Here is a 222,202-nt window from a genome sequence, read left to right on the forward strand (position 1 = left end):
GTGCACTTTCGCTAGTTGGAGCACCTGTCGCTGAGGCGAAACAAGTCATTTCCCGGCCGATAGCTGCAGCGCCCGCCGTCGTCGCAGGTGACAATGGTATTGCTTCGCAGGGGCAGGTGAAGGGCGTGCCTGGGGTGCGGGTAAGCCAAGAGCTGATCTTGACGTCTGGCGAATCTCTCACAATCTCCGTCGACTGGGCGAGCGATCTGGTCACTGTACAGGGAGGTGGCGATGAAGTAAGTTCAGTCTCGCTGAGCGAGCTGCAAGCCCTTGCTGCCCGAGTAGGTTCGGATCAGCCGCAAGAATACGCCGGCATGACTGCCAATCCAGAGGACATAAATTGGGGCTCGATGTGCCAGTGGTTGGCAGGGCTCACGGGCTTGGGTCACGCCGCCATCTGGTCTTTGGTGAGTCCGTGGATGGGCATTCCTTATGGCGTCTTTTGGGTCTGGGTGGGGCTGCAGTGCAAGTAGGGGGCGGAATATGACGGACAGTAACACTTTGCAGGTTTCCAATCTCGTCCCACTGCTCGTTGTGATCACTGCCGCATTCGTCTGTGCCATCCTTATTCCGGTGCCGCAGCTTGTCGTTCCGAGTGCGGTCTTTCTCTCCGGGTTGTGCGCAGTGATATCTTGCATCGTCCTGCACGGGAAGCTGCGCAGTAGCGCCGGGATGAAGCTGGCATTAGGTGGCATCAATTTCGTATTGACTACAGCTCTCACCTTCCTCGTGCTCAAAGCCGTGGCGCAGGCAATCCTCTGACTCTGCGGACCCATCCCTTTATGTCCACCGCGCTGTCGATGCGCCCGTTTCCTCTCAGCGTCGAGTGAATCGGTTCCCCATTCACTAGCGAGCGAGCTCCAGCCACCGCTCGAAGAGCCAGGTGCCCCGGCCGGACTCGAACATCGCCACCCAGCTGCCCTGTCGGTGTTCCTCCTCGCGGGCCAGACCAGAGAGCAACAGGAGGGTCGTCTCCTGGTCGAGGGTGGACACCCGCTCGGGCGTGAGTGTGGCGTAGAGCTCCGCGCCTGTCTCCCAGGTGGGCCAGTCGGCAGGGCCGGGTCCGTGCTCCTCCAGGAAGGTCAGGGCGCGGGCGGCGGGCACCTCCCAGGGGCCGGCATGCTGGCGTAGGTCGTCGATAAGCGAGGCGAGGTCATCACGCATCATGTCCCCAGCCTCCCACGGAATTTGGAGTTGCGGGAGGGTGCGCGCTAACATCATGCACCGAAGTTTGAATCGGCTCCCTGTTAGGGGATCCGCGCTCAAGTTTCACCGCAGACCGTCGGTCATCCTCTCGCAGGATCGAAGGTCCCCAGGAATGGGGCGGCCCACGCAGGAGACACTTTCGAGCCACCACTCCTTCCCGGAGATGTGCGCCCTGTGCTCTTGCACGGGGCTCTTTTCATTGCAGATCAGAGCTCCGGCGGACCAACACGACACGTAATTGGAAGGAGGCGAAGTAATGGCAAACGCGAAGAACACCGCCGAGCTCGCAGAGCTCAAGGCAAAGTTCGAGGAGGCGACCTCCGTCGTCCTCACCGAGTACCGCGGCCTGACCGTTGCGCAGATCTCTGAGCTGCGTAGCGCTCTCGGCTTCGACGTCCAGTACTCCGTCGCCAAGAACACCCTTATCAAGATCGCTGCCCAGGAACAGGGCATCGAGGGTCTTGACGAGCACCTCACCGGCCCGACCGCCGTCGCCTTCATCAAGGGCGAGGCAGTCGATGCCGCCAAGGTGATGAAGAAGTTCGCCGATGATAACAAGGCGTTCATCGTCAAGGGTGGCTACATGGACGGCAACGCTCTGTCTGCCGACCAGGTCAAGGCCATCGCCGAGCTGGACAACCGCGAGACCACTCTCGCGAAGCTGGCCGGTGCCATGAAGGGCAATCTGGCAAAGGCCGCAGGCCTGTTCAACGCCCCCGCTTCCCAGGTCGCACGCCTCGCCGTTGCGCTCCAGGAGAAGAAGGACGCTTAAAGTCGCCATCCGGCGCACCACACCCCCTAACATTCAGAGCCTGCGGGCTCATAAAGAAAGGATGCCACCATGGCTAAGCTCACCAAGGACGAGCTCATTGAGGCCTTCAAGGAGATGACCCTGATCGAGCTCTCTGAGTTCGTCAAGGAGTTCGAAGAGGTCTTCGAGGTCACCGCTGCTGCTCCGGTCGCCGTTGCTGCTGCAGGTGCCGCCGACGCCGGCGCTGCCGCTGCTGAGGAGAAGGACGAGTTCGACGTCGTCCTCGAGGATGCCGGCGCCAAGAAGATCGGCGTGATCAAGGCTGTCCGCGAGCTCGTCTCCGGCCTGGGTCTCAAGGAGGCCAAGGAGCTCGTCGAGGGTGCCCCGAAGGCCATCCTCGAGGGTGCCAACAAGGAGGACGCTGAGGCTGCCAAGGCTAAGCTCGAAGAGGCCGGCGCCAAGGTCTCCCTCAAGTAAGCTCTCGCTTCTCGACGCCCCCGTGATCCGTTTCGACGGACACGGGGGCGTCGTCGATTCCGGGGTCAACGTGTAGCACTGAATGACCCGGGCCGCAGTCTGGAGAACAATATCGATACTCTCGTATCACCCTTGTCGAATGCCTGCGATCTCCCCAATCTGCGCGGTTAGGCTCGGGGGTGAGCTGGTACTCAGAGGAGTCACCAAGAGGAAACCGGAGAGGGACGTGGAAACAATGATCAGAAAGAAGCTCCTGATCGCGTGTGTCGCTACTGCGATGGTCTTGTCACGTCCGCAAGCTATGGCTACAGAATCGGTAACTGATTCACTTGTGCAGGTGCCCATTCACGATGAAATTGGACATGGGGTTACAGTTATTGATCTTCGTCAAGAGGGGGAACCAAGGCCGGGAGAAGCTACCCCCAAGAACGAACCGATCCGTGACTACTACATAACGAAGTACCCGGGAGCGGGCCAAGAATGGGGCTATGGAAAAGTGACTGGGCACTTTGTCTCAAACTATCTACATCCTTCGGCTTGTCACGGCTCCACCGTGAAAAGGGGCGCGAGGCAAGATCGCGCCACGGATATCATCGGGGGGAAGTGGTCTCGAGCGCGGATTTCGGAGCTTTTCACCTGGGGGACTGCATCGTACTATTACCACACTTGTTAATGCCGAAATTCGACAATCCTCATCGGTGGTAGTGGAAGGCGGTATCACGGCGTGCTGACATGGACACACAGTCCCATCGCGGTGATGGCGTTGGTACTGGGCCTGGCGGTTACCGTCGCAGGGTTGGGTGCAGCCTTCCTGCTGGACGCCCGTTCTCCGCTGGCTATTGATGCAACAGAAACCGTCACGTTGGCTGCGGGGAGCCCGGGTGATGGGCGATCTTTTGACGTCGCAGCACGGGCGGCGATCCTGGAGAACGTCACCGTGTTGAAGTGGAGTCCGGAACTCAACATGGAGGACGCTGACGCGCTCGTCGATATTGCCGGTACGTGGTCGGGGCCGGATACAATCACCCGGCTGCTGGGCAACCCCGTTCGGATAATGGATGAAGCAGTTCTCGACAACGTCCTTTTCGACGGTGACTTCATCCTCATCGGGGAGGCAGCAGACATTGAGGCGTGGCGGGCGCACCTCGCGCGGGAAGGTATCGCATCCATTCGATCCGTGCAGACTGAAACGTCGTTGCTGTTCTTGGACGTCTACCGATTCTTCCCGATGCTCGTGGTGATCGTTCTTTTCGTCGTGATGCTCGCTGCGCTGATACCACTGCTCTGGCTCGGACTGAACTCGCGGACCCTGGCTCTCCTGACGATCAACGGTGCGAACGCGTACGAGAGGGCCACGTTCATGGTGGGTTCTATCGCTCTCCCGGTCATCGGTGTGTGGCTGTTTCTCGGCGTGGTCGTATCCGCATCCCTGATCGTGTTCGGGAAGACGCAGCTGTGGGGGCCTGTCGTGGGGATTACAGGGTGGTACGTTCTGCTCGCCTGCTGTGTCCTGAGCCTCTCGTTGTTCGTCCTCACCGTTACTGGACACAAGTCGGCCGCAGTGTTGACGGAGCGTCGCAACGCCACTCGTGGTCAGCTTCGTCTTCTGGAGGGTGCCTACCTGACGACGCTCTTGCTGGTCGTCGTCGCAGCTGTCCCCTTCTCCGTGGTTCTCCACAGGGGAGGAGAGGCAGAGGCCAAAGTGGGCGCTCTGGAGGCCCTCCCTGACTCCTCGGTGAGCCTCGGTCTCTTTACCTTCCCCGGGGATCCGCTCGGATCCGATCCTGACCATGACGCATTCCTCGCCGCGCCTCTTCGAGAATTCATCGACATGAACGCCCTCAGCCTGGCCAACATCTGGATGGATGGTGCCGGGTCAGACGGTCGCGGCTCGTTGGTTGTCGTCGATCAATCATATGTGGACAGCGTGGGGACCGCAGGTTTGCGAGGGCCGTTGGTGCCGATGGATCCGAACGTACGGGAATGGCAAATGGTATCGATTCACCTCGGGAGGAGTGCGTCGGCGCAACGACAGATCATCCACGATTCACACATCTACGAGGTCAAGGAGGGATCTCTTGTGGCGGCCCCGCGCTCCCAGTTCTTTGAGTACGCGCCGGCCGGGTCGGTGGTGGCGGTGCTTCCGAGCCTTGATCTGCTCAATGATGGGGCTCTGGTTGCCTTCGGATCCAATGGGTCGCTGCTCGTCAGCGACCTCGACCTGGCGGAGTCGGTCCTCCATAAATATCGCGCCCATACCCGCTGGACTCCATTTCTCCTTTCTGATGCAGGTGACAGCGCACGTGACCACCGACTTTTCAACAGAGTCGCCGGGTTGTCCACGTTGCTGGGTTCGGTGATGGCATCCGCAGCAGTGTTGCTGATGATCACTTGGCTGCGTTCGACTATGCGTCGCGAGGAATTCCGCATGCTGATCCTCCATGGGCGGTCGATTCCTTCGCTTCTGTGGTCTGCCGGGGTTCGGGAACTGATGCTGGCCGGAGTATTTGGTGTGGGTGGGGTTATCGTTGCCGGCGTGGCGTATCCAGTTGCCATTTCTGCCGTCGCTGCTGTCACAGCGGGGTTGCTGATCATGTCACTGCTCACCTGGTACTTCACGCTGACCATGCTGCGTCGCAGAATTGGGGATCGTTGATGTCTCACATCGAAGCTCGGGAATTCGGAGTAAGGGTCGGCGGCGACGAGCTCTTGTCTGCGTTGAACTTTCTGTGTCGCGCTGGAGCGGTGACCGCTATCGTCGGCCCCAGCGGTTGCGGAAAGACCTCCCTCCTCAACGCGATGTCCGGCCTCTATCCTCACACCAGCGGTGCATTGCTCATCGACGGCGACGACTCGGTGGGGTGGTCGGCCGCCCGGTGGCGGCGGTTCTGGCGGGACCGTGCCTCATTCGTCCACCAGAACTACGGTGTCATTCCGGACCGGAATGTCGGGTTCAACATCTCGTTGACTACCAGTGGTGACAGGAGTCGGATGTGCCAGGCTCTGGAGGCAGTGTCGTTGGAGGTTCCCCTCACAGCCCGGGCGGGAATACTCAGTGGTGGTGAACAACAACGGGTGGGAATCGCGCGGGCCATCTACAAGAGTTCACAGTTCGTCTTCGCCGACGAACCCACGGCCTCGCTGGACCGTGTCAACCGTGAACACGTCATCTCCTTGTTGCGGACGCTCGCTCGAGAGGGACGTACAGTGGTCACGGCGACGCATGATGAGGACCTCATGAAGGCCGCCGACCAGGTCATCTCTCTGTGACGAGGGGAAGGGAGAGAAATGCAGCATCTGCAGAGTCGTCGCGTCACTCAGTTGGGATTCATCCTGTACGGGGTGTTCTTTCTCTTCGCGCACCTGGTTTTGAGTGACGACCAGCCAAGTGTCGCAGCCCTAACTCTTCATGTGCTGCAGATCCTCCTGCTGCCTGCCGGAATACTCTGGCCCCGTGCGTCAGCATTGCTTTTCGCATGCGCACAGGTGGGCTTGGCAGGGTGGGATCTCGGCGTGGGGTACACGGCCTTCGTGGGGCTGGCCTTCGTTGCTGTTCTCGGGGCGAAGAGGCAGGTGGTGGCGTCCATTCTGGTGGCGGCGTGCATTATCGTGACGTTGTTTTTCGACCCCGGCCAGGGGATACGGGAGGTCCCTGTTACGGCGGTGCTGTTGAATATTGTGATCTATGTGATCGCGATCGGTTCCGGGATATGGATCGGAAAGTCCATTGAAGAGCGAGGGAAACTCCGCGCGGCGGCGACAGCCCGCCGTGCGGAGTTACAGGAAGTGCTCCATGAGTCGGTCGCCGCCGGATTGAGCGGAGTGGTCGCGCGATTGCAGGTACTGGCCTTGCGTGCCGGGAAATCTCGTCCTGACCTGCGCGATGAGCTCGACGACATCGCCGACATGGTACGTGGAGTCACCGCGAATGTCCGGTTGCTCCTGGAGGCCGAGACGCAGGAAGCCGCACGATCAAGTGGGTCTCAGGTGGTCTCCGCGCCTGTTGCGCTGTCGTTGATGAAGACCCAATTGGAACAGTGCGGTTTCACTGTGGACTACGCCACGAACCTGGCTCCTGTCGTCGGCAGCACGCCCCGTTCCGCAGAGATCGGCAGAATTGTTCGGGAGATGACGACCAACGTGACCAAGTACGGTGATCGCGAGGTGCCCGTCAGAATACAGGCGGTGGAGACAAACTGCGATATCCAGATCGAGGTCGTCAACGGCATCCTCGCGGGAAGAAGAGGCGCCGATTCGACCGGGCTTGGATTGCAGTCCGTGACACAGCTGGCAGAAAAAGTAGGCGGCGAGTTCGAGTTCTCCCGCACAGGGAATCACTACAGATCGGCACTTTCGGTGCCAAAGGAGGAAGCGGAGTGAATCACATGACAGTGGCATCGTTTTTCATGTCGTTCGGGCTGGCCCACCCACCGGTGGAGCCGATGCTGTTCAACTGCCGGAAGTACCCCTACCTTCCGTGGTGCCTGACATGAGGTCGCTCCTCATCGTCGACGACGAGGAAGTGATCAGGCAATCACTCCCCGCCTACTTCGAGAAGGTGGATGAGATCGACGTCGTGGGAACCGCCGCCAACGGGGCCGAGGCCCTGCGCTATCTCCGCGCTCAGCGCTGTGATGCCGTGCTGTCGGATATCCGGATGCCGGACATGAACGGGGTCGAACTGCTGGAGGCTCTCCGAGACCTGCCACAGCCCCCGGTATTCATCGCCATGACCGGACTCGACTTTGATGATGTGATGATGGACCTGCTAGCCAGAGGGGCCGCCGGGTTTGTGGGTAAGACAGAGAGCGCTGCTGACGTGGTCGCGGCAGTCACTGATGCGCTCGGTGGAGGGACCGGCCTGTCTCCCCGACGCGTGAGCCGTCTGGTGGAGATAACCCTGGGGAAGCGACAGCTCCTGCGCCGACGCAGGAGCATTGCGATAGGAGTGACGGAAGAAGAGGAGGCGATACTCGATCTTCTCCTCGAAGGCTCCACGAACGCCACCATCGCGGAGCACCTGCATTATGCGGAAAGTACCATCAAGCGAAAGGTCTCTGTGTTGTTGAGAAAGTTTGGCGTGGTGAATCGAGCCGAACTGATCGCTAAATCTGCCTTCTTTCGCTAGCCGGTTCCTCGCAGAAGGTTTCTGTGGCGCCGGATCTGATGCCAGGTTTAGTCATTCCGGTTGCCGAAAAGGCCGAAGATGGTGAAAGTGGTAGCCAGGAGAAGTGAGGGATGGATGATGCTCTCGCGCATGCTGAGATACATGGACGGGATCCACAGCAGCAAACCGATTATCAAGAGAATGCGGATCGTCAGTCGGTACCACGGGGGAGATGTGGTCAGCCGTTGCTCAGGGGAGGGCTGGGCCATGCTTCGGGCCAGAAAATAGAGCGGTATGAGCTCCAGTAAAAGCACGAGCGCTGCTGCCAGAGGGTGTCCCGTCAGTGCGAGCCACGCGGCGATCGCTCCGATAGCGATGAACGCCGTCGTAGGCGCGACCCCCGGGGGAAAGTTCATGATGTGGTCGGTGTCCTTCCGCGTTATGCCCGGCATTGCTTAGTCAATCAAGCCGCTAAGAGAGCCGCGGGATTGATGGTCTGGTCATGCGTGATGCTATTCGTCCCGACGATTGTGGGCAGGGTTCTCGCCAGAGTTGATGCTTTGGTATTGCATGACCCCAGCATGCTTGCCGCCCCCACCAGTGGGTGCTATCCGGGCCTGTAGACTTACCGGCATGCTGCCTACGTCCCGCCTGCTCTCCTTCCTTCTGCTCGGCGTCGGGGTCGCCCTGCTGGTGGCGGGACTGGTCGCACCTCGTTTCCTTCCTGAAGATGCGCGTCTGCCGCTTGATCTGGGGGCCACGACGTACTCGCTCACCGACGCGGAGGCGCAGACCCGCCTTCCCGACGGGCGGGTCGTGACATCCCCGGTGACGCACCAGCTGCACATGGAGATCCAGAATCCGGCGGATGAGCATTCGGCGACCGTGCGGGTCGGCGAGACTCTCATGCGGGACAGTCAGCAGCAGGACCTGGACCGGCTCCTCAGCGCGGAGGTGTGGTCTTTCGGAGTGGACCGGCGCACCGGGGAGTTCACCACCCCGGCGACGTTGAGCAACCAGCTGGCCAGCCCGGTGAGCACCGTCGAGGTCGAGGGCGTGTGGCTGAAGTTCCCCACGGACGCGCAGCAGGGCACCTACGAGGTCTTCGATCCCACGCTGCGGGCGACCCGGCCGGCGGAGTTCGCGGAGGAGTTGGAGATGAACGGCCGCACAGTGCACCGTTACCGCCAGGAGATCGCGCCCACCGACCTGGCCGGCCTTTATGAATCTCCCTTCCACCTCATGGAGTTCGAGGACGGAGTGAGCGGTCACCGTCACTATGCGGCGACGCGGGATCTGCTCGTCGATAAGCAGTCGGGTCTGGTGGTGGAGATCCGCGAGGACGTCGACTCCTACTACGCGACCCCGGAGGGGGAGAAGCGGGAGCAGAACCTCCTCTTTGCGGGGCGCATGTCCCAGGAGCAGATCGACGCCCACCTGGCCGATGCCTCCGACATCCGGGACCCCGGCACGGCCGACATGATCCGCTGGGTCGTCGTCGCGGCCGGTGGTCTGCTGGCCCTGCTCGGCCTGGCCGGTGCGTTCGGCGCGTTCGGGCGGCGTCGATAAGCGGGGTCGTGGTAGAGTCCCCGCCTGAATCCGGCGGAAGCCCACCCAGCACCGGGGCTTTACAAAAGGTGGCTCGTGATATAGGCTACTTCGTTGCGCTGGAATTCGTCTCTGGTCGGCACCGTAACCTTGTTTCAAGGCAACTTGACAAGGTGATTTTGTGCTACCTGGGGACGGTCATTCCACAGCAGACCGAATGCTAAATCTACCAGCGGATTCGGTGGTTGCATCCCAGAGCAGCCACCGTCCCGCGTGAGGTGCTGGAAGGACCCATCTTGGCAGTCTCCCGCCAGACCAAGTCAGTGGCCGATATCCCTGGAACCCCCAAGCGTTACTCGTTCTCGAAGAACGAGGAGCCGATCGAGGTTCCGGGTCTCCTTGACCTGCAGCGTGAATCCTTTGCCTGGCTGATCGGTACGCCCGAGTGGCGCGCCCGCCAGCAGGAGGAGCGTGGGCCGGAGGCCCGCGTCACCAGTGGTCTCGAGGACATTCTCGACGAGCTCAGCCCGATTCAGGACTACTCCGAGAACATGTCGCTGTCCCTGTCCGCCCCCCGATTCGAGGATGTCAAGTACACCGTCGATGAGTGCAAGGACAAGGACATCAACTACTCCGCCCCGCTTTACGTGACGGCCGAGTTCATCAACAACGAAACACAGGAGATCAAGTCCCAGACGGTCTTCATCGGCGACTTCCCGATGATGACCGACAAGGGCACGTTCATCGTCAACGGCACCGAGCGTGTCGTGGTCTCCCAGCTGGTCCGCTCCCCGGGCGTCTACTTCGACCAGACCATCGACAAGTCGACGGAGCGCCCGCTGCACTCCGTCAAGGTCATCCCGTCCCGCGGCGCATGGCTCGAGTTCGACGTGGACAAGCGCGACACCGTCGGCGTGCGCATCGACCGCAAGCGTCGCCAGCCGGTCACCGTCCTGCTCAAGGCCCTCGGTTGGACCACCGAGCAGATCCAGGATCGTTTCGGCTTCTCCGAGATCATGATGTCCACCCTCGAGTCCGACGGTGTGGCCAACGTGGACGAGGCCCTGCTGGAGATCTACCGCAAGCAGCGTCCCGGCGAGCAGCCGACCCGCGATCTCGCACGTTCCCTGCTCGACAACGCCTTCTTCCGCCCGAAGCGCTACGACCTGGCCAAGGTCGGCCGTTACAAGGTCAACCGCAAGCTCGGCCTCGGCGGCGACCACGAGGGTCTGATGACCCTGACCGAAGAGGACATCGCCACCACCCTCGAGTACCTCGTCCGCCTGCACACCGGCGAGCGCACCATGACCTCCCCGACCGGCGAGATCATCCCGGTGAACACCGACGACATCGACCACTTCGGTAACCGTCGTCTGCGTACCGTGGGTGAGCTCATCCAGAACCAGGTCCGTGTCGGTCTGTCCCGCATGGAGCGTGTCGTGCGTGAGCGCATGACCACGCAGGACGCCGAGTCGATCACCCCGACCTCGCTGATCAACGTCCGCCCGGTCTCGGCCGCGATCCGTGAGTTCTTCGGCACCTCCCAGCTGTCCCAGTTCATGGACCAGAACAACTCGCTGTCGGGCCTGACCCACAAGCGTCGTCTCTCCGCGCTCGGCCCGGGTGGTCTGTCCCGTGAGCGCGCCGGCATCGAGGTCCGCGACGTGCACCCGTCCCACTACGGACGCATGTGCCCGATCGAGACCCCTGAGGGCCCGAACATCGGTCTGATCGGTTCCCTCTCCTCCTACGCCCGCGTCAACGCCTTCGGTTTCATCGAGACCCCGTACCTGCGCGTTGTCGACGGCCGCGTCACCGACGAGGTCCACTACCTCACCGCCGACGAGGAGGACCGCTACGCCATCGGCCAGGCGTCCACCGAGCGTGACGCCGAGGGTTACATCACCACCGACCGCGTCGAGGTCCGCCTCAAGGACGGCGACATCGGTGTGCGGGACGCCAAGGGCGTCGACTTCATCGACGTCTCCGCACGTCAGATGGTGTCCGTGGCCACCGCCATGATTCCCTTCCTCGAGCACGATGACGCCAACCGTGCCCTCATGGGTGCGAACATGCAGCGTCAGGCCGTGCCGCTGGTCCGCGCCGAGGCCCCCTTCGTGGGCACCGGCATGGAGAAGCGCGCCGCCTACGACGCCGGTGACATGGTCATCGCGCCGAAGTCCGGCGTCGTCGAGAACGTCTCCGCCGACCTCATCACCATCATGGACGACGAGGGCATCCGCGACACCTTCCTGCTGCGCAAGTTCGAGCGCACCAACCAGGGCACCTGCTACAACCAGACCCCGCTGGTGAACATCGGCGACCGCGTCGAGGCCGGCCAGGTCATCGCCGACGGTCCGGGCACGCACAACGGTGAGATGTCGCTGGGCCGCAACCTGCTCGTCGCCTTCATGCCGTGGGAGGGCCACAACTACGAGGATGCGATCATCCTCAACCAGCGCGTCGTGGAGGAGGACATCCTCACCTCGATCCACATCGAGGAGCACGAGATCGACGCCCGCGACACCAAGCTGGGCGCCGAGGAGATCACCCGGGAGATCCCGAACGTCTCCGAGGACGTCCTCCGCGACCTCGATGAGCGCGGCATCGTCCGCATCGGTGCCGACGTCCGCGCCGGCGACATCCTCGTCGGCAAGGTCACCCCGAAGGGCGAGACCGAGCTGACCCCGGAGGAGCGCCTGCTGCGCGCCATCTTCGGTGAGAAGGCCCGCGAGGTCCGTGACACCTCCATGAAGGTGCCGCACGGTGAGAACGGCAAGGTCATCGGCGTGCGTCGCTTCGCCCGCGAGGACGACGACGATCTGGCGCCGGGCGTCAACGAGATGATCCGCGTCTATGTCGCCCAGAAGCGCAAGATCCAGGACGGCGACAAGCTCGCCGGCCGCCACGGCAACAAGGGTGTCGTGGGCAAGATCCTGCCGCCCGAGGACATGCCCTTCATGCCCGACGGCACCCCGGTGGACATCATCCTGAACACCCACGGTGTCCCGCGTCGTATGAACATCGGCCAGGTCCTGGAGATCCACCTCGGCTGGCTGGCCGCCGCCGGCTGGTCCGTCGACCCCTCCAACCCGGAGAACGCCGAGCTCCTGGAGACCCTCCCCGAGGATCTCTACGACGTCCCGGCCCAGTCCCTGACCGCCACCCCGGTCTTCGACGGTGCCTCCAACGAGGAACTCGCCGGCCTGCTGCGCAACTCCCGCCCCAACCGTGACGGCGACGTCATGGTCAACGCGGACGGCAAGGCCGTGCTTTTCGACGGCCGCTCCGGTGAGCCCTTCCCGTACCCGGTTTCCGTGGGCTACATGTACCTGCTCAAGCTCCACCACCTGGTGGACGAGAAGATCCACGCCCGCTCCACCGGCCCGTACTCCATGATCACCCAGCAGCCGCTCGGCGGTAAGGCCCAGTTCGGTGGCCAGCGCTTCGGTGAGATGGAGGTGTGGGCGATGCAGGCTTATGGCGCCGCCTACACCCTGCAGGAGCTGCTGACGATCAAGTCCGATGACGTCGTCGGCCGTGTCAAGGTCTACGAGGCCATCGTCAAGGGCGAGAACATCCCCGACCCGGGTATCCCGGAGTCCTTCAAGGTTCTCCTCAAGGAGCTGCAGTCCCTGTGCCTTAACGTGGAGGTCCTCTCCGCCGACGGCACGCCGATGGAACTGTCCGGCACCGACGACGACGACCTCGACTCGGCCGGTTCCTCGCTGGGCATCAACCTGTCCCGCGATGAGCACTCCGACGTCGACGCCTCCTAACCTCTAACCCGATATTCGCCATTCAATCCCTCCCCGCCGGGAGGGGAAAGGGAGTTACGTGTTCGACGTAAACCTCTTCGAAGAGCTCCGCATCGGCCTGGCCACTGCCGACGACATTCGCCGCTGGTCCAAGGGCGAGGTCAAGAAGCCGGAGACCATCAACTACCGCACCCTCAAGCCGGAGAAGGACGGTCTCTTCTGCGAGCGCATTTTCGGCCCCACCCGGGACTGGGAGTGTGCCTGCGGCAAGTACAAGCGGGTCCGCTATAAGGGCATCATCTGTGAGCGCTGTGGCGTCGAGGTGACCAAGTCCAAGGTCCGTCGTGAGCGCATGGGCCACATCGAGCTGGCCGCCCCGGTCACGCACATCTGGTACTTCAAGGGTGTGCCGTCCCGCCTGGGCTACCTGCTGGACCTCGCTCCGAAGGATCTCGAGCGGATCATCTACTTCGCCGCGAACATCATCACCTCCGTCGACGACGAGGCACGTCACAACGACCTGTCCACCCTCGAGGCAGACATGCTGCTCGAGAAGAAGGACGTCGAGGCCGACGCCGAGTCCGAGATCGCCGAGCGTGCCGCCAAGCTCGAGGAGGACCTCGCCGAGCTGGAGGCCGCCGGCGCCAAGGCCGACGCCCGCCGCAAGGTGCAGACCGCCGCCGACAAGGAGATGCAGCACATCCGCGAGCGCGCGGAGCGTGAGATCGACCGTCTCGAGGAGATCTGGCAGACCTTCGTCAAGCTGGCTCCGAAGCAGATGATCATCGACGAGACCGTCTACGAGGAGCTCCTCGACCGCTACGAGGAGTACTTCACCGGCGGCATGGGCGCCGAGGCGATCCAGACCCTCATCCGCAACTTCGACCTCGACGCCGAGGCCGAGGAGCTGCACACCATCATCAACGAGGGCAAGGGCCAGCGTAAGATGCGCGCGCTCAAGCGCCTCAAGGTTGTCGCCGCGTTCCAGCGTTCCGGCAACGACCCGGCCGGCATGGTCCTCGACTGCATCCCGGTGATCCCGCCGGAGCTGCGCCCGATGGTCCAGCTCGACGGTGGCCGTTTCGCCACCTCCGACCTCAACGACCTCTACCGTCGCGTGATCAACCGCAACAACCGCCTCAAGCGCATGATCGATCTCGGCGCGCCCGAGATCATCGTGAACAACGAGAAGCGCATGCTGCAGGAGTCCGTCGACGCCCTCTTCGACAACGGTCGTCGCGGCCGTCCGGTCACCGGACCGGGCAACCGTCCGCTGAAGTCCCTGTCCGATCTGCTCAAGGGCAAGCAGGGTCGTTTCCGTCAGAACCTGCTGGGTAAGCGCGTCGACTACTCCGGCCGTTCCGTCATCATCGTCGGCCCGCAGCTCAAGCTCCACGAGTGTGGTCTGCCGAAGCTCATGGCGCTGGAGCTGTTCAAGCCCTTCGTCATGAAGCGTCTGGTGGAGAACGACTACGCGCAGAACATCAAGTCCGCCAAGCGCATGGTCGAGCGTCAGCGTCCCGAGGTGTGGGACGTGCTCGAGGAGGCCATCTCCGAGCACCCCGTCATGCTCAACCGTGCCCCCACCCTGCACCGCCTGGGCATCCAGGCCTTCGAGCCCAAACTCGTCGAGGGTAAGGCCATCCAGCTGCACCCGCTGGCCTGTGAGGCCTTCAACGCCGACTTCGATGGTGACCAGATGGCCGTTCACCTGCCGCTGTCCGCGGAGGCGCAGGCCGAGGCGCGCGTGCTCATGCTCGCCTCGAACAACATCCTCTCCCCGGCGTCGGGTAAGCCGCTGGCCATGCCGCGTCTGGACATGGTCACCGGTCTGTACTTCCTGACCATGGACAAGAAGGCCGACGAGATCGGCGGCCAGGGCGGTTACCGTCCGGCCGATTCCGAGGGCCCGGAGCGGGGCGTCTACTCGTCCTTCGCCGAGGCCATCATGGCCCGTGACCTGGGTGTCCTGGGTCTGCAGGCGCCGATCCGCGTCCGCATCTCGCACCTGCGTCCGCCGGCCGACATCGAGGCCGAGCAGTTCCCCGACGGCTGGGAGCAGGGCCAGGTCTGGACCGCCGAGACCACCCTGGGTCGCGTCATGTTCAACGAGCTGCTGCCGTGGAACTACCCGTACCTCGAGGGCGTCATGGTCCGTAAGGGCGGCGGCACGGGCTTCATCATGCTCGGCGACGTGATCAACGATCTCGCCGCCAAGTACCCGATGATCACCGTGTCCCAGACCATGGACAAGATGAAGGACGCCGGCTTCTACTGGGCGACCCGTTCCGGCGTCACCATCGCCATGTCCGACGTTCTGGTCCTCCCCAACAAGGAGGAGATCCTCGAGCGTTACGAGGCCGAGGCCCGCGAGATCGAGCGCAAGTTCTGGGTCATGGGCGCGCTGCGTGAGCGCGACCGCTACGACCGTCTCGTCGAGCTGTGGCAGGACGCCACGAACAAGGTCGGTAAGGCCGTCGAGGAGCTCTACCCCGACGACAACCCGATCCCGATGATCGTGAAGTCCGGCGCCGCCGGCAACATGCGTCAGATCTGGACCCTGGCCGGCATGAAGGGCATGGTCGTGAACTCCAAGGGTGACTACATCACCCGCCCGATCAAGACCTCCTTCCGTGAGGGCCTGTCGGTTCTGGAGTACTTCAACAACTCCCACGGTTCCCGTAAGGGCCTGGCAGATACCGCCCTGCGTACCGCCGACTCCGGTTACCTCACCCGTCGTCTTGTCGACGTCGCCCAGGACGTCATCGTCCGCGAGGACGACTGCGGCACCCGCCAGGGTGTCCGCGTCCCGGTCGCCGTGCCCGTCAAGGACGCCGACGGCAACGTCTCCGGCTACCGCGAGCACCCGCTGGTGGAGACCTCCGTCTCCGGACGAGTCTTCGCCACCGAGGTCACCGACGAGTCCGGTGCCGTCCTCTTCGAGGCCGGTTCCGACCTCACCGATGAGGCCGTCGATAAGCTTGTTGAGCTCGGCATCGCCGAGGTCAAGGTGCGCTCCGTGCTCACCTGCCAGACCCACACCGGTGTCTGCGCCAAGTGCTACGGCAAGTCCATGGCCTCCGGCCAGCTGGTCGACATCGGCGAGGCCGTCGGCATCGTCGCCGCCCAGTCGATCGGTGAGCCCGGTACCCAGCTGACCATGCGTACCTTCCACCAGGGTGGTGTCGGTGGCGACATCACCGGCGGTCTTCCGCGTGTCCAGGAGCTGTTCGAGGCCCGCGTGCCGAAGAACGCCTCCCCGATCGCGGAGTTCTCCGGCACCGTCGCTCTCGAGGATGACGGCAACTTCTACAAGCTCATCCTCACCTCCGACGACGGCAACGAGGAGAAGATCTACGAGAAGCTGTCCAAGCGACAGGGTCTCGCCCAGGTCAAGGTCCCCATGGACAACAACCCCGCCGTGTTCATCGAGCGCACCCTGCGCGACGGTGACCACGTCGAGCTGGGCGACCGCCTGCTCCGCGGCCCCGCCGACCCGCATGACGTCCTGCGCGTCCTGCGTCGTCGCGGTGTCGAGAAGCACCTCATCGACGAAGTGCAGGCCGTGTACCGCACCCAGGGTGTGGCCATCCACGACAAGCACATCGAGATCATCATCCGCCAGATGCTGCGCCGCGGTACCGTCATCGACGCCGGTTCCACCGAGTTCCTCCCCGGAACCCTCGTCGACCTCACCGAGGCCCGCCGCATCAACGCGGCGGTCCGCGCCGAGGGCGGCCAGCCGGCCGAGCTGCGCGACCAGATCATGGGCATCACCAAGGCCTCGCTGGCCACGGAGTCCTGGCTGTCCGCCGCGTCGTTCCAGGAGACCACGCGTGTCCTTACCGACGCCGCGATCAACAAGCGCTCCGACCAGCTCATCGGTCTCAAGGAGAACGTGATCATCGGTAAGCTGATCCCGGCCGGTACCGGTATCTCCCGCTACCGCAACATCCAGGTCAAGCCGACCGAGGCGGCCCGCAACGCGGCCTACTCGATCCCGACCTACGGTGACTCCATCTACGGTGACGACGGCTACGCCGAGTTCACCGGCGCCTCCGTCCCGCTGGACGAGGACTTCCAGATGTAGTTCCGCACGACCGAAACCCCCGACCTGGTGTCGGGGGTTTCGCATTGGTGCCACCTTGCGTTGGCACGTGAACTTCTGGGCCCTACGCCATAACCCCAGGTCGCGGGGTGGGGTGGGTGTGGTTCACGTGCCAACCCAAGGGGGAGGGGGGCCACCTTGCGTTGGCACGTGAGGTAATGGTCCCTGCGCCATAACCCCAGGTCGCGGGGTGGGGTGGGTGTGGTTCACGTGCCAACCCAAGGGGGGAGGGGGTCACCAGGTGGTGTCGCCCCGGAAAATAGCGTCAACACCGCCGTCGATGAAGATGACCTGACCGCAGAGGTGGGTGTTGGCAGGGGAGGAAAGCCAGGAGAGGAGTTCTGCCGCGGACTCCGCTGGCATCCACCCGTTGAGGGGCATGGGGACCTGCTCCTCGAGTTGGGCGCGGCCCTCCGGGGAATTCACCAGCGGCTCCGTCATGGGGGAGAGGACCACTCCCGGGGCGATCGCGTTGAGGGGGATGCCGGCCCCGGCCCATTCCGGGGTGGGGGCGTTCTTTCTCACCCAGCGGGCGATGGCCTGCTTGGAGGTGGAGTAGTTGAGGTAGCCGACCTCGGGCCCGGCGTCCGCGAGGGCCTGGCCGCGGGTGATGGCGGCCTCCTCGTTGGCGTCGATAAGCGCGGCGAGCAGCTCCTCGTCGGCCGGTTGGAGGGAGGCCATGGAGGCGGTGACGACGGCGCGCGGGGCATCGGAGGCGAGCAGCAGCGGCCGGAGCCCTTCCAGGGTGGCGAGGGCGCCGAAGTAGTTGACCTGCACGGTCGCGGGGATGGGGGCGGAGATGCCGGCGTTGGCGATGACGGCGTCGAGACGCCCCTGCGAGAGCTCGCGTGCCGCGTCGATCATGTGCTGGCGGCCTTCCCCGGTGGAAAGGTCGGCGGTGATGTCGGCGTCGCGGAGGTCGACGCCGATGACCTGATGCCCCTGGGCGGTGAGGAGCTCGGAAGTGGCGGCGCCGATGCCGCTGGCGGAACCGGTGACGAGGTAGGTACGGGACATGGGGATTGCCTTTCTATCGGGCGCCGCGCGCCTTGCGGGTGACACCCACGCCACCCATGAGTGCCAGGCCGCGGAAGCGGATGACGGGGGCGTCGGCGGGGACGTCCTCGCGGCGGAGGGTGACGCTCTTGTCGTCGGTGACCCCGAAGCCGCCCATGATGCCGACGCCGTCGCTGATGATGTGGACGTCCTCGGGGACGATGATCTCGATTCCACCCATGACGGCGATGGCGTTGATGACCGTCTCCCGGGAGCCGAGGCGGGCCTGCCGCAGATCGATGCCGGTGCCACCCATGATCGCCAGGGAGGTGTGGGTCGGCGCGCAGAGCCAGTCGCCGGCGCGCTCGGAGCCACCCATGATGGCGAGGCTGAAGGCGTCGCCGCCGGGCTCCCCGGTCACCTGCGTGACCTGCGGTGTGTGGTCGGGGCGCACGGCCGGCACGCGCTGCTGGAGGACGGCGGCGGGATCCGGGAAGAGATCGGCCAGCGGGAGCGCCAGCTCGTCGAGGTACTTCGTGGCCCAGACCGTCTGGGAACGCTCCTCGAACTCGCGGTAGTCGAGCTGGCCCTGGGAGAAGGCCGCGCTGAGGGCGTTGGCGGCGCGCTGCCGGTCGTCGTCGCTGGCTCGGATACGGTGCGGATCGGGGGTGTTCATGAACCCGATGGTACGGCGTGCCAGCGCTCGAGGCTGGCCAGCAGAAGCCGGTCGGACTCCTCCTTCGCGTGCCGGTTGGCCTCGGGCGTGCCGCCGAGCATGGTCTCCCAGCTATTGCCGTACTCGGTGATATCGGTGGAGAAGAGATGGCCGGCCGCGGGGAAGATGTGGGGTTCCAGGCGGGGATTCTGCGCGGCCAACGCCCGCGCGGCGACATCCCCCTGCCACATGGCGTCGGCGTCCCCGGCGAAGAGGAGGCCGTCCCCGGCGAAGGAGGAGATGTCGATGCGGGCCTGCTCCAGGGCCTCCCGCGCGGCCTCCTCATAGTTCGCGCGATAGGAGACGGGCAGGCCGATGATGGTCCGGGCGACCATGCCCGGGTCGAAGGGGAACTGCGCGAAAGGCACCGGCTGCCCCTGCCAGGTGAAGCTGCTGGTCTGCTCCTGGGACTCGAACTGCAGGCCCGCGTAGGTGTACTCGGCGGGTGTGTAGAGCACGATGTGGTCGATCTCCGGGTAGCGGGCCGCGAGGTTGGCGGTCAGCTCCGCACCCTTGGAGGTGCCGATGACCGTCAGCGGCCCGGGGTGGGCCTGGTGCTGTTCCACCCAGTCGAGGGCCTCCCGGAAGAACTCCAGTGGTACCTCGGAGAGGTACTCCTGCTGGCCGGACTGCCCGAAGAAGTAGAGGGCGAGCACCTCGTGGCCGTGCTCGGCGAGCTGGCGGGCCTGGGCGTCGCCGGCGCTGCCCTCGGAGCCGCCGAAGACGATGACCGTGCCCGGGCGCGCGACGTCAGGGGTGGTGGGGGAGTAGTGGATACCCCGCAGGTACTCGCCGTCGACAGCCGCGCCGCCGTGGCTGAGCGCCTGGGTGCGGTCGGTGACGTCGGGGCCGGGGAAGGCGTAGTGGTTGATGTTGTAGGTGCGCACGCCCCAGACCGTCAGGAGAAGAAGAACGAGCACGGCCACCAGCGCCGCGATCACCTTGAGGAACGTTCTCATGGATGCACTCCTTAAAATGTGTTTGCCTCCCAAAGTACGGGAATCGCGGTCGAGTACAGAGGGATTTGGGAACCGCAGGGGGATTCCGGTACAGTTCTCCCCAGTCCCACGTCTTCATGGTGGGAGCCTTACTTCCTCCCGGTAGGCCAGCGAGAGCGGCTGACTGGGTTGCCCACGTTTAAAAGCACGTGCGGATCATGGGCGTCAAGGCGAAGAATCTTCCGAAATCTCTCGGTCGGCCTATCCGGCCGGATATGCCGATCAACACAGAAAGACGGTTATGCCCACTATTCAGCAGCTGATCCGCAAGGGTCGCCACGACAAGACCGCGAAGGTCAACTCCGCGGCACTGAAGGGTTCCCCGCAGCGTCGCGGCGTGTGCACCCGTGTCTACACCACCACCCCGAAGAAGCCGAACTCCGCTCTGCGTAAGGTCGCCCGCGTGCGCCTGACCACCGGCGTCGAGGTCTCCGCCTACATCCCGGGTGAGGGCCACAACCTGCAGGAGCACTCCATGGTGCTCGTCCGCGGCGGTCGCGTGAAGGACCTCCCGGGTGTCCGCTACAAGATCGTGCGCGGCACCCTCGACACCCAGGGTGTCAAGGACCGCAAGCAGGCCCGCTCCCGCTACGGCGCCAAGAAGGGACAGTAAACAATGCGTAAGAACCGTGCTCCCGAGCGTCCGGTCGTCAAGGACCCGGTCTACAGCTCTGAGGTTGTGACCCAGCTCGTCAACAAGGTGCTGCTCGACGGCAAGAAGTCCACCGCTGAGCGTATCGTCTACGGCGCCCTCGAGGCCTGCCGTGAGAAGACCGGCACCGATCCGGTCGGCACCCTCGAGAAGGCTCTGGGCAACATCCGCCCGGACCTCGAGGTCCGCTCCCGCCGCGTCGGTGGCGCCACCTACCAGGTGCCGGTGGAGGTCCGTCCGGGCCGCGCCAACACCCTGGCTCTCCGGTGGCTGGTCACCTTCACCCGTCAGCGTCGTGAGAACACCATGATCGACCGTCTCGCCAACGAGATCCTGGATGCGTCCAACGGTCTCGGTGCCTCCGTGAAGCGCCGCGAGGACGTCCACAAGATGGCCGAGGCCAACCGCGCCTTCGCCCACTACCGCTGGTAGTACAGGGATACACCTCGATGGCCCAATCGACAGTTGCTTTCCGCCGTCCCGGACGGCCCTGAAGCGACTGATCGTTGGGCCTTCGGTGTCTCCGAGGGAATTCACCCTCCACGATGAGCTGCTGGTGCCGTAAACTGGTGTGTCGGCGACAGATGCCAGTACGGCCATTCAATGGCAGTATTGAACGAGAACTATCCACATGACGGCGTCCGCCCGGGCGTCGGAGATCTACAAGTTGGGGTAAGACTGTGGCACAAGAAGTGCTTAAGGATCTGAACAAGGTCCGCAACATCGGCATCATGGCCCACATCGATGCCGGTAAGACCACCACGACCGAGCGCATTCTCTTCTACACCGGTATCAACCGTAAGGTCGGCGAGACCCACGACGGTGGCGCCACCACGGACTGGATGGAGCAGGAGAAGGAGCGCGGTATCACCATCACCTCCGCTGCGGTCACCTGTTTCTGGGACAACAACCAGATCAACATCATCGACACCCCGGGTCACGTCGACTTCACCGTCGAGGTGGAGCGTTCCCTGCGTGTTCTCGATGGCGCCATCGCCGTCTTCGACGGCAAGGAGGGCGTGGAGCCGCAGTCCGAGCAGGTCTGGCGTCAGGCCACCAAGTACGACGTCCCGCGTATCTGCTTCGTCAACAAGATGGACAAGCTGGGCGCTGACTTCTACTACACCGTCGGCACCATCGTCGACCGCCTGGGCGCCAAGCCGCTGGTCATGCAGCTGCCGATCGGCGCTGAGGATGACTTCGACGGCGTCGTCGACCTCGTTGACATGAAGGCGCTGACCTGGCGCGGCAAGACCGAGATCGGCACCGAGGCCACCGTCGAGGAGATCCCGGCTGACCTGCAGGAGCGCGCCGAGGAGTACCGCGAGAAGCTGCTCGAGACCGTCGCTGAGTCCGACGAGGCCCTCATGGAGAAGTACTTCGGCGGCGAGGAGCTGACCAAGGAAGAGATCCAGGGCGCCATCCGCAAGATGGTCGTCAACTCGGAGATCTACCCGGTCTTCTGTGGCACCGCCTACCGCAACAAGGGTGTCCAGCCGCTGCTCGACGCCGCTGTTGCCTACCTCCCCAGCCCGCTGGACGTCGGCGAGGTCATCGGCTCCGCCGTCAACGACCCGGAAGAGAAGATCGCCCGTAAGCCCTCCGTCGACGAGCCCTTCTCGGCGCTGGCCTTCAAGATCGCTGCTCACCCGTTCTTCGGCAAGCTGACCTTCGTGCGCGTCTACTCCGGCCGCGTGGAGCCGGGCGATCAGGTCCAGAACTCCACCAAGGGCAAGCGCGAGCGCATCGGCAAGCTCTTCCAGATGCACGCCAACAAGGAGAACCCGGTCGAGGAGGCCCTCGCCGGCAACATCTACGCGTTCATCGGCCTGAAGGACACCACCACCGGTGACACCCTCTGCGCCTCTGACGCTCAGATCATCCTCGAGTCCATGGACTTCCCGGACCCGGTCATCAAGGTCTCCATCGAGCCGAAGACCAAGGCCGACCAGGAGAAGCTCGGCGTCGCCATCGGCAAGCTCGCCGAAGAGGACCCGACCTTCACCGTCGAGCTCGACGAGGAGTCCGGCCAGACCGTCATCGGCGGCATGGGCGAGCTGCACCTCGACGTCCTCGTCGACCGCATGAAGCGCGAGTTCAAGGTCGAGGCCAACGTGGGTGCCCCGCAGGTCGCGTACCGCGAGACCATCCGCAAGCCCGTCGAGAAGCTCGAGTACACCCACAAGAAGCAGACCGGTGGTTCGGGTCAGTTCGCGAAGGTCATCATCGGCATCGAGCCCTACGCTCCGGGCGAGGATGAGCTCGAGGAGGGCCAGTCCCCGCTGTACTTCTTCAACAACGCCGTCACCGGTGGTCGTATCCCGAAGGAGTACATCCCCTCGGTCGACGCCGGCATCCAGGACGCGATGCAGTACGGCTACCTCGCCGGCTACCCGCTGGTGAACATCAAGGCCACCCTCATCGACGGTCAGTACCACGACGTCGACTCCTCGGAGATGGCGTTCAAGATCGCCGGTTCCCAGGCGCTGAAGGAGGCCGTCGCCAAGGCGAAGCCGGTTCTCCTCGAGCCGCTCATGGCCGTCGAGGTCATCACCCCGGAGGAGTACATGGGTGATGTCATCGGTGACATCAACTCCCGCCGTGGCCAGGTCAATGCCATGGAGGACCGCACCGGCGCCAAGGTCGTCAAGGCCAAGGTTCCGCTGTCCGAGATGTTCGGTTACGTCGGTGACCTGCGTTCCAAGACCCAGGGCCGCGCGAACTACTCCATGGTGTTCGACTCCTACGCGGAGGTCCCCTCCAGCGTCTCCGAGGCGATCATCTCCGAGCGCACCGGCGCTTAAGGGCTCTGCCCGGTTGCTTATCGACGCCCCGTGCCGGCGTCAATAAGCAGGCTGGGTAGCGGTCGCGCTGAGCAGGCACCGATGAGGTGTCGGCTGAGCCGGCCGTTACCCACCGTGTGATCTAGTCGGCCGCGGTTTGAAAAAACGGCGGTGGAAATCTAGGATCGTGTAACTGGCACAATGTGAAACGCCACCGGCTTGTTCCGGCATGGCGAAAGTCAACCACGTGGCTGCGAAGGTCGTAGCCACCATGAAGTCCAGGAGGACATACAGTGGCAAAGGCGAAGTTCGAGCGTACGAAGCCCCACGTCAACATCGGCACCATCGGTCACGTCGACCACGGCAAGACCACCACCACTGCCGCCATCACCAAGGTTCTGGCCGACAAGTACCCGGACCTCAACGAGTCCTTCGCCTACGACGCCATCGATAAGGCGCCGGAGGAGAAGGAGCGTGGCATCACGATCAACATCTCCCACGTGGAGTACCAGACCGAGAAGCGTCACTACGCTCACGTCGATGCCCCGGGTCACGCCGACTACATCAAGAACATGATCACCGGCGCAGCCCAGATGGACGGTGCCATCCTCGTGGTCGCCGCTACCGACGGCCCGATGCCGCAGACCCGCGAGCACGTGCTGCTGGCTCGCCAGGTCGGCGTCCCCTACATCCTCGTGGCACTGAACAAGTGCGACATGGTCGACGATGAGGAGATCATCGAGCTCGTCGAGATGGAGGTCCGCGAGCTGCTGGCTGAGCAGGACTACGACGAGGATGCCCCGATCATCCACATCTCCGCTCTCGGCGCCCTCAACGGCGAAGAGAAGTGGGTCGACTCCGTCCTCGAGCTCATGCAGGCCTGCGATGACTCCATCCCGGACCCGGAGCGCGAGACCGACAAGCCGTTCCTGATGCCGGTCGAGGACATCTTCACCATCACCGGTCGCGGCACCGTCGTCACCGGCCGCGTCGAGCGCGGTCAGCTCAACGTGAACGAGGATGTCGAGATCATCGGCATCAAGGAGAAGTCCACCACCACCACCGTCACCGGTATCGAGATGTTCCGTAAGCTTCTCGACTACACCGAGGCCGGCGACAACTGTGGTCTGCTGCTCCGCGGCATCAAGCGCGAGGACGTCGAGCGCGGCCAGGTCATCATCAAGCCGGGCGCTTACTCCCCGCACACCGAGTTCGAGGGTTCCGTCTACGTCCTGTCCAAGGACGAGGGCGGCCGCCACACCCCGTTCTTCGACAACTACCGCCCGCAGTTCTACTTCCGCACCACCGACGTCACCGGTGTCGTGAAGCTGCCGGAGGGCACCGAGATGGTCATGCCGGGCGACAACGTCGACATGACTGTCACCCTGATCCAGCCGGTCGCCATGGACGAGGGCCTGCGCTTCGCTATCCGCGAGGGCTCCCGCACCGTCGGCGCTGGCCGTGTCACCAAGATCCTGAAGTAAGTCACCTTACTGATCTGACCTGAAGGGCCCGGTGGAATTGTTTCCACCGGCCCCTTTCAGATTCCTGCATACATGGGGTATCTTCTTTCCCATGCTCAGAACGATTCTCGGCGCCAAGATCCACCGCGCCACCGTCACGCAGGCCGACCTCAATTACGTCGGCTCCGTCACGGTGGACGCTGACCTGCTCGCCGCGGCCGGCCTCATCGAGGGGGAGAAGGTCGCCATCGTCGACGTCACCAACGGGGCCCGCCTGGAGACCTACGTCATCACCGGCCGTCCCGGCACGGGCGAGATCTGCATCAACGGTGCCGCCGCGCACCTCATTCACCCGGGTGACATCGTCATCCTCATCTCCTACCTGCAGGCCACCCTCGAGGAGGCCCTGGAGTACGAGCCGCGCATCGTCCACGTCGACGCGGACAACCGCATCGTCGCCCTGGGCAATGACCTCGCCGAGGCCGTCCCGGGTTCGGACACCGTCTCCGCCCGTTTCTGATGCACGATCCGCGGGTGCTCGACGCGGTGCGCCGGGCCTGGGAAGGGCAGGCGGACGTGTCACTGGCGACGCTGTTCGCCATGCTGGCCAACCGCGGCATCGGTTGGGGCTCCAGCGATGAGGACCTGCTCTGCGAACTCGCCGAGCTCGAGCGGCAGCACCCCGGGGAGCTGCCGCTTATCGACGCCCGCGTCACCGCCCGCTACCTCCTCCAGACCGAAGAGCCCGCCCACCGGGTGACGGTCGACCCTTGGCGGATCATCGCCCGGCGCCCCGGCGTCACCACCCAGCCGGGCGTGTGGGACTACGCCACGGTGCGCACCGCCGTCGTCGGCGGTCCCCTCGTGCTCACCTCCGCGGACGGCATCGAGCACCGACTCGGCGTGCTCAGCCGCATCACGCTTCTCGACGCCACCCCCACCGCCTCCGTGACCTCCCTCGACGGCCTTCGCCGGCGCGCGATGGGCGACGCGGTGTACCTCATTGTCCTGGAGGATGATTCCCAGGTTCTGCTCTCGGGGGCGCTCGAGCACTTCGCGGCGGGGCGGCGGGAGCTGCGCCAGGAGTCCCGCTCCTGGGAGCAGCTGCTGCGCTGCACTCCCGGGGAGGCGTTCACCGTGCAACCGGGAGGGGTGGACTACGCCGCGGTGCGGCAGATCCTGGTGGTCGAGGCCTAAGCGTCCGGCGGCAGCAGGTGGAGCCGGTAGACGGTGTCCACGTCGATGCCGGGGATGGCCGCCCGGACGTCCCGCTCGGCGGCCTCGAGGGTCTCGCGCAGCGCGAGGATGTCCGCCCCGGGGCGCGCGCGGACGGTGATGGTCATCGTCGGGCGGTTCCAGTACTCGGTCACGCTGTGCAGCACCGAGTCCACGCGCGGATGCTCCTCCAGCTCCTTGGCCACGGCCCCGGCGAGCGTGGCCAGGTTGAGGGTGATCGTGCCGGATGCGTCCGAGGTCGGGGAGGTGATGCGGCTGAGGCGGTAGCGCCGGACATTGAGGGCGATGAGCCAGCCGCCGAGGAGGGCGCTGACCACCATGAGCCCCGCCAGCGCCCAGTCGAACCAGGGCTGGTCCGGGGCGGCCCGCCAGGCGGGGAAGTTGATGATGTCGGTCAGTCGCTGCGCGAGCGGTACGTCGAGGTAGAGCCCCACGGCCCACGCCCCGCCGGCGAGGATGAGCAGACCGACGAGCAGCACCACGATGCGGTCGAAGTAGTTGATCCGGCGGTTCACTCGGCGGCCTCCACCTGACGCACCCGCACCGTGAGGCCCAGCCCCAGGGCGGTCGTGGTGTGGGAGAGTGCGTTGTCGACCAGCGGGGCCAGGTCGCCCTCATGGCCGGTGACCGTGACGTGCGCCGTGCTGCCCGACAGATGCGTCCGGGCGGTGGCGACACCGGGCACGCGGCGCGCGGTGGCGCTGAGCAGCCGGGAGATGTCCACGGGGCGAATCCACAGTGACGCCTCCGAACGGACCGCGCGGTGGGTGAGGCTCCGGGGACGCACGGCCACCCACACCAGGAAGAGCCCGAGGAGCACCGCGGCGGCGCCGGCGGGCAGCATCCAGGGCTGGAAGGTGGCGTTGCCGATGGTCATGGTGACCGGCTCGACCCACGTGTCCCAGTCGATCGAGGTGGAGTTGCGCAGCCAGATCTCGCGCCCGCACACCACGGCGACCCCGCACAGGGCCACCCCGATGAGAATGGCGACATGGCGCGCCCAGGGATTCGCGCGGGGAGCTCTACCGGACACGGTGGCTCCTCACCGTGATGGGCCGCAGCCGGGGCGGCGGGGGAGTGCTCACCGGGCGCAGGCGGGGGCGCGTGGGATGCGCCGCCACGGCCGAGGCGGTGACCGGCACATCCGGCACCACCGGCCCGACGACGACGTTGACCTGCGTGACCGTCAGCCCCGTCATGTCGGTGACCCAGTCGGCGATGGTGCGGCGCACGGTCGTCGCCACCGCGGTCAGGGGCGCGGGCCACACGACGGCGATGAAGGCCTCGACGGAGCAGGTCCCGCTGAGGTCGTCGACGATGACGTCGTAACGCGGATACGTGCGCCCGGCCAGGCTGCGTCCCAGCGTGGTGGTGCCGGGGACGGAATCGGCGGCGGCGGCGACGATCCGGCTGACCGCCCGCTCGGATATGCGCACGGCCATCTACTCACGCCCCCGGAGCAGGGCGCGCAGGTCGAGGCGGCCGTCGAGATGCGCCCCGAGCGCGGCGCCGAGCCCGCCGAAGAGCAGCGCCCAGAACAGGCCCGCCCAACCGCCGAGGATCACCGCGAAGGCCAGCGCCAGCCCGAGGATGAGACCCGTCCGCGTGTGGTTCATGCCGCCGGCTCCCGGGCGTCGGCGAAGCAGAGGGTGACGGGGGCGTCGATAAGCGGGGCGATGACGGCGCGGACCTCCGCGTCGATGTCCGCCAGCGGACGCGGGGCGGCGAGATCGACGACGACGTAGACCTCGAGGGCCTGCGCGGTCCGACGGAGCCCGGATACGCGCTGGCGGGGATAGAGCATGGCGACCTCGCCGTAGCGGCCCGCATGGAGGTCGGCCACCCCGGGCACGGCCCGGACCGCCGCGGCGATGCGCGCGGCGAGCGGGGCGCTAACGGACATCAGGTTCCTCCTCTGGGCCGAGGTCCAGGTGGACGTCATGGACCGTGACGTTGACCTCGGTCACCTGCAGACCCGTCATGCGCTCGACGGCGGTGATGATGTTGCCGCGGACCGCCTCGGCGAGGTCATGGATGGCGACCCCGTACTCCGCGACGATGGCCACGTCCACGGCGGCCTGCCGCTCGCCGACCTCCACGTGGACCCCCGACTGCTGGCCACCGACGGTGCGGGAGCCGGCGCCCCCCAGGGCGTGGACCCCCGAGACCTCCCGGGCGGCGAGGCCGGCGATCTTGGACACCACGACATCCTCAATGAGGGTGACGCCCCGACCGGAGTCGGCGGGCAGGGTGGGGTTGAGCTCCGACATGATGTGACTCCTGCAACATTATCGACGTGTGCGTGATCCCCATAGTAGTTCTGCCCGGGCGGATTGTGTTTCCGGCGCGTGACGTGCTTTAATACATGGGTTGCTTTAACACGACATGTGCCCGGGCGCAGCCTGGGAGACATCGTCGCTGGTGAGGCGAACATGACACCTTCGTCAGGCAGTCCGTCAGGGCAGGCTGGGAAGGCTCCGCGTATCGGGTCAAGGTCACCGTCAAGGTTCGACACACCCGAGAGTGGAGACCGGAGAAGGGGCATGGCAAATAAACAGCGGCAGTACACGAGGGCCCACGCTTATCGCGAGATATACGTTCCCTTCCTACTTGACTAACGGGTCTTGTACCCCGTCAGGAGCACTCCCGGTGATGTTGTTTGTCTCACCCCGGAACCTCCCGGCCAGTCATGGCAGTCAGTAACTGGCGTTGCGCCCAGGCCCCATAGCCCGGACAACGTTATAGAGAAATCGAGAAGCGAATTCCCACCGCTCCATCAAGGATGTGGGACAAGCGAGGAAGAGGATAAGCGTGGCCGGACAGAAAATCCGCATTCGGCTTAAGGCCTACGACCACGAGGCGATCGACGCATCCGCTAAGAAGATCGTCGAGACCGTCACCCGTACGGGTGCCCGCGTCGTTGGCCCGGTGCCGTTGCCCACCGAAAAGAACGTGTACGCCGTTATTCGTTCTCCCCACAAGTACAAGGATTCTCGCGAGCACTTCGAGATGCGCACCCACAAGCGCCTGATCGACATCCTCGACCCGACGCCGAAGACGGTTGATGCCCTCATGCGCATCGACCTTCCGGCCAGCGTCGACGTGAACATTCAGTGATCGACGAGAAACTTGGCGGAGAATAAATAATGAGTGAAAACGAGATCAAGGGCATTCTGGGCACCAAGCTCGGCATGACCCAGATCTTCGACGAGGAGAACCGGGTCATCCCGGTCACCGTCGTCGAGGCTGGGCCGTGCGTTGTGACCCAGATTCGCACCACGGAAACCGATGGCTACAACGCCATCCAGATCGCCTACGGCGAGATCGACCCGCGCAAGGCCAACAAGCCTGCCGCCGGTCACTACAAGAAGGCCGGCGTCACCCCGCGTCGCCACGTGACGGAAATCCGCATGGACGACGTCTCCGGCTACGAGCTCGGACAGGACATCACCGTCGAGATCTTCGACGGCGTCAAGTTCGTCGACGTCACCGGCACCTCCAAGGGTAAGGGCTTCGCCGGCGGCATGAAGCGCCACGGCTTCGCCGGTCAGGGTGCCTCCCACGGTAACCAGGCCGCCCACCGCCGCCCCGGCGGTATCGGTGCTGCCGCGACCCCGGGTCGCATCTTCAAGGGCAAGCGCATGGCCGGCCGCATGGGTACTGACCGCGTCACCACCCAGAACCTCAAGGTTCAGAAGGTTGACGCCGATGCCAACCTGCTGCTCATCAAGGGCGCAATCCCGGGCAACCGGGGCGGCATCGTGACCGTTAAGACCGCAGTGAAGGGCGGTGCTCACGCATGACCAATCTGAAGCTCGACGTCCACACCGCTGACGGTAAGACCGACGGCCAGGTTGAGCTGCCGGCCGAGATCTTCGACCGTGAGGTGTCCATCGCTCTGATGCACCAGGTCGTCAACGCCCAGCTCGCCGGCGCCCGCCAGGGCACCCACTCCACCAAGACCCGTGCTGAGGTCCGTGGTGGTGGCCGCAAGCCGTACCGCCAGAAGGGAACCGGCCGCGCCCGTCAGGGCTCGATCCGCGCACCGCACTACACCGGCGGCGGCATCTCGCACGGCCCGAAGCCGCGCGACTACAGCCAGCGCACCCCCAAGAAGATGAAGGCCGCCGCACTCGCAGGCGCCCTGACCGACCGCGCACGGAACGCACGTATCCACGTGATCACCGAGCTCGTCCCCGGCCAGGCTCCGTCGACCAAGTCGGCACGCACCTTCATCGAGCGCCTGACCGACCGCAAGTCGGTTCTGCTGGTTGTCGGCCGCGAGGACCTCAACGCCCGCCGCAGCGCCAACAACCTGCCCGGCGTCCACATCCTGGATGCCGGCCAGCTCAACACCTACGACGTCCTCAAGTCGGACGACGTCGTGTTCTCCGTTGAGGCGCTGCACGCCTTCATCAACCGCAACGCTGTTGCGGACCAGGAGGAGAACTAAATGGCTAAGATCGCCAACCCGCGCGACATCATCATCGCGCCGGTCGTCTCGGAGAAGTCCTACGGTCTGATGGAGCAGAACGTCTACACGTTCCTCGTCGACCCGGCCTCCAACAAGACCCAGATCAAGATTGCCGTGGAGCAGATCTTCGGCGTGAAGGTGGATTCCGTCAACACCGCCAACCGTGAGGGCAAGCGCAAGCGCACCCGCACCGGTTTCGGTCAGCGCAAGGCCACCAAGCGCGCCTACGTGACTCTCCGTGAGGGCAGCGACTCCATCGACATCTTCGGCGGCTCCGCCTCCTAAGGGTCGAGAGAAAAGGACACATTATGGCTATTCGTAAGTACAAGCCGACAACCCCGGGTCGCCGCCAGAGCTCCGTCTCCATGTTCGACGAGATCACTCGTTCGACCCCGGAGAAGTCTCTGCTGCGCCCGATCCACAAGACCGGTGGCCGCAACGTGCACGGCCACATCACCACCCGTCACAAGGGTGGCGGACACAAGCGTCGCTACCGCGTCATCGACTTCCGTCGTAACGACAAGGACGGCGTGCTGGCCAAGGTCGCTCACATCGAGTACGACCCGAACCGCACCGCCAACATCGCGCTGCTGCACTACTTCGACGGCGAGAAGCGCTACATCCTGGCCCCCAAGGGCCTGAAGCAGGGCACCGTCATCGAGTCCGGCGCCAACGCCGACATCAAGGTGGGCAACAACCTGCCGCTGCGCAACATCCCGACCGGTACCACCATCCACAACGTCGAGCTGAAGCCGGGCGCCGGCGCCAAGCTCGCACGTTCCGCTGGTGCGTCCATCCAGCTGCTGGGTAAGGAGGGCACCTACGCGGTTCTGCGTATGCCGTCCACCGAGATCCGCCGCGTCGACATCCGCTGCCGTGCCACGGTCGGCGAGGTCGGCAACGCCGAGCAGATCAACATCCGCTGGGGCAAGGCTGGCCGTATGCGCTGGAAGGGCGTTCGCCCGTCCGTCCGTGGTGTCGTCATGAACCCGGTCGACCACCCGCACGGTGGTGGCGAGGGCAAGACCTCGGGTGGCCGCCACCCGGTGTCGCCGTGGGGCCAGAAGGAAGGCCGCACCCGCAACCCGAACCGCTACTCCAACAACATGATCGTGCGTCGTCGCCGGTCCAACAAGAAGCGCTAAGAGGAGGTAAACGATATGCCACGCAGCCTTAAGAAGGGCCCGTTCGTCGATGAGCACCTCCTCAACAAGGTGGATGCTCAGAACGAGGCCGGCACCAAGCAGGTCATCAAGACCTGGTCCCGCCGCTCCACGATTCTCCCGGACTTCATCGGCCACACTTTCGCCGTCCACGACGGCCGCAAGCACGTGCCGGTGTTCGTGGACGACTCCATGGTCGGCCACAAGCTGGGCGAGTTCGCACCCACCAAGACCTTCAAGGGTCACATCAAGGACGACAAGAAGGGACGTCGATAGCGATGAGTGACACCATCACCTCCGCACGCGCGACGGCCAAGTACGTCCGCACCTCCTCGATGAAGGCCGGTCGCGTCCTGGACCTCGTCCGCGGCAAGTCCGTCTCCGAGGCACTCGCGATCCTCAAGTACGCTCCGCAGGACGCAGCCAAGGCAGTCGCCAAGGTTGTCGCCTCCGCAGCCGCCAACGCCGAGAACAACTTCGGCCTGGACCCGCGCACCCTGGTCATCTCCGAGGCTTACGCCAACGAGGGACCGACCATGCGTCGTTTCCAGCCGCGCGCTCAGGGCCGTGCTTTCCAGATCCGCAAGCGCAGCAGCCACATCACCGTTGTGGTTGAGAGCCAGAAGGAAGGGGCCAAGTAGTGGGCCAGAAGATTCATCCTCACGGCCTCCGGCTGGGCATCACTTCCGACTGGAAGTCCCACTGGTTCGCCGAGAAGAGCTACGCAGATTACGTCGCCGAGGACATCAAGATCCGCGACTTCCTGTCCAAGGGACTGGAGCGCGCCGGTATCGCCGATGTCGTCATCGAGCGCACCCGTGACCGCGTCCGCGTCGACATTCACACCGCCCGCCCGGGCATCGTGATCGGTCGTCGCGGTGCTGAGGCCGACCGCATCCGCCGTGAGCTGGAGAAGCTCACCGGCAAGATGGTCGCCCTCAACATCCTCGAGGTCAAGAACATCGACGCCAACGCCGCACTGGTCGCCCAGTCCGTCGCTGAGCAGCTGGTCAACCGTGTCGCGTTCCGTCGCGCCATGCGTAAGGCCATCCAGTCCGCCATGCGCCAGCCGCAGGTCAAGGGCATCAAGGTCGTGTGCGCCGGCCGTCTCGGCGGTGCCGAGATGGGTCGCGTCGAGCGCTACCACGAGGGTCGCGTCCCGCTGCACACCCTGCGTGCCGAGATCGACTACGGCACCGCAGAGGCCCACACCACCTTCGGCCGTATCGGCGTCAAGGTGTGGATCTACAAGGGTGACGTCGTCGGCGGCCGTCGCGAGTCCGAGATCAACGCCCCGGCCGAGCGCCGTGGCCGCGGTGACCGCAACGCACGCCCGCGTCGTGGCGGCCAGCGTCGCCAGCGCGCCGAGCAGAAGCAGGAGGGTTAAGAATGCTTATCCCCAAGCGCGTGAAGTTCCGTCGCCAGCACCGTCCGCACCGTTCGGGCGTGTCCAAGGGCGGCAACAGGATCACCTTCGGTGACTACGGCATCCAGGCTCTCGAGCCGGCCTACGTCACCAACCGTCAGATCGAGTCCGCACGTATCGCCATCAACCGCCACGTCAAGCGTGGTGGCAAGGTGTGGATCAACATCTTCCCGGACCGTCCGCTGACCCAGAAGGCACTCGGTGTGCGTATGGGTTCCGGTAAGGGCGCCGTCGAGAAGTGGGTCGCCAACGTCAAGCCGGGTCGCATCCTCTTCGAGATGTCCTACCCGGACGAGGCCACCGCCCTCGAGGCTCTGCGCCGCGCCGGCCAGAAGCTGCCCTGCAAGGTCCGCATCATCAAGAAGGAGGACCAGTTCTAATGGCAACCGGTACCCCTGCTTTCGAGTTCCGCGAGCTTGACGCCGCTGAGCTGGAGACCCGCCTGAACGAGGCCAAGGAAGAGCTGTTCAACCTGCGCTTCCAGCTGGCCACCGGTCAGCTGACCAACAACCGTCGCCTTCGCACGGTCAAGCGCGACATCGCCCGCATCTACACCGTTATCCGCGAGCGTGAGCTGGGCCTGTCCGTCGTTCCGGGAGCTGAGGCTTAAATCATGAGTGAGGCAAACGTGAACGAGAACAAGAAGGAGAAGGGCGCTCGCAAGATCCGCACCGGCTACGTGGTTTCTGACAAGATGCAGAAGACCATCGTCGTCGAGCTCGAGGATCGCAAGCAGCACGCTCTCTACGGCAAGATCCTGCGCACCAACTCCAAGGTGAAGGCGCACGATGAGGACGAGATCGCCGGCATCGGTGACCGCGTCCGCATCCAGGAGACCCGCCCGCTGTCCAAGGACAAGCACTTCCGTCTCATCGAGATCGTCGAGAAGGCCAAGTAGCCCTTCGCTTATCGACGCCGAGACTGTCGAAACCCCGCACTTCGGTGCGGGGTTTCTGCGTTGATAATACAAATCATGGGCAGAATAGATGCCGACCTTGTAATATGACGCGAGTCACAAGAGTGTGCGGGATTCCCGCGCTCCCTTCTAGTCTCGACAATGACGAGGTACTTCATGTCCTTCATGTCCCGGAGCGCCATCATTGCTCCCACGGAATTCAACCGCTGGCTGATCCCGCCAGCGGCCCTGGCCATCCACCTGTCGATCGGACAGGTCTACGCCTTCAGTGTTTTCAAGCTGCCCCTCATGGACTTCTTCGCGGTCCGGGAGGTCGCGGTCGGCTGGATCTTCTCCCTGGCGATCGGCATGCTCGGCCTGTCCTCTGCCATCGCCGGCACCTGGGTCGAGCGCGTCGGACCCCGCGTCTCCATGGCGGTGTCCGGCGCATTCTGGGTGGTGGGCTTCTTTGTGGCCACCCTCGGCATCTACTCCGGCCAACTGTGGCTGGTCTATCTCGGCTACGGCTTCATCGGCGGTATCGGGCTGGGCATCGGGTACATCTCACCGGTGTCGACCCTGATGAAGTGGTTCCCCGACCGCCCGGGCCTGGCCACCGGCCTGGCCATCATGGGCTTCGGCGGCGGTGCGCTCATCGCCAGCCCGGCGTCGAACTCGCTCATGGCCTTCTTCGGCGGCGGGACCGAGACCTCGCAGCTGGCGAATGGTCTCCCGCAGACCTTCCTCACGCTGGCCGTGCTCTACCTCATCGTCATCGCCCTCGGCGCCTACGCCATCCGCCTCCCGCACCCCGACTGGCGTCCCAAGGGCTATGACTCCTCCACCGCGCAGGCCAAGCCGATGCAGACCGCGGGCAGCGTCGCCGCCAACACGGCGATCCGCACCCCGCAGTTCTGGCTGCTGTGGGTCGTGCTCTTCACCAACGTCACCGCCGGTATCGGCATCCTGGAGAACGCCGCCCCCATGATCGGCGACTACTTCCCGCACATCGCCGCCGGCGCGGCCGCGGGCTTCGTCGGGCTGCTGTCCCTGACCAACATGGGTGGCCGCTTCGTGTGGTCGTCGGTGTCGGACTGGATCGGCCGCCGCAACATCTACATGGTCTACCTCGGCGTCGGCCTGCTCATGTACCTGCTCATCGCCACCCTCGGGGCGTCGTCCATGGCGCTGTTCGTCATCGCGGCGCTGGTCATCCTGTCCTTCTACGGCGGCGGCTTCGCGACGATCCCCGCCTACCTGCGCGACATGTTCGGCGTCTACCAGGTCGGTGCCATCCACGGGCGTCTGCTCACCGCCTGGTCGGCGGCCGGCATCGCGGGTCCGCTCATCGTCAACATGGTCGTCGAGAACCAGGCCGCCCGGGGGCTGTCGGGCCAGGACCTCTACCAGCTCAGCCTGTACATCATGGCCGGTGTCCTGGCCGTGGGCTTCATCGCCAACTTCCTCATCCGTCCGGTGTCGGAGAAGCACTTCGTCGATCCCGAAATCGTCGAGGCCAAGATCGAGGCCGACCGCCAGGCCGTCCTCCAGGTCGAGGCCGAGGCCAAGGAAGCGGGGCGCACGGGCGGTAACGCCGGCGCCGTCCACTCGCTCGTGTCCCTGGTGCTGGCGCTGTTCATCGGTGCCAGCCTCGCCTTCGGTCTCTTCCAGACCGCGGTGAAGGCGGCCGGCCTGTTCATGTAGAGACAGGTGCGTGGGCCTGAGTCCGATTCCGGTGGTGATAGCGTATGTATAACTTTGTCGCCTATCGAGGGGGATTGTATTCATGTCAAGCGAATCCGGGTCGCAGGCCCGCTCCGTGGTGGGCTACGTCCCGGGTGGTTTCGACATGCTGCACGTCGGGCACATCAACATCCTCATCGCGGCGCGCGACCTGTGCACCCACCTCGTGGTGGGCGTGGCCACCGACGATTCGCTGCAGCGCATGAAGGGCCGGCTTCCGGTCATCCCCTGCGAGGAGCGCAAGCAGATCGTCCGCAGCCTGCGCTTCGTCGACGAGGTCGTCGAGGACCGGGACCAGGACAAGCGCCTGGCCTGGCAGCGCCGTCCCTTCGACGTCCTCTTCAAGGGCGACGACTGGAAGGGCACGGACAAGGGCGCCCGGCTCGAGCGCGAGCTCGCAGAGGTGGGCGCCGAAGTGGTCTACCTGCCCTACACCCCGACGACCTCCTCCTCGGTGCTCCGCGAGTTTCTGCTCAAGGACCTGGCCGAAGGCGGGAGGCCCGGCGGTGAGTAGCTGGGGCGAGCGCTACCGCTGGGCGAAGGAATCCCTCGACGGGGCGCAGAAGACAGGCGAGGGTGTTCCCGCCTACACGCGCTGGGTCAACCGCCGGGGCGCCCGCGTGGTGGCCGCCGTCGGCTACGCCTCGCACTGGACCCCCAACATGGTCACCGCCATGTCGGCGGCGCTGTCGGTGACGGGGATGATCCTCCTGCTGGCGTTCCCCCCGTCCCCGATGCTCGGCCTGCCCGTCGCCGCGCTCCTGGCAGCCGGCTACCTCTTCGACTCCGCCGACGGGCAGCTGGCGCGGCTGTCCGGCACGGCGTCGCGCACCGGCGAGTGGATCGACCACGTCGTCGACGCCTTCCGCTCCCCGGCGCTGCACGTGGCGACCGCCGTGGCGCTCATGCTCCATCGTCCCGAACACTGGTGGCTGGCGCTTGTCGCCCTGGCCTATTCCCTGGTCACCAGCGGTCAGTTCCTCAGCCAGATCCTCGCGGAGGCCTTCGTACGCAAGGCCGGGCGGCGCCAGACCCGCGGGGGAGACCTCCGCTCCTGGGTCCTCCTGCCCACCGACCCCGGCACCCTCACCTGGTCCTTCGTGTTGTGGGGCTGGGTCCCGCTCTTCGCGGCGGTCTACACCCTCCTGGCGCTCACGGCCCTGGCGCATTCGGCGATCTCCCTGCGCCGCCGCCACCGGGATCTGCTGGCCCTGGATACCTCCGGCGGGCAGGAATGAGACCATGCCCCACCTGACGGTGCTTCTCCCGGCGCGCAACGCCGCCGCCACCATCGCGACGGCCGTCTCCTCCACCCTGCGCGCCCTGCCCGCCGACGCCGTGCTGCACGTGCTCGATGACGGCTCGACGGATGCCACGGCCGAGCGGGCGCTGGCCGCAGGCACGCGGAAAGGGGTGGTCGATCCCCGGCTGCGGGTGGACTCCCGCCCCGGGGCGGGGGGCCTCGCTCACGCGCTCAACGGCATGCTCGCGGAGACCGACTCGGCAGTGGTCGCCCGGATGGACGCCGATGACATCACCCTGCCCTGGCGCTTCGCCACGTCCCTGCCGGCCCTGCGGCGCGGGACGGATGTGGTGTTCACCCAGATCATGCGCTCCACCGGGCGCACCCTGGTCCCGGGGGCCCCGCTCGGCATCGGCCCGCAGGCGTTTCCCCTCCATCTGCTGCTGACCAACCCGGTGTCGCATCCGACGATGGTGGGGCGTCGAGAAGCTCTTGAGCGCGTGGGGAACTACCGTGCCGTGCCCGCGGAGGACTACGACCTGTGGCTGCGGCTGGCCGCGGCCGGCGTCGGCCTACGGCGCCTGCCCCTGAGCGCGCTCATCTACCGGCACCACCCGCAGCAGATCACGGCGGACCCGGAGTGGGCGCGGCGCTCGTGGCACGATCCGCTCCAGGCAGAGGCCTTCGCGGACCTCAGCGAGCAGCTCACCGGGGCGCGCCTGCCGCGCCTGGTGACGCTCGCCCACCTCGCCCCCGAGGAGCGGGAGAGCGCCCTGCAGACCTTCCGGGAGCGCCTGCTCACCGCCATCGACAACGCCCCGCCCACCGCCCGACCCCTCCTGCGGCACCGCCTGCGGGAGAGAAGCGCCTGGGTCCGTGGGTACCGGCCAGCGAACATTCACGGACAAGGACACGGACAAGGAGCGGCACAGAAATGACTGTCACACATGCGGGACCCGAGTTCAGCGACAACTCCCTGGACGGCTCCCTCTTCGCGACGATCCTCCGGCGCCGCCGGAAGTGGATCCTGCTGGGCACGGTCCTCGGACTGGTGCTCAGCGTGGCCTATCTCCTCCTCACACCGCCGACCTATACCGCGACCGCGCGGGTGAACATCACGGCCCTGGGCAGCGAACCCGTGCCCGAGGGGCGGGCGGTGTCCAGCCTCGTGGACATTCCCACCGAACGGCAGCTCGCCGCCTCCGCGCTGACCACCGAGGGCGCGGCGCGCGATCTCGGCGCGGGCTGGCGCGCCTCGGACATCGGCTCCGGCCTCTCGGTCTCCGGAGATCCCTCGAGCTCCGTCCTCGGGGTGTCCTACGCGGCGAGCGACCGCGAGCGGGCGATCCTCGGCGCCGACGCCGTGGCGCGCGCGTACCTGGAGGTGCGCGGCACTCTCGTCAGCGAGCGGGCGGAAGCCATGGTGGAGAGCATCGACGAGCGGATCGCGCAGTACGAGCAGGAGCGGCGGGAACTGGTGCGTTCCTCGCCCGCCGGGGATGTCGCCACCGCCGTGCGCATCGACACGATCGACGCCGGTGTCCTGGCCCTGCAGCAGCGCCGGGCGACGTGGAGCGATGTGAGCACCCGCGCCGGGGAGATCATCACCCCCGCCTCCAGCGCCGAGGTGTCCACCTCCCCCGTCCTGTGGCGCGTCATCGCGCTCGGGCTTCTCGGCGGCCTGTTCGCCGGTGTCGTCATGGCGGCGGTCCGGCACCGCGTGGACCGGGTCGCCTCCCACGCCGATGACGTCCGCGACCTGCTCGGGGTCGACCTGCTGCGGCCCCAGGGCCCTTATGGAGACACGCGCCGCTGGGACGCCGCCGCGACCATCGCCCAGCACGGCACCGTCGCGGGGGCACCGCTGCTCGTGCTTGTCGACGACCGCAACTACGACGCCCGCGCCGCCGCCGACGCCCTCGCTGCCGCCGGCCCCACCCGGCGGATCGACCTGAACCAGGCGCGCGCGGAGGTGCTGCGGGACCTGGCGGGCCTGAGCCGGGGAGTCCTCGTGGTGCCCCCGACCTGGCCCAAGGCGGAGCTGCGCGGCCTGGCCGAGGACCTCCGCGGGATGGGGGCCACGCTGGTGGGCGCCGTCGTCGCCGACGCCCGCGCCGCCGTGCCCACTGGGCTCGAAAGCTAGGTCCGGCGTGGACAGGACGCAGGCGCTCCTCCGCGATCTTCCCGCCCCGGAGGATCCTGACCCGCAGCGCAGCCTGGTGGCGGTGGTGGACAGGGACACCGGGGAAGTGACGGTGCTCTCCGGCGACGAGGACGCGGCCCGGGCCGAGGTGCTCGTCCGCGGCCGGGGCAGGACGCTCGCGCACGTCCCACTCGACGGCGCCCGGGGCTTCGCCGAACGGGCCGTGGCCGAGACTCCCCCCGGTCTGCCGTCCCGCGGGTGGCGCCTCGACGGCGGAAGGGACCTGCCGGCCACGATCGTGCTGTGCACCCTGGGCAAGAACCCGCTGTTGCCGCTGGCCGTGCGGGCAGTGCTCGGGCAGAGCCATCCACACCTCGAGCTCATCGTGGTGGACAACAATCCCTCCTCCGGCGACGTGCCCCGGCTGCTGGCCGGGTACCGGGATCCCCGCCTGCGCATCATTCCGGAACCCCGCCCGGGCCTGTCCCGCGCCCGCAACCGGGGGCTGCAGGAAGCCACCGGTGAGGTCGTGGCCTTCACCGACGATGACGCCCTGCCGGACCCCCGGTGGCTCGGCTCCCTCCTCGACGTCTTCGCCGCGGCGCCGGCAGGGGAGATCGGCGCGGTCACCGGCCCGGCGTTCGCGGCTGAGCTGCTCAGCCGCCCCCAACGCTTCTTCGAGTCCCGGGGCGGGTTCCCCCGGGGCCTCACCCCGGTGGTGTGGTCGCTCACCCCGCCCGGCGCTCGGATCGCCGAGCTGGGCGAGCCCGGGGAGGGCGGGCCGTTGTTCCCCTTCGCCACGGCCCGGGTCGGCGCCGGGGTGTCCATGGCCTTCAGTCGGGCGGGGGTGGCGGCCCTGGGACACTTCGACGAATCCCTGGGGGCCGGCACCCGGACCCGCGGCGGGGAGGATCTCGACGCCTTCGCCCGGGTCCTGCGCGCCGGCCTGCCGATCGTGTACACCCCGGACGCCGTCGTCCACCACGTGCACCGGCGGGACATGGCGGGGCTGCAGGCGCAGATTCACGGCAACGGCACGGGCATGGCGGCGCTGCTTCTCACGGCGGTGCTCCGGCACCCGGGTGAGCTCCCGCGCCTGCTGCGCCGCATCCCCGCTGTGCTGGCACGTGTCGCGCCGGGAACCGAACGCATGCAGGGCCGCGACGAGGACGTGCCCGCCGCTCTCAGCCGGGCGGAAATCCGGGGCTTTCTGCAGGGGCCCTTCCTGTACCTGCGGGAGCGTCTGCGCCGACCGGCGGGGGACGGGCGATGACGGCCCGGCTCGCCGCACCGGTGCTGCTGCCCTTCGCGGCCTATGTGCTGTGGTGGGTCCTCGGGATCGGCGACTTCGTGTGGATCATCGCGGGAGCAGTTATCCTCGCGATGTGGGTGGGAGCCCGGGGAGTGCGGATTCCCCCGGTGTTCCTGTGGTGGTTCCTCTTCGTCGCGTGGGTGGCGGTGACCCTGGTGATGAATGATTCCGCCGGGCGCTTCATCGGCGCCGTCTACCGCCTCCTGCTCTACATCTCCGCTGGCCTGCTGGCACTGCACACCTACCACGCGCGACACTCCCTGACCGTATGGAACGTCACCCGGGCGATGGTGTGGTTCCTCGCGGGGATGAGCGCGGTGGGCTACCTGGCGCTGGCCTTCCCGCAGGCGGTCATCCGCACCCCGGCGTCGTGGGTCATGCCGGCCTCCCTGGCGCGCAACGAGCTCGTCGAGCAGATGATCATCCGCCGGATGACGCACTGGAACCCCGCGGCGTGGATCGATCAGGCGGTCCGGCCCGTCGCGCCCTTCCTCTACGCCAACACGTGGGGCAACGTCTACTCCCTCGTGCTGCCGCTCGTCCTTCTGCACCTGTGGTTGGCGTGGCACACGCGGGCGCGGTGGCCGGTGGTTTTCGTCGTCCTCGCCAGCGTCTACCCGGCGTTGAGCACCCTCAACCGAGGGATGTTCATCGGCCTGGGCGTCGTCCTCCTCTGGGTGGCGCTGCAGGCGGTGCGGCGGGGGAGGGTGCTCACGGCCCTCGGCGGGCTCGCCGTGGCGGCCGGGGCGGCGACCGCGTGGCTGCTCTCCCCGTTGGGGTCCTTATTGCTGGCCCGGGTGGACACCACCTACTCCACCGTCGACCGGCTCGCCCTCTACCGGGCCACGGTGGAGGCCGTCTGGCACTCACCCGTCGTCGGCTACGGCTCGCCCCGCCCGGCGGAGGAGCCTTGGTTGCCGTCCCTGGGCACCCAGGGGCAGCTGTGGACCGTGCTCTACTCCCATGGCGTGGTCGGGGCGGCGCTGTTTCTGGGATTCCTCCTCGGGGCCTTCCTCCTCATGGTGCAGCGCCGCGACGTGGTGGGGTCGGTGCTCGGGGGGATCGTCCTGGCCACCGTGGTGGAGACGATCTTCTACGGCATGATGACCGGGATCATGGTCTCTTTCGTCGTCATCGCCCTGGGCCTGCGCCCGGATACCGCGCTCAGCAGCGGGGATCGTCCGGGAACTGGCGCTCGGCGAGCTTCCACCGGCCCTCGACCAATGAGAAGGTGGCCAGCATGAGCGAGCGCTGTTCCTCCGGCGGGATGTCGGAGTTGACCGTGGCACCGTTCTCGTCCTTGACCTCGACGCCCGCGGAATCCACGCAGACGCGGGCCAGAACGACGGCCGGATCCGCGGTGTGCTCGATCTCCGTGGAGACGATCCGCGCCATGCCCTCCTGGTGCCACTCGTTGATGATCCATTCCTGGCGCTGGTTCTGCACGTCCTCGAGGGCGGTGCCGGTGAGGACGGGGCTCAAGTCCAGTTCCGCCCCGGGATCGCCCAGGCTCGCCCACGTGGTCTGCAGGATATTCTCGACGACCGACGCGTCCGGGCCCGCCGGGGAGTCGGGTGTCGGAGCTTCCACCGTGGAGGTCACCGCGGTGGAGGTCGGGGTCACCTCCGGGGCAGGCGCCGTGCTCGTCGCGGTAGGCGCCGAGGTCGCCGAGGTCGAGGCGGGAGGGGCGGAGGACCCGGAACTGCCGTCGCAGGCCCCCAGAAAGAAGACTGCGGTGACGGTGACCAGGGCGGCGGCGCGGTGTCGCAACATGGGGACTCCCGGGGAACTGGCGGGTGCTCGGATGCCCACATCCTATCGCGGGAGCGGCATCATCCTGCGGAATCGACGAAGGCCATGACTGCAGAGACACCCGGAGGATCCCTCCCGCAGGAACACGAGCAGGAGCGGCGTTCGCTGGTCCGCGGCGGCGGACTCGGCTTTCTCGGATCCGCCAGCAGCGCGGCGCTGGGCTTCCTGCTCACGGTGGTGATCACGCGCCTGCTCGGCGCGGAGGGCACCGGGGTGGTGTTCCAGGCGACGGGCGTGTTCGCCGTCGTCCTCGCCTTCGCCAAGGTGGGACTGGACTCCACCGCCATCTACCTGCTCCCGCGGGTCCGGCTCGATGACGTCCAGCGGATCCGCTCGACCGTCATGGCCTTCGTCCTCCTGGCGGGCGTGGTCAGTTCCGCGCTGGCGGTGGGCCTCCAGTTCGCGGCGCCGCTGTTGTGGCCGGGGGAGGGGAATCCGGTGTCGGCCTCGGTGCGGGCGCTCGCGGTGTTCCTTCCGGTGGGCGCGCTGGTCATCATCGCCGCCGCGATCCTGCGGGCGTTGGGGTCGGTGAAGGAGTACGTGCTGGTGAGCAACATCGCCATCCCGGCGCTGCGACCCCCGGCGGTGGCGGTGGCGGCCGTGGCGACCGGCTCCGCGGTGGTGGTGTCGGTGGCGTGGGCCCTGCCGCTGGCCATCATGGGTCTGGTGGCGGCCCTGCTCGTTGCGGGTCATGTCCGCCGCGCAGAGGGGGGAGTCGGCGGACGGGTACTGCCCACGCGGGCGCAGCTGCGGGACATCCTCTCCTTCGCTGCTCCCCGCACGGCCTCCGCCGGGCTGGAACAGGCCATCATCTGGGTGGACGTCCTCCTCATCGGCTGGCTGCTCAGCGACGAGGCCGCGGGCATCTACGGCGGCGCCGCCCGCTTCATCCAGGCGGGGCTCGTTGTCGATGCCGCGCTGCGGGTCGTCGTCTCGCCGCGTTTCTCCTCGTTGCTGCATCAGCGGCGTGACGACGCAGCGCGCGACCTCTACGTGACCGCGACGATCTGGCTGGTGCTCGTCGCCTCGCCCGTCTACGTGCTGCTGGCGGTGTTCTCGCCGGTGTTCCTGGAACTGCTGGGGCCGGAGTTCCGCGCGGGCTCCCTCGCCCTGAGCATCCTGGCGGTGGGAATGATGGTGACATTTCTGGCGGGCAACATCCATTCCCTCCTCATCATGAGCGGTCGCAGCGGGTGGGCGGCGTTCAACAAGCTGGTGGTGCTGGCGATCAACGTGGCAGGCAACCTGCTGGTCGTGCCGGTGTGGGGCATCGAGGGGGCGGCGGCGGTGTGGGCCCTGAGCATGCTTGTCGACGCCGCCCTCGCCCTCTGGGAGGTCCACCACTTCCTCGGCATCCGGGCGCCCCTGTGGACGGTGCTCCGGCCCCTCCTCATTGTGCTGCTCACCTGCGCGTTTCCGGCGTTGCTCAGCGTCTGGGCAGGGGGGATGTCCCTGTGGACCCTCCTGCTGGCCGCCGGAATCGGGGCGGTGTTCTTCCTCGGCGCCTGCTGGGTCGCACGCGACGCGCTGCGCCTCGCCGGGCTGCGCGAGATGCTGCTTTCCCGGCGCTCCCGGAGCTGAGGGAGCGCCGCGGGGGTACGGGCCGAGAAATTGTGCGGACAAGTAGCGGAAAGTGCGGGCGAATGTGCGAGAATCCCTGCAATCGGCCCCTCCGGCTCACAGGCCGCAGCCCGCAGCCCGCGGCTGGAGGATGCCATCGTTTGACGTGAGGTGACCCCGCTGCCCATGAACGCTGTCCTGACCTACCGCATGCTCCGCGTCCTCGGCACGTGCGTTCTCCTGTTCGCCCTGGTGGCCGCTGTCCTCGCGCCGGCCCGCGCGCAGCCCCAGACGCCGGTGCGCAACGGCCAGAGCCCCGCCACCGCGGCCGGGTCCTGCTGGGATCTCAAGCAGAACTTCCCCGAGCTGCCCAGCGGGCCCTACTGGCTGCTCACCCCGACGATGCCCGCGCCCCAGGAGTTCTTCTGCGATCAGGAGATGGACGGCGGCGGGTGGGTCCTCATCGGCCAGGGCCGGGAGGGCTGGGAGCGGTTCCCGGACGGACGCGGTGACGTGAGCAGGCTGCTGAGCCGCGGGCGCAGCCCCGCCGATTTCCCGCCCGCCCAGCTGCCCGCCCGGACTATCGACGGCCTTCTCGACGGGAAGCCGGTCTCCGGGCTGGCCGAGGGCATGCGGGTGGTCCGCGCCCGGGACAGCGCCGGCACCCGCTGGCAGACGGTGGATATGCGCCCCACCCGCATGACTGGCTGGAGCTGGGCGCTGCCCACCGAGGACATAGTCGCCGGCTACCGCTTCGACAACGGCCCCTGGCTCACGGGGGCCCGCTTCGAGGTGAGCTTCGGCACCGATGCGGCCTGGAATCGCGTTGACCTCTCCCTGCCCGCGTCCCGCGACTACCACCTGGGTTTCGGCTACGGCACGAGCGTTCCGGGCGGCACCACCAGCCCCGGGAACTACCTGTGGTCCCGCAACGGTATCTCGCCCCTGCCTTATTCAGAGCTCTACCTGCGACCGCAGATCAGTTCCGGGGACAACTTCGCGCGTATCCCGGACGAGGGCACGGCGGCCACGGCGCAACGGGCGATGGCCTCCAACTTCGCCTCGCCGACCTCCTGGGGTGTCACCGGCAACCTCAACGGCCGCACGGCCGAGGGCAACGCCCCGGTGCAGGCCTTCGCGGAGATCGGGGGGACGGTGTTCGTGGGCGGCAACTTCACCCACGCCGAGCAGCGGCCCTCCCGACGGATGGAGCCGCGCAGCGCGCTGGCGGCCTTTGACGCCGCCACCGGCGAGCTGCGGGAGGGCTTCCGGGTGGAGTTCGACAACCAGGTCAAGGCCCTGCTCGCGCTTCCCGACGGCCGCCTGCTCGTCGGCGGCGACTTCAAGAACGTCAACGGGCAACGCCACGTGGCCACGGTGGTGCTCGACCCGGTCACCGGGGAGATCGACCCGAGCTGGACCCTCGACATCACCAGCCGCCTCAGTTCCGGCATCGTCAGCGTCACCTCGCTCGCGCTGGGCGGGGAGTTCATCTACGTCGGCGGCAACTTCACCCACCTGTCCGCCAACAACGTCGCCAACTCCTACTCCCGCGCGGCGGGGCGCGTGCGCCTCGACGGCACCCCGGACCGCTCCTGGAATCCCGAGTTCAACGGCACGGTCGTCGATATTGACACAGACGCCTCCGCGGCGGGGGACCGCTTCTACGCGGCGGGCTACTTCACCCGGTCGGCGGGCAACACGGCCATGAAGGCGGCGGCGCTGTCCACGCAGCCGGGGGCGCTGCCTGCCTCCGACTGGGTCTTCACCGGCAGTTCCGTCGAGCGCAGCAACTACCAGCAGGCCATCATGGACACCGGCGGGCTCCTGTTCGTCGGCGGCTCCGAGCACAGCCTCTTCGGTTTCGATCCCTCCTCGCTGGAGCGGGTGTCCGGGTCGATCACCAAGCAGCTCGGCGGTGACGTCCAGGCGATCGAATCCGACGGGGACATCGCGTACGCGGGCTGCCACTGCTCCCACAACACCTACGAGGGCGCCTATCTGTGGCCGAACATGAACGCCGACTGGAGCCGGGTCGACGCCATCCGCTGGTTGGGGGCCTGGGACGCCCGCACGGGCCAGCAGCTCGGCGAATTCTCGCCCTACCTGCTGCAGTCGAACAACGCCGGGGCGTGGAGCCTCTTCCTCGCCTCCGACGGCGCCCTGTGGGTCGGCGGCGACTTCGTGGGATCGCGCACCGCGCTGAATTCCGCGCAGTGGAACGGCGGCTGGGTGCGCTACCCCGCCCGTGACGCCCTCGCCCCGGACACGCCCGCCCGGGTGTGGTCCTCCGGCGTCACCGCCGACACCGTCCACCTGCGGTGGACGACCGTCCCCGACGCCGTCGGTTACGAGATTCTTCGCGACGACCGCGTCGTCGCCACCGCCCCCGGCGACTCCGCCGTGGTCCCCCGGGGCGGCGAGGACCGCTTCTTCGTGCGGGCGGTCGACGCCGCCGGGAACCGTTCGGCCTCCACACCCGTGTGGCTGGCGCCCGGCGAGGGGGAGGAGGATCCGTCCTCGCCGGTCCTCATTGACGGTGGCGCCGTGTGGCAGTACTCCTACAGCCAGGGCACCCCCGCCGCGAACTGGAACACCCTCGACGCCGATCGTTCCGCCTGGGCGCAGGGGGCGGTGCCCATCGGTTACGGCGACCCGGGCCTGGCCACGGCGGTCACACCCACGGAGCCGGCCACCCGTCCGATCACCACGTGGTTCGCGCACGAGTTCCACGTCGCCGATCCCACCGCCTTCACCACCGCCACCCTCGACTACGTCGCCGATGACGGGGCCGTGGTCTACCTCAACGGCCAGGAACTCCACCGCACCCGGATGGCGGAGGGGCCGGTGGATGCGGGGACGCGGGCGAATGCCGCGATCTCGACGTCGGCGGCGCAGGCCTCCCGCGTCCGGGTGGACATCCCCTCTGCTCTGCTGCGGCCGGGCCGGAACGTGCTCGCCGCGGAGACCCACCTCAACTTCCGGACCAGCCCCACCATGTCCTTCGACGCCTCCCTGCTCATCACCGACCCGAACCCGGCCCCGGAGCCGGAGGAGCGCTTCCATCTCGCGGAGGGATCCACCTGGTCCTACCGCTTCGAGACGCAGGCCCCGCCCCTCGGGTGGGACACCGACGCGGACCTGTCGACCTGGGCGCAGGGGGTGGCCCCGATCGGGTGGGGACACGCGGGCGTCGTCACGCTGCTGGACGTTCCCGCGGCGCAGCGGCCGCGCACGGCGTACTTCGTCAAGGATGTCACTTTCGATCCCGCCCGCGCCCCGGCAGGGGCGTATCTGCGGATCAGCGCCCGGGCGGACGACGGCGCCCTGGTGCGCCTCAACGGGCAGGAGGTGGGGAGAAAGCGCCTCCCGCCGGGCGTGGTCGACCATCTCACGTACGCAGACGCGGCCGTGAGTACGGCCGCCGCCATCGGCGACCCCCTCGTCATCGACATCCCCCTCAGTGAGCTTTCGGCCGGGGTCCACCGCATCGCGGTGGAGACCCACCTCAACTACCGCTCCACGCCGTCGTTGACCTTTGAACTCTCCGCGGAGGTGCTCGTCCCATGAACAATGATCCGGTACGCATCCTGGCCCACCGAATCGCACAGCCCGGGACCGTGGTCACCTGGCTGAACCACTGGTCCATCCAACACGCGGACTGGCGGGCGCTCGCCCAGGTCACCTGCATCGGTATCGATGGCACCCTGCTCCAGCTGCTGCTGCGCCGCGCGGGATGGGACGTGGGCCGGACCTCGGCCGACCTGGTGCTTCCCGTCTTCTTTCGCGAGGTGCTCGCGCCGGGCAGCGCGGTCGCGCTCATCGGCGCCGCGCCCGGGGTGGCGGAGACGGCCGCGACGCGTATCGACGCCCACCGCGTCCGCGCCTGGGACGGTTTCGGGCAACTGCAGCAGCTGCGGCGGGACCCGGAGGAGCTGCGGGCATTCGCCCCCGACGTCATCGTCCTCGGCCTGGGGGCGGGCCTGCAGGACGAGGTGGCCGTCGAACTGCACCGGGAATTCCCCACGGCGGTGATCTGCACCGCCGGCGGGTGGATCGACCAGTTCTCCCGGAAGGAGCAGTACTTCCCCGCCTGGATCCACCGCTTCCGGCTCGGGTGGGCGTGGCGGATCCTCCACGAGCCCCGCCGCCTCCTGCGCCGCTACACCCTGGACGCCCTCACCAGCCTCCGCGAGCACCGGACGTATGTCGCGGCGCTCCGCCGGATCGGCGCGACGCCCGGCCCCACCTGCCTGGAGGTCTCGCGCCCCGCTTAGGCGAGTTACCTCAGAAGGCCCCGTCCTTGGAGAGCACCGCCTGAATGGTGCGCAGGAGGATCCGCAGGTCGAGCAGGGGGCCGCAGTTCTCGGCGTAGTAGAGGTCGAGGTAGACGGAGTCCTCCCACGACAGGGTCGAGCGGCCCATCGTCTGCCACAGTCCGGTGAGGCCCGGCTTGACCAGGAACTTACGCATCACCTGCGGCTCGTAGGCGGCGACCTCCCGGGGGAGCGGGGGACGCGGGCCGATGAGCGTCATGTCCCCGCGCAGGGTGTTGAGGAGCTGGGGCAGCTCGTCGAGGCTGTAGCGCCGGAGGAAGCCTCCCACCCGCGTGACGCGGGGATCGCATTTCAGCTTGAACAGCACCTCGTTCCCGCAGTCGCGCTCCAGCTCCATCTTCTCCAGGAGGTCCTGGAGGACTTCCTCGGCGTCGATACGCATGGTGCGGAACTTGAACATGGTGAAGTGTTCGCCGTGCCGGCCCACCCGGACCTGCGAGAAGAAGACGGGCCCGCCGTCGGAGAGCTTGATGCACAGCGCGATGATGAGCAGCGCCGGGGCGAGGACGAGGAGCCCGAGGCCCGCCAGGATGACATCCCCGCAGCGCTTGAGGCGGAAGTACGCCCCGTGATAGCGGGCGGGGGTGATGTCGACGACCGAGGGGCGCAGGCCCGCCTGCACGTGCAGGCGCTGTCCGGAGACTCCGTGGATGGGCAGGAGGAAGGACAGCGTCCGGCCCGCGCCTTCCAGGGCCCACCGCAGCGACTGCACCTGCTGGGCGCTGAGCCCGGAGTGCGGGGAGAGGAGGATGCCGGCGCTGTCCCGGGCGAGCACCTCCCTGAGGATGTGGTCGACGGGACAGGCGGATTTCAGGGCCGTCACGGCGCAGATGTGGCCCACGACGTTGACGCCTGCACGGCCCCGCCGTGCCAGAAGATCGAGGGTGGGATCGGACTCGCCTTCCGCGCCGAGGACGACGTAACTGTTCATGCGCGGGTCGTGTGCGCTCAGTCGGATGGTGGCCTTCTGCACCAGCATCCGTCCCAACACGATGAGCACCAAGCCCAGGGGGAGAGTGAGGGAGAAGAGTATGGATGGCAGGGTCTGCAGGAAGGTGACGTCGAGAAGCGCGATGGCGCCGAAGGCGAGGAGCGAGGCGCGGACGATGCGGCGGAAGGGGACGGCCAGGCCCCCGAGAGTGGCGGGGGAGTGGACGCCGAGGGCGGTGAGGGTCAGCATCCAGCCCGCCAGGATGAGCGCCAGATGGGTTCCCGGGGCGATCGGTGCCGTGCCGAGGAAGTGGGAGGGGAGGAGCAGCGCCAGGGTGATGGCGACGGCGTCGCTGATGACCACGGAGAGGGAGGGGGAGGAGAGTGACGTGCGGCGCGGAGGGTTCTGGCTGGTGATCTCGCGTGCTGCGGCCCGGGAGGAGTTCCGGGGAGTCTCCATGGAGCTCGGCTCCTCTCGCAAAGTCGTTTAGGAACACTAATTGTTTCCTAGGGGGAAGAAGATATAGATAACCCTAGTACCCATTCGGGCTCTCCCAAAAGGGAGGGAGGGTGACCGGCGGGGGTGTCCCTGTGCCCACGGAAAGCTCCTGACAATCAGGGTCGAAATCCGGGGATACCCTGACGCTTTCGCAGCCATAGGCGCACTAGGGTCAATGACGTGAAAAGTTTCCCTCTCCTTTCTGACCGCCGGGTCCTCATCGCCCTGGCGGTTGTCGTCTGTCTCGCCGTCGCCGGTGGCGCCTGGGCGCTGCTGCGTTCCGGCTCGGAGCGCAGCATCCCGGCCTCCGAGTACACCGAACTGAGCCCGAAGGAGGTTGTCGCGAAGGTGCCGGTGACCGCGACACTTGAATCCCGCCACCAGGTCGCGCTGACCACCCACCTCAGCGGCGCGGTGAAGACGGTGCACGTCCGCGTCGGCGATCGCGTCCAGGAGGGGCAGGTCCTCGCGGAGATTGACATCTCCGGCGTGCAGAAGGAGATCGACACCCAGCTCGCCCAGCAGATGACCACCGACGCCGCGAACCTCAGCGCCGTCGAATCGGCCCGCCTGCAGCACCAGCAGCTGCAGGAGTCCGTCGACCAGGGCCTGCACCCGCAGATCACCGCAGCGGAGGCCACGCTGCGGCAGGCGGAGAGCCAGTACGGGGAGGCGGAGCAGGTGTTCGTCGATAAGCGGGGCAACCTCGAGCAGGGCGCGGACGCCGACGTCCACGCCCAGGCCGCCGCCGTGGACACGGCGCGTCGGAACGTGTTCACCGCCGCGGTGGAGGCCGCGCGCGCGGGCATGGCGACCGTCAACGCGGCGCTGGGCCCCGAGGCCGACACGATCACCCCGGTGCTCGCCGAGGTGGAATCGGATCAGCGTTACGCGGGTGCTCAGCGCAACCTCACCACCGCGCAGGAGAACTACGAGATCACCCTGCGGCGTATCAACCAGGACCTGGCCACCCAGCAGCGCGCCGTGGCGCAGGCCTTCGCGGCGAAGACGGAGGCCGCCGTCGCCCTCGAGGCGACGAGGCTCGGGGTACAGCAGCAGCTGGCCTCCAACGCCACCGCCGTCGAGCAGGCGCGGCGCGGCCTCGCGGCGGCCCAGTCCGCGGCGGGGCAGTCGGTGAGCCGCCTCCAGGTCGACGTCAACGCGCGGGAGGCCCGGGCCCCCATGAGCGGGGTGGTCACCGCGGTGGGCGCCAAGGAGGGCACCGCCGCCGCCGGACCGCTGGCCACGATCGCGGATCCCGGCAGGCTCGTCCTCAAGGCCAACGTCAAGGAGCTGGAGGCCGGGCGGGTGAGCGTGGGCGACGAGGTCAGCTTCACCACGCCGGCCACCGGGACCCGCGAATTCCGCGGCCGCGTGCTCACCGTCTCCCCGGTCGCGGCCGCCGCGCCGGCGGAGACCGCCGGGCAGACCCCGCGGCCGGAGTTCCCCGTCGAGATCGAGGTCACCGGGGACCTCAACGACCTGCGCATCGGTGGCAGCGCCAAGGCGCAGATCATCACCGAGAAGGAGCAGAAGGCCCTGGCCGTGCCGCGGGAGGCGCTCATCGACGACAACGGCAAGCACTCGGTGCTCGTCCTGCGCCCCGCCGGGGGCAAGCACGAGGTGACGAAGGTACCGGTGACCATCGGCATCCTCACCGACTTCGAGGCGACGGTCACCGGCGTCAAGGCTGGCGAGCTGGTGCTCAAGCAGGCCGCCAACCACCGCGACAGCGTCGGGCAGCAGGTGCGTGTCGGGTGAGCGCACTGATCGAGATGCGCGACATCGTCAAGAGATTCAACGAGGACACGCCCGCGGAGATCACCATCCTCCACGGCTGCGACGTCGACATCGAGGAGGGCGAGTTCGTCTCCGTCATCGGTGCCTCCGGCTCCGGCAAATCGACGCTGATGAACATCATCGGCCTGCTCGACCGGCCCAGCTCCGGCACCTACCACCTCGACGGCATCGACGTTCTCAGCGTCCCCGACGATGAACTCGCCCGCCTGCGCAGCCGCAAGATCGGGTTCGTGTTCCAGAACTTCAACCTCATCGGGCGTATCGACGCCCTCCGCAACGTCGAGATGCCCATGATGTACGCCGGCGTCCCGCCCCGCGAACGCGCCCAGCGCGCCCGCGAACTCCTCGAGCTCGTCGGCATGGGGGAGCGCGTCTCCCACCTGCCCAACGAACTCTCCGGCGGACAGAAGCAGCGCGTCGCCATCGCCCGTTCCCTGGCCAACTCCCCGGACCTGCTGCTTGCCGACGAACCGACCGGCGCCCTCGATTCGGCCACCGGCCGCCTCGTCATGGACCTCTTCCACGAGCTGCACCGGGACCACGGCATGACCATCCTGCTCATCACCCACAACCCGGAACTCGCCGAGGAGACCGGGCGCATCATCACCATGAAGGACGGCCTCATCGCATGAACCTGCGCGAATCCGTCGGGCTGGCCCTGGGCAGCCTGCGCACCAACAAGATGCGGTCGATGCTCACCCTCCTCGGCGTCATCATCGGCATCGCCTCCGTCATCGCCATCATGACCCTGGGCAAGGCGATGCAGAGCCAGACGATGAAGAGCCTCGAGCAGTTCGGCGTCAACGACATCACCCTCCAGGTGCAGTCCCGGGATGAGGTGGGGTCGGGCCCCTCGACCCGTCAGGTCGACGCCGCCTCCCAGCTCACGCCGGACATGGTCGACGAACTGGGCACCCAGTTCCGGGACCGCGTCGACGGTGTCGCCATCGAGGCCGGCAGCCACTCCGGCACCCTCACCCGTGGCCTGGCCACCGGCAAGGCCCGCCTCAGCTTCGTCAACGACGGCTACATCGCCATGCAGAAGAACCCCCTCACCGCCGGGCGCCTGCTCAACGCCGACGACATCACCGGCGACCGGGCGGTCGCGGTGATCTCGCCGGAACTGGTGGACACCTTCTTCAACGGCGACGCCTCCTCCGCGCTGGGGCAGGACATCGACGTCGAGGTCGACGGGCAGTACTCCACCTTCCAGGTGGTGGGCACCTACGGAAAGTCCGGGAAGACCTCCGTCCTCGTCGGCTCGATGGACGAGGCCCTGCTCTACGCCCCCTACCCGGCCCAGACCCGGGTGTCGAAGAAGCCGACCCTCACCTTCGAGCAGGTCCGCCTCCGCGTGGCCCCGGGGGCGGACGCCGCGCAACTGTCCCGCGACGTGCAGGCCTGGGCGGACCGCCGCTACGCCGACAACCCCGACTTCCACGCCAAGGTGCAGGACATGAAGAAGGAGGTGGAGCAGCTCAACCAGACGATGTCGATGATGAGCGTGGCCATCTCCGCCATCGGCGGTATCTCCCTGCTCGTCGGCGGCATCGGAGTCATGAACATCATGCTCATCACCGTCACGGAACGTACCCGCGAGATCGGCGTGCGCAAGGCCCTGGGAGCCACCCGCCGGGCGATCCGTACCCAGTTCGTCGTCGAGGCGATGATCGTCTGCCTCATCGGCGGCCTCATCGGCGTGGTGCTCGGTGGCGGCCTGGGCATGCTCGGCGCGCAGATGCTGGGGGCCTTCGTCCTGCCGCCGGTGGGCGCGGTGGTGGTCTCGCTGCTCTTCGCCCTCGGCATCGGCCTGTTCTTCGGCTACTACCCGGCGAACAAGGCCGCCCGCCTCGACCCCATCGAGGCCCTGCGCTACGAGTAGCGGCGCTCCGCCACCCCGGCCCACAGCGTGAGGCCCACGCCGACCCACAGCAACACGAACATCGGGCCCATCAGCAGCGACACCGAGGTGAGCAGCACCAGGTAGCCGCCGACGAGCGACAGCGTGCGGGACAGGCGCGCGGGCTCGGCCGGGCTGAGGTGGGTCCGGCCCACCTGCCACGCGGCCAGCGCGAAGAAGAGCAGGGTGATGAGCAGGTAGGACTGCTCGGCACCGGAGAAGAGCAGCGCCATCTCCACCCCGATGAGCACCACGTAGGCCAGCCCGAACCACAAGGCGCCGCTGCGCTCGACCGGCCGCGCGCTGGTGAGGACCCAGGCGATGAACCCCAGCACCAGGCCCGGGACGACGAGCAGCCCGGTGATGTTGATTACCGGATCACCCAGCTCGGAGGTCAGCCCGACCACCACCCAGCTGCCCCAGGCGATCCCGCTGAGCAGGGCGCCGAGCACCCCCAGAATGAACGGGGCCCGCTTCTCGCGGCCCCGGATCGCCCCCACCAGGCAGATCACGCTGCCGACGATGCCGGCCGCCCCGGCCACGACCCAGGGATTGCCCCTCCCGGCCAGACTCAGGGAGGCGAGCACGTACAGCGCGATGACCGCGATCTGGAAAAGCAGGCCCGTGAGCAGGAGGGTGCGGGGTGTCATCACCCCACCCTAGGCGGCCCTCCGGATGGCGTCGAGGAACTCCAGGTAGCGCGAGCGCACCGCCAGCAGCGGCTCGACGACGCGGGTCTGGGAGATGGAGGCGACCTCGCGGCGCAGCGCGCGCCGCGTCCGGTGTTTCACGCCCGACCCGATCGCCAGGCCGAACACGCCCGTGAACATGCCCAACACGATGCCCAGCAACAGTCCGCCGACGATGAGCAGCGTCGGGATGGGCCAACCCTCCACCGTGGGGATGATGTCGTCGAGGAAGGGATAGAGCACGCCCGGTAGGAACGCCGCCAGCAGGTACCAGCCGATTCCCACCAGCGCCGCGAGCAGTGCCAGCCACTGGATGAGCGTGAACACGCCCCACGCCCGTGAGGGCTGCGCGGGCAACTTCGTGCGCGCCGCCGCGCGGTCCAGCTCCTCAGGGAGCGTATCGACGATCGCCTCCGTCTCATCCACCACCGCCGACGCCCAGCGCTCGGGCAGTCCCGCGGCGACCGCCTCGGCATAGGCGCGGACCCCGCGGTTGGCCACGGCGCGGCCGGAGGCGTCGAGCTGGGGGAGGGAGGAGCGGTGCACGCCGAGCTCATCGGCCTCCTCCCGCAGTCCCAGGCGCTTGAGGGGATCGGCGCGCAGGCGCAGCAGCCAGGAAGTGAGCAGCCAGCCGGTCTTCTGGCCGAGGCGCTTGCGGTAGGCGGCGGCGGTGACCGCGGCCAGCCGGTCGGCGCCGGCGGCCTCGGCGAGGTGGTCGTCGAGACGCCGCTTGTCCATGGCGGTGACCTCCGACAGCTTCTGCTTCGCCACAAAGGGGCGGGTCACCGTCTGCAGGTCCGCCTCGATGCGGGACTGCTGCGCGGAGTGGGCGGAGGCCACCTTCGCGATGGCCTGGCGCAGATCGTCGACCCCGTCCCCGGTGCGGGCGGAGGTGCGGATGACCTTGACTTTCTTGAGGCCGTCGTCGAGAAGCAGCTGTTCCAGCGAGGCGGCGACGCGGCGCGCATCCTCCCCGGGGAGGCGGTCGGACTTGTTGAGCACGGCAAGTGTGACCGCGCTGTGGGAGGCGTGCGGACGGATGAAATGGTCGTGGATGATCGAGTCGGCGTACTTTTCGGGGTCGGTCACCCACACGAGCACATCCACCTGGCCGGCGAGCCGGGTGGCGATCTCCCGGTGCACCGGCTCCACCGAATCGAAGTCGGGGAGGTCGAGGAGGATGACGGGGCCGGACCCGGGGGCGAACTCGCCGGGCCGGTTGCGGCGGTCCTCCACCTGCAGCCAGTCGAGCAGTTCCTCCGAACCCTGCGGGTCCCACACGGCGGCCAGGGGGGAGGAGGTGGTGGGGCGCCGGGCGGCGGTGAGCCCCAGGTCCTCGCCCACGACGGCGTTGAACAGCGAGGTCTTGCCGGAGCCGGTGGCGCCGAAGAAACCGATGACGGTGTGCTCGCCCGAGAGGGCCCGCCGCTCGGAGGCGGCGTCGGCGACGCGGACCAGGGCGGCGTGCTCGGCGGGGGAGATGAGTCCCTCGCCCAGCTCCGCGGCCTGCCGCAGGGCCTCGAGTCGCTCGGTGATGCTGGCCTTCCTGCGGAACATCTACGCCCCTCCCGTCTGGGTGCGGACATCGCGCTCCGCCGTGCTCGCGGCATCGAGGAGCGCGCGGGCGGAGGTGCCCGTGGTGAGTTCGTCGGTGACGTCCCAGTAGCGGGCGCGCTCGGCGTCGAGAAGCGCGGTGGTGCGCTCGTCGAGATCCTCGCGGGCGTGGGCGGCCATGCGGCGCACGGCCTCCTCGCCGAAGATCGTCTCCAGCAGCTTCTGGCCGACGACCGCGGAGCCGCCGGCGATGGCGATCTCCCCGCCCGTCAGGCCCGCGGTGGAGGCGAAGACGACGAGCATGAGCGCCACGGTGGCCACGTTGAGGCCCAGCGACATGATGCGCGCCTTCATGCGCTTGTCGCCGGCGGTGGCCTGGATCGTCTCGACGAGCCCCGCCTGCCAGTCGCGGACCAGCTGCGCGGCGCGCTCGCTGATGCCGGGGCTGGCGTGGGCGAGTGCCGGGTGCGCTGCGGCCCGCAGCTCCGGGGCGACGGAACCGAGGTGCGACCAGCTGCGGGTGGCGGCGGTCTCGGCGGCGTCGACGATGACGGCGTGCAGCCCGGCCTCGATCTCCGTCTCCACCTCCCGCACCGGGGCGGGACGGCCGGAGAAGAAGCTGCCGATCGCGTCGACCGCGGCGGAGTACCAGCGCTCGATGGTGCGGAAGGCGTCCGAGGTGCCCACGAAGTCCTGCCAGCGCTGCAGCACCTCCTGGCGCAGGAGGTTGCCGTCGGAGGTGGCGTCGATGACGTGGCGCCGCGCGGAGTCGTAGGTCTCGTCGAGGGCGTCGCTGAGCAGCCCCGCGAACTCCTCCTGCCGCTGCTTCGTCGCGGCCAGCCCCGCCACGCGGGCGTTGACGCTGCCCAACGCGCCGAGCACCGTCTTCGCGGCCATCGTGCGCCGCGCGGCGGCGTCCTCGGCGAGACGGTCCAGGTGCTGGCGCAGCGTATCGACGAGCGCCGCCGGCAGCAGCCCCTCCACCTGCCCCGCGTCCGGCACCGTAAACATGGTGGCGTCGCCGAGCCCGGCGTCGGCCATCATCCGGCGCAGGTCATCCGGCACGGTGGCCAGCGCGTCCTCGTCGACGCGGTTGAGCACCACGATGACCTCGATGTCCCGGCCGGCGGCGTCGTGGAGGAAATTCCACACCAGCTGATCCGCGTAGCGCGAGGGCGTGGTGACGAACACCCACAGGTCCGCCGCCGCCAGCAGCTGGGAGGCCAGGGCGCGGTTGCGGTCGTCGATGGAATCGAAATCGGGGGCGTCGAGCAGCGCCAGACCGGGGCTGATGGCCTCCGTGCTCACCAGCCGCAGGGACGTGGCCGCGGGATTCGCGCCGGGCTCGCCCTGTTCGCGGGCCAGCCCCGGCAGCACGTGGCTCGAATGGAACCACGCCGCATCCCCGGGATGGCTCACCAGCACCGGCTGTCGGGTCGTCGGGCGGATGACCCCCGACGTGGACACCTGCTTGCCGACGAGCGCGTTGACCAGCGTCGACTTTCCGGAGCCGGTGGAGCCACCGACGACGGCCAGCAGGGGGGCGTCGATATTGGCCAGCCGGGGCAGGATGTAGTCGTCGATCTGGTCGACGATCGCCTGCGCCTCCGCCGCCGCGCCCGGATCGGTGGAGAACCCGGTGGTGGCGACGGCCTCGCGCAGGGCCACCACAGAGTCGAGAGTTGTCTCAGTCACACTGCCCATTCTGTCAGACTGCGCTCAGGAAAGAAGCGCTCCGGCGCAAGATCTGCTTGGCTTGAGGCATGTTCCGTGGAGTGAAGTCATTCTTCGCCGTCGCCACCGCACTCGTCGGCCTGGTCGCCTGTGGGATGCCCGATGCCCAGCCCGTCGTGGACCAGATGCGCCTGCAGGCGGCGGAGAAGGGCTTCGTCCAGCGCCTGAACTACAGCGCCGTGTCCATCGGCGGATTGGGTACGGCCCCGTGGGTGCGTTCCGAGGTCTTCGAGGCCGACGACGCCGAGTTCGCCGCGCTGCTCGCTCTTCTGCGGGAGAACCAGCAGCTCAACGATGAGATCGGCGGGGCCTCCTTCAACGTCGGCGTGTTCCCGCTCCTGAACGGCACCGAATTCGACCTCCGCGATGTCGCGGATGCGCCCACCGGGGAGATGCTCTCCCGCCTGGCAGGACCCGATGTCGAGCGCGTGAAGTACTACCGGACCACCTCCTCGCGCGGCCTCGAGGTTTCCGCCGCACCGGCGGCCTACGACCGGGTCGCCGAGCTGGTCCCCGAGATGCAGGAGAACGGCATCGACCTGCTGCGCGCCGGGCCCACCTATATCTCGCTCGGTCCCACCAGCACCCCCGCGTCTGTCGCCGCCCACCTGCGCGCGGTCGACGAGGTCCGCGCGGTGCTCGCGCCCGACCAGGTCACCGCCGTCCGCGTCGGCGAGCGCATCGACATCGTGGAGGTGCGCACCGAGTCGCTCGAGCCCGCCCGCTACGCCCCGCTCCGCGCGCTCCTGCCCGCCGACACAGAACTCGTCGTCTCCCACCCGCCGGCCACGTCCTCGCGGGCGATTGTCGGGGGCGTCTCCGAGGGGCGGGCGAGCTCGGAGGAGGAGGCGGCGCTGCGCGCGGTCGTCGAGAAGCGGTGATTTGAATTCCCACCAGCCGCTATGGTTGACTGTTCGGGTTGACCGGACTGGTCGGTGACGTGCGCATTTTCCGGGCGCGTCCCCGAGACCCTTGGACGCCCACGCGGTGTTCTTCGCAGAGTCCGGACGACAGTAAGACATAGACCAGGTGCGTACAGGCCGGAAATCTGACGCACATCAATCCAGGTCAAGGAGACCCATCGTGATCCAGCAGGAATCGCGTCTCAAGGTCGCCGACAACACCGGTGCACGGGAAATCCTGTGCATCCGCGTGCTCGGCGGTTCCGGTCGACGCTTTGCTGGCATTGGTGACGTTATCGTCGCCACTGTCAAGGAAGCCGCCCCGGGCGGCAACGTGAAGGCCGGCGAAGTCGTCAAGGCCGTCATTGTCCGCGCCAAGAAGGAGACCCGTCGCACCGACGGCTCCTACATCCGCTTTGATGAAAACGCCGCCGTCCTCATCAAGCCCGACAACGAGCCCCGCGGTACCCGTATCTTCGGCCCTGTCGCCCGCGAACTGCGCGACAAGAAGTTCATGAAGATCGTGTCGCTGGCTCCGGAGGTGATCTAGTTGAAGATTCACAAGGGCGATATGGTCCTCGTCATCTCTGGCCCCGATAAGGGCGCCAAGGGCAAGGTCATCCAGGCTTTCCCGAAGACCGAGAAGGTCCTCGTCGAGGGCGTCAACCGCATCAAGAAGCACGTCGCTGACTCCTCCCAGGAGCGCGGCGCCCAGTCCGGCGGCATCGTGACCCAGGAGGCGCCGATTCACGTCTCCAACGTCATGGTCCTCGATTCCGACGGCAACCCGACCCGCGTCGGCTACCGCTTCGACGAGAACGGCAAGAAGGTCCGTGTCTCGCGTCGTAACGGGAAGGACATCTAGACATGAGCGAGAACTACACCCCCCGTCTCAAGGCACGTTACCGTGAGGAGATCCGCACCAAGCTTGGTGAGGAGTTCTCCTTCGACAACGTCATGCAGATCCCCGGCGTCGTCAAGGTCGTCGTCAACATGGGCGTCGGCGAGGCTGCCCGCGACTCCAAGCTGATCAACGGTGCCCTCGAGGACCTCACCCTGATCACCGGCCAGAAGCCGCAGCTGCGTCGCGCGAAGACCTCCATCGCCAACTTCAAGCTGCGTGAGGGCATGCCGATCGGCGCCCGCGTCACCCTGCGTGGCGACCGCATGTGGGAGTTCCTCGACCGTCTCCTGACCGTCGCCCTCCCGCGTATCCGCGACTTCCGCGGCCTGTCCGACCAGCAGTTCGACGGCCACGGCAACTACACCTTCGGCCTCACCGAGCAGACCATGTTCTACGAGATCGATGTCGACAAGGTCGACCGCCCGCGTGGTATGGACATCACCGTCGTGACCTCCGCCACCAACAACGACGAGGGTCGTGCTCTGCTCCGCGAGCTCGGCTTCCCGTTCAAGAAGTAGTCACCTGCTTCTCGACGCCCCCACTGACCCCGGTCAGTGGGGGCGTTCGGCGTTCCTGCCTGAATATCTGACACCGGCTGCGGTGTGCCCCAGCATTCCCGCAGGTGGGCAAAGGTGTGATGTCAGAAAATCAGGGCGCGGGCGACGGGGGCCGGGGGCGCTCGGCACCCCTGCCTGAAAAGCTGACACCACCTGAGGTGTGCCCCAGCATTCCCGCAGGTGGGCAAAGGTGTGATGTCAGAAAATCAGGGTTCGACGACGAGGTCCGCGTAGTCCGGGTTCTTCGCGACGAAGGACTCCACCGCCGGGCACGTCACCATGGCCTTGAAGCCCCGCGCGCGGATGTCGTCGAGAGCGTGGCGGGCGAGCACCCCGACCAGGCCCTGTCCGGCATGGGATTCGGCGATGGACGTGTGCTCGAGGTCGATGGCCCCGGTGAAGGGGATGTAGCTGAGGTAACCGACCTCCGTGCCGTCGACGCTGAGGACGTAGCGGTTGCGGGAGGTGTCGTTGCGGATGTCGTGGCTCATGACCCCGAGAGTAGTTCCCCTGAGTAGAGGTTGAAGCGCTGTCCGCGGGTGAAGCCGGTGAGCGCCATGCCGGATTCGCGGGCGAGTTCCACGGCCAGCGAACTGGCGGCCGAGACCGCCACCAGCGCCCCGAAGCCGGCGGTGACGGCCTTCTGCACCAGTTCGAAGGAGGCGCGCGAGCTCATGACGAGGATGAGGTCGTCCGCGGGCAGGCGCTCTGCCAGCAGCAGATGCCCGATCACCTTGTCGGCGGCGTTGTGGCGGCCGATGTCCTCCCGGACGACGATCAACTCCCCGTCCAGTGTGAAGGCACCCGCGGCGTGGATGCCGCCGGTGCGGCGGAACTGCTTCTGCTCGGCGCGCATGCGGTCCGGCAGGGAGAGGATGAGCGCCGGATCGAGGGGGAAGGTGCGCAGCGGGCGCTCGCTGCGGCGCAGGATCTGGTCGATGGAACTGGTCCCGCACACTCCGCACGCAGAGGATGTCGGGGTGAGTCGCAGCAGCTCGGGGCCCGGAGCGGCGACGCCGGGGGTGAGGTCGACGTCGAGGACGTTGTAGGTGTTCATCCCGTCCGGGCCGGTGGCGCCCGCGCAGTAGCGGGCGGTGGACACGTCAGCGGCTGCGGTGATGATGCCCTCGCCGTAGAGGAAACCGTGGAGCAGCTCGATGTCGTGGCCGGGGGTGCGCATCGTCGTGGTGAGCGTCGGCCCGCCGACGCGGATCTCCAGGGGTTCCTCGACGGTGACGGTGTCGGCGCGGGTGTCGGTGTGCACGCCGGTGTCATCCACGGTGACGCGGGTGACGGCGAAATCGCGGCTCAGTCGGCCCACTACTGATCCTCCCCGAGCAGGGCGGTCAGGCGCGCGATCCGCTCGCGGACCTCGGTGGGGGTGTCACCGCCGGCCCGTCCGGCGGCCAGGCCGACGAGGAAGGCCGTCACCGGGGCCGCCGGGCGGGAGGGACCGTGGGCGACATCACGGGTGAGGTCGAGGATGTCGCCGATGAGCTCGCGGGTGATCTCCGGGTCGATGCCCAGTTCGGTGGCAGCGGTGTGCAGCCAGGCGTGGGCGGAGGAGAAGGGATCAGGCGTCGTCATAGTTCACCAGTGTGCCGGGGGTGTGGCTCCCGCGTCCAGCCACGCCGAGGCCGCCACGACAATCGCCTCCACGCCGGCGTCGAGCGTGGGCTGCAGGTCCGGGGCGAAGGCCGGATTGTGGTTGCCGGGCGCGGCGGCCATGTCCACGAATCCCCCCAGCCCCCAGTAGCAGTAGGGCACGCCGAGCGCGTCCGGGATGACGGAGAAGTCCTCCGAGGCGGCCACCGGCGGCAGGTCCCCGGACCGGGGGCCGAAGTAGTTGTCGAAGGCCTCCCGCACTCGGCGCGTCGTGGCGGCATCGTTGCTGGTCAGCGGATACTCGTCGTACCACTCGAACTCCGGCTCCCGGGGGCTGGCGGCGGCCAGGCACTCCGCCCGGACGATCCTCTCGATCGCCGCGTGGACATGCTTCTCGACGTCGCGGTCGTACGCCCGCGTGTTGAGGAGCAGCTCCGCCCGGTCCGCGATGACATTCGACCTGGTGCCCACGTGCAGGGCACCCACCGTGAGCACGGCCGTCGCGGAGGGAAGGACCTCCCGGGCCACGACCGTCTGCAGGCGCATGACTATCGACGCCGCCAGCACCACCGGGTCCACCGACTTCTCCGGCATCGAGCCGTGCGATCCCCGCCCGTGCACCGTCACCTTGAGGGAGGCCCCCGCCGACAGGACGGGCCCCGCGGCCGTGCCGACATGCCCGCCGGGTACGGTGCCCAGCACGTGCTGGCCCAGATAGACGTCGGGGCGGGGGATGAGGTCGGCGAGCCCGTCGGCGAGCATCTGCCGGGCCCCGGAGGCGGTCTCCTCCGCCGGCTGGAACACCGCCACGAACGTGCCGGACCAGGCTTCCCGCCGCCGCTGGAACACCTCGCACGCGGCCAGCAGGGAGGAGATGTGCACGTCGTGCCCGCAGGCGTGGGAGACGGGACCGGTGGCGGAGTAGTCCTTGCCCGAGGCCTCCGCGACGGGGAGGGCGTCGATGTCGGCGCGTACCGCCACCACCGGGCCCGGACCGTTGGCGATGAGGCCGACCACCCCGGTGGGGCCGACGCGGCGGGCTTTGACGCCGGCGTCGATAAGCACGCGGAGGATGCGCTCCGAGGTGGCCTCCTCCCGGCCGGAGAGTTCGGGATGCTGATGGAACCAGCGGTAGAGCTCCTCGCGGGCGGAGCGGGTGGCGGCGAGGTCGGCGGACAGGGCGTGCAGAACCATGCGGCCCATGATAAGGGGGGATTTGGTTTCCGGACGTGGGGAAGGTAGCCTTGACCGCTGGACTTGTGCTCCCCGTGAGGGCGGCGCAGGACCTTCCCAAGAACTGAACATTCCAACTTTGTTGTAGGCCCCCCGCCACCTCATGGCGACCGGGTGAAAAGCGGCAGCGAGCGCCCCAGGCTACTGAGCCTGCGGGAGCGTCAAGTGGCCCGACGGAACACCCGGTACACGTCCCACGGTGGGTGCGGAACCGCAGCGAGAAAGGTAAACGGTCACAACACATGACCATGACTGACCCCATTGCCGACATGCTGTCGCGCGTGCGCAACGCGAACCACGCGCACCACGACACCGTGTCGATGCCGTCCTCGAAGATCAAGGCGAACATCGCCGAGATCCTCAAGCAGGAGGGCTACATCGCCAGCTACACCGTCGAGGACGCGAAGGTCGGCAAGACCCTCAACCTCGAGCTGAAGTACGGCCCGTCCCGCGAGCGTTCCATCGCTGGTGTCCGCCGCGTCTCCAAGCCGGGTCTGCGCGTGTACGCCAAGTCCACCAACCTGCCGCAGGTCCTCGGAGGCCTGGGCGTGGCCATCATCTCCACGTCCCAGGGTCTGCTGACCGACCGCCAGGCTACCGAGAAGGGCGTGGGCGGAGAAGTTCTCGCCTACGTCTGGTAACAGGGAGGATTTGAAACATGTCGCGTATCGGTAAGAACCCGATCACCATCCCGTCCGGCGTCACCACCACGGTGAACGGCCAGAACGTCGAGGTCAAGGGCCCCAAGGGCACCCTGTCCTTCGAGGTCCCGGCCCCGATCTCCGTCGTCGTCGAGGAGAACGAGATCCTCGTTACCCGTCCGGACGACAACCGCCAGAACCGCGCACTCCACGGTCTGTCCCGCTCGCTCGTCAACAACCTGGTTGTCGGCGTCACCGAGGGCTACACCATCAAGATGGAGATTTTCGGCGTCGGTTACCGCGTGCAGCCCAAGGGCAAGAACCTCGAGTTCTCCCTCGGCTACTCCCACCCGGTCCTGATCGAGGCTCCGGAGGGCGTCACCTTCGCGGTTGACGGCACCACCAAGTTCTCCATCTCGGGTATTGACAAGCAGCAGGTCGGACAGATCGCCGCTAACATCCGTCGTCTGCGGAAGGACGACCCCTACAAGGGTAAGGGCATCCGCTACGAGGGTGAGCAGGTCCGCCGCAAGGTCGGAAAGACGGGTAAGTAAGCAATGAGCACTGAAAACACCAAGCGCACCCCGGTCGGCAAGGACATCTCCACCCGCCGTCGCCAGGCCCGTGCACGTCGTCACTTCCGTATCCGCAAGACCCTGCGTGGCACCCCCGAGGCGCCGCGTCTGGTCGTGCACCGCACCTCCCGCCACCTCCACGTCCAGGTCATCGACGACCTGGCCGGCCACACCCTGGTCGCCGCATCCTCCATGGAGCCGGGTATCCGCTCCGCCGAGGGTGACAAGAAGGCCAAGGGCGCCAAGGTCGGTGCTCTCATCGCTGAGCGCGCCAAGGCAGCTGGCATCGAGAAGGTCGTCTTCGACCGCGCGGGCTACAAGTACCACGGCCGCATCGCCGCTCTCGCCGATGCCGCTCGTGAAGGTGGTCTGCAGTTCTAATGACCATCGCCATCAAGATCATCAACGGAAGGAATGCGTAATGCCGGGACGTGAACGGCGTGACGGCGGACGCTCCGCCGACAACTCCAACGAGCGCAACGAGCGCCAGGGCCGCGGCGGCAACCGCCGCGACCGCGACGATCGTCGCAACCAGCAGCAGGACGAGCGCGACAAGTACATCGAGCGCGTCGTCACCATCAACCGTGTCTCCAAGGTCGTCAAGGGTGGTCGTCGCTTCAGCTTCACCGCTCTCGTGATCGTCGGCGACGGCCAGGGCATGGTCGGTGTCGGCTACGGCAAGGCCAAGGAAGTTCCCGCCGCTATCCAGAAGGGTGCCGAGGAAGCTCGTAAGAACTTCTTCCGCGTCCCCATGGTCGGTGGCACCATCACCCACCCGGTCCAGGGTGAGGCCGCCGCGGGCATCGTCATGCTCCGCCCGGCTGCCCCGGGTACCGGTGTCATCGCCGGTGGCGCTGCCCGCCCGGTGCTCGAGTGCGCCGGCGTGCAGGACATCCTGTCGAAGTCCCTCGGCTCCGACAACGCCATCAACGTCGTCCACGCCACCGTGGCCGGCCTGAAGCAGCTCGTCCGCCCCGAGGAGGTTGCCGCACGTCGCGGTAAGACCCTCGAGGAGGTCGCCCCGGCCCGTATGCTGCGTGCACGCGCAGGTCAGGAGGCTTAAGAGCATGGCACTGAAGATCACCCTCAACAAGGGATTCATCGGCGAGAAGCCGAAGACCCGTGCCAATCTGCAGGCCCTCGGCCTGCGGAAGATCCGCCAGTCCGTGATCAAGCAGGACAACGACGCCACCCGTGGTCAGATCCACGTCGTGCGTCACCTGGTCACGGTCGAAGAAGTGGCAGGAGAGTAAAACATGAGCGACATCATCAAGCTCCACGACCTGCGCCCGGCTCCGGGCAGCAACAAGCCCAAGCACCGCGTCGGTCGCGGTGAGGGTGGCAAGGGCGGCAAGACTGCCGGCCGCGGCACCAAGGGCACCAAGGCCCGTAACAAGGTTTCCGCAGCGTTCGAGGGTGGCCAGATGCCCCTCCAGATGCGTCTGCCGAAGCTCAAGGGCTTCAAGAACCCCAACAAGGTCACCTTCCAGGTTGTCAACGTTGTTGACCTGGAGAAGGCCTTCCCGAACGGTGGCGACGTCACCGTGGCCGACATCGTCGCAGCGGGCCTCGTGCGCCCGAAGCAGCCGGTGAAGGTCCTGGGCAACGGCGACCTCGGCGTCAAGCTGAACGTCACCGCCACCAAGTTCTCCAAGTCTGCCGTCGAGAAGATCGAGGCAGCCGGCGGAACCGTCACCGAGGCCTAAACCTCCGACGACGAGACCACCGTCCCATCCCCTTGCGGGTGGGACGTTGGTTTTTTTGGTGCCGCATCCAGATGTTTGGAAGGGCCACGACCGGGTGGCGAGTCCTAGAAATCGAAGAGCCTCATGCTGGCCACGAGCACGAAAACCGGGGATGCGATGGTGGCACAGGTGAGGCCGCGACGCTGTACGACGGCGACCGGGAAAGGGAAGAGCACTACGGGCACCATGAACACCAAGAATCCGTTGAAGAACCCGTCGCCCCACTTGTGGGGGACGAACCCGATGACACAAGGGAGTGGAAAAGTGGCGAGGCGCATGGCCGCTGCCTGGCACATGCCAGGGAAGCTAAGGCACGCTGACAGGCGTTCGCCCAAGGGGTTGCTCCACAGCGTTCGCAGGCGCCTGCCGGATCATTTCAGTCGGATGTCGAGGGAGCCGGGGTTATTGAGTAGCGGCTGGTAATGCTCGTGGACGGCAGCGCGGTAGGCGTCGAGGTCACCCTTCTCCGCGGCCTCCAGGATCTGCCCGTGTGCGCGGGCCGTGATGGCGATGTCGGCGGGAGTGGGAATTCCCAGGCTCGGGGCAATGAGAGTATTGACATCCCAGAAGGCCTCGGTGAGTCGACGGAAGAGCTGGTTCGGGAGCGGTGCCAGCAGCTGTGAGTGAAAGAACCGGTCCTCCTGGGGGAAGGTCTGTCCTGCGTCGGCGAGTTCCTGCATCTTTTCTACGGAGCGGTGCAACTCGGGGGAGTGCCGACCGCGCCAGGCGGCGATGACCTCTTCGCCGACCGAGATGTCGAGGGAGGCGCGGACCTCGACGATGTCACGGAGACTCTGGGCGTCTTCGCCCGGGTTGAGTAGTCCACGGAAAACGAGAGATTCGACCATAGGCTGCATGGAAAGATCGCCGACGAAGGTGCCCCGACCGTGCTTGACCTCGACGATGCGGAGGGCGGTGAGAGTGCGGATGGCCTCGCGGACGACGGTGCGTGACATGCCCAGGTACTCGCAGAGCTGGTTTTCGGTGGGCAGGGGATCGCCACTTTGTAGGTCGTGGTGGAGGATGTGCTTCTTGATCTCGTTGACAGCAGCTTCCGCCTGTCCGTAGACCTTTTTCTGATAAGCCATGGCCCGCACTCCTTTCCTGTCCGGCCGCGGGATGGGGATTACTTTCCGCGGAGTTTGGGGCGTGTTGTTCACATCCTAAGCCCGGGGGCTGGGGGTACCACCCGTCGCGGGCAGGGGGTGGGTGGGGCGGGGAATGAAAAGGGGAGGTCACAACGATTCATGTACGACATCATACAACGAGAGGCTCGACACAATTACCCCCGCCTATGAGGTGGCTCACTCAAACTTCTTGTTGTCAGACATAACACGTCGTACATTGACAGGTACCCGCCCTGCGGAGCCCTCGAGGCTCTCGCGCCCCCCAACGGAAGGACTCCGACAGTGAAGACCAAGAAGGGATTGGTAGCGGCCACCACCGCGGCCGCGATGTTCCTCGCCGCCTGTTCTGGTGGATCCGGCACAGACTCGACAGGCTCGGCCGACTCCACCGGCTCGGCCGGGAGCGGTTCGACCGGGACCATCAACCTGGGTGTCGCCTACGAAACCACCAACTATCACCCGTCCAACACCAGTTCCGCTCTGGCCCTGGGCACCAACTGGCACGTGATGGAAGGTCTGTACGAGCTCAACATGAGCGACTACTCCACCTATCCCGCGCTGGCCGCCGGTGAGCCAGAGAAGATCTCGGACACGGAACTGGAGGTCTCCCTCCGCGAAGGCGCCAAGTTCTCCGATGGCACCGATGTCACCACCCAGGATGTCGTCTCCTCCTTCGAGCGCGCCATGACTGAGGGCAACCTCTACGCCTCCATGCTCAACTTCATCGACTCGGTCGAGGCCAAGGATGAGTCGACCGTCTCCATCAAGCTGAAGAACGCGTTCCCGGTGGCGGAGAAGCGCCTCGCGGTGGTGAAAATTGTCCCGGAGTCGGCCACCGATGAGGAGCTGACCGCCCAGCCGATCGGCACCGGTCCGTGGAAGTACGACAAGATCAGTGACGACCAGATCACCGCGTCCCCGAACGAGCACTACAACGGCGAGTACCCGGCCGGAGCAGGGGAGATGCGATGGTCGATCATCAAGGATGACACCGCACGCACCACCGCTGCCCAGTCCGGTGAGATCGACATCATGGAGGCCGTCCCGGCCGCCAACCGCAGCCAGCTGGAGGCCGCCGGCATGACCGTCGCGGAAGTCGACGGTTTCAACCTGCCCTTCCTGCTGTTCAACACCACGAAGGCACCGTTCAACGATCCCGCCGTCCGACAGGCGTTCTTCTACGCCATCGACACCGACAAGTTGATCTCCAACAGCATGGACGGCATGGCCACCAAGGCCACCAGCTTCCTGCCGGAGAGCAACCCGAACTACCACGAGGCTGCCACCCAGTTCGAGCACGATCCGAACAAGGCGCAGCAGCTCCTGGAGGAGGCCGGCGTCGAGGACCTAAAGATCACCCTGCTGACCACGGACCACTCCTGGATCACCGACCTGGCCCCGCAGATCCAGCAGGACCTGCAGGCTGCCGGCATCGACGTTTCGCTGCAGGCCGAGGCCTCCGCCTCCCTGTACTCCAACAACCTCGACGTCGACGACCCCACCTTCGACGTGGCCCTCGCTCCCGGTGACCCCTCCGTCTTCGGCAACGACCCGGCTCTGCTGATCAACTGGTGGTACGGCGACAACGTGTGGACCCAGAAGCGCACCTTCTGGCAGGAGTCTGACCAGGAAGCATGGCAGAAGCTGAACACCCTGGTCGCAGAGGCCTCCACCCTGGACGACGCTGGTGCCCAGGCGAAGTGGGGCGAGGCACAGGACCTGCTGTCGGAGGAAGTCCCGCTCTACCCCCTGTTCCACCGCAAGATGCTCACCGCCTACTACCCGGAGAAGGTGGAGAACTTCCAGCCGATCGGCACCACCGGCCTGTGGGCCGTGGGAGCTACCTCCAAATAGTGCGCAGCCGGGCAACCGGCGAACTTAGTCGCCTCGCCGCGCGCACCACCTCCCGCAGGGGAAGACAGGAGGGCGACACCTCTCACCAGGGTGTCTCCCTCCTTTTTCCTCCCCGCACACCTAATTCTCATTTCATTTCTCTCCCCGCAATCCCTCAGCCACTGAAAGAATCTGGAGTCAAGGACAGTGAATAATCTCCTCAGACTCGTCGGAAGAAGGCTCATCGCACTGCCGTTGATGATCATCGGCGTGACGTTCCTGGTTTTCCTGCTGATGTCCCTGTCACCCATCGATCCGGCGTATTCGGCGCTCGGAGAAAACGCCTCCCAGACACAGCTCGACGCCTACCGCGCCGAGCAGGGACTTGATCAGCCCTTCTTCCTCCGTTTCGGCGCCTACCTCCTGGGCGTCATCACCGGCGACCTGGGCACCTACGGACAGAACAACGCCCCTGTCGCGGACAAGGTTTTCTCCGCTCTGCCCGTGACCATTGAACTCACCCTCATGGGACTGCTCATCGCGGTGTTGCTCGCTTTCCCGCTGGGTGTCCTCGCCGCGCTCTACCGCGACAAGTGGGTCGACCAGTTCATTCGCCTCATCTCCGTGGTGTGCATCGCCATGCCGTCGTTCTGGCTGGCGATTCTTCTCGTGCTCTTCTTTATCGGCAGCCTCCCTGTCGCCGGGCCCCTCCCGGCGTTCTCCGATAACCCGAGCGGCTGGTTCCTCCGCATGATCCTTCCGGCCTTCGCGCTCGCCGTCCCCGTCGTGGGACAGATGACCCGCGTGGTACGAACCTCCATGGTGGAGGAACTCGACCGGGATTATGTGCGCACCGCCCTCGGAGCGGGCATCCCGAAATCGGTGGTCGTCTCCCGCAATGTGCTGCGCAACGCGCTGATAACCCCGGTCACCGTCCTGGGTTTGCGCGTCGGCTACCTCATGGGCGGTGCTGTCGTCATCGAAATCATCTTCTCTCTGCCAGGCATGGGCCGCGTGCTCATTGACGGCATCACCAACAACTGGGTCACCGTTGTCCAGGGTGCGACGCTCATGGTCGCCATCGCGTTCATTGTGGTCAACATCGTTGTCGATCTGCTGTATATCGCCATCAACCCGCGAATCAGGGCGGTCTAATCATGAACCACAAAGAAAAGCTGGAAAAAGTCACCCAGCCGGGGTCGAGATTCGCCGGCTTCCGCAGAATGAGCCGCGGCTCCAAGATCTCCCTGTTCGTCCTGGCGCTGGTCGCGTTGTCCGCGGCGTTCGCCCCGCTACTTGCCACGCACGACCCGTTGGCCATCGACCTCAAGGGCCTGCCGCCGAGCGGAGAGCATATCTTCGGCACCGACAACCTGGGCCGTGACGTGTATTCCCGCCTGCTCTACGGTGGCCGGGTCTCCCTGGTCGTCGGTCTCTCCGCCACCGGAATCGCGCTGCTCCTTGGCGCGATCTTCGGATCCATCGCGGCGGTGTCACGCAAGGCGGTGTCCGAGGTCATTATGCGCATCATGGACATCATCATGTCCGTGCCCGGCATCGCGTTGGCGGCGGTGGCCGTGGTGGTGTTCCGCGATCCGAAGAACCCGACCCTGATGATGATCGTCATCATCTTCGCCATCGCCTTCGTCTACATCCCGCAGCTGACCCGCGTGGTCCGCGCCAACGTGCTCAGTGAGTACGGCGAGGACTATGTCAATGCCGCCATCGTCTCCGGCGCACGCGCCCCGTGGATCCTGGTCAAACACGTCGCGCGCAACTGCGCCGCGCCGGTGCTCGTCTTCGCCACGGTGCTCGTCGCCGACGCGATCATCCTCGAGGCATCCTTGACCTTCATCGGAGCGGGCCTGCAGGAGCCGATCGCCACCTGGGGCAATATCCTGTCTTCCGCGCAGCAGGGCGTCCTGCGAGGCGAGTGGTGGCAGGCCCTGTTCCCTGGTCTCATGATCATGTTCACCGTCCTGTGCCTCAACATCCTCTCTGAGGGCATCACCGATGCGATGGTCGCCGCGCCCAAGGGCCCGGTTGTCAATGTCGCCGCCTCTTCGGCCGCGCGTGAGGCCGACAAGCTCCTGGTCGACCCGGTTCGCGCCTACGCCGCACAGCATGACTCTCTCCAGCAGCGCATCGACGCCCTCCAGGAGATGGAAAGTCGGCGCCGGGACCGTTACTCCCCCGACGAGGACGCCACCCCGTTGCTGGAAGTCAAGGATCTGTGTATCCGCTTCCCGCGCCATGGTGACGTCAACGTGGTCGATCACGTCTCCTTCTCCGTGCCCAGCAGCGAGACCATGGCCCTCGTGGGCGAATCAGGCTGTGGCAAATCCATCACGTCGCTGGCAGTCATGGGTCTCCTTGACCCGAAGGCCGAGATCACCGGCGAGATTCTCTACCAGGGCCGGGACCTGCTCACGATGTCCCATGAGGAACACCGACGCCTGCTGGGCCACGAGATCGCCATGATCTACCAGGACGCCTTGTCCTCACTGAACCCCTCCATGCTCATCCGCGCTCAGATGCGCCAGCTGACCAAGCGTGGCGGCACCCGCAGCGCGGAAGAACTGCTGGAACTGGTGGGCCTGGATCCGAAGCGCACCCTGGAGTCTTACCCGCACGAGCTGTCGGGTGGGCAAAGGCAGCGCGTGCTCATCGCCATGGCCCTGACCCGCGACCCGAAGCTGGTCATTGCCGACGAGCCGACCACGGCGCTGGATGTGACCGTGCAGAAACAGGTCATCGAGCTCATCAAGTCGCTACAGGAAAAGCTGGGATTCGCGATGGTCTTCGTCTCTCACGATCTGGCGCTCGTGGCGGAGGTCGCCCACTCCATCACCGTCATGTACGCCGGCCAGATCATCGAGCAGGCCCCCACCGTCGAGCTGCTGTCCCATCCCCAGCACGAGTACACGCGCGGCCTGCTGGGAGCGGTGCTGTCCATCGAGTCGGGATCTGGCCGACTGCATCAGGTTCCCGGGTCGGTGCCCAGCCCGCAGGATTTCCCCGTGGGCGACCGTTTCGCCCCTCGTTCCTCCCACCCCTCCGTGGGATTGGAGACCCGCCCGGTCATGCGCCAGGCGGAGGGAGTCAATCATTTCTACGCGGACCTCCCGGAGGAGCTGCACTACGCGGCAACGCTGGAGAAGTCCGGCCGCCTCACCGGTCCCCAGCGCTCCGATGCCGAGTACGCAGCCCTGCACCCGGACACCGGTACCCCCGACACCTCCGATACCACGAGTGAGGTCTAGATCATGAGCTCCCCTGTCTCCACCACCCCCATCATCGATCTGCGCAATGTAGAGGTGCACTTCAAGTCCCGCACCGGCCCGATCTTCAGGCCGAACTGGGTCAAGGCCGTCGACGACGTCACTCTCTCCCTCGCCCCGGGAGAGACGATCGGCCTGGTCGGTGAATCCGGTTCCGGCAAGTCCACCCTGGCCAACGTCATGTGCGGCCTGCAGGCGCCCACTGCGGGGCAGGTCTACTTCCAGGGCCGTGAGGTGACCAGACGCAGTGCCGCCGACCGACGCGCCATGGGGCGGGTCGTGTCGGTGGTCTTCCAGGATCCGTCCACCGCCCTCAATGCCCGCATGATCGTCCGCGATCAACTGGCTGACCCTCTGCACGTGCACAAGATCGGTTCCGCAGCTGAGCGAGAGGCGCGCGTCAAGGAACTCGCGCACATGGTCGGTCTGCCCTCTTCCGTGCTTGATGCGCTGCCGGGTCAGCTCTCGGGCGGTCAGCGGCAGCGCGTGGCCATCGCCCGTGCCCTGTCGTTGCGGCCGCAGGCGATCATCGCCGACGAGCCGACCTCTGCGTTGGATGTGTCGGTCCGTGCGCAGATCCTCAATCTCCTCACCGACCTCAAGGAGGAACTGGGTCTGGCGATGGTCTTCATTAGTCACGACATCCAGACTGTCCGTTACATCTCCGACCGCATCGCCGTCATGTACCACGGGCGCCTGGTCGAACAGGGTCCGGCGGAGAAACTGCTGGAGAACCCGGACCAGGACTACACCCGCAGCCTGCTGGGTGCCGCTCCCTCACTGCTGCACCCGCAGCTATAAGAGAAAAGGAAAACGCCATCATGACCGTTTCTTTCCGGGGAGTGATCCCTCCGGTGGTCCTCGCCCGTCACGAGGATCGCAGTCTCGACGCCGCCTCCAATGAACGTAACCTCAACCGGATTATCGACGCCGGGGTGGACGGCCTTTTCATCCTCGGTTCCTCCGGCGAAGGAGTGTTCTGCACCCCGGGGGAGAGGCTCGACGTCATCGAACACACGATGCGGGTCGTCGACGGACGGGTGCCCGTGCTCGTCGGCTGCATTGACACCCAGACGCAGCGGGTGATCGAGCATGTCCAGGTGGCGGAGCAGGCTGGGGCCGCCGCCGTCGTGGTCACCGCCCCCTTCTACGCCCTGGGGGGCCCGGAGCAGGTGGAGGAACACTTTCGTCTCATCCACGCGGCGACCTCCCTGCCGGTCTTCGCCTACGACATCCCGGTGTGCGTCCACGTCAAACTCGCCCCCGACATGCTCCTGCGCCTGGGACAGGAAGGAGTGATCGCGGGGGTCAAGGACTCCTCCGGCAACGATGTCGTCTTCCGTCTCCTCGTGCAGGCCAACGAGGCTGCCGGCCGTCCGCTGGTGCTGCTGACCGGTCACGAGGTCGTGGTGGATGGCGCCTACCTCGGTGGTGCTGACGGGGCTGTCCCCGGCCTGGCCAACGTCGACCCGGAAGGGTATGTCCGCCAGTGGAAGGCCGCCGAGGCCGGTGACTGGGACACGGTGAAAAAAGAGCAGGACCGCCTTGCCACACTGATGAGGGTGGCGATGACGGCGACGTCGTTAAGCGGCTTCGGAGCCGGCGTCGGCGGATTCAAGGCCGCCCTCACACTGCTCGGCGTCTTCGCATCCGCTCAGATGCCCCACCCCGTGGCGCAGTTGCAGGCGGAGGAGATCGAGACCATCCGCGGCGTTCTCCTCGACACCGGACTGCTCTAGGAGAATCACGATGACCCTGCACATCGGCGTGGACATCGGCGGCACGAAGATCGCGGCCGGCCTCATCGACTCCGACCGGCCCCGGAACGTGCTGACGCAGGTGCGGACTGACACCCCGCCGGAGGGGGTGCTGGACCGGGTCGCGGGCGTCATCGCTGAACTCCTGGAGCGCGCCGATGCTCCGGTGTCCACCATCGGCGTCGGGGCGCCCGGAGTCATCGACCCGGATGCGGGCACGGTCATCTCGGCCGGGCCGACCATGCCCGGCTGGGCGGGCACCCCCATCGCCGCGACGCTGCACGAACGCTTCGGGCTGCCGGTGGCTGTGCACAACGACGTCCGCATCATGGGACTGGGGGAAATCGTCTACGGGGCGGGCGCACAGGGCGCGCGATGGTCCAGCGTCCTGTTCGTCTCTCTCGGGACGGGAGTGGGCGGGGCCCTGGTCCGCGACGGCGCCCTGGTCGCCTCCCCCCACTGCACCGCCGGTGAACTGCGCCGTCTCATCTGCCGCGACCCCGCGCTTATCGACGCCAGCGGCGTCGCAGTCATCGAGGAGGTCGCCTCCGGCCCGGCTCTCACCCGTGCGTTGGCCCGCGCCACCGGACGGGATGAGGACCTGCGTGCCGCCCTGGTCCGGCACTCGGGCGGTGACGACAAGGTCCGCGCGGTCCTCGACGCCCATCTCCACGCCGCGGGGGAGGCGATTGGTGGTCTGATCACGGCCATCGACGTGGAGGCGATCGTCCTCGGAGGTGGCGTCGGCATGATCGGCGAGGCGATCCGCCGTCCCTTCGCGGAAGGGGTACGTACCGGGGCGATAGCACCCGTGAACACCATCCCCGTGGTGCACGCCACCCTCGGTACGAATGCCCCACTCATCGGCGCCGCCCACTACGGCGCCACCCACTCCCACTAGGAAGAGAACATGAAAACGGCAGATTTCCTCGACCACATCCGCGGCACCCTCATCGTCAGCGCCCAGGCCCCTGATGGCCATGTGCTGCGCGACACCGCCGCCATGGTGTTCATGGCGCGGGCCGCCGAAGCGGGCGGTTCCGCCGCCATCCGGTGCGGCGGCTACGGCGGGGTGGAGGACATCCGGGCGATCACCGCAGCGGTGGGGATCCCCGTCATCGGTCTGACGAAGGAGGGGGCAGACGGGGTGTACATCACTCCCACAGTGGATTCAGCCCGAGCTGTCATCGCCGCCGGAGCGGCCGTCGCCGCGATGGACGCCACCGACCGTCCGCGCCGCGACGGCTCGAGCTTCGCGGCGCAGGTCACCGCCGTCCACGAGGCCGGCGGTATCGCCATGGCTGACATCGCCACCCCCACCGAGGCGGTGGCCGCGCTCGACGCCGGGGCGGACCTCATCTCCACCACCCTGGCCGGCTACACCGAGCACCGGGCCCGGACCTCCGGCCCGGATCTGGAGTTGATCCGTGAGGTGAGAGACCTGGTCGGCGACGACGTGTTCCTCATCGGCGAGGGGCGATTCCACAGCCCGGAGGACGTGCGCGCCGGGCGTGCGGCGGGTGCCGATGCCATCATCGTCGGCACCGCCATCACCGATCCAGTCTGGATCACCTCCCGCTTCGTCGCAGGCGCCCGGATGTGAGCCCCGCGGGAGGGGCTGCCACCACAGCTCCTGGCCACCGGGGTGGTGAGGCCGCCCGAGCGCTCGGAACCTCTGGAGAGCGGGGAGCTGGCCCACGGTAGGGCGTCGATAAGCACTAACCTGCCGTGACTGCGCTGTGACACGGGTGCGCTGGTAGGCTGATCGAGTCAATCGTGTCAATTCCCTTGCCCTTCAGCTCACGCGAGCGGGGGAGTGAGGCCAGGAGGATTCGTGTCCGCCATTATTCAGGCATTCAAGGACGTCGACCTGCGGAAGAAGATCATCTTCACGGTGCTGATGGTCATTCTCTACCGCATCGGTGCGCAGATCCCGTCGCCCGGTGTCGACTATGCGTCGATCAGCGGTCGGCTCCGCGAGCTCACCCAGGAGCAGGGCAGCGTCTATTCGCTCATCAACCTGTTCTCGGGTGGTGCGCTGCTGCAGCTGTCGATCTTCGCCATCGGCATCATGCCGTACATCACGGCGTCGATTATCACGCAGCTGCTCACCGTCGTCATCCCGCACTTCGAGGAGCTGAAGAAGGAGGGGCAGTCGGGGCAGACGAAGATGACGCAGTACACGCGCTATCTCACGTTGGCGCTGGCGCTGCTGCAGTCCTCCGGCATCGTGGCGCTGGCCGACCGCGAGCAGCTGCTCGGGCAGGGCATCTCCGTCCTCATCCCGGACCGCACGATCTGGGATCTCATCCTGCTCGTCCTCGTCATGACGTCGGGCGCGATGCTCGTCATGTGGATCGGTGAGCTCATCACGGAGAAGGGCGTGGGCAACGGAATGTCGCTGCTCATCTTCGCCGGTATCGCGACCCGTCTGCCCACCGACGGCACGAGCATCCTGCAGACCTCGGGCGGCGTGGTGTTCGCCGTGGTCGTCGCGGCCGTCATCGCGCTGGTCATCGGTGTCGTCTTCGTCGAGCAGGGGCAGCGCCGCATCCCGGTGCAGTACGCCAAGCGGATGGTGGGACGTCGCCAGTACGGCGGCACGTCGACCTACCTGCCGCTCAAGGTCAACCAGGCCGGCGTCATCCCGGTGATCTTCGCGTCCTCGCTCATCTACATGCCGGTGCTCATCACCGAGATCGTCAACTCCGGCTCCACGGCCGCGGCGGACAACTGGTGGCAGCGCAACGTCATCCAGTACCTCATGACGCCTTCCTCCTGGCAGTACATCCTCGTGTACTTCGTGCTCATCATCTTCTTCTCCTACTTTTATGTCTCCGTTCAGTACGACCCGGCGGAGCAGGCGGATAACATGAAGAAGTACGGCGGTTTCATTCCGGGCATCCGTCCGGGACGGCCGACCGCGGAGTACCTCGGCTTCGTCATGAACCGACTGCTCTTCGTCGGTGCCGCCTACCTCGGCATCATTGCTGTTCTGCCGAACATCGCCCTTGACCTGGGTGTGGGTAACACCAGCGCAGGAATGACGGCGTTCGGTGGTACCGCGATCCTCATTATGGTGTCGGTCGCCCTGACAACCGTGAAGCAGATTGAATCCCAGCTTCTCCAAAGCAACTACGAAGGACTCCTCAAATGAGACTTGTACTCCTCGGACCCCCCGGTGCCGGCAAGGGCACCCAGGCCGTTCTCCTCTCCGAGAAGCTGGGTGTGCCGCACATCTCCACCGGCGACCTCTTCCGCGCCAACATCGGCGAGGGCACCCCGCTGGGTGTCGAGGCCAAGGGCTACATCGACGCCGGGAAGCTCGTGCCCACCGATGTGACCGCCCGCATGGTCAAGTCCCGCCTCGAGGAGGCCGACGCGGCGGAGGGCTTCCTCCTCGACGGCTTCCCCCGCACCGTCGAGCAGGCCGAGATCCTGCAGGGCCTGCTCGCCGAGAAGGGCCAGCAGCTCGACGGCGTGCTCAACTTCGTCGTGGCCGAGGATGTCGTCGTGGAGCGCATGCTCTCCCGCGGCCGGGCCGACGACAACGAGGAGACCATCCGCACCCGCCTCGGCGTCTACCGCGACGAGACCGCCCCGCTCATCGAGCACTACGGCGATCAGATCATCTCCATCGAGGCGGAGGGCGAGGTCGAGGAGATCAACGACCGCGCCATGCAGTCCCTCGGTAAGTAAGACACCGCACCACCTCAGCGAGGCCGCGTCCCGGCACCCGGGCCGCGGCCCCGCCTTTTCCCCAGGAGAACCCCATGGGATTTCGTTCCAAGCGCCGGGCCATCCCGGCGAAGACCCCCGGTGAGCTCGACGCCATGCAGGCCGCCGGAGAGATCGTCGGCCGGGCTCTGCAGGCCGTGCGTGCCGCAGCCGCCCCGGGCGTGAGCACCCTCGAGCTCGACCAGATCGCCGAGGCCACCATCCGTGATGCCGGGGCCGTGCCCAGCTTCCTCGGCTACCAGGGATTCACCGGCTCCATCTGCGCCTCCCCCAACGAGGTCATCGTCCACGGCATTCCCTCGGCGGACGTCATCCTCCAGGAGGGCGACCTCCTCGCCGTCGACTGCGGCGCCACCTTCGAGGGCTGGGTAGGTGATTCGGCCTGGACGTTCGGCATCGGCGAGGTCGACGAGGACGTCGAGAAGCTCACGCAGGCCACCGAGTGGGTCCTCTACGAGGGCCTCAAGGCGATGGTGCCGGGCAACCGCCTCACCGACGTCTCGCATGCACTCGAGACCGCGACCCGGGCCGCCGAGCAGAAGTTCGGCGTGCACCTGGGCATTGTCGACGGCTACGGCGGCCACGGCATCGGCCGGACCATGCACGAGGACCCCTTCCTGGCCAACGAGGGCCGCCCCGGAAAGGGACCGCTCATTCAGGCGGGATCGGTGCTGGCCATCGAGCCGATGCTCACGCTCGGCACCACCGACTCCGCCGTGCTCGAGGACGACTGGACGGTGGTCACCCTCGACGGCTCCTTCGCCGCCCACTGGGAGCACACCGTGGCGGCCACCGACACGGGACCGCGAATTCTCACCCCCAGACGGTAGAAACGCGCTGGTGGGTTTATACTTCATCGCATGCGCACCATCAGCCGCCGTCTCGGCATCACCTTCGCCTCCGTCGCCACCGCCGCCGCGCTCATCGCGGTGCCCGCCACCGCACAGGCGCAGGACCTGTCCTCGCAGGTCGGCATCGACCAGCAGCAGGTCCGCGACGGCGCCTGGAACACCCGCAACCAGCTCCAGCAGCACGCCGGCAACCTGCCGGGCGGCTCCTCCAACGCCGTGTCCGGTGCCGTGGACGGCGCCGTCAACGCCGCCTTCCCGGGCCTCATCCAGGAGCGCACCGCCCCGGCGCCCGCTCCCGCCCCGGCTCCGGCCGCCGCGCCGGCCGCGCCGCGTGACAACTTCAACTACGGCCCGTGCCCGCGCGACGCCAAGGTCTGCGTCGACATCGACGGCCGCCGCACCTGGCTGCAGAACGCCAACGGCAAGTACTACGGCCCCGTCAACCATGCCCCGGGCAAGCCGGGCGAGGAGACCCCGCGCGGCACCTTCCGCGTGACCCGCAAGGTCAAGGACGAGGTGTCCTACATCTTCAACAACGCGCCGATGCCCTACGCCGTGTACTTCACCAACAACGGCCATGCCTTCCACCAGGGCAACATCGCGTACGAGTCCGCCGGCTGCGTCCGCCTCAACCAGCAGGATGCGCAGAAGTACTTCGCGGATCTCCACGTCGGAGACAAGGTCTTCATCTACTAAGGGGTCGCCTGCGGCGTCGCCGCGCACTGTGACAGGGGGAGTGCGCCAGGGCGACGCCGCAGGCGTTTGGTTTTCCACAGCTGTGCCGGTAGGGTGTCTGTTTGGTGTGTATGCGAATGCGTGCACGCCTGCAGTAGATCTGTGAAATCAGCAGGTGCCACTCTGAGAAGGCACCAGGAATGTGGAGGATATGGCTAAGGAAGGCGCAATTGAGGTTGAGGGCCGCATCGTCGAGCCCCTGCCGAACGCAATGTTCCGTGTCGAGCTCGACAACGGACACAAGGTTCTTGCTCACATCAGTGGGAAGATGCGCCAGCACTACATCCGTATCCTCCCCGAGGATCGCGTCGTGGTGGAGCTGTCTCCCTACGACCTGACCCGCGGTCGCATCGTCTACCGCTACAAGTAGGACCACCCGCCTCCTTGCTCACCGGCGTGAACACGGGTCGCATCACTGTGCCCCTCCACGCCCACTCACCTTCGGCCGCGGTGGCTGAAGCCTCACGACACACGATCCATCGTCCGGTCATCGGTCCGGGCAAAGCATCGCCAGGTGGGGACGAGCAGGGAGAAAACCACCGTAAACAACCCGAAAGGTACGTACCACATGGCACGTCTTGCAGGTGTTGATCTTCCGCGCAACAAGCGCATGGAGGTCGCACTCACTTACATCTACGGCATCGGCCCCGCCCGTGCCGCCCAGCTTCTGGCAGAGACCGGCATCTCTCCGGACCTGCGCACCGACAACCTGACCGATGATCAGGTCGCCGCCCTCCGTGACGTCATCGAGGCCTCCTGGAAGGTCGAGGGTGACCTCCGCCGCGAGGTGCAGGCCGACATCCGTCGCAAGATTGAGATCGGCTGCTACCAGGGTCTGCGCCACCGTCGTGGCCTGCCCGTCCGTGGCCAGCGCACCAAGACCAACGCGCGTACGCGTAAGGGTCCGAAGAAGACGATCGCCGGAAAGAAGAAGTAGAACATGCCCCCGAAGACTCGCTCTGGCGCGCGCCGCACTGGTCGTCGCGTCGTCAAGAAGAACGTGGCTCAGGGCCACGCCTACATCAAGTCCACCTTCAACAACACCATCGTGTCCATCACGGACACCAACGGTGCTGTCATCTCCTGGGCCTCCTCCGGCCACGTCGGGTTCAAGGGCTCCCGTAAGTCCACCCCGTTCGCGGCACAGATGGCCGCCGAGAACGCTGCCCGCAAGGCAATGGATCACGGCATGAAGAAGGTCGACGTGTTCGTCAAGGGTCCGGGCTCCGGCCGCGAGACCGCGATCCGTTCCCTCCAGGCCGCCGGCCTCGAGGTGTCCTCCATCTCGGACGTCACCCCCCAGCCGCACAACGGCTGCCGTCCGCCGAAGCGTCGTCGCGTCTAAGAAAGGAAGAGGTAACTTACCATGGCTCGTTATACCGGCCCTGTCACCCGTAAGTCCCGCCGCCTCCGCGTCGACCTCGTCGGCGGAGATATGGCATTCGAGCGTCGCCCCTACCCCCCGGGTCAGGCTGGCCGCGCCCGCATCAAGGAGTCCGAGTACCTCCTGCAGCTGCAGGAGAAGCAGAAGGCTAAGTACACCTACGGTGTGCTGGAGAAGCAGTTCCGCCGCTACTACGCCGAGGCGAACCGTCGCCCCGGTAAGACCGGCGACAACCTGCTCGTTCTGCTGGAGTCCCGCCTGGACAACGTCGTCTACCGTGCAGGCCTGGCCCGCACCCGTCGTCAGGCACGTCAGCTGGTCTCCCACGGCCACTTCCTCGTGAACGGCAAGAAGGTCAACGTGCCTTCCTACCAGGTGTCCCAGTACGACATCATCGACGTCCGCGAGAAGTCCCAGAAGATGATCTGGTTCGAAGAGGCTCAGGATAACCTCGTCGACGCTGTCGTCCCGGCCTGGCTGCAGGTCGTTCCGTCCACCCTGCGCATCCTCGTGCACCAGCTGCCCGAGCGCGCCCAGATCGACGTCCCGCTGCAGGAGCAGCTCATCGTCGAGCTCTACTCGAAGTAAGACTTCTCTACCGGTGCGGCCCCCCGTGGCCGTACCGGTCGAGGAATCCTCTTCTCAGCAGTCTCACCCTTCAAGTTCCCGAACGACGTCAAATAGTGGGCGTCGACAAAGGAGAGTCTCATGCTCATTTCCCAGCGTCCTGTGCTCACCGAGGAGTACATCGATTCCGCTCGTTCCCGGTTCATCATTGAGCCGCTCGAGCCGGGCTTCGGCTACACCCTCGGCAACTCGCTGCGCCGTACCCTGCTGTCGTCCATCCCGGGCGCAGCCGTCACCTCCGTGAAGATCGACGGTATTCTCCATGAGTTCACCACGATCAACGGTGTGAAGGAGGATGTCTCCGAGATCATCCTCAACATCAAGGGTCTGGTCCTGTCCTCCGACTCCGATGAGCCGGTCGTCATGTACCTGAGCAAGGAAGGCCCGGGAGAGGTCACCGCCGGCGACATTCAGCCGCCGGCCGGTGTGGAGATCCACAACCCGGATCTGCACATCGCCTCCCTCAATGAGCAGGCCCGTCTGGACATCGAGTTCATCGTCGAGCGTGGCCGCGGCTACGTTCCGGCGGCCACCACCGCCGGCGGCGGAGACATCGGCCGTATCCCGGTCGATCAGATCTACTCCCCGGTGCTCAAGGTCAGCTACAAGGTCGAGGCCACCCGTGTCGAGCAGCGCACGGACTTCGACAAGCTGATCATCGATGTCGAGACCAAGAACTCCATCACCGCCCGCGACGCCGTCGCGTCCGCCGGTAAGACCCTCGTCGAGCTCTTCGGCCTCGCCCGTGAGCTCAACATCGCCGCCGAAGGCATCGAGATCGGTCCCTCCCCGCAGGAGACCGAGTACATCGCCGCCTACGGCATGCCGATCGAGGACCTGAACTTCTCCGTCCGTTCCTACAACTGCCTGAAGCGTCAGGAGATCCACACCGTCGGTGAGCTCGCAGAGTGCACCGAGTCGGACCTGCTGGACATCCGCAACTTCGGTCAGAAGTCGATCAACGAGGTGAAGATCAAGCTCGCCGGCCTGAGCCTGACTCTGAAGGACGCTCCGGAGGATTTCGATCCGACGCAGCTCGAGGGCTACGACGCTGAGACCGGTGATTTCGTCGACACCGACGCCACCCCCGAGGATTCCGAGTAGCACGCCCCACCGGGTCCCCGTCCCACGGGGCCCACGCGCTCACCACACACGTACCCGAGGAGTACCACAATGCCTACCCCTAAGAAGGGCGCCCGTCTCGGCGGCTCCGCGAGCAACCAGAAGAAGATCCTCTCTAACCTGGCTGCCTCGCTGTTCGAGCACGGCGCAATCAAGACCACCGACGCCAAGGCCAAGGCCCTGCGTCCCTACGCCGAGAAGCTGATCACCAAGGCCAAGGACGGCTCTGTCGCCGCCCGCCGCCAGGTGCTGGCTGAGGTTCCGCAGAAGGACGTCGTCGCCTACCTCTTCAACGAGCTGGCGCCGAAGTTCGAGAACCGCCAGGGTGGTTACACCCGCATCATCAAGCTGGAGAACCGCGCCGGCGACAACGCCCCGATGTCTCAGATCTCCCTCGTTCTCGAGGAGACCGTGAGCACCGAGGCCACCCGCGCCACCCGCGCCGCCGCCTCCAAGAAGGCTGCCGAGGAGACCGAGGCTGAGTCCGAGGCTCCGGTCGAGGTCGACGCCGAGGACACCGCCGCCGATCCGGCTGAGCCGGCCGAGGGCGATGTCGCTGCTGAGGCTCCGGCCCAGGAGGGCTCCGTCGCCGAGGCCGAGGCTGACGCCAAGGCTGAGGAGACCAAGGAGTCCGAGGAGAAGTAATTCTCCCCGCCTTCCACCGCCCCCTTCCCGTCACCCGGGAAGGGGGCGGTGTTCTCTTTGTCATACCCCGCGCGGTATCCGGGGGAGCGGGCGTAGGCTGAGTTACATGACACCGAACGAGTCCTCCACCGACCGCCTCCTCCGGGGCGTGGTCGCCGTCGTCGCCCTCATCGCCGCGTTGCTGCTGTCCGGCCCGATCCGCATCATCCTCTTCGTCGTGGCGGCCATCATGGCCGTCACCGCCGCCGTGGGCTTCTGCCCGATCTACCGGGTGCTGGGGATCGGCACCCGGAAATAGGGTTGTAGGCTGGGGTGATCATGAGCGATGATCTCCTCCGGCTGCGGCTCGACCTGGCGTATGACGGCACCGATTTCCACGGCTGGGCCCGCCAGAAGCAGCCCGGCCTGCGCACCGTCCAGGGCGTCCTCGAGGACGCCCTGTCGCTCATTCTGCGTATCGACGCCGCACTCACCGTCGCCGGCCGCACCGACGCCGGCGTCCACGCCGCCCGGCAGGTCGCCCACCTCGACGTCCCGGCCGCCAGCCTGGAGCAGCGCACCCTCGACGGGGACCCCTCGCGTCTGGTGCGCCGCCTGGCCCGCCTGCTGCCCGAGGACGTGCGGGTGCACGCGGTCACGGCCGCGCCCCCGGGGTTTGACGCCCGCTTCGCTGCCCTGCGCCGCCATTACGTCTATCGGGTGACCACGCATCCCCGCGGGGCCCTGCCCACCCGGGCGCGCGACACCGCGCACTGGCTCAAGCCCGTCGACATCGAGGACATGCAGGCGACGGCGGACATCCTCTGCGGGCTCCACGACTTCGCGGCCTTCTGCAAGCCCCGGGAGCACGCCACCACCATCCGCGATCTGCAGGCCTTCACGTGGCGGGAGGTCTCCACCCCGGTGGAGCCCCAGACCTACGAGGCGCACGTCACGGCGGACGCCTTCTGCTGGAACATGGTCCGCTCCCTCGTGGGGACGTGCCTGGCGGTGGGGGAGGGGCGTCGAGAAGCATCGTTGCCCGCGACGCTGCTCGGCGAGACGCAGCGCTCGCCGCTCATCCCCCTGGCGCCGGCGAAGGGGCTGACGCTGTGCGGGGTGGACTACCCCGCGGACGCGGACCTGCGCGCGCGGACGGAGATCACCCGCGACCGGCGGAGCCTGTGACGATTCCGGATGCTCGCGTTGTAGAGTGATCCGTGGTTTCAATTCAATGACCTGAAGGAAAGGTGCCCCGGGGTGGAGATGACAACGCTGGTGCTCATCGCGGCGCTGGTGTTCACCGTGCCCGGAGCCTCGCTCGGCTGGATCTCCGGCCTGCGCCTGCCCTGGGCGCTCGCCGCCTCCATCCCGGTCACCTTCGGGCTCTACGGCCTGGCGGGCTGGGTGCTCGGGCAGCTGGACATCCGCTTCGACTGGCTGACCTTCGCCGTCTTCTGGGCGCTGTGCGTGCTGCCCGCCGGCCTGTGGCGCGGTGGCTTCCTGCTTGCTTCTCGACGCCGCGCGCGGCGCGCCGCGGTGGAGGAGGGGGACGTCGATACGCGGCCGACCCCCTGGTGGCGGACCCGGGAGGGGCGCCGTGGCGGGATCCTCGACCCGGCCTGGATCCTCCCCTTCGCCGGGGTGGCCACCGGAGCGTGGCTGATCATCGACCACACCCGGCGGCTCTTCGAGGAGGTCCCGCACGGGCTGGGCAACATCGTCCAGGGCTGGGACGTGCACTGGCACGCCTCGATGGTGCGGTGGTTCATGGACGCCGGGATCGGCGATCCCACCCGGATGGGCGAGCTCCGCAACATCGAGACGGGCAACGACCTCTACTACCCGTCCGCGTGGCACATCGGCGCCGGACTGGCAGGCGAGGCCGCCAACATCAGCCCCATCGAGGCGCTCAACCTCACGAGCATGGTGCTGCCCGGGATGCTGCTGCCGCTCTCGGCGGCGCTCATCGCCTGGAAACTCATCGGTCGGGTCGGGCTGACCGCCCAGATCGCGGCGGGCATCGCGGGTATCGCGGTGTTCGCCTCGCCGGTGCTCATGTGGATCGGCACGTACACCGGCATGTGGCCCTACCTAGCGTCGATGTCCGCGGTGGGCGTGGTCATCGCGCTGTTCATGCACGTGCCGTACCGCCCGGTGGCGGCGCTGGCGGCGATGCTGGCGTTCACCGGCCTGGTGCAGATGCACCCGGCCCCGGTCACCGTGGTGGTCATGGTGCTGGCCCTGTGGTGGCTGCTCCACCTCGTGTGGGCCCCGTCCCGCCGCCCGGAGAACGCGCGGCAGCACGTGCTCATCCGCCTGCAGGACCTCGGATGGCTGGCGCTGTCGGGTGGCCTGGGTGTGCTCATCCTCCTGCCGCAGCTGCTCAGCGGCTCCGAGGCGACCGAGGAGGTGTCCTCCTTCTCGGCGGTGGAGGACGTCACCCGGCAGGCCTCGTGGGACATGGCGATCCACATGCAGACCCGCCACTCGGACTTCTTCCCGCACCTCAACCAGACCCTCCTGCTGTGGCTGGCCGGCGGCGGGGCGATCGCGCTGCTGCTGTGGCGCCGCAACCTGTGGGGCCCGCTGTTCTGGTTCCTCTCCGTGGCGCTCACCGCCAACGCGCTGCTGCCCTTCGACAACGTGTGGGGCGAGTGGCTGGCGGTCATCGGCAACCTCCACTACTCCACGGCGCACCGCCTCGTCATGCCGGTGGCCCTGTTCACCTTCGCGGCGGCGGCGGTGGGCGTGGCCGTCCTCGTCCGGCTGCTCGCGCTCGCGCCGCTGCGGATGCGGGCGCCGTGGACGCAGGTCTCGCTCGTCGTCTCCCTCGTCCTCGCCCTCGGCGCCGGGTGGGGCACCACCGTGTGGGCCACTCGCGACACCGTCCTCGAGGGCCTGGAGCCCTCGATGAACGGGCCCCGGCACGATGACCGGATGGTCTCCGAGGCCGACATCCGCGCCTTCGACTGGCTGGCCAAGCAGCCGGGCGCCTACGAGGGCACCATCTTCGGCGAGCCGGCCGACGGCCACGGCTGGATGTACGCCTACAACGGCCTGCCCTCCGTCATGCGCCACTACCTGTGGCCGCACGTCAACCGCGCCTCCGACACCGACCTGCTCTACTGGCACCCGAACCTCATCGGCGTGGGCAACCACGGCGACCCGGAGCAGGAGAACAACGTGGACAAGGCCGCCACGCGGATGGGCGTGAAGTACTACTTCGTCTCCCCGTGGAGCTTCTGGGGCTTCCAGGATCCCCGCTTCGAGATGATCGACGGGCTGTGGGAGACCCCCGGCGTCACCCCGGTCTACCGCGACCTCAATGTCGCCGTCTTCGCCGTCAACCAGGCGTTCAGCGACGAGGAGCTGCAGGCGATGCGCGCCCCGGGCAACTCCCCGGAGGAGCTGCCGCCGTTGACTCTCGACGCCACCGGCAACCCCACCTTCCACCGGCCCACCAAGCCGGACTCCGGCGGCGACGCGCCGGTGGAGAGCCCGGGGAATCCGGCGCTCGACCAGCCTCCGGTTGAGATCCCCGCCACCCGCCCGTAGTCTGACGGCGTAGTCGCCCCGGGGGTCGGGGCGGGCTGTCATCAAGGGGGAGATGGCATGACGCAGACACTGCTGCCCACCACGCGGGCGCAGGTGACCGGGCACCGGTTCCTGCGGCGCCGCGTCGAGCACGGGCTGGTCTTCGGCGACATCCGCATGATCCATGATCCGCTGGCCGCCCGCTCCCGCGCCCTGCTCTTCGGGGTGGTGGCCGTCGTGCTCATCGGCCTGGGGGCCGGCCTGCTCGCCTGGCTGCGCCCCGCAGCCCACCCCGGGCAGTCCCCGATCCTGCAGACCGCGGACGGCGCACTGTTCGTGCGTATCGACGACCGCGTCCACCCCGTGAGCAACCTCGCCTCCGCGCGGCTCATCGCCGGGGAGGCCGCGGACCCCGCGCGGATCGGCGACGGGGTGCTCGGGGAGATCGATCGCGGCGTGCCGCTCGGGGTGCACCCGGCGCCGCTGGTGCTCGCCGACGAGTCCGCCGACGAGTCCGCCGCGGAGTCCACGTGGTCCGCCTGCGCCGACGCGGAGACCGTGACCGTGGCGGTGGGGGAGCACACCTCGCCGCTGGGCGGGCATCGCGGGGTGCTCGCCGAGGGGGCCGGGGCCCAGTGGCTGCTCACCACCGAGGGGCGCCACCAGCTGCCGCACGCGGAATCCCCGGAGGGGCGTATGGTGCGCCGCGCCCTGGGCATCACCGCGGAGACCCCGCGCTGGCACCCGCCGGTGGAGGTGCTGGGAGCGGTCGCCGAGCTGGCCCCCGTCACCCTCCCGGAGCTGCCCACCGAGATCCTCGACACCGGGGCCGGGCTGTGGGCGGTGCTGCCTGAGGGGGTGGCGCGGCTGAGCAGCGTGCAGGCGGAGGTGCTGGCGGAGGCCGGGGTGGCGCGGCGGGTGGTGCTGCGGGAAGCGCTGGCCGCCCATCCGGACGCCCCCTTCGACCTGCGCCTGCCCGCCGTGGCCCCGCTGTTTCTCGACCCCGCGGAGGTGACCGTGTGCGCGAGCGGGGGCCGGGTGGGCATCCTGGTGTCGGACACGCCCCCGGTGACCCTGTCGGGAAAGGGGGTGGCCGCCGAGTTCCGCAGTGACACCCGCAGCGCGCGGGCGGTCGACACCGGTCACGGGCACCACCTCATCGACGCGACGGGACTGCGGCACGCCGTACCGGAGCGGGCGGACCTGGCGGCGCTGGGTGTGGGGGAGCCGCAGTCGGCCCCGTGGTCGGTGATCCGCCTCCTGCCGGAGGGCCCGCCGCTGAGCCGTCAGGCCGCGTCCCGGGCGAGCTACTGAGGGGCCGCCTGCAGAATCTGACGTATCTACATCTGCCGAACAGGGACGATGCAGGGAATTGACGGGTGTTCAGGTGAGCTTCTGCACACCGCCGGCGGGAACTCCCCGGCTCCGTGACACGTTGAATGATCATGCCCTCGATGAGAGAGATGGTGTCGGAGCGGATCGAGCGGATCGGCGACACCCACGTCCGCGCCAAGGACGGCCGCTACGGCTTCCTCGTGCGCCCGCTGACGTTGGCTCTCGGGTGGACGGTGCTCATCGTCGGGCTGGTGACCATCCCGCTGCCCGGGCAGGGCTGGCTGACCACGTTCCTCGGCGTGGGCATCCTCTCCCTGGAGCAGAAGTGGGCGAAGAATCTGCTGGTCCGCGGCGTGCACCTCTATGACCGCTTCTTCGAGTGGTTCCACCGCCAGCGGCAGTCGGTGCGGATCACGCTGGTGATCCTGCTCATCGTCGTCATCTGGGTGGTGTTCATCGCCCTGACCTACGGGGCCTGGCGCGCCGGCACCCTCGACTTCCTCACCCCCTACGCCAACCGGCTCGGACTGGTCCGATGAGGAGGGCGGCCACCGCCGCCGCCCCCAGCACCTGCAGCGCCGTGCGCCCGGTCGCCGCCTCCCTGACCGGCTGCGTATCGACGCCCACCTCCCGCCCCGCCACCCGGTAGTCAGCGAGCAGGTGACTCGTGGCCGCGTACGGGTCGATGACCCCGTGGCCGGGGGAGGCGGACTGGAGCAGGCGCTGGCGGATGTCCGCGGCGCTGTCGTGCGGGTGCCTCTCCCGCAGCAGGGCCGCCACCCCGGAGACCACCGGGGCGGAGAAGCTGGTGCCCTCGAACCCGGCCTCGGTGCCCTGGGGGTGTCGGGTGCCCGCGGCCCAGCCGTGACCGTGCGGGGACAGGCCGACCGGCACCCGCCCGGGCGCGGCGAGATCCCCCACGCTGAGGGTGTAGTCGGCGAGTGCGTGCGGGTCGCCGGGGTGGACCGCCGCCACGGAGAGCACCGTCTCCTCGCCCGCGGGGTAGACCGCCATGCCCGGCTGGCACTGCCCGCCGACATTGCCCGCCGCGGCGATGACGATCACCCCCTCCGCCTCCGCGCGGTGGAGGGCGTCGTGGAGGGGGCGGGCGTCGAGAAGCAAGGAGGCGTCGAGGCAGGAGACGACGGAGATGTTGATCACCCGGGCGCCCGCGTCGAGCGCCCGGTGGATGCCTTCGGTGAGGGTGGCGAGGGTGCCGCCGGCGGTGTCGCGGTAGTGGCCGCTGGACTGGCGCACGCTGAGGATCTGCGCGCCGGGCGCGATGCCGCGGATGACCCCGGCGACGACCGTGCCATGGCCGTCGCAGTCGAGGAGGGGATCGGGGGCGGCCGGGCTGACCAGGTCGGCGAGCGCTTCGACGTGCCCCAGCTCCGGGTGCGGGGCGACGCCGGTATCGATGACCGCCACCCGGACCCCCTCCCCGCGGGCGAGCGGCAGGTGGGGCTGCGCGTGCCAGGGCGGGGGTTCGGCCTCGAGCGGATGCACGCACCCGACATCCTGCGCCGCGGCCGGGATGGGGCCGAGAAGGCCGCTGAACAGCGCCAACCCCAGCGCGGCGCGTCTCATCCCAGCCCCCGGATGAGCGCGAAGAGCCCGGCCAGGTGGGCGGCCAACGGGGGGGTGGCGGCCAGGGCCAGGGACTCCGCGCGCTCCCACCACACCACCGCCGTCGGCTCGAGCCGGGGGATGCGCTCCGCCCACAACGGGGCCGACAGCGCCGCCGCGCCGATACCCGCGGCGAGCACCCACTGCGCCGGATGGCCGGGGTCCGCGGCGGCCCAGGCGCTGCCGAGGCAGGCACAGAGCCCCGTTAGCGACCACGCCCACGCGGCCATGGCCTGGCGGTGCCGCACGGCGTGGAGGAGGACGGCCCCGGCGGTGGCCGTGCACAGGGCCTGCACGAAGGCCCCGCCCTGCGCTCCGGTCCACAGCACCGCAGGCCCCACCAGCACTGCCGCCCCCAGGGCTGCGCCCTCGTGGAACAGGCGCGCGCGGCGGGCCTGCGCATCCACGTCCCCCGCAGGCTCGTCCGCCACCGCCAGATCCTGCCCGGCGGTGGGCAGGCGCGGCACCTGCAGGCCGGCGGCGCGGGTGGCCAGGCCGGGCAGCTGCCCGAGGAGCACCACCCCGCCGGCGACGATGAGCACCGCCGCCGCCAGCCCGGGTTCCGTCACATGGGCGGGCAGGAACAGCCCGACCGCGCCGAGGGCACCCAACCCGAGCACGGTGGCCGTGGCCGCCGTGGTCCGCGTGCCGACACCTCGCAGGGCGATGAGCAGGACCAGTGCCGCTGCCGTGGCCCCCGCCGCGGCGAAGGCGGCCGGGCCGAGAGTGGCGGGGGCGGTGAGCTCGCCGGGGCGGGCGGACTCGAGCACCAGCGCGGCGGCCGCCGCCCCCGCCAGGGCGAGGATGACTCCGGCCAGCACCCGCAGCGAACGCCGCGACAGCAACACGGCCAGTGCCCCGAGAGTGGCCACGGACAGGGCCTGTGACCAGGGGAGATGTTCCTGGGCGATGAGTAGCACCGCGGCCGTCCCCGCCACCGCGCCGGCGGCGGCCAGATCCCGGGCACCGGCCTCGGCGCCGGATTCCGCCAACGCCTCTGCGGCGTCCCGGATCACCGGCAGCGCACCCTCGTGCCGCGGGGTGAGCACCACCACCGCACCGTGGTCGAGGGAGGTCTGGTGGAGGGGCACCGCCGGATCGAGCGGAACACCGGCGGCGGTGGTGGCCAGCCAGGGCCGCGAGATCCGCGGCGCACCCACCAGGGTGACGATCTCCGGGATCACCTCCCCCAACGTGGACCCGGCCGGCAGGGCGACATCCGCCTCCCGCTGGTACGCGCCGATCTGGAAACGCGTGGTCAGGCGCAGAACGTGGTCGATCGACACCGTGAGCTCCCCCTAGAGAATGCGGCGGGCACACCCCCTGCGCCCACATCACCCGGCATTGTCGCCCGGGTGGGCGGTGTTGTCCACCGGAGCGGGTTCACTCAGCGGGATCGGGGCGGGTGTTCTACTATCGCGGGCAACTGCACCGGTTGGGGTGACCGGTGCGACACAGCTGCCCAGGGGGTACAGACATGTCATTGCCTGCGCTGGACGCGCTCAGCCGGGACGTTGAACCACTGACACCGGCCGAACGCGAACCTGCCCCGCCGCTGCCGCAGGGCACTCTCCACGCGGAGCCGGTGCCTGCGGCGCAGCGGCCGGGGCAGGTGCCGTTGCTGCGCCTGCTCATGCCGGTGGTCATGGTCGCCGGCATGCTGGCGATGGTGGGCCTCATGATGCTGGGCGGGGCCGGGGCCAATCCGATGCTGTTGCTCATGCCACTCATGATGGGGATGTCGCTGCTCATGGTGTTCTCCCCGCAGCAGGGGGAGGACGCCGACGAGACCCGGCGGGCCTACCTGCGCCACCTCGGGGCTCTGCGGGCGAAGGCGCTGCGCCATGCGGAGCGGCAGCGCGCGCACGAACTGCACCGGCACCCGGAGCCGGGCGAACTGTGGACCTACGTCGATGGACGACGCCTGTGGGAGCGTGGGCCCGAGGATGCCGACACCCTCGAGGTGCGCATCGGGCGCGGCGCCACCGCGCTGTGCACCCCGGTGCAGGTGCCGGATTCGGGGGCGGCCGAGGATCTCGATCCGGTGTGTGCGGTGAGCCTGCGCCGGACCGTGCAGGCGGTGGGCACGTGCCCGGACATGCCGGTCGCCGTGCAGCTGCAGGCCTTCCGCTACCTGGGTATCGCGGGGCGCGGGGCGGGGGATTTGGCCCGCGCGATCGTCGCCCAGCTGGTGGTGGCGCACGGGCCGGAGACCGTCGCAGTTGAGGCGGTCGGCGAGGGGTGGGAGTGGCTGAAATGGCTGCCCCACACCCGGTGCCCGGCGGCCGCGCGCCACCGCATCCTCATCGTCGATCACACGACCACCACCGGCACCGAGCCGTATATCGACGACCCGGCGTGGACGACGATCATCGATGTCGGCTCCCGCGCCACCACCGCCCTCGGGGTGCGGGCGGAGCAGGAGGGCCTGGCGCTCAGCGCCGACGGGGACCTGGTGGCGCATACTGCGGCGGGCGTCGAGAAGCTCGGGGAGGCCGACGGCCTGCGGCCGGAGGAGGTGCTCCTGCTGGCGCGGGCGCTCACCCGCTACCGGCGCCCCGACGGGGCGACCGCGGCGGGCGGCCGGGACCTCATGTCCCTCATCGGGGCGGCGGACATCGAGGCACTGACGCCGGAGACGCTGTGGCCCGGGCGGGAGCTGAGCCGGCAGCGGCTGGTCGTGCCCATCGGGACGACGGAGCAGGGAACGCCGGTGCGCCTCGACCTCAAGGAATCCGCGCAGGGCGGAATGGGGCCGCACGGGCTGTGCATCGGCGCGACCGGTAGCGGTAAATCGGAGCTGCTGCGCACGCTCGTCGTCTCCCTGGCGGCGACGCACAGCCCCGACGAGCTCAACCTCGTGCTCGTCGATTTCAAGGGCGGCGCCACGTTCCTCGGCTGCGAGGGGCTGCCGCACACCTCGGCGGTGATCACCAACCTGGCGGATGAGGCCGTGCTGGTGGAGCGCATGTTCGACGCCATCTCCGGGGAGCTCAACCGCCGCCAGGAGGTGCTGCGCGAGGCCGGGAACTTCGCCAACGTCACCGAGTACACCACCGCCCGGCTGGGAGGGCGCGACCTGCCGCCGCTGCCGGCGCTGGTCATCGTCGTCGACGAGTTCTCCGAGCTGCTGGCCGCCCACCCCGACTTCGCGGACCTCTTCGTCGCCGTCGGCCGCCTCGGCCGTTCCCTCCACGTGCACCTGCTCCTGGCCAGCCAGCGCCTCGAGGAGGGGCGCCTGCGCGGGCTGGATTCGCACCTGTCCTACCGCATCGGCCTGAAGACCTTCTCGGCGGCGGAATCCCGCCAGGTTCTCGGCGTCACCGACGCCCATCACCTCCCGGCCCGCCCGGGCGCCGGCTTCCTGCGGCACGATTCCACCCTCACCCGCTTCCAGGCGGCGTATGTCTCCGGCCCCCTCGAGCGCCGCGACGTCTCGGCGCTGCCCGGCGGCCACGGGCGCGTGGCGCTGTTCACCGGGTGGGAGCAGTTCGAGGAGGCCGAGGCCCCCACCGTCCTCGACGAATCCACGACGCTTCTCGACGCCGTCGTCGACCGCGCCCGCGCCACCGCCGCCGCCCGCGGCCAGGCGGCCCACCGCGTGTGGCTGCCGCCCCTGCCCCCGCTGGTGGAACTGGCCGGGGTGGCCGAACACGTCGGTGACCTGCGGGCCGTGGTGGGCATCATCGACCTGCCCTACCACCAGCGGCAGGATCCGCTCGTCCTCGACCTCACGGCGGCCGGGGGCCACGCGGCGGTGTGCGGGGGCCCGCAGTCCGGCAAGTCGACGGCGCTGCGCACCATCGTCAGCTCCCTCGCCGCCACCCACTCCACCGAGCTGCTGCGCTTCTACGTCCTCGACCTCGGCGGCGGACAGCTGGAGACCCTCGAACGGCTGCCCCATGTCGCCGGTGTCGCCGGGCGCGCGGACCCCGAGCGGGTGCGTCGCATCGTCGACGAGGTCACCGGCTTCGTCGACCACCCGGAACCCCGCCACACCTTCCTCGTCGTCGACGGTTGGCACACGGTGGCCGCTGACTTCGAGGACCTCCTCGAACCGTTGACGGCACTGGCCGCCGACGGGCCCTCCCACCGCGTGCACCTGCTGGTGTCCACCCCGCGGTGGACGGTGCTGCGGCCGGCGATCCGTGACCTCATCAGCCACCGCCTGGAGCTCAAACTCGGCGAGGCCATGGACTCCCTCGTCGACCGCAAGGCCCAGCAGAAGGTCCCCGCCCTCCCGGGGCGCGGCCTTGACCCGGAGGGTCGCCCCATGCTGCTGGCCTTGAGCTCCAACCAGGACATCGCGCACATCGCCCAGACCGCCGCGGCGAACGGGGTGGAACCGGTGCCCCGCCTCCGGGTCCTGCCGCCGCTGGTCACCCTGGCCGAGCTCGCGGACGCGCCGGGCATCCTGCTGGCCGTCGGCGGCCCGCGCCTGAGCATCCTGACCTGGGATCCGGCGCTCAGCCCGCACCTGGTGTGCATCGGCGGGCAGGGCTCCGGCAAGTCGACGGCGCTGGCGACGCTCATGTCCGGGATCTGCCGACAGGGGAGGGAGAAGGCACGCCTCGTGCTCATCGATCACCGCCGTGCGCACCTCGGCCGCATCGACGACTCCATGCTCGCCGCCTACTCCGCCACGACCACGGCCACCACCTCCACGCTGCGCGACGTGGCCACCACGCTCAGCGCCCGCCTGCCCGGAGCCGACATCACGCCCGCGCAGCTCGCGGCCCGCGACTGGTGGAGCGGGCCGGACATCTACGTCGTCATCGACGATCTCGACCTCGTCGCCGACCACGACCTCGCCCGCCTCAGCGAGCTGCTCCCGCACGCCCGCGACATCGGCCTCCACCTCGTCCTCGCCCGCAAGGCGGGCGGCATCGGCCGCGCCATGTTCGCCCCGTTCCTCTCCGCCGTCCGCGACCAGATCCCCGCCGTCCTGCTTCTCGACGCCGACCGTGACGAAGGAGCCGTCTTCGGCATCCGACCCCGCGCCCAGCCTCCCGGCCGGGGCACGTGGCAGGTCCGCGGCGAGACGATCGGCGTCTGCCAGGTCGCCGTCCCCCGCCCCACCGAGGAGGAAACATGAGTGCCCCGACTGTTCCCACCACCTTGACCATCACCGTCCTCGACACCGCCACCATCTTCGAGGGCCCCGACACCGTCTACCGCTACGACCTGCCGGGCACCGGCATCATCGACGGCTGGGCGCTCGCCGCCGTCCTCGACCAGGCCAAGGAACTGTGCAGCCTGCACTGGCCGGACGTGGAGATCGTCATCGACGCCGACGATCCCACCACCGAGGTGCTCACCCGCTCCCTGCTCAACAAAGGCGTCGCCGCCTACCCCTCCGAGGTGCTGCGGGAGACGGAGATCCCCCCGCCGGAGGAGGTGAGCATCACCCGCCCCACCGAATCCTCCGGCCGCCACCGCCTCGACCGGCCGGTGCAGCCCTTCCACGTGGTGATCGGCGTGGTCGTGCTGGCCATCGTGGGGCTGAGCTGGTGGGTGGTCGGCGGTCCTGCCGCCCCGGCGGAACCGGCCCCGGAGCCCGTCGCCCCGAGCAGCACCACACCCCCGCCGACACAGGACGCCACGGTGGCGTCCACCAGCCGGGAACCGGCCCCACGTTCCGTGCTGGAACACGAAAGGCTGCGGCTGGAGGCGCCCACCGGTTTCCGCATCGAGCAGCGCGAGGGCCTGCTCTACGCCACCGGCGAGGACCCCGCGCTGCGCATCCACGTCGCCGCCGACCCCGTCTACTCCGTGCCCTCCGAGGCCGTGGAGGCCCAGATCCACGCCATGATCGACCACGACGACACCCTCCACCCCCTCGACCCGGAACGCGCCGCGCGGGGAGTCCAGGTCATCCGCTACCGGGAGGAGCCTGGTGATGAATCCACGGTCACCTGGCACGCCTGGATCGAAAACGGCCACCAGCTCTCCGTCGGCTGCCACACCCGCCAGGCCCCCACGCTGCCGCAGGAGGCGGCGTGCCGGATGGTGCTCGACTCCCTCAGTGTGCTGTGACCTGCGCAAACGGCCAGGGTGGAAAATACTTGGCGGCGGGAGGGAACCTTTGGGCGGTTTACGGAGTCCAACAGTGGTGGATGGGCCGGACACCGGCCCGTCGGGAAGATCCACACAACTCGGGAGGGGCAGATATGACCCAGATGTTCAGGACCGAAGCCGATGTGATGCTGGCGACCGCCGGCCACGTCGACACCACCAACAACGAAGTACAGAGCGAACTGACCCGCCTGCAGGGCGTCGTCGACGGCGTCCGCGCCAACTGGACCGGCAGCGCCCAGACGTCCTTCGATTCCCTCATGCAGCGCTGGAACGTCTCCGCCGGGGAGCTGCGCGACGCACTGACCAGCATCTCCGACAACATTCGCCACAACGCCCGCTCCTTCGAGTCGATGGAGGCCGACAACACCCAGGCCTTCAGCGCCGTCGGCGGCCAGGGCCTCGCACTCTAGGAAGGAACGACACACAATGGACGCAATCAAGTACCAGTTCGGCGCCATCGAAGCCGCCGCCGGCGACATCAACGCCACCTCCGGCCGCATCACCGCGCTTCTCGACGACCTCCGAGCCCAGCTCCAGCCCATGGTGGCGACCTGGGAGGGAGATTCCGCTGCGGCTTATGCCGAGGCGCAGGCGAAGTGGGACCGCTCCGCCGCGGAGCTCAACTCCATCCTCGCCACCATCTCCCGCACCGTCAGTCAGGGCAATGAGCGCATGTCCGACGTCAACCGGATGGCCGCCGCCAGCTGGGGCTGATCCGACGGCGGCGGACCCGTTCTCTACTGACATAGGGGACAAGACGCGGACAGGGCCCGCCGCCTCTGACACGGCCGCCCGGGCAGGCGGCCGCCACGTGGATCCGCCCGCACCTTTCCTCCGGGGAAGGCGCGGGCGGTTCCGCCGATTCCGGGGTGCGGCGACAAGAGGGTCCCCCGCGTCCCGCCTCCCGACGGTTTGGTTTCCGCACACAGTGCCCCTTAGACTGTTCAAGTTGTGTGCGCTGCGCACGGGTCCCCACCGGCCGCCGTGTTCCAGCTATGCACCCACCAGCAGTATCCATGGCCGGCAGCTCCCAGACAGACTTTCAAGGAGTCATTAGTGTCTACTTACCACCCGAAGAGCGGTGACATCACCCGTAAGTGGTACGTCATCGACGCCACCGATGTGGTGCTGGGCCGTCTCGCCACCCACGCAGCCGATCTGCTGCGCGGCAAGGGCAAGCCCCAGTTCACCCCGAACGTTGACTGCGGCGACCACGTCGTCATCATCAACGCCGACAAGGTTCACGTGTCCTCCAACAAGCGTGACCGCGAGATGCGCTACCGCCACACCGGCTACCCGGGTGGTCTGCGCTCCATGACCCTGGGCAAGGCTCTGGACACTCGTCCGGAGCGCGTGGTCGAGGAAGCTATCACCGGCATGATGCCGCACAACAAGCTCTCCCGCGCTTCCGTGAAGAAGCTCCACGTTTTCGCTGGTTCTGAGCACCCCTACGCCGGCCAGCAGCCCGAGACCTACGAGATCAAGCAGGTGGCACAGTGACCGAGCAGAACGAGAACCTGAACGAGGACCTCAACGTGGCTGAGGCCGGCGACATCGAGGCCGCCACCGCCGCCACCGAGGAGTTCAACTACACCATCGGCGACGCCGTGGCTGTCGAGGCCTCCGAGGAGGAGACCATCGAGGCTGCCGCTCCGATCGAGCTGGACGGCCCGATCCAGACCGTCGGTCGTCGTAAGCGCGCCATCGCGCGTGTCCACCTGGTCGCCGGCTCCGGCGAGATCACCTGCAACGGTCGCCCGATCGCGGAGTACTTCCCGAACAAGCTGCACCAGCAGGACATCATGCAGCCGCTCGCTCTCCTCGAGCGCGAGGGCCAGTTCGACATCAAGGCCAACATCTCCGGTGGCGGCCCGACCGGCCAGTCCGGCGCCCTGCGCCTGGCCATCGCCCGTGCACTGAACCTGTACAACCCGGCTGACCGCGCCGCCCTGAAGAAGGCCGGCCTGCTCACCCGTGACGCTCGTGCCGTCGAGCGTAAGAAGGCTGGTCTGCACAAGGCACGTCGTGCCCCGCAGTACTCCAAGCGCTGATACTTCCGCTGCTTGCCGCACGCCGCTCCACCTCAGGGTGGGGCGGCGTTCGCCGTTCCTGGACTCCGGCAGGCATAATGTCCGACATGACTCGACTCTTCGGTACTGATGGTGTTCGCGGCCTGGCGAACAAGGATCTCACTGTGTCCCTGGCTCTGCAGCTGGGGGCGGCGGCCGCGCACGTGCTCACGCAGCACCGCCAGTCGAGTGAGCGTCGTCCCATCGCCATCGTCGGCCGCGATCCCCGTGTCTCGGGCGAGATGCTGGCCGCCGCGCTGTCGGCCGGCATGGCCTCCCGCGGTGTCGACGTCCTGCGGGTGGGCGTCATCCCGACCCCGGGTGTCGCGTTCCTCACCGATGATTACGGCGCGGACCTGGGCGTCATGATCTCCGCCTCCCACAACCCGATGCCGGACAACGGCATCAAGTTCTTCTCTGCCGGCGGGCGCAAGCTGCCGGATGCGGTGGAGGATGAGATCGAGGCCGCCATGGCCTCCCTCCCGGACAACGGGCCGACCGGCACCGGTGTCGGGCGTGTCATCGAGGAGTCCCCGGATGCCCAGGGGCGCTATCTCGCGCACCTGGCGGAGGCTTCCCCGGTCGACCTCAGCGGCATCAAGGTCGTCGTCGATGCGGCGAATGGTGCGGCGTCTGTCGTCGCGCCGAAGGCCTATGCGGCGGCGGGCGCGGAGGTCATCGCGATCCACAACAAGCCCAACGCCTACAACATCAACGACAACTGCGGCTCCACGCACATCGATCAGCTGCAGAAGGCCGTCCTCGAGCACGGCGCGCACCTGGGTCTGGCCCACGACGGTGACGCCGACCGCTGCCTGGCCGTCGACGCCGAGGGCAAGGTCATCGACGGCGACCAGATCATGGCCGTCCTCGCGGTGGCGATGAAGGAGAAGTCCGAGCTGCGCAAGAACACCCTGGTGGCCACGGTGATGTCCAACCTCGGTCTGCGCCTGGCGATGGAGGAGCAGGGCATCACCATGCTGGAGACCAAGGTCGGCGACCGCTACGTCCTGGAGGAGCTCAACGCCGGCGACTACCGCCTCGGCGGCGAGCAGTCCGGCCACATCGTTCTGCCGGTGCACTGCACCACCGGCGACGGCACCCTCACGGGCCTCAAGCTCATGGCGCGGATGGCGGAGACGGGTCAGTCGCTCGGTGAGCTGGCCGGGGTGATGACGGTCCTGCCGCAGGTGCTCATCAACGTCCCCGTGGAGAACAAGTCCGCCATCATGGGCTCGGACGCGGTCCGGGACGCCATCGTGGAGGCCGAGGCGGAGCTGGGTGCCACCGGCCGCGTGCTGCTGCGCCCCTCGGGTACCGAGGAGCTGTTCCGCGTCATGGTGGAGGCCGCCGAGACCGAGCAGGCCCGCCGTGTGGCGGGTCGTCTGGCGGCCGTGGTGGCAGCTGTTTAGGGTTTCTCGGGAACCTTTTGCCCTCTTGCGCAGTCCAATGATGGTGGGACCACTCACCACGGACGACGCAAGGGGGATTTTTCATGCCCGGAATTCACATTGACCACACTCAGGCTCTGACGGCGCTGGCGCGCATGCGTGCCGACGCCGAGGAGCAACACCACCGCCACGCCGGCAGCCGGCCCGCATTCGCGGCCGCCGCGGCCGGACGCGGGTTTCTCGACCGCGGGGCGGCGATTGCCGCGATGCTCGAGCAGGTGCACGCGGCGGGCGCCCGGCGGATCGATGCCCTCCGGGGGACCACGGAGGCGGCCGCGGCGCAGGTGCGGGTGTTCCGGGACGTCGATAAGCAGCTGGGAGGTGAGCTGGCATGAGCGACATCGCCGCCGGCTACCAGGGCGTGGAGCGGATGCTCATCGGCGCGTCGGCGGGGCGCTACGCGGGCGCGGGCGTGCGCCCGGCCGCGGTGGCGCAGGCGTTGAGCGCGACCGACGGGCTCGACCCGGGGATGATGCTGCGCCACACGCGCGCCGCCGTCACGGATTCGCACGCGCGGGGGCTGCGCGGGGGGATGCTCGACCAGGCCCTCGACCTCGTCGCGCAGACCGCCTTCGGCGAGATCCTCGGCCGCCTCTCCGACAGCGCCCAGGACTGGTTCCGCAACCGGGACAGCTCGGAAGAGCTTATCGACGCCGCCTCCCACGCCGCCGACGCCCTCCACGACGTCACCGGCACGTCGGAGGCCGCCTGCGGTGAGGTGCTCGGGGCGCTGGAGGCCGTCATCTCCCAGTTGTGTGCCTTCCTCACGCGGGTCGATCCGGCGCAGCATCCGGGCATCTTCGCGGAGTGTGTCGACGCGGGGGCGGAGCTCATCGATTCCGCGGGCAGCTGCATCGTCGACACCTGCCATGACCGGGATGCGGCCGTGGCGGGGTGCCTCGATGAGTTCCTCGGGCGGGGGCAGGCGGTGTGCGAGGAGCCCGCGGGGAAGAAGGTCCCGCAGGTCGCCGAGTGCGCGGAGCCGGAGCCGCCTGCGCCGCCGAAGAAGCCGGTGGCGGAGGTGCCTACGCCGCCGCAAGCCGCCGAACCACCGCCGCCGCCCAAGGAGCCGCAGCCTGCGGAACCGTCGGCACCTCCGAAGGAACCTCCCGCGCCACCGACAAAGCCGGTGGCGGAGGTGCCCACCGCACCGCAGACCCTGGAACCACCACCACCGGCGCCACCGAAGGAACCCGTGGCCCCGGAACCGGCGGAGAACTGCGTCGAGCCTGAGCCGGGTGCCGAGTTCTGCGGCGCGGCCGGGATGGTGGGAGTGGGCATAGTGCTGCTCGGACTGGCGCTGCTCATCGAGGCCGTGGCGGAGTGCGCGGTGCCGGAACCAACTCCCGCACCTGAACCCGCACCGGAACCCGCACCTGAACCCGCCCCGAAACCCGCCCCCGAACCACCACCGAAACCAGCGCCCGCCCCGGAGCCAACTCCCGAACCGCCGCCCCCTCCGAAGAAGGTGGAGGCGATGTCCGCGCCGCCGCCCCCTGCTGACCCCGGGCCCACCCCGCCGGCGGGCGCACGGAAGGCCGGTGCCTGGTGATGGAATTCGAGGAGTTCGCCCGCCAGTTCCGTCAGCGGACCACGCAGCGGATGATGGAGTTCGAGAAGGCCCTCGCGGAGGCGCAGGGGAGGGTGGAGAAGTCGGTGCGCCCGCCCAGCCCGCCCGCGCAGCGGCAGACCCCACCCCGTCCGGCGTCTGCTCGCGGTCGGGTGCAGGGTCTGCTGCGCAAGGAATGAGGAAGGAGTGAGGCTTAGATCCGGGTGCTGGCCCCCAGGTCGATGCCGGCCTTGTCGGCGAGGTCGGCGTCGGTGAAGGAGGTCACGCCCGGGCCCTCGGCCAGCTGCTCGGAGAAGGCGGAGTACTTGCGCTGGCCGCCGAGCTGGTGGAGGAGGAAACCGGTGAGCAGGCCGCGGGCGGTGTCCTGGGCGGAGTAGCGCGGGATGCCCTGGCCGAGGGCGAGCTTGACGAAGGTGTCCTCGGTGAAGGTGGCCTGGTTGCCGTTCTTCACCTCGCGGTAGACCACGTCACCGCCCCAGTTGAAGGCGACCTTGGCGGGGTTGCCGGGATCGAGGAGGTCACCGACGAGGCCGGGGTGGCCGCCGCCGATGACCAGGCCGGGAGCGGAGACCGCGCGGGCGGCCTCCACGGCGGGCGGGGCGGTGGCGGCGGGGTAGATGGCGCCGACGGCCTTGATGCGGGGGTTGTTGGCGGCGCAGAGGATGGCGGCGCCGCCGCCCATGCCGTGCCCGACGACGCCGAGCTTGCCGGGGGCGACGGTGACCTTGCCGTGGCCGAGTTTCACTCCGGCCGCGATCTGCAGGGCGGACTCCAGGTCAGCGGAGAGGCCGCGGTGGTCGGGGACGAAGCCGGTCTCGGTGTCGGGAGCGGCGACGACGATGCCCCAGCTGGCCAGGTGGCGCAGGGTGGCGTGGTAGGCCTTGATGGACTTGATCCAGTCGTGGCCGAAGGCGATCGCCGGGACGCCATTGCCTTCCGCGGGGGTGTAGATCTTGCCGGGCAGGCCGGCGTAGGAGAGGTCGCCGACGAGCACGCGGTGCGGACCGCGCTTGGACAGCTGGGCCAGATGCTTCTTCAGATTCGCAGACACGCTCCCAGGATAACGTCATCGGCATCGTTATGAACGTCACACCGGGAGAAAACCGGTCGTTGCGGGGCTGCGTGGGGAAGAAGGGGGCGTCGATAAGCGTGTGATACCTGTTATGGGACAGGCGGTGTCGTCTACGATTTCCTCCATGTGTGGAATTGTGGGATATGTCGGTGAACGACAGGGACTGAACCTGGCGCTGGAAGCGCTGCGACGCATGGAGTACCGCGGGTACGACTCGTCGGGCATCGCCGTCAACGACGGGCAGATCAGCGTGGTGAAGAAGGCGGGCAAGCTCGCCAACCTGGAGGCCGTCCTCGAGGACATGCCGGGCACCACCGCGATCGGCCACACGCGCTGGGCCACGCACGGCCGACCCACCGATGAGAACGCGCACCCGCACGTCTCCTTCGACGGGCGGGCGGCCATCGTGCACAACGGCATCATCGAGAACTTCTCCTCCCTGCGGCAGGAGCTTCTCGACGCCGGCCTCACCCTCGCCTCCGACACCGATTCGGAGGTCGCCGCCCATCTGCTCGCGCTGGCCTACAACGAAGGCCCGACGGCAGGCGATTTCCGGGCCTCCGCGCTGGCGGTGCTCGCCCGCCTCGAGGGTGCCTTCACGCTCCTGTTCACCCATGCGGATCACCCGGGGGAGATCATCGCCGCCCGGCGCTCGACGCCGCTCATCGTCGGCGTCGGGGAGGGCGAGATGTTCCTCGGCTCCGATGTCGCGGCCTTCATCGAGTACACGAAGAACGCGGTGGAGCTGGAGCAGGACAACGTGGTCATCATCACCCGCGACGGCTACGAGGTGCTCAACTTCGACGGCACGCCGGCGCAGGGTCGCCCCTTCACCATCGACTGGGATCTGGCGGCCGCGGAGAAGGGTGGCTTCGACTCCTTCATGATGAAGGAGATCCACGAGCAGCCCGCCGCCGTGCGCGACACCCTCGGTGGCCACTTCCACGATGGGCGCGTCTTCCTCGACGAATCGCAGATCTCCGAGCAGGACCTCAAGTCCATCAACCAGGTCTTCGTCGTCGCCTGCGGTTCCGCCTACCACTCGGGCCTGCTGGCCAAGTACGCCATCGAGCACTGGGTGCGCATCCCCGTGCAGATCGAGGTGGCCTCGGAGTTCCGCTACCGCGACCCGGTCCTCGACGAGCGCACCCTCGTCCTCGCCATCTCCCAGTCCGGGGAGACCGCCGACACCCTCGAGGCCGTCCGCCACGCCAAGACGCAGGGGGCGAAGGTGCTCGCGGTGTGCAACACCAACGGTTCCCAGATCCCGCGAGAATCCGACGCCGTCCTGTATACCCACGCCGGCCCCGAGATCGGCGTGGCCTCCACGAAGGCCTTCCTGGCGCAGGTCGCCGCGAACTACATCGTCGGCCTGGCGTTGGCGCAGGCCAAGGGCACGAAGTACCCGGACGAGATCGCCGAGATCTGGGCCTCCCTCGAGGAGATCCCCGCCAAGATCGAGGAGCTTCTCGACGTCCGCGAGCAGATCGGCTCCATCGCCGACGAGCTCGGCGCCGTGCAGACCATGCTCTTCCTCGGCCGGGGCGTCGGCTTCCCCGTCGCGCTGGAGGGGGCCCTCAAGCTCAAGGAACTCGCCTACATCCACGCCGAGGGTTTCCCGGCGGGTGAGCTCAAGCACGGGCCCATCGCGCTCATCGAGGACGACCTGCCCGTGGTGGTTGTCGTCCCGTCGCCGCGCGGGGTGAAGCTGCTGCACTCCAAGATCGTCTCCAACATCCAGGAGATCCGGGCGCGCGGCGCGAAGACCATCGTCATCGCCGAAGAAGGCGATGAGGCGGTGCGGGAGTTCGCCAACTACCTCATCGAGATCCCCGCGACCTCCTCGATCATGCAGCCCCTCCTGGCCACCGTGCCGCTGCAGTTCCTCGCCGCGGACATCGCCCGCGAGTGCGGCAACGAGGACATCGACAAGCCGCGCAACCTGGCCAAGTCCGTCACCGTGGAGTAGCCCCGGCCGCGAGCCGGTGCAGGCGGGGCACCGGCATCCGCCGGTCCAGGGCAGCGGCGGCGCCGTGCTCGGGCCAGCGGATGATGAAGGAGCGTTCCTCCAGGGAGCCCTCCACCACCTCCGGGGCCACCTCCTCCCGGGGTGGGGTGCCCGAGACCTTGAGGTTGACGCCCCACTGGTCGGTCCAGAAGTAGAAGGGGTGGTGGCGTTCGGGGGCGGCGTCGCCGTCCAGCAGCCCGCCCGCCGCGATGCGCCCCTGCTCGAGGGCGGAGGTCCACACCGGGGAGCGGCGGGGGCCGTCCGGGCCGTCGATCCAGCACACGTCGCCACAGGCGACGATGCCCGGGTGGCCGAGAACGCGCTGGCGGGTGTCGACGAGGAGGCGGGCGTCGATAAGCAGGCCGGAATCGGCCAACCACCCGACATCCGGGTCGTCGCCGATGCCCGTGAACACGATGTCCGAGGCGAGGACCTCCCCGGAGGGGAGGGTGACGGCCATCCCGGTGTCGGTCTCCGCGACGCTCTCGACGAGCGTGTCGAGGATCCGCACCCCCGCCTCCGCGGCCAGCTCCGCGAGGATCCCGCCGAGCAGCGGGCCCAGGTGCTGGGAGAGGGGCACACCCGGGTTGAGCAGCGTCACCTCGCAGCCGAGGCCGACGGCGCCGGAGGCCACCTCCATGCCGAGGGGTCCGCCGCCGATGATGCTCACCCGGGGGCGCTGCAGCAGGCGTTCACGCAGGACCTGCGCGTCGGCGAGGAAGCGCAGGGTGAATTCGCGCGGGGAATCGGTGAGGCGGCGGGCGCGCGAACCGGTGGCGATGACGAGCCCGTCGTAGGGGAGGGCGGTGGTGTCGTCGAGAAGCACGGTGCGTGCGGCCGTGTCGAGGGACACCGCCCGGCGGCCGAGCAGCTCGGTGGCCTCCCCGAAGGAGGGCAGCGGGGCGATGTCGCTGCCGGCGCCGGGCAGCAGCGCGGCCTTCGACAGGGAGGGGCGCGGGTAGGCGGGGACGTCCTCGGCACCGATGTAGGTGAGCTCGCCGGCGAAACCCCGTTGCCGTAGCGTGTCGCCGCAGGTGAGGCCGGCGATGCTGTGGCCGACGATGACGATGCGTTCCATCGTCTACTCCAGCGAGAGCGCGGAGACGGGGCACGCCCGGACGGCGTCGCGGGCGGCGTCGAGCTGCGCTCCGCTGAGTTCTCCGGGGACGTCGATGATGAGGTTGTCCTCGTCGTCGAGGTGGACGAGGTCCGGGGCGGCCTGTTCGCACAGGCCGTGGGCCTGGCAGCGGTCGGTGTCGAGGCGGAGGCGGTTCATGTGTTGAGCATGGCAAAATAAACACGGAAAGTCGATGGATATTTCATCACGATCTACCCTGGCCCGCATGAGCCTGCACTTCACCCACGACACCCTCGCCCAGCGCGTCATGCTCGGGGCCGGACGCGCCGCCGAGCACCTCCGGGCGGAGGTCGAGCGGCTCGGCGCCCGGCGCGTCATGGTCATCTCCTCTGCCCGCGGGCTCGTGCAGGCCCGCGAGGTGGCGGCGGAGATCGACGTGCACACCTGGCACACGGACATCGCCATGCACGTCCCCGTGGAGGTCGCCGAGCGCGCGCGGGCGGTGGCGGCCACGAATGACATCGACCTCCTCGTCGCCGTCGGCGGCGGCTCCGCGATCGGCCTGGCCAAGGCCGTGTCCCTGCGCAGCGCCGTCCCCTCCATCGCCGTGCCCACCACCTACGCGGGTTCGGAGGCCACCAACGTGTGGGGGCTCACCGAGGGCGGCCGCAAGACCACCGGTACCGACGACCGCGTCCTGCCGGTCACCGTCATCTACGATTCCCGGCTCACCCTCACCCTCCCCGTCGCATTGTCGGTGGCCTCCGGGCTCAACGGGCTGGCGCACTGCGTCGACTCCCTGTGGGCCCCGCGCGCCGACCCCCTCAACGCAGCCCTGGCGGGTGAGGGGGCGCGGGCGTTGGCCGCGGGGTTGCCGCGTATCGTGCAGGACCCCTCCGACATCACCGGCCGCGACCTCGCCCTCTACGGCGCCTACCTGGCCGCCGTGTCCTTCGCCTCCGCCGGCGCGGGCCTGCACCACAAGCTCTGCCACATCCTCGGCGGCACCTTCGGGCTGCCGCACGCGCAGACGCACGCGATTATCCTGCCGCACGTCCTCGCCTTCAACGCCCCGCACGCGCCCGCCGCGGAACGGCGCCTGGCCGCCGCGCTGGAGGCGGACTCGGCCGTCGCGGGGCTGGAACGCCTCTACGAGCTTCTCGACGCCCCCCGCTCCCTCGACGCCCCCCGCTCCCTCGCCGAGCTCGGCTTCCCCGCCGCGGGCATCCCCACAGTGGTCGAGCAGGCGCTGGCCGCCCTGCCCGCCCGCAATCCGCGGGAGGTCACGGCCGCCAACCTCAGCGCACTGCTGCGGCGGGCCCTGGAGCCGCCCCGCCCCGTCGAAAGGTCCCCGTAGAATTGACCCTGTTCCGGGGCCCGGAGGCACTGCTATCGACAGCGACCTTTCGACGAGGGTGAGCCCGCCCCAGCGGGCGGGTCGGAGCCACCTGTCACCGGGAGTGGCACAATAACAGGCATGAATCTCCTCGCCACCCGCATCGACCTGGACGCCATCGCCCACAACACCCGCCTGCTCAAGGACCTCGTGGGGGATGTGCTGCTCATGGCGGTGGTGAAGGCGGATGCGTACGGCCACGGGGCGGCCCGGGTCGCGCAGGTGATGGCCGAGCACGGGGCGGACCGCTTCGGTGTGGCCACACTGCAGGAGGCGATCAGTCTGCGGGAGGCGGGCATCACCAAGCCGATCCTCGCCTGGATCTGGTCCCCTCAGGAGGACGTCGCCGAGGCGTTGGCGCTCAACATCCGGCTGGGGGTGCCCTCGCTCGCCCATGCGCAGGCGCTTGTCGACGCCGCCGTCCCCGCCCGCGTCTCCGTCAAGGTGGACACCGGCCTGCACCGCTCGGGCGTCGACGAAGCCGACTGGGAGCAGGTGTTCACCCTCCTCCGGGACGCCGAGCACCTCACCGTCACCGGGGTGTTCTCCCACCTGGCCTGCGCGGATGAGCCGGACAACCCGATGAACGACGAGCAGGCGCAGGCCCTGGAGCGCGCCATCACCCTGGCCCGCTCCCTCGGGCTCGAGGTGCCGGAGAATCACCTGTGCAACTCCCCGGGCACCCTCACCCGCCCCGACCTCCACCACGAGCTGGTGCGCGTCGGCCTGGCGATGTACGGGCTCACCCCTATCCCGGGCGTCGACCCCGGTCTCAAGCCCGCCCTCAGCTGGATCAGCCGCATCCTGGTGGTCAAGCCCGTCCGGGCGGGGGAGTCGACCTCCTACAACCACACGTGGACCGCAGACGAGGACGGCTGGCTGGCCGTCGTCCCCGCCGGCTACGCCGACGGCGTGCCCCGCGCGTGGCAGGGGCAGCTGCAGGTGGGCATCGGCGGCAAGCTGTACCCGCAGGTGGGGCGCGTGTGCATGGACCAGATCGTCGTCTCCCTGGGGCAGAACGAGTTCGGCGTGCAGGCCGGCGACGAGGCCGTCCTCTTCGGCGAGGGGGGCATGAGCGCCACCGAGCTGGCGGAGGCCACCGGCACCATCAACTACGAGATCATCTGCCGCCCGACCGGACGCACCGTCCGCGAGTACGAGGGAGGCATCGACCTGTGACGTTCCCCCCGGAAGGCAGCCGCGAGCTGGCCACCGCCGCTGACACCCGCGCCTTCGGGGCGGAGCTGGGTTCCTCCCTGCGCGCCGGGGACGTGGTCATTCTCGACGGTCCCCTCGGCGCCGGCAAGACCACGTTCACCCAGGGCCTGGCCCAGGGCCTGCAGGTGCGGGGGCGGGTGACCTCCCCGACCTTCGTCATCGCCCGCGAGCACCGCTCCACCGTCGGCGGGCCGGGGCTCATCCACCTCGACGCCTACCGGCTGCTCGGGGAGGGCTCCTCCGGGGATCCCCTCGGCGAGCTCGACGCCCTCGACCTGGACACCGGGCTGGACGAGGCCGTCGTCGTCGCCGAGTGGGGTGGGGGACTGGTGGAGCAGATCTCCGAGCGCTACCTGCTGGTGCAGTTCGACCGGGAAACGGCAGTGATCCGCGACCCCGAGTCGGAGGCGCGGATCATCAGCTGGCGGTGGGTGGATTAGCTGACCAGGCGGGCGGCCTGCACGTAGTAGGGTTCGGATTCCCGGCCGCTGTTGAGGCTGGTGAAGGAGCGGCGTTCGATGCCGCCGGCGGCCTCGTCGTAGACGTAGAGCAGCGGTTCCGCGCCGAGCCGGGCGAAGGTGGCCCGGAGGGGCGCCGCCCCCAGCGCCCGGGTGAGGGCCGGGGTGGCGTCGAGGTGGGCGTCGAAAAGCGCGCACACCTCGGTGAGCCGGGGGGTCTGCAGGGCCAGCCCGCAGGAGGCGGGTGACCAGCGGTGAACGGGGGTGAGGCAGTCGTCGCCGAGGTCGGCGAGGACGTTGAAGGAGGGGATGAGGGTGTCGGCGGTGCGCACCAGGGTGGCGCCGTAGATCCGGTCGCCGCGCAGGCGCTCGGAGTGGTGTTCGAGGGTCTCGACAAGAGCGGTGGACAGGACCTGGCTGAAAGATTCGATGGTCATGATTCCTCCTGACATGAGGCCGGGCATTCCACACCCTAATCGCCCAGGTCGGCTCCCGCGCGGTGAACGACCGGAGCCGCCCACCACGCCGGATTGTCCGCCTGCGCGCCCGCGGCGAACCATGCGCGCGCCTTCCCCAGCTGCCAGTCGAGAAGCTCCCGCGCCGGCTCCGGGGCGTGCAGGGCCCGGTCGGTGGCCAGGATGAGCTCCCGCAGCGGATGCGAGCCGGCGGGCAGCCCGGCCTCGGTGGGCAGGGTCCACAGGCTGGAGATGACGGTCTCCGCCCCGCACGCCGCGGCGGCGGTGCTCAGGCCGAAAGGTTCGGGATAGCGCAGGTCCGAGCCGGAGGCACAGCCGATGAGCCCCACCCGGCGGGGGGCGCGCCAGCCCGCGTGCAGCAGATCCCCGGCACTCAGCGGCTCCGCGAGGTGCAGTGTGGAGGTCTCGGCGCTGGCCGTCTCCTCGCCTGCGGCCGACACGTGCCCCACGAACAGCAGGGAGCGGGCCCGGGCGGAGGCGGCGAGGAACTCCGGCGCCGTCATCCGGGTGCGGGCCAGCTCCGGCCACGTGGTGGCGGGCGGATACGTCTCGGGCCGCAGGAGCGCGGCCAGGGGGTCGGTGTCGGTGGGGCGTCCCAGGACCGAGCCCAGCGGCCCCGTGGGAGGCTGGCCGGGGATACGGGGATCGATGACCATGAGGTCGCACTCCCCGTCGGTCGGCTCGCCGCGGAGTGCGTTGAGGGATTCCGGCACCCCGAGCACCACGTCCGCCAGCTCCCCGAGCAGCCGGCCCGCAGGTTGCGTCGGCAGGACCGCCCACGGCACCTGCGCCAGGCGGGGGGAGGGGCGGATGAGCAGCTGACTGCGGCCCGGCCCGCGCAGCATCGCGCTCAGTTCCTGCGGGATGAGCAGCGCGCCGAGCTGGGAGAAGTAGGTCCAGGTGTCCTCCGGCGAGCGGAAGGCGCCGTCGTGGAAGGTGCGGTGCAGCGCCGCCGCGGTGCTCTCGCCCGGCTGGATGTCCGGGAGGGTGCGGGGAAAGGAGTCACGCAGGGCGTCGATGTGCGCCGGGGAGAGACGGGCGGTGCGCACGTCCGCGGAATCGGCCTCCCGCCACGAGAAGTAGGTGGAGACCGCATCGGCGTAGGTGAGCAGGACCCTGTGCATGGTCTCTCAACGTAGACGACCCCCACGGGAAAAGCGCGCCAGGCGCAGTGTCCCCGGGTGCGTGCTACGGGCAGGTGACCTGCATCTCGAAGGCCTTGTCCTGGGGGCCGGCCAGCGGGTTGTTCATGTCGACGGCGCTGACGGTGCCGGTGATGGTGTAGGTATCCCCGTCCCTGGTGGCGGTGGCCTCGTTGCCGGGCACGCCGGGGGCGTAGGCGAGGGATTCGCCGGTCTCGGTGGAGCCCAGGCCCACTGCCTGGACCTCGGGGGTCTCGCCGGCGCCCAGCACCGCACTCAGGCCCGTCGCCTGGTTCCCGCTGGTGGAGGCGATGGTGAGGGAGACCGTGTCGCCCTGTTCGGCGCAGACGACGGAGGCGTCGGCCATCTCGATGGCGGTGCCGTCGACGGTGGCGCTCCACTCGCCGGAGCCGTCGGTGGCCACGGCCACATCCCCGGCGGCAGCGGAGTCGGAGTCGGAGCAGGCGGTGAGGCCGAGGCCTCCGGCGAGGAGGGTGGCGGCTGCGGCGGTGAGGGTGAGGACGGTGCGGGACATGTTCTTCTCCTTGGTCTGCGCGGTCAGCCCCGGTGGCTGTCCGGTGACTTCAAGGTAGGAAGCGCCCGCGGCTACCGTTCACGACAAGTCTCACCAGTCGTCGCGCAGGAGGGCCTGTTCCGCCTGGTAGAGGGGTCCGTTGTGGTCGGGGGTTCCGCTGCGGCGGCCCGCCACGAGGGCGCGTATCGACGCCCGCTCGGCCCCCGTCTCCTCCACCGGTACGCCGACGCGCACCGTGACGTCCGCAGGCTCGAGCGCCCAGGCCGCGGCGGGGCTCAGCGGCAGGTCCAGGGTGGCGGTGCCGGCGGCGTCGAGCACCCCGGCAGCGCGGGCGGGCCCGGCGGTGACGGTGACGGCCAGGCCGCTCGGGTCGGCGCCGGGCAGCAGCGCGACGGCGAGGGCGAGTGCGGGGCGCTCGAGGACCTCGAGGACCCAGGTGAGGGAGTTCTCGGCGGCGTCGATACGCCCGGCGGGCACGCCCTGCCAGGCCACGGGACCGTGACCACTGAGCACGGCGGACGGCGTCGGCGGGGGAGCCGCCCCGGCGACGAGGGCGTAGTCCGCCTGCGTCGGCGCGGGGGCGCTCAGGGGCGGCGGGGTGGTGCCTTCGTCGGGGGAGAAGGCGAGGACCTCGTCGAGGAGGTCGCTGAGGTGGGCGATCTCGGCGTCGAGAAGCGAGGGGTCGAGGGGCGGGATCCCGTCGAGCGGGCTGGTCGGCCACCAGGCGCGCAGCCAGTGCCCGAAGGCGAGGTGACGCAGGCGCGCGGCGAGCGCGTCCTCCCACACGGGTGCCCAGTCCCGGCCGCGGACGAGGTCGACGTAGGCGGATTCGCCGATGAGCAGGTGGAGCCAGTCGGCCTCCGCCGGATCGTGGACGGTGAGGTGTGGGTCGGCGGCGTGGAGCAGCGGCCACTCGAGGGTGGCGCCGCGGGCCTGCAGCGCGAGGGTGATCATGCGGCGGCCTCCAGGGCGTCGCGGATGAGCTGACGGTGGTCGTACATGACGGAGCGGGCGACCCCGCTGAGGATGTCCCACACCTCATCGGTGTCGGCCGGGGAGCGCCCGAGCACATCGAGCCCGTGCAGGCGGGCCCACAATCGGTGCAGGTAGGGATCCCAGAAGGCGTGGAGCTGATCCACCACCTTCTCCTGACGCGGATCGATGGCCCGGCCCGCGGACAGCTGGCGGCGCAGGTGCATGACGTAGGCCTCCTTGGCCAGCCGCGCCTGGATCTGCCGGAGCAGGGTGGGGCCGAAATCGCGCCGGGCCCGCAGGGGCTCCAGACCCGCGGAGAGGACGATCCCGGCGGCGAAGGTGGAACGCCACAGCGGATCGTGCAGCCCGAGGGGCGCCCGGGCGCGCTCGTGTTCCATGGCGACCAGCTCGGCCGCGGAATCGAGGTGCTCCCGGGAGCGGCGCAGCGCCCCGCGGACCCGCGCGTCGAGCGGGCGGTCGAGGACGAAGACAGCGTTGCCGCCCCGGGCGCGCACCGGCGGGGCGGGCACCGGATCGGCCGCCGAGAGGCGCAGGCCGGCGACCGGCCCCTCCCACGCGAAGGCGTCGAGGAAGGCCGTGACCTGGCCGGGGGTGCGCCGGATGGCCTGCGCCCAGGCCGCCACATCTGGTGATTCGCTGAGCTCCTCGCCGCTGTCCAGCAGCTCCCACAGCTCGGCGGTGAGCGTCGGCATGTCGGGCTCGGGGCCGGCCTCGACCCAGTCGGGGAAGGGGTCGGCGGGCAGGGCGTCGAGGTGTGCGCGTAGGTCGTGGACGCTGACCTCGCCGTGCACCTCGGCGATGACCTCCGCGCACAGCGCGGCGGCGTCCGCCCCCGGGGCGCCGTGCAGGCCGGCGAGTTCGAAGGCGCGGGGGAAGTAGAGTTCCTGGGCGTTGCCGTCGGTGATCTTCGCCCGGCGGCGGGCGGCGCGCAGCAGCGGGAACCACGCGCTGGCCTGTTCCAGGAGCCCGCGGTGCCGGGACAACAGGTCGGTGAGCGCGGCGGCCTGCTCCGGGCCCAGCAGCGGGGCGGCGAGCTCGGGGCGCAGCCGCGGCCGGATGATGAGCGGATCCACCAGGCACTTCACGGCGCGGGCCACGGGGAGGCCGTCGCGGGTGAAGGAGGGGGCGGCGATGTCGGCCGCCGCCCAGGATTCCGCCAGCACCGCGCGCCGGGGTCGCACGTCACCCACGCTGTTCCTCCTCGTGAGACCATGGTTGCCGTGTCCAGTCTAAAGGCCCTGCCGGAGTTTAGTGCCGCGATGGAGCGGGTCGCCCGGCTCATGGAGCTCGGCGATCCCCGCTGGGAGCCGGAGCTGGCCGCGGCCCGCGCTGTCGCCGCTGCGCTGCCGGCGGAGTATCAGGGGGAGGCCGAATTCCGCCTCCACCTCGCCGATCACGTCGTGGCCCTGCGCGACAATGACCTGCCCCGGGCGCGCCGGCACCTGGGGGCGGCCCTGGCGCTGCTCGCCGCGGACCCGTCCGCGGACCCCACCCGTTTCGGGCTGCTCGATGCCCTGTGCGCCGTCCACCTGCGCGCCGAGAACACCTCCGCGGCCGCCGACACCCTGCGCCTCATGGAGGCCCTGATCTGGCGCGGCCCGCAGCGGGAGGTGATCCTGCGCAGCCGGGAGGGCGACGTGGCCCTGGCCGCACATGACTACCGCGCGGCGCAGGCCGCTTACCGGGAGGCCGTGGAGGCCGCCCGCGGGCACGCGGAACTGGCCGAGTACCTGGGTGCTGCGCTGGTGTCGCTGGCCACCGCGCAGGCGCACGCCGGGGACGCCGACACCGCGGAACGCACCGCCGCCCAGGCCCGGGCGGTGGTGTGCGACAACGCCAACGACCTCGCCGGCCTCCACGAGGTCGACCTCGTCGTCGCCCGGATCCGGGGTGATCTCCCGGCGCAGCGGCAGGCCTACGCCGCTTATCGACGCCTCCTCGCCCACCGCGGCCAGTTCGTCCACCGTGTGCTCCACGACGAAGCCGCCGCCGGCCGCGCCCTGGAGGAGCAGGCCGCGGGGCGGCATCCGCAGGCGGCGAGCCTCTACCGGGAACTGGCCGCGCGCGCGGGGCACACGACGAACCGGGCCCTGGCGCTGCTGCGGGCGGCCGCCGCCACGTGGGACGCGGGGGAGCCGGAGGAGGCGGGGGCGCTGCTCGATGAGGCGGCGGAGATCCTCCGGGACTCGCCCCACCTCACCCTGCGGGCCAGCGTCGAGGTCTACCGGGCGTTGTTCCTGGCCTCCCTCCCGCACGTGAGCATCCCGCTGGTGCGCGCCCTCCTGCCGCAGGTGCAGGCCGCGGCGATCGTGCTGCGGCACCTGTCCTTCCAGGTGGATTCCGCCCCGGCGCGCCGCGAGTTCGCCGACTACTGGGCCCGCGAGGCCATCGAGGTGTGCTGCCACCTGGCCTTCGAGATCGGCGACAACCGCGGGGTGGCCGACATGATCGACCTGGTGGCGGCCACCCCGGCGGTGCGGGTGGCGGGGCCGTCCCTGCTCGTGAGTGCGCCGCCGCGCACCGGCGGCCTCCAGGAGGCCTACCGGGTCGCGGCGGCGGACTACGGGGTGCTCATGTCCTGAGCACGAGGTGATTAAGCGCGGCGGCGGAAGAGCAGGAACGCACCGGAAGCCACGGCCAGCAGGCCGACGGCCAGGGCGGTGAGGCTGCCGCTGACACCGTTGTTGGCCAGCTGCACCTGCTCGGCGGCCGGGGCCGGGGTGACCTCGACGCGGGACTGGGCGGCCGGGGCGGGAGCTGCAGCCGGGGCCGGGGCGTTGAGGGCCTGCTGCTGTGCCAGGGCCTTGTGGTCGACGAAGTTGGAGGCCTGGTCCGACAGGACGCGGGAGTGGGTGCCCTCGGAACCGTCCACTCCGTTGTGGCCCTCGGAACCGTCGACGACGCAGGCGACCTCCTCGCGCTCGCTCCAGGTGCGGCTCTCGGTGATCTCCTCCTCGACGACCGTGAAGGGGAGCACCTCCTGGACCTGGTTCTTGCTGTACTCGAAGTGCTTGACGGTGGCGGTGTACTGGCCGACCGGGGTGTCGGCGGGGATGGTGGCGGTGATGGTGCGTCCGAGCGCGTCCGGGCGGCCGAAGTTCCAGCCCGCGGGGCCCTCGATGTCGCCCACCTGCCAGTCACCCTGGCGGGTGGCGTGCTCGGCGACGGAGCGGGTGCCCACGACCTTGGTGTCGGTGAGGGTCTTCTCCACGAAGCACTTGTCGCCGACGCGGATGATCTCCCCGTTGGCGGCGGCGTGAGCGACCGGGGAGTGGAGGGCGAGGAGGGCGAGGGTGGATCCGGCGATCGTGGCTGCAAGGCGCTTGTTCATGACGAGTCTCTTTCGGTGCAGGTGAGTCCGGACGCAGGCGGACGCTTTCTATGGCGACCACGCTATAACACTCAAGTTTAAGTTGAGAGTTGAGAGAATTTTGAGGCCGTTTTCGCATGGTCACACCGCAGATCTCACCCCCGTATAGGGGCATCGCGCCGATGTGGATGATGCTTGCAGGGGCGCAAGAGGTTGCAGGTAGACATTTGACATAATTCAGCCGCCACGGAATGAGAAACGCCGGTTGTGTCCGATCGGAAGAGGATCGGATGCAACCGGCGGGGTCGGAGCGCCTAGAGTGAGTCCCCGAAATCCTCCCGGAACTTCGCCACGAGGGTGTCCAGCCAGTCCGTCTTCGGCGTGAGGCGGCCGTAGAAGAACCGCAGGATCTCCGGCTCCTCCTCCCATTCCAGGCCCCCGATGAGGGAGCGGTTCTGGTACAGCCAGTCGAGGCGGTCGATGACGTAATTGACCTGGGAGAGGGTGAACACGCGCCGCGGCATGGCCAGGCGGACCAGTTCCATGTCGGCCAGCGGCTCGACGCCGTCTGCGTCCCGGGCCTCGGACATCGTGCCGCGTTCCATGCCGCGCACGCCGGAGCACACGTACAGCGCGGCGGCGAGGGCGGCGGCCGGGTACTCGTGCTGCGGGACGTGGTCGACGAAGCGCATGGCGTCGACATGCGCGCCGAGGCCGCCGGCCGGGGTGATCACCGGGATGTTCCGCTTGTCCAGCTCGGCGACCATGTACTCGATGAACTGCGGGCCCTGGTTGATCATGTCCTCGTCCATCGTCTCCTCGAGGCCGACGGTGATGGCCTCCATCTCGCGGACGGACATGCCGCCGTAGGTGAGGAAGCCCTCGAACATCGGGACGTAGCCGCGCATCTGCTTGTACAGCTTCTCGTCACGGATGCAGATGCCGCCACCGCGGCCGAAGCCGAGCTTGCGGGCGGAGAAGTAGAGCACGTCACACAGGTCGGCGATGTTGCGGGTGATCTCGCGGATGGACTGGTCCCGGCAGGCCTCTTCGCGGATCTTGTTGAAGTAGAGGTTGTCCGCCAGCAGGGAGGCGTCGAGCACCAGCGGGATGTCGTGCTCGCGGCACAGCGCGGAGACCTCGCGGAGGTTCTGCACGGAGAAGGGCTGGCCGCCGATGAGGTTGGTGCCGGCCTCCATCCGGACGTAGGAGAGGGCGGTGGCGCCGCGGGCGTCGATAAGCGCGCGGAGCGCGGCGACGTCGAGGTTGCCCTTGAAGGGGTGATCCGAGGTGACCTCGAGGCCCTCGGGGATGACCAGCTCCACGATCTCGGCGCCATTGGCGGTGATGTGCGCCTTGGTGGTGGTGAAGTGGTAGTTCATCGGCACGAGCGTGTCGGGGCGGATCATCACCTGGCTGATGATGTTCTCCGCGGCGCGGCCCTGGTGGGCGGGCAGGAAGTAGTCCATGCCGAAGATGTCCACCAGCTTGTCGTAGAGGCGGGTGTAGGTGGCGGAGCCGGCGTAGGCGTCGTCGGCCATGAGCATCGCGGCCTGCTGGTCCTGGGACATGGCGTTGACACCGGAATCGGTGAGCATGTCGAGGAAGACGTCTTTGTTCTCCAGGAGGAAGGTGTTGTACCCGGCGGTGGACATCGCCTCCCGCCGCTCCTCGATGGGCAGAAGGGTGAGCTTCTGGATGATCCGGACCTTGTGCATTTCCAGCGGCAGCTGCTGACCGCGGAAGAACGACACCCTCGACACGATGGGACTCCTTGGGACGAATGAGATTGAGAACAATCACTTATTATTCCATGCCTTGCCCGTGCCCGTGCTCCGGCGTTCAATGGGACTCGTGTTGGATTTTCTCGCGGCTCAGCCGCTCATCGCGCTCATCGCGATCCTCACCGTCGGTCTCGCCCTGGGCAAGATCCGGATTCTGGGGATCTCGCTCGGCGCCGCCGCCGTACTCTTCGTCGCCCTCGGCCTGTCCACCGCGAACCCGGACATCCAGATCCCGCCGCTGCTCTACCAGCTGGGCCTGGCGATGTTCGTCTACGCCATCGGGCTGAGCGCCGGGGCGCAGTTCTTCGCGGAGTTCCGCACCCGCGGCTGGCGGCTCACCGTGTTCATGCTCGCCCTTCTGGCGACGATGGTCGGCGTGTCCTACGCCGTGGTGCAGGTCCTCGGGCTCGAGGAGCTCATCGGCGCCGGCATGTTCGCCGGCGCGCTCACGTCCACGCCCGGTATGGCGGCCATCGTCGACATGGTCAAGGGGGGCGAGCTTATCGACGCCACCCGCGCCGGCGAGCCCGTCATCGGCTACTCCCTGGCCTACCCGGGCGCCGTCCTCGGTTCCATCCTCGTGGCGGCCGTCGGCGCCAAGCTCCTCCGGGTCGACCACCGGGCGGACGCCGCGCGCGAGGGCCTCATCATCGCGCCGCTGCACTGGGACGGCGTGGTCATCGGCCCCGGCATCGACGGCACCATCGCCCAGCTGCCGCTGCTCTCCGGGGCGGAGATCATCGCCACCCGTATCGTCGACAGCCCCACCGACCACCGACTGGCGGCACCGACCGACCGCCTGCGCGAGGGGATGGTGCTGCTCATCAACGGCACGCGCGAGGACATTGCGAAGGCACAGCGCACGCTCGGCCATCCCACGCAGGTGAGCATCGAGGGCACCGATCTGGTGTACAAGCGCGTCACCGTGTCCAACCCACGGGTGGTGGGGCGCCGGATCGCGGACCTGGACACCCTCTCCGCCGGCTTCCAGATCGCGCGCATCCGCCGCGGCGACGCCGAGGAAGTGCCGCACCCCACCGACGTGCTCAACTACTCGGACCGGGTCCGCGTCGTGGCCCCGCCCAACCGGATGAACGAGGTCCGCGCCTTCCTCGGGGACTCCGAACGCTCCCTGGCCGCACCCGACCTGCTGCCCTTCGCCCTCGGCCTGCTCGGCGGCCTGCTGCTGGGCTCGATCCCGCTGCCGCTGCCGGGCGGCTCGGTGCTCTCCCTCGGGTTCGGCGGCGGGCCCATCGTCGTCGGCCTCATCCTCGGCGCCCTGCACCGCACTGGCCCGGTGACGTGGACGATGCCGTACCACGCCGTCAACACTGTGAGCACCCTGGGACTCTCGCTCTTCCTCGCCGGGGTGGGCACCACCGCCGGGGCGGGCTTCCAGAAGGCGCTCACCGACCCCTCCTCGTTGACGGTCATGGCGGCGGGCCTGCTCATCACCGTCACCTCCGCGCTCATCTGCGCCCTGGTGGGCATGATCGTCCTGCGCCTGACCTGGGACGAATCCATGGGCGTGGCCGCGGGTGCCACCACCAACCCGGCGATCATCTCCTACCTCAACGGGCAGACGGGCACGGAGCTGGCCACCCGGGGCTACGCCACGGTGTACCCCACGGCGATGATCGGCAAGATCGTCGCCAGCCAGATTCTCCTCCTCCTGTTGCTCTAGCTGCCACGCAACCGCAGCCGGAGGTAGTACGGTGGCCTGGTTCCGATCAACCACCGCCCTAGGAGTCACCCCGTGCGTCTGTCCACCACCGGCCGCTATCTCATCGCCATCATCCTCGTCGCCTGGATCGCCGTCCTGGCCCTGCTCCTCAGCCTGCGCGCCGGGACCGGTGCCGAGACCCGCTTCGACACCGCCGGGGCCCTCGAGCGCGGCGTGGCCCACGCCGCGGACAACCACCAGTCCATCGTCGGCCTGGTCCCGCAGGACCTCTACGGCGAGGAATGGGTGGCCGCCGCCGTCATCTGCCCCTTCGAGAGCGAGCAGGGCATCGCCCAGAAGTACGAGGCCGACGCCTCCGAGCTGGAGCTCGGCTCCAACGGCGTGCCGGAGGACACCAACTACCTCCTCCTGCGCTCCGCCGACGGCGGCCAGGCCTTCGACCGCATCGACCGCGCCGACATCGATCTGTGCACCGTCCCGCTCGGCCAGTACATCGACGCCCGCGCCATGCTGCCGCTGGGTGCCACCGGCCAGGGCGGCTGGGCGCTGCTCAACTAGCCGCCTGATTCCCTCACCCCGGCTGCCGCGCACGCGCGGAATCCCCAGGTGGGCTTCCGCCGCCGGGTAAGGGAATCAGGGCCCGCTCCACTAGGCTGGGGCCGTGCTTGTACTGGCGATCGACACCTCCACCCCCGACCTGGTCACCGGCCTGGTCGACACCTCCTCCGGCCGCGCCCACGACAGGGTGATACCCGGCACGCGGGCCCACAACGAGCAGCTCACACCCACCGTGCGTGCGCTGCTGGCGGAGGCCGACGTCACCTTCGCCGATCTCGGCGCCATCGTCGTCGGCTGCGGCCCCGGGCCTTTCACCGGCCTGCGCGTCGGCATGGCCTCGGCCGCCGCCTTCGGGGATGCCCTCGGTATTCCTGTGCACGGGGTGTGCTCCCACGACGCCATCGCCCGGCGCCTCCCGCCCGGCGCGGCGCTGGTGGCCACCGATGCCCGGCGCCGGGAGATCTACTGGGCCACGTATGCGGAGGGGGAGCGGTCGGGTGGGCCGGGCGTCGATAAGCCTGCGGAGCTGGTGCTCCCGCACGACGTCGCCCTCGTCTCCGTGCCGGAGCACCTCGCCGCGCAGCTGCCGGCGGCGCTGCAGGAGCTCCCGCGCCACGACCTGCGCCCCGATGCCGCGGCGCTGGTGGCCGTCGCGGATCTCGACGCCCCGCCGGAGCCCCTCGTCCCGCTCTACCTGCGCCGCCCCGACGCGACGCCCCCGAAGCCGGTGCCCCGCTCGGCGGCGCTGCCGGAGGTGACCCTGTAATGGAGATCCGCCGCCTCACCTTCGAGCACGCCGCCCGCTGCGCCGAGCTGGAGGAACAGCTCTTCCCCGGGGAGAACCCCTGGACGCGCGAGATCTTCGTCGTGGAATTCGCCCAGCCGAACCACCTCTACCTCGGTGTTTTCGACGGCGATGACCTGCTGGCCTACGGCGGTATCGCGCAGCTGGGGCCGCGCGAAGACCCCGAATTCGAGATCCACACCATCGGCGTCGATCCCGCGCAGCAGCGGCGCGGCCTGGGCCGGGTGCTCATGGACCAGTTCATGCGCCTGGCCGACGGCCTCGACGGGCAGGTCTTCCTCGAGGTCCGCACCGACAACGAGGCCGCCATCGCCATGTACCGCGCCTTCGACTTCGAGATCATCGGCGAGCGCAAGCGCTACTACCAGCCCTCCGGGGCGGACGCGTACTCGATGAAGCGGGCGTCGAGTAGCGAGCGGCGCGGGGTGTAACCTCAGGGCCATGATTGTCCTGGGTGTGGAGACCAGTTGTGATGAAACCGGCGTCGGCATCGTCGAGCTCGCCGCCGACGGCACGGTGACCATCCTCGCCGACACCGTCGCCTCCTCGATGGAGGAGCACGCCCGCTTCGGCGGGGTCGTCCCGGAGATCGCCTCCCGCGCGCACCTCGAGCAGATGGGCCCGGTGATGCGGGCGGCGCTGCGCGAGGCGGGGGTGGAGCGCCCCGACGCCGTCGCGGCCACCGTCGGACCCGGCCTGGCCGGGGCACTGCTCGTCGGCGCCTCCGCCGCGAAGGCCTACGCCGCCGCCTGGGACGTGCCCTTCTACGCAGTCAACCACCTCGGCGGCCACGTCGCGGTGGCCAACCTCGAGGGCGAGGAACTGCCGCATTCCGTGGCGCTGCTCGTCTCCGGCGGTCACACCCAGCTGCTCGAGGTCGACGCCGTGGGTCGCCCGATGCGGGAGCTCGGCTCCACGCTTGACGACGCCGCCGGCGAGGCCTACGACAAAGTCGCCCGCCTCCTCGGGCTGGGGTACCCGGGCGGACCCGTCATCGACCGGCTGGCGCAGCGCGGCGACCGCACCGCCATCGCCTTCCCCCGCGGGCTGACGAAGAAGTCCGACTCCCGCCACGACTTCTCCTTCTCCGGGCTCAAGACCGCCGTGGCCCGCTACGTCGAGGCCGCGGAGCGGGAGGGGCGCGTCATCTCCATCGAGGACGTGTGCGCGTCCTTCCAGGAGGCGGTGTGCGACGTGCTCACCCTCAAGGCCGTGCGCGCCTGCCAGGACGTCGGCGCCCGGGTGCTGCTGCTCGGCGGGGGAGTGGCGGCCAATTCGCGGCTGCGGGAACTGGCCGCGGAGAGGTGCGCGGCGGCGGGTGTCGAACTGCGCGTGCCCCGCTTCTCCCTGTGCACCGACAACGGGGTGATGATCGCGGCCCTGGCGGCCCAGCTCATCCACGAGGGCGCCGGTGCGAGTGCCCTGAGCGTGGGCACCGATCCCTCCCTCGAGGTGGAGATTCCCCTCGTGGCGTCCTGAGGGATATCGCGACAGGCATAGGTCGAGTGGTCGGCGGGTGCTCGGGGGCGGGTACTCGGTCTACGCCTGGGGTGATATCCCTGGGGTGATATGCCTCTCCCCGGCCCGGATCCGCTCGCGCTGCGGGGCGGGGCCGACGGGGTTACGGTGTGCGGGACCTGTCTGACCGATCCCGAAGAAGAGGCTTCCCCCATGATCACCGGATTCCTGGTTCGTCCTGACCTGACCCACAACACCGTCGACTTCGAGCTCGACTCCGCCGCCCAGTTCCTCGGCGGGCTCAGCCAGGACCGCGTCGCCGTGGCCTTCCAGGAGGACGGCTCCGACTACGCGGCCCTGTTCAACCCGGAGGCCAAGGCCAAGGGTGCGGAGCCGAACCCGGTCGCCTCCCTCGGCCGCAACGCCGCCGCCACGGGCGACGCCTCCTTCTTCTCCGATCCGACTGCCGCCATCTGCGGCACCGTCATCTTCGTCGGCGCGGAGGGCGAGGACATCGGCCTCGATGACATCCGCCGCGTCAAGGACGGCATCCGTGCGGTGCGCAACTACCAGGAGGATCAGCCGGAGGAGTACCACCTGTGGCGGGCGGCGGTGCTCAACCTGGGTGAGTTCAGCGTCGATTAGCCTCTGGCAGCCGTGAAGGTTGAGTGCTGGCACTCACGAAGGTAGAGTGCCAGGCAGGTTGTTTCACCCACAGTTGTTCACCCGCGACGACGGCTGTGCTGGCACCACAACCGGCACAAAGAAGTTCAACTCACTTTTCACGGAGGAATATCGTGGCAAACGTCAACATCAAGCCGCTCGAGGACAAGGTCCTGGTTCAGATCGTCGAGGCCGAGACCACCACCGCTTCCGGCCTGGTCATCCCGGACTCCGCCAAGGAGAAGCCGCAGGAGGCCACCGTCATCGCCGTGGGCCCGGGCCGCACCGATGAGAAGGGCGAGCGCGTCGCGGTCGACGTCAAGGAGGGTGACACCGTCATCTTCTCCCGCTACGGCGGCACCGAGCTGAAGTACAACGGCGAGGAGTACCTGCTTCTCTCGGCTCGTGATCTGCTCGCCATCGTCGAGAAGTAAAGCGGGGTAGTACAGCCACATGGCTAAGCTCATCGCATTCGACCAGGACGCCCGCGAGGGCATCCAGCGCGGCGTGAACACCCTCGCCGACGCCGTCAAGGTCACCCTCGGCCCCCGCGGTCGTAACGTCGTCCTCGACAAGGCCTTCGGCGGACCGCTGGTCACCAACGACGGTGTCACCATCGCGCGTGACATCGACGTCGAGGATCCCTTCGAGGATCTCGGCGCCCAGCTGGTCAAGTCCGTCGCCATTCAGACCAACGACGCCGCCGGTGACGGCACCACCACCGCGACCCTGCTCGCCCAGGCACTCATCGCCGAGGGCCTGCGCAACGTCGCCGCCGGTGCCAACCCCGTCGAGCTGAACAAGGGTATCGCCGCCGCCGCCGAGAAGACCGTCGAGCTGCTGCGTGCCCGCGCCACCGAGGTCTCCTCCTCCACGGAGATCGCCAACGTGGCCACCGTCTCCTCCCGCGACGAGGTCGTGGGCGAGATGGTCGCCGGCGCCATGGACAAGGTGGGCAAGGACGGTGTCCTCACCGTCGAGGAGTCCCAGTCGATCGAGTCCTCCCTGGACGTCACCGAGGGTATCTCCTTCGACAAGGGCTTCCTCTCGCCCTACTTCATCACCGACATGGACACGCAGCAGGCGGTGCTCGACGGCGCCCTCGTGCTGCTCGTCCGCAACAAGATCTCCTCCCTGCCGGACTTCCTCCCGCTCCTCGAGTTGGTTGTCGAGTCGGGCAAGCCGGTGCTCATCATCGCCGAGGACATCGAGGGCGAGCCGCTGCAGACCCTCGTGGTCAACTCCATCCGCAAGACCCTGCGCGCCGTGGCCGTCAAGGCCCCGTACTTCGGTGAGCGCCGCAAGGCCTTCATGGACGATCTGGCCGTGGTCACCGCCGCGACCGTCATCGACCCGGAGGTCGGCGTCAACCTCAACGAGGCCGGTGCCGAGGTCTTCGGCTCTGCCCGCCGCATCACCGTGACCAAGGACGACACCGTCATTGTCGACGGCGCCGGCACCCCGGAGGAGGTGGAGGCCCGCCGCGAGCAGATCCGCCGCGAGATCGCCTCCACCGACTCCTCCTGGGATCGGGAGAAGGCCGAGGAGCGTCTGGCCAAGCTGTCCGGTGGCGTCGCCGTCATCCGCGTCGGTGCCCCCACCGAGACCGAGGTCAACGAGCGCAAGCTGCGCGTCGAGGACGCCATCAACGCGGCCCGCGCGGCCGTGCAGGAGGGTGTCATCGCCGGCGGCGGCTCCGCTCTCGTGCAGATCGCCGAGGAGCTCAAGACCTGGGCGGAGGACTTCGAGGGGGAGCAGCAGACCGGCATCCTGTCGGTGGCCCGCGCCCTGGCGAAGCCGTGCTTCTGGATCGCCGAGAACGCCGGCCTCGACGGCGCCGTCGTCGTGGCGCGTACCGCCGCACTGCCCAACGGGGAGGGCTTCAACGCCGCGACCCTGGAGTACGGCAACCTCATCGAGCAGGGCATCATCGATCCCGTCAAGGTGACCCACTCCGCAGTGGTCAACGCCACCTCGGTGGCCCGCATGGTCCTCACCACCGAGGCCTCTGTGGTGACCAAGCGTGAGGAGGCCCCGGCAGCCGCCGGTGGCCACGCTCATCACCACTAGGTGACGCGCGAAAGCCCGGCCGGAGGTGCACTCCGACCGGGCTTTTCTCATTCCCGGATGGCTCAGCCGCGGGCGCTGACGGCCACGCGCACCTTCTGGCGCTCGCTGCGGGTGCGCAGCACGGCCACGCGCTCGGACTCGGAGAGCCCGCCCCAGATGCCGTAGGGCTCGGCGACCTTGAGGGCGTGCTCCCGGCAGGCGGCGATGACGGGGCAGGTGTGGCAGATGGCCTTGGCGCGGTTCTCGCGCTGGGAGCGGGCGCGGCCCCGCTCGCCGTCCGGGTGGTAGAACACGTTCGACTCCTCCCCGCGGCAGGCGCCGTGGAGCTGCCAGTCCCAGAAATCGGCGTTCGGTCCGGGCAGCAGGTGCGGCTGTGACATGTTCTGTTCTCCTCAGGGCAAAGAAGGTCAAGAAGGGCGCTCATCGACGGGTGTCGTCTGATGCACCTGTGGAGTGTGGACCCCGGTGGTGAACAACTGGTGTCCGATTCGTTGATTCTCGGTGGCCCTGAGCTGCCCGGCGCGTGCCTTGGGCCTGTGAGCTGCATCAATGCCGAAAGTGAACCCTTAATGAACTTTCGGTGCAGGAAGAAAAAGCCACATCCGGGTCCAGGTGAACCTCAGTTTCGGCAGGAAGGGGTATTCTGGTCACGCCCGTGTACACCAGATCGCATACGGGTGATCCGGAGGAGAGCTACGTGAGTGCAACCGAGGCAGAGCTGGCCGACCTGGTGCCGCTGGCCGTCGAGGGCGACCGCCGGGCGCTCCAACGCATCATGGCGATCGTCCACCCGATGGTGCTGCGCTACGCCCGCGCCCGGGTGGGTGGGGGCCGGACCCCCACGCCGGAGGACATCGCCCAGGAGATCTGTCTCGCGGTGGCGACGTCGATAGGCAACTACGTGGACAAGGGACGCCCCTTCATGGCGTTCGTGTACGGTATCGCCTTCAACAAGGTGGCGGACGCCCACCGGGCGATGGCGCGGGATCATTCCCTGCCGACCGATGAGGTCCCCGACACCCCCGCAGAGTGGGATACCCCCGAAGATTACGCCCTCACCATGGACGGAAGTAACAGAGTGAGGGCTCTGCTCGATTCATTAAGTGAGAAGGCGCGCGACATTGTGATTCTGCGTGTCTTTGTCGGACTGTCGGCGGAAGAGACCGCCGCGGTTGTGGGCAGCACCCCCGGCGCCGTGCGAGTGGCGCAGCATCGGGCGCTGAGCACGTTGCGCAAGACCCTGGGCACTCAGGACGACGCCCCGGACACTGAACATGAAGGAGCACGGTGATGAAGCGTAGGCACCGCGACGCTAACGAAGGCGATATCACGAGCCAGCTGGCACCGCTGGTCGAGGATGACGCCTTCCTCACCGCACTGTCCGAGGGCGTGGACCCCACCGACGGGGCCGACGAGCTCGCCGCGCTCTTCCTGGAGCTGCGCGCGGACGTCGAGAAGCAGATGCCCCCGGCCCCGCTCATCGAGGGCGCGGACGAGGAGCCGGTGGTCATCTCGCTTGCTTCTCGACGTCGCCGTGGCGCCCGCTCCGGCCGCCCCTTCGTGTCCGGCCTGCTCGGCGCCGCCGCCGCGACCCTGGTGATCGCCGGCTCGGGATCGCTGCTCTACAACGCCACCCCCGATTCGCCCCTGTGGGGCCTGTCGAGCACCCTGTTCAGCGACCGCGCCGCTGTGGTCCAGCTCGCCGGCACGCTGGAGGAGATCGACTCGCGGGCCGCCGAGGGCGACATGGACGGCACTCGGGCGCTGCTCGAGGAGGCTCGCCGGATGGTGTCCAACCTCAAGGATTCCCAGGAGGAGGAGGCCACCCGGGAGACTCCGCGGAGCCCGGGGACCACCGCCACCACGACTGTCACGCGGCCGACCACCGCGCCCCAGACGACTGAATCCGTGACCGAGACCGTCACCGAGACGGCCCACCACACCGAGACCTCCACGGTGACCGTCACGCAGGGACCGCCCCCGGTGCGCGAGAACCCGCTGCCGACCCCGTCCGAGCCGGTCCCGCTGCCGAGCGATCCGCTGCCCGGGAACCCGGTCACCACGGCCACCCCGGCCCCGCTGGAGCCCCCGCAGATCCAGCAGTAGCACCGAAGAGAAAAGACCGCCGGAAGGGTATCCGGCGGTCTTTTTTACGAGACGCTAGTGGGCGCTGAGCCCGTCGAGGAAGCCTGCGGCATAATCCCAGGGGACGTACGCGTTGACGTCGGGCTCCATGGAGGGCTCATGGACGGGGGCCAGTTCGTCCCGGAGGCTGGCGGCCATGTTCGCGGCCATGATGTCCCAGTCGTAGTAGTGCAGGTCGTCGCAGTCCTCGCAGAGGAAGAAGATACCGAGGATGCCGTGCGGGGTGAGCTCCTCGCGGAAGCGGGCCACGAGGGCCAGGTCCTGGGTGATGTGCAGACGCTCCTCGTCGGACAGCGGCGGAGCGGGCTCGTCGGGGTCCAGGAAGGACGCCGGATCGTTCGGGTCATTGGCGAACGGGTCGAGCGGCATCTGCGAGTCGTAGTTCACACCCGCCACACTATTGTGGACCAGCTCAATGGGCAATTTACCGCCGCTACCAGTCGGGGAGTAAAAGGCACTATGGTGAAGGCATTGCGGAAGCCACACAGTGCGAAGGAGCCCCATGTCCATGACCGATCAGCGTGTGTCCACCGGCGGAGACGACCCGAACAAGATCGCCCTCCTGGGCCTGACCTTCGATGACGTCCTCCTGCTGCCGGCAGAGTCGAACATCATCCCGAGCGAGGTGGACACCTCCACGCAGTTCACCCGCAACATCCGACTGGGCATCCCTGTCATCTCCGCCGCCATGGACACCGTCACCGAGGCGCGGATGGCCGTCGCCATGGCCCGCCAGGGTGGCCTGGGTGTTCTGCACCGCAACCTCTCCTCGGAGGAGCAGGCGGAGCAGGTGGAGATCGTCAAGCGTTCCGAGTCGGGCATGGTCACCGACCCGGTCACCGCCACCCCGGAGATGACCATCGGGGAGGTCGACGCGCTGTGCGCCCGTTTCCGTATCTCCGGCCTGCCGGTCGTGGACGCGGACGGCACCCTCGTGGGTATCTGCACCAACCGCGACATGCGTTTCGAGCCGGACCTCAACCGCCGCGTCGCCGAGGTCATGACCCCGATGCCGCTCGTCGTCGCCCCGGAGGGCGTCAGCAAGCAGCAGGCGCTGGAGCTGCTCTCGGCGAACAAGGTGGAGAAGCTGCCGATCGTCGATAAGAACGGCAAGCTCGCCGGCCTGATCACGGTGAAGGACTTCGTGAAGACGGAGCAGCACCCCAACGCCTCCAAGGACGACCAGGGTCGCCTGCTCGTGGCCGCCGGCATCGGCACCGGCGACGAGTCCTGGGACCGCGCGGGCCAGCTCGTCGAGGCGGGCGTCGACGTCCTCGTCGTCGACTCCGCTCACGCCCACAACAACCGCGTCCTCGAGATGGTCTCCCGCGTGAAGAAGGACTTCGGCGACCGCGTCGACGTCATTGGCGGCAACCTGGCCACCCGCTCCGCCGCGCAGGCCATGATCGACGCCGGCGCCGACGCCATCAAGGTCGGCATCGGCCCGGGCTCCATCTGCACCACCCGCGTCGTCGCCGGAGTCGGCGCGCCGCAGATCACCGCCATCATGGAGGCCTCCGTCCCCGCGCACGCCGCGGGCGTGCCCATCATTGCCGACGGCGGCATGCAGTACTCCGGCGACATCGCCAAGGCCCTGGCCGCCGGCGCCTCCTCCGTCATGCTCGGCTCCATGCTGGCCGGCACCACCGAAGCCCCGGGCGACGTGGTCGTCGTCGGCGGCAAGCAGTACAAGCGCTACCGCGGCATGGGCTCCATGGGCGCCATGCAGGGACGCGGCCTCTCCGGCGAAAAGCGCTCCTTCTCCAAGGACCGCTACTTCCAGGCCGATGTCCGCAGCGAGGACAAGCTGGTCCCGGAGGGTGTCGAGGGTCGGGTGCCGTTCCGCGGTTCCATCGACGCCATCACCCACCAGCTGGTCGGCGGCCTGCGCGCCTCCATGGGCTACACCGGTTCGGCCACGATCACCGACCTGCAGTCCAAGCAGTTCGTGCAGATCTCCACCGCGGGCCTCAAGGAATCCCACCCGCACCACATCCAGCAGACCGTCGAGGCACCGAACTACCACTAGTTCGCTTCCTCCCGCTCCCTCCCGCGACAGGCCGGGGCCCCGCTCCAGGGGCCCCGGCCTGCGTGCGTGTGCGGTAGAGTTGATCCGTCATATCCGCCCGGACCAGGGCACCAGGAAAGGAACGCACCCATGCGCGACTACGTCGAGATCGGGGTGGGCCGGGAGGCCCGCCGCACCTACAGCCTCTCGGACATCTCCATTGTCCCGTCGCGGCGTACCCGTTCCTCCAGTGACGTCGACACCACCTGGCACATCGACGCCTACACCTTCGGCATCCCGGTCATGTCCCACCCGACCGACTCCCTGGCCAGCCCCGAGTTCGTCATCGAGATGGACAAGCAGGGCGGACTCGGCGTGATCAACGCCGAGGGCCTGTGGGGCCGTCAGGCGGACCTCGAGGCCGCCGTGGCCCGCGTCGTCGCCGCCGTCACCTCCGACGACAACATCGACGGCGCCGGCGCCCAGGCCATCGCGCTGCTGCAGGAGCTGCACGCCGCGCCTATCGACGAAGACCTGCTCACCGACCGCATCGCCGAGGTCCGCGCCTCCGGTGCCACCGTCGCCGTCCGCGTCTCCCCGCAGCGCGCCCGCGAGCTGGCCCCCCTGGTCATCAGCGCCGGCGCGGAAATCCTCGTCATCCAGGGCACCATGATCTCCGCCGAGCACGTCGCCACCGGCGGTGAGCCGCTCAACCTCAAGGAGTTCATCGGCTCGCTCGAGGTGCCCGTCATCGCCGGCGGTGTCGCCGACTACACCACCGCCATGCACCTCATGCGCACCGGCGCGGCCGGCATCATCGTCGGTGGCGGCACCAACACCAACGACTACGCCCTGGGCATCGAGGTTCCCATGGCCACCGCCATCGCGGACGTCTCCGCCGCCCGCCGCGAGTACCTCGACGAGACCGGCGGCCGCTACGTGCACATCATCGCCGACGGCGAGATCGCCACCTCCGGCGACGTGGCCAAGGCCATCGCCTGCGGCGCTGACGCCGTCATGCTGGGCACCACCCTGGCGCCCGCCGCCGAGGCCGCCGCGGGCGGATCCTTCTGGCCCGCTGTCGCCGGCCACCCGCGTTTCCCGCGTGGCCTCGTCGAGCCGCCGGAGGGCTTCTACTTCGAGGGCGTGGAGACCCCCAGCCTGGAGAAGATCCTCCACGGCCCCTCCACCCAGGCCTTCGGTAACCAGAACATCGTTGGCGGGCTGCGCCGCGCCATGGCCAAGTGCGGGTACACCGACCTGAAGTCCTTCCAGAAGGTGGGGCTGGCGGTCAAGCGTTAGCGCTTGCGCGCGTGTCCCTGTGAGCGCGCGGAATTGGGGTTGAGCCGCAGATCGCGGTGTGGGCTCGGTGGCAAGTGTCGTTGTGGAAGAATTCCACGCATCTTGCTGCCGAGCCTGTCGCGTGCATCTGCCTGGGCCAACTACCGAACTGTGCGGCTGTTCGCCACGTAGGTGAGTATCTGCATTCGATGCACGAATCAGAACACCTGCACCGGGCGTGCGGTGTTCAGCGATTCGGGCTAGGTGCGGAAAGCCGGCTGAAGCGACGAAGCGTTATATCGCCCGGTATCCGTCTTTCGCATTGTGGAGTCTGATCTACCGCGAAAATAGCCGAAACGAGTCGATGCTCACCCCTTAGTGAAGAACGGGCGAAGGAGAAGTCCGCCTCAGCCGGTTTCGTTGTTTCCTGTGGTGATGTCGGGATACTTCTTCTAGCGGTGGCAGGTGCACAAGGAAGCTTCCGACAGGGCGATGTGTCCGGGCAGGTCGAGACCTGGCGGATTGATCGGACGAAGACCAACATTCTCACGGCGCTCATTGATGGAGTACACGAGATGGGCGAATTGGGGAATCACGTGTACCTCAGGTAACGGGAGCCGCAGGGCGGTGACTATCGATACCCCTTCTTCGTACCAGGTGATCGGGTCAATATGAGCTTTCCAGAAAGGCCGCAGGGTGAAATTGTCGGAGTAGTCAATAAAGCCCCGATGAAACTCTTTGGTCCATGTCAGAACCCTACGCTCCAGGTCCCCTCGTATCCCGATTTCGTGCGGTAAAACAAAAGGATTGGACTGGCTCGCATCGGCTAGGATCAGCTCTTCTGCAGGCCAGAAGGAGCTGGGGTGCCCGGGCGTGGGATAAACCCTGAGGACAGGTGTTGATTCTTCTATCGCCATGGTGTGAAAAAGCCTACTACGCAGCCCTGCCACTAAGTGGAGTATTAATCTAAGCCCGCCCAACCAGTCACAAATCTGTTCACATCGTCGGCTAACATGACACTCTTGATACCCGGACGGGTGTTCATGCGCTGCCTTCCCCAGTGTCCGTCATCCGCGTCGAAAAAGACTTCACCGTTGAACGTATAGCCAGCGCAGCCTAAGAAGTTGTACCAATCTGCCCGAGTGGGCGGGTAGTTGGCGAAGTGGCCAGGGGCGCCGGTTGCCTCAGGATTTGGCGCCATGTGGGTCCGAAATCGTCCGCAGCTCAAGGAAACTTTCCGTCCATTCATTCCTGCAACTTTGAATTCCGCCAGTAGTACTGATTCGGCGAGTTCGTAGTTAATACAGGGCAAGAATCGGGTTTCGTAGTTCTCGCCAGGTTCAACGGGTGATACATTCCTCGCAGTTGTTTGGCTAGGTAAATCGTAGGCGTTTGTCAGCGGCCAGTAGAGCTTTTGTGAGATGGCTACTGTTCCCGAGAGTGTGCCACCGACGAATTGTTGGTTGTACCAAATGTCTTCGTGGTGGATTGGATCAGCGATCGGGTATCCGAGAGGGCCAGCCTCTGCGCCTGAGTCGAACCAGTTGTAGAATATCGTTCCGCTGACGGGGTGCGCTCCATGTTGCGGGTGCGAGTTGATGGAACCGTGTTGGAAGACGCTGAAGCGTCCGATGCCGTCTGCTGTTTTGGCTTCGTCGGCGATGAGGAAGCCGAGATCACCGAAGAACCATGAATTCAACCTGGGACGTGTACTCGTCGCTGTAGCGATGTTCACCGCCATCGCCGCGCGGCAGACTGACCTCGCATGGAAGTGGTAGCTGCCCGCGTTCCTTGTGCTGGCTGCCATGTCCGCGCTTATGCACGCCTTATACAACTGGGCAGGCCGGCGCCCCAACGAGTTGGGGCGCCGGGCGCGTGAGGCGAAGGGGCCGTTGTAGGGGGCTGTAGTCAATCAAGTGAGAGCTGAGCTGACTCCCATCCCAGGGGATAGGTACGGAGTACGAATCTTTGACATGGATTCGCTTCTTGGACCTCCCTGAGTCGGGCTTGTGCAAGGGCTAGCGACCGGAAAGCTCCAGCACAACGAAGGTCATAGGTAGATTCGACCGCAGGATTTTCTTGGGTCACTTCCAGGGGAAACACCAAATGTATCAGGTCTCCTTCGCTGAGCAGTGGAGCCGCACCCTCGAAGGGATCTTCCATGCGTGTTCCCTCGATGGTGAGGGGAAGTCCCGCGAGGATGGCATTCTGGATATTGTCGCCTTTTTTGACGGCGTTGTCCATTTTTAGTGCTGCTATGCCGTGTCCTGATCCGAAGTAATAGACAAGGACATCCGTGTAGAGTGTTCCCTGATCTTTCATAGTGGGACTCCTATATCTTTGGATGAATTTCAGAAATTTTCCTGCCTCTATTTAATTCCGCAGTTCTGTCGAGTTGTGAAAGTCCAAACGCTTGCGTAGTAGTCTTTCCCGTTGTAATTGATGGTGCCTATGGTTGAACCTTTAAAAATGTTGGGAGTTTGCCCATTGCAAAAGAATTGAATGTTTTTGGTCTCGAGTCTCGCTTGGCCTGTGTTGCTGCTTTTGGGGGCTTGGTATAGTTCCTCATATACACTCAGCTTCTTGTGCATTATCCTGCTCTTGTGGTTGATGCTTGAAACTGGAACTTCACATTCTGTGTAGGGTTTAAATCCGATGCTCTCGGCTCTGCCGCTCTTGGTTCGTGCATGAAATACTGAAGGATAGAGCGTGCATGGTCCGTACTGTTTTCCGCTAGTCGGTCGGGATTCGATTTGGCGTGAAGCGGAAATGGGATCTGTCGACCTCAAAACACCTTCGAATTCGGAGAAGTACTCAAGAGCTTCATCTAGGGTTGGGAAATGTAGGTATGGTGTCGAGACGCTGAAGTGTTCTTCTGGGGAGTCGACGTTGCCTCTGATTGAGCCGTGCTGGAAACTCTGAGTTCCAAATGTTGTACCATCTTCAATCTCAGGTTCTGCGACCGGATATCCGAAATGGCCTGATTCGGAACCGGCAGAGCGCCATTGGTCAAGTATTTCTCCTTGAACTGAATGTGCACCGGTGTTGGGGTGCCAGTAGATGGATCCTCCTTGGAAGATGCTGAAGCGTCCGACGCCGTCGGCGGTTTTGGCTTCGTCGGCGATGGGGAAACCGAGGGTGCTATCAGTTCCGCCGAGTTCGAGCCATTTGTCGAGCATGGCTCCGTTGATGCTGGCGACCTGGGGTCCCTGGGCAAGGGGGGTGCGGTACATGCGTCCGCCTTGGAAGAGTTGGACCCAGCCGTTAAGTTCCCCGTCTGCTGGGGCGGTGCCCATAACCGGGACTTCTCCGCCGAGGGGGTAGCCGAGCCAGCCTTGTTCCCATCCGTTGCGGGCCCACACGTCAGCGTTGCGCACGGTGACGGCGTGGGCTCCGGTGTTGGGGTGCCAGTAGATGAAGCCGTTGTGGAAGCGCTGGCGGTAGCCCTGTCCGTCGGGGTTGAGGTGCATGGGCTCGATGGGGTGCATGAGCCAGCCGAATTGTCCGCCGAGTGCTTCGTAGCGGGCGAGGATCGCACCGCAGACTTGGTGGGGTGAGAAGAGGAAGGTCTTGCAGTGGGTGGAGGTCGGGGCCATCATCCGGGCATCAAGGGCATCGAGAGTGTCGAGTGTCTCGAGGGTGTCGATGCCGGGCAGGGTGTCTTGCTCGGTGGCGATGGCGATTTCAGCGGCGTCGGCGTCTGTTTTATCCACGCCTGCCGGCAGGCCCACGGTGTCGGACCACATCTGGCCCGGAACCAGCTCGGGTTCGGGGTCTCCTGCTGCCTGGGTGGCGCGGACGAGGTCGTGGTAGGCGGCGAGTTCCGCGTCGGTGACACCGCCAACACCGTCAACGACAGGGGGTGTGATGGGGTCTTGGTGGAATTCTTTGATGTAGGCGTCGATGTCTTCGGGGGCGATGGTGCGTTCAGCCTGGGCGGTGGCTACCGCTGGCACGACTCCCCCCCCCGATCATGATGAGAGCCGCGGTAGAGGCGGCGATGCGTTTCAGAGGTGTCACGAGGGTCTCCTAATGGGTTGATGGTGACACCTGTGACCTTAAATGTGCGACGGGAAGCGTGCGGGGGAATCTATATATGAGGGTGTTTGCCGGGGGTGTTTGCTAGGCGTAGACCAACGCCCGGGTGCCGTCGATGTGGGGGAATCCCACATACATCCCCCCCGACAACGGCCAGTGCTATCAATGCGCTGTGCCTCCGAATCGACATGACGCTAAAGGTCGAGCACCAGCAAAGAAGACGCCCACATAGGGCTGTAGCTCTGGGCGTCAGGGGCCCGGGATTGTTCAGAGTTCCCCAGCTGGTCGGCGCCCCGTGAGCGTCGTCCCCATCGAAGCCGCCACCACCATCGCCACCGCCACCAGCAGCGTCGCGGACGCGGTCTGGCCCAGAACCACCCAGCCGATAAGTGCGGCGAATACCGGCTCCAGGGCCAGAAGCACCCCGAACACGGCCGGGGGCAGGGAGCGCAGCGCCACCAGTTCGAAGGAGTAGGGGATGAGGGAGGCGAGCACCGCGGTGAGGGCCGCGAGGGCGAGCAGTCCGGGTGCATCCAGGATCGTCGCCACCCCGCGGGCCCCGAAGGGGGCGACCACCGCCGCGGCCAGCAGGAACGCGACGGCCAGCCCGCCTTGGCCGGGGACGAGTTCACCGACGCGTCGAGAAGCGAGAATGTAGGCCATCCAGAAGGCGCCGGCCACCAGCGCCCACAGCACGCCCCACGGGTCGAGAGTCTCCCCGGTCCAGGAATCCCAGCCGAGCAGCGCCAGGCCCGCCGCGGCGAGCCCCACCCAGAGGAATTCCCGCGCACCGCGCGACAGCAGTGCCGCGAGCAGCAGGGGGCCGATGAACTCGATGGTCACCGCCGGGGCCAGCGGGATGAGGGCGATGGCGGCGTAGTAGAAGCCGTTCATCCCGGCCAAGGTGAGGGCGAACAGGCCCACGGAAAACCACTGCGCCCGCGACCATCCGCGCACCGCCGGGCGGGCGAAGGCCAGCAGCAGGAGTCCGGCGAACAGCAGGCGGAGGGTGGTCACTCCCCAGGGGCCGGCGTGGGGGAAGACGTGGGTGGCCACCGCCCCGCCGAGCTGCAGGGAGGCGCAGGAGGCGAGGACGAGGCCCACGGCACCGGGGGAAACGCGTTCGGACATAGCCTTTGACCATAGCTGAGCTGGTCAAAGCGGGGTATTGACAATGCGCCGAGCAGGCGTAGATTCCCTCTGGTGAACGTCGTGCGTCGCGACTGGTTCTCCGCCGCCCCCAGGAAAAAGACGGAGCGCACCTACCCGTGGTGGAAGGTGATGTGTCTGTCCGGAGTCGATTACTTCTCGACGCTCGGCTACCAACCCGGCATCGCCATCCTGGCGGCCGGAGCGTTGGCCCCCATCGCCACGGTCGTGCTCGTGGCCGTCACCCTGCTCGGCGCGGTGCCGGTGTACCGCCGCGTGGCGCAGCATTCCCCGCACGGTCTCGGCTCCATCGCGCTCATGGAGCGCCTCGTCCACGGGTGGACGGGCAAGCTGCTGGTGCTGGTGCTCCTCGGTTTCGCCATGACCGATTTCATGATCACCATCACCTTGTCCTCGGCGGACGCCGCCGCCCACATCCTCCATTCGACGGAATCCCCGCTGCTCATTCCCGTCACCCTCGGGCTCATCCTGGGGTTGGCGGCGGTGTTCCTCCGCGGTTTCCAGGAGGCGGTGGGTGTGGCCGTCGCCCTGGTGGTGGTCTACCTGAGCATGTCGGCGGTGGTCATCGGCGTCGGGCTGTGGCAGCTGGCGGGCAGCACCGGGCTGGTCGCCCACTGGTGGCACGGCCTGTTCGCGCAGCACTCGAATCCGTGGCTGGTGCTCGCGCTGGCGATCATCGTCTTCCCCAAGCTGGCGCTGGGCCTGTCGGGTTTCGAGACCGGCGTTTCCGTCATGCCCCTCATCCGCGCGGCGGACCTGCCGGGGCGCATCCGGGCGGCGCGGCGGCTGGTGCTCACCAGTGCCGTGCTCATGTGTGCCTACCTCATCACCTCCTCGGTGGTGGTGGCCATGCTCATCCCGGAGCGCGAGTTCGGCCCCGGCGGCACCGCCGACGGCCGGGCCCTGGCGTGGCTGGCCCACCACTACCTGGGCAGCGTCTTCGGCACCGCCTACGACTGGGTGACGGTGAGCATCCTGTGGTTCGCCGGCGCCTCGGCGATGGCGGGGCTGCTGGCGCTGCTGCCGAAGTATCTGCCGCGCTTCGGCATGGCCCCGGAGTGGGCGCGTCGCTCGCGCCCGATGGTGGGGGTGCTCACGGTCATCGCCGTGCTCATCACCTGGGCTTTCCAGGCGAGCGTGGACAAGCAGTCGGGCGCGTACGCGACCGGCGTCCTCGTGGTGCTCTTCTCCGGCGCTGTCGGCGTCACCCTCCTCAGCCGGGGGCGGGAACGCCTCCTCTTCGGCATCACCGCCGTCGTCCTCGGGGCGACGCTGGCGGCCAACATCGTCGAGCGTCCCGACGGCGTGCGCGTGGCGGCCATCTTCATCGGCGCGGTGGTGCTCAGCTCGGCGATCTCCCGGGGGTGGCGCGCCTTCGAGCTGCGCGACGTCGGCGTCACCTTCGACCCCGCCGCCGAGAGAATCCTCGCCGCCTACACCGTCGGGCCGCGCCTGGCGCTGGTGCCCGCCGCACCGGGGGCCGACCTGGCGTTCAAGGAGCAGCGCATCCGGCAGGTGAACCACCTCCGGGAGGAATCCCTGCTCATGCTGGAGATCCGGGTGGAGGACCCGAGCGCTTTCGTCGATAAGCTCACGGTCCGGGGCACCACCCGCGACGACCTCTCACTACTGACGGTGTCGGCCTCGAGCGTGCCCAACGCCGTGGCCGTGCTCGCCGTGGAGATCCGGGAACTCACCGGAATCACCCCGGACATCTACTTCGAATGGGCCCCCGGCAACCCGCTCAAGGACATGCTGCGTTTCCTCTTCCTCGGGAGGGGGCAGAACGCCACCGTCACCCGGGAGATCCTGCGCCGGCACATCCCGGATGAGCAGGAGCGACCGGTCATCCACGTCAGTTAGTGCCCGGCAGGCGGCGTAGTAGGATCAAGGCCGTGACTTCCGCAAACCCCCGCCCCGTCCTCGTCGTGGACTTCGGAGCCCAGTACGCGCAGCTCATCGCCCGGCGCGTGCGTGAGACCCGCATCTACTCCGAGGTTGTCCCGCACACCGCCACCGCCGAGGAGATCAAGGCCAAGAACCCGGCCGCCCTCATCCTCTCCGGTGGCCCGTCCTCGGTCTACGCCGATGACGCCCCCCGGCTGGATCCGCAGATCCTCGAGCTCGGCGTCCCGGTCTTCGGCATCTGCTACGGCTTCCAGGCCATGACCGCCGCCCTCGGCGGCACGGTGGCGGAGACCGGCGCCCGCGAGTACGGCCGCACCGACCTGGAGGTCGTCGGCGACGGCGGCGTGCTCCACGATCAGCTGGCCGCCCAGCACAAGGTGTGGATGAGCCACGGTGACGCCGTGACGGTCGCGCCGGAGGGCTTCACCGTCACCGCCACCTCGGAGGGCGCCCCGGTGGCCGCCTTCGAGAACGTGGACACCCGGATGGCCGGCGTGCAGTACCACCCGGAGGTCCTGCACTCTCCGCACGGCCAGCAGGTGCTCACCCGCTTCCTCACCCAGATCGCCGGGCTGGAGCCCACCTGGACCCCCGCGAACATCGCCGAGCAGCTCATCGCGGCCGTCAAGGAGCAGATCGGCCCCGAGGGCCACGCCATCTGCGGACTCTCCGGCGGCGTGGACTCCGCCGTCGCCGCCGCCCTCGTGCAGCGCGCCATCGGCGACCGCCTGACCTGCGTGTTCGTGGACCACGGTCTGCTGCGTTCCGGCGAGCGCGAGCAGGTGGAGAACGACTTCGTCGCTGCCACCGGCGCCCGCCTGGTCACCGTCGACGAGCGCCAGGCCTTCCTGGACAAGCTCGCCGGCATCAGCGAGCCGGAGGCCAAGCGCAAGGCCATCGGCGCCGAGTTCATCCGCTCCTTCGAGCGCGCCGTCGCCGGGGTCCTCGAGGGCGAGCAGGTCGACTACCTGGTGCAGGGCACCCTGTACCCGGATGTCGTCGAGTCCGGCGGCGGTTCCGGTACCGCGAACATCAAGAGCCACCACAACGTCGGCGGCCTGCCGGACGATGTCGAGTTCGAGCTCGTCGAGCCGCTGCGCCTCCTGTTCAAGGACGAGGTCCGCGCCGTGGGCCGCGAGCTGGGTCTGCCGGAGGAGATCGTCAACCGCCAGCCCTTCCCGGGCCCCGGCCTGGGCATCCGCATCATCGGTGAGGTCACCGAGGAGCGCCTGGAGATCCTCCGCGCCGCCGACCTCATCGCCCGCACCGAGCTCACCGCCGCCGGCCTCGACGATCAGATCTGGCAGTGCCCGGTGGTCCTGCTTGCCGATGTCCGCTCCGTCGGCGTCCAGGGCGACGGCCGCACCTACGGCCACCCCATCGTCCTGCGCCCCGTCTCCTCCGAGGACGCCATGACCGCCGACTGGTCGCGCATCCCCTACGACGTGCTCGAGCGCATCTCCACCCGCATCACCAACGAGGTCAAGGACGTCAACCGCGTCGTCCTCGACGTGACCTCCAAGCCGCCGGGAACCATCGAGTGGGAGTAGTCTTCCCCTGTGGCAGCGCCCCCTGACAGGTTGTCAGGGGGCGCTGCTTTTTGCTTATCGACGCCTGCCTGACGATTTTGTCACCCACCCGAGAGGGTTCATGTCCGGGTGGTTAGATATAAGGGGTCGGGGGCGGGTGACGATATCGCCATGTCCCGCGCAGGGCGCGCAGGATGACGATTTTGCCACCCACCCCGGAGGGTTTATGTTCGGGATGTTGGGCCTAAGGGGTCGCGGGCGGGTGACGATATCGCCACCGAAACCTGATGATCCCCGCCGCGAGCAACCACAGCGCCGACCACAGCACCACGACTGCAGCGATGTCCGGGGCCCACGGCCACAGGTGGTGCAGCGGATACCCGAGAACATACGGTGCGGTCAGAGAAACCACGGCGATGAGCGCTGCGGCCACCACCACCCAGCGGCGGGGTCGCAGGGCCAGGGCGAGGACGGGGAGGAGACACGTCATCATGAGCCACATCGACAGGCGGGAGGGGGCAGGCAGCGGGTCGACCCGGCCACCGAGTTCCGCGCGGACGAGATTGTCGGCCCATGCACCCAGGCGCTGCGCCTCGGTCTCGCCGTAGTAGGCGGTGAGCAGCACCACCGCCCGGTCGAGCTCGGGAACGAGGGTGACGTGGGCGAAATAGCCGGGCACCGCGCCGCTGTGGCGGTAGGTGGTGACCTCGGTGTCTGCGCGAGCGTCGATAAGCATTGATTCCTGGCGCCACGCGGCGGAGGGCTCGGCGAGCTGCCGGGCGGCGAAGTTGGCGAGGGTGGTGATGTCGCCGGCGAGGTAACCGTAGCCGAGGCCGGTGGGGTCGTGACGCGCGGGCAGCGGCATCCGCCAGGAGAGGAAGGGGACGGAGCCGGCGGGGACGTCGCCGTCAGTGACCACGCCGGGGGCGACGGTGGCGAAGTCCGGCCCGGTCTCCTCCAGTACGGCCTGAAGGAGCACGTAGTTGAGGCTGGAGTAGCGGTAGCCGCGTTCACCGAGTGGTTGGTCGACGATGTCGCTGAGCTCCACCCCGGCGCCGTCGGTGAGGGTGATGTCGTGCGGCAGTCCGGAGGTGTGCCCGAGCAGGTCCGCGAGGGTGGTGCCGCGGTGGGCGAGCTCGGTGTCCCGCAGGGCGGGGAGCACCTCGGCGACCGGGGTGGTAAGCGGGAGATCGCCGGCCTCCAAGGCCGCGGCGGTGATGGTCTTGGACACGGAACCGAACTGGTAGATGCGACCCGGGTCGGTGTGCGCGGCGTCGGTACGCAGGATGCCTGCGGAGGACACGACGGCCATCTCGGTGGGCGTGGCGGGGGCGGGGGCGGCGAGGGTGCCACCGCCCACCGCGGCTGCGATCAGGGCCGGGGCCAGCAGGCGGGAGAGCATGGTCAGTCCTGGGCGGGAAGATCACGCGGCACCGACACCTTCACCGGGCCGATACCGCCTTCGACCTGGAGGGTGAGCGTGCCGCCGGAGGCGCGGTCGTTGTAGGTGCCGGGGTCGCAGTCCAGCTCCCCGAGGCCTTCCTCGCAGGTCAGCTGCACGGGGACCGCGGTGGGCAGGTAGACGTTGACGGGGCCGATGCCACCGTCGATGCGGACCGTGTGGGATGCGTCCAGCGGGGGCAGCTGGCGCAGGTCGACCTCGAGGGAGCCGATTTCGCCCTGGTAGCGTCCCTGCAGTTCGGCCTCGGTGGCGGGGGTGTAGGAGAGATCCTGGCCGACGTCCTTCTGATAGAGGAAGGCGCCGAAGACGCCGGAGAGGATGGTCGCGGCGCTGAGTGCGCCGAACAGTCCGAGTGCCACCCAGGGCCAGAGGCGCGGCTTGCGGCGCGTCGGCTGCGGGGCGGGGCCGGGTTCGGGCAGGTCCCAGGCGAAGGGGGCGGCGCCGAGGGGGTCCCAGGACGGCGGGGTTTCGCGTCCGGGTGGGACGTCGGTGCCGTCGGCGGGGTGAAAGCCGGAAAGATCGACGGGGGTGGACATGGCGGGGGAGGGGGATTCGGCCAGCAATCCGGCCGGGGGGTGCGGGGCGCGCTGGTGGAGCAACCACCACGCGCCGAGCAGCAGCGCCATGGCCATGAGCCCCGAGGAGAAGAAGGCGCCTTCCGTGCCGAAGGAGCCGAAGGTGAGCACGAAGAAGATGAGCAGCCACCAGCCGGCGGTGCGTTCCTTTCTCTCCGGGGGGCTCAGTTCTTCTTTCCGGCGGGAGATCGCCTGGATCGGGGCGACGTGCATGCCGTAACGGGGCATGCACATCCAGGCCAGGAGGTAGGCGGCGAGGCCGCCGCCGAAGGTGAACAGGGAGACGACGAAGAGGACTCGGACGATGGTCGGGTCGATCTGATAGCGCACACCGATGCCCTCGCAGACACCGGCGATCTTGGCGTTGCCCCCCTGCTCGGCGGGGATACGCGGCGGTCGGGTGGCCCACATGCGGGAGACGGTGTCGCTGAAGGTCGATGTGGTGGTCATGGCTTCATTGTGGCTGGTGGTGGCGGGGAAACGGTATCGGGATCCACCCTGATTTCCCGGATTCAGGGTCTGCCCCGATGTATCGGGGAGGGGTGTCTGGGAAGATCGGGGCATGAGTAACGCCAGCCCGGTGCCCTACGGGGCGGATCCCGCCCGCGCCGTCGTCGGCCCGTACCCGACGTATCGACGCCCCCGTTCCGGCCGCGTCATCTCCGGCGTCGCCGGTGGCCTGGCGGTGCATCTCGGGGTGGACGTGTTCTATGTGCGCCTGGCCTTCATCATCGGCTCCTTCCTCTCCGGCCTGGGCGTCATGGCGTACGCGGGCCTGTGGATGTTCTCGAAGGCCTCCGACGAGGTGGTGCTGCCGCAGCGGAAGCACCAGCTCTCGCGCCCGGTGTACCTGCTGCTGGCGGCCGTCGGCGGGCTGGGTTTCTTCATGTCCGTCACCCTGGTCTCCGGGGTGCCGGGGGCGGTGCTCGTGCCGCTTCTGGTCGCGGGAGTCGGCGCGGTGCTCGCCTGGCAGGCCTATGACCGGGGGCTGGAGTCGGGGCGCAGTTACGTCAGCATCATCGGCGGGGCAGCGTTGGTGCTGGCCGGCGTGGTGGTGACCATCTTCTTCGCGGAGAGTTCCGGTGGTTTCGCAGCGGCGCTCATCGCGGTGCTGCTCACGCTCGCCGGGGTGGCGGCGCTCGGGGTGCCGCTCATTGTCCGCCTGTGGGATTCGCTGGCGGAGGAGCGGGCGGCCAAGGCGGCGAGTGAGGAGCGCGCGGAGATCGCCTCCCGTCTGCACGATTCGGTGCTGCAGACGCTGGCGCTCATCCAGAAGCGTGCCGAGGACCCCGCCGAGGTCACCCGTCTCGCCCGCGGCCAGGAGCGCGAGCTGCGGCAGTGGCTTTTCGACGCCGAGGAGAAGATCTACCAGACCGTCTTCGCCGCCGTCGAGACCGCGTGCGGCGAGGTCGAGGACCTTTTCGGCATCCGTATCGCCCCGGTGACCGTCGGCGAGGACATCGACCTCAGCGAGGAGACCCAGGCTGTCGTCCTGGCCGCCCGGGAGGCGATGGTGAATGCGGCGAAGCACGCGGGCGTCGATAAGCTCGATGTCTACGCGGAGATCCTCGCCGGCGAGCTGTCCATCTTCGTTCGCGACCGCGGTGCCGGTTTCGACCCCGCCGACATTCCCGAGGATCGTCACGGTATCCGCGACTCCATTGAGGGCCGCATGCAGCGCATCGGCGGTACGGCGCGTATCCGTTCCACACTGGGGGAGGGCACCGAGGTCACCGTGAGTTACCGACTCCCGGTATCCTGAACGGCATGGTGGACCCATCGTCGAGGACCCGGTGGTGGATGCCCTCACGCGCCGCGAAAATGGAGGTCCTGCGCCTGCCGGCGCGTGGGTACACCTACCGGGAGATCGGCTCCGAGCTGTTCATCTCTGTTATGACGGTGGAGGCCCACGCCTCCAACATCCTGCGTAAGACTCAGCAGTCCAACCGCCACGCGCTGACCCGCTGGGCGCACTCGACGGACCTCGACTGATGGTGCGCGAGCCGAGGACCTACGAGTTCTTTTTTTGGCCGCGAGCTCGTGGCCGCGGCCATTATCGCGTCGCAGGCCGACCTGGCGTGGAACTGGGGGCTGCCAGGGTTCTTCGTGCTGGCCGCCATCTTTGCCCTCATGCACGCCGTCTACACCTGGGCGAACCGCAAGCCCAATATGTGGGGGCGCCGGGCGTGGGAGGTGGAGGAACGGTTGTAGGGGGTTGGCCAGCTTATGATAGAAACGCAGTGGCATCAGTGAGGGCGCGCTATATGTTCAATCGGATATCTCAGAAGCAGTCCACGCTTCCCCTACATTGCTCAAGGTGAAAGTAATAACGTCCGAGCTGCTGTGGAGGACCAAATTTTCCTCTAATGAAGGGGGGCACAGGTCCACCTCTTGCCGGGAAAATGCCACCCAACGAATCTCGCCCGCCTGGCTCCTTAGCAATAGTCGATTATAGCGATCCTGCATAGTCAAGGATGGGGTTGGTGGCTCAGCCACGTCCAAGCTGGTAGAGATCATCTCGTCGGTTGTATACGGGCATACCACGGCGTATTCCTCCCACGAGGGTCCATACAAATCGGAAATATCGACCAGGGTGGTTGCGGGAAAAGAGTCCGTCTCTTCTGCCACAGTTTTCAAATGTAGGGTAAGTGGGTCCCTATGTAGCATGGCGCACGAGGGGAGTAGCGATAGGGTAATGAGAATGCCGATCGATGAGTTGCGCAATTTCGAAGCTGCTCGGATGCTCATCCTGTCCTAACTTAAGGTTGACAGAATGCCAACACTTGCCCACAGTGCGCACTGGTCACCTGCAGCTGATTCGTTACCTCCCGTAGAGTATCCCGAACCAATAAGGCGTCCTTGGGCATTGTTGAAGTAGTCCATGGAGTTTTCTTCTGGAGAGCCGGAGCCCATCAACTCGTGATTCGTGGCAACCCGTTCTGCCCCCCACGCACCAATTCTCATCACCATGTAGGCGTTCCAGTCGCAATGGCGATAGGCGTCGCCCTTTCCATTGTGAAGGGAATTGCTTCCAGGAAACCGAATTTCAGCTTCGTCACTTGCCTTCGAGGCCGCATTTGCGGCAATCACACATGACGTTGCATCGACTAGCGATGTGCAAGTCATCATTTCCAATGCGTTCATGACAATCCTGTAATTTCCCGAAAACGGCACAATCTGCTTAGTGACTTTAGGGCCCTCACCTCGCTTGGCTGCAGCGATGACTGCAAGCTGCACGTTTGTGGGTAGTGCGTCAAAGTATACGTACGGGTCTGGGGACTTATCCATGGCGTCGATTTCTTTGCGGACTGCCTGAATATCAGCTTCTGAAATATTGGAAGTGTCAATTAGCGGCTCGGGGTCGAAGTTGATGGCTGTTTCAGGTAGTGGTTCCAGCGCGATGCTGGGCAGGGTGTGCTGCTCCGTGGCATGGGTGGTACGGACGAGGTCGTGGTGGGCGGCCAGTTCCGCGTCAGTGATGCCGCCGATGCTGTCGACTACGGGGGCGATGGTGCGTTCAGCCTGGGCGGTAGCTACCGCTGGCATGCCCCCCCGATCATGATGAGGACCGCGGTGCTGGCGGCGATGCGTTTCAGGGGTGCCACGTGGGTCTCCTTATGGGTTGATGGTGACACCTGTAACCTTAAACGTGCAGTGGGAAGCGTGCAGGAGAATCTATGTATGAGGGTCTTTGCCGGGGGTGTTTGCTAGGTGTATACCAGCGGTGGATTCTAGGGGTCGTTGCAGCAGTGGGTGTTAAGCGGTGATGCTACCGACTTCTTTGAATGCGGCTGCCATTACTTCGGCTGATGTGAGCCAGTCGAGTGTTGTGCGTGGTCAGTGAGGGGCGTGCGAAGACTGCTTTCCGGTTGCATGATTCGGAGTTGCAGGCGCTGGCGTTGATTCAGGGGTGGGAGCTGCGGTCGAGACCGCGTATGGCGAGGCGGAGGACCGCCACGGCATCCGCGACTCTATCGAAGGCCGCATGCAGCGCATCGGCGGCACGGCGCGTACCCGTTCTACGCTGGGGGAGGGCACCGAGGTCACCGTGAGCTACCGACTCCCGGTATCCTGAACCGCATGGTGAAGGTGTTCCTCGTCGACGATCATTCCGTCTTCCGCTCCGGCGTCCGCGCCGAACTCTCCGGCCAGGTGGACATCGTCGGCGACGCCGGGACCGTCGCTGAGGCGATTGCGGGTATCGACGCCGCGCGCCCCGACGTCGTGCTTCTCGACGTCCACATGCCCGATGGCGGCGGCCTCGCCGTCCTCCGCGGCGTCTCCGCGGAGACCGTGTTCCTGGCGCTGAGTGTGTCGGATGCCGCCGAGGACGTCATCTCCCTCATCCGTGCCGGTGCTCGCGGCTATGTGACGAAGAACATCTCCGGTGAAGAGCTGGCCGAGGCCATTAAGCGAGTCCACTCGGGCGACGCCTACTTCTCCCCCCGCCTGGCCGGCTTCGTCCTCGACGCCTTCGCTGGCGGTGAGATCGTGGAGGACACGGAGGAGGAGCCGAAGAAGATCGAGGACCCGGTGGTGGACGCCCTCACCCGCCGCGAACTGGAGGTCCTGCGCCTGTTGGCGCGTGGGTACACCTACCGGGAGATCGGTTCCGAGCTGTTCATCTCTGTCAAGACGGTGGAGACTCACGCCTCCAACATCCTGCGCAAGACTCAGCAGTCCAACCGCCACGCGCTCACCCGCTGGGCACACTCGAGGGATCTCGACTGATGGCGCGCGAGCCGAGGACCTACGAGTTCTCCTTCGGGCGGGTCTTGCTCGCCGCGGCGGTGTTCACCGCCATTGTCGCGTGGCAGGCCGACCTCTCCTGGAATTGGTGGCTGCCCGCGTTCTTCGTGCTGGCCGCCATCTTCGCCCTCATGCACGCCTTCTACAACTGGGCGAACCGCAAGCTCAATGCGATGGGACGCCGGGCGCGCGAGGTGGAGGACCAGTTGTAGGGGGTTTTGGTCAGTACTTCGATGCTAGATACCTGGGGGTATGTGGCTTTTCAGGAACTCGTCCAGTTCGGGGCTCATCCAGCCGACAGGCAAAGTCCATAAGTGGACAAGATCACTGCTTAAGGACTTCCGGTGTTCAATCAGTGCTGAACGGGCCGATGCTTCGCTGACAGTGGCGGTGAGCAGGTTCTGGCCGGGAAACGCAAAGGCTATTTTTCCAGGTACTGGATTTGAGGTGATGAATACGAGGTGGACGTGATCGCCGACTTGTAGCTGCTCCGAATCGCTACCTTCTATTGTGAGGTCTTCTTGTATCAGGTAGTAATCCGTAAGGCCCGGGTGTTGGAGAAAGTGTGTGATTGAACTCGGATCGACTATCAGTCCCACGCAACACTCGAATGAAGTGTCTTTTTCCTCCAGGTAAACGAGCATGGGCGAGTATGTCACGATGGCCTCGAGTTGTCTCGTTGCACTTTAGGTCCGATCTATTGTGCAGAATAGGAATGTCATTTCGGGATTGGAGCGCCCGTAGTAGTTTTTACCTTCATGTCGGACATGGAAATAGGAGGAGCCCCAGAATAGATTTGGCCGTGCACCACTGCAGCTAGCTTCAATGTTGGTTTGAACGACCGGGCTGGACCGATTGAAAGACTGCTTGGCGTAAGCTGCCTGATCCCAACGGCCAAGGCGGTCGTAGTAGATCCATCCATATCCTGTCGCCTCGGTGGGGCCGCTAGAAAATGCGCAGTTTAGTACCGGTTTGAATCCGATTTTTGGCGGCTTCACGCCGGTGTTGTCGCTTTTTGTCCTTTTGTGAAGATTGGATGAATAGGTTTCGCACGGGACTGAGCTTTCATTGCTCCGTTGCAAGGTTTTATTATTCGTGAGTATCGGCTGCTGGTTTTCAAAATATTTGCGGGCCTCCTCGAGGGTATTAAAGGGAAGGAATTCGATGATTTTGAAGATTGGGTCCGGATAGAGATTTGCTGCGATTTCTCCCCTCTCGAACCGCTGGTTTGCCATTTTTTCTGAATATTTTTCGGGATCGCATAGTGGGTACCCGAAGGTCCCCATTTCCCCTCCATCTTCCAGCCAAACGGTGTGTATTTCTCCCGGAATCGGGTGTGCTCCGTGGTGTGGGTGCCAGTAGATGGAGCCGTGTTGGAAGATGCTGAAGCGTCCGATGCCGTCGGGGGTTTTGGCTTCGTCGGCGATGGGGAATCCGAGGTCGCTGTTGGGTCCGCCGAGGCTGAGCCATTTATCGAGGATCAGGCCGTTGATGCTGGCGACTTGGGGGCCGTGGGCAAGGGGGGTGCGGTAGATGCGTCCGCCTTGGAAGATTTGGACCCAGCCGTTGAGTTCTCCGTCGGCTGGGGTGGTGCCCGTTACGGGGACTTCACCTCCGAGGGGGTAGCCGAGCCAGCCTTGTTCCCATCCGTTGCGGGCCCACACGACTGCGCTGCGGGTGGTGACGGCATGGGCGCCGGTGGTGGGGTGCCAGTAGATGAATCCGTTGTGGAAGCGTTGGCGGTAGCCCTGTCCGTCGGGGTTGAGGTGCATCGGCTCGATGGGGTGCATGAGCCAGCCGAATTGTCCGCCGAGTGCTTCGTAGCGGGCGAGGATCGCGCCGCAGACCTGGTGGGGTGAGAACAGGAAGGTCCTGCAGTAGGTGGAGGTCGGGGCCATCGCCATGCTGTCGAGAGTGCCGAGTGTCTCGAGGCTGTCGATACTGGGCGGGGTGTCCTGCTCTACGGCGATGGCGATCTCAGCGGCGTCGGCATCCGTCTTGTCCACCCCAGCTGGCAGGCCGACGGTATCGGACCACATCTGGCCCGGAACCAGCTCGGTTTCGGGGTCCCCGACTGCCTGGGTGGCGCGAACCATCTCGTGATAGGCGGCCAACTCTGAGTCGCTGATACCGCCTACACCGTCGACCACCGGGGTGACATCGGGGTCCTGCTGGAATTCGGCGACGTAAGAGTCGATGTCCTCAGGGGTGATGGTGCGCTCAGCCTGGGCGGTGGCTACCGCTGGCACGACTCCCCCCGATCATGATGAGGGCCGCGGTGGAGGCGGCGATGCGTTTTAGGGGTGTCACGTGGGTCTCCTTATGGGTTGTTGGTGACACCTGTGACCTTAAATGTGCGACGGGAAGCGTTCAGGGGAATCTATGTATGAGGGTGTTTGTCGGGGGTGTTTGCTAGGCGTAGGCCAGCGCCCGGGTGCCGTCGATGTGGGGAAAGATGAGGTACATCCACCCGAACACGGCCGCGCCGACGAGCACCGTGCCCCACACGGGCAGGGGTGCGAACACGGGCACGATCATGAGCGCCAGCCACACGAGGAACAGGGGCAGCAGCTGCCCGATCTGCGGTTTGTTCACCGCGTTGTGGCGCTCGAGGAACTCCTTGATTTCGCGCCGGTAGGGGTGGCTGAACATGAGCAGCAGTCCGACGGCGATCGCCGCGATCATGACGCCGACCTGCACCCCGCGGCTCAGTCCCGTCGAGAGCACGGCCACGCCGACGGCGATGAGCGCTGAGGTGCCCATGCGGACGAGCGGCGGGGTCGGAATAGGGGTCTGGCGCGTGCGGAAATCGGAGTACATGGAGGTCAACGCTACCAGTTGACGGATCCTGCGCCCGGGAGCATACTGGAGCCGTGAATCAAACAGGTGTTCGGAAATTGCGGGAGGTGGACGACCTCGCGGGCCTCAGCCGGGCGGAGCAGGTCGAGCTCCTGCGTTCCCGGATGGGGGCGCTCGGCGGTGATGTCCCGCAGCCGGTCGTCGATAAGCCTGAGGTCATCGCCACCCCCTCTGACCTCGCCCGGGCCCTGCCCGGCGGGGGGCTGGCGCGCCGCGCGGTGACGCAGGTGGCGGACTGTCCGGTGCTCATCGTCGAACTCATCGCCCAGGCTACCGCAGGGGGCGGACACGTCGGCCTGGTGGGGTGGCCGGAACTCTCGCTCGCTGGTGTGGTCGATAACGGGCGCCTGGAGAACATCATCGCGGTGCCCGATCCCGGTGTGGATCCCCTCGGGATCATCGGGGTGCTCGTCGAGGGGCTCGACCTGGTGGTCGCGCGCTGGGCCGTGCCGCTGGAGCTTTCGCCCGTGCGCGCCCGACCGCTGCTGGGCAAGCTGCGCGGTGGCGCCGCGGCGCTGGTTCTCGTCGGGGCGAGCGTGCCCTCCCCGCACGCACGGATCGACGCCGAGGTGACCACCTTCCGCGGCATCGGTAGGGGCTCCGGCCGAATCCGGGGCGTCGACATCGCCGTGCGGGTGGAGGCGAAGGGACAGGCGAGTGCCTCGACGACCGTGACGGTGGGCAGGCGGGCCGAACTGAGGGTGGTGTGACATGCGCGTCGCCGCCCTGTGGTTCCCGGACTGGCCGGTGCAGGCGGCGCGTATCGACGCCGAAGGCCTGCCCGCCACCCTCGCCATCGCCCGTCAGCACCGTATCCGCGTGTGCTCGGCAGCCGCCCGCCACGCCGGGGTGCGCCGTGACATGCGGGTGCGCCAGGCGCAGGCCGTGTGTCCCGACCTGGTCGTCCTCGACGAGGACCTCGACCGCGACGGGCGGATGTTCGAGTCCATCGCCGCCGGCCTCGACGACGTCGCCTCCTCCATCGAGGTCCTGCGCCCCGGCCTGGTCGTCGTCGACGCCGGGGCCGCGGGCCGCTTCCACGGCTCGGAGGCCCGCGCCGTGGAGATGCTCATCGACGCCGCCGCGCGCCGCGGCATCGACGCCCAGGTCGGGGTCGCCGACGAGATCGCCACCGCCCTTATCGCCTCCCGCGTCGGGGCGGGGCAGGTGATCCCGGAGGGGGGCTCTCGAACCTTCCTCGACGTCCAACCCGTCACCCTGCTCGCCGCCGAGTCCTCCCTGCACTGTGAGCAGGCGCTGGTGGATTCGTTGGGGGACCTCGGCGTGCGCACCCTCGGGGAGCTGGCCGCCCTGCCCGCCACGGCCGTGACCACGCGTTTCGGGGCGGCCGGGGAACGCTGCCACCGCATCGCCCGCGCCGCCGCCGACCGCCGCGTCGCCCCCGACCTGCCGGCCGCCGACCTCTCGGTGGCGGTCACCCCGGAGGACCCCATCGACCGGGTCGACGCCGCCGCCTTCGCCGCCCGCCAGCTCGCCGCCACCCTCCACGAGCGGCTGCGCACCGCCGGGCTGAGCTGCCTGCGGCTGCGCGTGCTGGCGGAACTGGCCGACGGCACCCGCCTGGAACGGATCTGGCGTACCCGCGAACCCCTCACGGAGTCCGCCACGGCGGACCGCGTGCGCTGGCAGCTCGACGGCTGGCTCACCTCCGGCGGGGCCGGGGCCATCGCCACCCTCCTCCTCGAGCCGCTGGAATCCGCCCCGCCGGATGTCGTCGGTGCCCTCTGGGGGGAGCGGAACGACACCACCGCCGTGCGCCGCGTCGCCAGCCGCGTCCAGTCGACCCTCGGCATCGACAAGGTGCTCACCCCCCGGCTCGTCGGCGGGCGGGGAGTGGCGGAGCGGATTGATTTCGTGCCCTACGGGGAGGAGGGGGGCGTCGATAAGCAGGGGACCTGGCCGGGAAGAATTCCCGGGCCCCTGCCGGCTCGCCTGACGCACCCGGCCACGCGGATCCGGCTGCTCGACCGGCAGGCCCGTGACGTGGTGGTTACCGCGGAGGCCCTGCTCAGCGGCGCCCCCGTCGCCCTCGGCTGGGGGCAGCACCGCTACCGGGTGGCGGCGTGGGCCGGGCCCTGGCCCGTGGACACCGGATGGTGGGGGCCGGAGGCGCAGAAGGTGGCCCGCCTGCAGGTCGTCGGGCAGGCCGAGAACGAACAACACCCCCGCGCCTGGCTGCTGCTGTGGCTGAGCGGGGGTGGCTGGCGGATCGAGGCCAGTTATTAACGGTGCCGGATGTCGATGACCAGGCGATGCGGATCGTGGAGGACCTCCACCGAATACGGCAGTTTCTCCTTCATGCCGATGGCGAACTGGGAGCGCCCCTCGAACGTGCCCACCGACACCACCTCGGTGAGGTTGCCGGCCCCCGCGACCGTGCCGATGTGCGGGTCCTCGCGGCCCAGCTCAAAGGGGTAGGTGGTGCCGTCGATGTTGACGTTGAGGAACACCGAGCCCTTGACCTCCACCGGGTTGCCGGAGCCCTGCTGCTTCGGGGTCGTGGTGTAGTCGACGAACCAGCCCGGCTCGCCGTCCCCGACGAGATCGAAGTCGACCCGGTCGAAACCGTCATGGGCGGCCACGCGGACGGACTCCACCATGAGCATCGCCGGGGCATCCGGGCGGGCCGTCTTCTGTGCGACATCCGCGGCGCCGGTTGCGGTGGTGTCATTGCCGCCGAGGGTCGCGGCCGTGAGGGTCTCCATGAGGGAACGGTCCCCGTCCGCGTTGCGGTTCTCCTGGCCGACGCCCGTGCCGCAGGCCGCCAAGCCCAAAGCCCCCGCCGCCAGAACGGCGGCGAGGGAGGTGCGGCGTGGTGAGCTCTTGCGAAGCGGCCCCGGGGTGTCAGTCATAGCAATTACCGTAGTCACAGGAGGTGCAGACTATGAACTCAGAAAGTGGGTCGGCGGGGGATCGTGAACAAATCGTTGTAAAGAGACCCTAAGTGTCGCCGGGCGAGCGCTGGGGCCTGTGGTACACATCGCTAGGCTGGGTGCATGACTGATGCCGCCGCCCTCCGTTGCTCCGATGTCACCGGTGAACCGCTGCCCGGCTCCGCGAAGCAGGAACGCGTCTACGTCATCCTCGAATGGCCCCACGGCTGGAGCCGCGACATCCTCGACGGCGGCGTCTTCGGCGAGGACCTCACCGCCCGCCTGAAGGAGAAACTGGGCGCCGACGCCGGGCTGCAGCTCATCCGCCACCCCGGCCGCGACGGCCGCCACGTCACCAGCCACCACCTCTACCTCGTCTTCGCGGAGCACGCCCGCACCGAACTCCTCCTGGTCGACGGGCCCGAGGCCATCCTCGACCTCGACCTCAGCGGCCCGGGCCGCAACCGCGCCGAGCGTATCGACGCCCCCCTCATCCTCGTCTGCACCCACGGCAAACGCGACGTGTGCTGCGCCCTCAAGGGACGCCCCCTGGCGGCGGCGCTCTCCGAGCGGCACCCCGGCAGCGTCGTGTGGGAGACCTCGCACACCAAGGGCCACCGCTTCGCCCCGTCGATCCTCCTCATGCCCTGGGGCTACAGCTACGGACGCCTCAACGAACAGGCCGGGGACGCCCTGGTGCGCGCCGCCCTGCGCGGCGAGTACTTCTACCCCGGCAACCGCGGCCGCGGACTGCACGGCCCCCGCGGGCAGGTGGCGGAACTGGCGGTGGCGCGCGAGCTGCTCACCGCCGGGGAGTCCCTGTTCTTCGGCGAACTGGCGGTGCTCGAGGATTCCGCGGACGGGGTGGTTGTCGTCCACGCCGACGGCCGCTCCTGGCACGTCGCGCTCGAGCAGCGTGACGTCGAGGGAGTCATTTCCTCCTGCGGCGACGCCCCCAAGACAGGCCGGGTGTGGGTGGCCACCGACATCCGGCCCGACCAGGCCGGGCTGGGCTGGGACGAAAGAGAGTAACCGTGTCCCATCCCGTTGCGGTAGCGGCGCCGACCGGCGTCGTGGCCTCCTTCCGTTATGCCTTTAGTTCTCCCGCCCGCCTGCGCACCGAGGTCCTCGGCGGGCTGGTCGTGGCACTCGCGCTCATCCCGGAGGCGATCGCGTTCTCCATCCTCGCCGGGGTCGACCCGCGCGTCGGTCTCTTCGCCTCGGTGACCATGGCCGTGACCATCGCCTTCACCGGCGGCCGTCCCGCGATGATCTCCGCCGCCACCGGGGCGGTGGCCCTGGTCATCGCCCCGGTCATGCGGGATCACGGCTACGACTATTTCATCGCCACGGTGCTGCTGGCCGGGGTCATCCAGATCGCGATGGCCGCCCTCGGCGTCGCGAAGCTCATGCGCTTCATTCCGCGCTCGGTGATGACCGGTTTCGTCAACGCCCTGGGCATCCTCGTGTTCCTGGCGCAGCTCACGCACCTGTGGGACGTGCCGTGGCTGGTGTACCCGCTGTTCGCGCTGGGTATCGGCATCATGCTCGGGGTGCCGCGGATCACCGCTGTGGTGCCCGCCCCCCTGGTGACCATCGTCGTGGTCACCGGGCTCGTCGTGCTGGCCGGCTGGACCGTGCCCGATGTCGCCGACCAGGGCGAGCTGCCCAGCTCCCTGCCGGAACTCTTCCTCCCCGCCGTGCCGCTCACACCGGAGACCCTGCGGATCATCGCCCCCTACGCCTTCGCCATGGCGCTGGTCGGGCTCATGGAATCCCTCATGACGGCCAAACTCGTCGACGACCTCACCGACGTCCACTCCGACAAGACCCGGGAGAGCTGGGGACAGGGCGTGGCCAACCTCGTCACCGGGGCCTTCGGCGGGATGGGAGGGTGCGCCATGATCGGCCAGACCATGATCAACGTCCGCGAGGCCGGCGCCCGCACACGCTTATCGACGCTGCTCTCCGGCGTGTTCCTCCTGGTGTTCGTCGTCGCCCTCGGGGACATCGTGGGACTCATCCCCATGGCCGCGCTCGTGGCGATCATGGTCCTGGTGGCCCTGGGCACCATCGACTGGCACTCCCTCCACCCCCGCACCCTGCGGCTCATGCCGCGCAGCGAGACCCTGGTCATGCTCGTCACCGTCGGCGCGACGCTGGGCACGCACAACCTCGCCGTCGGCGTCATCGGCGGGGTGCTCACGGCGATGGTCATGTTCGCCCGCCGGGTGGCGCACATGGTGGAGATCGACACGGTCCGGGACGGTGAGGTCGCCATTTACCGTGTCACCGGCCAGCTGTTCTGGGCCTCGTCCAACGACCTCGTCTACCGCTTCGACTACTCCGACACCGCCCGTCGCATCGTCATCGACCTCTCCGGGGCCGAGGTCTGGGACGCCTCCACCGTGGCCACCCTCGACGCTGTCCAGCAGAAGTTCCGGGCGCGCGGCCGGGAGGTCGAGATCATCGGCCTCGACGGGCAGAGCAAGGAGCGGCTCGACCGGCTCTCCGGCCGACTGGGCTGAGACCCGGGAGGATCACTCCGTCACCACCCCGACAGCTCCGTCCGGGAGGGCTTTCCGGAGTGATGCTCCCTGCTGCCTTCAGGTGAGGCGGCGCAGCGTCGGGGCGACGGACTCGAGGACCTCGTCCGCAGCGTCCATGACCTCATCCGGGGACCAGCCGAAGGCGTAGGAACGGTCGGCGACGGCGTGCAGGGCCAGGTCGTTCCAGGAATCGCCGAAGGTGTAGAGACGAACCTCCTCGCGGCTGAGCCCCAGGTGGGAGATCACCTCCGCGATGCCCGTCGCCTTGTCGACCCCCGCCGGGACGATGTCGAGGAAGGTGCGGTTGATGTGCACCGCCACGTCGGGGCAGGCGGCCAGGATCTCCTCCCGCAGCTGCCGCTGCCGGGCCTGATCGTCCGGGACCCACACGGGGATGCAGGCGACGTCGTGTTCGTCCAGTTCGGAGATGTCGATCCGCTCCCACTCACGCAGGATCGTCCCGCCGAGGCGGGCGGGCTGCTCCGAGAGAAGCACGTCCGGGCCGTGGAGGGTGGTGGCGTAGACGGCGACGCTGGGGTCGCCGAGCAGAGGGGTGAGAATGTCCCGCAGGCTGTCGGTGGGCACCGTCCGGGAGGACAGGTAGGCGCCGGAGCGGTCGGCGACGGCGGCGCCGGTGAACACCACCGAGTAGTCGAAGACCAGGTCGTAGGGTTCCAGCGCGTGGCGCAGAGCGCTGAGGGACTTGCCGGTGGCGGCCACGGCCAGATGCCCGGCGTCCTGCCAGGCGCGGAGGGCGGCGATGTCGTCTGCGGCAATGCCGTCGGGGAACAGGAGGGTCCCGTCAATGTCGAAGGCGGCGATCTTCTTCATACCCCGAGCGTATCCGCGTTGTGGCGTACCCGTATGTGGATCGGGGACTTCCGCGAACTGGGGGAAGAGGATCGCCGCCCGCACAGAGGGGTACGGGGCAACGCACCTACCGGCGCATGATCCGCCGCGAGAGCCAGTTGCCCAGGAGCTGGGCGATCTGCACGATGATGACGATGACGATGACCGCCGCGTACGTCACCTCCAGGTCGTAGGCCCGGTAGCCGTAGACGATGGCGAAGTCACCCAGCCCGCCGCCGCCGATGTAGCCGGCCATGGCGGACATGTCGACCACGGCGATGAAGATGAAGGTGTAGCCGAGGACCAGCGGGCCGAGCGCCTCGGGGATGATCACCGTGCGGATGATCCGCCACGGGCTGGCCCCCATGGCGCGGGCGGCCTCGATGACCCCGGGGTCGATGGCCACCAGGTTCTGCTCCACGATGCGGGCCACCGCGAAGGCCGCGGCGATGCACATGATGAAGATCGCCGCCGAGCGGCCGATGGTCGTGCCGATGACCTGCAGCGTCACGGGCGCCAGCATGGCGATGAGGATGATGAAGGGGATGGGGCGGATGAAGTTGACCAGGATGTTGAGCACCCAGTAGATCGGCTTCGACTGCAGGATACCCCCGGCGCGGGAGGTGTAGAGCAGCAGGCCGATGAGCAGTCCGCCGAGACCGCCGAGCACCATGGTGAGTGCGACCATGACGAGGGTGTCGCCGATGGCGTCGACGAAGGTGCCGCCGAGGCGGTTCCAGTCGGCTGCGAGGTAGGTGGTGGTCATCGGGTGATCTCCTCGATGTCGGTGGTGCGCGAGAGCGTGTCCCGGAACTTGTCGATCGCCGCGTCCGGGCCGGTGAGCCGGACCGTCATCTTGCCGAAGGACTGGCGCTGGAGCGTGGTCACACCGCCGTGGACGATGCTGATGCCCAGGCCGTCCTCGCGGGCGGTGGCGGCGGCGGTGAAGAAGCCGGAGTCCTCGGTGAGGTCGATGGTGAACAGACGCCCGTCGTGGGCGAGCAGGTCCTCCGCCTCGACGAGGTCGGGGGTGTTGCGCAGCGAGGTGGACACGAAGCGCTGGGCCACCTTGGTCTGCGGGGCGGAGAACACCTCGTAGACGCTGCCGTACTCGACGACCTTGCCGGCCTCCATGACGGCGACCTTGTCGGCGATGGCGCGGACCACGTCCATCTCGTGGGTGATGACGACGATGGTGATCCCCAGCTCGCGGTTGATCTCCCGGAGGAGGTCGAGGACATCGTGGGTGGTCTCCGGGTCGAGCGCGGAGGTGGCCTCGTCGGCGAGCAGCAGCCGCGGGTTGGTGGCCAGGGCGCGGGCGATGCCAACGCGCTGCTTCTGGCCGCCGGAGAGCTGCTCCGGGTAGTTGGATCCCTTGTCGCCCAGGCCGACGAAGTCGAGCAGCTCCGCCACCCGCTTCTTGCGTTCCGCCCGGGGCATGCCCGCCAGTTCCAGGGGGTAGGCGATGTTGCCGGCGGCGGTGCGGGAGTGGAAGAGGTTGAACTGCTGGAAGATCATGCCGATGCCCCGGCGGATCGAGCGCAGCTTGGACTCGGGGAGACCGACGACGTCGGTGCCGTCGAGAAGCAGCTGGCCGGAGGAGGTGGAGTCCAGGCCGTTGATGAGGCGGACGAGGGTCGACTTGCCGGCGCCGGAGTAGCCGATGACGCCGAGGATCTCCCCGGGCTCGACGGTGAGGGTGACGCCGTCGACGGCGCGGGTCTCGGTCTTCTTCTGGTTGGTGAAGACCTTGGTCACATCGCGGAATTCGATGCGCGTACCGGTACGCGGCCGGGTGGGGGGTGCGGACACTGTTTCGGTCACGGGGATCGTAGGGCCGTTCTGGGAGGGGATGGGACGGACAAATGCGTCACCCCGCCGCGGGCAGGCGACGGGGTGTGCATGATGCTGGGTATCTTACTGCTCGCCGGCTTCGAGGCGCTTCATGATCTCGAGGAGATCCTCACGCGGGCGCTCGACGGTGACGGCGGTGTTGCCGGAGGACTCCATGATGGCGGCGGTGACGGCCGGGTCCTTCCAGATCTCGGCGAGACGGTTGAGGGTCTCGTCGTCAGCCTTCTCCGGGGTGGTGGCCCAGATGTTGATGTAGGGCTCGGCCTGCTCGTTGTCCGGGTTGTCCTGGAAGATCGAGTCGAGCGGGTCGATGCCGGCGCGCTCCAGGAAGGAGTTGTTGATGACGGCCGGGCGGCCCTCGTGGAAGACGGTGGTGGTCTGCGCGGCGTCGACGGCGATGACCTTGACCTTGGAGGCGTCGGTGTCGATGTCGGCGGGGGCCGGGTCGAGCAGGCCCTCCTCACGCAGGGTGACCAGGCCGGCCTGGACGAGGACGTTGATGGCACGGCCCTGGTTGGTGGCGTCGTTGGGGATCGCGACCTCTTCGCCCTCGATGCCGTCGAGGCTGTCGTGGCCCTGCCAGAACAGTGCCAGCGGGTAGATCTCGGTGGAGGCGTAGGGGACGAGATCCTCGCCGGCGCCCTTGTTGTAGGAGGCGAGGAACTTGAGGTGCTGGAACTTGTTGACGTCGATCTGGCCCTGCGCGAGAGCGTCGTTCGGGGTGTTGTAGTCGGAGAACGGGACGATCTCGATGTCGATGCCCTCCTCCTTCACCAGGTCGGCGAAGACGTCCCACTCCTTGAGGTTGGCGTCGGTGGTGCCGATACGGACGGTCTCGGTGCTGGCGGCGGCGGTGGTGGTGCCGTCGGCGGAGGTGTCAGCGGAGTCGTTGCCGCAGGCGACGAGGCCCACGGAGGCGATGGCGGCGGCTGCGGCGCCGGCGAGGATGCGACGGAAAGTCATGGTGTTGTCCTTACTGTTGATCTGCTGGTTGAGAAACCTAGCACCAGGTGTACCGCTCTGTCTAGCCGGTGCCGTGGAATGTTTGGCACATCTGTTCTATTAGTGCTACAGTACGGGCCATGAGATTCAATGGCGGGGCACCTCTCAACTGGTCGCGGCTGGAGCGCATCCTCTCCGGCCGCCCCGGTCCCGCGCCCGTCCCCGTTGACCATCAGCAGGAGGGGGTGTCCCGGCCCGCCCGGGCCGACCCGCCCGCCGTCGAATTCGCGGAACTCCACGCGGTGAGCTCCTACAGTTTCCTCGGCGGGGCGAGCGATCCGGAGTCCCTCGTCGAGCGTGCCGTGGAGCTCGGTCTGAGCGCATTGGCGCTGGTGGATCGGGACGGATTCTACGGTGCCGTGAAGTTCGCGGAGGCCGCCGCCGCGGCCGACCTGCCCACGGTCTTCGGGGCGGAGCTCACCCTGGGGGAGCGGGTCCTGCCGGTCCTGGCGCGGGGGCCGGAGGGGTACCGGCGCCTCTCCCACCTCATGACGCAGGCGCACATGGTCACCGGCGTGAAGGGGGAGGTGGCCTATCCGCCGGTGGGGGAGATCGCGGCGCTCCTGGGCGGTCACTGCGTGGCGTTGCTGGGGCATGAGTGGGCGGGGGATATCGCGCACATGGTCGATGTTTTCGGGACGGACGATCTGGTGCTCGAGTACGCGGTGACCATGACGCCGGAGGACGCGGATCATCATGAGAAACTTGATGAGTGTAGACGGCACGGTCTACGGGCGGTCGCCACGGCGCTGCCGGCCGCCGCCACCCGGGAGCAGGCCCGCCTGGCGGGGGCGAAGCGGGCGCTGGCCAGGCGGCTCTCCCTGGGAGCGGCGGAAGCGGACCTGCACCCCATGGGCGCACCCTGGCTGCGCTCCGGGGAGCAGATGGCGGGGCTGCTGCCGGAGCGGCCGGAACTCCTCGCCGCCGCGGTGGACCTGGCCCGCGAGTGCGCCTTCACCCTCGACCTCGTGGCGCCGGAGCTGCCGGATTTCCCCACCCCGGAGGGGCACACGGAGATGACGTGGCTGGCGGAGGAGACGCGGGGGCGGGCGCGGCGTCGGTACGCGAGTCGGCCCGATGAGATCCGGGCGCGGGCCGCGGCGCAGATCGAGCACGAGCTGGGTGTCATCGAGGGGCTCAACTTCCCGGGCTACTTCCTCATCGTCATGGACCTGGTCGATTTCTGCCGGGAGAACAACATCCTCTGCCAGGGGAGGGGATCGGCGGCGAACTCGGCGGTGTGTTTCGCGCTGGGCATCACCAATGCGGAGCCGATCTCCGCGGGCCTGCTCTTCGAACGTTTCCTCTCCCCGGACCGGGACGGCCCGCCGGACATCGACATCGACATCGAGTCCGGGCGCCGGGAGGAGGTCATCCAGTACGTCTTCGACAGGCACGGCCGGGACAAGGCGGCGCAGGTGGCCAATGTCATCACCTACCGCCGGAAGGGCGCGCTGCGCGATGCCGCCCGGGCGCTGGGACACCCGCAGGGGGCGGCGGACGCCTGGTCGAAGGGCACCGCCGAGCCGCCCCGGGCGGTGCAGGAGCTCGCCGCCGAGTTCCGGGGCCAGCCCCGGCACCTGGGCATCCACTCCGGCGGCATGGTCATCTGCGACCGCCCCATCGCCGATGTGGTGCCCGTCGAATGGGCGCGCATGGAGGGCCGTTCCGTCGTGCAGTGGGACAAGGACGACTGCGCCTCTGCCGGGCTGGTGAAATTCGACCTCCTCGGACTCGGCATGCTCGAGGCACTGCACCACATGATCGATCTCGTCGAGGAGCAGCACGGCGAGCGCATCAACCTGTGGGAGCTCGACCTGGCGGACCCGGGGGTCTACGACATGCTGTGCCGCGCCGACGCGGTCGGGGTGTTCCAGGTGGAGTCCCGCGCGCAGCTGTCCACCCTCCCGCGCCTGCGCCCGCGGTGCTTCTTCGACCTCGTCGTCGAGGTGGCGCTCATCCGCCCCGGGCCCATCCAGGGCGGTTCCGTGCACCCCTACCTGCGGCGCCGGGCCGGGAAGGAGGAGATCACCTACGATCACCCGGTCCTGGAGAAGTCCCTGGGCAAGACGCTGGGCATCCCGCTGTTCCAGGAGCAGCTCATGCAGATCGCCGTCGACGCCGCCGGTTTCTCCGGCGCGGAGGCCGATGCGCTGCGTCGGGCGATGGGGTCGAAGCGTTCCCCGGCGCGGATGGCGGCGCTCAAGGAACGCTTCTTCCGGGGGGTGTGGGAGACCAACGCCATCCCGCCCGAGATCGCCGAGAAGCTGTGGAACAAGATCGTCGCGTTCGCCGCCTACGGTTTCCCGGAGTCCCATTCGCAGTCCTTTGCCTCGCTGGTGTACTTCTCCGCCTGGTTCAAGCACCACTATCCGGCGGAGTTCTGCGTCGGCCTGCTGCGTGCCCAGCCGATGGGCTTCTACTCCCCGCAGTCGCTCATCCAGGATGCGCGCCGCCACGGGGTGGAGATCCTGCCGGTGGATGTGCAGGAGTCCGGGGCGCAGGCCCGGGTCGTCGCCGGGCGCATCCGCGTCGGCCTCAACCTGGTCAAGGGCCTGGGGTCGGAGGCCGCCGCCCGCGTCGAGGCGGCCGCCCCCTTCACCGGTATCCCCGACCTGGCGCGCCGGGCGGATCTCAGCGTCGCGCACGTCGAGGCCCTGGCCCGCGCCGGGGCGCTGGAGTGTTTCGGGGTGGATCGTCGGCAGGCGTTGTGGCAGGCGGGGGTGGCCGCCACCGAGCAGGCGGGGATGCTGCCGGGGCTCTCCGCCATCGCGGCGCCGGCCCTGCCCGGCATGAACGCCTTCGAGCTCATGGCCGCCGACATCGCCGCCACCGGGGTGACCCCCGATCGGCAGCCGGTGGAGATGCTGCGTGCCTCGCTTATCGACGCCGGGGTGGTCACCGCCGCCGACCTCCGTACGGTGCCGGACGGCACACGCGTGCGCGTGGCCGGGGTGGTCACCCACCGGCAACGCCCGCAGACCGCCTCGGGGCTGACGTTCCTGGGGATGGAGGATGAGACGGGGCTGGCCAACGTCATGGTCTCCGTCGGCCTGTGGGCCCGGCAGCGGGTGGTGGCGCGCACCGCCCGGGCCCTGGTGGTGCGGGGAATCGTGCAGAATGCGTCCGGGGCGGTGACCGTCGTCGCCGATCATCTCGAGCCGTTGGTGGCGGGGGAGTGGCTGAGCCGGGGGTCGCGGGACTTCCACTGACGTACTCATCGGATGTGTGCGGCCTACAATCGGAATCATGAGCACTACGCAGGGGACACTGGACCAGATCGCCGCCGACATCGCCGGTGCCGACACCGTGGAGGACGTGCGGGCGGCGCTCATCCGGGAGTGCGCGCTCTCCGATGCCGAGGCGCAGCGGCTCGTCGGCGTCCAGGCCGATCACCTGTCCACCGAGCTGTTCCCCGCCGGGGTGCTGCCCACCGGTGAGGTCTACGACCAGCAGCGTTATGAAAACTGGCTCACCCGCGAACTGCGCACCACCTTCGGCGCGGCCGTGGAGAAGGTGGAGGAGGACGTGGCGGGTTTCCTCCGGGTGGTGTTCGGGCGTGGTGATGAGCCCTCCGCGGAGTTCAACGCCGCCATCTTCCTCGGGGCGAAGAAGCGGGTGGCGCAGGAGGTGTCGTCGGTGGCCGTGGGCTATTTCTGCCGCGACGGTATCGCGCACCTGAAGAAGTACGGCGCGCAGTGGCGCGAGCACCCCTTCACCTCGCCGGGGTGGTCGCAGGTGGGCAGCTACGAGGTCAACCGGGACGACGAAGGGCTCTGAGGGGTCAGAGCCAGCGGTCGCGGATCATCTCGAAGGCGGCGAGCAGCGTGGCGGCGGCGAGGGTGCCGGCCAGCCACACGCCGAGGAAGAAGAGGATGTCCATGAGGTCCAGCGGCATCTCGCGGGTGAGCAGCGTGGACGCGAAGGCGATGAGGACCGCGATGGTCGCGCCGGTGGGGAGCTTGGACTGGAGGTACTCGAGGGCGATCACACCGGTCAGCGTAGCCGGTGGCGGCGGGTACCCAGCAGCACGGTGAGGAACATCGCGCCGTACACCGTCGCCATGGCCGCGGAGGTGGCGGTGTCCGTGGCGAAGGCTATCCAGAAGCCGGCGCCCGCGCCGAGCAGGGCGAAGAGCAGCGTCCACGCGAGGAAGGGGGCCAGGCGGGTGGCCAGCAGCTGGGCGGTGGCCGCCGGGGTGACCAGCAGCGCGATGACGAGCAGCGCGCCCGCGGCATGGAAGGCGGCGGTCACGGTGAGAGACACGGTGAACATGAACGCCAGGCCCAGCCAGCGCACGGGGATGCCCAGCAGGCGGGCGTGGACGGGGTCGAAGGTGGCGGCGGTGAGCCGGGGGAACACCGCCGCGAGGAAGGCCGCGTTGAGGGCCAGGATGGCGAGCATGACGTAGAGGTAACTGGGCCCGAGGTCGAGGCCGCCGAAGGTGAGCCGGTCGAAGGAGGCGAGGTTGAGGTCGCCGACGAGGACGGTGTGGGTGTCCAGGTGGATGTGGGAGAGGCGGGCGGTGACGAGGATGATGCCCACCGCGAACAGCGCCGGGAAGACAAGTCCCTGCGGGGCGTCCCCGGCGACCAGCCCGGTGGCCGCGAACCACTCCGCGCCGAGCACGACGAGCAGTCCGGCAAGCGCGGCGCCCAGGATAAGCCACGGCGAGCGCAGGTCATGGGTGAACAGGTAGCCGACGACGATGCCGGGGAAGACGGCGTGGGAGATGCCGTCGACGATCATGGAACTGCGGCGCGGCACGATGAAGACGCCGGGGAGGGCGCACGCGAGCGCGGTGACGAGGGCGAGGAGGAAGGTGCCGAGGATGAAGGTCATGGGGATACCGGGGTCAGGGGGCGTCGATAAGCACGGGGCACGACGCCGCGGGGGGACAGGAGGAGGGAGATGACGAGGACGGCGAAGAGGACGAGGACGATGACGGGGCCGGTGGGCACGGGACCGAAGACGATGGAGAGGTAGGAGCCCAGTGCCGCGCCCGCCGCGCCGAGCACCCCGGACAGCGCCACCATGGACGACAGGGTGCGGGTCCACTGGCGGGCCGCGGCGGGCGGGGTGATGACGAAGGCCACCATGAGCACCAGGCCCACCGCCTTGAGGCCGATGACGGTGGCCACCGTGACGGCGAGGAACACGAGCGGATCGAGGATCCGGGGGTGAAAACCGAGCAGTCCGGCGAGGTCGCGGTCGAAGGTGGACAGGGCGAATTCCTTCCAGCAGGCGATGACCACCGCCACCGTCGCCGCGCCCACCGCGAGGGAGACCGCCAGGTCGGCGCGGGTGATGGTGGAGGCGTTGCCGAAGAGATAGTCCTGGATGCCGCCCTTGCCGGGCAGCGGGCTGCGCTGGATGTACTGCATGAGGAGCATGCCCAGGCCGAAGAGGCTGGACAGGACGACGGCCATGGCGGTGTCGATGGCGACCCGGGTTGACCGGGTGAGTGCGTTGGCGGCGAGGACCGCCGCCGTGCCCGCGACGGTGGCGCCGAACAGGAGACCGGGGAGGGCGCGGGCGTCGAGACCCGCGGCGCCCAGGAGCAGGAACGCGAGCAGGGTGCCGGGCAGGGCGGCGTGGGAGATGACGTCGCTGATGAGCGACTGTCGACGCAAGTAGACGAAGGATCCCAGGGCGCCGGCGATCCCGCCGATGACGGAGGTCCCGGCGGTGACCATGGTGAAGGTGTGGTCGGCGAAGAACTCGGCGGGGCTCATCGGGGCAGTCCGTAGGCGCGGGCGATGGAGGCCTCGGTGAAGTGCTCGGCCGTCTCGCCGCTGGCGACCACCCCGCCCTCGCTGAGCAGGGTGACGTGGTCGCAGTAGCGGGTGACGGTGGCCAGATCGTGGTGGACGAGGATGATGGTGCGCCCCTGCCGGCGCAGCTCGTGGAGCACCTCGACGATGGCCTGCTGGGAGACGGCGTCGACGCCCTGGAAGGGTTCGTCCATGACGAACAGGTCCGGCTCCTGCGCCAGGGTGCGGGCGAGGAAGACGCGCTGGCGCTGCCCGCCGGAGAGCTGGCCGATCTGGCGGGCGGCGAGATCGCTGATGCCGGTGGACTCCAGTGCCGCGGCGGCGGTGGCGCGTTCGCTCCGGCCCGGGCGGCGCAGCCAGCCGAGGCGGCCGTAGGTGCCCATGAGCACGACATCCGCGACGGTGGTGGGGAAATCCCAGTCGACGGCGGTGTGCTGCGGCATGTAGCCCACGCGGTGGCGCACCCGCGGGAGGGGTTGGCCGAAGAAGCGGGCCGCGCCTGCGGCGAGGGTGACCAGCCCGAGCATGGCCTTGAGCAGCGTGGACTTGCCGGAGCCGTTGGGGCCGACCACGCCCATGACCACCCCCTGGGGCACCTGCAGGGAGACGTCCCGGAGGACCGGGTTCCCCTGGTAGGCGACGCTGAGCCCCCGGGCTTCGGCGGCGGGGATCACGACAGGGCCTTCGCGACGGCGGCGACATTGTGCTCGAAGGCCCCCAGGTAGGTGTCCACCGGGGCGGCCGGGCCGAGTGAATCGGCGAAGAGTTCCGCATCCGAGACCGAGACGTCCCAGCCGCGGGCGTGGACCGCCTCCTGGAGGGAGGTGATGGCCTGGGGATTGGCCTGGTTGTCGCGGAAGATGACGGGCACCCGGTGCTCGGCGATGTAGTCGGCCAGCTCGCTGAGCTCGGTGGGGGACAGTGCGGCCTCGGTGGAGATGTAGTCGGTGGCCAGGACCTCCAGGTCGAAGGTCTGCCCGAAGTAGGCGAAGGCGTCGTGGCCGGTGATGAGGATGCGCGGAGCGGTGATGCCCGCCAGGGTGTCGTGGGCGCGGGCGGCGCTCTGCTCGATCTGCGCGCGGTACGCGGCGGCATTCGCGCGGTAGGTCTCGGCACCGGCGGGGTCGTGGGCGGAGAGGGCGGCGGCGATGTCGTCGATGACCAGGCTCCACGCCGTGGGGCTGTTCCACACGTGCGGGTCGTGGAGCGGGTTGCCCGCGGCGTCGGTCTCGTCCCAGGGCAGCAGCACCTGCGCGGGCAGGTGCTCGGCGACCGCCCGGTGCGCATCCCCGAGGGATGCCAGCTGGGACTCCATCTGGGCCTCGAGGTGGAGCCCGGTGGAGAACACCAGGTCAGCCGAACGCAGCTTCTCGACGTCCCGCGTCGTCGGCTGGTAGGTGTGCGGATCGCCGCCCGGCCCGACCATGGTGGTCACGTCGGCCGCGGGGGCGATCGTGGTGACGGCGTCGGCGAGGTAGCCGGTGGTGGCGTAGATGCGCAGGGTGCCGTCAGCGTCGGTAGGGGAGGGCGCGGCGGTGCAGGAGGCGAGGGCGGGCGGGAGGAGGACAGCGAGGGCGGCGAGGGCGGCGAGGGCGGCGAGAAGACGCCGGGGAGACGACATGAATCGGTGCTTTCTGTTTGCTGGATATGAAAGTTCAACGGAATGAACTTCTGGCTACGCTAGCCTGCACTGCCTGCTGCGGCAAGTACCCGCCCCGCTACGATGGATGTATGCACGTCACCGACCTGCCCGATCGCTCGCAGGACTACCTCAAGGCGATCTGGGACATCGCGGAACAGACCAGTGCCCCGGTGGCGCTGGGCGACCTGGCCCGCGCCACCGGGCAGAAACTGCCCACCGCCTCCGAGGCCGTCAAGCGTCTCGCGCGGCAGGGCCTGGTGGACCACCAGCCCTACGCCGGGGTCACCCTCACCGCGGAGGGGCGCCGCCTGGCCCTGGGGATGGTCCGCCGCCACCGCCTCCTGGAGACCTTCCTGGTGACGGTCCTGGGCTACACGTGGGATGAGGTCCACGAGGACGCGGACCTGCTGGAACACGGCGTCTCCGACCGGCTTCTCGCGCGCATCGACACCCACCTCGGCCACCCCGCCCGCGACCCCCACGGCGACCCCATCCCCGCCGCCGACGGATCCGTGGAGGAGTTGTCCGGACACAGTCTCGCGGCCGCCCAACCCGGCACGGACGTGATCATCGAGCAGATCAACGACCACGACCCGGGACTGCTGCGCTACCTCGCCGAGCACGGCATCGGGCCCGGCGTGCGCGTGAGCGTGGCGGCGGCCCCGGTCGCCGGTCTGCTCAGTGTCCGGGTGGGGCGGCGGACGGTCCCGATCGCCGAAAGCAGTCTGGGCGACATTCGGGTCCGCTGGGAATGATCTGGCGACCTCGTCCGGGCGGGAACTTCCCGGAGGGGTGAATCGGGGCCGGCGGGCGAGGGCGGTCGGAACCGGGCGGCTGCCGGGGACGACTGATAACACATGACCCATGTCATTGATAATCAAACCCACACGCCACGGGCGGCGCCAGATGCACCCCGCAGCCACCCTCGGGGTGGGGGCGGCGGTTCTCGCCTATTCGCTCATCGCCCCGCTCTTCGGTCTCAGTCTGCTGGCGTTCCTGCTTATTGACGCCGCCCTCCTCCCCGTCCGCCGCGCCCGACGGCGGCGTCGCCGCGGTTAGGGTGGAGGCCGTGCATCCTGTCTCCCCGCAACTGACCACCGCCCGCTACCTGGGCCGCCTGCCGTGGCTCATCGTCCCCCTGCTCGTCTGCGCCGTCCTGGCGTGGTGGTGGAGCCCCTGGTTCTGGATCGGCGCGGGAATCCTCCTGGCACTGCTGGCCTGGCAGATCTGGCTCATCCCGGCGCAGGTCAAGCTGCTGGGGTGGCAGGAGACGGAGGATGAACTGCTCATCACCAAGGGCAGGCTGTGGCACACCTTCACGGTCGTGCCCTACGGCCGGATCCAGTTCGTCGACGTCACCGCCGGACCGGTCGAGCGCGCCCTGGGGATGAAGACCCTCAAGCTGCACACGGCCTCGGCGTCCTCGGACTCCACGGTCGAGGGACTGCCCGCCGACACCGCCGACGCCCTGCGGGAGCGGCTCGCGGACAAGGCCCGGGAGAGGATGAGCGGCCTGTGAGCCCGGACGAGGAGTTCCGTCGCGTCCACCGGCTGACCCCGTTGCTGAAGTTCTGGACTCTCATCCTCGCGCTGCTCGCCGTCGTGGTGCTCAACGTCAACCTCAGCGCACTCGGCAGCGCCTGGACCTGGCTGGAGGGCGGGCAGGTCCTCGCCCTCCTCGGGGTTGCCGCCGCCTTCGCACTGGCCTGCGGGCTGGTGTGGTTTGTGTCCCAGGTGTGGTGGAAGGCGCTGGGTTTCCGTCTCGGAGCGGAGGAGCTGGCGCTGCGGCAGGGCGTGCTGACCACGAATCTGCGCACCGCCCGGTACGACCGCATCCAGGCCGTCGACGTGGTGGAGTCCGTCATCGCGCGGATCTTCGGCCTGGCCGCGGTTCGGGTGGAGACCGCCGGCGGCGGCAACTCCGTCATCGAGATCGCCTACCTGCCGAAGGCCGAGGCGGAGGCGGTCCGGAGCGAGGTCCTCGCCCGGGTGCACACCGGCCCGGCGGCCGCCGACCCCATCCCCGCAGCGACGCCCGACACGGCGATCGTCCCCGAGATCCCCATCGCCCGCTCCCTGGCCGCCGCGGCACTGCAGGTCTCCAACATCGGTGCCGTCATCGTGGTCGTCGCGGTCGTGCTCTCCCCGCTGAGCATGGCGGCCCTGGTCCCCATCCTCCTCGGTGTTGTGCCCGTCGTGTGGAATCAGATCGACCGTGCCTGGCGTTTCACCGCGCGTCTCGACGACGACACCCTCCATCTCTCCTACGGACTCGCCGACCGCCGGAAGCAGTCGATTCCGCTGGACCGCATCCACGGCGTGCGCCTCACCCAGCCTTTCCTGTGGCGGCTCACCGGCTGGTGGTCCGTCGCGGTCTCCGTCGCCGGCTACGGGATGACGGCTGGCCGCAACGCCGCGACCACCACCGTCCTGCCGGTCGGGGACCGTGCGCAGGCCAACGCCCTCCTCGCCGTCATCGCCCCGGCCCCGCTTATCGACGCCCCCACCTTCACCTCCCCGGCCCGTGCCCGGTGGGTCTCACCCGTGGACCTGCACCAGCAGTCAGTGACGGTGCGCGAGGATGCCGTCATCACCCGGACCGGGCGGCTGAGCACCCGCATCAGCATCATCCACCCCAGCCACATCCAGGAGCTCACCCTCACCCGGGGCCCGCTGCAGCAGCTGCTCCGCCTGTGCACCGTGCGCTTCGACCTGGTGCCCGGTCCCGTGCGCATGGCCGGTCAGGATCTCACCCCGGAGGACGGCACCTCCCTGCTCACTCTGCTGCGCAGTCGTGAACTGCCGACCTACACCCCGCCCGGGAAGCCGAGCTGACGCCAGGCCTCATAGGTCGCCACCGCTGCGGAGTTGGACAGGTTCATCGAGCGTCGTCCCGGGATCATGGGGATACGCACCTCGTGCTCCAGGCGCGGGTGCGCGAGCACCGTCTCGGGCAGGCCGGTGGTCTCCGTGCCGAAGAGCAGGGCGTCGCCCTCCCGCCAGGCCACGTCGGTATGCCACACGGTGGCGCGGGTGGTGAAGGGGAAGATGCGGGAGGCGGGGAGCGTCGATAAGCACTCCTCGAAGGAGGCATGGACGGTGACCTCGGCGAGGTCGTGGTAGTCCAGGCCGGCGCGCCGCAGGTGCCGCTCAGCGAGCGAGAACCCCAGCGGCTCCACGAGGTGGAGGTGCGCCCCCGAGCCCGCGCACATGCGGATGGCGTTGCCCGTGTTCGGGGGAATGACGGGATTATCGAAGATGACGTGCAGTCGGGCCATGGAGGAGAGTCTAGGATGAGGGGCGTGACTGCGATCAAACTTGACGGACAACTCTATCGTGACGAGATCTTCGAGGACCTCGCGAAGCGGACCGCCGCGCTGCGGGAGAAGGGCATCGTCCCCGGCCTGGCGACCGTGCTCGTGGGCGACGACCCGGCCTCGCACTCCTATGTGAAGATGAAGCACCGCGACTGCGAGCAGATCGGCATCAACTCGATCCGCAAGGATCTGCCGGCGGACATCTCGCAGGAGGACCTGCTCGCCGTCATCGACGAGCTCAACAACGACCCCGCCTGCACCGGCTACATCGTCCAGCTCCCGCTGCCGAAGCACCTCGACGAGAACGCCGTGCTCGCCGCCATCGACCCGGACAAGGATGCCGACGGCCTCCACCCGGTCAACCTGGGCAAGCTGGTGCTCAACGAGCCCGCCCCGCTGCCGTGCACCCCCAACGGCTCCATCCACCTGCTGCGCCGCTTCGGCGTCGAGCTGGGTGGCGCGAAGGTGGTCGTCATCGGCCGCGGCGTCACCGTCGGGCGCCCCATCGGCCTCATGCTCACCCGCCGTTCCGAGAACTCCACAGTCACCCTCTGCCACACCGGCACGAAGGACCTCGCCGCGGAGACGAAGAACGCGGACGTCATCATCGCCGCCGCCGGCGTGCCCCACATGCTCACCGCCGACATGATCAAGCCGGGCGCCGCGGTGCTCGACGTCGGCGTCTCGCGTCTCGACGGCAAGCTCGCCGGCGACGTCCACCCCGACGTGTGGGAGGTCGCTGCGTACGTCTCCCCGAACCCGGGTGGTGTCGGCCCGCTGACCCGCGCCTTCCTGGTGTCCAACGTCGTCGAGAGGGCGGAACTGCTCGCAGGTGAGTAGACCCCTGGACAACCCCCACGACCTGTCGGTGGCGCCCGCGCGGCTGCCCCGGTGGGTGCAGTGGGGATTCCTCGCACTCTTCGTCCTCGGGGTGGGGCTGGCGAGTGTGTACTCCCTGACCGAGCACTGGCGGCGCGCCACCTTCGTCCTCGGGGTGTCCCTGTTGTGGCTGGCCGTGGTGCGCTACACCTGCGATTCCCGCCTCGTCGGGGTCTTCGCCGTGCGCTCTCGGCGTTTCGACGCCGCCTTCTGCACCGTCCTCGGGGGGACGATGGCGTTTCTGGCGGCGTCGGTGGACGCGTTGGGGTCCTGATTCCTAGATGAGGTAGCCGTCGTCCTCGTGATCCTCGCCGCTGAGCACGCTGAGGACGAAGAAGCGGCGGAGGATCCGGTCCATCTGCCGGAACTCGGCGAGGAAGGCGTCATGGCCGACGGGGGAGGAGATCCGGGCGATGCCCATGAGCTCCGGAATGTTGCGGGAGAGGTGCTCCTGCTGGTGATAGGGGTAGAGGATGTCGGTGTCCACGCCCACGATCATGGTGGGGACCCGGCACGCGCCGAGCGCCTTGTTGAGGCCCCCACGGCCGCGGCCGATGTTGTGGCGGTTGAGGGCCTCGGTGAGGACGACGTAGCTGCCGGCGTCGAAACGCTCGACCAGCTTCTGGCCGTGGTACTGCAGGTAGCTCTCCACCGCGAAGCGCTGCTCCGGGTCACGGAACTCGCCGTGGGGGTTCTCCCCCTCCTGGCGGCCCGCGCCGAAACGCTCGTCCAGCTCCTGCTCACCGCGGTAGGTGAGGTGGGCGATGCGGCGGGCCGCGGCCAGCCCGGCGTCGGGGGAGGAACCGGTGTCGTAGTAGTCCCCGCCCTGCCAGGCCGGGTCGCGTTCGATCGCGGAGATCTGCGCGGTCTGGATGCCGATCTGCCAGGCGCTGGCCCGCGCGGAGACGGCGATGACGCAGGCCGCGTTGAGCTTCTCCGGGTGCATGAGGGCCCACTCCAAGGTGCGGGCCCCGCCCATGGAGCCGCCGATGACGGCGTGGATGCGGGAGATCCCGAGGGCGTCGAGAAGCATGGTCTCCGCGGTGACCTGGTCGCGGACCGAGATCGCCGGGAACCGGGAGCCCCACCGGCCGCCCTCCGGGTGCGGGGAGGCCGGGCCCGTGGACCCCTGGCAGCCGCCGATGACGTTGGTGCACACGATGCACCAGGCGTCGGTGTCCAGGGCGCGCCCGGGGCCGAGGAGGTCGCACCACCAGTCGGCGACGTTGGTGTCGCCGGTCAGGGCGTGTTCGATGAGAACGAGATTGTTGGTGCCGTCCGGGTCGCCGCGGAACTCTCCCCAGCGACGGTAGGCGATGGTGGCGTCGGTGACGACGCCACCCGCCTCCGTCGGGAGGTCTCCGATGCGGACCTGTGAGAGTTCGCCCTGAGGGGCCAGAGTGAGGTTAGCGATGGGACGTCACCTTCCTGGTCTCCTCGGCGGCGTGCGAGAGCAGCTGGAGGGCCTCGACGCTCCACTCGTTCATGTCCATGTCCTGCCCCTTTCCGCGCGGTTTCGCTAAAGGGTAGATTTCCGCACGGGCCTGCGCAAACAGTGGGGTAGCCTCCATTCACGTCCCCGCAGGTCGGGGCGTGAATGTATATGGACCAAGCTGTCTTTCCGGGGGTGTCTACACAGCCTCGAGGCCGCGCTCCAGGTCGGCGATGATGTCGGTGATCTTCTCGATGCCCACCGACAGGCGGATCGTCTTCTGCGTCACCTGCGCCCGCGCCAGGCCCGCCTCATCCGACTGGGAGTGGGTCGTCGATGCCGGGTGCACGACGAGCGAACGCACATCGCCGACATTGGCCAGGTTGGAGTGCAGCTGCAGGGCGTCGATGAAACGCCACGCGTTCTCCCGGTCATCGCCCTCGGCCGCGAGCTCGAAGGTGAGCACGGAGCCCGTGTAGCGCAGCCCCAGCTTCTCCTTGGTGGCGGCGTAGGGCGAGTCCGGGGTGCCCGCGAAGTTCACCTTCGCCACCTTCGGGTGGTTGTGCAGGAACTCGACCACCTGCAGGGCGTTCTCGTTGTGGCGCTCGATGCGCAGCGGCAGGGTGTCCAGACCCTGCAGCGTCACCCAGGCGTTGAAGGGGGAGATGGCGGCGCCCGTGTCGCGCAGCAGGCCGACGCGGGCCTTGAGGCCGTAGGCGGCGGCGCCCAGATCGGCGTACTTGAGGCCGTGGTAGGCCGGGTCCGGGGTGACGAACTGCGCGTGCACCGGCTCGCCGTCGCGCTCGACGGTCCAGTCGAAGGTGCCGCCGTCGACGAGGATGCCGCCCAGGGCGGAGCCGTTGCCGGTGTAGAACTTGGTCAGCGAGGCCACGACCACATCGGCGCCCAGCTCCAGCGGACGCACGAGAGCGGCGGTGGCGATGGTGTTGTCCACGATGAGCGGCACGCCGTTGCGGTGCGCCACCTCGGCGACGGCCGGGATATCGAGGATGTCCGCGGCCGGGTTGCCGAAGGTCTCGCCGTAGAAGGCGCGCGTGTTCGGCTGCACGGCCGCCTGCCAGGACTCCGGATCATCCGGGTTCTCCACGAAGGTCACCTCGATGCCCAGGCGCTTGAGGGTGACCTGGAAGAGGGTCTCCGTGCCGCCGTAGAGGTGCGGGGAGGTGACGATGTGATCGCCCGCGCCCGCCACATTGAGGATGGCGGCCGTCTCCGCGGCCTGGCCGGAGGCGAAGGCCACGGCGTGGACGCCGCCCTCCAGGGAGGCGAGGCGATTCTCCAGCGCCTCCACCGTGGGGTTGGTCAGGCGCGTGTAGACGGGACCGAGGTCCTCGAGCGCGAAACGCTGCTTCGCATGCTCGGCCGAGTTGAACACGTAGGAGGTGGTCAGGTGGATCGGCTGGTTGCGGGAGTTGTTGTCGGAGTCCAGGGTCTGGCCGGCGTGGATGGCGCGGGTGTCAAAGTCCCATTCGGCGGCTGCGGAATTATCGTATCGAGTCATGGGGGACACTTTAGGTGGCCTGTGTGGAGTTTTAAACCGAGCGGTCTGCTTTAGAGGGGTTTGGGCAGGTGGAGGCGGTTGAATAAAAATAGAGCATCGGTAGACCAAGTGGTTCATTGGTGGGGTTGGCGGCCTCGTCGAAAGCACGCCGTCGAAAGGGTTGCCTGCCGGACCCGGGAAGCCCTGCAATCGACAGCGTGAATTCGACGAGGGCGCGGCGGGGCGCGGCGGGGCGCGGCGGGGCGCGGCGGGGCGCGGCGGGGCGCGGCAAGCCAAGGCAGCGCCCACCCACACCCACACAGCACAACGCCGCCCCGGCCCGGGAGGGCGGGGGCGGCGTCGAGAAGCGGCGCGTTACTTCAGCGCGTCGATGATCTCGTTGAACTTGGAGGAGGGACGCATCACGTCGGAGGTCTTCTCATCGGACGGGTTGTAGTAGCCGCCCAGGTCCACAGCGGAACCCTGGTTGTCGATGAGCTCCTGGTCGATCGTGGCGGCCTCGGCGGCGAGAGCCTCGGCGACCGGCGCGAAGGTCTCGGCCAGGGCGGCATCCTCGGTCTGCGCGGCCAGGGCCTCGGCCCAGTAGGCGGCCAGGTAGAAGTGGGAGCCGCGGTTGTCGATCTCGCCGACCTTGCGGGACGGGGACTTGCCCTCGGCCAGCAGCTTCTCGGTGGCCTTGTCCAGGGTGTCGGCCAGCACGGCCGCCTGGGCGTTGTCCTGGGTGCGGGACACGTGGCGCAGGGACTCGGCCAGGGCGAGGAACTCGCCGAGGGAATCCCAGCGGAGGTGGTTCTCCTGCACGACCTGCTCGACGTGCTTCGGGGCGGAGCCGCCGGCACCGGTCTCGAAGAGGCCGCCGCCAGCCATGAGCGGCACGACGGAGAGCATCTTGGCGGAGGTGCCCAGCTCGAGGATGGGGAAGAGGTCAGTGTTGTAGTCGCGCAGCACGTTGCCGGTCACGGAGATGGTGTCCTCGCCGCGGCGGATGCGCTCGACGGAGAGCTTGGTGGCCTCGACGGGGGAGAGGATGCGGATGTCCAGGCCCTCGGTGTCGTGGTCTGCCAGGTACTTCTCCACCAGGGTGGTGAGGTTGCGGTCGTGCGCGCGCTCCGGGTCGAGCCAGAACACGGCCGGCATGCCGGAGATGCGGGCGCGGTCGACGGCCAGCTTGACCCAGTCCTGGATCGGGGCGTCCTTGGTCTGGCAGGCGCGCCAGATGTCGCCGGCGGAGACCTCGTGCTCGAGGAGGGCCTCACCGGCGGAGTTGCGGACCTGGACGGTGCCGTCGGTGGCGATCTTGAAGGTCTTGTCGTGGGAGCCGTACTCCTCGGCCTTCTGGGCCATGAGGCCGACGTTCGGGACGGTGCCCATGGTGGTCGGGTCGTAGGCGCCGTTGGCCTTGCAGTCCTCGATGACGGCCTGGTAGATGCCGGCGTAGGAGGAGTCCGGGATGACCGCCAGGGTGTCCTGGGTCTGGTCGTCCTTGTTCCACATCTGGCCGGAGGTGCGGATCATGGCGGGCATGGAGGCGTCGACGATGACGTCGGAGGGGACGTGCAGGTTGGTGATGCCCTTGTCGGAGTTCACCATCGCCAGGTCCGGGCCGGCGGCGAGAGCCTCGTCGAAGGCGGCGCGGATCTCGGCGCCGTTCTCCAGGTCCTCGAGGCCGGAGTAGATGGCGCCGAGGCCGTTCTCGCCGTCGAGGCCGGCGGCCAGCAGCTGCTCGCCGTACTTGTCGAAGACGTCGGAGAAGAAGGAGCGCACGACGTAGCCGAAGATGATCGGGTCGGAGACCTTCATCATGGTGGCCTTGAGGTGGACGGAGAAGAGGATGCCCTCGTCCTGGGCGCGCTTGACCTGCTCGTCGAGGAAGGACTGCAGGGCGGCGGCGCGCATGACGGTGCCGTCGACGACCTCGCCGGCCTGGACCTTGAGGTCCTCGCGCAGCTTGGTCTCGGTGCCGTCGGCGGCGACGTGGACGAAGGAGAGGGTGTCCTCGGCCGGCAGGATGACGGACTGCTCGTTGTGGCGGAAGTCATCGGCGTCCATGGTGGCGACGTTGGTCTTGGAGTCGGCGGACCAGGCGCCCATGCGGTGCGGGTTCTTCTTGACGAAGTTCTTCACGGCCTCCGGCGCACGGCGATCGGAGTTGCCCTCACGGAGTACGGGGTTCACGGCGGAACCCTTCACTACGTCGTAGCGCTTCCGGGCGTCCTTCTCCTCCTCGGTCTGCGGGGAGTCGACGTACTCGGGGAGGTCGTAGCCCTGCGCCTGCAGCTCCTTGATCGCGGCCTTGAGCTGCGGCACGGAAGCGGAGATGTTCGGGAGCTTGATGATGTTGGCCTCCGGCGTCTTCGCCAGCTCGCCGAGCTCGGCGAGGGCGTCGTCGACGCGCTGCTCCTCCGTGAGGCGGTCCGGGAACTGGGCCAGGATACGGCCGGCCAGGGAGATGTCGCGGGTCTCGACATCCACGCCTGCAGTGCCGACAAAGGCCTCCACGACAGGCTTGAACGAGTAGGTCGCGAGCAGCGGGGCCTCGTCGGTGCGGGTCCAGATGATCTTTGCCATGTAACTCCCTAACGCTTTCTTCAATATCGGCAGTGTCAACGGCTAAGGATACCTGTTTCCGCTGGAGCAGGTGTAGGACAGGGCATGGGGAATTGCATTCAACCCCGCATGGCCACGCCTTGTTTCCAGTAACCCATGAACGACACCTGGGAGCGTGCCACCCCCCGGTCCCGCACCAGGTGTCGCCGGAGGGTGGTCACCATGACCGCTTCGCCGGCGATCCAGTGGTAGGTGCCGTCCCCCGGTCGCTTATCGACGTCGAGGGGCTCACCCGAGGAGGAGTAGTCCGGGGTCTCCCACGGCAGGACCTCCCCGGGCGAGGGCTCCCGGCCGGTGAGCTGGAAGTGGTCCAGCAGGAGTTGCCCGGGCGGGAGCCCGTGCCGGGGCAACCAGCGGACGGTCATCCGCTCGGGAGTGGGAAAGGACAGCACATCGTCCTGGGTGGGGACCTCGATGAGCGCCTGGCCCCGGGCATCGGCGGGCAGGTCGTCGAGGATGCGGGCGATCGCCGGGGCGGCGGTCTCATCCCCGACGAGCACGATGCGGGTGGCGGTGCCGGGCAGGAACTCCACGCCCATCCCCTCCGGGGTGTCCCGGGAGGGGCCGATGACCAGGAGTGGATCCCCGGGACGGGCGTCCCGCGCCCACCGGGCGGCCGGCCCGGTGGCGTCGGGGGCCAGGTGGAGCACGAAATCGATGACCAGGAACCGGTGACCGGCGGCGTCGAGAAGCTGACGGACTGAGTAGCTGCGCATCGGGCCCCGCCTCTCGGCGGGCAGCGCCGACCACTGCGCGAACCAGTCACCTGCGGCATCGAGTACGGGCAGATCGCCGCTGTCGGTGGGGAAGATGAGCTTGAGACGCTGATCGAGGAAAGGTCCGCTGGCGCGGAAATGGCGCAGCTCATCCCCGGTGAGGGTGATCCGCAGGAAATGGGGGCTGAGCCGCTCGCTGCGGTGGACGTGGACGTGGAAGGGGCGGTAGGACACGGCGGTTACCTCGGCAGGGGGTGGAGGGCGGGATCGAGCACCCCGTGGCGCCCGACGGGCAGGACCAGCGGAGCCCCGGAGACGGGGTCGGGGACGATGCGGGAGGGCAGGTCGAAGACCTCCCGGATGAGGGCGGGGGTGATCACCTGGGCCGGAGGCCCGGCGGACACGACACGCCCGGCGGAGAGCGCCACCAGCTGATCGCAATAGCGGGAGGCGAGGTTGAGGTCGTGCAGGACCATCACCACGGTCGTGCCGCGCTCGGCGTTGAGGTCGCGGAGCAGGTCGAGGATGTCGATCTGGTGGGCGATGTCGAGGTAGGTCGTGGGTTCGTCGAGAAGCAGGATGTCGGTGTCCTGCGCGAGGGCCATGGCGATCCACACCCGCTGCCGCTGTCCGCCGGAGAGCTCGTCGACGCTGCGGTCGGCGAGGTCGGCGATGCCGGTGTTGAGCAGCGCCCGCGCGACCACCTCGTGGTCACGGGCCGACCACCGTCCGAACAACCCCTGGTGCGGGGTCCGGCCGCGCCCCACCAGGTCGGCGACGGTGATACCGTCCGGCGCGAGCGGGGCCTGCGGCAAAAGGCCCAGCAGCCGGGCGACCTGTCGGGCGGGCAGGTCCGTGAGCGGGGTCGAGTCGAGCAGCACCTGGCCCGCGGTGGGGCGCAGCAGGCGGGAGAGGGCGCGGAGCAGGGTGGATTTCCCGCACCCGTTGCCGCCGATGATGCCGGTCACCGCGCCGGGCAGGATGCTCACGTCCAGGTCGGTGAGGACCGGGCGGTCGCCGTAGGACACGGACAACTCCCGGGCGGAGAGGGAAGGGGTGGTCATGGGTGGGTCCCCGATCGTTGGGAGCGGATGAGCAGGAGGATGAGATACGGCGCGCCCAGCATTCCGGTGATGACTCCGACCGGGTAGCGGGTCCCCAGGGCGAATTGCCCGACGAGATCGGCCGTGAGCATGAGCAGCGCCCCGCACAGGCCGGCCGCCGGTACCGGCGAGGCTCCGGGTGTGGTGAGGCGGAGGGCGATGGGCCCGGACATGAAGGCGACGAAGGCGACCGGGCCGCAGGCGGCGGTGGCCACCGCGATGAGAGCCACCGCCGCCACCATGACCGTGACCCGGGTGAGTCCGACCGGGACCCCCAGGCCGGCGGCGAGGTCATCGCCCAGGCGGAGAACGCTGAGGCGGTGGTCGAGCACGAGGATGAGCGGCACCAGCACGCCCACGGCGGTGGCGACGGGCAGTACCCACGGCCAGCTCGCGGCGTTGAGGGAACCGGTCAACCAGCGGGTGGCGGTGGGCAGGTCCCACGCGGCCGCCCGGGACAGCGAGTAGGTGACCACCGACTGCAGCAGGGCCGCCACGCCGATACCGATGAGGATGAGCCGGGTGCTGCGGAAACCGCCGCGCTGGGACAGCAGGTAGATGGCCCCGGCCACCGCGAGCGCGGCCAGCAGGGACAGTGCCGATACCGCCGCCTGGGTGAGGTGGAGGAACACGATGCCCACCACCCCCGCCGCCCCGGCCCCCGAGGAGATGCCGATGATGTCGGGCGAGGCCAGGACATTGCGCAGCAGCATCTGGAACACCACGCCGGAGACCCCAAAGGCGGCGCCGGCCAGGACCGCCAACGCGGTCCGGGGCAGGCGCAGCTCACCGACCGTGTAGGAGGCGCCCGGCACCTGCTCCCCGCCGATGACCCGGGCCACCTCGAGGGGGGTGTAGAAGGTCTCGCCGACCATGAGGCTCGCTCCGATCACGGCGCTGAGCAGCACCGTCAACAGGAGCAGACGCTGTCGGTGGGCGGCGCGGCGTCGGGACCGCGCGGCCCTCAGGTGGGGGATCACAGGTCACGCACCTTCTGGCGGCGCACGATCCAGATGAACAGCGGCGCCCCCAGGAGCGGGGTGATGACGGCGACGGCGATCTCATGGGGCCGCGCGATGACGCGGCCCACGGTGTCGGCGGCGATGAGCAGCACCGCGCCCGCCACGGCGGAGGTGGGCAGGAGCCAGCGGTGGTCGCTCCCGACGACGAGGCGACACAGGTGGGGGACGACCAGTCCCACGAAGCCGATGGGGCCGGCCAGTGCGGTCGCGGTGCCGCAGAGGGTGACGGCGCCGGTGGCGGCCACCAGTCGGGTGGCGCCGGGGTGGGCGCCGAGTCCGGCGGCGACGTCGTCGCCGAGGGCCAGTGCGTTGAGCCCTCCGGCGCTGGCCAGGCACAGCAGGGCGCCTCCCAGCAGGAACGGCACCCCCAGGAGGAGATGCTCGAAGGTGGCTCCCCCGACGCTGCCGATCTGCCAGAAGCGGAAGGTGTCCATGACGTCGACCCGGGGGAGCAGGACCGCGCTCACCAGCGAACTGCCGGCGGCGGCGGTGGCCGCCCCGGCCAGCGCCAGGGAGAGGGGAGCGGGGTCCCCGCCCCGCGCGCCGCCCGGGCTGCTCAGCGAGCCCACGACAAAGACAAATACCGCCGCCAGCGCGGAACCGAGGATGGCGGTGAAGAACGTGGGCACGGGGTTGCGCAGCCCGAAGAAGGCGATGCCGACGACGACCGCCAGGGCGGCGCCGGACAGGACCCCGAAGATCCCGGGGTCCGCCAGGGGATTGCGGGTGATCGCCTGCATGCTCACCCCCGCGACCGCCAGCGCCGCACCGACGGCGGCGGCCAGGGCGGTGCGGGGCAGGCGTTGCGCGGCGGCGGCCTGGTTGATGGTGTCGGCGTGGCCGCGGAGGGCGGACCAGGCGTCGGCAAGCGCGATGTCGCGGGCCCCGTAGGTCACGGACGCGAGGGCACAGACGAGGAGCAGGCACGCGAGGGCGCCGAGGATGAGGGCGCGGGAGGAGTGGGTGGGCATGGCGGCTACGTCAGGGCCTCCGCGAGGAGGGCGAAGTAGTCCCGGACTCCCCAGGGAATGGACAACGGGGAGGGGTTGGCGGCGGCGGACAGGGGTCCGGTGCCGAGGAAGGCGACGTGGCCGTCCCGGATCGCGGGGATGGTCCCCAGGAGCGGATGTGCCTGCAGCGTGTCCAGGGTCTTCTGGTTCTCCTCCGGGTCGTCGGATCCGTAGGAGATGATGAGGTCCACGTCGTGGAACGACTCCACGTCTTCGGCCGAGTACTCGATCCAGAACTGCGCGGCATCATGGCTCTCCGCTGCGACGACGGCGGGGACCCCGAGGCCGGCGTCGGCGAGGAAGCCGGCCCGGGGATCCTGGGTGCCGTAGAAGCCGATGGTGGACAGGTCGTTCTGGCCGCCGAAGGAGGTGAACAGGACCTTGGCCTCCCGCAGCTCCGGGTGTTCGTCGAGCGCAGCGGCGACCTCGGCCTCCAGGTCCGCGGTGAGCTCGTGGCCTTCGGCGGACTTACCCAGGCCCTGGGCGTCGAGCGAGATCATGTCCGGCAGGGAGGTCCCCCAGGGGATGCCCGGGTAGGCGACGACGGGGGCGATCTTGCTCAGCTTGTCGTAGTCGTCGCGGGTGAGTCCGGAATAGGCGGCGAGGATGACGTCAGGGCGGGTGTCGGCGATCTGCTCGAAGGGGATCGCGTCGGTCTCGTCGAAGAGGACCGGCGGCGGGGCGTGAAGTTCCGCGAGCTTGTCCTCGACCCAGGGGAGGAGGCCGTCGCCGTCATCGTCTCCCCACGTGGCCTTCGACATGCCGACGGGGACGATGTCCAGAGCCAGCGGCACTTCGTGGTTGGCCCAGCCGATGGTGGCCACGCGTTCCGGGGTGGTGGGGATGGTCGTCGTTCCGAAGGCGTGGGTGATGGTCGTGGGGAAGCCTGCGGCGGGGTCGGCAGGGGAACTGGCGGGCGTGTCGCCGGGCGAGCTGCAGGCCGCGAGCGTGAGGGCGGCGAGCGCGCTGGCGAGCACCCCCGTGACGCGGAGGCGGTTGGGTCGGTGCACCGGAATCCTTTCGATAGCATTTAGGCAAGGCTTGGCTAACTTAGCATGGCCTAAATTGACAAGGAAAGGGTCGGGGAGAAACTGGTGCGCCCGCCCGCCCCGACTAAGGTGAGCGGAATGAGCCTGACCATCTCTTCCGTCAACGTCAATGGAATCCGCGCCGCAGTGAAGCAGCGCAACGAGGACAACCCCGGCATGCTCGCCTGGCTGGAACAGTCCCCGGCCGACGTGGTGCTGCTCCAGGAGGTCCGCGCCACCGTCGAGGAGTCGATCGCGGCCCTCCAGCCGGCGCTCGACGCAGGCTGGCACTACGTCGGTGCCCCGGCCGCCGCCCGGGGCCGGGCCGGCGTGGGCATTCTCTCCCGCGCCCCGCTTGCCGACGTCCGCGTCGGCCTCGGTTCCTTCCTCGATTCCGGCCGCTGGATCGAGGGCACCTATGAAGGTGTGCGGGTCGCCTCCCTCTACCTGCCCTCCGGTTCCGCCGGCTCGGCCAAGCAGGACGAGAAGTACTCCTTCCTCGACTCGTTCGGCCCCCACCTCGACGCCCTGGCCGACGCCTACCCGGACATGGTCATCGGCGGCGACTGGAACATCTGCCACCGCCGCGAGGACCTGAAGAACTGGAAGTCCAACATGAAGAAGTCCGGCTTCCTCGCCGACGAGCGGGCGTTCATGGACTCCGTGTTCGGCGCCTTCCCGGAGGAGAACCCGCAGGACAAGCCGGGGCTGGGGGAGTATTTCGGTGTCATCGACTACCCGGGGCGTACGATCCGGGGTGCAGCCACCGAACCGCGGTGGTTCGACGTGGCCCGTCGCCTCCAGCCGGAAGGGGAGGGGCCGTACACCTGGTGGACCTACCGTGGGCAGGCGTTCAACAACAACGCCGGCTGGCGCATCGACTACCAGGCGGCCACCCGGAGCATGCTCGGGCGGGCCGAGCGCAGCTGGGTTGACCGCGCACCCACCGTGGAGACCCGCTGGTCCGATCACTCCCCACTGAATGTGACGTACTCATAGATCATGGACGCTGTCGATACCGCGCAACTGCTCGTGGTCACCTTCGTCATCGGCATCACCGCCGAGGCGATCACCGCGGCGCTGGCCGCGGGCAAGCAGAAGATGGACCTCTTCGGCGTCGTGGCGCTGGCCGCGCTCACCGCGCTCGGCGGCGGCACGATCCGCGACATGGTGCTCGACACCTACCCCCTGACGTGGGTGGAGCAGCCGATCTACCTCATCATCGTCGTCGTCACCGCGCTGGTGACGGTGTCCCTGTCCTTCCTCATGCACTACTTCCGGAAGGTGTTCCTGCTTGCCGACGCCGTCGGCCTGGCCACCTTCTCGGTCATCGGCACCCAGATGGCCCTCGGGCTGGGGCACGGCTTCGTCATCGCGTGCGTGGCCTCGGTGGTCAACGGCGTGTCCGGCGGCATCCTCCGTGACCTCATGAGCGACCGCGTGCCGCTGGTGTTCTCCAAGGAGCTCTACGCCACCATCTCCATCTTCGCCACGTGCATCTACATGAGCCTGCTGGCGATGGGGGTGGGGGAGAACTGGACCATCGTCATCACCCTGGTGGCCGCCTTCGTCATCCGCGTCATCGCGATGTACTTCGGCCTTTCCCTGCCGGTCTTCGAGTACCAGACCGACGAGGCGACGAAGAACCCCCGTTCCTCCCTGCACTACCAGTCCACCCGCCGCAGCCTCCGCCGCTCCCGCAACAGCCTCAGCTTCGACGTCTCCCGCTATTCCCTGCTGGGGAAGAAGCGCGGCGCGGGCGGGAAGAAGCAGCGCTGGGCGCTACCGGAGGATGATCCGGACACCGGACCGGAGCAGGAGCCGGAAGCTGATCCGCAGGTACGCCCCCGGGGCTAACCCCGGGTGCTAGAGTGTTGCACGACTATAGAACCTTCAAGAGAAGTGGAACTCACATGCGCGCTCTCATCTACCTGGTCCTCGGTGCCGCCCTCTTCATCGCCGGCTGGTTCTGGGCCGCCGCCCTGGGTCACGCCGTGCTGGCCATCGTCGCGGCCCTGCTCATGGGCGCCGGTGGCGCCCTCGTCATCGTGGCCCTGGCCATCGGCCTCGACAAGTACAGCCCCACCTCCCGCAAGCTCTAGCCGCTGCGGCGGGGAGAAGGCGGCGTCGATACGCAGGTGATCGACGCCGCCTTCGGCATGTCGGGCTAGACTCAACAGCCATGAGCGAGCAGAATCCGTCGACCGAATCCCGCCAGCGAGTCCTCTCCGGCATCCAGCCGACCGCGGACTCCTACCACCTGGGCAACTACCTGGGTGCGCTCAAGCAGTGGATCGACCTGCAGAACAACTACGACGCGTTCTACTTCATCCCCGACCTGCACGCCATCACCGTCGAGCAGGATCCGGAGGAGCTGCGCCGCCGCACCATCGCCGGCGCCGCCCAGCTCATCGCCCTGGGCATCGACCCGGAGCGCTCCACCCTCTTCGTCCAGTCCCACGTGCCGCAGCACGCGGAGCTCACCTGGGTGCTCGGCTGCCTCACCGGCTTCGGCGAGGCCTCGCGGATGACCCAGTTCAAGGACAAGTCGGCCAAGCAGGGGGCGGACCGCGCCACCGTCGGCCTGTTCACCTACCCGGTGCTCATGGCCGCCGACATCCTGCTGTACAAGCCGCAGCTCGTGCCCGTGGGCGAGGACCAGCGTCAGCACCTCGAGCTCACCCGCACCCTGGCGGAGCGCTTCAACTCCCGCTACGGGGAGACCTTCGTCGTGCCCGAGAGCTTCATCCCCGAGGGGGCCGCGAAGATCCAGGACCTGCAGAATCCCACGGCGAAGATGTCCAAGTCGGCGGAGAACCCCAAGGGCTGCGTCAATCTTCTCGACGACCCGAAGACCTCCGCCAAGCGCATCCGCTCCGCGGTGACGGACAACGACGGCATCATCACCTTCGACAAGGAGAACAAGCCGGGCGTGTCCAACCTGCTGGTCATCCAGTCGGCGCTGACGGGCACGCCCGTCGACAAGCTCGTGGCCGGCTACGAGGGGGCCGGCTACGGCGCGCTCAAGGTCGACACCGCCGACGCCCTCGAGGCGTTCACCACCCCGCTGCGCGCGCGTTTCGACGAGCTCATGGCCGACCGCGGCGAGCTCGAGCGCATCCTCGCCGCCGGTGCGGAACGCGCCCGGGAGGTGGCGGAGCCGCTCGTCGAGGACATCTACGACAAGGTCGGGTTCCTGCGCTCCCTGCGCGTCGCCAGGTAACGGTTTCGCCGCAGCGGGCGTGCGGTGGGTGCGGGGCGCCCCAAATTTCCCTACCGTTGAAGTCATATCAACAGACGTGATGGTTTCACCGTTCCCGAGGAGATCCCGTGGCCACGAGCACACACCCCGATCAGCGCTACACCGACGAGTTCGGAATTGAACGGCTCCGCGACGACGAGCAGGGGGTCGTCGACAAGGTGCGCGACCGCTCCGAGGCGGTCGACCACCTCATGCGGATGCAGGACCGCTACTCCTCCATGGGAGGCAACCAGTACTCCGCCGGCATCACCTACTTCTCGGTACTGGCGATCTTCCCGATCCTCATGCTCGTGGTGGCGGCCATCGCCAGCTTCCTGGCCAACCGCCCGGAGGTGCTCTCCCAGGTCCAGGAGCAGATCGCCGGATCCGTCGGGGGTGAGGTGGGCGCTCTCATCAACGACATTCTCGAAACCGCCATCGAGCAGCGCGGCACGGTCGCCGGCATCGGTGCCCTCACCGCCCTGTGGTCGGGCCTGGGCTGGATGAGCAACCTGCGCTACGGGGTGTCCAAGATGTGGAAGGTCGATCCCACGGCGGTGGGCAACTTCCTCAAGAACAAGGCCTCCGACCTGCTCGGCCTCGTCGGCCTGCTGCTGGCCCTGGTGCTGGCCTTCGCCGTCACCGCGGTCTTCAGCTCCGGGTTGACCACCCACGTGCTCGAGTTCTTCGGCCTGGGCGAGGTCCCGGGCATCCGCTTCGTCACCTTCCTCGTCTCCATCGTCGTCGGTGTGCTGGCGAACTTCCTCGTCATGGCGTGGATGGTCTTCTACCTGCCACGCACCAAGGTGCCCCGGCGCTCCGGCCTGCAGGCGGCGCTCATCGGCGCCCTCGCCTTCGAGGTGATCAAGCAGCTCGGATCCCTCTTCGCCTCCAACGCCCTGTCCAACCCGGCGGGCGCCACCTTCGGACCCATCATCGGTCTCATGGTCCTGCTCTACCTCGTGTGGCGCCTCGTGCTCTACGTGTCCGCATGGGCGGCGACCACCGAGGAATCGATGGCCATGGCGCAGATGCCGGCCCCCGAACCGGCGGTCATCCGCGTGCGCCAGGAGATCAACCGGGGGCCCGGAACGGGCACCGCCGTCGGGCTGGGGGCGGCGGCCGCCGCCCTGGGCGCCGGCGCCCTCGCGCTGCTGCGCCGGAAGTAGCCGCCGTATCAGGGGAGAAATCAGGGGAACGCCCGATGCGGGGGCGCCCCCTGAGGCTTAGCCTGTAGTCATAACCCGCCGAACAGACAGGACCAAGGTGAACGCCATGACCTCCCCGATGCCCGACCTCTACGACACCGTCGGTTGCGAGCGCTCCGCCTCCAGCAGCGACCTGGCCCGCGAAATCGCCGCCCGCGACCTGGACCTGGAGAACCAGCTCATCCCCGCCTCCGATCCGCGGCGGCGGCAGCTGCAGACGGCCTTCGCCGTTCTCTCCGACGAGAGCCGCCGCGCCACCTACGACGACGCTCTCCGCGCCTCCCTCCGACTCACCTGGGCGGACCTGGAGCACCTGGGTAACTTCGGCACCTTCCCGGCCGCGGGCCTGCAGCCCGAGCCGACGCCTCCGGCCAACGCCTACAACTACCCCACCCACGTCCATGAGCCCCCGCCGGAGCCGGTGTTCCAGCCCTTCCAGAACGCCACCCCCTACACCGCGCAGGTGCCGGTCGCGCCCGCCTACGGCGCCGTGCCGTCCTTCGCGGACCGGCCCTCCGCCCTCAAGCGCCTGGGCATGATGATCCTCGACGGACTCGCCGTGGGTCTGGTCACCAGCGTGGTGCTCGTCGGCGTGGACACGGAGGCCGTCCTCGGGACCGTGCTCGCGGGTCTCATCGGAGCGGCCTGGTTCCTCGGCTTCGAGGTGCTCACCGGCGCCTCCCCGGTCAAGCACCTCTTCGGCTACGAGGTCCGGGACCAGCAGACCGGTGACAAGCTCAGCTGGGAGCAGTCCGCCAAGCGCCAGTGGTGGCGTCTGGTCAACATCATCCCGGGCCTGGGCGCGCTCATCAGCTTCATCGGCATGATCGTCATCGGTGTGTCCATCAAGCCGGAGAACGGGCTCATCGGCGTCCACGACCGCTGGGCCGGCGCCGAGGTCGTCCGGAAGTCCGGACGCTGATCACAGCCCCCACCAGGGCGAGCACCCCCACGACCGCCACCGCGATGATCCCCGGCAGCCCCCAGGGCCGGGGATCATCGGCGTCGTGGACCCCGGGCACCTCCACGGGATCCGCGTCCGGGGCCGGGGTGGGCTCCGCCGCGGACACCGGCTCGAGCAGGCCAACGCCCTCGCCGGCGGGGGTGTCGAAGGCGGCGTCGAGAAGCAGCTGCGCCTGCTCCCACGGGCGCGCCTTCTCTGTCGTCGTGTCGAGGATGACCGCGAAGAGGCGCCGGCCGCTTCGCTCCTTGGCGCCGACGAAGGTGTGGTTGGCGTCGTCGGTGTACCCGGTCTTGCCGCCGAGGCCGTGTTCGTCGTTGAGCAGCAGGCCGTTGTCGTTCCACACCTCGAAACCGGGCAGCTCATCGAAGCCGGGGAAGGCGACGTGGTCGGTGTTCATGATCTCGTAGAGGCGCGGCGTGGCGTAGGCCCGGCGGTAGATGAGTCCCATGTCGAAGGCGGAGGTGGACATCCCGGGGGCGTCGAGGCCGGAGTAGCTGGCGGCGACGGTGTCGGTGGTGCCCAGCTCCCGCGCCAGATCGTTGATCAGGCGCAGGGTGAGGGCATCGCCGCCGAGCTCCTGCGCGAGGGCGTGGGCGGCGTCGTTGCCGGAGGAGAGCAGCAGACCGTGGAGGAGGTCGTCGACGGTGTAGGTGCCGCCCTCGCCGAGCCCGACCGCCGAGCCGATCTGGGCCGCGGATTCGTGGCTGACCACCACCTCCGTGGCGGGGTCCAGCTCCCGCAGCACGACCATGGCCAGCAGCACCTTGATGATGCTCGCCGGCCGGTAGCGCCCGTGCGGGTCCTTCGCCGCGATGACCTCGCCGGAATCCATGTCGGCTAGGAGCCAGGCGCTGGCGTGCACCTCGTCGGGGACGTCGAAACCACGCGGCGCCGACACCCCGCACGGCGCGTCCGCGACGACCGGCAGGGGAGTGGGGGTGGCCCCCGGCTCCGGCACCTCCGAGGTGGTCTGCGGCTCCGGCGGGAGGAGGGAGTGCGGGCAGCCCGACGTGTCGGGGGCGCGGTCGCGGGTGGGGGTCTCCGACGGCGGCAGGGTGGGCAGCGTCAGCGCGACGGCCAGGGTGAGGGTGGCGAACATCTTCATGACGGGAGCCATCGTAGGCCCCCGTTAGGATGGTCGACATGAGCGACATCTCCGATCTGCCCAAGGTCCTCCTCCACGACCACCTCGCCGGCCCGCCCGCCCAGACCCCCGACGCGCTCACCGCCCAGGTCCGGGAGCACCTTGAGCGGCTGGTCGAGGACCGGGTCGTCTACGTCGAGCTCCGCCTCTCCCCGCACCTGCACACCGCCGGCGGCCTCACCCTCCAGGAGGTCATCGATTGCGCCGTCGCCGGCCTCGACGTCCCGCTTATCGACGCCCGCCTCATCCCCACCGCCCACCCCGGCCAGGATGCCACCGCCGTCGCGTCCCTCGTCGTGGCCAACCACGGGCCTGCGGTCGTCGGCTTCGACGTGGCCGGCGAGCTGGCCGGGCTGGAGGAATTCGCCGAGGCCTTCCGGCTGCTGCGCGAGAACTACGTCCCCTTCACCGTCCACGCCGGGTTGCACGGCGGCATCGAGGAGATCGCCGCGGCGGTGCAGCACGGCGCGGTGCGCCTGAGCCACGCGCTGGCGCTCATCGACGACTTCACGGTCGACACCGAGGGATTCGAGGGAGTCCTGCCCGGCCGCGTCTCGAGCTGGGTGCGGGACCGGCACATCGTCGTGGAGTGCGCGCCCTCGCTCGAGGTGTCCCTCGGCGTGGTTGACGAGTATTCCGAGCATCCGCTGACCCTGTGGCAGCAGCTCGGTTTCACCTGCACGGTCAACACCGCGCAGCTCGACGTGGCGGGCGGCCTGAGCGCCGAGTTCGAGCGCCTCGAGCAGATCTTCGGCTACGGCCTGGAGGAGTTCTTCGACCTCACCGTCAACGCCGTGCGCGGGGCCTTCATCAGCGAGGTCGAGCGCCAGGACCTGCTCGAGCGCGTCATCCTCCCGGCCTATGAGGCGCAGGACCTCGGCGCCGGGCTCGACGAGTTCGACGACGAGTTCCGGGAGTAGCTGTCAGGTCGGGCGCCTAGAACTTGGAGAAGCGCTTGACCAGCATCTCCTCCAGCTCCTTCCAGGAGTTCGCGTGGTCGGAGTAGGGCTTGGAGGGCACGTAACCGGCCGTCTTGGTGGAGCCGAGCATGTAGGACAGGTAGTCCTGCGTGCGGGGGTTGGCCAGCAAGTAGGAGTTGAGGGAGTCGTCGGCGGCCCAGTCGGCGGCATCTGCGAAGAGCTCGTAGCCGCGCGACATCTGCGCGGTGTCGACGGCCTCCGGGCCCTTCCCGATGTCCGCGACCAGCCCCTGGTAGGAGTACTGGTTGTCCGGGTGCACGAGGACGTCCAGCTCGCCGGCGTTGGCGTGGGTCATCACCGTCTCCCACGTGGCCAGGCCGGCCATGTCGTGCTCGTCGTTCTCCACCAGCCAGCGGGCGAGCTGACGGGTGGTGGGGAAGGTGAAGATCTCACCGAAACGGCCCAGGAACACCGGGGCGCCGTCGACGTAGGTACGCAGGGTGTAGACCGACTTGCCGTCGAGGGTGATCTTCACCGGGTCGATGCCGGCCAGGCCCCACACGGAGGAGTCGTAGGGGTCGGCCTGCTCGGCGGCCTCCTTCTCGGCGGCTTCCGCGGCGGCCTTGGCTTCGGCGGTGCGGATCCGGGCGTCGTCGATAAGCTGCTGGGATTCCGCGGCCTCCGTGTCGGCGACCTCGATGACCCGCACCTGCTCGTCCAGGGATGCGACGACCTTGGCCCAGTTGGCCAGCACGACCCGGCCGACCGCCGACCACTCGCCCATTCCGTGGTCACCGCCGTAGTGGTCCGCGCCGCGCTGGACATTGCCCAGGACGGAGTGGGAGGCGAAGAAGAGGACGGCGTCATCCGCACCCGTGACCTCGGCCAGCGACCTGGTCACCTGGAGCACGCGGCCCAGGGCGGAGACGTTCTCGTAGGAGGGGCGGCCGGCCAGCAGTGCCGGGGCGCCGATGATGTCGAAGGTCTCCTTCTTCTCCGGCACGATGAGATCCGCGGGCTGGGCGGCGAAGGCGCCCCACTTGGGGTGGGAGGTGAGGTCGTGGCGCTTCCCGGAGCGCAGGAAAGCGTGGAGCTGCGCCGGGGAGGTGAACAGGAACAGCCCGTCCTCGTCGCCGAGGAAGGCCTGCCACTCCGCCCCGTGCTCCTTCCAGGTCGGTGCCCAGAGGGTGTAGAAGTCGCCCTCGGTGAGGGACAGTTTCACAGGAATGATCGCACGGGAGGTCATGGGGCGGGATTCTACCGGAGTCCTAGCCCGTCGGCCGCCAGAAGCCCTTGAAGGCCATGCCCATGTTCGTGGTCCGCACCGGGTTGAGCGAGACGGGGTCCCCGGCCTCGATGAGCTGCCCGTCCCCGGCGTACATGGCCACGTGCCCGTCCCACACCGCGAGATCGCCCGGCTGCAGGGATTCGGCGCTCACCTGCACCCCGACGTTCTGCTCCTGGGCCAGGCGGGGCAGCTCCACCCCGGCCTGCCGGTAGGCCCATTGCGTGAGGCCGGAACAGTCGAAGCCTGCAGGCGTCGTGCCTCCCCACACGTAGGGAGTGCCCAGGGCATTCTTGGCCGCCGCGACCGCCGCCTCGCCGGCCTGCACATCACCGCTGCTCGTCGAACTGGCCGGCGCTGTCTCCGGCGCTTCGGGGGCAGGGTCCGGGAGGGGCGCGGCGTGCGGGGTGGCGGCCACGCGCTCGAGGTCCTCGCTCAGGGGCGCGAGCAGGCCGTCGAGATCGGTGACGCGCGCGGTCGCCTCCTGCAGGAAGCTCTGCGCCAGAAGCTGGAGTTCGAGCAGGGCGCCCAGCTGCGCGCCGGGGGCGGGGGAGAAGAACTTGGGCACCACCGCCCCCGCCTCCTGCAGCAGACCGTGGGTGAGGTGGGTGAGCTCGGCGCGGGTGGCCTCCACGTGGGCGGCGGCGCGGTCGCTGATCCGGGACACAAGATCACGGTCCCCGCTGAGGTGACGGGCAACCTCCACCAGGGTGGTACCGCCGGGTGAGCCGTGCGCGATCATCTCGGCCAGCGGGACGGCCGCGGCGAAATCCGGCAAGGGGGGCAGCTCCACCGGGGACAGCTCCTCGGGGGCCAGGTCGAGGATGTGGCGGACCGCCTCCACGATCTCCCTCATGACAGCCTCCCCAGCTCCGCAGCCAGCCCCCGGTCCTGGGCATCGGCGGCTGCGATGATCCGGTGCGAGCGCTCGCCGAGGACGCGGGCCCGCTCGTGGACGCGGCGGGTCTGGGTGTCGAGGTGGAGGAGGGCGTCGAGAAGCGAGGCCGCGAAGCGGCCGCCCCCGGAGACGGTGACGGGGGTGAGGGGAGGGCGGGAGGCGGCGTCGAGAAGATCGGTGGCCAGCAGGCGGGCGTGGGCGGGATCGAGGTGAAGAGTGTCCATGCCTTTATTGGACTGTGAAAACGGCCGAAAGGTTCCCGCTATCCTGGTGCGCATGGAGATCACCATCGTCGAACATCCGCTGGCCGCCTCACGACTGACCATCATGCGTGACGCCCGCAGCGACAACGCCGCCTTCCGCGCCGCCCTCGCCGACCTGGGCACCATGCTGGTCTACGAGGCGTCGCGTGACCTGCCCGTCGAGCATTTCGAGTGCCAGACCCCCGTGGCGGTGGCGGAGGGCACGCGCCTGCAGGACCCGCCGATCATCGTCCCGGTGATCCGCGCCGGGCTGGGCATGATCGATCCGGCGCTGTCGATGATTCCCGACGCGCAGGTGGGCTTCATCGGCCTGGCCCGCAACGAGGAGACCCACGAGCCGGTCCCGTACCTCGAGGCGCTGCCGCATGATCTCACCGGCCGCACCGTTTTCGTCGTCGACCCGATGCTGGCCACCGGCGGCTCGCTGCTCCACGCCATCCGCCTGCTGGCGGACCGCGGGGCAACCGACATCACCGCCATCTGCATGGTCTCCGCCCAGCCGGGGGTGGATGCGCTCGCGGAGTCCGGGCTGCCCGTGCGCCTGGTCACCGCGTGCGTCGACCCGGAACTCAACGCGGACGCCTACATCGTGCCTGGTCTCGGCGACGCCGGCGACCGTCTCTACGGACCCCGGAACATCGACCTGTAGCCTCCCGACCACCCGGGGCCACCGCTCCGCCCACTGCAGTGGGCGGAGCTTTCCCATCGCAGTGGGCACCGTGGAGGGATGGCGGGTGAGCAGGAGTGGACCGGGTGGCCGAGCTTCGGGCTCTGCCTCGGGCGCACGCTGCGCACACTGCGCCGGCAGCGGGGGCTGACGCAGGAGGAACTGGCCACCCTCACAGGGCTGGCGCGCAACACCATCTCCAACATCGAGCGCAACCTGGGCAACGCCGACACCCCGGCCGATCCGCAGCTGTCCACCATCTACCGCCTGGCGCGCGCCCTCGACGTGCCGCCCGCCGTGCTGCTGCCCGCCGGAGGGGAACCGGTCGCCGACATCTGCGCCGCCGAAGAGCACGGGATCACCCTGCACTGGCCCGCGGACACGCCCGTCGAGCCCTTCCGCTCCGCCTATGTCCTGCACGGTCAGCTGCCGCGCTATGAATCGGAGGTGGCCCGGGAGGTCCGGGAGGTGCGGGAGGTGCGGGAGGTCGGCCCCGCGCAACCCGGCCTGCCCGCCGGGGAGGCGGGGGCGACGGAGTAGGATCGATAGGCGTTGACCCCCGGATGAGGTCTGCGGAAAGGACTGTTCGTGAAGGGTATCGCCGCGCGCGTCGATAAGTGGCTTCTCGCCCACCAGGAGAAGGTGCTGGGCTGGCGTCGGCACCTGCACTCGCACCCCGAGCTGTCGCACATGGAGTACGAGACAACCGAGTACCTCGAGGAGACCCTCCGGGCGCACGGGCTCACCCCCGTCCGCTTCCCCGGCACCGGGCTCATGGTGGACATCGGACCGGATTCCCCCGACCGGCTGGCCTTCCGCGCGGACATCGACGCCCTGGCCGTCACCGAGCTGACCAGGCTGCCCTACGCCTCCGCCGTGCCGGGGGTGTCGCACTCCTGCGGCCACGACGTCCACACCACCATCGCCCTCGCCCTGGCCTGCGCCCTGGCGGAGCAGGCCGACACGCTGCCGCAGGGCATCCGCGTCATCTTCCAGCCGGCCGAGGAGGTCATGGACGGCGGCGCCACCGACGTCATCGCCTGGGGCGGTCTCGAGGGCGTGGGCTCGATCTTCTCCCTGCACGTCGAGCCGAAACTCAAGGTGGGCAAGGTCGGCGTGCGCACCGGCGCGATCACCTCCGCGGCCGACGTCCTGCGCATCAAGGTCTCCGGCCCGGGCGGGCACTCCTCGCGCCCGCACCTGACCAACGACGTCGTCTACGCCTTGTCCTCCCTGGTCACGCAGCTGCCGGCGCTGCTCTCCCGGCGCATCGACCCGCGGACCGCGACCGTCCTCGTCTTCGGATCCCTCAACGCCGGCTACGCGCCGAACGCCATCCCGGAGTCCGGGCAGCTCACGGGCACCGTGCGCACGGCGGACATCGCGACGTGGCGCATCCTCGAGGAATTGCTCGAGGAACTCATCGCCCAGGTCCTCGCCCCGACCGGCTGCGCCCACGAGCTCGCCTACCAGCGCGGCGTTCCCCCCGTGCTCAACGACGATGTCGCCACCGCGTTGCTCGCCGACGCCGCCCGGTCCATCGACCCCCAGGCCGTCGTCCAGGCCCCCCAGTCCTCCGGCGGCGAGGATTTCTCCTGGTACCTCGAGCATGTCCCCGGGTCGATGGCCCGTCTGGGCTGCTGGTCCGGCGAGGGGAGGATGGGCGACCTGCACCAGGGCGACCTGCTTGTCGACGAGCGTTCCATCGGCGTCGGCGTCCGCCTCTTCGCCTCCGTCGTCGAGCAGTACAGCGAGGGTACCGGAACGGGTGCCTCCAGCGGCGGCTTCCTCACCTAACGACTAAACTCGGGGTCCAGTTGTTCACGGCACACCGTGAACCGTACACACGCGCGTGGAGGAGACCCCTTGAAGAATCGCATCGTCATCATCGGCGGAGGCCCCGCCGGTTACGAGGCAGCCCTGGCCGGAGCCAAGTACGGGGCGGATGTGACGATCATCGAGGAACGTGGCATCGGCGGCTCCTCGGTCCTGCTCGACTGTGTGCCCTCGAAGTCCTTCATCGCCGGCACCGGCATCAAGACCGACCTGCGGCGTGCCGACGACATGGGCCTCAACTCCCTCCTCGGCCGGGCCCGCATCCACCTCCCCGCCCTCAACCAGCGTGTGAAGAACCTGGCGCAGGAGCAGTCCGACGACATCATGGTGCAGCTCGAGCGCGCCGGGGTCCGCTCCGTCAACGGCCGGGCCCGTTTCGCGGAGTCCCAGCTGGACAAGGTCCACCACGAGATCACCGCCACGCTTCCCGACGGCAGCGAGGAGGTCTACGAGGCCGACCTGGTGCTCCTGGCCACCGGCGCCACCCCGCGTATCCTGCCCAACGCCCAGCCCGACGGGGAGCGCATCCTCACCTGGCAGCAGGTCTACGACCTGGAGGACACCCCGGAGCACCTCATCGTCGTCGGCTCCGGTGTCACCGGCGCGGAGTTCGTCTCCGCCTTCGCCGAGCTCGGCGTCAAGGTCACCATGGTCGCCTCCCGTGACCGCATTCTCCCGCACGATGACGCCGACGCGGCGGACGTCCTCGAGCACGTCCTCTCCCAGCGCGGTGTGTCCCTGGAGAAGCACGCCCGCGTGGACTCGGTCACCCGCACCGCCGATGGCGGCGTCTGCGTGCGCACCGCCGACGGGCGCGAGATCTTCGGCTCCCACGCCATCATGTCGATCGGTTCCATCCCCGCCACCGAGGGCCTGTGCCTGGAGAACGTCGGCGTGAAGACGACCCCCTCCGGCCACATCAAGGTCGACCGCGTCTCCCGCACCAACGTCGCCGGCATCTACGCCGCCGGTGACTGCACCGACCTGTTCCCGCTGGCCTCGGTCGCCGCGATGCAGGGCCGCATGGCCATGTACCACGCGCTCGGCGAGGGCGTGACCCCCATCCGCCTGAAGACCGTGGCCACCGCCGTGTTCACCCGCCCGGAGATCGCCGCCGTCGGTGTCACCCACGCGCAGGTGGAGAGCGGGGAGGTCTCGGCCCGCGCCGTCGTCCTGCCGCTGCAGTCCAACCCGCGCGCGAAGATGCGTTCCCTCAAGCACGGCTTCGTCAAGCTCTTCTGTCGCCGCAACTCGGGCCTGGTCATCGGTGGTGTCGTCGTGGCACCCACCGCCTCCGAGCTCATTCTGCCCATCGCCATCGCGGTGTCCAGCAACCTCACCGTCAAGCAGCTCTCCGAGGTCTTCGCCGTGTACCCCTCGCTCTCGGGGTCCATCACGGAGGCCGCCCGCCGACTGGTGGCCACCGACGACCTGGCGTAGCTCAGTAGGTGGTGTAGGAGAAGTCGAGGGTGGCGTCGAGGTCGACGAGCACCTGACGCCCGGCGTGCGGGAACGCGCGCTGCGGGCACCGCTCGCGGGGGCAGGTGGTGCAGCCGGGGCCGATGGGGGTGGCTGAGGCGGGGGAGAGATCGAGGCCCTGGGCGTAGACGAGCCGCTCGGCCTGCTCGAGATCGCAGCCCAGCCCGACGGCGAACTCCTTGCGGGGTTGGCCGAAGCCGTGGATCTGGCCGGCTACGGTGCGGGCGATCCACAGGTAGTTGCGGCCGTCGGGCATGCCGGCGACCTGGCGGGTGACACGCCCGGGTGTCTCGAAGGCGCGGTGGATGACCCACAGGGGGCAGGAGCCGCCGGAGCGGGAGAAGTGGAATCCGGTGGCGGACTGCCGCTTGGAGATGTTGCCCGCCCGGTCCGTGCGCACGAAGAAGAAGGGGACGCCGCGGCTGCCGGGGCGGTTGAGGGTGGAGAGCCGGTGGCAGGTCGTCTCGAAGCCGGTGCCGAAGTGCACGGCGAGGCGGTCGATGTCGTAGCGGACCTCCTCCGCGGTGCTGAGCATCTCCCCGTAGGGCATGACGACGGCCGCCGCGAAGTACTGGGCCAGCGCCAGGACGGCGATCCCCCGGGCCTCTTCGGTGGGCAGGTCGGCGGCGAGTTCGTGGAGCAGGTCGGCGTGGCCGGTGAGCCCGTACTGGAGGGCCAGCTCGAAGCACAGCTGCGCCTCGGAGAGCCCGGTGCGCAGGTGCAGTTCGCGGGTCTCGGGGTGGAAGACGCGGCGGGGGCCGGAACTGAGCTTGCGGAAGCGGACGATGACCCCGAGATCCCGGTCGAGGAAGGTGGCCAGGCGCGTGAGGCGCAGCTGGGGATCGCCGAGGCGGCGGGCGAGGTCCTCGCCGAGGACGTCGAGTTCGTCGACGTAGTTGTGGGCCTCGTAGAAGAAATCGCGGACGAGGCGGTAGGGGGAGTCGTCGGCGAGGGTGGGGGCGCGGTCGGCGAGGTCGAGCACCCGGGTGACCAGGTCGGGGTAGCGGGCGGCGAGGTCGGCGAGCTGATCGTCGGGGACGGTGGGGAAGGCGTCGCGTAGCTCGCTGATGGTGCGGGCGTCATGGTCGGGGGAGAAGAAGGCGGGATCGACGTCGAAGTGACGGGACATGGCCATGAGGACGGTGACGGTGAGGGGGCGCTGGTCATTCTCCAGCTGGTTGAGGTAGCTGGTGGACAGGCCGAGGCGGCGGGCCATCTCCTGCTGCGTGAGCTTGCGGCCGCGTCGCAATGTGCGGATCCGTGCCCCCGCGAAGTGCTTGCTCATGGGTGTTCCTCTCCGGGAATTACCGCCCTGATCTGGGCTTTATGCAAGTTTTGCAGATCATGCGAGTTGATGCCACAAGATTACACCTTCTTCACTGTGACCCCCAACACAGAATTCGCAGTACTGTGAGGACCAACGCAAATCCGCCCAGTACGAGGAGTAGCTCGAGAACATGATCAACCACACCGTGCGTACCTACCGCTCTGCCGAGGACTTCCCCCACGAGGAGCACCTGGCCTACAAGATCGCCCGCGTCGCCGCCGACCCCGTCGAGGTTCCGGAGGAGACCAAGGAGATGATCATCAACCGCATCATCGACAACGCCTCCGTCCAGGCCGCCTCCGTGCTGCGTCGCCCGGTCACCTCCGCCCGCGCCATGGCCGCCGCCCGCCCCGTCACCGACGGCCGCGGCGCCTCCGTCTTCGGCCTCAAGGGTAAGTACGCCGCCGAGTGGGCCGCACTGGCCAACGGCACCGCCGTCCGTGAGCTCGACTTCCACGACACCTTCCTCGCCGCCGACTACTCCCACCCGGGCGACAACATCCCGCCGATCCTCGCCGCCGCTCAGCAGGCCGGCAAGAGCGGCCGCGAGCTCATCCGCGGCCTGGCCACCGGCTACGAGATCCAGGTCGACCTGGTCCGCGGCATCTGCCTCCACGAGCACAAGATCGACCACGTCGCCCACCTCGGCCCCTCCGCGGCCGCCGGTATCGGCACCCTCCTCGACCTCGACGTCGAGACGATCTACCAGGCCATCGGCCAGGCGCTGCACACCACCACCGCCACCCGCCAGTCCCGTAAGGGCGAGATCTCCTCCTGGAAGGCCTTCGCCCCGGCGTTCGCCGGCAAGATGGCCATCGAGGCCGTCGACCGCGCGATGCGCGGCGAGGGTGCCCCGTCCCCGATCTGGGAGGGTGAGGACGGTGTCATCGCCTGGCTGCTCTCCGGCCCGGGCCACGAGTACACCGTCCCGCTGCCCGCCGAGGGCGAGGAGAAGCGCGGCATCCTGGACACCTACACCAAGGAGCACTCCGCGGAGTACCAGTCCCAGGCACCGATCGACCTGGCCCGCCGCATGGGCGAGAAGCTCGCCGCCGAGGGCCGCAACCTGGCCGACGTCGAGTCCATCGTGCTGCACACCTCGCACCACACCCACTACGTCATCGGCACCGGCTCGAACGATCCGCAGAAGTTCGACCCGCAGGCCTCCCGCGAGACCCTCGACCACTCGATCATGTACATCTTCGCCGTGGCCCTCGAGGACCGCGACTGGCACCACGAGCGTTCCTACGCCCCGGAGCGCGCCAACCGCCCGGAGACCATCGAGCTGTGGAACAAGATCTCCACCGTCGAGGACGCGGACTGGACCCGCCGCTACCACTCCACCGACCCGAACGAGAAGGCCTTCGGCGCCAAGGCCGTCATCACCTTCGCCGACGGCACCGTGGTCGAGGACGAGCTGGCCGTCGCCGACGCCCACCCGCTCGGCGCCCGCCCCTTCGCCCGCGAGCAGTACATCGCCAAGTTCCGCACCCTGTGCGAGGGCGTTGTCTCCCCGGAGGAGCAGGACCGCTTCCTCGCCGCCGTCGAGAACCTGGAGAACCTCACCGACCTGGCGGAACTGAACATCGAGCTCGACGAGGACGTCCTCGCGCAGGCTCCCACCGTGGGCGAGGGTCTGTTCTGATGGCGGGCCTGTTCTCCTCCCAGGTGACGCCGACCGAGCGTCGTAAAGCATTCCGCGACGGACTGAACAGCGGACGCATCCAGAAGCTCCCCGGCGCGTTCTCCCCCCTGGTCGCCCGCGCGATCCAGGAGGCCGGCTTCGAGGGCGTGTACGTCTCCGGCGCCGTCGTCGCCGCCGACCTGGCCCTGCCGGACATCGGACTGACCACGCTCACCGAGGTCGCACACCGCTCCCGCCAGATCGCCCGCGTCACGGACCTGCCCGTGCTCGTCGACGCCGACACCGGCTTCGGGGAGCCCATGTCCGCGGCCCGCACCATCTCCGAGTTCGAGGACGCCGGCGTCGCCGGCTGCCACCTCGAGGACCAGGTCAACCCGAAGCGGTGCGGCCACCTCGACGGCAAGGAGGTCGTGCCCACCGAGCTCATGCTGCGGCGCATCACGGCCGCGGTCAACGAGCGTCGCGACGACCAGTTCGTCATCTGCGCGCGTACCGACGCCGCCGGCGTCGAGGGCATCGACTCCGCCATCGAGCGCGCCAAGGCCTACGCCGACGCCGGAGCGGACCTCATCTTCACCGAGGCCCTGCACACCCCGGAGGACTTCGAGAAGTTCCGCGCCGCCGTCGACGTGCCCCTGCTGGCCAACATGACCGAGTTCGGCAAGTCCGAGCTGCTCTCCGCCCAGCAGCTGGAGGATCTCGGCTTCAACGCCGTCATCTACCCGGTGACCACCCTGCGCATCGCCATGGGCCAGGTCGAGGACGCGCTCGCCGAGATCGCCGCCACCGGCACCCAGACCGGGTGGGTCGACCGCATGCAGCACCGCTCCCGCCTCTACGAACTGCTCCGCTACAACGAGTACAACGCCTTCGACCAGCAGGTGTTCACGTACTCCGCGGACACGTACCAGCCCACCTTCAACTGACACCAGAACCTGCCCTCTGAAAGGGGATGAGCACCATGTCCGAGAACAACAACCCTGAGGTCCGTAAGGGACTCTACGGAGTCATCGCCGACTACACCGCCGTGTCCAAGGTCATGCCGGAGACCAACTCCCTGACCTACCGCGGCTACGCCGTCCAGGATCTGGTCGCCGCCTGCTCCTTCGAGGAGGTCTTCTACCTCCTGTGGAACGGCGAGCTGCCGAACGAGGCCCAGCTGGAGGAGTTCAACCAGCGCGGCCGCTCCTACCGCAAGCTCGACGCCGGCCTGATCGCGCTCATCCACTCGCTGCCGACCGACTGCCACCCGATGGACGTCATGCGCACCGCGGTGTCCTACATGGGCACCAAGGACCCGGAGCACTTCACCCCGGACGAGGACCACATCACCCACGTCGGCCACAACCTCCTCGCCCAGCTGCCGATGGTGCTGGCCATGGACATCCGTCGCCGCCAGGGCCTCGACCTCGTCGCCCCGGACCCGGACAAGTCCGTCGCCCACAACCTGCTGTCCATGGTCTTCGGCAACGGCCCGGACTCCCCGGCCTCCAACCCGGACGATGTGCGCGACTTCGAGAAGTCCCTCATCCTCTACGCCGAGCACTCCTTCAACGCCTCCACCTTCACCGGACGCGTCATCACCTCCACCCGCTCGGACGTCTACTCCGCGATCACCGGTGCCATCGGCGCCCTCAAGGGCCCGCTGCACGGCGGCGCCAACGAGTTCGTCATGCACACCATGCTCGAGGTCGAGGATCCGGCCAAGGCCGCGGACTGGGTCAACAACGCCCTGGACAACAAGGACCTCATCATGGGCTTCGGTCACCGCGTGTACAAGAAGGGTGACTCGCGCGTGCCGTCCATGGAGCAGTCCTTCCGTGACCTCGCCGAGCGTCACGACGGCGCCAAGTGGGTCGAGATGTACGAGAACATGCGCGACGCCATGGATGCCCGCACCGGCATCAAGCCGAACCTGGACTTCCCGGCCGGCCCCGCGTACTACATCCTCGGCTTCCCGGTGGACTTCTTCACCCCGCTGTTCGTCGTCGCCCGCATCGCCGGCTGGACCGCCCACATCGTGGAGCAGTACCGCGACAACTCCCTGATCCGCCCGCTCTCCGCCTACAACGGCCCGGAGCAGCGTCAGGTCACCCCGCTCGCCGACCGCTAGGCCGGCACGATAGAAGCCCACGGCACTGCCCGCATTCTGGGGTGGCTGGCGTGGGCTTCTGTTCCGCTCAGCGGAATATATCCCCGCTTATCGACGCCCCGTGAACGGTGTCCGGAAACGGACATCAGCCAGCAAATATCTGTCCCGTTGCGGGTGGTCACCGCTCCAGATTCTCCCGGTGGACACCCCCAGTACTGCGATATTGTGGTGCGGAAGAGAGACCACCCCCTCTCAGTCGCACCCCCGACATGATGTCCGGAAAGGACCCCCAACGTGGCCACAACCACTCTGCCCTCCTTCAAGAAGGTACTCGTCGCCAACCGCGGCGAAATCGCCGTCCGTGCCTTCCGTGCCGCCTTCGAGACGGGAGCCGCCACCGTCGCGGTCTACCCCAAGGAGGACCGCAATTCCCACCACCGTTCCTTCGCCTCCGAGGCCGTGCGCATCGGCACCGAGGGCTCGCCGGTCAAGGCCTACCTGGACATCGACGAGATCCTCCGGGCCGCCAAGAAGACCCACGCCGACGCCGTCTACCCCGGCTACGGCTTCCTCTCCGAGAACGCCCAGCTGGCCCGCGAATGCGCCGAGAACGGCATCACCTTCATCGGCCCGCCGCCGGAGGTCCTCGACCTCACCGGTGACAAGTCCGCGGCCGTCGAGGCCGCCCGCAAGGCCGGCCTGCCCGTGCTGCAGGACTCGGAGCCGTCGACGGACATCGACAAGCTCGTCGAGATGGCGCAGGACTTCACCTTCCCCATCTTCGTCAAGGCGGTCGCCGGTGGTGGCGGACGAGGCATGCGTTTCATCGAGAACCCGGAGGACGTGGCGCAGCTCGCCGCCGAGGCCTCCCGCGAGGCGGAGGCCGCCTTCGGTGACGGCCACGTCTACCTCGAGCGCGCCGTGATCAACCCCCAGCACATCGAGGTGCAGATCCTCGCCGACCACACCGGTGACGTCATCCACCTCTACGAGCGCGACTGCTCCCTGCAGCGCCGCCATCAGAAGGTCGTCGAGATCGCCCCGGCACAGCACCTGGACCCGGCGCTGCGCGACCAGATCTGCGCCGACGCCGTGAAGTTCTGCCGCTCCATCGGCTACGTGTGCGCCGGCACCGTCGAGTTCCTCGTCGATGAGAAGGGCAACCACGTCTTCATCGAGATGAACCCGCGCATCCAGGTCGAGCACACCGTCACGGAGGAGGTCACCTCCGTCGACCTGGTCAAGGCCCAGATGAACATCGCCGCCGGCGCCACGCTCCAGGATCTCGGCCTGAGCCAGGAAACCATCAAGCTCAACGGCGCGGCCCTGCAGTGCCGCATCACCACCGAGGACCCGGCGAACAACTTCCGCCCCGACACCGGCACCATCACCGCCTACCGCTCCCCGGGCGGCGCGGGCGTGCGTCTCGACGGTGCCGCCTCCCTCGGCGGCGAGATCTCCCCGAACTTCGACTCCCTGCTGGTGAAGATGACCTGCCGTGGCGCTGATTTCGCCACCGCCGTGGCCCGCGCCCAGCGCGCGCTCAACGAGTTCACCATCTCCGGTGTGGCCACCAACATCGGCTTCCTCCGCGCCCTGCTGCGGGAGGAGGACTTCCAGACCCGCCGCATCTCCACCGGCTTCATCGCCGAGCACCTGCACCTGCTGGCCGCCCCGCCGGCCGATGACGAGGCCGGCCGGATCCTCAACTACCTCGCCGACGTCACCGTCAACCGCCCGCACGGCAAGCGCCCCACCGAGATCCGCCCGGTGACCAAGCTGCCCGCCCGCGACGACAGCCCGCTGCCGCGCGGCTCCCGCGACGTGCTGCGCGACCTCGGCCCCCAGAAGTTCGCCGAGCAGCTGCGCCACCAGGACGCCCTGGCCGTCACCGACACCACCTTCCGTGACGCCCACCAGTCCCTGCTGGCCACCCGCATCCGCTCCTCCGCCCTGGTCGCCGCCGCCCACCACGTCGGCCGCATGACCCCGGAGCTGCTCTCCGTCGAGGCGTGGGGCGGTGCGACCTACGACGTCGCCATGCGCTTCCTCCACGAGGATCCCTGGGAGCGTCTCGACGAGCTGCGCAAGGCCATGCCGAACGTCAACATCCAGATGCTGCTCCGCGGCCGCAACACCGTCGGCTACACCTCGTACCCGGACAGCGTCGGCCGGGCCTTCGTCAAGGAGGCCGCTGACTCCGGTGTCGACATCTTCCGCATCTTCGACGCCCTCAACGACGTCTCCCAGATGCGCCCGGCCATCGACGCCGTCCTGGAGACCAACACCACGGTCGCCGAGGTGGCCATGGCGTACTCCGGCAACCTGCTCGACCCGAACGAGAACCTCTACACCCTCGACTACTACCTGCGCCTGGCGGAGCAGATCGTCGACACCGGGGCACACGTCCTGGCCATCAAGGACATGGCGGGCCTGCTCCGCCCGACCGCCGCCTCCCGCCTGGTCAAGGCGCTGCGCTCCAACTTCGATCTGCCGGTGCACGTGCACACCCACGACACCGCCGGTGGTCAGCTGGCCACCTACCTGGCCGCCGCCCAGGCCGGTGCCGACGCCGTCGACGGCGCCTCCGCCCCGCTGGCCGGCACCACCTCCCAGCCCTCCCTGTCCGCCATCGTCGCCGCCTTCGCCGACACCCACCGCGACACGGGTCTCTCCCTCCAGGCCGTCTCCGACCTCGAGCCCTACTGGGAGGCCGTGCGCCAGCTCTACGCCCCCTTCGAGGCAGGCGTGCCCGGCCCCACCGGCCGTGTGTACAAGCACGAGATCCCCGGCGGGCAGCTGTCCAACCTGCGCACCCAGGCCAAGGCCCTGGGCCTGGAGGACCGTTTCGAGCTCATCGAGGACTACTACGCCGCCGTCAACGAGATGCTCGGCCGCCCCACCAAGGTGACCCCGTCCTCCAAGGTCGTCGGTGACCTGGCGCTGCACCTCGTCGGCGCGGGCGTCGATCCCCGCGACTTCGCCAACGACCCGCAGAAGTACGACATCCCGGACTCCGTCATCGACTTCCTCCGCGGCGACCTGGGCAACCCGCCCGGCGGCTGGCCGCTGCTGCGTGAGAAGGCCCTCGCCGGTCGCTCCGCCAAGCAGTCCTCGCTTGTCGACGTCCCCGCCGAGGACGAGGCCGCCCTCCAGAGCGAGGACCGCCAGACCCGGCGCTCCACGCTGGACAAGCTGCTCTTCCCGAAGCAGGCCGCCGAGTTCGCCGAGCACCGCCGCCAGTACGGCAACACCGCCGCCCTCGAGGACCGCGTCTTCTTCTACGGCCTCAAGGAGGGCGAGGAGAACGTCATCCGCCTCCTCGGTGAGAAGGGCCAGCCCCCGATGGTCGTGCGTCTCGACGCCGTCGGCGAGCCCGACGACAAGGGCATGCGCCAGGTCGTGGCGAACGTCAACGGCCAGATCCGCCCGATGAAGGTCCGCGACCGCAACGTCGAGTCCGTCACCGCCTCGGCGGAGAAGGCCGACACCACCAACCCGGGCCACGTGGCGGCGCCGTTCGCCGGTGTGGTCATGGTCCACGCCAAGGTGGGCGACGAGGTCAAGGCCGGTGACCCGGTGGCCGTCATCGAGGCCATGAAGATGGAGGCCACCATCACGGCCCCCAAGGACGGCGTCATCGAGCGTGTGGCGCTGCCGCAGGCCACGAAGGTGGAGGGCGGCGACCTCATCGTCGTCATCGCCTAGCTGACACCCCCACCACCGTCGAGAAGGGCCCCTGCCACCGCTGGCAGGGGCCCTTCTCGACGGCGGGGAGGGGGTTGAGCACGCCGAAGCCCCGTCACCAACGAGGTGATGGGGCTGTCAGGCGGGTACTACTTGATCTCCAGCAGGACCTGTCCCTTGGTCACGCCGGCGCCGGCCTCGACGGCCAGGCCCTCGACGACACCGGACTTGTGGGCCTTGACGGGGTTCTCCATCTTCATGGCCTCGAGGACGACGATGACCTCGCCCTCGGTCACCTCCTGGCCGTCGGTGACGTTGACCTTGATGACGGTGCCCTGCATCGGGGCGGCCACGGAGTCACCGGAGGCGCCCCCGGCACCGCCGGCGGAGCGACGCTTCTTGGCCTTCTTCTTCGGGGCGGCGCCGCCACCGAGTGCCAGATCGCCCGGCAGGGAGATCTCGACGCGACGGCCGTCGACCTCGACGACCACCTTGTGGGCCGGGGTGGACTCGTCCTCGGGCAGGTCGGCCGGATCGACGAAAGGCTCGATCGGGTTGTCCCAGACCTCCTCGATCCACTTGGTGTAGACCTCGAAGCCGTTCTCGTCACCGACGAAGGCCGGGTTCTCCACGATGTGGCGGTGGAAGGGGATGACGGTGGGCATGCCCTCGACGACGTACTCGTCCAGGGCGCGGGCGGCGCGCTGGAGGGCCTCCTCGCGGGTCTCACCGGTGACGATGAGCTTGGCCAGCATGGAGTCGAACTGGCCGCCGATGACGGAGCCCTCGCGGACGCCGGAGTCCACGCGGACACCCGGGCCGTCCGGCTGGTGGTAGCGGGTGACGGTGCCGGGGGCGGGCATGAAGTTCATGCCGGCGTCCTCGCCGTTGATGCGGAACTCGAAGGAGTGGCCGCGCGGGGTCGGGTCCTCCTTGTGGCGCAGCTCCTGGCCCTCGGCGATGCGGAACTGCTCACGGACGAGGTCGAGGCCGGTGGTCTCCTCGGTGACCGGGTGCTCCACCTGGAGGCGGGTGTTGACCTCGAGGAAGGAGATGAGCCCGTCGGAACCGACGAGGTACTCGACGGTGCCGGCGCCGTAGTAGCCTGCCTCGCGGCAGATCTGCTTGGCGGACTCGTGGATCTCGGCGCGCTGGGCGTCGCTGAGGAAGGGGGCCGGGGCCTCCTCGACGAGCTTCTGGAAGCGACGCTGCAGGGAGCAGTCGCGGGTGCCGGCGACGATGACGTTGCCGTGCTGGTCGGCCAGCACCTGGGCCTCGACGTGGCGGGCCTTGTCCAGGTAGCGCTCGACGAAGCACTCGCCGCGGCCGAAGGCGGCGACGGCCTCACGGGTGGCGGACTCGTAGAGCTCCTCGACCTCGTCCATGGTGTAGGCGACCTTCATGCCGCGGCCACCGCCACCGAAGGCGGCCTTGATGGCGATGGGCAGTCCGTGCTCCTCGGCGAAGGCGAGGACCTCGGAGGCGTCGGCCACGGGGTCCTTGGTGCCGGGCACCATGGGGGCGTTGGCGCGCTGCGCGATGTGGCGGGCGGTCACCTTGTCGCCGAGGTCGGCGATGGCGGAGGGCGGGGGGCCGATCCAGATGATGCCGGCGTCGATGACGGCCTGGGCGAAGTCGGCGTTCTCGGCGAGGAAGCCGTAGCCGGGGTGGATGGCGTCGGCGCCGGCCTTGGTGGCGGCGTCGATGATCTTCTCGATCACCAGGTAGGACTCGGCGGAGGACTGGCCGCCCAGAGCGAAGGCCTCGTCCGCCATGCCGACGAACGGGGCATCAGCATCCGGCTCGGCGTACACGGCGACGCTGGCGATTCCCGCATCCTTGGCGGCTCGGATCACACGTACCGCGATCTCGCCGCGGTTGGCCACGAGGACCTTGGTGATCTTCTTGGTCTCTACTGCCACTTGGGGGTCCCTTTCATGTGCTGCACTGGAGGTTCGCGTCGGCCCGCCCGCGTGAGGCGGCCGCGCGACGCATGCGACTATTCTTGCACACAAAAACGTGAGCATTCCGTCAGGTTCGTGATTCTGCCCCAAAAAGTCGCGAATCGCCAGTAGAAGCGCACTGAAATCATTCTGTTATCTTCGGCGCGCCGTGCCCGGGCGGTCGGAAACGGGGCCCTTTCGGGGGCGTCGAGAAGCGAATCAGGCGTGCGGGGCCTCGCCGCGGGCGATGGGCATGCGCACCATGTTTCCCCACTCGACCCAGGAGCCGTCGTAGTTGCGCACGTTGGCGAAGCCCAGCAGGTACTTGAGCACGAACCACGTGTGCGCCGTGCGGTCGCCGACGTGGCAGTAGACGGTGGTCTCCGCCTCCGGGTCGAGCGCGGAGTAGAGCTCGGCGAGCTCGGCACGCGAGCGGAAGCGGGAGTTGGGGTGGACGTTGTCCTGCCACGGGAGGTTGACGGCGGTGGGGATGTGGCCGCGCCGCAGGGCCGGGACGAGGGCGGGGGAGTCGTCGGCGCCCACGAGGCCGTTGTACTCCTCGGTGGAGCGGACGTCGACGATGGTGGAGGAGCCGATCTTCTCCAGCATCTCGTCGACGAAGACGCGGTACTCGGCGTCGTTGCGCTCGATGACCGGGTAGTCGGACTCGCGGAACTCGGGCACGACGAAGGAGGTGTCGCGCTCCTCGGCGACCCAGGCGTCACGTCCGCCGTCGAGAAGCCGGACGTCCGCGTGGCCGAAGAGGTCGAAGACCCACAGCGTGAAGGCGGCCCACCAGTTGGACTGGTCGCCGTAGATGACCACGGTGTCGTCGCGGTGGATGCCCTTGGCGCGCATGAGGGCGGCGAAGGATTCGCCGTCGACGATGTCGCGGCTGAGGGGGTCATTGAGGTCCTTCTGCCAGTCGATGCGCACCGCGCCGGGCAGGTGGCCGATGTCGTAGAGGAGGGAGTCCTCGTCGGACTCGATGACCCGCAGGCCGGGCGTGCCCAGGCGGGCGGAGAGCCAGGAGGCGGAGACGAGCCTCTCGGGGTGGGCGTACTCCTGGAACTGGGGGTGCGGGTCGAAGGGAACGGCCACGGTATTCCACCTTTCTGGGCGACTGACCGGCCGTGCGACGCCGGGGTCTAAAGTATGATGAATCATTATGTGAGTCAGTCCCAAGAGTAGTTCAGGGCCGTGCGGAGGGTCACGCGGGGGCGGTCGATGTGGCCTTAATTACTAGTTGTCTCTACAGTGGGCAGACCACAGGGGCAGGCACTAAAATTGCCTGTTGACGGCGCTGTTTGGCAGCGCCGCGTCTCACGTCATTCCCGGAAAGGGGTGCTTCAGTGCACAAGGCAATCGTCGTCTTCGAGGTTGAGGGCGGATCCGACAAGTTCATCGACGGTCACCGCAAGGACACCATGCCGATCGTCAACGCCATCAGGGACGCCGGCTGGAAGGCCGAGGTCGTCTTCTACCGCCCCGAGTGGACGGAGCCCCTCTTCGAGTACGTCTCCGGGAACTTCGACGGGTACATCTCCCGCGTCAACCCGGGCAACATCCCCGGCGGCGAGGACGGCTACTTCGATCTCCTCTCCCGCCTCTCCGAGGTCGGCCTCGTCGGCATGTCCACCCCGGAGGAGATGATGGCCTACGGCGCCAAGGACGCCCTGGTCAAGCTCAAGGACACCGACCTGGTCCCCTCCGACACCGCCGCCTACTACGAGGTCGAGGACTTCCACGCCACCTTCCCCACCTCGCTGTCCTACGGTGAGCGCGTGCTCAAGCAGAACCGCGGCTCCACCGGCACCGGCATCTGGCGCGTCCAGCTGGCGGACAAGGAGCTGGCCGCCTCCGTCGAGCCGGGCACCGCCCTGCCGCTCGACACCGTGCTCAAGGCCACCGAGGCCGTGGACAACCACACCGAGACCCGTGAGCTCGGCGAGTTCATGGACTTCTGTGACCAGTACATCATCGGCAACAACGGCATGCTCGTGGACATGCGCTTCATGCCGCGCATCGTCGAGGGCGAGATCCGCATCCTCCTCGTCGGCCCGCACCCGGTGTTCGTCGTGCACAAGAAGCCGGCCGAGGGCGGCGACAACTTCTCCGCCACCCTCTTCTCCGGTGCGAAGTACACCTATGACTCCCCGGAGAAGTGGCAGGACCTGGTCGACATGTTCGCCGCCGCCCGCCCCGTCATCGCCGAGAACCTCGGCGGGGACAACATCCCGCTCATCTGGACCGCGGACTTCATGCTCGACACCGACGAGGACGGCAACGACACCTACGTCCTCGGCGAGATCAACTGCTCCTGCGTCGGCTTCACCTCGGAGCTCGACATGGGCATCCAGGAGCTGGTGGCCAAGGAGGCCATCGGCCGCGTCGAGGCCAAGCACAACGCCTAGTTGCTTATCGACGCCCCACAGCGCCGACCCCCGCCCGGGGGTCGGCGCTGTTGCTCCTCGTGGAGGTGGTCGCCTGCCCCTGGGAGTCTGCTGTGTTCTAATGAGCACGGACGCAGCTGAACTGCGCGTTTCCTGCCCTCTCGCCTTGAATGGAGTGTCCCCATGACCTACGAACCCTTTGCCCAGCCGGGCCAGCCCCACCAGCCGGTCATGGCCCAGCCCGGGGCCGGGGCGGGCTCGGAGAACTTCTTCGCGGCGCTGCTGGACCTGAGCTTCTCGCAGTTCATCACCGTGAAGTTCGCCAAGTACCTCTACCTTCTGGCGATCATCCTGCACGTGCTGGTGGTGCTTTTCGTCGCGGCGGGCACGTCGGTGAGGGAGGGAAGTTTCCTCGTGTTCCTCGGGACGCTCATCGGCGGTTCCCTCCTGGCGCTGCTTTCCCTCATCGGGGTGCGCCTGGGCCTGGAGCTGGCGGTGGCGATCATCCGCACCGCGCAGAACACCGCGCGTTAGTCACACCCCGTCGATGAGCCTGCCCACCGACTCCGGGTCGGCGTCGGAGAGCATCTGGCGGCAGCGCTCGTACTCGTGGTCCTCGCCGATGAGCTGAGCCGCGCGGGCCAGGGCAGCGATGGCCCGCAGCACCGCCTGATTCGGCTCGTGGGAGAAGGGGACCGGCCCCCAGCCCTTCCACCCGTTGGCGCGCAGGCGGTCGAGGGAGCGGTGGTAGGCGGTGCGGGCGTGGGCGTAGGCGGTGAGCTTGGCCACATCATCCAGCGAACCCGCGGCAAGGAGCATCTCCGCCCGGGTGGCCCACACGAGGGGGCTGTCGGGATGGGCGAGGGCGGTGGCCGCGGCGGCGGGGTCGGCGTCACCGGCGGGATCGGCGGGCAGGTGGACGGGCGGGGGAGCCATCATGTCGTTGAGCTTCATGCCTTCCGAGCCTAGTGAGCTTTAGGGCGCGACGGGGCGGGCTTGTTACCCTGTCTGGGTACTTCAGCAGGGAGGAGGCCGTCATGCAGGCGACGACCACAGCGGCGCAGGCCACGCCGGTCCGCTCGGTGTCCTACCGTTACGACCTGGACGGCCTGCGGGGCATCGCCATCGCCTTCGTCGTGGTGTTCCACGTCTTCGTGGGCAAGGTCTCCGGCGGTGTCGATGTCTTCCTGCTGCTCAGCGGCTACTTCTTCCTCGGCTCTCAGCTGCGCTACGCCGCGCGCGACTCGGCCAGCCGCAATCCGTGGTGGCCCTTCTGGCGCACGCTGCGCAGGCTGTATCCGGCGCTGCTGGTGGTGCTGGGCACGACGGCGGTGGTGTCCTTCCTGTGGGTGCCGCAGATGCGACGCCTGGACATCGTGCAGCAGTTCACCGCCAGCCTGCTCTACTTCCAGAACTGGGAGCTGGCCAGCCAGAGCGCGGACTACAACGTCGCCTCCGGCACCGTCAGCCCCCTGCAGCACCTGTGGTCGATGGCCGTGCAGGGGCAGTTCTACGTCCTGGCGATCGCGGTGGCGATGGTGGTCATCTGGACGGGCCGCTCCCGCTGGGTCACGCCCTTCCTCATCGCGGTGACACTCGCGTCCTTCGCCTACGCATGCTGGATGTGGTGGGAGTTCCAGCCGCTCAACTACTACTCCACGTGGTCCCGGATGTGGCAGCTCACCCTCGGGGCGCTGCTGGCGCTGCACGCCCACCGCCTCCGCCTGCCGACGCGGGTGCAGCAGGCGTGCACCCTCCTCGGTCTGGCGATGGTGCTGTCCACCGGCTTCCTCTTCGACGGGGCCTGGTACTTCCCCGGCGTCGCCGCGCTCTATCCCATCGGCGGCGCGACGCTGGTCATCCTCGGCGGAGGCATCGGCCCGGTGGCGGGCGCGCTCGCGCACCGCGGCATGCGCTGGCTGGGCGACATCGCCTACCCGCTCTACCTGTGGCACTGGCCGGTGCTCATCCTGGCGCTGGTGCTTCTCGACGTGGACACGGTGTCCCTCCCGCTCGGCACCGCGGTCATTCTCGGCTCGCTGGTGCTGGCGGATCTCACCCACCGGCTCGTCGAGAAGCCGCTGCGGCAGCACGCCCGCCGACCGCTCGCGGGGGAGCGACGGGTGGCGGACGCCCGTGCGCAGCTGCGCACCTCCCGCACCGCGCGGGGCCGCGCCGTCGCGGGCAGCCTGCTGGCCGCCGTCCTCGTCGGTCTGCTCACCGTCCAGGGCATCTGGCAGGTCCGCCTCCACAACGCCGGAGGCGTGCTTCTCGACGCCCACCTCTACCCCGGCGCCCGCGCCCTGGAAGGTGCGGACGTCCCGGAGCGCAAACCCGCCCCCGACCCGGACCTGGTGACCTGGATCCTCTCCCCGATATGGACGGAGGACTGCATCTCCCGCTTCGGGGACGATCCGGAGGTCCTGCCCGTCGATGTCCGCGGCCAGGACTGTGTCTTCGGCGACCGCGCCGCCACCCGCGACGTCTACCTCGTCGGCGGCTCCCACGCCGAGCAGTGGGTCATCCCCCTCGACGCACTCGGGAGGGAGCACGGCTTCCGGGTCGTGCCCCTCGTGCGCCAGTCCTGCCCCACGTTCGCGGAGGAACGCGACGGGCTCTTCGAACCGGACTGCGTGCGTTTCAACGAGCGCGTGCTTGAGCGCCTCGCCGAGGCGGACCCGGAGCTGGTCATCTCCACGACCACCCGGCCGCGCATCGAGCACGGCGGGCGCGAGGAACAGGTCCCCGCCTCCTACCCGACGTTCTGGAACTTCCTCGCCGAGCACGACATCCCCTTCGCCGGGCTGCGCGACAACCCGTGGAGCACCTTCGAGGACGGCACCGATCTCTCGGTCCCGGTGTGCATGCTCGATCTGGAGGATCCGGAGCTGTGCGGGATCAACGCCGCGGACTTCTACCAGCCGCAGGACCCGGCGGCCCGCCACCTCAACCGGATGCCGCACGCGAAGGCGATTGACACCCGGGGCTGGTACTGCGTGGATGACCTGTGCCCGGCGGTGATCGGCAACATCTTCGTCTACCGCGACGCCAACCACCTCTCCGCGCCCTACGTGCTCTCCCTGGCGCCGCAGCTGTGGGAGGAGGTCGCGGAGTTCCTCTAACGCCAGAAGGCGCTGGCGTCGAGCCCGAAGCTGTAGAGCGCGCGGCGGAGCACCGGCAGGCTCAGCCCGATGACCGACGACGGATCCCCCTCGATCCGGTCGATGAACCAGCCGCCCAGGGCCTCCAGCGTGAAGGCGCCGGCGCACTGCCAGGGCTCCCCGGAGGCGGCATAGGCCGCGATGTCGGCGTCGGAGGCCTGCGCGAAGTGCACGGTGGTGGCGGAGGTCTCCACGAACTCCTGCTCCCCGAAAAGAATGCAGTGCCCGGTGAGCAGCTGGGCCACCTTCCCGGCCTGCTCGTGCCAGCGGGCGACGGTGGCCTCGCGGGTGTGGGGCTTGCCCTGCAGGTGGTCGTCGATAAGCAGCATGGAGTCGCCGCCGATGACCACGTCCCCCGGGTGGTCGGCGGCGACGGCGTGCGCCTTGGCGCGGGCCAGGGCCGCGACGGCCGCGGCCGGGCTGCCCTCATGAGCGGCCAGCAGGGCGTCCTCGTCCACGTCGGCGGGCCGGATGAGCGGGTCCACGCCCGCGTTGACCAGGATCATCCGCCGCGAGGGCGAGGATGAGGCGAGGACGATCCGCATCAGTAGAAGGTGACGTTGCGGAACGCGTTCGGGTTGTAGAGGGTGGTGCGCTGCAGGCGGTCCTCGGGGCGGCCCCACAGGTTGCGCTCCCCGGACTCGGCCGCGGGGCGCTGCTTGGCCAGCGCGGTGAGCACGGCGGTGAGCGCGGCCAATTCGGTGGCGTCCGGGTTGCCCTTGAGCACGCGGAACAGCGGCTTGTCGGCGAGGGTGGTGGTCACTGGTGTCTCCTTAGAGAGGGATGTTTCCGTGCTTTTTCGGCGGGGTCTGGATGACCTTGCGGTCGAGCAGGCGCAGGCCCTCGATGAGCTGGGGGCGGGTGGTCGACGGCTCGATGACGGCGTCCACCAGACTGCGTTCGGCGGCGAGGTAGGGGTTGATGTGGTGCTCGGCGTAGGCCTGTTCGTCGATGCTGCCAGCGAGGGCGGCCACGGCGGCCGGTGCCTCGGTGACGGCGATCTCCGCCGTCGGCCAGGCGAAGACGAGGTCCGCGCCGAGATCCTTCGAGCCCATGAGCACGTAGGCGGGCCCGATGGCCTTGCGGACGATGACGGTGATCTTGCCGACACTCGCCTCGGCATAAGCGTAGGCCAGCTTGGCACCCCGGCGCAGCACTCCGGCGTGCTCCTCCTCCGCGGAGGGGAGGAAACCGGGGGAGTCGACGAACTCGACGACGGGCAGGTTGAAGGAGTCACAGGTGCGGATGAAGCGCGCCGCCTTCTCCGCCGCGGCGGCGTCGAGGCAGCCGGCCAGCTCTGCGGGCTGATTGGCCACCACACCCACCGCGCGCCCCTCGACGCGGGCGAAGGCGGTGACGATGTTGGCGGCGTAGTGCGCCTGCAGCTCGAGGAACTCGCCATTATCGACGACCCGGCGCACGACGTCGCGGACGTCGTAGGCGTGGGAGTCGGCGTCCGGGATGAAGGAATCCAGCTCCCGGTCGGTGTCGCTGAGCTCCAGGGAGGCCTCGGCCTCCGCGCGCGGGGCCTCGGCGCGGTTGTTCGCCGGCAGGTAGCCGACGACCTCCTTGACCAGGGTGAGGGCCTGCAGGTCGGTGGGGGCGCTGAGATGCGTGGTGCCCGAGGTGGTGGCGTGCACGGTGGCGGAACCGAGGGACTCCGGGGTGGCCGCCTGACCGGTGACCTGCTCCACGATCTCCGCGGCGGCCAGGTGCAGCGCGGCACCCTCGACCATGACGACGACGTCGGCGAACACCGGGGCCAGCCCGTGCATGCCGGCGGTGTCCCCGGTGACCACGCTGATCTGCGGGATGAGCCCCGAGGCGGTGGTGCTGCGCGCGAGGATCCGCGAGTACATCGACAGGGTGACGATGCCCTCCGCGACGCGCGCCCCGGCCCCTTCGTGGATGCCGATGATTGGCACGCCCGTCTTGATGGCCAGGTCATAGACCTTGATGATCTTCTCGCCGTAGACCTCGCCCAGCGCGCCGTCGAAAATGGAGCTGTCCTGGGAGAACACGCAGACCTTGCGGCCGTCGATGGTGCCGTAACCGGTGACGACACCGTCGGTGAGCGGACGCTCGGCGTCGAGGCCGAACTGCGTCGAGCGGTGGCGGGCGAGGGCATCGGTCTCGACGAACGAGGCGTCGTCGAGAAGCGCCAGGACCCGCTCGCGGGCGGTGGCGCGGCCGGAGGCGTGGGTGGCCTCGACGGCGTCGGTCCCCACCGGGGCCTCGGCCTCCGCCAGGCGGGCGCGCAGGTCGGCGAGCCTTCCGGCGGTGGTCGTGAGATCAGGGGAGGTGGAAGTCATGGTCCTCAAGTCTAGACGGCGACGCCCCGCCCGCGAAGACGAGCCACGGGCGGGGCGGGAAACACCGGTTTACAGCGGGATGTTGCCGTGCTTACGGGCCGGGCGGGACACGTTCTTGTCCTTGTACAGGCGCAGGTTACGGGCGATCATGCCGCGGGTCTCCGAGGGCAGGATGACCGCGTCGATGAGCCCGCGCTCGGCGGCCTTGTACGGGTTGAGCATGTGGTCCTCGTACTCGCGCTCGAAGGACTTGGCCAGCTCGACCACGTCGAGGCCCTTGGTCTCGGCCTCCTTGAGCTCCTTGCGGTAGATGAAGCCCACGGCGCCGGCGGCACCCATGACGGCGATCTGGGCGGTCGGCCACGCCAGGTTGACGTCGGCGCCCAAGCCCTTGGAGCCCATGACGCAGTACGCGCCGCCGTAGGCCTTGCGCATGGTGACGGTGATCTTCGGGACGGTGGCCTCGCCGTAGGCGTAGAGCAGCTTGGCGCCGCGGCGGAGGATGCCGCCGTACTCCTGGCCGGCGCCGGGCAGGAAGCCGGGGACGTCGACAAGCAGCACGATGGGGATGTTGAAGGCGTCGCAGGTGCGGATGAAGCGGGCGGCCTTCTCGGAGGAGTCGATGTCCAGGCAGCCGGCGTAGACGGCGGGCTGGTTGGCGACGAAGCCGACGGACTGGCCCTCGATGCGGCCGAAGGCGATGACGACGTTCTCGGCGCGCTCGGCCTGGATCTCCAGGTACTCACCGTCGTCGGTGAGGCACTCGATGACCTCGCGGACGTCGTAGGGCTGGGTCGGGGAGTCCGGGATGATGCCGTCGAGCTTGAGGTCGTCGGCGGTGATGTTGTCACCGACGGAGCCCTGGTCGGCGGAGAACTCCTCGTAGGGGGCGACGGTGCGGTTGTTGGAGGGCAGGAAGCCCACGAGGTCGTGCACCCAGTCGAGGGCCTCCTCGTCGGTCTTCGCGGTGAAGTGGGAGTTGCCCGCGGTGGTCATGTGGGTGGAGGCGCCGCCGAGCTCCTCCTGGGTGATCTCCTCGCCGGTGACGGTCTTGATGACGTCGGGGCCGGTCACGAACATCTTCGAGGACTGGTCGACCATGACGACGAAGTCGGTCAGCGCCGGGGAGTAGGCGTTGCCGCCGGCGCAGGCGCCCATGATCACGGAGATCTGCGGCACGACGCCGGAGGCGTGGATGTTCTGGTAGAAGGTGCGGGCGATCTGGTCGAGGGAGACCGCGCCGTCCTGGATACGCGCGCCGGCGCCCTCGTAGAGGCCGATGAGCGGGCGGCCGGTGGTGACGGCCAGATCCATGATCTTGATCATCTTCTCGCCGTAGACCTCGCCGAGGGCGCCACCGAAGACGGTGCCGTCCTGGGAGAAGATGCATACCTCGCGGCCGTCGATGGTGCCCCAGCCGGTGACGATGCCGTCGGTGGTCGGGCGCTTCTTGCCCATGCCGAAGTCGGTCGTGCGGTGCTTGGCCAGCATGTCGGTCTCGACGAAGGAACCCTCGTCGAGGAGGTAATCGAGGCGCTCACGCGCGGTGAGGCGCTCCTGGGAGTGGACGCGCTCAACGGCCTTCTCACCCATCGGGTAGGTGGCCTCGGCACGGCGACGCTTCAGGTCGGCGATCTTGCCGGCGGTGGTGGTGACGTCGGTCAGCTCAGTCAGGTCCGTCAAAGGTGAGGAAATGGTCATGTTTGGGGAGTCTAGACCCCTTTGCCGCTAGTTTCCATAACGAAAGTGGTGTGATGCGCGTCACTATAGGCATTTATGCAGGTGGTGGTAGTTTTTTCGGCAAAACATCGGCGTGTCGGAAGTGACTGGTGTGGCGGGGGATAGGCTGTGACGCGTGAATTCCTTCGCCTCCCGCCTCCCCGGATATGCCGCCGTCCGCTGGGTCGACACCACCGGATCCACCAACGCCGACCTGCTCGCCGACACCACCGCCCCCGCCTACACCGTGCTCATAGCCGGTGCCCAGAGCTCCGGGCGCGGTCGCCTGGGGCGCCCCTGGGCCTCCCCGCCGGGCACCCAGTCCATCATGTCCGTGCTGCTGCGGCCCTCCCCGGCGGAGATGGATCAGCTGGGCACCATCCCGCTGGCCGCCGGGCTGGCCGTGCTCGACGCGGCGCGCGCCGTCTCCGGGGTTGGGGCCGGGCAGGGCCCGGAACTGAAATGGCCCAACGACGTCCTGTGGCAGGGACGCAAGCTGTGCGGGATCCTCGCCGAGGCCGCGGGCTTCCCCGAGGACCCGCGCGTGGTCCTCGGCCTGGGCGTCAACGTCTCCCTCACCCGGGAACAGCTGCCCGTCGCGCACGCCACCTCCCTGGCGCTGGAAGGGGTCGCCGTCACCGCCGAGGACATGACGGTGGCCGTGCTCACCTCCCTGCGGAGTCGCCTGGAGCAGTGGTCCCGCGGCGACCGCACCCTCATGGACGACTACCGCCGCGAGTGCATCACCATCGGCCGCCCCGTCCGCGTGGAGACCGCCACCGGCGACCTCCACGGCACCGTCACCGACGTCGCCCCCGACGGCCGCATCGATCTGCTCACCGACACCGGCGAGCGTCACCTCATCGCCGCCGGCGACGTCACCCATCTGCGACGCACCGACACCTCCTATTAGACAGCCCGGGTAGGATCCGCACGCATGGGACTGTTCCGACCTGTCAGGGGAGAAGTGGTGCGCGCCGACCTCACGTCGCCGCTGCACACACTCACCTTCCCCACCCTGGAACTGATCCTGGTCACGGGCCTGAGCTGGATGCTCATCGGCTGGCTCGACCAGCCCGGCTCCGTCGTGGACCCGCAGGTGCGCAACACCGTGGTGCTGGTGTGGTTGGTGCTGGCCTTCTGGCGCTTCGTCTGGCCGCTGCTGAAATCACGCCGCCGCCGCCTCGTGGTCACCGACCAGCGCCTGGTCGTCCGCGCCGGGGAGATGCGGGCCCGCACCGACTCCATCCCCTTCCGGGACATCCGCTCCGTGCAGCGCCGCCGCAACGGGATCTACCTGGCCATCGTCGGCTACGAGCGGCCGCTGTACTTCCCGGACGTCCCCCGCGCCAAGAAGGTCACCGCCCTCATCGAGGAATCCCTGCCGCCGGCGCCGGTGCGCTACTGGTAGGTCGGCGCCCGGCGGGCTGACATCGGTTCCGCGAAAGCCCAGGACGGGACTGAAATCTTGCCTTGAGGTCAGCCCGGCGGGCGATCCGCCCCCGGACACTTCTGGGAATGCGGGCGCGCTGACTATAGTGAAGGCCGTGACTGAACCCGCAGGTAACCCGAACGCCCACGTCCCCGGTATGCCGGTCGTCGCCGTCATCGGTGACGGGCAGCTGGCCCGCATGATGCAGACGGAGGCGATCGAGCTCGGCCAGTCGATCCGCCTTCTCGCCGGGACGCCCGACTCCTCCGCCGCCCAGGTCGCGGCGGATGTGGTCCTCGGTGACTACACCGACCTCGACGATCTGCGCGTCGCCGTCGCGGGCGCGGACGTCATGACCTTCGACCATGAGCACGTGCCCACCGAGCACCTCCACCAGCTCATCGCCGAGGGCGTCAACGTCCAGCCCGGGCCCGATGCCCTGGTCAACGCCCAGGACAAGCTGCTCATGCGCAAGAAGCTGCGCGAGATCGGGGCCCCGGTCCCGCCCTTCGCCGCCATCGAGTCGGTCGAGGACGCCCGCGGCTTCTCCGCCGCCGTCGACGGCGCTGTCTGCCTCAAGGCCCGCCGCGGCGGCTACGACGGGCACGGCGTGTGGTTCCCCGAGCCCGCCGAGCTCGACTCTCTCGTACAGGAGCTTCTCGACGCCGGCACGCCCCTCATGGCAGAGAAGAAGGTGGACCTCGTCCGCGAACTGTCCGCCATGGTCGCCCGCCGCCCTTCCGGTGAGGTCGTGCCGTGGCCGGTCGTGGAGTCCGTGCAGAAGAACGGCATCTGCACCGAGGCCGTCGCCCCCGCCCCCGACCTGTCCCCGGAGCTGGCGGAACGCGCCCGGCAGCTGGCCGTCACCATCGCCGAGGAGCTCGGGGTCACCGGCGTGCTGGCCGTCGAGCTCTTCGAGTTCCGGGACGGCAACGGGCAGCCCACCATCGCGGTCAACGAGCTGGCCATGCGCCCCCACAACACCGGCCACTGGACGCAGGCGGGGTGCGTGACCAGCCAGTTCGAGCAGCACCTGCGCGCGGTCCTCGACTGGCCGCTGGGTTCGGTGCGCCAGACCGCGCCGGTCACCGTCATGGCCAATGTCCTGGGCGGCGACACCGACCCGGAGAAGCCCATGGCCGAGCGCATGCTCGATGTCCACGCCCGGTTCCCGGAGGCCAAGATCCACATGTACGGCAAGACCTGGCGCGCAGGTCGGAAGATCGGCCACGTCAACCTCGCGGGTGACGATGTCGAGCGCGTGCGTCGAGAAGCTCGTCTGGCCGCCCACTACCTCGTCACCGCCCGCTGGGCGGACGGCTACCTCTCTTAAGGAGAAATCATGTCCCCGCTTGTCGGCATCATCATGGGCTCGGATTCGGACTGGCCCACCATCTCCCCCGCAGCCGAGGCGCTCGCCGAGTTCGGCGTCCCCTTCGAGGTGGGCGTCATGTCCGCGCACCGCACCCCGGAGCGCATGCTCAGCTACGCCAAGTCGGCCCACGAGCGCGGGCTCAAGGCCATCATCGCCTGCGCCGGCGGTGCCGCCCACCTGCCGGGCATGGTCGCCGCCGCGACGCCGCTGCCGGTCATCGGCGTGCCGCGTGCGCTGGCGGATCTCGACGGCATGGACTCGCTGCTGTCCATCGTGCAGATGCCCGCCGGCGTGCCCGTGGCGACCGTCTCCATCGGCGGAGCGAAGAACGCCGGCCTGCTGGCGGTGCGGATTCTCGGGGCCGGTGACCCGGTGCTCGTCGAGAAGATGGCCGCCTACCAGCAGACCATGGCCGCCGAGGTGGAGGCCAAGGACGAGCGTCTGCGCCGGAGCCTGCTCGAGGGTTAGTCCTTCAGGTATGCAGGGGGCATGACTATTTTCGCTCTGGAGAACCCCAGCACCGGCCGCTCCGAGGAGACGTTCACGCGCATCGACGATTCCGAGCGCGACGCCATCCTCGACCGCGCCACCGCCGCGCAGCGCACGTGGCGGTCCACCACCATCGACGAGCGCGCGCAGATTCTGCGCCGCACAGCCGAGATCTACCGGGAGCGCACCGACGAGCTCGCCGCGCTCATCGGCCGGGAGATGGGCAAGCTGCGCCGCCAGGCGGTGGGGGAGCTGGGCACGGTGGTGAAGATTTACGAGTGGTACGCCGACCACGCCCACGAGCTGCTCGCTGACAAGGAGCTGCCGGCCGACGGCGCCCTGCGGACCTTCGTGCGCAAGGACCCGCTGGGTACCGTGCTGGGCATCATGCCGTGGAACTACCCCTACTATCAGGTCGCCCGCTGGGCGGCGCCGAACCTGCTGGTGGGCAACGCGCTGGTGCTCAAGCACGCCTCGCTCTGCCCGCTGTCCTCGCAGGCGTGCCAGGACATCCTGGAGGAGGCCGGGCTGCCGGAGGGCGTGTTCCAGAACATCTACGCCTCCGGATCCCAGATGGATGCGTTCATCGCGGACCAGCGGGTGGCGGCCGTGTCGCTCACCGGCTCCGAGGACGCCGGTTCGGCCGTGGCGAAGACCGCCGGCGAGCACTACAAGAAGTCCCTCCTCGAGCTCGGCGGCAACGACCCCTTCGTGGTGCTCGACGACCACAACCTCGACCAGGTGCTGCGTCGCTATGTCGGGTCCCGCATGTCCAACGCCGGGCAGTCCTGCACCGCGCCGAAGCGGCTCATCGTCCTCGACGAGTTCTATGACCGCGCGCTGGAGTACCTCACCGACAAGATCGGCGGCCTCCAGGTCGGGCCGTGGGATGAGGAGGAGGCCAAGGTGGGGCCGCTGTCGTCGATAAGCGCGCGCGATGAGATCGCCGAACGCATCGAGGACGCGGTGCGCAACGGCGACGCGACGCTCGTCGTCGGTGGGCGCGCCCTCGACCGCGCGGGCGCGTATCTGGAGCCGGCGCTGCTCACCGACGTCAACCCGCGCGCCGACATCGGCCGCAACGAGATCTTCGGCCCCGTCGCGCTGCTCTACCGGGCGGCGGACGTGGAGGACGCCGTCGCCATCGCCAACGACACCGACTACGGCCTCGGCAGCTACGTCTACGGCTCTGACCTGGAGCAGGCCCGCGCCGTTGCCTCCCGCATCGAAGCCGGTATGACCTGGATCAACGAGGCCGGCGGCGGCGGGCCCGGGCAGCCCTTCGGCGGCATCGGGCGCTCCGGCTACGGCCGCGAGCTGGGCCAGTGGGGCGTCGACGAGTTCGCCAACGAGCACCTCTTCCGGGTGAACGAAGCGCCGTGATCCTCATCCTCGGCGCGCGCACGCTGCACGGCTACCCCAGCCGCATTCTCGTCGACCGGCTGCGCGCCGCCCTCCCGCTTATCGACGCCCCCTCCCTCCCCGTCGTCGTCTCCGGCGACGGGGAGGCCGCCGCCATGGCCGACTGGCTCGCCGAGCACGGGGTCGATCCGGGCCAGGTGGTGCGGGAGCCCTACGCCCGCTCCACCAACGAGAACCTCGAGAACGCCCACGCCCTCCTTCCCGGGGTGGAACGCTGGACCGTGGTCACCTCCGACTTCCACGTGCTGCGCACCCGTCTGTGGGCCTGGCACCTGGGGATTCCCGTGCGCGTGGTGGGTGCGCCGACGCAGCGCCGCGACCTGGTGGTGGCGGCGCTGCGGGAATGCGTGGCGCTGCCGCATTCGGCGCTGCGGATCGGGTGGCGGCGGCTACTGGCTAGAGCGTCACGCTCCGACTGACGAGGATGTCGAAGAATGCGAGGGTATTCGATGCTTTTCTTGGGGGGACAATGTTCCAAATAGGGGGGATTACATTCTTTGGAATGTATTTAGATACTGCGTCATCTTAAAATAGGCAGGTCGGTATCAGTCAATTCCAAGGACATTGCCATGAAGAAGTCGCCAGTAATTGTCTCGAGCCTCGTTCTTGCTCTGTCAGCGGGCATAGTGGTTGCCCCGCAAGCTGTCAGTGGGGAGATCGCCGCCGAGGGGTGCCATGTTCGTGGAACTGCCGAATTGGAGGACAGCCTGTCCGTGCCGGCCGCTGGTTACCGCTTTGGTGTTGACCGAGTCGGCGTCAGAGATTCCCTCGATTACCATGACAATCCCTGGATCGTGGCGGACCCGGATCGGGTCTGGATGGAGTCTGGCACCCTCACTTTCCCGAGCCCCGGCCCTACGGCTACCAACAATGTCGATCCAGGGAAGATTGTGCAGGTGGACGGCCAGGACAGGGAAGTCACGGCGACGACGAATTATTTTCTGTACGGTGACAGGATCGGCTTTGACGTGACAGACTTCAACGGTCTTCCGCAGGGTGGTGCAGTCGCGGCACTGGACGTACTCAGCAACGTTGAGGTTCCACAGCTCCACCTTGATGCCACGTTCCGACCCACTACTGCCATGACGGAGGGGTGTGGGGCCTTCCAGCTCGTTAGCGGCATGGCTCCAGCGGTTCATGACGCAGACGGGTTGTCGCACCCGACGCCGTTCACCATCGGTAGTCAGGGCGTCGTCGGGGCGGAGGACTTCGGACGATTGTCAGTGCGCGCGGCGCTGAGCGATGCTGATTACGACACCCAGTGGGAACTGCACAAGGATCCAGGCGCAGTGCAGATTGAGAAAATCGAGGGGTACGTTGACGGGGAAGGAGTTGTCCACCTTACTGTTCCGCAGTGGATGAACCGCGCGTTTCCGGAAGGCGTGATCCCACTCGAGGTGTGGGCAGCCCCGCGAGCCGACGAGAGTGTTACGTGGTCTCACTACGCTGAGGAAGCCCTGGTACTGGACGGGCTGTCGGTGATCCTGACGGCGGCGGATGTTCCGCTCCTCCCCGGTGAGGGATCGTCGAGTGACCGTTGCGTGTAAACGGCGGCCGCCGTAGGCGTACCGTTGGCGATCCTGCTTCCCCTTGGACTGGCGACCCAGGTGAACATCCCGGGCCTGACGCCGATGGTGAACTCTCTGCGAGATTCCATGCAGGAGGCCAACACCCAGCTCCAGCGGCGGATGGGAGTGCTGGACCCCCGGCTGGCGGTAGAGATCGAGCGTTTCACTGCTGACGGCAGCCTGGAGCGGCTTGGTCTGATTGCTGCCGGTGCATTGGCACTGGGCATTATCGGTGATGCTTGCCTGACAGAGAATGGTTCGAGCTCGTCCAGCCTTTCCAGTGAATCGACCGAAGACGACTCATAGGGTGCAATGTCAGGTCAGGCCCCGCCTCGTGACTGCTGAGGCGGGGCCTGGCCTATTACTCAGCACGTGGCAATGAGTAAGCGCTTTGTTCGTCGGTTAGAGTGTCACGCTCCAGCTGACGGGGGTGTCGAAGAAGCCGCCCTTGTAGAGCGCCTTGTACTCGCCCGGGGTGTTGTCGCCGTCGAAGCAGACGGTTCCGTTGGTGTTGCCCCCAGGGTTGAGCTCGGCGGTTTCCAGGTTCCTGATGTCCAGGCCGGTGAAGGTGGTGTCGGCGACGACGCCGTTGGGCTTCTCCAGCTCGAAGTCGAACTGGCTGAAGTGCTTCTTAGTGTCGGCGACGTTGGTCAGGTCCACGTCGACGCAGACGTAACTGTCGAAGTAGTCCGAGGCGAAGCGGGCGTTGCTCACCGTCACCTGCATGCCGCCGAGTTCGGTGGTTTCGCCGATCTGCAGATCGCCCGGCTGCTCGGCGGGGGCCACTGCCTCAGCCTCAGCGGCGACCGGCTCGGCGGCCGGGGCCTGGGCTGCGGTCGGGGTGTCCTCGGAATCCCCGCCGGTGGCGGCACCGAAGACGACGAGGGCGGCGACGATGCCGAGGATCCACGGCCACTTCTTCTTTTTCTTCGGCTGCTCCACGGGCGCGGCCTGGTAGGGCTGGCCCTGGGGGAACTGGTTCTGATCGAAATTCTGCGGGGTGCTCATGTCCTGAGGCTCCTTGCGTGGGGCCACCCGGGTTGGTGACATTCCAGAAGCTATCCGGCAGCCCTGACATGAGGTCCGCACCCGTCATCCATGTGTTCGAAGTCGGGCATAAACTACAGGGGTGTTATTTCCGGCCGGCGCCCCGCCGCCACACCCACCACGTCAGCCCGACAAACACCGCCGCCAGCAGCCCCGGCCACAGGGCGGGCTCGGGAGCGAAGAGGTTCGCCACCGCCTGCACCAGCGCCAGAAAGGTGAAGAAACCGAGGAATCCGAGCAGGGTCTCGTGCTGCAGGGTGCGCCGTTGACCGCGCCCGGAATCCGACTCCATCAGGCTTTCACGCCGCCCGCCGTGAGACCCGAGACGATGCGCCGCTGGAAGAGCAGCACCATGATGATGAGCGGCACGGTGACCAGCGCGCCCGCGGCCATGATGGAGGCGTAGGGGTACTCGAAGGCGCTCGGCCCGGAGAAGCGGGCGATGGCCACGGTGACGGGCTCGGTGGCGGTCGTCGAGAGCTGACGGGCCAGCATGAACTCGTTCCACGTGGCGATGAACGCCAGGATCGCCGTGGTGAACAGCGCCGGGGCCGCCAGCGGCAGCAGCACGAGGCGGAAGGCCTGGCCGCGGGAGGCGCCGTCGACGCGCGCGGCCTCCTCGAGCTCCCAGGGCAGCTGCCGGAAGAAGGAGACCAGGGTGTAGATGGTCAGCGGCAGGGCGAAGGAGATGTTGGGGATGATCATCGCCCGGTAGGTGCCGATCCACCCGAGGTCACCGAAGAGCTGGAACAGCGGGGTGACCAGCGCGATGCCCGGGAACATGGAGGCGGCCAGGATGATGCCGGTGACCACGCCCTTGCCGGGGAAGTTGAGCCGGGCGAGGGCATAGGCGGTGAAGACGCCGACGAGGACGGCCAGCGAGGTCGTCGCGACGGAGATGAGCAGCGAATTGCCGATCGCCCCGAGGAAGTCGTTGCCCTTGTCCGTGGCGAGGGCCTCCTGGAAGTTCTGCAGGGTGACGTGCGTGGGCCACGGGGTGGTGTCGAAGGTGTAGCGCTTGTCGCGCAGGGCGACGATGACCATCCAGTAGAAGGGCGCCAGCCCCCAGAACATGATGAACAGCACTCCCAGGTAGTGCCACAGCGTCGCGCGCCTCATGCCACGACCTCCTCTTCCTTCATGGTCACCTGTTGGCGTTTCGCCAGGCCCGGCACCTTCCGACCCTTGACGCCGCGTTGCCCGGACACGTCCGCGCCGAGGAAGCGGATCATGATGAACGCCACGGCGAAGATGAGCAGGAAGATGAGCGTGGACAGGGCGGAGGCGGAGTTGAAGTTGTTCTGCCGCATGTCCTCGACCACCAGCTGGGAGATGGTGGCGGTGGGGGAGTTGGAGGACGCGGAGATCATGATGACCGGCAGGTCGTACATACGCAGCGCGTCGAGGGTGCGGAACAGCACCGCCACCATGAGGGCGGGCTTGACCAGCGGCATGGTGATCTGCCAGAACTGCTGCCAGCGGGAGGCGCCGTCGACACGCGCGGCCTCGTAGACGTCCTTGGGGATCATCTGCAGCCCGGCGAGGATGAGCAGCGCCATGAAGGGGGCGGTCTTCCACACGTCCGCGATGATGACGGCGGAGCGCGCCGCCCAGGGGTCCGTCGTCCACGAGATGCTCGTGTTGAACAACGAATTGATGATGCCCCGGTCCGCGAAGATGAACTGCCACAGCTTCGCGGTGACGGCGGTGGGGATGGCCCACGGGATGAGCACGGCGGCGCGGACGAAGCCGCGGCCGCGGAACTCCCGCGTCATCACCAGCGCCATGAACATGCCCAGGATGGTCTCCAGGGTGACGGTGACCACGGTGAAGAACAGGGTGATGCGCACGGCCGGCCAAAAGTCGGTGGCCAGGATGCCGGGCGGGCACGTGGACACGGTGCCCGAGGGGGACAGGCAGCGGTTGGACAGCCAGTAGAGGTAGTGGTCGAGGCCGGCGAAGCCACCCTCGACGAAGACGCCGGTGGCGGGGTCGAGCATCCTGTCGGCCTGGAAGGACAGGAAGATCGCGCGGAGAATCGGATAGCCGATGACGACGGCCAGAACGATGAGCGCGGGGGCGATCAGCCAGGCCGCCGAGCGGGCCTGACCGGCACGTGTGTTCATGTGCGGCTCCTTCGGATGAGTGTTACACACCACAGAACCACAAAAGACCCGCCCGAGGGGGCAGGTCTTCGTGGTGTTGCTTATCGACGCTCGCGGGCGCCCTAGTTGGAGGCCTGCTCGATGGCTGCCTTCATGTCGGCGGTCGCGTCATCGACGGACTTGCCGGCGGTCAGGGCGGCGTAGGCGTTGTCCTGGACGGCCTTGGAGATGGCCGGGTAGAACGGGGAGACCGGACGCGGGGCGGCGTTCTCCAGGGACTCCTTGAGGGCCGGGAGGTACGGGAACTTCTCGACGAGGGCCTCATCCTCGTAGATGGAGGCCAGGACCGGCGGGAAGGAGGCCTCGGCGAAGGAGGTCTGGTTCTCCTCGTTGACGATGAACTTGATGAAGTCCAGAGCCGTCAGCTTGTTCTCGGAGTTGATGTTGATGCCGTTGTTGTAGCCACCCAGGGTGGAGACACCGACACCGTCCTTGCCCACCAGCGGCTGGACCTCGAACTTGTCGGCCACCTCGGAGGTCTCGCCCTCCGCGTTGGTGTACATGTACGGCCAGTTGATGGCGTAGGCGGTGTCGCCGCCGACGAAGGCGAGGTTGGTCTCCTCCTCCGTGGCGGAGGTGGAGGCGGAGGCGATGGTGCCGTTCTCGTAGGCGTCGACAAGCGCCTGCAGGCCCGCCTTGGAGTCGTCGGAGTCGACGGTGACGTCGCCGGCCTCGGAGAGGACGGAGCCGCCCCAGCCCTCCATGAAACCGACGGTGTTGACGGTCAGGCCCTCGTACTGCTTGAGCTGCAGGGTGAGGCAGTCGCCCTCGATGTCGGCGCAGGAGGCCTCGAGCTCGGCCCAGTTGGTGGGGGCCTCGGGGATGATCTCGGTGTTGCGGAAGAGCAGCTGGCCGTTGGTGTTCTGCGGCAGGGCGTAGAGGGTGCCGTTGTAGGTGGCGGAGTCGACGGTGGACTGCAGCAGGTCGGCGGTGTCGACCTCGAGGTCGCCGGTGAGCGGGGCGAGC

General features: G+C 68.2%; 228 protein-coding genes and 1 pseudogene (1 of these 229 only partly in view). 146 read left to right on the top strand and 83 right to left on the bottom strand.

The annotated features are described in order from the left end of the window. Positions 1-483: 483 nt before the first annotated feature. A complete protein-coding gene (locus ACFPUZ_RS10960) occupies positions 484-762 on the top strand; it encodes a hypothetical protein (protein WP_377001938.1) in 279 nt (92 codons plus the stop codon). Positions 763-846: 84 nt separating this feature from the next. Here the strand turns inward: ACFPUZ_RS10960 and ACFPUZ_RS10965 are convergent, their stop codons facing one another. Then, entirely contained in the window at positions 847-1,167 is a 321-nt protein-coding gene (locus ACFPUZ_RS10965; RefSeq protein WP_377001939.1) for a DUF6508 domain-containing protein, read from the bottom strand. A gap of 295 nt (positions 1,168-1,462) precedes the next feature. Between ACFPUZ_RS10965 and rplJ the strand changes: the two genes are divergently transcribed. The 7 genes from rplJ (at position 1,463) to ACFPUZ_RS11000 (ending at position 7,562) form a co-directional block, all read left to right on the top strand. Beyond that, positions 1,463-1,978 (top strand): 50S ribosomal protein L10, encoded by a 516-nt coding sequence (gene rplJ / locus ACFPUZ_RS10970; RefSeq protein WP_377001940.1) that lies wholly within the window; start codon positions 1,463-1,465, stop codon positions 1,976-1,978. A gap of 69 nt (positions 1,979-2,047) precedes the next feature. Further along, positions 2,048-2,434, top strand: coding sequence for a 50S ribosomal protein L7/L12 (gene rplL / locus ACFPUZ_RS10975; RefSeq protein WP_377001941.1), 387 nt, complete (start codon positions 2,048-2,050; stop codon positions 2,432-2,434). A gap of 301 nt (positions 2,435-2,735) precedes the next feature. Continuing rightward, on the top strand, positions 2,736-3,107 hold the full coding sequence (locus tag ACFPUZ_RS10980) for a lactococcin 972 family bacteriocin (protein ID WP_377002264.1): 372 nt from the start codon (positions 2,736-2,738) through the stop codon (positions 3,105-3,107). A gap of 84 nt (positions 3,108-3,191) precedes the next feature. Further along, complete coding sequence (locus ACFPUZ_RS10985) at positions 3,192-5,090, top strand: hypothetical protein (protein ID WP_377001942.1); 1,899 nt, start codon at positions 3,192-3,194, stop codon at positions 5,088-5,090. Beyond that, complete coding sequence (locus ACFPUZ_RS10990; protein ID WP_377001943.1) at positions 5,090-5,704, top strand: ABC transporter ATP-binding protein; 615 nt, start codon at positions 5,090-5,092, stop codon at positions 5,702-5,704. The genes ACFPUZ_RS10985 and ACFPUZ_RS10990 overlap by 1 nt, the downstream gene beginning before the upstream one ends. A gap of 18 nt (positions 5,705-5,722) precedes the next feature. Further along, the gene (locus ACFPUZ_RS10995) at positions 5,723-6,814 is read left to right on the top strand and encodes a sensor histidine kinase (protein WP_377001944.1); all 1,092 of its coding nucleotides are present in this window, start codon (positions 5,723-5,725) and stop codon (positions 6,812-6,814) included. Between the two features lie 109 nt (positions 6,815-6,923). Then, positions 6,924-7,562: a response regulator transcription factor gene (locus ACFPUZ_RS11000; RefSeq protein WP_377001945.1), complete on the top strand. Its 639-nt coding sequence runs from the start codon at positions 6,924-6,926 to the stop codon at positions 7,560-7,562. A gap of 47 nt (positions 7,563-7,609) precedes the next feature. Here ACFPUZ_RS11000 and ACFPUZ_RS11005 read toward each other — a convergent pair whose 3' ends face one another. Next, positions 7,610-7,957 carry a hypothetical protein gene (locus ACFPUZ_RS11005; RefSeq protein ID WP_377001946.1) on the bottom strand — a complete coding sequence of 116 codons (348 nt, stop codon included), beginning with the start codon at positions 7,955-7,957 and terminating at the stop codon, positions 7,610-7,612. Between the two features lie 217 nt (positions 7,958-8,174). On the opposite strand from ACFPUZ_RS11005, the gene pgfA reads away from it, so the two are divergent. The 3 genes from pgfA (at position 8,175) to ACFPUZ_RS11020 (ending at position 16,937) form a co-directional block, all read left to right on the top strand. After that, complete coding sequence (gene pgfA, locus ACFPUZ_RS11010; protein WP_377001947.1) at positions 8,175-9,110, top strand: cell envelope lipid trafficking protein PgfA; 936 nt, start codon at positions 8,175-8,177, stop codon at positions 9,108-9,110. A 257-nt stretch (positions 9,111-9,367) separates the two neighbouring features. Next, a complete protein-coding gene (gene rpoB / locus ACFPUZ_RS11015) occupies positions 9,368-12,868 on the top strand; it encodes a DNA-directed RNA polymerase subunit beta (RefSeq protein WP_377001948.1) in 3,501 nt (1,166 codons plus the stop codon). Positions 12,869-12,926: 58 nt separating this feature from the next. Beyond that, a complete protein-coding gene (locus ACFPUZ_RS11020) occupies positions 12,927-16,937 on the top strand; it encodes a DNA-directed RNA polymerase subunit beta' (RefSeq protein WP_377001949.1) in 4,011 nt (1,336 codons plus the stop codon). A gap of 252 nt (positions 16,938-17,189) precedes the next feature. Here ACFPUZ_RS11020 and ACFPUZ_RS11025 read toward each other — a convergent pair whose 3' ends face one another. Genes ACFPUZ_RS11025 through ACFPUZ_RS11035 form a run of 3 tightly spaced genes read right to left on the bottom strand, consistent with a single transcriptional unit; the run spans position 17,190 to position 19,625 of the window. Further along, positions 17,190-17,972, bottom strand: a complete 783-nt coding sequence (locus ACFPUZ_RS11025) for an SDR family oxidoreductase (protein WP_377001950.1) — start codon at positions 17,970-17,972, stop codon at positions 17,190-17,192. Positions 17,973-17,985: 13 nt separating this feature from the next. Next, the gene (locus tag ACFPUZ_RS11030; protein ID WP_377001951.1) at positions 17,986-18,627 is read right to left on the bottom strand and encodes a DUF1707 SHOCT-like domain-containing protein; all 642 of its coding nucleotides are present in this window, start codon (positions 18,625-18,627) and stop codon (positions 17,986-17,988) included. Next, complete coding sequence (locus tag ACFPUZ_RS11035) at positions 18,624-19,625, bottom strand: alpha/beta hydrolase (protein ID WP_377001952.1); 1,002 nt, start codon at positions 19,623-19,625, stop codon at positions 18,624-18,626. The genes ACFPUZ_RS11030 and ACFPUZ_RS11035 overlap by 4 nt, the downstream gene beginning before the upstream one ends. A gap of 280 nt (positions 19,626-19,905) precedes the next feature. Here ACFPUZ_RS11035 and rpsL point away from each other — a divergent pair, with 280 nt between their 5' ends. The 6 genes from rpsL to ACFPUZ_RS11065 all read left to right on the top strand — a co-directional run bounded on the left by rpsL (position 19,906) and on the right by ACFPUZ_RS11065 (position 25,759). After that, entirely contained in the window at positions 19,906-20,277 is a 372-nt protein-coding gene (gene rpsL, locus ACFPUZ_RS11040; RefSeq protein WP_377001953.1) for a 30S ribosomal protein S12, read from the top strand. A gap of 3 nt (positions 20,278-20,280) precedes the next feature. Then, positions 20,281-20,748: a 30S ribosomal protein S7 gene (gene rpsG, locus ACFPUZ_RS11045; RefSeq protein ID WP_377001954.1), complete on the top strand. Its 468-nt coding sequence runs from the start codon at positions 20,281-20,283 to the stop codon at positions 20,746-20,748. 248 nt (positions 20,749-20,996) lie between these two features. Beyond that, positions 20,997-23,120, top strand: a complete 2,124-nt coding sequence (fusA, locus tag ACFPUZ_RS11050) for an elongation factor G (RefSeq protein ID WP_377001955.1) — start codon at positions 20,997-20,999, stop codon at positions 23,118-23,120. 272 nt (positions 23,121-23,392) lie between these two features. After that, positions 23,393-24,583: an elongation factor Tu gene (gene tuf / locus ACFPUZ_RS11055; RefSeq protein WP_377001956.1), complete on the top strand. Its 1,191-nt coding sequence runs from the start codon at positions 23,393-23,395 to the stop codon at positions 24,581-24,583. 91 nt (positions 24,584-24,674) lie between these two features. Beyond that, positions 24,675-25,082, top strand: a complete 408-nt coding sequence (gene panD, locus ACFPUZ_RS11060) for an aspartate 1-decarboxylase (protein ID WP_377001957.1) — start codon at positions 24,675-24,677, stop codon at positions 25,080-25,082. Positions 25,083-25,096: 14 nt separating this feature from the next. After that, entirely contained in the window at positions 25,097-25,759 is a 663-nt protein-coding gene (locus ACFPUZ_RS11065) for a hypothetical protein (protein WP_377001958.1), read from the top strand. Here ACFPUZ_RS11065 and ACFPUZ_RS11070 read toward each other — a convergent pair. From ACFPUZ_RS11070 to ACFPUZ_RS11095, 6 genes are read right to left on the bottom strand one after another with little or no spacing between them, the layout of a single operon-like run. Further along, the gene (locus ACFPUZ_RS11070) at positions 25,756-26,313 is read right to left on the bottom strand and encodes an Asp23/Gls24 family envelope stress response protein (protein WP_377001959.1); all 558 of its coding nucleotides are present in this window, start codon (positions 26,311-26,313) and stop codon (positions 25,756-25,758) included. The genes ACFPUZ_RS11065 and ACFPUZ_RS11070 overlap by 4 nt on opposite strands. Continuing rightward, on the bottom strand, positions 26,310-26,831 hold the full coding sequence (locus ACFPUZ_RS11075; protein ID WP_377001960.1) for a DUF6286 domain-containing protein: 522 nt from the start codon (positions 26,829-26,831) through the stop codon (positions 26,310-26,312). Before ACFPUZ_RS11075 ends, ACFPUZ_RS11070 begins: the two co-directional genes overlap by 4 nt. Further along, the gene (locus ACFPUZ_RS11080) at positions 26,821-27,240 is read right to left on the bottom strand and encodes an Asp23/Gls24 family envelope stress response protein (RefSeq protein ID WP_377001961.1); all 420 of its coding nucleotides are present in this window, start codon (positions 27,238-27,240) and stop codon (positions 26,821-26,823) included. Before ACFPUZ_RS11080 ends, ACFPUZ_RS11075 begins: the two co-directional genes overlap by 11 nt. Next, on the bottom strand, positions 27,241-27,414 hold the full coding sequence (locus ACFPUZ_RS11085; RefSeq protein WP_377001962.1) for a DUF2273 domain-containing protein: 174 nt from the start codon (positions 27,412-27,414) through the stop codon (positions 27,241-27,243). Beyond that, positions 27,411-27,701, bottom strand: a complete 291-nt coding sequence (locus tag ACFPUZ_RS11090; RefSeq protein ID WP_377001963.1) for a hypothetical protein — start codon at positions 27,699-27,701, stop codon at positions 27,411-27,413. Before ACFPUZ_RS11090 ends, ACFPUZ_RS11085 begins: the two co-directional genes overlap by 4 nt. Further along, complete coding sequence (locus ACFPUZ_RS11095; RefSeq protein ID WP_377001964.1) at positions 27,691-28,068, bottom strand: Asp23/Gls24 family envelope stress response protein; 378 nt, start codon at positions 28,066-28,068, stop codon at positions 27,691-27,693. Before ACFPUZ_RS11095 ends, ACFPUZ_RS11090 begins: the two co-directional genes overlap by 11 nt. A gap of 541 nt (positions 28,069-28,609) precedes the next feature. Between ACFPUZ_RS11095 and rpsJ the strand changes: the two genes are divergently transcribed. The 18 genes from rpsJ to ACFPUZ_RS11185 all read left to right on the top strand — a co-directional run bounded on the left by rpsJ (position 28,610) and on the right by ACFPUZ_RS11185 (position 41,441). Further along, positions 28,610-28,915, top strand: coding sequence for a 30S ribosomal protein S10 (gene rpsJ, locus ACFPUZ_RS11100; RefSeq protein ID WP_003848085.1), 306 nt, complete (start codon positions 28,610-28,612; stop codon positions 28,913-28,915). Positions 28,916-28,944: 29 nt separating this feature from the next. Further along, positions 28,945-29,601, top strand: a complete 657-nt coding sequence (rplC, locus tag ACFPUZ_RS11105; protein ID WP_377001965.1) for a 50S ribosomal protein L3 — start codon at positions 28,945-28,947, stop codon at positions 29,599-29,601. Further along, positions 29,598-30,251, top strand: coding sequence for a 50S ribosomal protein L4 (gene rplD / locus ACFPUZ_RS11110; protein ID WP_377001966.1), 654 nt, complete (start codon positions 29,598-29,600; stop codon positions 30,249-30,251). The genes rplC and rplD overlap by 4 nt, the downstream gene beginning before the upstream one ends. Next, a complete protein-coding gene (rplW, locus tag ACFPUZ_RS11115; RefSeq protein WP_377001967.1) occupies positions 30,252-30,557 on the top strand; it encodes a 50S ribosomal protein L23 in 306 nt (101 codons plus the stop codon). A 23-nt stretch (positions 30,558-30,580) separates the two neighbouring features. Then, a complete protein-coding gene (rplB, locus tag ACFPUZ_RS11120; protein ID WP_377001968.1) occupies positions 30,581-31,417 on the top strand; it encodes a 50S ribosomal protein L2 in 837 nt (278 codons plus the stop codon). A gap of 15 nt (positions 31,418-31,432) precedes the next feature. Beyond that, the gene (rpsS, locus tag ACFPUZ_RS11125) at positions 31,433-31,711 is read left to right on the top strand and encodes a 30S ribosomal protein S19 (protein ID WP_047252314.1); all 279 of its coding nucleotides are present in this window, start codon (positions 31,433-31,435) and stop codon (positions 31,709-31,711) included. Positions 31,712-31,713: 2 nt separating this feature from the next. Further along, positions 31,714-32,076, top strand: a complete 363-nt coding sequence (gene rplV / locus ACFPUZ_RS11130) for a 50S ribosomal protein L22 (protein ID WP_377001969.1) — start codon at positions 31,714-31,716, stop codon at positions 32,074-32,076. Next, positions 32,076-32,822, top strand: coding sequence for a 30S ribosomal protein S3 (gene rpsC, locus ACFPUZ_RS11135; protein ID WP_303358200.1), 747 nt, complete (start codon positions 32,076-32,078; stop codon positions 32,820-32,822). Before rplV ends, rpsC begins: the two co-directional genes overlap by 1 nt. A 2-nt stretch (positions 32,823-32,824) precedes the next feature. After that, entirely contained in the window at positions 32,825-33,241 is a 417-nt protein-coding gene (rplP, locus tag ACFPUZ_RS11140) for a 50S ribosomal protein L16 (protein WP_377001970.1), read from the top strand. After that, the gene (rpmC, locus tag ACFPUZ_RS11145; protein WP_085549422.1) at positions 33,241-33,471 is read left to right on the top strand and encodes a 50S ribosomal protein L29; all 231 of its coding nucleotides are present in this window, start codon (positions 33,241-33,243) and stop codon (positions 33,469-33,471) included. Before rplP ends, rpmC begins: the two co-directional genes overlap by 1 nt. Before the next feature lie 3 nt (positions 33,472-33,474). After that, positions 33,475-33,759 carry a 30S ribosomal protein S17 gene (gene rpsQ, locus ACFPUZ_RS11150; protein ID WP_040084850.1) on the top strand — a complete coding sequence of 95 codons (285 nt, stop codon included), beginning with the start codon at positions 33,475-33,477 and terminating at the stop codon, positions 33,757-33,759. Positions 33,760-33,933: 174 nt separating this feature from the next. Continuing rightward, positions 33,934-35,460, top strand: a complete 1,527-nt coding sequence (locus ACFPUZ_RS11155; RefSeq protein WP_377001971.1) for an OFA family MFS transporter — start codon at positions 33,934-33,936, stop codon at positions 35,458-35,460. Positions 35,461-35,542: 82 nt separating this feature from the next. Continuing rightward, positions 35,543-36,013, top strand: coding sequence for an FAD synthase family protein (locus tag ACFPUZ_RS11160; RefSeq protein WP_377001972.1), 471 nt, complete (start codon positions 35,543-35,545; stop codon positions 36,011-36,013). Further along, on the top strand, positions 36,006-36,737 hold the full coding sequence (locus ACFPUZ_RS11165) for a CDP-alcohol phosphatidyltransferase family protein (RefSeq protein ID WP_377001973.1): 732 nt from the start codon (positions 36,006-36,008) through the stop codon (positions 36,735-36,737). Before ACFPUZ_RS11160 ends, ACFPUZ_RS11165 begins: the two co-directional genes overlap by 8 nt. A gap of 4 nt (positions 36,738-36,741) precedes the next feature. Continuing rightward, positions 36,742-37,680, top strand: coding sequence for a glycosyltransferase family 2 protein (locus ACFPUZ_RS11170; RefSeq protein ID WP_377001974.1), 939 nt, complete (start codon positions 36,742-36,744; stop codon positions 37,678-37,680). After that, a complete protein-coding gene (locus tag ACFPUZ_RS11175) occupies positions 37,677-38,885 on the top strand; it encodes a Wzz/FepE/Etk N-terminal domain-containing protein (protein ID WP_377001975.1) in 1,209 nt (402 codons plus the stop codon). Before ACFPUZ_RS11170 ends, ACFPUZ_RS11175 begins: the two co-directional genes overlap by 4 nt. Before the next feature lie 7 nt (positions 38,886-38,892). Beyond that, positions 38,893-40,158, top strand: coding sequence for a glycosyltransferase family 2 protein (locus ACFPUZ_RS11180; protein WP_377001976.1), 1,266 nt, complete (start codon positions 38,893-38,895; stop codon positions 40,156-40,158). Beyond that, positions 40,155-41,441, top strand: coding sequence for an O-antigen ligase domain-containing protein (locus ACFPUZ_RS11185; RefSeq protein WP_377001977.1), 1,287 nt, complete (start codon positions 40,155-40,157; stop codon positions 41,439-41,441). Before ACFPUZ_RS11180 ends, ACFPUZ_RS11185 begins: the two co-directional genes overlap by 4 nt. On the opposite strand, the gene ACFPUZ_RS11190 is transcribed toward ACFPUZ_RS11185, so the two are convergent. Next, entirely contained in the window at positions 41,362-41,970 is a 609-nt protein-coding gene (locus ACFPUZ_RS11190; protein ID WP_377001978.1) for a hypothetical protein, read from the bottom strand. The two genes, ACFPUZ_RS11185 and ACFPUZ_RS11190, sit on opposite strands and share 80 nt — an antisense overlap. Positions 41,971-42,054: 84 nt before the next feature. Here ACFPUZ_RS11190 and ACFPUZ_RS11195 point away from each other — a divergent pair, with 84 nt between their 5' ends. The 3 genes from ACFPUZ_RS11195 (at position 42,055) to ACFPUZ_RS11205 (ending at position 47,846) form a co-directional block, all read left to right on the top strand. Continuing rightward, positions 42,055-43,590 carry a flippase gene (locus ACFPUZ_RS11195; RefSeq protein WP_377001979.1) on the top strand — a complete coding sequence of 512 codons (1,536 nt, stop codon included), beginning with the start codon at positions 42,055-42,057 and terminating at the stop codon, positions 43,588-43,590. A gap of 165 nt (positions 43,591-43,755) precedes the next feature. Continuing rightward, positions 43,756-47,139, top strand: coding sequence for a fibrinogen-like YCDxxxxGGGW domain-containing protein (locus ACFPUZ_RS11200; RefSeq protein ID WP_377001980.1), 3,384 nt, complete (start codon positions 43,756-43,758; stop codon positions 47,137-47,139). Then, positions 47,136-47,846, top strand: coding sequence for a WecB/TagA/CpsF family glycosyltransferase (locus tag ACFPUZ_RS11205; protein WP_377001981.1), 711 nt, complete (start codon positions 47,136-47,138; stop codon positions 47,844-47,846). The genes ACFPUZ_RS11200 and ACFPUZ_RS11205 overlap by 4 nt, the downstream gene beginning before the upstream one ends. A gap of 10 nt (positions 47,847-47,856) precedes the next feature. Here ACFPUZ_RS11205 and ACFPUZ_RS11210 read toward each other — a convergent pair whose 3' ends face one another. Next, the gene (locus ACFPUZ_RS11210; protein ID WP_377001982.1) at positions 47,857-49,296 is read right to left on the bottom strand and encodes a sugar transferase; all 1,440 of its coding nucleotides are present in this window, start codon (positions 49,294-49,296) and stop codon (positions 47,857-47,859) included. 219 nt (positions 49,297-49,515) lie between these two features. Between ACFPUZ_RS11210 and ACFPUZ_RS11215 the strand changes: the two genes are divergently transcribed. The 3 genes from ACFPUZ_RS11215 to ACFPUZ_RS11225 are packed head-to-tail and all read left to right on the top strand — an operon-like array spanning position 49,516 to position 53,017. After that, positions 49,516-51,096: an efflux RND transporter periplasmic adaptor subunit gene (locus tag ACFPUZ_RS11215; RefSeq protein ID WP_377001983.1), complete on the top strand. Its 1,581-nt coding sequence runs from the start codon at positions 49,516-49,518 to the stop codon at positions 51,094-51,096. Between the two features lie 14 nt (positions 51,097-51,110). Further along, positions 51,111-51,767, top strand: a complete 657-nt coding sequence (locus tag ACFPUZ_RS11220) for an ABC transporter ATP-binding protein (RefSeq protein ID WP_377002265.1) — start codon at positions 51,111-51,113, stop codon at positions 51,765-51,767. After that, entirely contained in the window at positions 51,764-53,017 is a 1,254-nt protein-coding gene (locus tag ACFPUZ_RS11225) for an ABC transporter permease (RefSeq protein WP_377001984.1), read from the top strand. Before ACFPUZ_RS11220 ends, ACFPUZ_RS11225 begins: the two co-directional genes overlap by 4 nt. On the opposite strand, the gene ACFPUZ_RS11230 is transcribed toward ACFPUZ_RS11225, so the two are convergent. Genes ACFPUZ_RS11230 through ACFPUZ_RS11240 form a run of 3 tightly spaced genes read right to left on the bottom strand, consistent with a single transcriptional unit; the run spans position 53,008 to position 56,973 of the window. Beyond that, positions 53,008-53,685: a hypothetical protein gene (locus ACFPUZ_RS11230; protein WP_377001985.1), complete on the bottom strand. Its 678-nt coding sequence runs from the start codon at positions 53,683-53,685 to the stop codon at positions 53,008-53,010. The two genes, ACFPUZ_RS11225 and ACFPUZ_RS11230, sit on opposite strands and share 10 nt — an antisense overlap. A gap of 9 nt (positions 53,686-53,694) precedes the next feature. After that, entirely contained in the window at positions 53,695-55,281 is a 1,587-nt protein-coding gene (locus tag ACFPUZ_RS11235; RefSeq protein ID WP_377001986.1) for a GTPase family protein, read from the bottom strand. Continuing rightward, complete coding sequence (locus tag ACFPUZ_RS11240) at positions 55,282-56,973, bottom strand: dynamin family protein (RefSeq protein ID WP_377001987.1); 1,692 nt, start codon at positions 56,971-56,973, stop codon at positions 55,282-55,284. Positions 56,974-57,041: 68 nt separating this feature from the next. Here ACFPUZ_RS11240 and ACFPUZ_RS11245 point away from each other — a divergent pair, with 68 nt between their 5' ends. From ACFPUZ_RS11245 to rplE, 4 genes are all read left to right on the top strand, one after another. Then, entirely contained in the window at positions 57,042-57,893 is an 852-nt protein-coding gene (locus ACFPUZ_RS11245) for a hypothetical protein (RefSeq protein WP_377001988.1), read from the top strand. Between the two features lie 202 nt (positions 57,894-58,095). Continuing rightward, complete coding sequence (gene rplN, locus ACFPUZ_RS11250; protein ID WP_377001989.1) at positions 58,096-58,464, top strand: 50S ribosomal protein L14; 369 nt, start codon at positions 58,096-58,098, stop codon at positions 58,462-58,464. Further along, complete coding sequence (gene rplX, locus ACFPUZ_RS11255; protein ID WP_377001990.1) at positions 58,465-58,779, top strand: 50S ribosomal protein L24; 315 nt, start codon at positions 58,465-58,467, stop codon at positions 58,777-58,779. Positions 58,780-58,781: 2 nt separating this feature from the next. Then, the gene (gene rplE, locus ACFPUZ_RS11260; protein WP_377001991.1) at positions 58,782-59,336 is read left to right on the top strand and encodes a 50S ribosomal protein L5; all 555 of its coding nucleotides are present in this window, start codon (positions 58,782-58,784) and stop codon (positions 59,334-59,336) included. Positions 59,337-59,581: 245 nt separating this feature from the next. Here rplE and ACFPUZ_RS11265 read toward each other — a convergent pair whose 3' ends face one another. The 4 genes from ACFPUZ_RS11265 to ACFPUZ_RS11280 are packed head-to-tail and all read right to left on the bottom strand — an operon-like array spanning position 59,582 to position 62,174. Next, entirely contained in the window at positions 59,582-59,866 is a 285-nt protein-coding gene (locus ACFPUZ_RS11265; RefSeq protein ID WP_377001992.1) for a GNAT family N-acetyltransferase, read from the bottom strand. Next, a complete protein-coding gene (gene fdhD, locus ACFPUZ_RS11270; protein WP_377001993.1) occupies positions 59,863-60,696 on the bottom strand; it encodes a formate dehydrogenase accessory sulfurtransferase FdhD in 834 nt (277 codons plus the stop codon). Before fdhD ends, ACFPUZ_RS11265 begins: the two co-directional genes overlap by 4 nt. Next, positions 60,696-60,962 carry a DUF6457 domain-containing protein gene (locus ACFPUZ_RS11275; RefSeq protein WP_377001994.1) on the bottom strand — a complete coding sequence of 89 codons (267 nt, stop codon included), beginning with the start codon at positions 60,960-60,962 and terminating at the stop codon, positions 60,696-60,698. The genes fdhD and ACFPUZ_RS11275 overlap by 1 nt, the downstream gene beginning before the upstream one ends. A gap of 3 nt (positions 60,963-60,965) precedes the next feature. Continuing rightward, a complete protein-coding gene (locus ACFPUZ_RS11280; RefSeq protein ID WP_377001995.1) occupies positions 60,966-62,174 on the bottom strand; it encodes an amidohydrolase in 1,209 nt (402 codons plus the stop codon). Positions 62,175-62,455: 281 nt separating this feature from the next. Between ACFPUZ_RS11280 and rpsH the strand changes: the two genes are divergently transcribed. Genes rpsH through rplO form a run of 6 tightly spaced genes read left to right on the top strand, consistent with a single transcriptional unit; the run spans position 62,456 to position 65,135 of the window. Further along, the gene (gene rpsH, locus ACFPUZ_RS11285) at positions 62,456-62,854 is read left to right on the top strand and encodes a 30S ribosomal protein S8 (RefSeq protein WP_377001996.1); all 399 of its coding nucleotides are present in this window, start codon (positions 62,456-62,458) and stop codon (positions 62,852-62,854) included. A 17-nt stretch (positions 62,855-62,871) separates the two neighbouring features. Beyond that, on the top strand, positions 62,872-63,408 hold the full coding sequence (rplF, locus tag ACFPUZ_RS11290) for a 50S ribosomal protein L6 (RefSeq protein ID WP_377001997.1): 537 nt from the start codon (positions 62,872-62,874) through the stop codon (positions 63,406-63,408). A 3-nt stretch (positions 63,409-63,411) separates the two neighbouring features. Further along, on the top strand, positions 63,412-63,810 hold the full coding sequence (gene rplR / locus ACFPUZ_RS11295) for a 50S ribosomal protein L18 (protein ID WP_377001998.1): 399 nt from the start codon (positions 63,412-63,414) through the stop codon (positions 63,808-63,810). Between the two features lie 40 nt (positions 63,811-63,850). Beyond that, on the top strand, positions 63,851-64,492 hold the full coding sequence (gene rpsE, locus ACFPUZ_RS11300; RefSeq protein WP_377001999.1) for a 30S ribosomal protein S5: 642 nt from the start codon (positions 63,851-63,853) through the stop codon (positions 64,490-64,492). A gap of 4 nt (positions 64,493-64,496) precedes the next feature. Further along, positions 64,497-64,682, top strand: a complete 186-nt coding sequence (gene rpmD, locus ACFPUZ_RS11305) for a 50S ribosomal protein L30 (protein ID WP_085549436.1) — start codon at positions 64,497-64,499, stop codon at positions 64,680-64,682. A gap of 3 nt (positions 64,683-64,685) precedes the next feature. After that, positions 64,686-65,135 (top strand): 50S ribosomal protein L15, encoded by a 450-nt coding sequence (rplO, locus tag ACFPUZ_RS11310; protein ID WP_377002000.1) that lies wholly within the window; start codon positions 64,686-64,688, stop codon positions 65,133-65,135. Between the two features lie 410 nt (positions 65,136-65,545). Here the strand turns inward: rplO and ACFPUZ_RS11315 are convergent, their stop codons facing one another. Then, positions 65,546-66,262 carry a FadR/GntR family transcriptional regulator gene (locus ACFPUZ_RS11315; RefSeq protein WP_377002001.1) on the bottom strand — a complete coding sequence of 239 codons (717 nt, stop codon included), beginning with the start codon at positions 66,260-66,262 and terminating at the stop codon, positions 65,546-65,548. Between the two features lie 321 nt (positions 66,263-66,583). Here ACFPUZ_RS11315 and ACFPUZ_RS11320 point away from each other — a divergent pair, with 321 nt between their 5' ends. The 22 genes from ACFPUZ_RS11320 to ACFPUZ_RS11425 all read left to right on the top strand — a co-directional run bounded on the left by ACFPUZ_RS11320 (position 66,584) and on the right by ACFPUZ_RS11425 (position 87,664). Further along, a complete protein-coding gene (locus tag ACFPUZ_RS11320) occupies positions 66,584-68,155 on the top strand; it encodes an ABC transporter substrate-binding protein (protein WP_377002002.1) in 1,572 nt (523 codons plus the stop codon). A gap of 186 nt (positions 68,156-68,341) precedes the next feature. Further along, positions 68,342-69,289 carry an ABC transporter permease gene (locus ACFPUZ_RS11325; RefSeq protein WP_377002003.1) on the top strand — a complete coding sequence of 316 codons (948 nt, stop codon included), beginning with the start codon at positions 68,342-68,344 and terminating at the stop codon, positions 69,287-69,289. Positions 69,290-69,291: 2 nt separating this feature from the next. After that, positions 69,292-71,397 (top strand): dipeptide/oligopeptide/nickel ABC transporter permease/ATP-binding protein, encoded by a 2,106-nt coding sequence (locus ACFPUZ_RS11330; protein WP_377002004.1) that lies wholly within the window; start codon positions 69,292-69,294, stop codon positions 71,395-71,397. Between the two features lie 3 nt (positions 71,398-71,400). Next, positions 71,401-72,216, top strand: coding sequence for an ABC transporter ATP-binding protein (locus ACFPUZ_RS11335; protein ID WP_377002005.1), 816 nt, complete (start codon positions 71,401-71,403; stop codon positions 72,214-72,216). Between the two features lie 20 nt (positions 72,217-72,236). After that, positions 72,237-73,154 carry a dihydrodipicolinate synthase family protein gene (locus tag ACFPUZ_RS11340; RefSeq protein ID WP_377002006.1) on the top strand — a complete coding sequence of 306 codons (918 nt, stop codon included), beginning with the start codon at positions 72,237-72,239 and terminating at the stop codon, positions 73,152-73,154. Between the two features lie 10 nt (positions 73,155-73,164). Continuing rightward, a complete protein-coding gene (locus ACFPUZ_RS11345; RefSeq protein ID WP_377002007.1) occupies positions 73,165-74,073 on the top strand; it encodes an ROK family protein in 909 nt (302 codons plus the stop codon). 9 nt (positions 74,074-74,082) lie between these two features. Continuing rightward, complete coding sequence (locus ACFPUZ_RS11350) at positions 74,083-74,775, top strand: putative N-acetylmannosamine-6-phosphate 2-epimerase (protein ID WP_377002008.1); 693 nt, start codon at positions 74,083-74,085, stop codon at positions 74,773-74,775. A gap of 231 nt (positions 74,776-75,006) precedes the next feature. Beyond that, positions 75,007-76,329, top strand: a complete 1,323-nt coding sequence (gene secY / locus ACFPUZ_RS11355) for a preprotein translocase subunit SecY (protein ID WP_377002009.1) — start codon at positions 75,007-75,009, stop codon at positions 76,327-76,329. Continuing rightward, entirely contained in the window at positions 76,326-76,871 is a 546-nt protein-coding gene (locus ACFPUZ_RS11360) for an adenylate kinase (protein ID WP_377002010.1), read from the top strand. The genes secY and ACFPUZ_RS11360 overlap by 4 nt, the downstream gene beginning before the upstream one ends. A gap of 74 nt (positions 76,872-76,945) precedes the next feature. Continuing rightward, entirely contained in the window at positions 76,946-77,740 is a 795-nt protein-coding gene (map, locus tag ACFPUZ_RS11365) for a type I methionyl aminopeptidase (protein ID WP_377002011.1), read from the top strand. Positions 77,741-77,770: 30 nt separating this feature from the next. Continuing rightward, positions 77,771-78,457, top strand: coding sequence for a L,D-transpeptidase (locus ACFPUZ_RS11370; protein WP_377002012.1), 687 nt, complete (start codon positions 77,771-77,773; stop codon positions 78,455-78,457). Positions 78,458-78,647: 190 nt separating this feature from the next. Then, positions 78,648-78,866, top strand: coding sequence for a translation initiation factor IF-1 (gene infA, locus ACFPUZ_RS11375; RefSeq protein ID WP_003854422.1), 219 nt, complete (start codon positions 78,648-78,650; stop codon positions 78,864-78,866). 198 nt (positions 78,867-79,064) lie between these two features. Beyond that, positions 79,065-79,433: a 30S ribosomal protein S13 gene (gene rpsM / locus ACFPUZ_RS11380; protein WP_377002013.1), complete on the top strand. Its 369-nt coding sequence runs from the start codon at positions 79,065-79,067 to the stop codon at positions 79,431-79,433. A 3-nt stretch (positions 79,434-79,436) separates the two neighbouring features. Continuing rightward, positions 79,437-79,841, top strand: a complete 405-nt coding sequence (gene rpsK, locus ACFPUZ_RS11385; protein ID WP_303359100.1) for a 30S ribosomal protein S11 — start codon at positions 79,437-79,439, stop codon at positions 79,839-79,841. 21 nt (positions 79,842-79,862) lie between these two features. Further along, positions 79,863-80,468 (top strand): 30S ribosomal protein S4, encoded by a 606-nt coding sequence (rpsD, locus tag ACFPUZ_RS11390; protein WP_377002014.1) that lies wholly within the window; start codon positions 79,863-79,865, stop codon positions 80,466-80,468. A 120-nt stretch (positions 80,469-80,588) separates the two neighbouring features. After that, positions 80,589-81,611 carry a DNA-directed RNA polymerase subunit alpha gene (locus ACFPUZ_RS11395; RefSeq protein ID WP_377002015.1) on the top strand — a complete coding sequence of 341 codons (1,023 nt, stop codon included), beginning with the start codon at positions 80,589-80,591 and terminating at the stop codon, positions 81,609-81,611. A 69-nt stretch (positions 81,612-81,680) separates the two neighbouring features. Then, the gene (gene rplQ, locus ACFPUZ_RS11400) at positions 81,681-82,274 is read left to right on the top strand and encodes a 50S ribosomal protein L17 (protein ID WP_377002016.1); all 594 of its coding nucleotides are present in this window, start codon (positions 81,681-81,683) and stop codon (positions 82,272-82,274) included. A gap of 106 nt (positions 82,275-82,380) precedes the next feature. Continuing rightward, the gene (locus tag ACFPUZ_RS11405) at positions 82,381-82,572 is read left to right on the top strand and encodes a YgaP family membrane protein (RefSeq protein ID WP_377002017.1); all 192 of its coding nucleotides are present in this window, start codon (positions 82,381-82,383) and stop codon (positions 82,570-82,572) included. Between the two features lie 20 nt (positions 82,573-82,592). Next, positions 82,593-83,441 carry a tRNA pseudouridine(38-40) synthase TruA gene (gene truA, locus ACFPUZ_RS11410; RefSeq protein ID WP_377002018.1) on the top strand — a complete coding sequence of 283 codons (849 nt, stop codon included), beginning with the start codon at positions 82,593-82,595 and terminating at the stop codon, positions 83,439-83,441. 78 nt (positions 83,442-83,519) lie between these two features. Next, positions 83,520-85,811: a DUF6541 family protein gene (locus ACFPUZ_RS11415; protein WP_377002266.1), complete on the top strand. Its 2,292-nt coding sequence runs from the start codon at positions 83,520-83,522 to the stop codon at positions 85,809-85,811. Positions 85,812-85,868: 57 nt separating this feature from the next. Beyond that, positions 85,869-87,104 carry a type VII secretion protein EccB gene (eccB, locus tag ACFPUZ_RS11420; protein WP_377002019.1) on the top strand — a complete coding sequence of 412 codons (1,236 nt, stop codon included), beginning with the start codon at positions 85,869-85,871 and terminating at the stop codon, positions 87,102-87,104. Between the two features lie 131 nt (positions 87,105-87,235). After that, positions 87,236-87,664, top strand: coding sequence for a TIGR02611 family protein (locus tag ACFPUZ_RS11425; protein WP_377002020.1), 429 nt, complete (start codon positions 87,236-87,238; stop codon positions 87,662-87,664). Here the strand turns inward: ACFPUZ_RS11425 and ACFPUZ_RS11430 are convergent. Together ACFPUZ_RS11430 and eccD are read right to left on the bottom strand one after the other, a co-directional pair. Next, positions 87,627-88,712 carry a S8 family serine peptidase gene (locus tag ACFPUZ_RS11430; protein ID WP_377002021.1) on the bottom strand — a complete coding sequence of 362 codons (1,086 nt, stop codon included), beginning with the start codon at positions 88,710-88,712 and terminating at the stop codon, positions 87,627-87,629. The two genes, ACFPUZ_RS11425 and ACFPUZ_RS11430, sit on opposite strands and share 38 nt — an antisense overlap. After that, entirely contained in the window at positions 88,709-90,037 is a 1,329-nt protein-coding gene (gene eccD / locus ACFPUZ_RS11435; protein WP_377002022.1) for a type VII secretion integral membrane protein EccD, read from the bottom strand. The genes ACFPUZ_RS11430 and eccD overlap by 4 nt, the downstream gene beginning before the upstream one ends. Positions 90,038-90,228: 191 nt before the next feature. On the opposite strand from eccD, the gene eccCa reads away from it, so the two are divergent. From eccCa to ACFPUZ_RS11485, 10 genes are all read left to right on the top strand, one after another. Beyond that, positions 90,229-93,846, top strand: coding sequence for a type VII secretion protein EccCa (gene eccCa, locus ACFPUZ_RS11440; RefSeq protein WP_377002023.1), 3,618 nt, complete (start codon positions 90,229-90,231; stop codon positions 93,844-93,846). Then, complete coding sequence (locus ACFPUZ_RS11445) at positions 93,843-94,787, top strand: type VII secretion-associated protein (RefSeq protein ID WP_377002024.1); 945 nt, start codon at positions 93,843-93,845, stop codon at positions 94,785-94,787. The genes eccCa and ACFPUZ_RS11445 overlap by 4 nt, the downstream gene beginning before the upstream one ends. A 134-nt stretch (positions 94,788-94,921) precedes the next feature. Beyond that, positions 94,922-95,239: a WXG100 family type VII secretion target gene (locus ACFPUZ_RS11450; RefSeq protein ID WP_377002025.1), complete on the top strand. Its 318-nt coding sequence runs from the start codon at positions 94,922-94,924 to the stop codon at positions 95,237-95,239. 16 nt (positions 95,240-95,255) lie between these two features. Then, a complete protein-coding gene (locus ACFPUZ_RS11455; protein ID WP_377002026.1) occupies positions 95,256-95,543 on the top strand; it encodes a WXG100 family type VII secretion target in 288 nt (95 codons plus the stop codon). A gap of 342 nt (positions 95,544-95,885) precedes the next feature. Then, a complete protein-coding gene (gene rplM, locus ACFPUZ_RS11460; RefSeq protein ID WP_085549458.1) occupies positions 95,886-96,329 on the top strand; it encodes a 50S ribosomal protein L13 in 444 nt (147 codons plus the stop codon). Next, positions 96,326-96,880, top strand: a complete 555-nt coding sequence (gene rpsI / locus ACFPUZ_RS11465) for a 30S ribosomal protein S9 (protein ID WP_377002027.1) — start codon at positions 96,326-96,328, stop codon at positions 96,878-96,880. The genes rplM and rpsI overlap by 4 nt, the downstream gene beginning before the upstream one ends. An 86-nt stretch (positions 96,881-96,966) precedes the next feature. Beyond that, complete coding sequence (glmM, locus tag ACFPUZ_RS11470) at positions 96,967-98,310, top strand: phosphoglucosamine mutase (RefSeq protein WP_377002028.1); 1,344 nt, start codon at positions 96,967-96,969, stop codon at positions 98,308-98,310. 83 nt (positions 98,311-98,393) lie between these two features. Continuing rightward, entirely contained in the window at positions 98,394-98,684 is a 291-nt protein-coding gene (locus ACFPUZ_RS11475; RefSeq protein ID WP_377002029.1) for a hypothetical protein, read from the top strand. Further along, a complete protein-coding gene (locus ACFPUZ_RS11480; RefSeq protein ID WP_377002030.1) occupies positions 98,681-99,901 on the top strand; it encodes a hypothetical protein in 1,221 nt (406 codons plus the stop codon). Before ACFPUZ_RS11475 ends, ACFPUZ_RS11480 begins: the two co-directional genes overlap by 4 nt. Then, entirely contained in the window at positions 99,898-100,098 is a 201-nt protein-coding gene (locus ACFPUZ_RS11485) for a hypothetical protein (protein ID WP_377002031.1), read from the top strand. The genes ACFPUZ_RS11480 and ACFPUZ_RS11485 overlap by 4 nt, the downstream gene beginning before the upstream one ends. A gap of 14 nt (positions 100,099-100,112) precedes the next feature. Here ACFPUZ_RS11485 and ACFPUZ_RS11490 read toward each other — a convergent pair whose 3' ends face one another. Beyond that, positions 100,113-100,970, bottom strand: coding sequence for a poly(ethylene terephthalate) hydrolase family protein (locus tag ACFPUZ_RS11490; RefSeq protein WP_377002032.1), 858 nt, complete (start codon positions 100,968-100,970; stop codon positions 100,113-100,115). Between the two features lie 145 nt (positions 100,971-101,115). On the opposite strand from ACFPUZ_RS11490, the gene glmS reads away from it, so the two are divergent. After that, complete coding sequence (gene glmS, locus ACFPUZ_RS11495) at positions 101,116-102,960, top strand: glutamine--fructose-6-phosphate transaminase (isomerizing) (RefSeq protein ID WP_377002033.1); 1,845 nt, start codon at positions 101,116-101,118, stop codon at positions 102,958-102,960. On the opposite strand, the gene ACFPUZ_RS11500 is transcribed toward glmS, so the two are convergent. Then, positions 102,947-104,077, bottom strand: a complete 1,131-nt coding sequence (locus tag ACFPUZ_RS11500; RefSeq protein WP_377002034.1) for an NAD(P)/FAD-dependent oxidoreductase — start codon at positions 104,075-104,077, stop codon at positions 102,947-102,949. The two genes, glmS and ACFPUZ_RS11500, sit on opposite strands and share 14 nt — an antisense overlap. A 3-nt stretch (positions 104,078-104,080) precedes the next feature. Beyond that, entirely contained in the window at positions 104,081-104,275 is a 195-nt protein-coding gene (locus tag ACFPUZ_RS11505; protein ID WP_377002035.1) for a ferredoxin, read from the bottom strand. A 67-nt stretch (positions 104,276-104,342) separates the two neighbouring features. On the opposite strand from ACFPUZ_RS11505, the gene ACFPUZ_RS11510 reads away from it, so the two are divergent. The 3 genes from ACFPUZ_RS11510 to tsaE all read left to right on the top strand — a co-directional run bounded on the left by ACFPUZ_RS11510 (position 104,343) and on the right by tsaE (position 107,131). Next, positions 104,343-105,434 carry a maleylacetate reductase gene (locus tag ACFPUZ_RS11510; RefSeq protein WP_377002036.1) on the top strand — a complete coding sequence of 364 codons (1,092 nt, stop codon included), beginning with the start codon at positions 104,343-104,345 and terminating at the stop codon, positions 105,432-105,434. A gap of 120 nt (positions 105,435-105,554) precedes the next feature. Then, entirely contained in the window at positions 105,555-106,652 is a 1,098-nt protein-coding gene (alr, locus tag ACFPUZ_RS11515; protein ID WP_377002037.1) for an alanine racemase, read from the top strand. After that, the gene (gene tsaE, locus ACFPUZ_RS11520) at positions 106,649-107,131 is read left to right on the top strand and encodes a tRNA (adenosine(37)-N6)-threonylcarbamoyltransferase complex ATPase subunit type 1 TsaE (RefSeq protein WP_377002038.1); all 483 of its coding nucleotides are present in this window, start codon (positions 106,649-106,651) and stop codon (positions 107,129-107,131) included. The genes alr and tsaE overlap by 4 nt, the downstream gene beginning before the upstream one ends. Here tsaE and ACFPUZ_RS11525 read toward each other — a convergent pair. The 5 genes from ACFPUZ_RS11525 to ACFPUZ_RS11545 form a co-directional block, all read right to left on the bottom strand. Beyond that, a complete protein-coding gene (locus ACFPUZ_RS11525; RefSeq protein ID WP_377002039.1) occupies positions 107,128-107,586 on the bottom strand; it encodes a hypothetical protein in 459 nt (152 codons plus the stop codon). The genes tsaE and ACFPUZ_RS11525 overlap by 4 nt on opposite strands. Before the next feature lie 35 nt (positions 107,587-107,621). After that, a complete protein-coding gene (locus ACFPUZ_RS11530) occupies positions 107,622-108,749 on the bottom strand; it encodes a CHAT domain-containing protein (RefSeq protein WP_377002040.1) in 1,128 nt (375 codons plus the stop codon). A 64-nt stretch (positions 108,750-108,813) separates the two neighbouring features. After that, positions 108,814-109,302, bottom strand: coding sequence for a lipoprotein LpqH (locus ACFPUZ_RS11535; RefSeq protein ID WP_377002041.1), 489 nt, complete (start codon positions 109,300-109,302; stop codon positions 108,814-108,816). Positions 109,303-109,392: 90 nt separating this feature from the next. Beyond that, positions 109,393-110,256, bottom strand: a complete 864-nt coding sequence (locus ACFPUZ_RS11540) for a hypothetical protein (protein WP_377002042.1) — start codon at positions 110,254-110,256, stop codon at positions 109,393-109,395. After that, positions 110,253-111,488, bottom strand: coding sequence for a hypothetical protein (locus ACFPUZ_RS11545; protein WP_377002043.1), 1,236 nt, complete (start codon positions 111,486-111,488; stop codon positions 110,253-110,255). The genes ACFPUZ_RS11540 and ACFPUZ_RS11545 overlap by 4 nt, the downstream gene beginning before the upstream one ends. Positions 111,489-111,518: 30 nt before the next feature. On the opposite strand from ACFPUZ_RS11545, the gene ACFPUZ_RS11550 reads away from it, so the two are divergent. Further along, complete coding sequence (locus ACFPUZ_RS11550; protein ID WP_377002044.1) at positions 111,519-112,880, top strand: hypothetical protein; 1,362 nt, start codon at positions 111,519-111,521, stop codon at positions 112,878-112,880. 11 nt (positions 112,881-112,891) lie between these two features. On the opposite strand, the gene ACFPUZ_RS11555 is transcribed toward ACFPUZ_RS11550, so the two are convergent. After that, positions 112,892-113,629 carry an LPXTG cell wall anchor domain-containing protein gene (locus ACFPUZ_RS11555; RefSeq protein ID WP_377002045.1) on the bottom strand — a complete coding sequence of 246 codons (738 nt, stop codon included), beginning with the start codon at positions 113,627-113,629 and terminating at the stop codon, positions 112,892-112,894. A gap of 293 nt (positions 113,630-113,922) precedes the next feature. Continuing rightward, positions 113,923-115,371, bottom strand: coding sequence for a tryptophanase (locus ACFPUZ_RS11560; protein WP_377002046.1), 1,449 nt, complete (start codon positions 115,369-115,371; stop codon positions 113,923-113,925). A gap of 91 nt (positions 115,372-115,462) precedes the next feature. On the opposite strand from ACFPUZ_RS11560, the gene ACFPUZ_RS11565 reads away from it, so the two are divergent. The 8 genes from ACFPUZ_RS11565 to groL all read left to right on the top strand — a co-directional run bounded on the left by ACFPUZ_RS11565 (position 115,463) and on the right by groL (position 122,630). Then, on the top strand, positions 115,463-117,076 hold the full coding sequence (locus tag ACFPUZ_RS11565; protein WP_377002047.1) for an aspartate:alanine exchanger family transporter: 1,614 nt from the start codon (positions 115,463-115,465) through the stop codon (positions 117,074-117,076). 72 nt (positions 117,077-117,148) lie between these two features. Then, a complete protein-coding gene (locus ACFPUZ_RS11570; RefSeq protein ID WP_377002048.1) occupies positions 117,149-117,634 on the top strand; it encodes a hypothetical protein in 486 nt (161 codons plus the stop codon). A gap of 103 nt (positions 117,635-117,737) precedes the next feature. Next, a complete protein-coding gene (gene tsaB / locus ACFPUZ_RS11575; RefSeq protein ID WP_377002049.1) occupies positions 117,738-118,400 on the top strand; it encodes a tRNA (adenosine(37)-N6)-threonylcarbamoyltransferase complex dimerization subunit type 1 TsaB in 663 nt (220 codons plus the stop codon). Beyond that, entirely contained in the window at positions 118,400-118,870 is a 471-nt protein-coding gene (rimI, locus tag ACFPUZ_RS11580) for a ribosomal protein S18-alanine N-acetyltransferase (RefSeq protein ID WP_377002050.1), read from the top strand. Before tsaB ends, rimI begins: the two co-directional genes overlap by 1 nt. A gap of 10 nt (positions 118,871-118,880) precedes the next feature. Next, a complete protein-coding gene (gene tsaD / locus ACFPUZ_RS11585; RefSeq protein ID WP_377002051.1) occupies positions 118,881-119,918 on the top strand; it encodes a tRNA (adenosine(37)-N6)-threonylcarbamoyltransferase complex transferase subunit TsaD in 1,038 nt (345 codons plus the stop codon). Between the two features lie 192 nt (positions 119,919-120,110). Continuing rightward, positions 120,111-120,542, top strand: a complete 432-nt coding sequence (locus tag ACFPUZ_RS11590; RefSeq protein ID WP_377002052.1) for a hypothetical protein — start codon at positions 120,111-120,113, stop codon at positions 120,540-120,542. 152 nt (positions 120,543-120,694) lie between these two features. Further along, the gene (gene groES, locus ACFPUZ_RS11595; RefSeq protein WP_377002053.1) at positions 120,695-120,994 is read left to right on the top strand and encodes a co-chaperone GroES; all 300 of its coding nucleotides are present in this window, start codon (positions 120,695-120,697) and stop codon (positions 120,992-120,994) included. A gap of 19 nt (positions 120,995-121,013) precedes the next feature. Beyond that, positions 121,014-122,630, top strand: a complete 1,617-nt coding sequence (gene groL / locus ACFPUZ_RS11600) for a chaperonin GroEL (protein ID WP_377002054.1) — start codon at positions 121,014-121,016, stop codon at positions 122,628-122,630. 62 nt (positions 122,631-122,692) lie between these two features. On the opposite strand, the gene ACFPUZ_RS11605 is transcribed toward groL, so the two are convergent. After that, positions 122,693-123,010, bottom strand: coding sequence for a WhiB family transcriptional regulator (locus ACFPUZ_RS11605; protein ID WP_377002055.1), 318 nt, complete (start codon positions 123,008-123,010; stop codon positions 122,693-122,695). 317 nt (positions 123,011-123,327) lie between these two features. On the opposite strand from ACFPUZ_RS11605, the gene ACFPUZ_RS11610 reads away from it, so the two are divergent. Then, on the top strand, positions 123,328-123,921 hold the full coding sequence (locus tag ACFPUZ_RS11610) for a sigma-70 family RNA polymerase sigma factor (RefSeq protein WP_377002056.1): 594 nt from the start codon (positions 123,328-123,330) through the stop codon (positions 123,919-123,921). Next, positions 123,921-124,736 carry a hypothetical protein gene (locus ACFPUZ_RS11615; protein WP_377002057.1) on the top strand — a complete coding sequence of 272 codons (816 nt, stop codon included), beginning with the start codon at positions 123,921-123,923 and terminating at the stop codon, positions 124,734-124,736. Before ACFPUZ_RS11610 ends, ACFPUZ_RS11615 begins: the two co-directional genes overlap by 1 nt. Before the next feature lie 54 nt (positions 124,737-124,790). Here ACFPUZ_RS11615 and ACFPUZ_RS11620 read toward each other — a convergent pair whose 3' ends face one another. Further along, a complete protein-coding gene (locus ACFPUZ_RS11620) occupies positions 124,791-125,162 on the bottom strand; it encodes a DUF5319 domain-containing protein (RefSeq protein WP_377002058.1) in 372 nt (123 codons plus the stop codon). A gap of 121 nt (positions 125,163-125,283) precedes the next feature. On the opposite strand from ACFPUZ_RS11620, the gene guaB reads away from it, so the two are divergent. Then, positions 125,284-126,804, top strand: coding sequence for an IMP dehydrogenase (gene guaB, locus ACFPUZ_RS11625; RefSeq protein WP_377002059.1), 1,521 nt, complete (start codon positions 125,284-125,286; stop codon positions 126,802-126,804). 129 nt (positions 126,805-126,933) lie between these two features. Next, complete coding sequence (locus tag ACFPUZ_RS11630) at positions 126,934-128,085, top strand: GuaB3 family IMP dehydrogenase-related protein (RefSeq protein ID WP_377002060.1); 1,152 nt, start codon at positions 126,934-126,936, stop codon at positions 128,083-128,085. A gap of 431 nt (positions 128,086-128,516) precedes the next feature. Here ACFPUZ_RS11630 and ACFPUZ_RS11635 read toward each other — a convergent pair whose 3' ends face one another. The 5 genes from ACFPUZ_RS11635 to ACFPUZ_RS11655 form a co-directional block, all read right to left on the bottom strand. Next, the gene (locus ACFPUZ_RS11635; RefSeq protein ID WP_377002061.1) at positions 128,517-128,981 is read right to left on the bottom strand and encodes a hypothetical protein; all 465 of its coding nucleotides are present in this window, start codon (positions 128,979-128,981) and stop codon (positions 128,517-128,519) included. A gap of 44 nt (positions 128,982-129,025) precedes the next feature. Further along, positions 129,026-129,871 carry an LGFP repeat-containing protein gene (locus ACFPUZ_RS11640; RefSeq protein ID WP_377002062.1) on the bottom strand — a complete coding sequence of 282 codons (846 nt, stop codon included), beginning with the start codon at positions 129,869-129,871 and terminating at the stop codon, positions 129,026-129,028. Positions 129,872-129,972: 101 nt separating this feature from the next. Beyond that, a complete protein-coding gene (locus tag ACFPUZ_RS11645; protein ID WP_377002063.1) occupies positions 129,973-130,386 on the bottom strand; it encodes a hypothetical protein in 414 nt (137 codons plus the stop codon). A gap of 47 nt (positions 130,387-130,433) precedes the next feature. Then, positions 130,434-132,020: an LGFP repeat-containing protein gene (locus tag ACFPUZ_RS11650; protein ID WP_377002064.1), complete on the bottom strand. Its 1,587-nt coding sequence runs from the start codon at positions 132,018-132,020 to the stop codon at positions 130,434-130,436. Positions 132,021-132,369: 349 nt separating this feature from the next. Next, positions 132,370-133,233, bottom strand: coding sequence for an EamA family transporter (locus ACFPUZ_RS11655; RefSeq protein WP_377002065.1), 864 nt, complete (start codon positions 133,231-133,233; stop codon positions 132,370-132,372). Between the two features lie 69 nt (positions 133,234-133,302). Between ACFPUZ_RS11655 and ACFPUZ_RS11660 the strand changes: the two genes are divergently transcribed. Beyond that, positions 133,303-135,135: an APC family permease gene (locus ACFPUZ_RS11660; protein WP_377002267.1), complete on the top strand. Its 1,833-nt coding sequence runs from the start codon at positions 133,303-133,305 to the stop codon at positions 135,133-135,135. Positions 135,136-135,167: 32 nt separating this feature from the next. After that, complete coding sequence (guaA, locus tag ACFPUZ_RS11665) at positions 135,168-136,730, top strand: glutamine-hydrolyzing GMP synthase (RefSeq protein ID WP_377002066.1); 1,563 nt, start codon at positions 135,168-135,170, stop codon at positions 136,728-136,730. Positions 136,731-136,953: 223 nt separating this feature from the next. Here the strand turns inward: guaA and ACFPUZ_RS11670 are convergent, their stop codons facing one another. Together ACFPUZ_RS11670 and ACFPUZ_RS11675 are read right to left on the bottom strand one after the other, a co-directional pair. Beyond that, complete coding sequence (locus ACFPUZ_RS11670; protein ID WP_377002067.1) at positions 136,954-138,111, bottom strand: serine hydrolase domain-containing protein; 1,158 nt, start codon at positions 138,109-138,111, stop codon at positions 136,954-136,956. 2 nt (positions 138,112-138,113) lie between these two features. Beyond that, positions 138,114-139,196: a PspC domain-containing protein gene (locus tag ACFPUZ_RS11675; RefSeq protein WP_377002068.1), complete on the bottom strand. Its 1,083-nt coding sequence runs from the start codon at positions 139,194-139,196 to the stop codon at positions 138,114-138,116. Positions 139,197-139,308: 112 nt separating this feature from the next. Between ACFPUZ_RS11675 and ACFPUZ_RS11680 the strand changes: the two genes are divergently transcribed. The 3 genes and pseudogenes from ACFPUZ_RS11680 to ACFPUZ_RS11690 all read left to right on the top strand — a co-directional run bounded on the left by ACFPUZ_RS11680 (position 139,309) and on the right by ACFPUZ_RS11690 (position 140,957). Then, positions 139,309-140,508: a PspC domain-containing protein gene (locus ACFPUZ_RS11680; protein WP_377002069.1), complete on the top strand. Its 1,200-nt coding sequence runs from the start codon at positions 139,309-139,311 to the stop codon at positions 140,506-140,508. A gap of 10 nt (positions 140,509-140,518) precedes the next feature. After that, positions 140,519-140,738 (top strand): annotated as a pseudogene (locus tag ACFPUZ_RS11685) (response regulator transcription factor); the annotation flags it as partial. 48 nt (positions 140,739-140,786) lie between these two features. Next, the gene (locus tag ACFPUZ_RS11690) at positions 140,787-140,957 is read left to right on the top strand and encodes a hypothetical protein (protein ID WP_377002070.1); all 171 of its coding nucleotides are present in this window, start codon (positions 140,787-140,789) and stop codon (positions 140,955-140,957) included. Between the two features lie 543 nt (positions 140,958-141,500). On the opposite strand, the gene ACFPUZ_RS11695 is transcribed toward ACFPUZ_RS11690, so the two are convergent. Beyond that, a complete protein-coding gene (locus ACFPUZ_RS11695; RefSeq protein ID WP_377002071.1) occupies positions 141,501-142,292 on the bottom strand; it encodes a DUF6973 domain-containing protein in 792 nt (263 codons plus the stop codon). A 364-nt stretch (positions 142,293-142,656) separates the two neighbouring features. Between ACFPUZ_RS11695 and ACFPUZ_RS11700 the strand changes: the two genes are divergently transcribed. Genes ACFPUZ_RS11700 through ACFPUZ_RS11710 form a run of 3 tightly spaced genes read left to right on the top strand, consistent with a single transcriptional unit; the run spans position 142,657 to position 143,707 of the window. Then, positions 142,657-142,821 carry a hypothetical protein gene (locus ACFPUZ_RS11700; protein ID WP_377002072.1) on the top strand — a complete coding sequence of 55 codons (165 nt, stop codon included), beginning with the start codon at positions 142,657-142,659 and terminating at the stop codon, positions 142,819-142,821. 5 nt (positions 142,822-142,826) lie between these two features. After that, positions 142,827-143,477, top strand: a complete 651-nt coding sequence (locus ACFPUZ_RS11705; RefSeq protein WP_377002073.1) for a response regulator — start codon at positions 142,827-142,829, stop codon at positions 143,475-143,477. After that, positions 143,477-143,707 carry a hypothetical protein gene (locus tag ACFPUZ_RS11710; protein WP_377002074.1) on the top strand — a complete coding sequence of 77 codons (231 nt, stop codon included), beginning with the start codon at positions 143,477-143,479 and terminating at the stop codon, positions 143,705-143,707. The genes ACFPUZ_RS11705 and ACFPUZ_RS11710 overlap by 1 nt, the downstream gene beginning before the upstream one ends. 24 nt (positions 143,708-143,731) lie before the next feature. Here the strand turns inward: ACFPUZ_RS11710 and ACFPUZ_RS11715 are convergent, their stop codons facing one another. The 3 genes from ACFPUZ_RS11715 to ACFPUZ_RS11725 all read right to left on the bottom strand — a co-directional run bounded on the left by ACFPUZ_RS11715 (position 143,732) and on the right by ACFPUZ_RS11725 (position 146,315). Further along, positions 143,732-144,139, bottom strand: coding sequence for a hypothetical protein (locus ACFPUZ_RS11715; RefSeq protein ID WP_377002075.1), 408 nt, complete (start codon positions 144,137-144,139; stop codon positions 143,732-143,734). Positions 144,140-144,181: 42 nt separating this feature from the next. Continuing rightward, a complete protein-coding gene (locus tag ACFPUZ_RS11720) occupies positions 144,182-145,744 on the bottom strand; it encodes an LGFP repeat-containing protein (protein ID WP_377002076.1) in 1,563 nt (520 codons plus the stop codon). Between the two features lie 163 nt (positions 145,745-145,907). Next, entirely contained in the window at positions 145,908-146,315 is a 408-nt protein-coding gene (locus ACFPUZ_RS11725) for a hypothetical protein (RefSeq protein ID WP_377002077.1), read from the bottom strand. A gap of 86 nt (positions 146,316-146,401) precedes the next feature. Between ACFPUZ_RS11725 and ACFPUZ_RS11730 the strand changes: the two genes are divergently transcribed. Together ACFPUZ_RS11730 and ACFPUZ_RS11735 are read left to right on the top strand one after the other, a co-directional pair. Further along, a complete protein-coding gene (locus tag ACFPUZ_RS11730) occupies positions 146,402-147,064 on the top strand; it encodes a hypothetical protein (protein WP_377002078.1) in 663 nt (220 codons plus the stop codon). 1 nt (position 147,065) lies between these two features. Beyond that, the gene (locus tag ACFPUZ_RS11735; protein WP_377002079.1) at positions 147,066-148,601 is read left to right on the top strand and encodes a DNA polymerase Y family protein; all 1,536 of its coding nucleotides are present in this window, start codon (positions 147,066-147,068) and stop codon (positions 148,599-148,601) included. Here the strand turns inward: ACFPUZ_RS11735 and ACFPUZ_RS11740 are convergent. Next, positions 148,598-149,227 carry an AMIN-like domain-containing (lipo)protein gene (locus ACFPUZ_RS11740; protein WP_377002080.1) on the bottom strand — a complete coding sequence of 210 codons (630 nt, stop codon included), beginning with the start codon at positions 149,225-149,227 and terminating at the stop codon, positions 148,598-148,600. The genes ACFPUZ_RS11735 and ACFPUZ_RS11740 overlap by 4 nt on opposite strands. A gap of 144 nt (positions 149,228-149,371) precedes the next feature. Here ACFPUZ_RS11740 and ACFPUZ_RS11745 point away from each other — a divergent pair, with 144 nt between their 5' ends. Beyond that, positions 149,372-150,280: a sucrase ferredoxin gene (locus tag ACFPUZ_RS11745; RefSeq protein WP_377002081.1), complete on the top strand. Its 909-nt coding sequence runs from the start codon at positions 149,372-149,374 to the stop codon at positions 150,278-150,280. Then, positions 150,262-151,776: a SulP family inorganic anion transporter gene (locus ACFPUZ_RS11750; RefSeq protein WP_377002268.1), complete on the top strand. Its 1,515-nt coding sequence runs from the start codon at positions 150,262-150,264 to the stop codon at positions 151,774-151,776. The genes ACFPUZ_RS11745 and ACFPUZ_RS11750 overlap by 19 nt, the downstream gene beginning before the upstream one ends. A gap of 78 nt (positions 151,777-151,854) precedes the next feature. Here the strand turns inward: ACFPUZ_RS11750 and ACFPUZ_RS11755 are convergent, their stop codons facing one another. From ACFPUZ_RS11755 to ACFPUZ_RS11770, 4 genes are all read right to left on the bottom strand, one after another. Further along, the gene (locus ACFPUZ_RS11755) at positions 151,855-152,628 is read right to left on the bottom strand and encodes an HAD family hydrolase (protein WP_377002082.1); all 774 of its coding nucleotides are present in this window, start codon (positions 152,626-152,628) and stop codon (positions 151,855-151,857) included. Between the two features lie 106 nt (positions 152,629-152,734). After that, a complete protein-coding gene (locus ACFPUZ_RS11760) occupies positions 152,735-153,412 on the bottom strand; it encodes a methionine ABC transporter permease (RefSeq protein ID WP_377002084.1) in 678 nt (225 codons plus the stop codon). Then, a complete protein-coding gene (locus ACFPUZ_RS11765) occupies positions 153,409-154,476 on the bottom strand; it encodes a methionine ABC transporter ATP-binding protein (protein WP_377002269.1) in 1,068 nt (355 codons plus the stop codon). Before ACFPUZ_RS11765 ends, ACFPUZ_RS11760 begins: the two co-directional genes overlap by 4 nt. 87 nt (positions 154,477-154,563) lie before the next feature. Next, the gene (locus ACFPUZ_RS11770) at positions 154,564-155,463 is read right to left on the bottom strand and encodes a MetQ/NlpA family ABC transporter substrate-binding protein (protein ID WP_377002085.1); all 900 of its coding nucleotides are present in this window, start codon (positions 155,461-155,463) and stop codon (positions 154,564-154,566) included. A 119-nt stretch (positions 155,464-155,582) separates the two neighbouring features. Here ACFPUZ_RS11770 and ACFPUZ_RS11775 point away from each other — a divergent pair, with 119 nt between their 5' ends. Together ACFPUZ_RS11775 and ACFPUZ_RS11780 are read left to right on the top strand one after the other, a co-directional pair. Continuing rightward, positions 155,583-158,714: an error-prone DNA polymerase gene (locus tag ACFPUZ_RS11775; protein WP_377002086.1), complete on the top strand. Its 3,132-nt coding sequence runs from the start codon at positions 155,583-155,585 to the stop codon at positions 158,712-158,714. Between the two features lie 37 nt (positions 158,715-158,751). Further along, positions 158,752-159,282 (top strand): hypothetical protein, encoded by a 531-nt coding sequence (locus tag ACFPUZ_RS11780; RefSeq protein WP_377002087.1) that lies wholly within the window; start codon positions 158,752-158,754, stop codon positions 159,280-159,282. A 4-nt stretch (positions 159,283-159,286) separates the two neighbouring features. Here the strand turns inward: ACFPUZ_RS11780 and ACFPUZ_RS11785 are convergent, their stop codons facing one another. The 5 genes from ACFPUZ_RS11785 to ACFPUZ_RS11805 are packed head-to-tail and all read right to left on the bottom strand — an operon-like array spanning position 159,287 to position 162,897. Beyond that, the gene (locus ACFPUZ_RS11785) at positions 159,287-159,493 is read right to left on the bottom strand and encodes a hypothetical protein (RefSeq protein ID WP_377002088.1); all 207 of its coding nucleotides are present in this window, start codon (positions 159,491-159,493) and stop codon (positions 159,287-159,289) included. 5 nt (positions 159,494-159,498) lie between these two features. Further along, positions 159,499-160,344, bottom strand: a complete 846-nt coding sequence (locus ACFPUZ_RS11790) for a metal ABC transporter permease (protein ID WP_377002089.1) — start codon at positions 160,342-160,344, stop codon at positions 159,499-159,501. Continuing rightward, a complete protein-coding gene (locus ACFPUZ_RS11795; RefSeq protein WP_377002090.1) occupies positions 160,341-161,237 on the bottom strand; it encodes a metal ABC transporter permease in 897 nt (298 codons plus the stop codon). The genes ACFPUZ_RS11790 and ACFPUZ_RS11795 overlap by 4 nt, the downstream gene beginning before the upstream one ends. Continuing rightward, complete coding sequence (locus tag ACFPUZ_RS11800; RefSeq protein ID WP_377002092.1) at positions 161,234-161,950, bottom strand: metal ABC transporter ATP-binding protein; 717 nt, start codon at positions 161,948-161,950, stop codon at positions 161,234-161,236. Before ACFPUZ_RS11800 ends, ACFPUZ_RS11795 begins: the two co-directional genes overlap by 4 nt. After that, positions 161,947-162,897 carry a metal ABC transporter substrate-binding protein gene (locus tag ACFPUZ_RS11805; RefSeq protein ID WP_377002093.1) on the bottom strand — a complete coding sequence of 317 codons (951 nt, stop codon included), beginning with the start codon at positions 162,895-162,897 and terminating at the stop codon, positions 161,947-161,949. Before ACFPUZ_RS11805 ends, ACFPUZ_RS11800 begins: the two co-directional genes overlap by 4 nt. 110 nt (positions 162,898-163,007) lie before the next feature. On the opposite strand from ACFPUZ_RS11805, the gene ACFPUZ_RS11810 reads away from it, so the two are divergent. From ACFPUZ_RS11810 to ACFPUZ_RS11825, 4 genes are all read left to right on the top strand, one after another. Beyond that, positions 163,008-163,673, top strand: coding sequence for a metal-dependent transcriptional regulator (locus tag ACFPUZ_RS11810; protein ID WP_377002094.1), 666 nt, complete (start codon positions 163,008-163,010; stop codon positions 163,671-163,673). A 151-nt stretch (positions 163,674-163,824) separates the two neighbouring features. After that, positions 163,825-163,977 carry a hypothetical protein gene (locus tag ACFPUZ_RS11815; RefSeq protein ID WP_377002095.1) on the top strand — a complete coding sequence of 51 codons (153 nt, stop codon included), beginning with the start codon at positions 163,825-163,827 and terminating at the stop codon, positions 163,975-163,977. Positions 163,978-163,987: 10 nt separating this feature from the next. After that, positions 163,988-164,437: a PH domain-containing protein gene (locus ACFPUZ_RS11820; protein WP_377002096.1), complete on the top strand. Its 450-nt coding sequence runs from the start codon at positions 163,988-163,990 to the stop codon at positions 164,435-164,437. After that, a complete protein-coding gene (locus ACFPUZ_RS11825) occupies positions 164,434-165,753 on the top strand; it encodes a PH domain-containing protein (RefSeq protein ID WP_377002097.1) in 1,320 nt (439 codons plus the stop codon). The genes ACFPUZ_RS11820 and ACFPUZ_RS11825 overlap by 4 nt, the downstream gene beginning before the upstream one ends. Here the strand turns inward: ACFPUZ_RS11825 and ACFPUZ_RS11830 are convergent. Then, positions 165,726-166,196 (bottom strand): tRNA (cytidine(34)-2'-O)-methyltransferase, encoded by a 471-nt coding sequence (locus tag ACFPUZ_RS11830; RefSeq protein ID WP_377002098.1) that lies wholly within the window; start codon positions 166,194-166,196, stop codon positions 165,726-165,728. The two genes, ACFPUZ_RS11825 and ACFPUZ_RS11830, sit on opposite strands and share 28 nt — an antisense overlap. A gap of 24 nt (positions 166,197-166,220) precedes the next feature. On the opposite strand from ACFPUZ_RS11830, the gene ACFPUZ_RS11835 reads away from it, so the two are divergent. Both ACFPUZ_RS11835 and ACFPUZ_RS11840 read left to right on the top strand, forming a co-directional pair. Next, a complete protein-coding gene (locus ACFPUZ_RS11835) occupies positions 166,221-167,075 on the top strand; it encodes a bifunctional methylenetetrahydrofolate dehydrogenase/methenyltetrahydrofolate cyclohydrolase (protein WP_377002100.1) in 855 nt (284 codons plus the stop codon). Further along, the gene (locus ACFPUZ_RS11840) at positions 167,068-167,388 is read left to right on the top strand and encodes a DUF3017 domain-containing protein (RefSeq protein WP_377002101.1); all 321 of its coding nucleotides are present in this window, start codon (positions 167,068-167,070) and stop codon (positions 167,386-167,388) included. The genes ACFPUZ_RS11835 and ACFPUZ_RS11840 overlap by 8 nt, the downstream gene beginning before the upstream one ends. Positions 167,389-167,391: 3 nt before the next feature. Here ACFPUZ_RS11840 and metX read toward each other — a convergent pair whose 3' ends face one another. From metX to ACFPUZ_RS11885, 9 genes are all read right to left on the bottom strand, one after another. Next, positions 167,392-168,528: a homoserine O-acetyltransferase MetX gene (gene metX, locus ACFPUZ_RS11845; RefSeq protein WP_377002270.1), complete on the bottom strand. Its 1,137-nt coding sequence runs from the start codon at positions 168,526-168,528 to the stop codon at positions 167,392-167,394. Continuing rightward, entirely contained in the window at positions 168,521-168,685 is a 165-nt protein-coding gene (locus tag ACFPUZ_RS11850) for a hypothetical protein (RefSeq protein ID WP_377002102.1), read from the bottom strand. The genes metX and ACFPUZ_RS11850 overlap by 8 nt, the downstream gene beginning before the upstream one ends. A 60-nt stretch (positions 168,686-168,745) precedes the next feature. Further along, positions 168,746-170,068 carry an O-acetylhomoserine/O-acetylserine sulfhydrylase gene (locus ACFPUZ_RS11855; protein WP_377002103.1) on the bottom strand — a complete coding sequence of 441 codons (1,323 nt, stop codon included), beginning with the start codon at positions 170,066-170,068 and terminating at the stop codon, positions 168,746-168,748. A gap of 354 nt (positions 170,069-170,422) precedes the next feature. Beyond that, positions 170,423-172,636, bottom strand: coding sequence for an NADP-dependent isocitrate dehydrogenase (locus tag ACFPUZ_RS11860; RefSeq protein ID WP_377002104.1), 2,214 nt, complete (start codon positions 172,634-172,636; stop codon positions 170,423-170,425). A gap of 98 nt (positions 172,637-172,734) precedes the next feature. Next, positions 172,735-173,625 carry a siderophore-interacting protein gene (locus ACFPUZ_RS11865; RefSeq protein ID WP_377002105.1) on the bottom strand — a complete coding sequence of 297 codons (891 nt, stop codon included), beginning with the start codon at positions 173,623-173,625 and terminating at the stop codon, positions 172,735-172,737. 5 nt (positions 173,626-173,630) lie between these two features. Beyond that, positions 173,631-174,455: an ABC transporter ATP-binding protein gene (locus ACFPUZ_RS11870; protein ID WP_377002107.1), complete on the bottom strand. Its 825-nt coding sequence runs from the start codon at positions 174,453-174,455 to the stop codon at positions 173,631-173,633. Continuing rightward, on the bottom strand, positions 174,452-175,474 hold the full coding sequence (locus tag ACFPUZ_RS11875; protein WP_377002108.1) for a FecCD family ABC transporter permease: 1,023 nt from the start codon (positions 175,472-175,474) through the stop codon (positions 174,452-174,454). Before ACFPUZ_RS11875 ends, ACFPUZ_RS11870 begins: the two co-directional genes overlap by 4 nt. Next, positions 175,471-176,487, bottom strand: a complete 1,017-nt coding sequence (locus ACFPUZ_RS11880) for a FecCD family ABC transporter permease (protein WP_377002109.1) — start codon at positions 176,485-176,487, stop codon at positions 175,471-175,473. The genes ACFPUZ_RS11875 and ACFPUZ_RS11880 overlap by 4 nt, the downstream gene beginning before the upstream one ends. A gap of 5 nt (positions 176,488-176,492) precedes the next feature. Further along, positions 176,493-177,536 carry an iron-siderophore ABC transporter substrate-binding protein gene (locus ACFPUZ_RS11885; protein ID WP_377002110.1) on the bottom strand — a complete coding sequence of 348 codons (1,044 nt, stop codon included), beginning with the start codon at positions 177,534-177,536 and terminating at the stop codon, positions 176,493-176,495. 117 nt (positions 177,537-177,653) lie between these two features. Between ACFPUZ_RS11885 and ACFPUZ_RS11890 the strand changes: the two genes are divergently transcribed. From ACFPUZ_RS11890 to ACFPUZ_RS11915, 6 genes are all read left to right on the top strand, one after another. Next, positions 177,654-178,553: an exodeoxyribonuclease III gene (locus ACFPUZ_RS11890; protein WP_377002111.1), complete on the top strand. Its 900-nt coding sequence runs from the start codon at positions 177,654-177,656 to the stop codon at positions 178,551-178,553. A 3-nt stretch (positions 178,554-178,556) separates the two neighbouring features. After that, positions 178,557-179,411 carry a trimeric intracellular cation channel family protein gene (locus ACFPUZ_RS11895; protein ID WP_377002112.1) on the top strand — a complete coding sequence of 285 codons (855 nt, stop codon included), beginning with the start codon at positions 178,557-178,559 and terminating at the stop codon, positions 179,409-179,411. 56 nt (positions 179,412-179,467) lie between these two features. Continuing rightward, on the top strand, positions 179,468-179,656 hold the full coding sequence (locus tag ACFPUZ_RS11900; protein ID WP_377002114.1) for a hypothetical protein: 189 nt from the start codon (positions 179,468-179,470) through the stop codon (positions 179,654-179,656). Between the two features lie 80 nt (positions 179,657-179,736). Next, on the top strand, positions 179,737-180,777 hold the full coding sequence (trpS, locus tag ACFPUZ_RS11905; RefSeq protein ID WP_377002115.1) for a tryptophan--tRNA ligase: 1,041 nt from the start codon (positions 179,737-179,739) through the stop codon (positions 180,775-180,777). A gap of 107 nt (positions 180,778-180,884) precedes the next feature. Continuing rightward, a complete protein-coding gene (locus tag ACFPUZ_RS11910; RefSeq protein ID WP_377002116.1) occupies positions 180,885-181,964 on the top strand; it encodes a YhjD/YihY/BrkB family envelope integrity protein in 1,080 nt (359 codons plus the stop codon). Positions 181,965-182,070: 106 nt separating this feature from the next. Continuing rightward, positions 182,071-182,925: an RDD family protein gene (locus ACFPUZ_RS11915; RefSeq protein WP_377002117.1), complete on the top strand. Its 855-nt coding sequence runs from the start codon at positions 182,071-182,073 to the stop codon at positions 182,923-182,925. On the opposite strand, the gene ACFPUZ_RS11920 is transcribed toward ACFPUZ_RS11915, so the two are convergent. Continuing rightward, positions 182,867-184,072, bottom strand: a complete 1,206-nt coding sequence (locus ACFPUZ_RS11920; protein WP_377002118.1) for a D-alanyl-D-alanine carboxypeptidase family protein — start codon at positions 184,070-184,072, stop codon at positions 182,867-182,869. The genes ACFPUZ_RS11915 and ACFPUZ_RS11920 overlap by 59 nt on opposite strands. Positions 184,073-184,110: 38 nt before the next feature. On the opposite strand from ACFPUZ_RS11920, the gene ACFPUZ_RS11925 reads away from it, so the two are divergent. Further along, positions 184,111-185,031 carry an adenosine deaminase family protein gene (locus tag ACFPUZ_RS11925; RefSeq protein WP_377002119.1) on the top strand — a complete coding sequence of 307 codons (921 nt, stop codon included), beginning with the start codon at positions 184,111-184,113 and terminating at the stop codon, positions 185,029-185,031. Between the two features lie 16 nt (positions 185,032-185,047). On the opposite strand, the gene ACFPUZ_RS11930 is transcribed toward ACFPUZ_RS11925, so the two are convergent. From ACFPUZ_RS11930 to ACFPUZ_RS11940, 3 genes are read right to left on the bottom strand one after another with little or no spacing between them, the layout of a single operon-like run. Beyond that, on the bottom strand, positions 185,048-186,277 hold the full coding sequence (locus tag ACFPUZ_RS11930) for a hypothetical protein (protein WP_377002120.1): 1,230 nt from the start codon (positions 186,275-186,277) through the stop codon (positions 185,048-185,050). Between the two features lie 22 nt (positions 186,278-186,299). After that, positions 186,300-187,172 carry a C40 family peptidase gene (locus ACFPUZ_RS11935; protein ID WP_377002121.1) on the bottom strand — a complete coding sequence of 291 codons (873 nt, stop codon included), beginning with the start codon at positions 187,170-187,172 and terminating at the stop codon, positions 186,300-186,302. After that, the gene (locus tag ACFPUZ_RS11940) at positions 187,169-187,438 is read right to left on the bottom strand and encodes a hypothetical protein (RefSeq protein ID WP_377002122.1); all 270 of its coding nucleotides are present in this window, start codon (positions 187,436-187,438) and stop codon (positions 187,169-187,171) included. The genes ACFPUZ_RS11935 and ACFPUZ_RS11940 overlap by 4 nt, the downstream gene beginning before the upstream one ends. A gap of 52 nt (positions 187,439-187,490) precedes the next feature. Here ACFPUZ_RS11940 and upp point away from each other — a divergent pair, with 52 nt between their 5' ends. The 4 genes from upp (at position 187,491) to ACFPUZ_RS11960 (ending at position 191,420) form a co-directional block, all read left to right on the top strand. Beyond that, positions 187,491-188,126, top strand: a complete 636-nt coding sequence (upp, locus tag ACFPUZ_RS11945; RefSeq protein ID WP_377002123.1) for a uracil phosphoribosyltransferase — start codon at positions 187,491-187,493, stop codon at positions 188,124-188,126. A 78-nt stretch (positions 188,127-188,204) separates the two neighbouring features. Continuing rightward, positions 188,205-188,684: a helix-turn-helix domain-containing protein gene (locus tag ACFPUZ_RS11950; RefSeq protein WP_377002124.1), complete on the top strand. Its 480-nt coding sequence runs from the start codon at positions 188,205-188,207 to the stop codon at positions 188,682-188,684. A gap of 48 nt (positions 188,685-188,732) precedes the next feature. Further along, on the top strand, positions 188,733-189,941 hold the full coding sequence (locus ACFPUZ_RS11955) for an amidohydrolase (protein ID WP_377002125.1): 1,209 nt from the start codon (positions 188,733-188,735) through the stop codon (positions 189,939-189,941). Between the two features lie 69 nt (positions 189,942-190,010). Continuing rightward, positions 190,011-191,420 carry an NAD(P)H-quinone dehydrogenase gene (locus tag ACFPUZ_RS11960; RefSeq protein ID WP_377002126.1) on the top strand — a complete coding sequence of 470 codons (1,410 nt, stop codon included), beginning with the start codon at positions 190,011-190,013 and terminating at the stop codon, positions 191,418-191,420. 1 nt (position 191,421) lies between these two features. Here ACFPUZ_RS11960 and ACFPUZ_RS11965 read toward each other — a convergent pair whose 3' ends face one another. Then, entirely contained in the window at positions 191,422-192,744 is a 1,323-nt protein-coding gene (locus tag ACFPUZ_RS11965; protein WP_377002127.1) for a short-chain fatty acyl-CoA regulator family protein, read from the bottom strand. 172 nt (positions 192,745-192,916) lie between these two features. Between ACFPUZ_RS11965 and prpD the strand changes: the two genes are divergently transcribed. From prpD to ACFPUZ_RS11985, 4 genes are all read left to right on the top strand, one after another. Continuing rightward, positions 192,917-194,431: a 2-methylcitrate dehydratase PrpD gene (gene prpD, locus ACFPUZ_RS11970; RefSeq protein ID WP_377002128.1), complete on the top strand. Its 1,515-nt coding sequence runs from the start codon at positions 192,917-192,919 to the stop codon at positions 194,429-194,431. After that, positions 194,431-195,357 (top strand): methylisocitrate lyase, encoded by a 927-nt coding sequence (prpB, locus tag ACFPUZ_RS11975; RefSeq protein ID WP_377002129.1) that lies wholly within the window; start codon positions 194,431-194,433, stop codon positions 195,355-195,357. Before prpD ends, prpB begins: the two co-directional genes overlap by 1 nt. Before the next feature lie 35 nt (positions 195,358-195,392). After that, positions 195,393-196,544: a bifunctional 2-methylcitrate synthase/citrate synthase gene (locus tag ACFPUZ_RS11980; RefSeq protein WP_377002130.1), complete on the top strand. Its 1,152-nt coding sequence runs from the start codon at positions 195,393-195,395 to the stop codon at positions 196,542-196,544. Positions 196,545-196,817: 273 nt separating this feature from the next. Then, on the top strand, positions 196,818-200,231 hold the full coding sequence (locus ACFPUZ_RS11985; protein ID WP_377002131.1) for a pyruvate carboxylase: 3,414 nt from the start codon (positions 196,818-196,820) through the stop codon (positions 200,229-200,231). Between the two features lie 128 nt (positions 200,232-200,359). Here ACFPUZ_RS11985 and ACFPUZ_RS11990 read toward each other — a convergent pair whose 3' ends face one another. Together ACFPUZ_RS11990 and ACFPUZ_RS11995 are read right to left on the bottom strand one after the other, a co-directional pair. After that, on the bottom strand, positions 200,360-202,132 hold the full coding sequence (locus ACFPUZ_RS11990) for an acetyl/propionyl/methylcrotonyl-CoA carboxylase subunit alpha (protein WP_377002132.1): 1,773 nt from the start codon (positions 202,130-202,132) through the stop codon (positions 200,360-200,362). Positions 202,133-202,372: 240 nt separating this feature from the next. Beyond that, a complete protein-coding gene (locus tag ACFPUZ_RS11995) occupies positions 202,373-203,254 on the bottom strand; it encodes a sulfurtransferase (RefSeq protein WP_377002133.1) in 882 nt (293 codons plus the stop codon). Between the two features lie 251 nt (positions 203,255-203,505). On the opposite strand from ACFPUZ_RS11995, the gene ACFPUZ_RS12000 reads away from it, so the two are divergent. Beyond that, the gene (locus ACFPUZ_RS12000) at positions 203,506-204,567 is read left to right on the top strand and encodes a Cj0069 family protein (RefSeq protein WP_377002134.1); all 1,062 of its coding nucleotides are present in this window, start codon (positions 203,506-203,508) and stop codon (positions 204,565-204,567) included. Between the two features lie 162 nt (positions 204,568-204,729). Beyond that, positions 204,730-205,080: a DUF4282 domain-containing protein gene (locus ACFPUZ_RS12005; protein WP_377002135.1), complete on the top strand. Its 351-nt coding sequence runs from the start codon at positions 204,730-204,732 to the stop codon at positions 205,078-205,080. On the opposite strand, the gene ACFPUZ_RS12010 is transcribed toward ACFPUZ_RS12005, so the two are convergent. Then, positions 205,081-205,500: a DUF3151 domain-containing protein gene (locus ACFPUZ_RS12010; RefSeq protein WP_377002136.1), complete on the bottom strand. Its 420-nt coding sequence runs from the start codon at positions 205,498-205,500 to the stop codon at positions 205,081-205,083. An 83-nt stretch (positions 205,501-205,583) separates the two neighbouring features. On the opposite strand from ACFPUZ_RS12010, the gene ACFPUZ_RS12015 reads away from it, so the two are divergent. Beyond that, the gene (locus tag ACFPUZ_RS12015; protein WP_377002137.1) at positions 205,584-207,668 is read left to right on the top strand and encodes an acyltransferase family protein; all 2,085 of its coding nucleotides are present in this window, start codon (positions 205,584-205,586) and stop codon (positions 207,666-207,668) included. Here the strand turns inward: ACFPUZ_RS12015 and ACFPUZ_RS12020 are convergent. The 4 genes from ACFPUZ_RS12020 to ACFPUZ_RS12035 all read right to left on the bottom strand — a co-directional run bounded on the left by ACFPUZ_RS12020 (position 207,665) and on the right by ACFPUZ_RS12035 (position 211,720). Beyond that, positions 207,665-208,252, bottom strand: coding sequence for a Maf family protein (locus tag ACFPUZ_RS12020; protein WP_377002138.1), 588 nt, complete (start codon positions 208,250-208,252; stop codon positions 207,665-207,667). The genes ACFPUZ_RS12015 and ACFPUZ_RS12020 overlap by 4 nt on opposite strands. Continuing rightward, positions 208,252-208,470 carry an acyl-CoA carboxylase subunit epsilon gene (locus ACFPUZ_RS12025; RefSeq protein WP_377002139.1) on the bottom strand — a complete coding sequence of 73 codons (219 nt, stop codon included), beginning with the start codon at positions 208,468-208,470 and terminating at the stop codon, positions 208,252-208,254. Before ACFPUZ_RS12025 ends, ACFPUZ_RS12020 begins: the two co-directional genes overlap by 1 nt. A gap of 10 nt (positions 208,471-208,480) precedes the next feature. Beyond that, positions 208,481-210,019: an acyl-CoA carboxylase subunit beta gene (locus tag ACFPUZ_RS12030; protein WP_377002140.1), complete on the bottom strand. Its 1,539-nt coding sequence runs from the start codon at positions 210,017-210,019 to the stop codon at positions 208,481-208,483. A gap of 69 nt (positions 210,020-210,088) precedes the next feature. After that, a complete protein-coding gene (locus ACFPUZ_RS12035) occupies positions 210,089-211,720 on the bottom strand; it encodes an acyl-CoA carboxylase subunit beta (protein WP_377002141.1) in 1,632 nt (543 codons plus the stop codon). 154 nt (positions 211,721-211,874) lie between these two features. On the opposite strand from ACFPUZ_RS12035, the gene ACFPUZ_RS12040 reads away from it, so the two are divergent. The 8 genes from ACFPUZ_RS12040 (at position 211,875) to ACFPUZ_RS12075 (ending at position 218,330) form a co-directional block, all read left to right on the top strand. Then, entirely contained in the window at positions 211,875-212,651 is a 777-nt protein-coding gene (locus ACFPUZ_RS12040; RefSeq protein WP_377002142.1) for a biotin--[acetyl-CoA-carboxylase] ligase, read from the top strand. 24 nt (positions 212,652-212,675) lie between these two features. Beyond that, positions 212,676-213,149, top strand: a complete 474-nt coding sequence (locus ACFPUZ_RS12045; protein ID WP_377002143.1) for a YdbT family protein — start codon at positions 212,676-212,678, stop codon at positions 213,147-213,149. Positions 213,150-213,285: 136 nt separating this feature from the next. Beyond that, positions 213,286-214,503: a 5-(carboxyamino)imidazole ribonucleotide synthase gene (locus tag ACFPUZ_RS12050; protein ID WP_377002144.1), complete on the top strand. Its 1,218-nt coding sequence runs from the start codon at positions 213,286-213,288 to the stop codon at positions 214,501-214,503. 9 nt (positions 214,504-214,512) lie between these two features. Continuing rightward, the gene (gene purE / locus ACFPUZ_RS12055) at positions 214,513-215,013 is read left to right on the top strand and encodes a 5-(carboxyamino)imidazole ribonucleotide mutase (protein ID WP_377002145.1); all 501 of its coding nucleotides are present in this window, start codon (positions 214,513-214,515) and stop codon (positions 215,011-215,013) included. Between the two features lie 21 nt (positions 215,014-215,034). Next, positions 215,035-216,417 carry an aldehyde dehydrogenase family protein gene (locus ACFPUZ_RS12060; RefSeq protein WP_377002146.1) on the top strand — a complete coding sequence of 461 codons (1,383 nt, stop codon included), beginning with the start codon at positions 215,035-215,037 and terminating at the stop codon, positions 216,415-216,417. Continuing rightward, positions 216,417-216,875: a YdcF family protein gene (locus tag ACFPUZ_RS12065; RefSeq protein ID WP_377002271.1), complete on the top strand. Its 459-nt coding sequence runs from the start codon at positions 216,417-216,419 to the stop codon at positions 216,873-216,875. The genes ACFPUZ_RS12060 and ACFPUZ_RS12065 overlap by 1 nt, the downstream gene beginning before the upstream one ends. A gap of 150 nt (positions 216,876-217,025) precedes the next feature. Next, a complete protein-coding gene (locus ACFPUZ_RS12070) occupies positions 217,026-218,003 on the top strand; it encodes a hypothetical protein (RefSeq protein ID WP_377002147.1) in 978 nt (325 codons plus the stop codon). A gap of 24 nt (positions 218,004-218,027) precedes the next feature. Further along, positions 218,028-218,330: a hypothetical protein gene (locus ACFPUZ_RS12075; protein ID WP_377002148.1), complete on the top strand. Its 303-nt coding sequence runs from the start codon at positions 218,028-218,030 to the stop codon at positions 218,328-218,330. Positions 218,331-218,426: 96 nt separating this feature from the next. On the opposite strand, the gene ACFPUZ_RS12080 is transcribed toward ACFPUZ_RS12075, so the two are convergent. From ACFPUZ_RS12080 to ACFPUZ_RS12100, 5 genes are all read right to left on the bottom strand, one after another. After that, complete coding sequence (locus ACFPUZ_RS12080; RefSeq protein ID WP_377002149.1) at positions 218,427-219,032, bottom strand: DUF4352 domain-containing protein; 606 nt, start codon at positions 219,030-219,032, stop codon at positions 218,427-218,429. A 124-nt stretch (positions 219,033-219,156) separates the two neighbouring features. Continuing rightward, positions 219,157-219,363 carry a hypothetical protein gene (locus ACFPUZ_RS12085; RefSeq protein ID WP_377002150.1) on the bottom strand — a complete coding sequence of 69 codons (207 nt, stop codon included), beginning with the start codon at positions 219,361-219,363 and terminating at the stop codon, positions 219,157-219,159. Next, positions 219,363-220,190 carry a carbohydrate ABC transporter permease gene (locus ACFPUZ_RS12090; protein WP_377002151.1) on the bottom strand — a complete coding sequence of 276 codons (828 nt, stop codon included), beginning with the start codon at positions 220,188-220,190 and terminating at the stop codon, positions 219,363-219,365. Before ACFPUZ_RS12090 ends, ACFPUZ_RS12085 begins: the two co-directional genes overlap by 1 nt. Then, positions 220,187-221,197 (bottom strand): carbohydrate ABC transporter permease, encoded by a 1,011-nt coding sequence (locus tag ACFPUZ_RS12095; protein ID WP_377002152.1) that lies wholly within the window; start codon positions 221,195-221,197, stop codon positions 220,187-220,189. The genes ACFPUZ_RS12090 and ACFPUZ_RS12095 overlap by 4 nt, the downstream gene beginning before the upstream one ends. 101 nt (positions 221,198-221,298) lie before the next feature. Beyond that, positions 221,299-222,202, bottom strand: the 3' portion of a protein-coding gene (locus ACFPUZ_RS12100) for an ABC transporter substrate-binding protein (protein WP_377002153.1). It continues 398 nt past the right edge of the window; 904 of the gene's 1,302 nt are visible here — the last part of the coding sequence; its start codon lies beyond the right edge, outside the window; it ends in the stop codon at positions 221,299-221,301.

The sequence above is a fragment of the Corynebacterium nasicanis genome, assembly GCF_042658165.1.
In the GTDB taxonomy this organism is placed as follows: domain Bacteria; phylum Actinomycetota; class Actinomycetes; order Mycobacteriales; family Mycobacteriaceae; genus Corynebacterium; species Corynebacterium nasicanis.

Excerpts from the sequence above, each read along its gene's own strand:
- ACFPUZ_RS10960 (WP_377001938.1), top strand. The coding sequence starts at position 484 with ATGACGGACAGTAACACTTTGCAGGTTTCCAATCTCGTCCCACTGCTC.
- ACFPUZ_RS10965 (WP_377001939.1), bottom strand. The coding sequence starts at position 1,167 with ATGATGCGTGATGACCTCGCCTCGCTTATCGACGACCTACGCCAGCAT.
- rplJ (WP_377001940.1), top strand. The coding sequence starts at position 1,463 with ATGGCAAACGCGAAGAACACCGCCGAGCTCGCAGAGCTCAAGGCAAAG.
- rplL (WP_377001941.1), top strand. The coding sequence starts at position 2,048 with ATGGCTAAGCTCACCAAGGACGAGCTCATTGAGGCCTTCAAGGAGATG.
- ACFPUZ_RS10980 (WP_377002264.1), top strand. The coding sequence starts at position 2,736 with ATGGCTACAGAATCGGTAACTGATTCACTTGTGCAGGTGCCCATTCAC.
- ACFPUZ_RS10985 (WP_377001942.1), top strand. The coding sequence starts at position 3,192 with ATGGCGTTGGTACTGGGCCTGGCGGTTACCGTCGCAGGGTTGGGTGCA.
- ACFPUZ_RS10990 (WP_377001943.1), top strand. The coding sequence starts at position 5,090 with ATGTCTCACATCGAAGCTCGGGAATTCGGAGTAAGGGTCGGCGGCGAC.
- ACFPUZ_RS10995 (WP_377001944.1), top strand. The coding sequence starts at position 5,723 with ATGCAGCATCTGCAGAGTCGTCGCGTCACTCAGTTGGGATTCATCCTG.
- ACFPUZ_RS11000 (WP_377001945.1), top strand. The coding sequence starts at position 6,924 with ATGAGGTCGCTCCTCATCGTCGACGACGAGGAAGTGATCAGGCAATCA.
- ACFPUZ_RS11005 (WP_377001946.1), bottom strand. The coding sequence starts at position 7,957 with ATGAACTTTCCCCCGGGGGTCGCGCCTACGACGGCGTTCATCGCTATC.
- pgfA (WP_377001947.1), top strand. The coding sequence starts at position 8,175 with ATGCTGCCTACGTCCCGCCTGCTCTCCTTCCTTCTGCTCGGCGTCGGG.
- ACFPUZ_RS11025 (WP_377001950.1), bottom strand. The coding sequence starts at position 17,972 with ATGTCCCGTACCTACCTCGTCACCGGTTCCGCCAGCGGCATCGGCGCC.
- ACFPUZ_RS11030 (WP_377001951.1), bottom strand. The coding sequence starts at position 18,627 with ATGAACACCCCCGATCCGCACCGTATCCGAGCCAGCGACGACGACCGG.
- ACFPUZ_RS11035 (WP_377001952.1), bottom strand. The coding sequence starts at position 19,625 with ATGAGAACGTTCCTCAAGGTGATCGCGGCGCTGGTGGCCGTGCTCGTT.
- rpsL (WP_377001953.1), top strand. The coding sequence starts at position 19,906 with ATGCCCACTATTCAGCAGCTGATCCGCAAGGGTCGCCACGACAAGACC.
- rpsG (WP_377001954.1), top strand. The coding sequence starts at position 20,281 with ATGCGTAAGAACCGTGCTCCCGAGCGTCCGGTCGTCAAGGACCCGGTC.
- panD (WP_377001957.1), top strand. The coding sequence starts at position 24,675 with ATGCTCAGAACGATTCTCGGCGCCAAGATCCACCGCGCCACCGTCACG.
- ACFPUZ_RS11080 (WP_377001961.1), bottom strand. The coding sequence starts at position 27,240 with ATGGCCGTGCGCATATCCGAGCGGGCGGTCAGCCGGATCGTCGCCGCC.
- ACFPUZ_RS11085 (WP_377001962.1), bottom strand. The coding sequence starts at position 27,414 with ATGAACCACACGCGGACGGGTCTCATCCTCGGGCTGGCGCTGGCCTTC.
- ACFPUZ_RS11090 (WP_377001963.1), bottom strand. The coding sequence starts at position 27,701 with ATGTCCGTTAGCGCCCCGCTCGCCGCGCGCATCGCCGCGGCGGTCCGG.
- ACFPUZ_RS11095 (WP_377001964.1), bottom strand. The coding sequence starts at position 28,068 with ATGTCGGAGCTCAACCCCACCCTGCCCGCCGACTCCGGTCGGGGCGTC.
- rplC (WP_377001965.1), top strand. The coding sequence starts at position 28,945 with ATGAGTGAAAACGAGATCAAGGGCATTCTGGGCACCAAGCTCGGCATG.
- rplD (WP_377001966.1), top strand. The coding sequence starts at position 29,598 with ATGACCAATCTGAAGCTCGACGTCCACACCGCTGACGGTAAGACCGAC.
- rplW (WP_377001967.1), top strand. The coding sequence starts at position 30,252 with ATGGCTAAGATCGCCAACCCGCGCGACATCATCATCGCGCCGGTCGTC.
- rplB (WP_377001968.1), top strand. The coding sequence starts at position 30,581 with ATGGCTATTCGTAAGTACAAGCCGACAACCCCGGGTCGCCGCCAGAGC.
- rpsS (WP_047252314.1), top strand. The coding sequence starts at position 31,433 with ATGCCACGCAGCCTTAAGAAGGGCCCGTTCGTCGATGAGCACCTCCTC.
- rplV (WP_377001969.1), top strand. The coding sequence starts at position 31,714 with ATGAGTGACACCATCACCTCCGCACGCGCGACGGCCAAGTACGTCCGC.
- rplP (WP_377001970.1), top strand. The coding sequence starts at position 32,825 with ATGCTTATCCCCAAGCGCGTGAAGTTCCGTCGCCAGCACCGTCCGCAC.
- rpmC (WP_085549422.1), top strand. The coding sequence starts at position 33,241 with ATGGCAACCGGTACCCCTGCTTTCGAGTTCCGCGAGCTTGACGCCGCT.
- rpsQ (WP_040084850.1), top strand. The coding sequence starts at position 33,475 with ATGAGTGAGGCAAACGTGAACGAGAACAAGAAGGAGAAGGGCGCTCGC.
- ACFPUZ_RS11155 (WP_377001971.1), top strand. The coding sequence starts at position 33,934 with ATGTCCTTCATGTCCCGGAGCGCCATCATTGCTCCCACGGAATTCAAC.
- ACFPUZ_RS11160 (WP_377001972.1), top strand. The coding sequence starts at position 35,543 with ATGTCAAGCGAATCCGGGTCGCAGGCCCGCTCCGTGGTGGGCTACGTC.
- ACFPUZ_RS11170 (WP_377001974.1), top strand. The coding sequence starts at position 36,742 with ATGCCCCACCTGACGGTGCTTCTCCCGGCGCGCAACGCCGCCGCCACC.
- ACFPUZ_RS11175 (WP_377001975.1), top strand. The coding sequence starts at position 37,677 with ATGACTGTCACACATGCGGGACCCGAGTTCAGCGACAACTCCCTGGAC.
- ACFPUZ_RS11185 (WP_377001977.1), top strand. The coding sequence starts at position 40,155 with ATGACGGCCCGGCTCGCCGCACCGGTGCTGCTGCCCTTCGCGGCCTAT.
- ACFPUZ_RS11190 (WP_377001978.1), bottom strand. The coding sequence starts at position 41,970 with ATGTTGCGACACCGCGCCGCCGCCCTGGTCACCGTCACCGCAGTCTTC.
- ACFPUZ_RS11195 (WP_377001979.1), top strand. The coding sequence starts at position 42,055 with ATGACTGCAGAGACACCCGGAGGATCCCTCCCGCAGGAACACGAGCAG.
- ACFPUZ_RS11200 (WP_377001980.1), top strand. The coding sequence starts at position 43,756 with ATGAACGCTGTCCTGACCTACCGCATGCTCCGCGTCCTCGGCACGTGC.
- ACFPUZ_RS11205 (WP_377001981.1), top strand. The coding sequence starts at position 47,136 with ATGAACAATGATCCGGTACGCATCCTGGCCCACCGAATCGCACAGCCC.
- ACFPUZ_RS11210 (WP_377001982.1), bottom strand. The coding sequence starts at position 49,296 with ATGGAGACTCCCCGGAACTCCTCCCGGGCCGCAGCACGCGAGATCACC.
- ACFPUZ_RS11220 (WP_377002265.1), top strand. The coding sequence starts at position 51,111 with ATGCGCGACATCGTCAAGAGATTCAACGAGGACACGCCCGCGGAGATC.
- ACFPUZ_RS11225 (WP_377001984.1), top strand. The coding sequence starts at position 51,764 with ATGAACCTGCGCGAATCCGTCGGGCTGGCCCTGGGCAGCCTGCGCACC.
- ACFPUZ_RS11230 (WP_377001985.1), bottom strand. The coding sequence starts at position 53,685 with ATGACACCCCGCACCCTCCTGCTCACGGGCCTGCTTTTCCAGATCGCG.
- ACFPUZ_RS11235 (WP_377001986.1), bottom strand. The coding sequence starts at position 55,281 with ATGTTCCGCAGGAAGGCCAGCATCACCGAGCGACTCGAGGCCCTGCGG.
- ACFPUZ_RS11245 (WP_377001988.1), top strand. The coding sequence starts at position 57,042 with ATGTTCCGTGGAGTGAAGTCATTCTTCGCCGTCGCCACCGCACTCGTC.
- rplE (WP_377001991.1), top strand. The coding sequence starts at position 58,782 with ATGAGCGAGAACTACACCCCCCGTCTCAAGGCACGTTACCGTGAGGAG.
- ACFPUZ_RS11265 (WP_377001992.1), bottom strand. The coding sequence starts at position 59,866 with ATGAGCCACGACATCCGCAACGACACCTCCCGCAACCGCTACGTCCTC.
- ACFPUZ_RS11275 (WP_377001994.1), bottom strand. The coding sequence starts at position 60,962 with ATGACGACGCCTGATCCCTTCTCCTCCGCCCACGCCTGGCTGCACACC.
- ACFPUZ_RS11280 (WP_377001995.1), bottom strand. The coding sequence starts at position 62,174 with ATGGTTCTGCACGCCCTGTCCGCCGACCTCGCCGCCACCCGCTCCGCC.
- rpsH (WP_377001996.1), top strand. The coding sequence starts at position 62,456 with ATGACCATGACTGACCCCATTGCCGACATGCTGTCGCGCGTGCGCAAC.
- rplF (WP_377001997.1), top strand. The coding sequence starts at position 62,872 with ATGTCGCGTATCGGTAAGAACCCGATCACCATCCCGTCCGGCGTCACC.
- rplR (WP_377001998.1), top strand. The coding sequence starts at position 63,412 with ATGAGCACTGAAAACACCAAGCGCACCCCGGTCGGCAAGGACATCTCC.
- rpsE (WP_377001999.1), top strand. The coding sequence starts at position 63,851 with ATGCCGGGACGTGAACGGCGTGACGGCGGACGCTCCGCCGACAACTCC.
- rpmD (WP_085549436.1), top strand. The coding sequence starts at position 64,497 with ATGGCACTGAAGATCACCCTCAACAAGGGATTCATCGGCGAGAAGCCG.
- rplO (WP_377002000.1), top strand. The coding sequence starts at position 64,686 with ATGAGCGACATCATCAAGCTCCACGACCTGCGCCCGGCTCCGGGCAGC.
- ACFPUZ_RS11315 (WP_377002001.1), bottom strand. The coding sequence starts at position 66,262 with ATGGCTTATCAGAAAAAGGTCTACGGACAGGCGGAAGCTGCTGTCAAC.
- ACFPUZ_RS11330 (WP_377002004.1), top strand. The coding sequence starts at position 69,292 with ATGAACCACAAAGAAAAGCTGGAAAAAGTCACCCAGCCGGGGTCGAGA.
- ACFPUZ_RS11335 (WP_377002005.1), top strand. The coding sequence starts at position 71,401 with ATGAGCTCCCCTGTCTCCACCACCCCCATCATCGATCTGCGCAATGTA.
- ACFPUZ_RS11340 (WP_377002006.1), top strand. The coding sequence starts at position 72,237 with ATGACCGTTTCTTTCCGGGGAGTGATCCCTCCGGTGGTCCTCGCCCGT.
- ACFPUZ_RS11345 (WP_377002007.1), top strand. The coding sequence starts at position 73,165 with ATGACCCTGCACATCGGCGTGGACATCGGCGGCACGAAGATCGCGGCC.
- ACFPUZ_RS11350 (WP_377002008.1), top strand. The coding sequence starts at position 74,083 with ATGAAAACGGCAGATTTCCTCGACCACATCCGCGGCACCCTCATCGTC.
- ACFPUZ_RS11360 (WP_377002010.1), top strand. The coding sequence starts at position 76,326 with ATGAGACTTGTACTCCTCGGACCCCCCGGTGCCGGCAAGGGCACCCAG.
- map (WP_377002011.1), top strand. The coding sequence starts at position 76,946 with ATGGGATTTCGTTCCAAGCGCCGGGCCATCCCGGCGAAGACCCCCGGT.
- ACFPUZ_RS11370 (WP_377002012.1), top strand. The coding sequence starts at position 77,771 with ATGCGCACCATCAGCCGCCGTCTCGGCATCACCTTCGCCTCCGTCGCC.
- infA (WP_003854422.1), top strand. The coding sequence starts at position 78,648 with ATGGCTAAGGAAGGCGCAATTGAGGTTGAGGGCCGCATCGTCGAGCCC.
- rpsM (WP_377002013.1), top strand. The coding sequence starts at position 79,065 with ATGGCACGTCTTGCAGGTGTTGATCTTCCGCGCAACAAGCGCATGGAG.
- rpsK (WP_303359100.1), top strand. The coding sequence starts at position 79,437 with ATGCCCCCGAAGACTCGCTCTGGCGCGCGCCGCACTGGTCGTCGCGTC.
- rpsD (WP_377002014.1), top strand. The coding sequence starts at position 79,863 with ATGGCTCGTTATACCGGCCCTGTCACCCGTAAGTCCCGCCGCCTCCGC.
- ACFPUZ_RS11395 (WP_377002015.1), top strand. The coding sequence starts at position 80,589 with ATGCTCATTTCCCAGCGTCCTGTGCTCACCGAGGAGTACATCGATTCC.
- rplQ (WP_377002016.1), top strand. The coding sequence starts at position 81,681 with ATGCCTACCCCTAAGAAGGGCGCCCGTCTCGGCGGCTCCGCGAGCAAC.
- ACFPUZ_RS11405 (WP_377002017.1), top strand. The coding sequence starts at position 82,381 with ATGACACCGAACGAGTCCTCCACCGACCGCCTCCTCCGGGGCGTGGTC.
- truA (WP_377002018.1), top strand. The coding sequence starts at position 82,593 with ATGAGCGATGATCTCCTCCGGCTGCGGCTCGACCTGGCGTATGACGGC.
- ACFPUZ_RS11415 (WP_377002266.1), top strand. The coding sequence starts at position 83,520 with ATGACAACGCTGGTGCTCATCGCGGCGCTGGTGTTCACCGTGCCCGGA.
- eccB (WP_377002019.1), top strand. The coding sequence starts at position 85,869 with ATGACGCAGACACTGCTGCCCACCACGCGGGCGCAGGTGACCGGGCAC.
- ACFPUZ_RS11425 (WP_377002020.1), top strand. The coding sequence starts at position 87,236 with ATGCCCTCGATGAGAGAGATGGTGTCGGAGCGGATCGAGCGGATCGGC.
- ACFPUZ_RS11430 (WP_377002021.1), bottom strand. The coding sequence starts at position 88,712 with ATGAGACGCGCCGCGCTGGGGTTGGCGCTGTTCAGCGGCCTTCTCGGC.
- eccCa (WP_377002023.1), top strand. The coding sequence starts at position 90,229 with ATGTCATTGCCTGCGCTGGACGCGCTCAGCCGGGACGTTGAACCACTG.
- ACFPUZ_RS11445 (WP_377002024.1), top strand. The coding sequence starts at position 93,843 with ATGAGTGCCCCGACTGTTCCCACCACCTTGACCATCACCGTCCTCGAC.
- ACFPUZ_RS11450 (WP_377002025.1), top strand. The coding sequence starts at position 94,922 with ATGACCCAGATGTTCAGGACCGAAGCCGATGTGATGCTGGCGACCGCC.
- ACFPUZ_RS11455 (WP_377002026.1), top strand. The coding sequence starts at position 95,256 with ATGGACGCAATCAAGTACCAGTTCGGCGCCATCGAAGCCGCCGCCGGC.
- glmM (WP_377002028.1), top strand. The coding sequence starts at position 96,967 with ATGACTCGACTCTTCGGTACTGATGGTGTTCGCGGCCTGGCGAACAAG.
- ACFPUZ_RS11475 (WP_377002029.1), top strand. The coding sequence starts at position 98,394 with ATGCCCGGAATTCACATTGACCACACTCAGGCTCTGACGGCGCTGGCG.
- ACFPUZ_RS11480 (WP_377002030.1), top strand. The coding sequence starts at position 98,681 with ATGAGCGACATCGCCGCCGGCTACCAGGGCGTGGAGCGGATGCTCATC.
- glmS (WP_377002033.1), top strand. The coding sequence starts at position 101,116 with ATGTGTGGAATTGTGGGATATGTCGGTGAACGACAGGGACTGAACCTG.
- ACFPUZ_RS11500 (WP_377002034.1), bottom strand. The coding sequence starts at position 104,077 with ATGGAACGCATCGTCATCGTCGGCCACAGCATCGCCGGCCTCACCTGC.
- ACFPUZ_RS11505 (WP_377002035.1), bottom strand. The coding sequence starts at position 104,275 with ATGAACCGCCTCCGCCTCGACACCGACCGCTGCCAGGCCCACGGCCTG.
- ACFPUZ_RS11510 (WP_377002036.1), top strand. The coding sequence starts at position 104,343 with ATGAGCCTGCACTTCACCCACGACACCCTCGCCCAGCGCGTCATGCTC.
- alr (WP_377002037.1), top strand. The coding sequence starts at position 105,555 with ATGAATCTCCTCGCCACCCGCATCGACCTGGACGCCATCGCCCACAAC.
- ACFPUZ_RS11525 (WP_377002039.1), bottom strand. The coding sequence starts at position 107,586 with ATGACCATCGAATCTTTCAGCCAGGTCCTGTCCACCGCTCTTGTCGAG.
- ACFPUZ_RS11530 (WP_377002040.1), bottom strand. The coding sequence starts at position 108,749 with ATGCACAGGGTCCTGCTCACCTACGCCGATGCGGTCTCCACCTACTTC.
- ACFPUZ_RS11535 (WP_377002041.1), bottom strand. The coding sequence starts at position 109,302 with ATGTCCCGCACCGTCCTCACCCTCACCGCCGCAGCCGCCACCCTCCTC.
- ACFPUZ_RS11540 (WP_377002042.1), bottom strand. The coding sequence starts at position 110,256 with ATGATCACCCTCGCGCTGCAGGCCCGCGGCGCCACCCTCGAGTGGCCG.
- ACFPUZ_RS11555 (WP_377002045.1), bottom strand. The coding sequence starts at position 113,629 with ATGAACAAGCGCCTTGCAGCCACGATCGCCGGATCCACCCTCGCCCTC.
- rimI (WP_377002050.1), top strand. The coding sequence starts at position 118,400 with ATGGAGATCCGCCGCCTCACCTTCGAGCACGCCGCCCGCTGCGCCGAG.
- tsaD (WP_377002051.1), top strand. The coding sequence starts at position 118,881 with ATGATTGTCCTGGGTGTGGAGACCAGTTGTGATGAAACCGGCGTCGGC.
- ACFPUZ_RS11590 (WP_377002052.1), top strand. The coding sequence starts at position 120,111 with ATGATCACCGGATTCCTGGTTCGTCCTGACCTGACCCACAACACCGTC.
- groL (WP_377002054.1), top strand. The coding sequence starts at position 121,014 with ATGGCTAAGCTCATCGCATTCGACCAGGACGCCCGCGAGGGCATCCAG.
- ACFPUZ_RS11605 (WP_377002055.1), bottom strand. The coding sequence starts at position 123,010 with ATGTCACAGCCGCACCTGCTGCCCGGACCGAACGCCGATTTCTGGGAC.
- ACFPUZ_RS11615 (WP_377002057.1), top strand. The coding sequence starts at position 123,921 with ATGAAGCGTAGGCACCGCGACGCTAACGAAGGCGATATCACGAGCCAG.
- guaB (WP_377002059.1), top strand. The coding sequence starts at position 125,284 with ATGACCGATCAGCGTGTGTCCACCGGCGGAGACGACCCGAACAAGATC.
- ACFPUZ_RS11630 (WP_377002060.1), top strand. The coding sequence starts at position 126,934 with ATGCGCGACTACGTCGAGATCGGGGTGGGCCGGGAGGCCCGCCGCACC.
- ACFPUZ_RS11635 (WP_377002061.1), bottom strand. The coding sequence starts at position 128,981 with ATGGCGATAGAAGAATCAACACCTGTCCTCAGGGTTTATCCCACGCCC.
- ACFPUZ_RS11640 (WP_377002062.1), bottom strand. The coding sequence starts at position 129,871 with ATGGCAGCCAGCACAAGGAACGCGGGCAGCTACCACTTCCATGCGAGG.
- ACFPUZ_RS11645 (WP_377002063.1), bottom strand. The coding sequence starts at position 130,386 with ATGAAAGATCAGGGAACACTCTACACGGATGTCCTTGTCTATTACTTC.
- ACFPUZ_RS11655 (WP_377002065.1), bottom strand. The coding sequence starts at position 133,233 with ATGTCCGAACGCGTTTCCCCCGGTGCCGTGGGCCTCGTCCTCGCCTCC.
- ACFPUZ_RS11670 (WP_377002067.1), bottom strand. The coding sequence starts at position 138,111 with ATGCTCTCCCGCCTGCTGGCCCCGGCCCTGATCGCAGCCGCGGTGGGC.
- ACFPUZ_RS11675 (WP_377002068.1), bottom strand. The coding sequence starts at position 139,196 with ATGACCACCACATCGACCTTCAGCGACACCGTCTCCCGCATGTGGGCC.
- ACFPUZ_RS11680 (WP_377002069.1), top strand. The coding sequence starts at position 139,309 with ATGAGTAACGCCAGCCCGGTGCCCTACGGGGCGGATCCCGCCCGCGCC.
- ACFPUZ_RS11695 (WP_377002071.1), bottom strand. The coding sequence starts at position 142,292 with ATGCCAGCGGTAGCTACCGCCCAGGCTGAACGCACCATCGCCCCCGTA.
- ACFPUZ_RS11705 (WP_377002073.1), top strand. The coding sequence starts at position 142,827 with ATGGTGAAGGTGTTCCTCGTCGACGATCATTCCGTCTTCCGCTCCGGC.
- ACFPUZ_RS11710 (WP_377002074.1), top strand. The coding sequence starts at position 143,477 with ATGGCGCGCGAGCCGAGGACCTACGAGTTCTCCTTCGGGCGGGTCTTG.
- ACFPUZ_RS11715 (WP_377002075.1), bottom strand. The coding sequence starts at position 144,139 with ATGCTCGTTTACCTGGAGGAAAAAGACACTTCATTCGAGTGTTGCGTG.
- ACFPUZ_RS11725 (WP_377002077.1), bottom strand. The coding sequence starts at position 146,315 with ATGTACTCCGATTTCCGCACGCGCCAGACCCCTATTCCGACCCCGCCG.
- ACFPUZ_RS11735 (WP_377002079.1), top strand. The coding sequence starts at position 147,066 with ATGCGCGTCGCCGCCCTGTGGTTCCCGGACTGGCCGGTGCAGGCGGCG.
- ACFPUZ_RS11740 (WP_377002080.1), bottom strand. The coding sequence starts at position 149,227 with ATGACTGACACCCCGGGGCCGCTTCGCAAGAGCTCACCACGCCGCACC.
- ACFPUZ_RS11745 (WP_377002081.1), top strand. The coding sequence starts at position 149,372 with ATGACTGATGCCGCCGCCCTCCGTTGCTCCGATGTCACCGGTGAACCG.
- ACFPUZ_RS11755 (WP_377002082.1), bottom strand. The coding sequence starts at position 152,628 with ATGAAGAAGATCGCCGCCTTCGACATTGACGGGACCCTCCTGTTCCCC.
- ACFPUZ_RS11760 (WP_377002084.1), bottom strand. The coding sequence starts at position 153,412 with ATGACCACCACCTACCTCGCAGCCGACTGGAACCGCCTCGGCGGCACC.
- ACFPUZ_RS11770 (WP_377002085.1), bottom strand. The coding sequence starts at position 155,463 with ATGACTTTCCGTCGCATCCTCGCCGGCGCCGCAGCCGCCGCCATCGCC.
- ACFPUZ_RS11775 (WP_377002086.1), top strand. The coding sequence starts at position 155,583 with ATGAGATTCAATGGCGGGGCACCTCTCAACTGGTCGCGGCTGGAGCGC.
- ACFPUZ_RS11780 (WP_377002087.1), top strand. The coding sequence starts at position 158,752 with ATGAGCACTACGCAGGGGACACTGGACCAGATCGCCGCCGACATCGCC.
- ACFPUZ_RS11790 (WP_377002089.1), bottom strand. The coding sequence starts at position 160,344 with ATGACCTTCATCCTCGGCACCTTCCTCCTCGCCCTCGTCACCGCGCTC.
- ACFPUZ_RS11795 (WP_377002090.1), bottom strand. The coding sequence starts at position 161,237 with ATGAGCCCCGCCGAGTTCTTCGCCGACCACACCTTCACCATGGTCACC.
- ACFPUZ_RS11805 (WP_377002093.1), bottom strand. The coding sequence starts at position 162,897 with ATGTCGTCTCCCCGGCGTCTTCTCGCCGCCCTCGCCGCCCTCGCCGCC.
- ACFPUZ_RS11810 (WP_377002094.1), top strand. The coding sequence starts at position 163,008 with ATGCACGTCACCGACCTGCCCGATCGCTCGCAGGACTACCTCAAGGCG.
- ACFPUZ_RS11815 (WP_377002095.1), top strand. The coding sequence starts at position 163,825 with ATGCACCCCGCAGCCACCCTCGGGGTGGGGGCGGCGGTTCTCGCCTAT.
- ACFPUZ_RS11830 (WP_377002098.1), bottom strand. The coding sequence starts at position 166,196 with ATGGCCCGACTGCACGTCATCTTCGATAATCCCGTCATTCCCCCGAAC.
- ACFPUZ_RS11850 (WP_377002102.1), bottom strand. The coding sequence starts at position 168,685 with ATGGAGGCTACCCCACTGTTTGCGCAGGCCCGTGCGGAAATCTACCCT.
- ACFPUZ_RS11855 (WP_377002103.1), bottom strand. The coding sequence starts at position 170,068 with ATGACTCGATACGATAATTCCGCAGCCGCCGAATGGGACTTTGACACC.
- ACFPUZ_RS11860 (WP_377002104.1), bottom strand. The coding sequence starts at position 172,636 with ATGGCAAAGATCATCTGGACCCGCACCGACGAGGCCCCGCTGCTCGCG.
- ACFPUZ_RS11870 (WP_377002107.1), bottom strand. The coding sequence starts at position 174,455 with ATGACCACCCCTTCCCTCTCCGCCCGGGAGTTGTCCGTGTCCTACGGC.
- ACFPUZ_RS11880 (WP_377002109.1), bottom strand. The coding sequence starts at position 176,487 with ATGCCCACCCACTCCTCCCGCGCCCTCATCCTCGGCGCCCTCGCGTGC.
- ACFPUZ_RS11890 (WP_377002111.1), top strand. The coding sequence starts at position 177,654 with ATGAGCCTGACCATCTCTTCCGTCAACGTCAATGGAATCCGCGCCGCA.
- ACFPUZ_RS11895 (WP_377002112.1), top strand. The coding sequence starts at position 178,557 with ATGGACGCTGTCGATACCGCGCAACTGCTCGTGGTCACCTTCGTCATC.
- ACFPUZ_RS11900 (WP_377002114.1), top strand. The coding sequence starts at position 179,468 with ATGCGCGCTCTCATCTACCTGGTCCTCGGTGCCGCCCTCTTCATCGCC.
- trpS (WP_377002115.1), top strand. The coding sequence starts at position 179,737 with ATGAGCGAGCAGAATCCGTCGACCGAATCCCGCCAGCGAGTCCTCTCC.
- ACFPUZ_RS11915 (WP_377002117.1), top strand. The coding sequence starts at position 182,071 with ATGACCTCCCCGATGCCCGACCTCTACGACACCGTCGGTTGCGAGCGC.
- ACFPUZ_RS11920 (WP_377002118.1), bottom strand. The coding sequence starts at position 184,072 with ATGAAGATGTTCGCCACCCTCACCCTGGCCGTCGCGCTGACGCTGCCC.
- ACFPUZ_RS11925 (WP_377002119.1), top strand. The coding sequence starts at position 184,111 with ATGAGCGACATCTCCGATCTGCCCAAGGTCCTCCTCCACGACCACCTC.
- ACFPUZ_RS11930 (WP_377002120.1), bottom strand. The coding sequence starts at position 186,277 with ATGACCTCCCGTGCGATCATTCCTGTGAAACTGTCCCTCACCGAGGGC.
- ACFPUZ_RS11935 (WP_377002121.1), bottom strand. The coding sequence starts at position 187,172 with ATGAGGGAGATCGTGGAGGCGGTCCGCCACATCCTCGACCTGGCCCCC.
- ACFPUZ_RS11940 (WP_377002122.1), bottom strand. The coding sequence starts at position 187,438 with ATGGACACTCTTCACCTCGATCCCGCCCACGCCCGCCTGCTGGCCACC.
- upp (WP_377002123.1), top strand. The coding sequence starts at position 187,491 with ATGGAGATCACCATCGTCGAACATCCGCTGGCCGCCTCACGACTGACC.
- ACFPUZ_RS11950 (WP_377002124.1), top strand. The coding sequence starts at position 188,205 with ATGGCGGGTGAGCAGGAGTGGACCGGGTGGCCGAGCTTCGGGCTCTGC.
- ACFPUZ_RS11965 (WP_377002127.1), bottom strand. The coding sequence starts at position 192,744 with ATGAGCAAGCACTTCGCGGGGGCACGGATCCGCACATTGCGACGCGGC.
- prpD (WP_377002128.1), top strand. The coding sequence starts at position 192,917 with ATGATCAACCACACCGTGCGTACCTACCGCTCTGCCGAGGACTTCCCC.
- prpB (WP_377002129.1), top strand. The coding sequence starts at position 194,431 with ATGGCGGGCCTGTTCTCCTCCCAGGTGACGCCGACCGAGCGTCGTAAA.
- ACFPUZ_RS11980 (WP_377002130.1), top strand. The coding sequence starts at position 195,393 with ATGTCCGAGAACAACAACCCTGAGGTCCGTAAGGGACTCTACGGAGTC.
- ACFPUZ_RS12005 (WP_377002135.1), top strand. The coding sequence starts at position 204,730 with ATGACCTACGAACCCTTTGCCCAGCCGGGCCAGCCCCACCAGCCGGTC.
- ACFPUZ_RS12010 (WP_377002136.1), bottom strand. The coding sequence starts at position 205,500 with ATGAAGCTCAACGACATGATGGCTCCCCCGCCCGTCCACCTGCCCGCC.
- ACFPUZ_RS12015 (WP_377002137.1), top strand. The coding sequence starts at position 205,584 with ATGCAGGCGACGACCACAGCGGCGCAGGCCACGCCGGTCCGCTCGGTG.
- ACFPUZ_RS12020 (WP_377002138.1), bottom strand. The coding sequence starts at position 208,252 with ATGCGGATCGTCCTCGCCTCATCCTCGCCCTCGCGGCGGATGATCCTG.
- ACFPUZ_RS12030 (WP_377002140.1), bottom strand. The coding sequence starts at position 210,019 with ATGACTTCCACCTCCCCTGATCTCACGACCACCGCCGGAAGGCTCGCC.
- ACFPUZ_RS12035 (WP_377002141.1), bottom strand. The coding sequence starts at position 211,720 with ATGACCATTTCCTCACCTTTGACGGACCTGACTGAGCTGACCGACGTC.
- ACFPUZ_RS12045 (WP_377002143.1), top strand. The coding sequence starts at position 212,676 with ATGGGACTGTTCCGACCTGTCAGGGGAGAAGTGGTGCGCGCCGACCTC.
- purE (WP_377002145.1), top strand. The coding sequence starts at position 214,513 with ATGTCCCCGCTTGTCGGCATCATCATGGGCTCGGATTCGGACTGGCCC.
- ACFPUZ_RS12060 (WP_377002146.1), top strand. The coding sequence starts at position 215,035 with ATGACTATTTTCGCTCTGGAGAACCCCAGCACCGGCCGCTCCGAGGAG.
- ACFPUZ_RS12070 (WP_377002147.1), top strand. The coding sequence starts at position 217,026 with ATGAAGAAGTCGCCAGTAATTGTCTCGAGCCTCGTTCTTGCTCTGTCA.
- ACFPUZ_RS12080 (WP_377002149.1), bottom strand. The coding sequence starts at position 219,032 with ATGAGCACCCCGCAGAATTTCGATCAGAACCAGTTCCCCCAGGGCCAG.
- ACFPUZ_RS12085 (WP_377002150.1), bottom strand. The coding sequence starts at position 219,363 with ATGGAGTCGGATTCCGGGCGCGGTCAACGGCGCACCCTGCAGCACGAG.
- ACFPUZ_RS12090 (WP_377002151.1), bottom strand. The coding sequence starts at position 220,190 with ATGAGGCGCGCGACGCTGTGGCACTACCTGGGAGTGCTGTTCATCATG.
- ACFPUZ_RS12095 (WP_377002152.1), bottom strand. The coding sequence starts at position 221,197 with ATGAACACACGTGCCGGTCAGGCCCGCTCGGCGGCCTGGCTGATCGCC.